Origin of the sequence: Rhizobium album (assembly GCF_003122325.1) — a bacterium.
In the GTDB taxonomy this organism is placed as follows: domain Bacteria; phylum Pseudomonadota; class Alphaproteobacteria; order Rhizobiales; family Rhizobiaceae; genus Metarhizobium; species Metarhizobium album.
Genome location: NZ_QFBC01000002.1, coordinates 1 through 225,293, shown reverse-complemented (window position 1 = coordinate 225,293; position 225,293 = coordinate 1). Strand labels below are relative to the sequence as shown.

214 protein-coding genes, 2 tRNA genes and 2 pseudogenes (1 of these 218 running past the window's edge) are annotated in these 225,293 nt (G+C 63.1%); 108 read left to right on the top strand and 110 right to left on the bottom strand.

Translation table 11 applies throughout. The annotated features are described in order from the left end of the window. The 11 genes from urtE to ureG all read left to right on the top strand — a co-directional run. Positions 1–339, top strand: partial view of an urea ABC transporter ATP-binding subunit UrtE gene (gene urtE / locus DEM27_RS05235; RefSeq protein WP_109457152.1) — the final stretch only. It extends 357 nt beyond the left edge of the window; 339 of the gene's 696 nt are visible here — the last part of the coding sequence; its start codon lies beyond the left edge, outside the window; its stop codon occupies positions 337–339. Between the two features lie 210 nt (positions 340–549). Next, a complete protein-coding gene (locus DEM27_RS05230) occupies positions 550–1,368 on the top strand; it encodes an urease accessory protein UreD (protein ID WP_109457151.1) in 819 nt (272 codons plus the stop codon). Positions 1,369–1,437: 69 nt separating this feature from the next. Next, positions 1,438–1,740, top strand: coding sequence for an urease subunit gamma (locus tag DEM27_RS05225; protein ID WP_109457150.1), 303 nt, complete (start codon positions 1,438–1,440; stop codon positions 1,738–1,740). Between the two features lie 12 nt (positions 1,741–1,752). Continuing rightward, a complete protein-coding gene (locus DEM27_RS05220) occupies positions 1,753–2,007 on the top strand; it encodes a DUF1272 domain-containing protein (protein WP_109457149.1) in 255 nt (84 codons plus the stop codon). Between the two features lie 10 nt (positions 2,008–2,017). Beyond that, positions 2,018–2,323: an urease subunit beta gene (locus DEM27_RS05215; RefSeq protein WP_109457148.1), complete on the top strand. Its 306-nt coding sequence runs from the start codon at positions 2,018–2,020 to the stop codon at positions 2,321–2,323. 18 nt (positions 2,324–2,341) lie between these two features. Then, positions 2,342–2,746: a lysozyme inhibitor LprI family protein gene (locus tag DEM27_RS05210; protein WP_109457684.1), complete on the top strand. Its 405-nt coding sequence runs from the start codon at positions 2,342–2,344 to the stop codon at positions 2,744–2,746. Between the two features lie 20 nt (positions 2,747–2,766). Beyond that, the gene (locus tag DEM27_RS05205) at positions 2,767–3,420 is read left to right on the top strand and encodes a DsbA family protein (protein WP_109457683.1); all 654 of its coding nucleotides are present in this window, start codon (positions 2,767–2,769) and stop codon (positions 3,418–3,420) included. 6 nt (positions 3,421–3,426) lie between these two features. Next, positions 3,427–5,139, top strand: coding sequence for an urease subunit alpha (gene ureC / locus DEM27_RS05200; RefSeq protein ID WP_109457147.1), 1,713 nt, complete (start codon positions 3,427–3,429; stop codon positions 5,137–5,139). A 9-nt stretch (positions 5,140–5,148) separates the two neighbouring features. Next, the gene (gene ureE / locus DEM27_RS05195) at positions 5,149–5,625 is read left to right on the top strand and encodes an urease accessory protein UreE (protein ID WP_109457146.1); all 477 of its coding nucleotides are present in this window, start codon (positions 5,149–5,151) and stop codon (positions 5,623–5,625) included. A gap of 6 nt (positions 5,626–5,631) precedes the next feature. Beyond that, positions 5,632–6,303 (top strand): urease accessory protein UreF, encoded by a 672-nt coding sequence (locus DEM27_RS05190; protein WP_109457145.1) that lies wholly within the window; start codon positions 5,632–5,634, stop codon positions 6,301–6,303. A gap of 52 nt (positions 6,304–6,355) precedes the next feature. Beyond that, positions 6,356–6,967 (top strand): urease accessory protein UreG, encoded by a 612-nt coding sequence (gene ureG, locus DEM27_RS05185; RefSeq protein WP_109457144.1) that lies wholly within the window; start codon positions 6,356–6,358, stop codon positions 6,965–6,967. Positions 6,968–6,985: 18 nt separating this feature from the next. On the opposite strand, the gene DEM27_RS05180 is transcribed toward ureG, so the two are convergent. The 8 genes from DEM27_RS05180 to DEM27_RS05145 form a co-directional block, all read right to left on the bottom strand. Next, positions 6,986–7,669, bottom strand: coding sequence for a Crp/Fnr family transcriptional regulator (locus tag DEM27_RS05180; protein ID WP_420028804.1), 684 nt, complete (start codon positions 7,667–7,669; stop codon positions 6,986–6,988). A gap of 144 nt (positions 7,670–7,813) precedes the next feature. Continuing rightward, a complete protein-coding gene (locus tag DEM27_RS05175; protein ID WP_109457142.1) occupies positions 7,814–11,146 on the bottom strand; it encodes an efflux RND transporter permease subunit in 3,333 nt (1,110 codons plus the stop codon). Positions 11,147–11,161: 15 nt separating this feature from the next. After that, positions 11,162–12,361 (bottom strand): efflux RND transporter periplasmic adaptor subunit, encoded by a 1,200-nt coding sequence (locus tag DEM27_RS05170; protein ID WP_109457141.1) that lies wholly within the window; start codon positions 12,359–12,361, stop codon positions 11,162–11,164. A gap of 378 nt (positions 12,362–12,739) precedes the next feature. Beyond that, positions 12,740–13,729, bottom strand: a complete 990-nt coding sequence (locus DEM27_RS05165) for an ABC transporter substrate-binding protein (protein ID WP_109457140.1) — start codon at positions 13,727–13,729, stop codon at positions 12,740–12,742. 19 nt (positions 13,730–13,748) lie between these two features. Continuing rightward, positions 13,749–14,615, bottom strand: coding sequence for an ABC transporter permease (locus DEM27_RS05160; RefSeq protein ID WP_109457139.1), 867 nt, complete (start codon positions 14,613–14,615; stop codon positions 13,749–13,751). Continuing rightward, positions 14,612–15,496 carry an ABC transporter permease gene (locus tag DEM27_RS05155; RefSeq protein ID WP_109457138.1) on the bottom strand — a complete coding sequence of 295 codons (885 nt, stop codon included), beginning with the start codon at positions 15,494–15,496 and terminating at the stop codon, positions 14,612–14,614. The genes DEM27_RS05160 and DEM27_RS05155 overlap by 4 nt, the downstream gene beginning before the upstream one ends. Before the next feature lie 2 nt (positions 15,497–15,498). After that, positions 15,499–15,834, bottom strand: coding sequence for a hypothetical protein (locus DEM27_RS05150; protein WP_109457137.1), 336 nt, complete (start codon positions 15,832–15,834; stop codon positions 15,499–15,501). Positions 15,835–15,876: 42 nt separating this feature from the next. Continuing rightward, positions 15,877–16,668 carry an ABC transporter ATP-binding protein gene (locus DEM27_RS05145; protein WP_109457136.1) on the bottom strand — a complete coding sequence of 264 codons (792 nt, stop codon included), beginning with the start codon at positions 16,666–16,668 and terminating at the stop codon, positions 15,877–15,879. Between the two features lie 68 nt (positions 16,669–16,736). Between DEM27_RS05145 and DEM27_RS05140 the strand changes: the two genes are divergently transcribed. Beyond that, the gene (locus DEM27_RS05140; protein ID WP_109457135.1) at positions 16,737–17,150 is read left to right on the top strand and encodes a cupin domain-containing protein; all 414 of its coding nucleotides are present in this window, start codon (positions 16,737–16,739) and stop codon (positions 17,148–17,150) included. A 5-nt stretch (positions 17,151–17,155) separates the two neighbouring features. On the opposite strand, the gene DEM27_RS05135 is transcribed toward DEM27_RS05140, so the two are convergent. The 6 genes from DEM27_RS05135 to DEM27_RS05110 all read right to left on the bottom strand — a co-directional run bounded on the left by DEM27_RS05135 (position 17,156) and on the right by DEM27_RS05110 (position 21,679). Beyond that, positions 17,156–17,536 (bottom strand): hypothetical protein, encoded by a 381-nt coding sequence (locus DEM27_RS05135; RefSeq protein WP_109457134.1) that lies wholly within the window; start codon positions 17,534–17,536, stop codon positions 17,156–17,158. Next, positions 17,533–18,990 carry a dihydropyrimidinase gene (gene hydA / locus DEM27_RS05130; RefSeq protein WP_109457133.1) on the bottom strand — a complete coding sequence of 486 codons (1,458 nt, stop codon included), beginning with the start codon at positions 18,988–18,990 and terminating at the stop codon, positions 17,533–17,535. The genes DEM27_RS05135 and hydA overlap by 4 nt, the downstream gene beginning before the upstream one ends. A 10-nt stretch (positions 18,991–19,000) precedes the next feature. After that, a complete protein-coding gene (locus tag DEM27_RS05125; RefSeq protein ID WP_109457132.1) occupies positions 19,001–19,336 on the bottom strand; it encodes a hypothetical protein in 336 nt (111 codons plus the stop codon). Positions 19,337–19,381: 45 nt separating this feature from the next. Beyond that, the gene (locus tag DEM27_RS05120) at positions 19,382–19,588 is read right to left on the bottom strand and encodes a hypothetical protein (RefSeq protein ID WP_109457131.1); all 207 of its coding nucleotides are present in this window, start codon (positions 19,586–19,588) and stop codon (positions 19,382–19,384) included. A 71-nt stretch (positions 19,589–19,659) separates the two neighbouring features. Further along, entirely contained in the window at positions 19,660–20,421 is a 762-nt protein-coding gene (locus DEM27_RS05115; RefSeq protein WP_109457130.1) for a class II aldolase/adducin family protein, read from the bottom strand. A 4-nt stretch (positions 20,422–20,425) separates the two neighbouring features. After that, positions 20,426–21,679, bottom strand: a complete 1,254-nt coding sequence (locus DEM27_RS05110) for a Zn-dependent hydrolase (protein WP_109457129.1) — start codon at positions 21,677–21,679, stop codon at positions 20,426–20,428. A gap of 275 nt (positions 21,680–21,954) precedes the next feature. On the opposite strand from DEM27_RS05110, the gene rutR reads away from it, so the two are divergent. After that, positions 21,955–22,638, top strand: coding sequence for an HTH-type transcriptional regulator RutR (gene rutR, locus DEM27_RS05105; RefSeq protein ID WP_109457128.1), 684 nt, complete (start codon positions 21,955–21,957; stop codon positions 22,636–22,638). A gap of 88 nt (positions 22,639–22,726) precedes the next feature. Here the strand turns inward: rutR and DEM27_RS05100 are convergent, their stop codons facing one another. After that, positions 22,727–23,767 carry a glutamine synthetase beta-grasp domain-containing protein gene (locus DEM27_RS05100; RefSeq protein ID WP_109457127.1) on the bottom strand — a complete coding sequence of 347 codons (1,041 nt, stop codon included), beginning with the start codon at positions 23,765–23,767 and terminating at the stop codon, positions 22,727–22,729. A 462-nt stretch (positions 23,768–24,229) separates the two neighbouring features. Between DEM27_RS05100 and DEM27_RS05095 the strand changes: the two genes are divergently transcribed. Beyond that, positions 24,230–24,433 carry a DUF2735 domain-containing protein gene (locus DEM27_RS05095; RefSeq protein WP_109457126.1) on the top strand — a complete coding sequence of 68 codons (204 nt, stop codon included), beginning with the start codon at positions 24,230–24,232 and terminating at the stop codon, positions 24,431–24,433. Positions 24,434–24,724: 291 nt separating this feature from the next. Here DEM27_RS05095 and preA read toward each other — a convergent pair whose 3' ends face one another. The 4 genes from preA to DEM27_RS05075 form a co-directional block, all read right to left on the bottom strand. Next, on the bottom strand, positions 24,725–26,038 hold the full coding sequence (gene preA, locus DEM27_RS05090) for an NAD-dependent dihydropyrimidine dehydrogenase subunit PreA (protein WP_109457125.1): 1,314 nt from the start codon (positions 26,036–26,038) through the stop codon (positions 24,725–24,727). 15 nt (positions 26,039–26,053) lie between these two features. Then, positions 26,054–27,415, bottom strand: coding sequence for an NAD(P)-dependent oxidoreductase (locus DEM27_RS05085; RefSeq protein WP_109457124.1), 1,362 nt, complete (start codon positions 27,413–27,415; stop codon positions 26,054–26,056). A gap of 533 nt (positions 27,416–27,948) precedes the next feature. Further along, positions 27,949–28,950, bottom strand: a complete 1,002-nt coding sequence (locus DEM27_RS05080) for a sensor histidine kinase (protein WP_205908878.1) — start codon at positions 28,948–28,950, stop codon at positions 27,949–27,951. 178 nt (positions 28,951–29,128) lie between these two features. Further along, positions 29,129–29,923 carry a response regulator gene (locus DEM27_RS05075; protein ID WP_109457122.1) on the bottom strand — a complete coding sequence of 265 codons (795 nt, stop codon included), beginning with the start codon at positions 29,921–29,923 and terminating at the stop codon, positions 29,129–29,131. A gap of 282 nt (positions 29,924–30,205) precedes the next feature. Here DEM27_RS05075 and DEM27_RS05070 point away from each other — a divergent pair, with 282 nt between their 5' ends. Both DEM27_RS05070 and DEM27_RS05065 read left to right on the top strand, forming a co-directional pair. Further along, positions 30,206–30,412 carry a NepR family anti-sigma factor gene (locus tag DEM27_RS05070; protein WP_109457682.1) on the top strand — a complete coding sequence of 69 codons (207 nt, stop codon included), beginning with the start codon at positions 30,206–30,208 and terminating at the stop codon, positions 30,410–30,412. An 8-nt stretch (positions 30,413–30,420) separates the two neighbouring features. Beyond that, positions 30,421–30,975 carry an RNA polymerase sigma factor gene (locus tag DEM27_RS05065; protein WP_109457121.1) on the top strand — a complete coding sequence of 185 codons (555 nt, stop codon included), beginning with the start codon at positions 30,421–30,423 and terminating at the stop codon, positions 30,973–30,975. Positions 30,976–31,080: 105 nt separating this feature from the next. Here DEM27_RS05065 and DEM27_RS05060 read toward each other — a convergent pair whose 3' ends face one another. The 7 genes from DEM27_RS05060 to hemP all read right to left on the bottom strand — a co-directional run bounded on the left by DEM27_RS05060 (position 31,081) and on the right by hemP (position 36,108). Continuing rightward, on the bottom strand, positions 31,081–31,488 hold the full coding sequence (locus DEM27_RS05060) for a hypothetical protein (RefSeq protein ID WP_109457120.1): 408 nt from the start codon (positions 31,486–31,488) through the stop codon (positions 31,081–31,083). A gap of 1 nt (position 31,489) precedes the next feature. Then, positions 31,490–31,837 carry an ElaB/YgaM/YqjD family protein gene (locus DEM27_RS05055; RefSeq protein WP_109457119.1) on the bottom strand — a complete coding sequence of 116 codons (348 nt, stop codon included), beginning with the start codon at positions 31,835–31,837 and terminating at the stop codon, positions 31,490–31,492. A 188-nt stretch (positions 31,838–32,025) separates the two neighbouring features. After that, positions 32,026–32,814, bottom strand: coding sequence for a heme ABC transporter ATP-binding protein (locus DEM27_RS05050; protein ID WP_109457118.1), 789 nt, complete (start codon positions 32,812–32,814; stop codon positions 32,026–32,028). A gap of 10 nt (positions 32,815–32,824) precedes the next feature. Further along, positions 32,825–33,949, bottom strand: a complete 1,125-nt coding sequence (locus DEM27_RS05045; protein WP_109457117.1) for a FecCD family ABC transporter permease — start codon at positions 33,947–33,949, stop codon at positions 32,825–32,827. Position 33,950: 1 nt separating this feature from the next. Next, complete coding sequence (locus DEM27_RS05040; RefSeq protein WP_109457116.1) at positions 33,951–34,853, bottom strand: heme/hemin ABC transporter substrate-binding protein; 903 nt, start codon at positions 34,851–34,853, stop codon at positions 33,951–33,953. A gap of 7 nt (positions 34,854–34,860) precedes the next feature. After that, complete coding sequence (locus tag DEM27_RS05035) at positions 34,861–35,916, bottom strand: hemin-degrading factor (RefSeq protein WP_109457115.1); 1,056 nt, start codon at positions 35,914–35,916, stop codon at positions 34,861–34,863. 9 nt (positions 35,917–35,925) lie between these two features. After that, positions 35,926–36,108, bottom strand: coding sequence for a hemin uptake protein HemP (gene hemP, locus DEM27_RS05030; RefSeq protein ID WP_109457114.1), 183 nt, complete (start codon positions 36,106–36,108; stop codon positions 35,926–35,928). 237 nt (positions 36,109–36,345) lie between these two features. On the opposite strand from hemP, the gene DEM27_RS05025 reads away from it, so the two are divergent. The 5 genes from DEM27_RS05025 (at position 36,346) to hmuQ (ending at position 39,515) form a co-directional block, all read left to right on the top strand. Next, positions 36,346–36,738 (top strand): hypothetical protein, encoded by a 393-nt coding sequence (locus DEM27_RS05025; RefSeq protein ID WP_245445716.1) that lies wholly within the window; start codon positions 36,346–36,348, stop codon positions 36,736–36,738. A 118-nt stretch (positions 36,739–36,856) separates the two neighbouring features. Further along, complete coding sequence (locus DEM27_RS05020; protein WP_109457112.1) at positions 36,857–38,326, top strand: TonB family protein; 1,470 nt, start codon at positions 36,857–36,859, stop codon at positions 38,324–38,326. A gap of 183 nt (positions 38,327–38,509) precedes the next feature. Next, the gene (locus DEM27_RS05015) at positions 38,510–38,914 is read left to right on the top strand and encodes a DUF2325 domain-containing protein (RefSeq protein WP_109457111.1); all 405 of its coding nucleotides are present in this window, start codon (positions 38,510–38,512) and stop codon (positions 38,912–38,914) included. Next, on the top strand, positions 38,911–39,189 hold the full coding sequence (locus tag DEM27_RS05010; RefSeq protein WP_109457110.1) for a hypothetical protein: 279 nt from the start codon (positions 38,911–38,913) through the stop codon (positions 39,187–39,189). The genes DEM27_RS05015 and DEM27_RS05010 overlap by 4 nt, the downstream gene beginning before the upstream one ends. 11 nt (positions 39,190–39,200) lie before the next feature. Then, a complete protein-coding gene (gene hmuQ / locus DEM27_RS05005; protein WP_109457109.1) occupies positions 39,201–39,515 on the top strand; it encodes a heme-degrading protein HmuQ in 315 nt (104 codons plus the stop codon). A gap of 63 nt (positions 39,516–39,578) precedes the next feature. On the opposite strand, the gene DEM27_RS05000 is transcribed toward hmuQ, so the two are convergent. Both DEM27_RS05000 and DEM27_RS04995 read right to left on the bottom strand, forming a co-directional pair. Continuing rightward, positions 39,579–39,953: a DUF423 domain-containing protein gene (locus tag DEM27_RS05000; RefSeq protein WP_109457108.1), complete on the bottom strand. Its 375-nt coding sequence runs from the start codon at positions 39,951–39,953 to the stop codon at positions 39,579–39,581. A gap of 101 nt (positions 39,954–40,054) precedes the next feature. Continuing rightward, entirely contained in the window at positions 40,055–40,444 is a 390-nt protein-coding gene (locus tag DEM27_RS04995) for a group II truncated hemoglobin (RefSeq protein ID WP_109457681.1), read from the bottom strand. A gap of 150 nt (positions 40,445–40,594) precedes the next feature. On the opposite strand from DEM27_RS04995, the gene DEM27_RS04990 reads away from it, so the two are divergent. The 4 genes from DEM27_RS04990 (at position 40,595) to DEM27_RS04975 (ending at position 43,522) form a co-directional block, all read left to right on the top strand. Continuing rightward, positions 40,595–41,158 (top strand): TetR/AcrR family transcriptional regulator, encoded by a 564-nt coding sequence (locus DEM27_RS04990; protein ID WP_109457107.1) that lies wholly within the window; start codon positions 40,595–40,597, stop codon positions 41,156–41,158. A 22-nt stretch (positions 41,159–41,180) separates the two neighbouring features. Next, positions 41,181–41,522, top strand: a complete 342-nt coding sequence (locus tag DEM27_RS04985; RefSeq protein ID WP_109457106.1) for a DMT family transporter — start codon at positions 41,181–41,183, stop codon at positions 41,520–41,522. A 156-nt stretch (positions 41,523–41,678) separates the two neighbouring features. Beyond that, complete coding sequence (locus DEM27_RS04980) at positions 41,679–42,464, top strand: ThuA domain-containing protein (protein ID WP_109457105.1); 786 nt, start codon at positions 41,679–41,681, stop codon at positions 42,462–42,464. Positions 42,465–42,475: 11 nt separating this feature from the next. Then, positions 42,476–43,522, top strand: a complete 1,047-nt coding sequence (locus tag DEM27_RS04975; RefSeq protein ID WP_109457104.1) for a Gfo/Idh/MocA family protein — start codon at positions 42,476–42,478, stop codon at positions 43,520–43,522. A 3-nt stretch (positions 43,523–43,525) separates the two neighbouring features. Here DEM27_RS04975 and DEM27_RS04970 read toward each other — a convergent pair whose 3' ends face one another. Genes DEM27_RS04970 through DEM27_RS04950 form a run of 5 tightly spaced genes read right to left on the bottom strand, consistent with a single transcriptional unit; the run spans position 43,526 to position 48,662 of the window. Next, entirely contained in the window at positions 43,526–44,455 is a 930-nt protein-coding gene (locus DEM27_RS04970; protein WP_205908877.1) for a phosphatidate cytidylyltransferase, read from the bottom strand. Further along, the gene (locus DEM27_RS04965) at positions 44,455–45,114 is read right to left on the bottom strand and encodes a lysophospholipid acyltransferase family protein (RefSeq protein WP_109457102.1); all 660 of its coding nucleotides are present in this window, start codon (positions 45,112–45,114) and stop codon (positions 44,455–44,457) included. The genes DEM27_RS04970 and DEM27_RS04965 overlap by 1 nt, the downstream gene beginning before the upstream one ends. After that, on the bottom strand, positions 45,108–45,524 hold the full coding sequence (locus DEM27_RS04960; protein WP_109457101.1) for a hypothetical protein: 417 nt from the start codon (positions 45,522–45,524) through the stop codon (positions 45,108–45,110). The genes DEM27_RS04965 and DEM27_RS04960 overlap by 7 nt, the downstream gene beginning before the upstream one ends. Before the next feature lie 32 nt (positions 45,525–45,556). After that, positions 45,557–46,834, bottom strand: a complete 1,278-nt coding sequence (locus DEM27_RS04955) for a phosphatase PAP2/dual specificity phosphatase family protein (RefSeq protein WP_109457100.1) — start codon at positions 46,832–46,834, stop codon at positions 45,557–45,559. Positions 46,835–46,880: 46 nt separating this feature from the next. Further along, positions 46,881–48,662: a bifunctional alpha/beta hydrolase/class I SAM-dependent methyltransferase gene (locus tag DEM27_RS04950; RefSeq protein WP_109457099.1), complete on the bottom strand. Its 1,782-nt coding sequence runs from the start codon at positions 48,660–48,662 to the stop codon at positions 46,881–46,883. Between the two features lie 158 nt (positions 48,663–48,820). On the opposite strand from DEM27_RS04950, the gene DEM27_RS04945 reads away from it, so the two are divergent. Further along, the gene (locus DEM27_RS04945; protein ID WP_109457098.1) at positions 48,821–49,432 is read left to right on the top strand and encodes a CDP-alcohol phosphatidyltransferase family protein; all 612 of its coding nucleotides are present in this window, start codon (positions 48,821–48,823) and stop codon (positions 49,430–49,432) included. Between the two features lie 162 nt (positions 49,433–49,594). Beyond that, a complete protein-coding gene (locus DEM27_RS04940; RefSeq protein ID WP_109457097.1) occupies positions 49,595–49,813 on the top strand; it encodes a hypothetical protein in 219 nt (72 codons plus the stop codon). Between the two features lie 12 nt (positions 49,814–49,825). Here the strand turns inward: DEM27_RS04940 and DEM27_RS04935 are convergent, their stop codons facing one another. The 6 genes from DEM27_RS04935 to DEM27_RS33855 all read right to left on the bottom strand — a co-directional run bounded on the left by DEM27_RS04935 (position 49,826) and on the right by DEM27_RS33855 (position 55,218). Further along, positions 49,826–50,560, bottom strand: a complete 735-nt coding sequence (locus DEM27_RS04935) for an SURF1 family protein (RefSeq protein ID WP_109457096.1) — start codon at positions 50,558–50,560, stop codon at positions 49,826–49,828. Positions 50,561–50,677: 117 nt separating this feature from the next. Then, on the bottom strand, positions 50,678–51,079 hold the full coding sequence (gene cyoD / locus DEM27_RS04930; protein WP_109457095.1) for a cytochrome o ubiquinol oxidase subunit IV: 402 nt from the start codon (positions 51,077–51,079) through the stop codon (positions 50,678–50,680). After that, complete coding sequence (gene cyoC, locus DEM27_RS04925) at positions 51,079–51,696, bottom strand: cytochrome o ubiquinol oxidase subunit III (RefSeq protein WP_109457094.1); 618 nt, start codon at positions 51,694–51,696, stop codon at positions 51,079–51,081. Before cyoC ends, cyoD begins: the two co-directional genes overlap by 1 nt. Positions 51,697–51,700: 4 nt before the next feature. Next, positions 51,701–53,704, bottom strand: coding sequence for a cytochrome o ubiquinol oxidase subunit I (gene cyoB, locus DEM27_RS04920; RefSeq protein WP_109457093.1), 2,004 nt, complete (start codon positions 53,702–53,704; stop codon positions 51,701–51,703). 50 nt (positions 53,705–53,754) lie between these two features. Further along, positions 53,755–54,918 (bottom strand): ubiquinol oxidase subunit II, encoded by a 1,164-nt coding sequence (cyoA, locus tag DEM27_RS04915; RefSeq protein WP_109457092.1) that lies wholly within the window; start codon positions 54,916–54,918, stop codon positions 53,755–53,757. A 15-nt stretch (positions 54,919–54,933) separates the two neighbouring features. Continuing rightward, complete coding sequence (locus tag DEM27_RS33855; RefSeq protein WP_165823349.1) at positions 54,934–55,218, bottom strand: hypothetical protein; 285 nt, start codon at positions 55,216–55,218, stop codon at positions 54,934–54,936. Between the two features lie 98 nt (positions 55,219–55,316). Between DEM27_RS33855 and DEM27_RS04905 the strand changes: the two genes are divergently transcribed. Then, positions 55,317–56,651, top strand: coding sequence for an MFS transporter (locus DEM27_RS04905; RefSeq protein ID WP_109457090.1), 1,335 nt, complete (start codon positions 55,317–55,319; stop codon positions 56,649–56,651). 21 nt (positions 56,652–56,672) lie between these two features. Here DEM27_RS04905 and DEM27_RS04900 read toward each other — a convergent pair whose 3' ends face one another. After that, positions 56,673–57,593 carry a GntR family transcriptional regulator gene (locus DEM27_RS04900; RefSeq protein ID WP_109457089.1) on the bottom strand — a complete coding sequence of 307 codons (921 nt, stop codon included), beginning with the start codon at positions 57,591–57,593 and terminating at the stop codon, positions 56,673–56,675. 130 nt (positions 57,594–57,723) lie between these two features. Between DEM27_RS04900 and DEM27_RS04895 the strand changes: the two genes are divergently transcribed. Genes DEM27_RS04895 through DEM27_RS04870 form a run of 6 tightly spaced genes read left to right on the top strand, consistent with a single transcriptional unit; the run spans position 57,724 to position 63,933 of the window. Next, a complete protein-coding gene (locus DEM27_RS04895) occupies positions 57,724–58,908 on the top strand; it encodes a C45 family autoproteolytic acyltransferase/hydrolase (RefSeq protein WP_109457088.1) in 1,185 nt (394 codons plus the stop codon). After that, the gene (locus DEM27_RS04890) at positions 58,890–59,831 is read left to right on the top strand and encodes an ABC transporter permease (protein WP_109457087.1); all 942 of its coding nucleotides are present in this window, start codon (positions 58,890–58,892) and stop codon (positions 59,829–59,831) included. Before DEM27_RS04895 ends, DEM27_RS04890 begins: the two co-directional genes overlap by 19 nt. Then, the gene (locus tag DEM27_RS04885; RefSeq protein ID WP_109457086.1) at positions 59,828–60,661 is read left to right on the top strand and encodes an ABC transporter permease; all 834 of its coding nucleotides are present in this window, start codon (positions 59,828–59,830) and stop codon (positions 60,659–60,661) included. The genes DEM27_RS04890 and DEM27_RS04885 overlap by 4 nt, the downstream gene beginning before the upstream one ends. A gap of 3 nt (positions 60,662–60,664) precedes the next feature. Continuing rightward, positions 60,665–62,326, top strand: a complete 1,662-nt coding sequence (locus DEM27_RS04880; RefSeq protein WP_109457085.1) for an ABC transporter ATP-binding protein — start codon at positions 60,665–60,667, stop codon at positions 62,324–62,326. Continuing rightward, positions 62,323–63,192 (top strand): alpha/beta hydrolase family protein, encoded by an 870-nt coding sequence (locus DEM27_RS04875; protein ID WP_109457084.1) that lies wholly within the window; start codon positions 62,323–62,325, stop codon positions 63,190–63,192. The genes DEM27_RS04880 and DEM27_RS04875 overlap by 4 nt, the downstream gene beginning before the upstream one ends. A 3-nt stretch (positions 63,193–63,195) precedes the next feature. Further along, complete coding sequence (locus DEM27_RS04870) at positions 63,196–63,933, top strand: MOSC domain-containing protein (RefSeq protein WP_109457083.1); 738 nt, start codon at positions 63,196–63,198, stop codon at positions 63,931–63,933. Here DEM27_RS04870 and DEM27_RS04865 read toward each other — a convergent pair. From DEM27_RS04865 to chvE, 10 genes are all read right to left on the bottom strand, one after another. Continuing rightward, the gene (locus DEM27_RS04865) at positions 63,914–65,008 is read right to left on the bottom strand and encodes a C45 family autoproteolytic acyltransferase/hydrolase (protein ID WP_109457082.1); all 1,095 of its coding nucleotides are present in this window, start codon (positions 65,006–65,008) and stop codon (positions 63,914–63,916) included. The two genes, DEM27_RS04870 and DEM27_RS04865, sit on opposite strands and share 20 nt — an antisense overlap. A gap of 258 nt (positions 65,009–65,266) precedes the next feature. Further along, positions 65,267–66,811, bottom strand: a complete 1,545-nt coding sequence (locus DEM27_RS04860; RefSeq protein ID WP_109457081.1) for an ABC transporter substrate-binding protein — start codon at positions 66,809–66,811, stop codon at positions 65,267–65,269. A gap of 33 nt (positions 66,812–66,844) precedes the next feature. Continuing rightward, entirely contained in the window at positions 66,845–67,696 is an 852-nt protein-coding gene (locus DEM27_RS04855) for an alpha/beta hydrolase family protein (protein ID WP_109457080.1), read from the bottom strand. 303 nt (positions 67,697–67,999) lie between these two features. Further along, entirely contained in the window at positions 68,000–69,592 is a 1,593-nt protein-coding gene (locus tag DEM27_RS04850; protein ID WP_245445668.1) for a PAS domain S-box protein, read from the bottom strand. Positions 69,593–69,765: 173 nt separating this feature from the next. After that, entirely contained in the window at positions 69,766–71,505 is a 1,740-nt protein-coding gene (araD, locus tag DEM27_RS04845) for an L-arabinonate dehydratase (RefSeq protein WP_109457078.1), read from the bottom strand. A gap of 59 nt (positions 71,506–71,564) precedes the next feature. Next, entirely contained in the window at positions 71,565–72,998 is a 1,434-nt protein-coding gene (locus DEM27_RS04840; protein ID WP_109457077.1) for an aldehyde dehydrogenase family protein, read from the bottom strand. A gap of 74 nt (positions 72,999–73,072) precedes the next feature. Further along, the gene (gene araD1, locus DEM27_RS04835) at positions 73,073–74,068 is read right to left on the bottom strand and encodes an AraD1 family protein (protein ID WP_109457076.1); all 996 of its coding nucleotides are present in this window, start codon (positions 74,066–74,068) and stop codon (positions 73,073–73,075) included. Positions 74,069–74,169: 101 nt separating this feature from the next. Beyond that, entirely contained in the window at positions 74,170–75,375 is a 1,206-nt protein-coding gene (mmsB, locus tag DEM27_RS04830; protein ID WP_109457075.1) for a multiple monosaccharide ABC transporter permease, read from the bottom strand. Then, the gene (gene mmsA, locus DEM27_RS04825; RefSeq protein WP_109457074.1) at positions 75,375–76,910 is read right to left on the bottom strand and encodes a multiple monosaccharide ABC transporter ATP-binding protein; all 1,536 of its coding nucleotides are present in this window, start codon (positions 76,908–76,910) and stop codon (positions 75,375–75,377) included. The genes mmsB and mmsA overlap by 1 nt, the downstream gene beginning before the upstream one ends. A gap of 114 nt (positions 76,911–77,024) precedes the next feature. Next, the gene (gene chvE, locus DEM27_RS04820) at positions 77,025–78,095 is read right to left on the bottom strand and encodes a multiple monosaccharide ABC transporter substrate-binding protein (RefSeq protein WP_109457073.1); all 1,071 of its coding nucleotides are present in this window, start codon (positions 78,093–78,095) and stop codon (positions 77,025–77,027) included. A gap of 261 nt (positions 78,096–78,356) precedes the next feature. Here chvE and DEM27_RS04815 point away from each other — a divergent pair, with 261 nt between their 5' ends. Continuing rightward, positions 78,357–79,361, top strand: a complete 1,005-nt coding sequence (locus DEM27_RS04815; RefSeq protein WP_109457072.1) for a LysR family transcriptional regulator — start codon at positions 78,357–78,359, stop codon at positions 79,359–79,361. A gap of 53 nt (positions 79,362–79,414) precedes the next feature. Then, positions 79,415–79,861, top strand: a complete 447-nt coding sequence (locus tag DEM27_RS04810; RefSeq protein ID WP_109457071.1) for a hypothetical protein — start codon at positions 79,415–79,417, stop codon at positions 79,859–79,861. A gap of 193 nt (positions 79,862–80,054) precedes the next feature. On the opposite strand, the gene DEM27_RS04805 is transcribed toward DEM27_RS04810, so the two are convergent. Continuing rightward, positions 80,055–80,315 (bottom strand): hypothetical protein, encoded by a 261-nt coding sequence (locus DEM27_RS04805; RefSeq protein WP_109457070.1) that lies wholly within the window; start codon positions 80,313–80,315, stop codon positions 80,055–80,057. Positions 80,316–80,549: 234 nt separating this feature from the next. Between DEM27_RS04805 and DEM27_RS04800 the strand changes: the two genes are divergently transcribed. After that, a tRNA-Arg gene (locus DEM27_RS04800) sits at positions 80,550–80,626 on the top strand. Positions 80,627–80,813: 187 nt separating this feature from the next. On the opposite strand, the gene DEM27_RS04795 is transcribed toward DEM27_RS04800, so the two are convergent. From DEM27_RS04795 to DEM27_RS04760, 8 genes are all read right to left on the bottom strand, one after another. After that, positions 80,814–82,325 (bottom strand): FadR/GntR family transcriptional regulator, encoded by a 1,512-nt coding sequence (locus tag DEM27_RS04795; protein ID WP_109457069.1) that lies wholly within the window; start codon positions 82,323–82,325, stop codon positions 80,814–80,816. A 410-nt stretch (positions 82,326–82,735) separates the two neighbouring features. Continuing rightward, the gene (locus DEM27_RS04790) at positions 82,736–83,527 is read right to left on the bottom strand and encodes an SDR family NAD(P)-dependent oxidoreductase (RefSeq protein WP_205908865.1); all 792 of its coding nucleotides are present in this window, start codon (positions 83,525–83,527) and stop codon (positions 82,736–82,738) included. A gap of 44 nt (positions 83,528–83,571) precedes the next feature. Beyond that, positions 83,572–84,369: an SDR family NAD(P)-dependent oxidoreductase gene (locus tag DEM27_RS04785; RefSeq protein WP_109457068.1), complete on the bottom strand. Its 798-nt coding sequence runs from the start codon at positions 84,367–84,369 to the stop codon at positions 83,572–83,574. Between the two features lie 15 nt (positions 84,370–84,384). Further along, complete coding sequence (locus tag DEM27_RS04780; protein ID WP_109457067.1) at positions 84,385–84,699, bottom strand: NIPSNAP family protein; 315 nt, start codon at positions 84,697–84,699, stop codon at positions 84,385–84,387. A gap of 8 nt (positions 84,700–84,707) precedes the next feature. Beyond that, complete coding sequence (locus DEM27_RS04775) at positions 84,708–86,213, bottom strand: sugar ABC transporter ATP-binding protein (RefSeq protein WP_109457066.1); 1,506 nt, start codon at positions 86,211–86,213, stop codon at positions 84,708–84,710. Next, a complete protein-coding gene (locus DEM27_RS04770; protein ID WP_109457065.1) occupies positions 86,213–87,298 on the bottom strand; it encodes an SMP-30/gluconolactonase/LRE family protein in 1,086 nt (361 codons plus the stop codon). The genes DEM27_RS04775 and DEM27_RS04770 overlap by 1 nt, the downstream gene beginning before the upstream one ends. A gap of 24 nt (positions 87,299–87,322) precedes the next feature. Continuing rightward, entirely contained in the window at positions 87,323–89,455 is a 2,133-nt protein-coding gene (locus DEM27_RS04765; RefSeq protein WP_109457064.1) for an ABC transporter permease, read from the bottom strand. Positions 89,456–89,518: 63 nt separating this feature from the next. Continuing rightward, positions 89,519–90,532 carry a sugar ABC transporter substrate-binding protein gene (locus tag DEM27_RS04760; RefSeq protein WP_109457063.1) on the bottom strand — a complete coding sequence of 338 codons (1,014 nt, stop codon included), beginning with the start codon at positions 90,530–90,532 and terminating at the stop codon, positions 89,519–89,521. Positions 90,533–90,896: 364 nt separating this feature from the next. Between DEM27_RS04760 and DEM27_RS04755 the strand changes: the two genes are divergently transcribed. Further along, positions 90,897–91,949, top strand: a complete 1,053-nt coding sequence (locus DEM27_RS04755) for an ABC transporter permease (protein ID WP_109457062.1) — start codon at positions 90,897–90,899, stop codon at positions 91,947–91,949. A gap of 15 nt (positions 91,950–91,964) precedes the next feature. On the opposite strand, the gene DEM27_RS33850 is transcribed toward DEM27_RS04755, so the two are convergent. The 3 genes from DEM27_RS33850 to DEM27_RS04745 all read right to left on the bottom strand — a co-directional run bounded on the left by DEM27_RS33850 (position 91,965) and on the right by DEM27_RS04745 (position 94,401). Beyond that, entirely contained in the window at positions 91,965–92,120 is a 156-nt protein-coding gene (locus DEM27_RS33850; protein WP_165823348.1) for a hypothetical protein, read from the bottom strand. Between the two features lie 414 nt (positions 92,121–92,534). Beyond that, positions 92,535–92,609: transfer RNA gene (locus tag DEM27_RS04750), tRNA-Glu, on the bottom strand. Positions 92,610–92,781: 172 nt separating this feature from the next. Next, the gene (locus tag DEM27_RS04745) at positions 92,782–94,401 is read right to left on the bottom strand and encodes a XylR N-terminal domain-containing protein (protein ID WP_109457061.1); all 1,620 of its coding nucleotides are present in this window, start codon (positions 94,399–94,401) and stop codon (positions 92,782–92,784) included. 316 nt (positions 94,402–94,717) lie between these two features. Here DEM27_RS04745 and DEM27_RS04740 point away from each other — a divergent pair, with 316 nt between their 5' ends. The 10 genes from DEM27_RS04740 (at position 94,718) to DEM27_RS04695 (ending at position 104,059) form a co-directional block, all read left to right on the top strand. Next, on the top strand, positions 94,718–95,536 hold the full coding sequence (locus DEM27_RS04740) for an SDR family NAD(P)-dependent oxidoreductase (protein WP_109457060.1): 819 nt from the start codon (positions 94,718–94,720) through the stop codon (positions 95,534–95,536). A gap of 68 nt (positions 95,537–95,604) precedes the next feature. Then, entirely contained in the window at positions 95,605–96,903 is a 1,299-nt protein-coding gene (locus DEM27_RS04735) for an ABC transporter substrate-binding protein (protein ID WP_109457059.1), read from the top strand. 129 nt (positions 96,904–97,032) lie between these two features. Further along, entirely contained in the window at positions 97,033–97,761 is a 729-nt protein-coding gene (locus DEM27_RS04730; RefSeq protein ID WP_109457058.1) for an ABC transporter ATP-binding protein, read from the top strand. Beyond that, positions 97,758–98,486, top strand: coding sequence for an ABC transporter ATP-binding protein (locus tag DEM27_RS04725; RefSeq protein ID WP_109457057.1), 729 nt, complete (start codon positions 97,758–97,760; stop codon positions 98,484–98,486). Before DEM27_RS04730 ends, DEM27_RS04725 begins: the two co-directional genes overlap by 4 nt. After that, entirely contained in the window at positions 98,473–99,330 is an 858-nt protein-coding gene (locus DEM27_RS04720; RefSeq protein WP_109457056.1) for a branched-chain amino acid ABC transporter permease, read from the top strand. The genes DEM27_RS04725 and DEM27_RS04720 overlap by 14 nt, the downstream gene beginning before the upstream one ends. 40 nt (positions 99,331–99,370) lie before the next feature. Next, entirely contained in the window at positions 99,371–100,372 is a 1,002-nt protein-coding gene (locus DEM27_RS04715) for a branched-chain amino acid ABC transporter permease (RefSeq protein ID WP_245445666.1), read from the top strand. Continuing rightward, positions 100,369–101,382 carry a zinc-dependent alcohol dehydrogenase gene (locus tag DEM27_RS04710; protein ID WP_109457054.1) on the top strand — a complete coding sequence of 338 codons (1,014 nt, stop codon included), beginning with the start codon at positions 100,369–100,371 and terminating at the stop codon, positions 101,380–101,382. Before DEM27_RS04715 ends, DEM27_RS04710 begins: the two co-directional genes overlap by 4 nt. Positions 101,383–101,406: 24 nt before the next feature. Beyond that, complete coding sequence (locus DEM27_RS04705) at positions 101,407–102,186, top strand: alpha/beta fold hydrolase (protein ID WP_109457053.1); 780 nt, start codon at positions 101,407–101,409, stop codon at positions 102,184–102,186. Positions 102,187–102,230: 44 nt separating this feature from the next. Continuing rightward, complete coding sequence (locus DEM27_RS04700) at positions 102,231–103,457, top strand: acyl-CoA dehydrogenase family protein (RefSeq protein WP_109457052.1); 1,227 nt, start codon at positions 102,231–102,233, stop codon at positions 103,455–103,457. Beyond that, positions 103,454–104,059, top strand: a complete 606-nt coding sequence (locus DEM27_RS04695) for a flavin reductase family protein (protein ID WP_109457051.1) — start codon at positions 103,454–103,456, stop codon at positions 104,057–104,059. The genes DEM27_RS04700 and DEM27_RS04695 overlap by 4 nt, the downstream gene beginning before the upstream one ends. A 115-nt stretch (positions 104,060–104,174) precedes the next feature. Here DEM27_RS04695 and DEM27_RS04690 read toward each other — a convergent pair whose 3' ends face one another. After that, a complete protein-coding gene (locus DEM27_RS04690; RefSeq protein WP_109457050.1) occupies positions 104,175–105,125 on the bottom strand; it encodes a LysR family transcriptional regulator in 951 nt (316 codons plus the stop codon). A gap of 79 nt (positions 105,126–105,204) precedes the next feature. Between DEM27_RS04690 and DEM27_RS04685 the strand changes: the two genes are divergently transcribed. From DEM27_RS04685 to DEM27_RS04645, 9 genes are all read left to right on the top strand, one after another. Beyond that, the gene (locus tag DEM27_RS04685) at positions 105,205–106,071 is read left to right on the top strand and encodes a dioxygenase family protein (RefSeq protein WP_109457049.1); all 867 of its coding nucleotides are present in this window, start codon (positions 105,205–105,207) and stop codon (positions 106,069–106,071) included. Then, positions 106,068–107,129, top strand: coding sequence for a maleylacetate reductase (locus DEM27_RS04680; protein ID WP_109457048.1), 1,062 nt, complete (start codon positions 106,068–106,070; stop codon positions 107,127–107,129). The genes DEM27_RS04685 and DEM27_RS04680 overlap by 4 nt, the downstream gene beginning before the upstream one ends. Before the next feature lie 34 nt (positions 107,130–107,163). Continuing rightward, positions 107,164–108,441 (top strand): ABC transporter substrate-binding protein, encoded by a 1,278-nt coding sequence (locus tag DEM27_RS04675; protein ID WP_109457047.1) that lies wholly within the window; start codon positions 107,164–107,166, stop codon positions 108,439–108,441. Between the two features lie 135 nt (positions 108,442–108,576). Further along, a complete protein-coding gene (locus DEM27_RS04670) occupies positions 108,577–109,296 on the top strand; it encodes an ABC transporter ATP-binding protein (protein ID WP_109457046.1) in 720 nt (239 codons plus the stop codon). Then, entirely contained in the window at positions 109,296–110,006 is a 711-nt protein-coding gene (locus DEM27_RS04665; protein ID WP_109457045.1) for an ABC transporter ATP-binding protein, read from the top strand. Before DEM27_RS04670 ends, DEM27_RS04665 begins: the two co-directional genes overlap by 1 nt. Further along, the gene (locus tag DEM27_RS04660; protein ID WP_109457044.1) at positions 110,003–110,866 is read left to right on the top strand and encodes a branched-chain amino acid ABC transporter permease; all 864 of its coding nucleotides are present in this window, start codon (positions 110,003–110,005) and stop codon (positions 110,864–110,866) included. The genes DEM27_RS04665 and DEM27_RS04660 overlap by 4 nt, the downstream gene beginning before the upstream one ends. A 16-nt stretch (positions 110,867–110,882) precedes the next feature. Beyond that, on the top strand, positions 110,883–112,004 hold the full coding sequence (locus DEM27_RS04655; RefSeq protein WP_109457043.1) for a branched-chain amino acid ABC transporter permease: 1,122 nt from the start codon (positions 110,883–110,885) through the stop codon (positions 112,002–112,004). After that, complete coding sequence (locus tag DEM27_RS04650) at positions 111,997–113,751, top strand: FAD-dependent oxidoreductase (protein ID WP_109457042.1); 1,755 nt, start codon at positions 111,997–111,999, stop codon at positions 113,749–113,751. Before DEM27_RS04655 ends, DEM27_RS04650 begins: the two co-directional genes overlap by 8 nt. 10 nt (positions 113,752–113,761) lie before the next feature. Continuing rightward, the gene (locus tag DEM27_RS04645) at positions 113,762–114,649 is read left to right on the top strand and encodes an intradiol ring-cleavage dioxygenase (RefSeq protein WP_109457041.1); all 888 of its coding nucleotides are present in this window, start codon (positions 113,762–113,764) and stop codon (positions 114,647–114,649) included. Between the two features lie 117 nt (positions 114,650–114,766). On the opposite strand, the gene DEM27_RS04640 is transcribed toward DEM27_RS04645, so the two are convergent. After that, the gene (locus DEM27_RS04640; RefSeq protein ID WP_109457040.1) at positions 114,767–115,750 is read right to left on the bottom strand and encodes a LysR family transcriptional regulator; all 984 of its coding nucleotides are present in this window, start codon (positions 115,748–115,750) and stop codon (positions 114,767–114,769) included. 148 nt (positions 115,751–115,898) lie between these two features. Between DEM27_RS04640 and DEM27_RS04635 the strand changes: the two genes are divergently transcribed. Both DEM27_RS04635 and DEM27_RS04630 read left to right on the top strand, forming a co-directional pair. Further along, a complete protein-coding gene (locus DEM27_RS04635; RefSeq protein ID WP_109457039.1) occupies positions 115,899–116,855 on the top strand; it encodes a VOC family protein in 957 nt (318 codons plus the stop codon). A 9-nt stretch (positions 116,856–116,864) separates the two neighbouring features. Next, positions 116,865–117,512 carry an alpha/beta hydrolase gene (locus DEM27_RS04630; RefSeq protein ID WP_109457038.1) on the top strand — a complete coding sequence of 216 codons (648 nt, stop codon included), beginning with the start codon at positions 116,865–116,867 and terminating at the stop codon, positions 117,510–117,512. A 239-nt stretch (positions 117,513–117,751) separates the two neighbouring features. Here DEM27_RS04630 and DEM27_RS04625 read toward each other — a convergent pair whose 3' ends face one another. Genes DEM27_RS04625 through DEM27_RS04615 form a run of 3 tightly spaced genes read right to left on the bottom strand, consistent with a single transcriptional unit; the run spans position 117,752 to position 120,978 of the window. Beyond that, positions 117,752–118,597 carry a transglutaminase family protein gene (locus DEM27_RS04625; RefSeq protein ID WP_109457037.1) on the bottom strand — a complete coding sequence of 282 codons (846 nt, stop codon included), beginning with the start codon at positions 118,595–118,597 and terminating at the stop codon, positions 117,752–117,754. 22 nt (positions 118,598–118,619) lie between these two features. Then, complete coding sequence (locus tag DEM27_RS04620) at positions 118,620–119,561, bottom strand: alpha-E domain-containing protein (protein WP_109457036.1); 942 nt, start codon at positions 119,559–119,561, stop codon at positions 118,620–118,622. 7 nt (positions 119,562–119,568) lie between these two features. Continuing rightward, positions 119,569–120,978: a circularly permuted type 2 ATP-grasp protein gene (locus tag DEM27_RS04615; protein ID WP_109457035.1), complete on the bottom strand. Its 1,410-nt coding sequence runs from the start codon at positions 120,976–120,978 to the stop codon at positions 119,569–119,571. A gap of 358 nt (positions 120,979–121,336) precedes the next feature. On the opposite strand from DEM27_RS04615, the gene DEM27_RS04610 reads away from it, so the two are divergent. Continuing rightward, entirely contained in the window at positions 121,337–122,233 is an 897-nt protein-coding gene (locus tag DEM27_RS04610; protein ID WP_109457034.1) for a DMT family transporter, read from the top strand. A gap of 123 nt (positions 122,234–122,356) precedes the next feature. On the opposite strand, the gene DEM27_RS04605 is transcribed toward DEM27_RS04610, so the two are convergent. Both DEM27_RS04605 and DEM27_RS04600 read right to left on the bottom strand, forming a co-directional pair. After that, positions 122,357–123,886, bottom strand: a complete 1,530-nt coding sequence (locus DEM27_RS04605) for a DEAD/DEAH box helicase (RefSeq protein WP_245445664.1) — start codon at positions 123,884–123,886, stop codon at positions 122,357–122,359. Positions 123,887–124,230: 344 nt separating this feature from the next. Next, positions 124,231–125,817 carry a trimethylamine methyltransferase family protein gene (locus tag DEM27_RS04600; RefSeq protein ID WP_109457032.1) on the bottom strand — a complete coding sequence of 529 codons (1,587 nt, stop codon included), beginning with the start codon at positions 125,815–125,817 and terminating at the stop codon, positions 124,231–124,233. Positions 125,818–126,015: 198 nt separating this feature from the next. On the opposite strand from DEM27_RS04600, the gene DEM27_RS04595 reads away from it, so the two are divergent. Then, positions 126,016–129,909: a response regulator gene (locus DEM27_RS04595; RefSeq protein ID WP_109457031.1), complete on the top strand. Its 3,894-nt coding sequence runs from the start codon at positions 126,016–126,018 to the stop codon at positions 129,907–129,909. Between the two features lie 36 nt (positions 129,910–129,945). Here the strand turns inward: DEM27_RS04595 and mnmC2 are convergent, their stop codons facing one another. Beyond that, positions 129,946–130,662 carry a tRNA (5-methylaminomethyl-2-thiouridine)(34)-methyltransferase MnmC2 gene (gene mnmC2, locus DEM27_RS04590; protein ID WP_109457030.1) on the bottom strand — a complete coding sequence of 239 codons (717 nt, stop codon included), beginning with the start codon at positions 130,660–130,662 and terminating at the stop codon, positions 129,946–129,948. Between mnmC2 and DEM27_RS04585 the strand changes: the two genes are divergently transcribed. The 8 genes and pseudogenes from DEM27_RS04585 to uraH all read left to right on the top strand — a co-directional run bounded on the left by DEM27_RS04585 (position 130,661) and on the right by uraH (position 136,419). Then, positions 130,661–131,842: an NAD(P)/FAD-dependent oxidoreductase gene (locus tag DEM27_RS04585; RefSeq protein WP_109457029.1), complete on the top strand. Its 1,182-nt coding sequence runs from the start codon at positions 130,661–130,663 to the stop codon at positions 131,840–131,842. The genes mnmC2 and DEM27_RS04585 overlap by 2 nt on opposite strands. A 156-nt stretch (positions 131,843–131,998) precedes the next feature. Then, positions 131,999–132,706: a DUF1045 domain-containing protein gene (locus DEM27_RS04580; RefSeq protein ID WP_109457028.1), complete on the top strand. Its 708-nt coding sequence runs from the start codon at positions 131,999–132,001 to the stop codon at positions 132,704–132,706. A gap of 96 nt (positions 132,707–132,802) precedes the next feature. Beyond that, positions 132,803–133,726, top strand: coding sequence for an allantoinase PuuE (puuE, locus tag DEM27_RS04575; RefSeq protein WP_109457027.1), 924 nt, complete (start codon positions 132,803–132,805; stop codon positions 133,724–133,726). After that, positions 133,726–134,223 carry a 2-oxo-4-hydroxy-4-carboxy-5-ureidoimidazoline decarboxylase gene (gene uraD / locus DEM27_RS04570; RefSeq protein WP_109457026.1) on the top strand — a complete coding sequence of 166 codons (498 nt, stop codon included), beginning with the start codon at positions 133,726–133,728 and terminating at the stop codon, positions 134,221–134,223. Before puuE ends, uraD begins: the two co-directional genes overlap by 1 nt. Then, positions 134,224–135,246, top strand: a complete 1,023-nt coding sequence (alc, locus tag DEM27_RS04565; RefSeq protein WP_109457025.1) for an allantoicase — start codon at positions 134,224–134,226, stop codon at positions 135,244–135,246. 76 nt (positions 135,247–135,322) lie between these two features. After that, positions 135,323–135,562, top strand: a pseudogene (locus DEM27_RS04560) (HepT-like ribonuclease domain-containing protein); the annotation flags it as partial. Then, on the top strand, positions 135,563–136,066 hold the full coding sequence (locus tag DEM27_RS04555; protein ID WP_109457023.1) for an ureidoglycolate lyase: 504 nt from the start codon (positions 135,563–135,565) through the stop codon (positions 136,064–136,066). It abuts the pseudogene before it with no gap. Beyond that, positions 136,063–136,419 (top strand): hydroxyisourate hydrolase, encoded by a 357-nt coding sequence (uraH, locus tag DEM27_RS04550; RefSeq protein ID WP_109457022.1) that lies wholly within the window; start codon positions 136,063–136,065, stop codon positions 136,417–136,419. Before DEM27_RS04555 ends, uraH begins: the two co-directional genes overlap by 4 nt. Before the next feature lie 69 nt (positions 136,420–136,488). On the opposite strand, the gene DEM27_RS04545 is transcribed toward uraH, so the two are convergent. The 4 genes from DEM27_RS04545 to DEM27_RS04530 all read right to left on the bottom strand — a co-directional run bounded on the left by DEM27_RS04545 (position 136,489) and on the right by DEM27_RS04530 (position 141,304). Continuing rightward, the gene (locus tag DEM27_RS04545) at positions 136,489–137,628 is read right to left on the bottom strand and encodes an alpha-hydroxy acid oxidase (RefSeq protein ID WP_109457021.1); all 1,140 of its coding nucleotides are present in this window, start codon (positions 137,626–137,628) and stop codon (positions 136,489–136,491) included. A 93-nt stretch (positions 137,629–137,721) separates the two neighbouring features. Next, positions 137,722–139,044, bottom strand: a complete 1,323-nt coding sequence (gene guaD, locus DEM27_RS04540) for a guanine deaminase (protein WP_109457020.1) — start codon at positions 139,042–139,044, stop codon at positions 137,722–137,724. Next, positions 139,041–140,279, bottom strand: a complete 1,239-nt coding sequence (puuD, locus tag DEM27_RS04535) for a urate hydroxylase PuuD (protein ID WP_109457019.1) — start codon at positions 140,277–140,279, stop codon at positions 139,041–139,043. The genes guaD and puuD overlap by 4 nt, the downstream gene beginning before the upstream one ends. 122 nt (positions 140,280–140,401) lie before the next feature. Beyond that, positions 140,402–141,304: a LysR substrate-binding domain-containing protein gene (locus DEM27_RS04530; protein WP_109457018.1), complete on the bottom strand. Its 903-nt coding sequence runs from the start codon at positions 141,302–141,304 to the stop codon at positions 140,402–140,404. 116 nt (positions 141,305–141,420) lie between these two features. Between DEM27_RS04530 and DEM27_RS04525 the strand changes: the two genes are divergently transcribed. Continuing rightward, positions 141,421–141,612, top strand: a complete 192-nt coding sequence (locus tag DEM27_RS04525) for a hypothetical protein (RefSeq protein WP_109457017.1) — start codon at positions 141,421–141,423, stop codon at positions 141,610–141,612. 1 nt (position 141,613) lies between these two features. On the opposite strand, the gene xdhC is transcribed toward DEM27_RS04525, so the two are convergent. From xdhC to DEM27_RS04505, 4 genes are all read right to left on the bottom strand, one after another. Beyond that, positions 141,614–142,435, bottom strand: coding sequence for a xanthine dehydrogenase accessory protein XdhC (gene xdhC, locus DEM27_RS04520; protein WP_109457679.1), 822 nt, complete (start codon positions 142,433–142,435; stop codon positions 141,614–141,616). A gap of 82 nt (positions 142,436–142,517) precedes the next feature. Next, positions 142,518–144,857, bottom strand: a complete 2,340-nt coding sequence (gene xdhB / locus DEM27_RS04515; RefSeq protein ID WP_109457016.1) for a xanthine dehydrogenase molybdopterin binding subunit — start codon at positions 144,855–144,857, stop codon at positions 142,518–142,520. Between the two features lie 109 nt (positions 144,858–144,966). Beyond that, positions 144,967–146,433, bottom strand: coding sequence for a xanthine dehydrogenase small subunit (gene xdhA, locus DEM27_RS04510; protein WP_109457015.1), 1,467 nt, complete (start codon positions 146,431–146,433; stop codon positions 144,967–144,969). A gap of 33 nt (positions 146,434–146,466) precedes the next feature. After that, positions 146,467–147,246 carry a 3-hydroxybutyrate dehydrogenase gene (locus DEM27_RS04505; protein ID WP_109457678.1) on the bottom strand — a complete coding sequence of 260 codons (780 nt, stop codon included), beginning with the start codon at positions 147,244–147,246 and terminating at the stop codon, positions 146,467–146,469. Between the two features lie 224 nt (positions 147,247–147,470). Here DEM27_RS04505 and glpK point away from each other — a divergent pair, with 224 nt between their 5' ends. Further along, a complete protein-coding gene (gene glpK, locus DEM27_RS04500) occupies positions 147,471–148,964 on the top strand; it encodes a glycerol kinase GlpK (RefSeq protein ID WP_109457014.1) in 1,494 nt (497 codons plus the stop codon). 109 nt (positions 148,965–149,073) lie between these two features. After that, the gene (locus DEM27_RS04495; protein ID WP_109457013.1) at positions 149,074–150,033 is read left to right on the top strand and encodes a S66 peptidase family protein; all 960 of its coding nucleotides are present in this window, start codon (positions 149,074–149,076) and stop codon (positions 150,031–150,033) included. 15 nt (positions 150,034–150,048) lie between these two features. On the opposite strand, the gene DEM27_RS04490 is transcribed toward DEM27_RS04495, so the two are convergent. After that, positions 150,049–150,336: a hypothetical protein gene (locus DEM27_RS04490; protein ID WP_109457012.1), complete on the bottom strand. Its 288-nt coding sequence runs from the start codon at positions 150,334–150,336 to the stop codon at positions 150,049–150,051. 255 nt (positions 150,337–150,591) lie between these two features. Here DEM27_RS04490 and DEM27_RS04485 point away from each other — a divergent pair, with 255 nt between their 5' ends. The 7 genes from DEM27_RS04485 to sbmA all read left to right on the top strand — a co-directional run bounded on the left by DEM27_RS04485 (position 150,592) and on the right by sbmA (position 158,891). Next, complete coding sequence (locus DEM27_RS04485; protein ID WP_109457011.1) at positions 150,592–150,966, top strand: YciI family protein; 375 nt, start codon at positions 150,592–150,594, stop codon at positions 150,964–150,966. After that, on the top strand, positions 150,963–152,219 hold the full coding sequence (locus DEM27_RS04480; RefSeq protein WP_109457010.1) for an RNA polymerase sigma factor: 1,257 nt from the start codon (positions 150,963–150,965) through the stop codon (positions 152,217–152,219). The genes DEM27_RS04485 and DEM27_RS04480 overlap by 4 nt, the downstream gene beginning before the upstream one ends. A gap of 145 nt (positions 152,220–152,364) precedes the next feature. After that, the gene (locus DEM27_RS04475) at positions 152,365–153,423 is read left to right on the top strand and encodes an LLM class flavin-dependent oxidoreductase (RefSeq protein ID WP_109457677.1); all 1,059 of its coding nucleotides are present in this window, start codon (positions 152,365–152,367) and stop codon (positions 153,421–153,423) included. Between the two features lie 28 nt (positions 153,424–153,451). Then, on the top strand, positions 153,452–154,201 hold the full coding sequence (gene map / locus DEM27_RS04470; protein ID WP_109457009.1) for a type I methionyl aminopeptidase: 750 nt from the start codon (positions 153,452–153,454) through the stop codon (positions 154,199–154,201). A 93-nt stretch (positions 154,202–154,294) separates the two neighbouring features. Beyond that, complete coding sequence (locus tag DEM27_RS04465) at positions 154,295–155,476, top strand: YbfB/YjiJ family MFS transporter (protein ID WP_109457008.1); 1,182 nt, start codon at positions 154,295–154,297, stop codon at positions 155,474–155,476. 110 nt (positions 155,477–155,586) lie between these two features. Next, the gene (locus tag DEM27_RS04460) at positions 155,587–157,407 is read left to right on the top strand and encodes a methyl-accepting chemotaxis protein (RefSeq protein ID WP_109457007.1); all 1,821 of its coding nucleotides are present in this window, start codon (positions 155,587–155,589) and stop codon (positions 157,405–157,407) included. Positions 157,408–157,616: 209 nt separating this feature from the next. Further along, positions 157,617–158,891 (top strand): peptide antibiotic transporter SbmA, encoded by a 1,275-nt coding sequence (gene sbmA / locus DEM27_RS04455; RefSeq protein ID WP_109457006.1) that lies wholly within the window; start codon positions 157,617–157,619, stop codon positions 158,889–158,891. A 254-nt stretch (positions 158,892–159,145) separates the two neighbouring features. Here sbmA and DEM27_RS04450 read toward each other — a convergent pair whose 3' ends face one another. Further along, entirely contained in the window at positions 159,146–160,141 is a 996-nt protein-coding gene (locus DEM27_RS04450; RefSeq protein ID WP_109457676.1) for a polysaccharide deacetylase family protein, read from the bottom strand. Between the two features lie 131 nt (positions 160,142–160,272). On the opposite strand from DEM27_RS04450, the gene DEM27_RS04445 reads away from it, so the two are divergent. The 4 genes from DEM27_RS04445 (at position 160,273) to DEM27_RS04430 (ending at position 163,930) form a co-directional block, all read left to right on the top strand. Further along, positions 160,273–160,869 (top strand): NnrU family protein, encoded by a 597-nt coding sequence (locus DEM27_RS04445; RefSeq protein WP_109457005.1) that lies wholly within the window; start codon positions 160,273–160,275, stop codon positions 160,867–160,869. 87 nt (positions 160,870–160,956) lie between these two features. Then, positions 160,957–161,628, top strand: a complete 672-nt coding sequence (locus DEM27_RS04440) for a tetratricopeptide repeat protein (RefSeq protein ID WP_109457004.1) — start codon at positions 160,957–160,959, stop codon at positions 161,626–161,628. A gap of 133 nt (positions 161,629–161,761) precedes the next feature. After that, entirely contained in the window at positions 161,762–163,186 is a 1,425-nt protein-coding gene (gene der / locus DEM27_RS04435) for a ribosome biogenesis GTPase Der (RefSeq protein WP_109457003.1), read from the top strand. Between the two features lie 111 nt (positions 163,187–163,297). Beyond that, positions 163,298–163,930, top strand: a complete 633-nt coding sequence (locus tag DEM27_RS04430; protein ID WP_109457002.1) for a LysE family translocator — start codon at positions 163,298–163,300, stop codon at positions 163,928–163,930. On the opposite strand, the gene DEM27_RS04425 is transcribed toward DEM27_RS04430, so the two are convergent. Then, the gene (locus tag DEM27_RS04425; protein ID WP_109457001.1) at positions 163,931–164,998 is read right to left on the bottom strand and encodes a glycosyltransferase family 4 protein; all 1,068 of its coding nucleotides are present in this window, start codon (positions 164,996–164,998) and stop codon (positions 163,931–163,933) included. A gap of 182 nt (positions 164,999–165,180) precedes the next feature. Next, a complete protein-coding gene (locus tag DEM27_RS04420; protein WP_109457000.1) occupies positions 165,181–166,089 on the bottom strand; it encodes a sugar kinase in 909 nt (302 codons plus the stop codon). A gap of 291 nt (positions 166,090–166,380) precedes the next feature. Here DEM27_RS04420 and bglA point away from each other — a divergent pair, with 291 nt between their 5' ends. After that, on the top strand, positions 166,381–168,036 hold the full coding sequence (bglA, locus tag DEM27_RS04415; RefSeq protein WP_109456999.1) for a beta-galactosidase BglA: 1,656 nt from the start codon (positions 166,381–166,383) through the stop codon (positions 168,034–168,036). Between the two features lie 102 nt (positions 168,037–168,138). On the opposite strand, the gene aptA is transcribed toward bglA, so the two are convergent. Beyond that, complete coding sequence (aptA, locus tag DEM27_RS04410; RefSeq protein ID WP_109456998.1) at positions 168,139–169,467, bottom strand: omega-aminotransferase AptA; 1,329 nt, start codon at positions 169,465–169,467, stop codon at positions 168,139–168,141. A gap of 351 nt (positions 169,468–169,818) precedes the next feature. On the opposite strand from aptA, the gene DEM27_RS04405 reads away from it, so the two are divergent. Then, on the top strand, positions 169,819–172,077 hold the full coding sequence (locus tag DEM27_RS04405; protein ID WP_109456997.1) for a glycoside hydrolase family 9 protein: 2,259 nt from the start codon (positions 169,819–169,821) through the stop codon (positions 172,075–172,077). A 289-nt stretch (positions 172,078–172,366) separates the two neighbouring features. Here DEM27_RS04405 and DEM27_RS04400 read toward each other — a convergent pair whose 3' ends face one another. The 5 genes from DEM27_RS04400 to DEM27_RS04380 all read right to left on the bottom strand — a co-directional run bounded on the left by DEM27_RS04400 (position 172,367) and on the right by DEM27_RS04380 (position 176,518). Further along, positions 172,367–172,684: an ArsR/SmtB family transcription factor gene (locus DEM27_RS04400; protein WP_109456996.1), complete on the bottom strand. Its 318-nt coding sequence runs from the start codon at positions 172,682–172,684 to the stop codon at positions 172,367–172,369. Positions 172,685–172,783: 99 nt separating this feature from the next. Next, positions 172,784–173,539: a HugZ family pyridoxamine 5'-phosphate oxidase gene (locus DEM27_RS04395; RefSeq protein ID WP_109456995.1), complete on the bottom strand. Its 756-nt coding sequence runs from the start codon at positions 173,537–173,539 to the stop codon at positions 172,784–172,786. Positions 173,540–173,583: 44 nt separating this feature from the next. After that, complete coding sequence (gene choV, locus DEM27_RS04390; RefSeq protein ID WP_109456994.1) at positions 173,584–174,636, bottom strand: choline ABC transporter ATP-binding protein; 1,053 nt, start codon at positions 174,634–174,636, stop codon at positions 173,584–173,586. Then, positions 174,633–175,478, bottom strand: coding sequence for a choline ABC transporter permease subunit (gene choW, locus DEM27_RS04385; protein ID WP_109456993.1), 846 nt, complete (start codon positions 175,476–175,478; stop codon positions 174,633–174,635). Before choW ends, choV begins: the two co-directional genes overlap by 4 nt. 89 nt (positions 175,479–175,567) lie before the next feature. Continuing rightward, positions 175,568–176,518 (bottom strand): choline ABC transporter substrate-binding protein, encoded by a 951-nt coding sequence (locus DEM27_RS04380; protein ID WP_109456992.1) that lies wholly within the window; start codon positions 176,516–176,518, stop codon positions 175,568–175,570. Between the two features lie 212 nt (positions 176,519–176,730). Between DEM27_RS04380 and DEM27_RS04375 the strand changes: the two genes are divergently transcribed. From DEM27_RS04375 to DEM27_RS04340, 8 genes are all read left to right on the top strand, one after another. Continuing rightward, on the top strand, positions 176,731–177,114 hold the full coding sequence (locus DEM27_RS04375) for a c-type cytochrome (protein ID WP_109456991.1): 384 nt from the start codon (positions 176,731–176,733) through the stop codon (positions 177,112–177,114). A 218-nt stretch (positions 177,115–177,332) separates the two neighbouring features. After that, positions 177,333–178,421 (top strand): hypothetical protein, encoded by a 1,089-nt coding sequence (locus DEM27_RS04370; RefSeq protein ID WP_109456990.1) that lies wholly within the window; start codon positions 177,333–177,335, stop codon positions 178,419–178,421. 143 nt (positions 178,422–178,564) lie between these two features. Continuing rightward, positions 178,565–179,713 carry a hypothetical protein gene (locus DEM27_RS04365; protein WP_165823347.1) on the top strand — a complete coding sequence of 383 codons (1,149 nt, stop codon included), beginning with the start codon at positions 178,565–178,567 and terminating at the stop codon, positions 179,711–179,713. Positions 179,714–179,716: 3 nt separating this feature from the next. Further along, positions 179,717–181,636 carry an AAA family ATPase gene (locus tag DEM27_RS04360; protein WP_109456989.1) on the top strand — a complete coding sequence of 640 codons (1,920 nt, stop codon included), beginning with the start codon at positions 179,717–179,719 and terminating at the stop codon, positions 181,634–181,636. Positions 181,637–181,694: 58 nt separating this feature from the next. Further along, complete coding sequence (locus DEM27_RS04355) at positions 181,695–181,952, top strand: hypothetical protein (RefSeq protein ID WP_205908864.1); 258 nt, start codon at positions 181,695–181,697, stop codon at positions 181,950–181,952. Next, positions 181,912–182,577, top strand: coding sequence for a hypothetical protein (locus tag DEM27_RS04350; RefSeq protein WP_128755432.1), 666 nt, complete (start codon positions 181,912–181,914; stop codon positions 182,575–182,577). Before DEM27_RS04355 ends, DEM27_RS04350 begins: the two co-directional genes overlap by 41 nt. 25 nt (positions 182,578–182,602) lie before the next feature. After that, positions 182,603–183,901 (top strand): DUF6638 family protein, encoded by a 1,299-nt coding sequence (locus DEM27_RS04345; RefSeq protein WP_109456986.1) that lies wholly within the window; start codon positions 182,603–182,605, stop codon positions 183,899–183,901. Further along, positions 183,894–185,015: a DUF2333 family protein gene (locus DEM27_RS04340; RefSeq protein ID WP_109457674.1), complete on the top strand. Its 1,122-nt coding sequence runs from the start codon at positions 183,894–183,896 to the stop codon at positions 185,013–185,015. Before DEM27_RS04345 ends, DEM27_RS04340 begins: the two co-directional genes overlap by 8 nt. Positions 185,016–185,045: 30 nt before the next feature. On the opposite strand, the gene DEM27_RS04335 is transcribed toward DEM27_RS04340, so the two are convergent. From DEM27_RS04335 to DEM27_RS04325, 3 genes and pseudogenes are all read right to left on the bottom strand, one after another. After that, positions 185,046–185,498 (bottom strand): PAS domain-containing protein, encoded by a 453-nt coding sequence (locus DEM27_RS04335; RefSeq protein ID WP_109456985.1) that lies wholly within the window; start codon positions 185,496–185,498, stop codon positions 185,046–185,048. 22 nt (positions 185,499–185,520) lie between these two features. Beyond that, positions 185,521–186,243, bottom strand: coding sequence for a helix-turn-helix transcriptional regulator (locus tag DEM27_RS04330; RefSeq protein WP_109456984.1), 723 nt, complete (start codon positions 186,241–186,243; stop codon positions 185,521–185,523). Between the two features lie 201 nt (positions 186,244–186,444). After that, positions 186,445–186,956: pseudogene (locus DEM27_RS04325) on the bottom strand (TIGR00645 family protein). A gap of 286 nt (positions 186,957–187,242) precedes the next feature. Here DEM27_RS04325 and DEM27_RS04320 point away from each other — a divergent pair. Together DEM27_RS04320 and DEM27_RS04315 are read left to right on the top strand one after the other, a co-directional pair. Beyond that, on the top strand, positions 187,243–188,922 hold the full coding sequence (locus DEM27_RS04320; RefSeq protein ID WP_109456983.1) for a formate--tetrahydrofolate ligase: 1,680 nt from the start codon (positions 187,243–187,245) through the stop codon (positions 188,920–188,922). Between the two features lie 142 nt (positions 188,923–189,064). Beyond that, positions 189,065–189,394: a hypothetical protein gene (locus DEM27_RS04315; RefSeq protein ID WP_128755431.1), complete on the top strand. Its 330-nt coding sequence runs from the start codon at positions 189,065–189,067 to the stop codon at positions 189,392–189,394. On the opposite strand, the gene DEM27_RS04310 is transcribed toward DEM27_RS04315, so the two are convergent. Both DEM27_RS04310 and DEM27_RS04305 read right to left on the bottom strand, forming a co-directional pair. After that, positions 189,385–190,044: a TetR/AcrR family transcriptional regulator gene (locus DEM27_RS04310; RefSeq protein WP_109456981.1), complete on the bottom strand. Its 660-nt coding sequence runs from the start codon at positions 190,042–190,044 to the stop codon at positions 189,385–189,387. The genes DEM27_RS04315 and DEM27_RS04310 overlap by 10 nt on opposite strands. Before the next feature lie 52 nt (positions 190,045–190,096). Beyond that, a complete protein-coding gene (locus tag DEM27_RS04305) occupies positions 190,097–190,903 on the bottom strand; it encodes an extensin-like domain-containing protein (RefSeq protein ID WP_109456980.1) in 807 nt (268 codons plus the stop codon). 277 nt (positions 190,904–191,180) lie between these two features. On the opposite strand from DEM27_RS04305, the gene DEM27_RS04300 reads away from it, so the two are divergent. Together DEM27_RS04300 and DEM27_RS04295 are read left to right on the top strand one after the other, a co-directional pair. Next, positions 191,181–193,421, top strand: coding sequence for a TonB-dependent hemoglobin/transferrin/lactoferrin family receptor (locus tag DEM27_RS04300; protein ID WP_109456979.1), 2,241 nt, complete (start codon positions 191,181–191,183; stop codon positions 193,419–193,421). Between the two features lie 278 nt (positions 193,422–193,699). Next, entirely contained in the window at positions 193,700–195,889 is a 2,190-nt protein-coding gene (locus tag DEM27_RS04295) for an anthranilate synthase (RefSeq protein ID WP_109456978.1), read from the top strand. 220 nt (positions 195,890–196,109) lie between these two features. On the opposite strand, the gene DEM27_RS04290 is transcribed toward DEM27_RS04295, so the two are convergent. Together DEM27_RS04290 and DEM27_RS04285 are read right to left on the bottom strand one after the other, a co-directional pair. Further along, the gene (locus DEM27_RS04290) at positions 196,110–196,688 is read right to left on the bottom strand and encodes an ATP-dependent Clp protease proteolytic subunit (RefSeq protein WP_109456977.1); all 579 of its coding nucleotides are present in this window, start codon (positions 196,686–196,688) and stop codon (positions 196,110–196,112) included. 160 nt (positions 196,689–196,848) lie between these two features. Next, a complete protein-coding gene (locus DEM27_RS04285; protein ID WP_109456976.1) occupies positions 196,849–197,760 on the bottom strand; it encodes a cation diffusion facilitator family transporter in 912 nt (303 codons plus the stop codon). A gap of 347 nt (positions 197,761–198,107) precedes the next feature. Between DEM27_RS04285 and DEM27_RS04280 the strand changes: the two genes are divergently transcribed. The 3 genes from DEM27_RS04280 (at position 198,108) to DEM27_RS04270 (ending at position 202,190) form a co-directional block, all read left to right on the top strand. After that, entirely contained in the window at positions 198,108–199,286 is a 1,179-nt protein-coding gene (locus DEM27_RS04280; protein ID WP_109456975.1) for a benzoate/H(+) symporter BenE family transporter, read from the top strand. 405 nt (positions 199,287–199,691) lie between these two features. Next, on the top strand, positions 199,692–201,404 hold the full coding sequence (gene leuA, locus DEM27_RS04275) for a 2-isopropylmalate synthase (RefSeq protein WP_109457673.1): 1,713 nt from the start codon (positions 199,692–199,694) through the stop codon (positions 201,402–201,404). Positions 201,405–201,407: 3 nt separating this feature from the next. Further along, positions 201,408–202,190 carry an alpha/beta fold hydrolase gene (locus DEM27_RS04270; protein WP_109456974.1) on the top strand — a complete coding sequence of 261 codons (783 nt, stop codon included), beginning with the start codon at positions 201,408–201,410 and terminating at the stop codon, positions 202,188–202,190. Between the two features lie 19 nt (positions 202,191–202,209). Here the strand turns inward: DEM27_RS04270 and DEM27_RS04265 are convergent, their stop codons facing one another. The 4 genes from DEM27_RS04265 to DEM27_RS04245 all read right to left on the bottom strand — a co-directional run bounded on the left by DEM27_RS04265 (position 202,210) and on the right by DEM27_RS04245 (position 205,490). After that, entirely contained in the window at positions 202,210–203,046 is an 837-nt protein-coding gene (locus DEM27_RS04265; protein ID WP_109456973.1) for an anti-sigma factor family protein, read from the bottom strand. Between the two features lie 5 nt (positions 203,047–203,051). Then, positions 203,052–203,570, bottom strand: a complete 519-nt coding sequence (locus tag DEM27_RS04260) for an RNA polymerase sigma factor (protein WP_109456972.1) — start codon at positions 203,568–203,570, stop codon at positions 203,052–203,054. A gap of 264 nt (positions 203,571–203,834) precedes the next feature. Further along, entirely contained in the window at positions 203,835–204,491 is a 657-nt protein-coding gene (locus DEM27_RS34540; protein WP_245445660.1) for a tetratricopeptide repeat protein, read from the bottom strand. A gap of 90 nt (positions 204,492–204,581) precedes the next feature. Next, positions 204,582–205,490, bottom strand: coding sequence for a metallophosphoesterase family protein (locus DEM27_RS04245; protein WP_109456971.1), 909 nt, complete (start codon positions 205,488–205,490; stop codon positions 204,582–204,584). Positions 205,491–205,530: 40 nt separating this feature from the next. Between DEM27_RS04245 and DEM27_RS04240 the strand changes: the two genes are divergently transcribed. Next, positions 205,531–206,019: an NUDIX domain-containing protein gene (locus DEM27_RS04240; RefSeq protein WP_109456970.1), complete on the top strand. Its 489-nt coding sequence runs from the start codon at positions 205,531–205,533 to the stop codon at positions 206,017–206,019. A 6-nt stretch (positions 206,020–206,025) separates the two neighbouring features. On the opposite strand, the gene DEM27_RS04235 is transcribed toward DEM27_RS04240, so the two are convergent. Then, positions 206,026–207,024, bottom strand: coding sequence for a glutathione S-transferase family protein (locus DEM27_RS04235; RefSeq protein ID WP_109456969.1), 999 nt, complete (start codon positions 207,022–207,024; stop codon positions 206,026–206,028). 251 nt (positions 207,025–207,275) lie between these two features. Between DEM27_RS04235 and DEM27_RS04230 the strand changes: the two genes are divergently transcribed. Beyond that, positions 207,276–207,830, top strand: a complete 555-nt coding sequence (locus DEM27_RS04230) for a GNAT family N-acetyltransferase (RefSeq protein ID WP_109456968.1) — start codon at positions 207,276–207,278, stop codon at positions 207,828–207,830. On the opposite strand, the gene DEM27_RS04225 is transcribed toward DEM27_RS04230, so the two are convergent. From DEM27_RS04225 to DEM27_RS04205, 5 genes are read right to left on the bottom strand one after another with little or no spacing between them, the layout of a single operon-like run. Beyond that, on the bottom strand, positions 207,817–208,275 hold the full coding sequence (locus DEM27_RS04225) for a GNAT family N-acetyltransferase (RefSeq protein ID WP_109456967.1): 459 nt from the start codon (positions 208,273–208,275) through the stop codon (positions 207,817–207,819). The genes DEM27_RS04230 and DEM27_RS04225 overlap by 14 nt on opposite strands. Beyond that, positions 208,272–210,341 (bottom strand): hypothetical protein, encoded by a 2,070-nt coding sequence (locus DEM27_RS04220; RefSeq protein WP_109456966.1) that lies wholly within the window; start codon positions 210,339–210,341, stop codon positions 208,272–208,274. The genes DEM27_RS04225 and DEM27_RS04220 overlap by 4 nt, the downstream gene beginning before the upstream one ends. 1 nt (position 210,342) lies before the next feature. After that, positions 210,343–213,162, bottom strand: a complete 2,820-nt coding sequence (locus tag DEM27_RS04215; RefSeq protein WP_109456965.1) for a DUF4159 domain-containing protein — start codon at positions 213,160–213,162, stop codon at positions 210,343–210,345. After that, complete coding sequence (locus DEM27_RS04210) at positions 213,159–214,079, bottom strand: DUF58 domain-containing protein (RefSeq protein WP_109456964.1); 921 nt, start codon at positions 214,077–214,079, stop codon at positions 213,159–213,161. Before DEM27_RS04210 ends, DEM27_RS04215 begins: the two co-directional genes overlap by 4 nt. A gap of 16 nt (positions 214,080–214,095) precedes the next feature. Next, the gene (locus tag DEM27_RS04205; protein ID WP_109456963.1) at positions 214,096–215,109 is read right to left on the bottom strand and encodes an AAA family ATPase; all 1,014 of its coding nucleotides are present in this window, start codon (positions 215,107–215,109) and stop codon (positions 214,096–214,098) included. 180 nt (positions 215,110–215,289) lie between these two features. Between DEM27_RS04205 and DEM27_RS04200 the strand changes: the two genes are divergently transcribed. The 3 genes from DEM27_RS04200 to DEM27_RS04190 are packed head-to-tail and all read left to right on the top strand — an operon-like array spanning position 215,290 to position 217,801. Next, entirely contained in the window at positions 215,290–215,913 is a 624-nt protein-coding gene (locus tag DEM27_RS04200) for a DUF1285 domain-containing protein (RefSeq protein WP_109456962.1), read from the top strand. Then, a complete protein-coding gene (locus DEM27_RS04195) occupies positions 215,910–216,545 on the top strand; it encodes a CoA pyrophosphatase (protein ID WP_109456961.1) in 636 nt (211 codons plus the stop codon). Before DEM27_RS04200 ends, DEM27_RS04195 begins: the two co-directional genes overlap by 4 nt. After that, positions 216,542–217,801: a CCA tRNA nucleotidyltransferase gene (locus DEM27_RS04190; protein ID WP_109456960.1), complete on the top strand. Its 1,260-nt coding sequence runs from the start codon at positions 216,542–216,544 to the stop codon at positions 217,799–217,801. Before DEM27_RS04195 ends, DEM27_RS04190 begins: the two co-directional genes overlap by 4 nt. On the opposite strand, the gene DEM27_RS04185 is transcribed toward DEM27_RS04190, so the two are convergent. The 3 genes from DEM27_RS04185 to hemF form a co-directional block, all read right to left on the bottom strand. Beyond that, complete coding sequence (locus DEM27_RS04185) at positions 217,802–217,993, bottom strand: DUF1059 domain-containing protein (protein ID WP_109456959.1); 192 nt, start codon at positions 217,991–217,993, stop codon at positions 217,802–217,804. Positions 217,994–218,104: 111 nt separating this feature from the next. Further along, the gene (locus tag DEM27_RS04180) at positions 218,105–218,383 is read right to left on the bottom strand and encodes a hypothetical protein (RefSeq protein WP_109456958.1); all 279 of its coding nucleotides are present in this window, start codon (positions 218,381–218,383) and stop codon (positions 218,105–218,107) included. A gap of 117 nt (positions 218,384–218,500) precedes the next feature. Further along, on the bottom strand, positions 218,501–219,412 hold the full coding sequence (gene hemF / locus DEM27_RS04175; RefSeq protein ID WP_109456957.1) for an oxygen-dependent coproporphyrinogen oxidase: 912 nt from the start codon (positions 219,410–219,412) through the stop codon (positions 218,501–218,503). A 163-nt stretch (positions 219,413–219,575) separates the two neighbouring features. Between hemF and DEM27_RS04170 the strand changes: the two genes are divergently transcribed. Next, the gene (locus DEM27_RS04170) at positions 219,576–219,836 is read left to right on the top strand and encodes a hypothetical protein (protein WP_109456956.1); all 261 of its coding nucleotides are present in this window, start codon (positions 219,576–219,578) and stop codon (positions 219,834–219,836) included. A 322-nt stretch (positions 219,837–220,158) separates the two neighbouring features. After that, on the top strand, positions 220,159–220,932 hold the full coding sequence (locus DEM27_RS04165) for a flagellar hook associated protein (RefSeq protein WP_109456955.1): 774 nt from the start codon (positions 220,159–220,161) through the stop codon (positions 220,930–220,932). A 55-nt stretch (positions 220,933–220,987) separates the two neighbouring features. On the opposite strand, the gene DEM27_RS04160 is transcribed toward DEM27_RS04165, so the two are convergent. Beyond that, the gene (locus DEM27_RS04160) at positions 220,988–222,265 is read right to left on the bottom strand and encodes a hypothetical protein (RefSeq protein WP_109456954.1); all 1,278 of its coding nucleotides are present in this window, start codon (positions 222,263–222,265) and stop codon (positions 220,988–220,990) included. Between the two features lie 98 nt (positions 222,266–222,363). Further along, positions 222,364–222,825: a tRNA (cytidine(34)-2'-O)-methyltransferase gene (locus DEM27_RS04155; RefSeq protein ID WP_109456953.1), complete on the bottom strand. Its 462-nt coding sequence runs from the start codon at positions 222,823–222,825 to the stop codon at positions 222,364–222,366. 443 nt (positions 222,826–223,268) lie between these two features. On the opposite strand from DEM27_RS04155, the gene DEM27_RS04150 reads away from it, so the two are divergent. Then, positions 223,269–225,152, top strand: a complete 1,884-nt coding sequence (locus tag DEM27_RS04150) for an ABC transporter ATP-binding protein (protein WP_109456952.1) — start codon at positions 223,269–223,271, stop codon at positions 225,150–225,152. Positions 225,153–225,293: the final 141 nt, after the last annotated feature.

Genomic DNA, 225,293 nt, shown 5'->3' with positions numbered 1-225,293 from the left:
CCGGTGCTGCAATCGATGCTCGGCCGCCGCGGCGGCGACCTTTCGGGCGGTCAGCAGCAGCAGCTCGCCATCGGCCGGGCGCTGGTGACGCGGCCGAAAATCCTCGTACTGGACGAGCCGACGGAAGGCATCCAGCCGTCGATCATCAAGGATATCGGCCGGGCGATCCGCTATCTGCGCGATTCCACCGGCATGGCGATCCTGCTGGTCGAGCAGTACCTCGATTTCTGCCGCGAGCTGGCCGATCAGGTCTACATCATGGATCGCGGCGAAATCGTCCATCAGGGGGCGGCGGAAACGCTGGATACGCCGGAGGCGCGGCGGCACCTGACCGTGTAGTCCGTACGAGGGGTGGGCAGCATGTCTTTGCCGAAAGTGCCGGCACATGCCTGTTTTTTCATCGGAATTCCGGAGGGTCGTCACCGGCCGGCAAGATTGGCTCCGCAAATGCCGTGTGTCTTTGCGCATTGAAAAGGCACGGAACTTGCTTGATGATCGGGCGACGATGCGACGGGCGGGAATGGGCGTGCAGATGATGGATAGTCTCCGGTGACGGCTTTGGCGACCATAAGGCCGCAGCGCGCCCGCGGCATCGGCCGTCTTACCGCCAAACCGCTCGGCGGGCGCACGCGTCTTGCGGAGCTTTTCCAGGAGGGCTCGGCGAAGATCCGCCTGCCGGATACGTTTTCGGCCGAAATGGAGGCCGTGATCATCAACACCTCCGGCGGACTCACCGGCGGCGATGAAATGGCGTGGGTTATCAATGCCGGCCCCGATTGCCATGTGACGGCGACGACCCAGGCCTGCGAAAAGGTCTACAAGGCATCCGCCGGCACCGCCACTGTGTCGACGCGGATCTCGGTGGCCTCGGGCGCCCGCGTCGACTGGCTGCCGCAGGAGACCATCCTGTTCGATCGCGCCTCGATGACCCGCCGGCTGGAGGTCGATCTCGATGCCGGCGCCGAATTTTTAGGGCTGGAAGCCGTGCTGCTCGGCCGCAAGGCGATGGGCGAAACGATGGCGACGGGGCTGTTTCGCGACCGCTGGCGCATCCGCCGCGAAGGGCGGCTGGTGCATGCCGAGGACCTGCGGCTGGAGGGCGACATTGTCGGCATCGGCAAGGCGCCCGCCGTGCTCGGCGCGCAGGTGGCGTTTGCCACCGTGCTCTATTGCGGGCCGCGGGCGGAAGCCTACATCGAGCGGGTGCGGCAAGTGCTTGGCGATGCGGCCGGCGGCGCCAGCCAGTGGCGCGACAAGCTCGTCGTGCGCCTGACGGCTGCCGACGGCTATGCGCTGCGAAAAATTCTGATCCCGGTCATTTCGGTCTTGCGCAACGGAGCGCCGGTCCCGAAAGTCTGGAATCTATGAACAGGGCAGGAGAATGGCACCGGTTTCACCTTGGCCGCTGCCGTTGGACTTGAGAAAAACGGAGCGGACATGAACCTTACGCCCAGGGAAAAAGACAAGTTGCTGATCGCCATGGCGGCCATGGTGGCGCGCCGCCGGCTGGAGCGCGGCGTCAAGCTGAACTATCCCGAAGCCATTGCCCTGATCAGCGATTTTGTCGTCGAGGGTGCCCGCGACGGCCGTTGCGTCGCCGAGCTGATGGAGGCGGGCGCGCATGTGATCGACCGCTCGCAGGTCATGGAAGGCATCGCCGAGATGATCCACGACGTGCAGGTTGAAGCGACGTTTCCCGACGGCACCAAGCTGGTGACCGTCCACGAACCGATCCGCTAGGAGGAGGAAGCCATGCTGGAACTGCGACCCAATTGCGAATGCTGCGACAAGGACCTGCCGCCGGAAAGCCGGGAGGTGATGATCTGCACCTTCGAATGCACCTTCTGCGTCGATTGCGCCACGGATGTGCTGCAGGGTGCCTGCCCGAATTGCGGCGGCGAGTTTACCCGTCGCCCGGTGCGGCCGGCGGCCATGCTGGCCAGATATCCGGCCTCGACGCACCGTGTGCTCAAGGCCGAGGGCTGCGCGCCCGTCAAGGCGGCGTGAGGAGGACGAGATGATCCCGGGTGAAATCATTGCCGCCGGCGGCGAGATCGAGCTGAACGCCGGCCAGCCGACGGTGACCATCGAGGTGTCGAACACCGGCGACCGTCCGGTGCAGGTCGGCAGCCACTATCATTTTGCCGAGACCAATGCCGGCCTTTCCTTCGATCGCGACAAGGTGCGCGGCATGCGCCTCGATATTCCCGCCGGCACCGCGGTGCGGTTCGAGCCGGGCCAGACGCGCAGCGTCACGCTGATCCCGATGTCGGGCAAGCGGGAGATCTACGGTTTCCGCCAGCAGGTCATGGGAAAGCTGTAAGCGATGTCGAGATGGCTGATGGCAGGGATCGCGCTTGTCGCAACGCTCGGGTTTTCCGGGCTGGTGACGGCGGAGGAAGATCCACCGATCGATTGCGACAACGCCCAGGTGCAGGCGGAGATGAACATCTGCGCCTATCGCGATTTCGAGGCTGCCGACAAGGAGTTGAACGCGCAATACAAGAAGACGCGGGCGGCGATGGTTGAGATGGACGCCATGTACGAGCCCGAGCGTGGCGCCGAAAAGGCGCTGTTGAAGGCGCAGCGCGCCTGGATCGAGTATCGCGACGGCCATTGCGAAGCCTACGGCTTTGAGGCGCATCTCGGCAGCATGGAGCCGATGCTGGTTTCCGGTTGCCAGGCGGAACTGACGCGGACCCGCACCAGGGAATTGAAGGCGCTGGCCGAAGGGATGGTCAACTGATGGCGGCGCGGCGGCGGATCATGATCGTCGGCAATGGCGAGGTGCCGGATGGCGCGGCGGACCTGATCAACGCCGCCGATCTCGTCATCCGTTTCAACGATTGCCGCTCGGTCGGCGCCGGCGGTAGCCGCACCGATATCGTCGCGGTCTGCAATACCGGGCGGCCGGGAAAGGGCATGTTGTCCTCGGCGCTCTGGACGATGAATCCGGCAGTGATCGCCGCCCGCGCCATCTGGTGCGTGCGCGATCCGCAGAAATTCCGCGACATGCGCGGAGCGCTTGCCGTCAGCCATCCGGAACTCGACGATTTCTGCGACGATTACACCGGGGGTTTTGCGGCTTTTGCCGCCGAGACCGGCAAAGACCATTTTACGATCGGCCGGGACGTTCACGAGGCGCTGGATGTTGCGCTCGCAGCCTACGATCCGGCGTCCTATGTGGTGCCGTCGAGCGGGATGGTGGCGATTGCCCATGTGCTGGCGGCGGAAGAATTCCGCGACGGCGATATCTGCCTTGCCGGTTTCGGTCACCAAGGATGGGAGTGGCATCCTTTTGCCGCCGAGCGCCGCTTCGTGGACGACCACGTCGCCCGGGGCCGGCTCAGCCGCATCGACAGCCTGTTCGCCACCGCAGAACGCCCGCTTTTGCACTGCACTTCCGAAGTCACGAGGTAAAATACCATGCCTTACAAGATGTCCCGCGCCGCCTATGCCAACATGTTCGGACCGACGACCGGCGACAAGGTGCGGCTTGCCGATACCGAACTCTTCGTCGAGGTCGAGAAGGATTACACCGCTTATGGCGACGAGGTGAAGTTTGGCGGCGGCAAGGTCATCCGCGACGGCATGGGACAGAGCCAGGTGACGCGCGCCGACGGCGCGGTCGATACCGTCATCACCAATGCGCTGATCATCGACCACTGGGGCATCGTCAAGGCGGATATCGGCCTCAAGGACGGCCGCATCGTCGCCATCGGCAAGGCCGGCAATCCCGATACCCAGCCGGGCGTCACCATCATCGTCGGCCCGGGCACCGAGGCGATTGCCGGCGAGGGCAAGATCGTCACCGCCGGCGGCATGGACAGCCATATCCACTTCATCTGCCCGCAGCAGATCGAGGAGGCGTTGATGAGCGGGCTGACCACCATGCTCGGCGGCGGCACCGGCCCGGCGCACGGCACGCTGGCGACCACCTGCACCCCCGGCCCCTGGCACATCGCTCGGATGATCGAGGCGGCCGATGCTTTCCCGATGAACCTTGCCTTCGCCGGCAAGGGCAATGCCTCGCTGCCCGGCGCGCTGGAGGAGATGGTGCTGGCCGGCGCCACCTCGCTGAAGCTGCACGAGGACTGGGGCACGACGCCGGCGGCCATCGACTGCTGCCTCTCCGTCGCCGACGAATACGACGTGCAGGTGATGATCCACACCGACACGCTGAACGAAAGCGGTTTCGTCGAGGATTCGATCGGCGCCATCAAGGGCCGCACCATCCACGCCTTCCACACGGAAGGGGCGGGCGGCGGCCATGCGCCCGACATCATCAAGATCTGCGGCCAGCCGAACGTCATCCCGTCCTCGACCAATCCGACGCGGCCCTACACGGTCAACACGCTGGCCGAACATCTCGATATGCTGATGGTCTGCCACCACCTGTCACCGTCGATCCCGGAAGATATTGCCTTCGCCGAAAGCCGCATCCGCAAGGAAACCATCGCGGCGGAAGACATCCTGCACGATATCGGCGCCTTCTCGATCATCTCCTCCGATAGCCAGGCCATGGGCCGCGTCGGTGAGGTGGCGATCCGCACCTGGCAGACCGCCGACAAGATGAAGCGCCAGCGCGGCGCGCTCAAGGAAGAGACCGGCGACAACGACAATGTCCGCGTCAAGCGTTACATCGCCAAGTATACGATCAATCCGGCCATCGCCCATGGCCTCAGCCGCGAGATTGGTTCGGTCGAGATCGGCAAGCGGGCCGACCTCGTCATCTGGAACCCGGCCTTCTTCGGCGTCAAGCCGGACATGGTGCTGCTCGGCGGCTCGATCGCCGCCGCGCCGATGGGCGATCCGAACGCCTCGATCCCGACGCCGCAGCCGGTGCATTACCGGCCGATGTTCGCCTCCTTCGGCAAGAGCCTGACGAATTCCTCCGTCACCTTCGTCTCGCAGGCGGCGCTGGATGCCGGCCTTGCCCACCAGCTCGGTGTTGCCAAGCGGCTTGTCGCCGTGAAGAATACCCGCGGCGGCATCGGCAAGGCGTCGATGATCCACAACAGCCTGACGCCGCATGTCGAGGTCGATCCGGAGACCTACGAGGTGCGGGCGGACGGCGAATTGCTGACCTGCGAGCCGGCGACCGTGCTGCCGATGGCACAACGCTATTTCCTGTTCTGAGAGAGTTTCATGCAACGCGTCACATCCTATATTCCCGCCGGCGAACCTTCCGATCCGCCGGTCGGCATCGTCGTCCTGCCGCATGACCTGCGTCATCTGCGCCGCAAGCTGCTGCATCTCGAAGACGGCGAGATGGTCATGCTCGATCTCAAGGAGCCGGTGTTGTTTACGCATGGCGACCGGCTGCGGCTGGAAAACGGTGACACTATCGAGATCCAGGCGGCAAACGAAAAGCTCTTCGCCATCGCGGCGCGCGACCGGCTGCATCTGATCGAGCTCGCCTGGCATCTCGGCAACCGGCACCTCTCGGCGCAGATCGAGGAGGAGCGCATCCTGATCCTGCGCGACCACGTCATCCGCTCGATGCTGGAAGGCTTAGGAGCGGTTGTCCGCGAGGTGGAGGAACCGTTCCAGCCGGCCCGCGGCGCCTATCATGCGCATGGCGGCCACGCGCACCACGACCATCATCACCATCACCACGATTGAGCCTGGATGGATGACGGACGCGACATGCAGGCGATGCTTCGCCTGCTGACCTGGCTTTCCCCGGCCTTCCCGGTCGGCGCCTTCGCTTATTCCGGCGGTCTGGAACGCGCCGTGCACGACGGCTGGGTCACGGATGGCGAAACCTTGCGGCAATGGATCGCCATGCTGCTCGAACGCGGTTCGGCCTGGAACGATGCCGTGCTGTTTGCCGAAAGCCATCGTTCGGTCGATGATGCCGAAGGGCTTGTTGCCGTTGCCGAACTGGCCTCGGCGCTTTCCGGCTCGCGCGAGCGGCACATGGAAACCATGCTGCTCGGCGAGGCGTTTCTGGCGGCGGCGCGCGCCTGGCCGCATCCGGTGCTGGAACGGCTCGGGCCTTCGGCGGCCTATCCCGTCGCGGTCGGCGCCGTGATGGGCGCCCACGCCATCAGGCTCGACGAGGCGCTGGCGGCATTCCAGCATGCGCTTGCCTCGCAACTGGTTTCGGCGGCGATCCGGCTTGGGACCTGTGGCCAGCGGGATGGCGTGGCCGTGCTGGCGACGCTGGAGCCGGTGATTGCCGGGACGGCCGGGCGCGCGGCGCTGTCCAGTCTCGATGATCTCGGTTCCGCAACCATCGGCGCCGATATCGCTTCTTTGCGGCATGAGGTGCAGACGACGCGCCTCTTCCGCTCGTAACATAGGGATTGCGTTTCCCGCAGGCGCGGGAAGGCGCACAAGGATGGATAGGATGAAATCGCAAAACGGACCCTTGAGAGTGGGCATCGGCGGGCCGGTCGGCTCGGGCAAGACGGCGCTGACGGAAAAGCTCTGCAAGGCGATGCGCGAGGAGTTTTCCGTCGCCGTCGTCACCAATGACATCTACACCAAGGAAGATGCCGAGGCGCTGGTGCGCATGCAGGCGCTGACCTCGGATCGGATCGTCGGCGTCGAGACGGGCGGCTGCCCCCACACAGCGATCCGCGAGGATGCCTCAATCAACCTGCAGGCCATCGCCGACCTCAACAGCCGTTTCCCCGATCTCGACGTGGTGTTCATCGAATCCGGCGGCGACAATCTGGCGGCGACATTTTCGCCCGATCTGGCCGATCTGACGATCTACGTGATTTCCGTCTGTCAGGGTGAAGAAATTCCGCGCAAGGGCGGACCGGGCATCACCAAGTCGGACCTCCTGATCATCAACAAGAAGGATCTCGCCCCGCATGTCGGCGTCGATATCGAGGTGATGAATGGCGATGCGGATCGCATGCGTGCCTCGAAACCCTTCGTGTTCACCGACATGAAGCGCGGCGAGGGTGTCGATCGTATCGTGACCTTCCTGAAGGAGCACGGCGGGCTCTGACCCGCGCTCCCGCCTGTGTCAGATCTGCCGCAGCGCGCCGACGTCGTTGATGAGGATCAGCCGCCCGCGCACCGTGACGCCGGCCCGCTTGAGCGACGAGAAAGCGCGCGACAGGGCTTCCGGCGCCAGGCCCAGCTTGCCGGCCAGCAGGCTCTTCTGGAAAGGCAGTCGGATCGAGGCAGAGGTACTGTTCTGCGGGCAACTGGTCAGGAGGTAGTGAGCCAGCCGCTGCGGTGCGGTCTGCAGCCGGTCGTTGGCGACACAATCCATGATGTTGACGAGGTGGGCGGCCATCGACTGCATGATGAAGCGGGCGATGTCGCGATCCTCGTCGGCCAGCTTGCGCAGCTTCGACAGTTCGAAACGGGCCACAGTGACGGTTTCCGCCGCCTGGATGTGATAGCGGTAAGCCGGGCCGAGATAGAGCAGGCATTCGCCGAATGTTTCTCCGGGGCCGCAGATGCGGATATCGGCCTCGCGCCCGTCGCGGCTCAGCCGGAACAGCCGCACGTAACCGGTCAGCACGCAGTAGAAATATTCGGCGGGATCGCCTTCGCGGGCGAGGATGTCGCGGGCCTCGAAATGAACGACGGTGGCGATTTCCGTCATGTGCTGCAGGGCCGGTTTGCCGAGCGCTGCCATCAACGGCGTTCCCGCAAGAATGTTTTTCTCGCGGCTGTTCATCTTCAATCGTTTGTTCATCTCGTCCATGGCTCCCCTCGATCGCAGCGCGGCGAGAATAGGCGAGGAGCGAGCGGCCAGAGTTGATTTCGATCAACTGCGGCAAAGAACAACGCCGGGCTTGTGGCCCGGCGTCTCTTGTTTCAGCGGTCTTGTTCTTGAGTTTTACTCGGCGGCGAGCGGCGGCAGGCGCACGACATTGCTCGGCGTATTGTCCTGCTCGGCCTTTTCCGCCTCGCGCGTCTGCTTCTCCAGTGCGGTCAGCCGGTCTTCGATCGTTGCCAGCGACTGCTGGTTTTCGTTGGCGATCTCGGTCAGTTCTTCGGTCGACATCGGCAGTTGTTCCTCGTCCTTCTTGCCGACCAGGCGGCCGAACAGCCAGCCGAGCAGGCGCGACAGGTCGTCCATGATCAGGAAGAAGGAAGGCACCACCAGGAGCGACAGCACCGTCGAGACGATGATGCCACCGATCACCGCGATCGCCATCGGCGCGCGGAAGGTGCCGCCTTCACCGACGCCGAGTGCCGAAGGCAGCATGCCGGCCGACATGGCGATCGAGGTCATGATGATCGGGCGGGCGCGCTTGCGGCCGGCTTCGACCATGGCCTGCACCCGCTCCATGCCGTGGCGGCGCATTTCGATGGCGAAATCGACAAGCAGGATGGCGTTCTTCGTAACGATGCCCATCAGCATCAGGATACCGATCAGCACCGGCATCGACAGCGGATTGTTGGTGACCAGCAGGCCGACCGCGACGCCGCCGATGGCGAGCGGCAGCGAGAACAGGATGGTGAACGGCTGGATCACATCCTTGAACAGCAGGATCAGCACCGTCAGCACCAGCATCAGGCCCATCAACATGGCGTTGACGAAGCTCTGCTGCATTTCCTGCTGCACCTTGGTGTCGCCGCTTTCGGCCAGCTGCACCGTCGGCGGCAGGTTGGCTTGCTTGACGATTTCGCGGAAGCGCGCCGAGGCGGAATCGAGTGCCACGCCCGGCAACAGGTCGGAGCCGATGGCCACGACGCGGTTGCGGTTGTTGCGCTTGATCGAGCTTGCGCCTTCCGAATAGTCGACGTCGGCGACGCTCGACAGCGGCACGAGGGCGCCGCTGGCCGTCTGGATCTTCAGCGCCCGGATGGCCGCGAGGTCACGACGCAGGTCGAGCGAGGTCTGCACCCGGATCGGGATCTGCCGGTCGTCGAGCGAGATTTTCGCCAGCGCCGCATCGACATCGCCGATGGTGGCGACACGTACGGTCTCGGAGATCTGCTGCGGCGTGATGCCGAGACGGGCGGCCTGGTCCATGCGCGGCCGGATCTGCAGTTCCGGGCGGGGCAGGGCGCCTTCGGCGCTGACGTTGGCGAGCAGCGGTTCGGCACGCAGCTTGGCTTCGAGCACGCCGACGGCCTCGTTCAGGTCCTTCTCGTTCTTGGAGAGGAAGTTGAACGACAGGTCGCGTTCGCCGCGATCGTTGAGCTTGAGGATGCGCACGTCGGGAATGTCGCGCACCCTGGCGAAGACTTCCTTTTCGATATCCCATTGCGGCCGCTCGCGGCCATGGGCCTCGACCTTCGGCAGCATCGGCCCGAGGACCGGGATCTTGCCGAGGATGTCGTTGACGATCTTCTTGGTCAGCGAATGGTCGAGCTTGTCCAGCGACAGCGTCACCGTCGCACGGCGCAGTTCCAGGTCGCCCTTCGGCGAGGCGCCGCCGAGCACGAAGACGCTTTCGACGCCGTCGAGATCCTTCACCTGGTTGTAGATGGCGTCGGTCGTCGCCTCGGTGTCTTCCAGCGTGGCGTTCGGCGGCAGTTCGACGGAAAGCACGATACGCGAGGCGTCTTCCGGCGGCAGGAAGCTGCCCGGAACCTGTGACAGCAGCGCCAGCGAACCGACGAGGAAGCCGATGGCGGCGATCAGCGTCGCATAACGCATGTACCAGCGGCTCGTCGTGCCGCGCACCAGCCACGTGTAGCCCTTGAGGAAGGCGCTGTCATTGTCGTGGTGGTCGTCCATCGCGTCTTCGGCGCGCATCAGATAGGCGGCCATCATCGGCGTGATGAGGCGCGCCACCATCAGCGAGAAGAACACCGAGAAGGCGACCGTCAGGCCGAACTGGATGAAGTACTGGCCCGGAATGCCCGGCATGAACGATACCGGCACGAAGACGGCGATGATCGTGAAGGTGGTGGCGATCACCGCCAGGCCGATCTCGTCCGCCGCCTCGATCGCGGCGCGATAGGGCGTCTTGCCCATCTTGATGTGGCGGGCGATGTTTTCGATCTCGACGATGGCATCGTCGACGAGAATACCCGTCGCCAGTGTCAGCGCCAGGAAGCTGACGAGGTTCAGCGAGAACCCCATGAGATCCATGATATAGAAGGTCGGGATCGCCGACAGCGGCAGGGCGACCGCCGAGATCAGCGTCGCCCGCCAGTTGCGCAGGAACAGGAAGACGACAGCGATAGCGAGCAGCGAGCCCTCGATCAGCGTGTGCATCGCGGCTTCGTAGTTGCCGTAGGTGAAGTAGACCGAGTCGTTGATCAACTCGATCGAGACGTTCGGGTTTGCGGCACGCAGCTTGTCGAGGCTTTCGGCCACGGTTTCGGCGACGCTCACCTCGCTGGCGCCCTTCGAGCGGAAGACGCCGAAGGTCACGACGGGCGTGTCGTTGTAGCGCGAGAAGGATTTCGGCTCCTCGTAGGTGTCCTTGATCGTGCCGAGATCGGAAAGCTTGACGAAACGGCCGTTCGGCAGCGCGATGGTGGTGTCGGCAAGCTCGGCGACATTGCGCTTGTCGCCAAGCACGCGGATCGCCTGTTCGGCGCCGGCCACCTGCCCGCGGCCCGAGCCGAGGTCGATATTGGTGCCGCGCAGCTGCTGGTTGACGCTGACGGCGGTGATGCCGTAGGCGTTCAGCTTATCGCCGTTGAGTTCGATGCGCACTTCCCGCTCGGCGCCGCCGTAGCGGTCGATCCGGCCGATGCCGGCCTGCCCCTGCAGGGCCCGCTTGACGGTGTCGTCGACGAACCACGACAGTTCTTCGAGTGTCATGTCGGGCGAGGAGACGGCAAAGGTCTGGATCGCCTGACCTTCGACGTCGATCTTGGTGACGATCGGCTCCTCGACGGTGGCCGGCAGGTTGCTGCGGATGCGGTCGATGGCATCCTTGGTATCCTGCACCGCCTGCTCGGTCGGGATTTCCATGCGGAACATCACGACGGTCTGCGACTGGCCGTCGGTGACCGTCGACTGGATCTCGTCGATGCCGGTGATCGAGGCGACCGCGTCTTCGATCTCCTTGGTCACCTGCATTTCGAGTTCGGCCGGCGAGGCGCCGCTCTGCGTCACTGTGACGGCGACCAGCGGAACGTCGATGTTCGGGAAACGGGTGATCGGCAGGGCGTAGAACGACTGCAGGCCGACGACCAGCAACAGGCCGAAGGCAAGCAGCGGTGCAATCGGATTGCGGATTGACCAGGCGGAAAAGTTCATGAGATCAATCCCTCATCAATTCGTTTGCGTCTGCGGGGTGCGGACCGGATTGATACGGTCGCCGTCGCGGACATAAGCACCGGCCTTGGCGACGACTTCATCGCCTTCCTTCAGGCCTTCGACGATCTGGATGAAGGCGCCGTCCTGGATGCCGGAGCGCACCTTGACCAATTTGACGACATCGTTTTCCACCTTGCGGGCGGTGGTTTCACCGTCGCCGCCGGTCAGCAGCGCCGTCAGCGGCAGGGCGATGCCATCAGCCGTTTCGACGATGATCGTGGCGCTGCCATACATGCCGGCGCGGGCCTTCTCGCTGTCGTCGAGGGCGATATGCACGGAACCGAGGCGCGATACGGCATCGATGGCGGGCGAAACCAGGCGAACGCTGCCGTTCAGGGTTTCGCGGCTGCCGGCAAGCGCGATGGTCGCCTTCTGGCCGACCTTGATCTTGAGGATCTCGCCTTCCGAGACGTCGGCGATCAGTTCCAATGCGCCGTCCTGGATCAGCGTGAACAGCGGCTGGCCGCCACCCATCATCGCGATGGCGCCGATCTTGGCGTCACGCGCCGAGATCACGCCGGCGACGGGCGCCTTGACGCTGGTGCGGGCAAGCCTGAGATCGATATCGGCGATCTGGGCATCCACCACCTTGATATCGGCCTCGGCGACCGCGATTGACTGCTCGGCGGATCGTGTGCGGGCTTCCGCAACGGTGGCCGCTGCGGTCAGCTGTTCGACCTGCGAGGTCGACATGGTTCCGGTCTTGCCCAGCCGCACGGCGCGGTCGCGCTGGCGGATGGCGTCGTCGGCATTGGCGCGGGCTTCGGCGATCTGCGCCTGCATCTGCGCCACGGAGGCTTCGGCCTTGGCCTTGGTGGCCTCCATCTGGCTCTTCTGCAACAGCAGCGCGTCGTCGTTGAGCACGGCGAGCACGCTGTCGGCCTCGACACGGTCGCCGACATCGGCGTTGAGGGCACGGATCGACAGGCCGTCCACCTGCGGCTGGACATAGACGTCGTTGACGGCGCGGATGGTGCCGGTGGCGACCACCTTGTCCACCAGCGTCCGCGTCGCCACCGGCGTCACGACGATGGCCGGAAACGTCTGGGTCGCTGCGGCTTCCGCCGGTTTATCCTCGGCGAAAACCGGTGGCGTGCCCGCGGCGATGAAAAGCAAGGCGAGAGCGGCGACTGTCTGACGAGAACTGCGAACCATACGAACGTTTCCAAAATCTTCGATGCATGTGCGCCGAGTTCGCGGGTTTGTTCAACGCGAAATGGCCTTGCAATGGATGAAGCAGTAAAGGTTCCGTCGCAGCATGTCCGATCCCCTGATCGCACACACGCCTGCACATCCTCAACGCGCAATCCCTAGGCCTAAGTGGTGACGGTCGCGGCCGCTGACAAGCATAGGGTCGAAAATACTGCCTTGGGTGAGCCTTGTAATTCGTTGCGGCGCACAAATCAACGCCGATTCATTGATGCCGGCATCACGATTTTCGATGTCACGCCAAATAAGCTATTGAAATATAAAGGCGCGTGAAGAATTTTCCCACGCGCCCCGTTAAGCATATCGCCAAGATGTGTTGCGGTTTTATTTCAGGGCGGCGTCGGTGATCTCGTGGGTCCAGGCGCCGGTCGGCTCCTTGGTGATGACCGGGTCGGAACCGCCGCCGAGCAGCGTCTTCACGGTGCGCTGGTAGTCGGCCTCGTCGAGGGCGCCGTTCGAGCCGGCGGTCAGCTTGGCGACTTCACCCATCATGCGCTTCTGGTGCTTTTCGGTCTGCGCGCCGCTGGCGTCGTTTTCGAGCACGATGTCGGCTGCCTCGTCCGGGTTCTCCTCGGCATATTTCCAGCCCTTCATCGAAGCGCGGACGAACTTGACCATCTTTTCCTTGAATGCGGCATCCTTGAGCTTGTCTTCGAGAACGTAGAGGCCGTCTTCCAGCGTCGCCACGCCTTCGTCCTCATACTTGAAGGTCACGAGGTCTTCCGGCTTGATGCCGGCATCGATGACCTGCCAGTATTCGTTGTAGGTCATGGTGGAGATACAGGCCGCCTGTTTCTGCAAGAGCGGATCGACGTTGAAGCCCTGCTTCAGCACAGTCACGCCATCGGCGCCGCCTTCGGTCGGGATCTTCAGATGCGCCATCCAGGAGAGGAACGGATATTCGTTGCCGAAGAACCAGACGCCGAGCGTCTTGCCCTTGAAGTCGTCCGGCTTGGTGACGCCGGTTTCCTTGAGGCATGTCAGCATCATGCCCGAAGACTTGAAGGGCTGGGCAATGTTGACGAGCGGTACGCCCTTTTCACGGGTGGCGAGCGCCGAGGGCATCCAGTCGACGATCACGTCGGCGCCGCCGCCGACCAGCACCTGCGGCGGTGCGATGTCCGGGCCGCCCGGCTTGATTTCGACGTCGAGGCCTTCCTCCTCGTAAAAACCCTTGTCCTTGGCGACGTAGTAGCCGCCGAACTGGGCCTGGGTGACCCACTTCAGTTGCAGGACCACCTTGTCGGCGGCCATCGCCTGGGCCGCCATCAGCGACATGGCGCTTGCCAGGAGCAGCGATGCTATTCTTTTCATTGTTCTGTTCCCTCTTTTGTTACGCCTGTCCACCACGGACAGACGGATGCCAGAAGGTGACGGCACGCTCGGCGAGCGCCACCACTCCGTAGAATGCCGAACCGGCGACTGCGGCGACCGCAATCTCGGCCCAGACCATATCGACATTGCTCCGCCCCACTTCCGTGGAGATGCGGAAACCCATGCCGACAATGGGCGTCCCGAAGAATTCGGCCACGATGGCGCCGATCAGGGCCAGCGTGGAATTGATCTTCAAGGCATTGAAGATGAACGGCCCGGCGGCCGGCAGGCGCAGCTTCGTCAGCGTCTGCCACCAGCTTGCGGCATAGGTGCGCATCAGGTCGCGCTCCATGGCGCTGGTCGAGGCCAGCCCCTGCACCGTGTTCACCAGCATCGGGAAAAAGGTCATGATGACGACGACGGCGACCTTCGACTGCCAGTCGAAGCCGAACCACATCACCATGATCGGCGCGACGCCGACGATCGGCAGGGCCGAGACGAAATTGCCGATCGGCAGCAGGCCTTTCTGCAGGAAAGGCGAGCGGTCGATGGCGATCGCCACCAGGAAACCGAGGCCGCAGCCGAAGAGATAGCCGGTGATGACCGATTTCAGGAAGGTCTGCTGGAAGTCGGCCCAGAGCGTCGGCACGGAATGGATCAGCCGCGCCCAGATCATCGACGGTGCCGGCAGCAGGATGGAGGGAATGTTGAAGCCGCGCACCACCCCTTCCCAGAGGACCAAGATGGTCACGCCGAACAGGACGGGCACGGCGATGCGGGCGGCACGATTGGCCGCGAAACTTCTGAATTTTTGCCGCACCAGCCATTCGTTGAATGCCCAGGCAAGGATCCAGAACAGGATGGCGCCGATCAGGTAACCCATCATGGCCGGACCCCCATGCGCTTGAGGACAGAGGCATGGGCGATGCCGACGATGGTGACGAGCACCGCGGCCAATCCCGCCGCCATGAACAGGGCGGCCCAGATCTGCACCGTCTGGCCGTAATAGGAGCCGGAGAGCAGGCGGGCGCCGAGCCCGGCCACGGCACCGGTCGGCAATTCGCCGACGATGGCGCCGACCAGCGAGATGGCGATCGCCACCTTCAGGGAGGTGAAGAGATAGGGCATGGAGGCCGGCCAGCGCAGCTTCCAGAAGGTCTGGGCGCTGCTGGCATTATAGGTGTGCATCAGGTCGAGATAGATCTGCTCGGGGCTGCGCAGGCCCTTCACCATGCCGACGACGATCGGGAAGAAGGACAGATAGGTCGAGATCAGGGCCTTGGGCAGCAGGCCTGAGATACCGATGGAATTCAGAACGACGATGATCATCGGTGCGACGGCGAGGATCGGGATCGTCTGGCTGGCAATGACCCAGGGCATCAGCGAGCGATCCATCGCCTTGTTGTGGACGATGCCGATGGCGAGCAGGATGCCGAGCACGGTGCCGATGGCAAACCCCAGAAGCGTTGCCGACAGCGTGATCCAGGTATGGTAGACGAGACTGCGTTTCGAGGTGATCGCCTTGTCGATCGTCGTGTCCCAGAGTTCGACGACGATCTGTTGCGGCGCCGGCAGAACCGGCCGCTCCTGCACGAAGGTTCTCGGCAGGATCTCCATGAAGGTGATCGGCGTTCCGGCGCGCGCCGCCTGGTCGCGCTCGAAGGGCGCGTTCAGCACGACGACGAAGACGTGCCAGATCGCCAGGATGGCGAGGATGACGGTGATGATGGGCAGGACGCGGTCCTTGAAGAAGCCTGGCTGCTCCATGCTCATGCCTTTCCTGGACCGGGGAAGAGCATGAGTGCCATGGCGACCGCGCCAACCGCCACGCCGATCAACTGCGTCGTCGACAGCCGCTCGCCGAAGACCACCATGGCGATGACGTTGATCAGCAGCAGCTGGGCGATGGCGGAAATCGACACCGCCATGGCCAACCCGCCCTCGCGCATCAGCTTCAGCATCACCAGGTTGCCGGCGCAATAGAGGCCGAGCGAGAACAGCAGCATGGGAATGCTGTTGCTGCCGATATAGGCGCGCGAGGCCGTGGCGGCGGCGAGGAAAGTGCCAAGGGCAACGGCGAGCCAGAGGAGAAACGAAGGGTTCATCGGCGGCGGTCCTGCATCGGCATGGGGTGGAAGGCGGTGGACCTATTCGTCATAGCTGTGCCCCGCGCGCAGGCCTTCGCGCACCCGATGCGCGATTGCCAGGAATTCCGGCGTCTCGCGGATGCCGAGCGGCCGTTCGGCCGGCAGGGTGGATTCGATGATGTCGGTCACCCGGCCGGGCCGCGGCGACATGACGACGATCTTGGTGGAGAGATAGACGGCTTCCGGGATCGAATGGGTGACAAAGCAGATCGTCTTGTTGGTGCGCGCCCAGAGTTTCAGAAGCTGTTCGTTGAGATGGTCGCGGACGATTTCGTCCAGGGCGCCGAAGGGTTCGTCCATCAAGAGCAGGTCGGCGTCGAAGGCGAGCGCCCGGGCGATCGAGGCGCGCTGCTGCATGCCGCCGGACAATTGCCAGGGAAACTTCTTGCCGAAGCCGGTGAGATTGACGAGATCGAGGGTGCGTTCGATGCGCTTCTTCTTCTCGTCGGCGGAGAAACCCATGATCTCCAGCGGCAGCGCGATGTTCTTCTCGATGGTTCGCCACGGGTATAATGCCGCCGCCTGGAAGACATACCCATAGGCGCGCGCCTTGCGTGCCTCTTCCGGCGACATGCCGTTGACGGAGATGCTGCCCGAGGTCGGCTGCTCCAGATCGGCGATGACGCGCAGGAAGGTGGTCTTGCCGCAGCCCGAGGGGCCGATGAACGAGACGAAATCGCCCTTGCGCACGTCGAGATCGACGCCCGTCAGGGCGTTGACCGGCCCGTCGTTGGTTTGGAACGTCAGGCCAAGTCCTGTGGCGCGAACGACGGTTTCATTGGATATTGGCATGGTCACCCGATATGGTCTTTTGCAATGCGCCGTACGCGCCGAGGAACTGCTCTAGAGGAGAGAATAGCATGTCATCCCCCTCGCTTGCCGAATGCAAGCTGATCCGCCCGGCCGTCCCCTATGACGGCAAGCAGGGTTTTTCGTATCTGGAGGGCATCTCGGCCGGGACGGCCGGATCGAAGGGAATCGCGATGATGCTTCTGACAGTGCCGCCGGGCGGTCGCGCCAAGGCGCATATGCACGAGTCCCACGAAACGGCGATCTTCGTGCTCTCGGGCGAGGTGGAGACCTTCTACGGCCATAACCTCGAACACCGGATCATCACCAAGGCTGGCGACATGTTCTACATCCCGCCGGGCATGCCGCATTTGCCGGTCAACCGCTCGAAGACAGAGTCCTGCAGCGCCGTCATCGCCCGCACCGATCCCAATGAACAGGAGAGCGTCGTGCTGCTGCCGGACCTGGAAACGCTGGCGGACTGAGGCGGTCATTTGCATTTCTTCAATGGCCCCCAGCTTGCACCATCGGGCAGATCGATCTTGTAGCCGTCCTTGCCGACCTTGCCGATCTTGACCTTCAGGTCGGTGCTGTCATCGCTGCCTTCTTCCTGGCAGGTGACCGTGGCATCGAATCCGTCGGCAGTCTTGCTGTCGATCGTCTTGAATTCACAATAGGAGGCGGCCGTGGTGATCGCTTCCTTGTCCAGCAGGAAGAAATTGTCCGAGCCGTTCGTCTCGCCGGTATTGGCGTAGAGGCAGCCGTCCTTGTTGCCGTAGCTGGCATCCAGCGGCGCCTCGGCGGCAAAGGCTACCGCCGGCGACAGGGCGAACAGCATGGCTGCCGCCAGGAAAAACCGGGCGGCGCTCATACGCCGCTCGCCGGAATGCCGCTGCGCTCCACCTTGCGCGGCGCGGTCAGTTCCTTCCAGGTCGACAGCGCCGTGTTGACGGCGGTGAAGGGCTCGCGCCTGACGAATTCGCCATGCCCCTCGCGGGTCCTGACGCTGTCCTCCTCGATGGCGACGACGCCGCGGGTGAGCGTGAAGCGCGGCAGGCCGGTCACCTGCTTGCCCTCGAAGACGTTGTAATCGATTGCCGACTGCTGCGTCCTGGCGGAGATGGTCTTCGACCGCTTTGGGTCCCACACGACGATATCGGCATCGGCGCCGACGAGGATCGCACCCTTGCGCGGATAGATGTTGAGGATCTTGGCGATGTTGGTGGAGGTCGCCGCCACGAATTCGTTCATGGTGATGCGGCCGGTGTTGACCCCGTAGCTCCACAGCATCGGCATGCGGTCTTCCAGGCCGCCGGTGCCGTTGGGGATCTTGCGGAAATCGCCGACGCCATAGCGCTTCTGTTCGCTGGTGAAGGCGCAGTGGTCGGTGGCGACCACCTGCAGCGAGCCGGCGGACAGGCCGGCCCAAAGCGAATCCTGGTGGCGCTTGTTGCGGAAGGGCGGCGACATCACCCGGCGGGCGGCATGGTCCCAGTCCTTGTCGAAATATTCGCTCTCGTCCAGCGTCAGGTGCTGGATCAGCGGCTCGCCATAGACACGCATGCCGTTCTGCCGGGCGCGGCGGATGGCTTCGTGCGACTGTTCGCAGGAGGTGTGCACGACATAAAGCGGCACGCCGGCCATGTCGGCGATGATGATGGCACGGTTGGTGGCTTCGCCCTCGACTTCAGGCGGGCGGGAATAGGCATGCGCCTCCGGGCCGTTGTTGCCGTCATCCATCAGCTTCTGCTGCATGGCCGCGACGACGTCGCCGTTTTCGGCATGCACCATCGGCAGGGCGCCGAGTTCGGCGCAGCGCTGGAAGGAGGCGAACATCTCGTCGTCGTTCACCATCAGCGCGCCTTTGTAGGCCATGAAGTGCTTGAAGGTGTTGATGCCCTTTTCCTGGACGATCGCCTGCATCTCGTTGAACACCTGCTCGCCCCACCAGGTGATCGCCATGTGGAAGGAATAGTCGCAAGTTGCCCGCGTCGACTTGTTGTCCCACATGGTCAGCGCTTCCAGCAGCGACTGGCCGGGGGCGGGCAGGGCGAAATCGACGACCATGGTGGTGCCGCCGGACAGGGCGGCGCGCGTGCCGCTCTCGAAATCGTCGGAGGAATAGGTGCCCATGAACGGCATTTCGAGATGGGTGTGCGGATCGATGCCGCCGGGCATGACATAACAGCCGGACGCATCCAGCACATCGCCGCCGGCGAGGTCCTGGCCGATCTCGACGATCCTGCCGCCCTCGATCTTGACGTCCGCCTTGTAGGTCAGGTCGGCGGTGACGATGGTGCCGCCCTTGATGATTGTGCTGCTCATGCGATGCTCCCTATTCTTTCAAAGGGTCTTGCGGCCCTTCGTTTTTGTGGTGGCGCTTGTTGTGAATAGTGGGCGCTGTAAAATGTACGGGAACCTCGAAGCTCATTCGACTGACAGTCTCGCGCGCGACCGAGCCCTTTATGTCACCGAAAGAAAGAACCGATATCCCGCCACCGCCCTCCGCGTTTACGGTGACAGCAACCTCGAATTTTACCTGCTGGGCGCCGTCCTGTCTGATTTGATTGACGTAACCAGGCGCAATATAGAGAAGGGCCTGCTCCTGTGCGTCAGCAACGCCTTCAGTGATGTCGAGCAAAGATTGCTTCACAAACTCATCCAACTTCATGAGCGAACTCCTGAAGGGCGCGTTGAAACAGATGACAGGGGCGCCTTAAACCTCGACCAGGTCAAGCCTTCGTTCGACGCGTTCGAGCCGTTCGTCGATGCGGTCGGCGCGACGCGATATGCTTGCATATTGCTGTTCGAGAAAGCCGAGCCGTTCCTTGGTCTCAAGGTGATATTGCGTGTGCAGGGCAAGGGTCTCCTGCATACGCTTGAGCGTTTCGTAGATAAGCTCGTTCGTGACCTTGTCGGACATGGCCTCACCTTTTCAAACTCGCAATATAGAGAATCCTCTCTCACTCCACAATCTCCGCCCACCGGACCCCATCAATCCGCATAACTCGGATCCTCGCGGTCGAGAATGCGTTTCATCTCGTCGAAATGGGCAAAGCTGGCGCCCTTGTAGGCGTCCCATTCGGCGGCGGTCTGTTCGGCGATCTCGTCGGACATCACCGAAAGCGGCTGGCCGGTGGAATAGGCGAGCACCATCGTCTGCGCCGCACGCTCCAGATAATAGATGGTGTCGAAGGCTTCCGCGACCGTCGGTGCGACGACCGTCACGCCGTGGTTGCCCATCATCACGGTAGAATGGTTGCCGATCGTCGCCGCAATGCGTTCGCCCTCCGATTCCTCGGTGGCGATGCCGCCGAAGGAGAGGTCGATCGCCATGCGATTGTAAAACCGCGCCGTGTTCTGGTCGATCGGCTTGATAGACGGGTCCTTGAGGCCGGCCAGCGCCGTTGCATAGGGCGGATGCAGGTGCAGCGCGACGCGGGCATGCGGCACATGGCGATGAATGGCCGAATGGATCGACCAGGCGGACGGATCGGGCGCATCCGGCCGGTTCATCGTCTGCTTGTCCTCGGCATCCAGCAGCAGCAGGTCGCTGGCCCTGATCAGGCCGAAGTGCCGCCACCGCGGGTTGACGAGAAATTGCCTGCCATCGGCCGAAACCGCGGCACTGAAATGGTTGGCGACGGCCTCGTGCCAGCCGGCACGGGCAGCGAGGCGGAAAGCGGCGGCGAGATCGATCCTGAGCTGCCTTTCGTCCGTCGCGTCTGATGCGGTGATCGGTGCGGCGACGTTCATGGCTTCACTCCACGATTTCAGCGGTTTCCAGGACGGCATGGAACAGCACGTCGGCACCGGCCGCCGCCCATTCCTTCGAAATCTCTTCAGCTTCGTTGTGCGACAGGCCGCCGACGCAGGGGCAGAAGATCATCGTTGCCGGCGCCACCTTGGCAGCCCAGCAGGCATCGTGACCGGCACCGGAGATGACGTTCATATGGCTGTAGCCGAGCCGTTCGGCAGCATCGCGCACCGAAGCCACCAGCTCCGGGTCGAAGGTGATGGGGTCGAAATGGCCGACGGCTTCCACCGCACAGCCGACGCCGAGCGCCTCGCAGATCTTCGGCGCCTCCGCTTCGATTTTCGCCCGCATGCGGTCGAGTTTTTCCTGGTCGGGAGAGCGGATGTCGACGGTGAAGACCACCTTGCCCGGCAGGACGTTGCGGGAATTGGGCGAGAAGAACACCTGGCCGACGCCGCCGACGGCGCCCGGCTGTTCCGACATCGCCACGTCCTGGACCATTTCCAGAATGCGCGACATGGCAAGCCCGGCATTGACACGCATCGCCATCGGCGTCGAGCCGGTATGGGCCTCGCGGCCGGTCAGCGTGAACTCCAGCCACCACAGGCCCTGGCAATGGGTGACGACGCCGATCTGCTTCTCTTCGGCTTCGAGGATCGGTCCCTGCTCGATGTGATATTCGAAATAGGCGTGCATCTTGCGGGCGCCGACCTCTTCGTCGCCCAGCCAGCCGATGCGCTTCAGTTCGTCGCCGTAGGTCTTGCCCTCGGGGTCCTTGCGGCCATAGGCGTAATCGAGATCGTGGACGCCGGCGAAGACGCCGGAGGCGAGCATGGCGGGGGCGAAACGGGCGCCTTCCTCGTTGGCCCAGTTGGTGACGACGATCGGGTGTTTGGTCCTGATGCCGAGGTCGTTCATGGTGCGCACCACTTCCAGTGCGCCGAGCACGCCGAGAACGCCGTCATATTTGCCGCCGGTCGGCTGGGTGTCGAGATGGCTGCCGACATAGACGGGCAGGGCGTCCGGATCGGTGCCGGGGCGGGTGGCGAACATGGTGCCCATCTTGTCGACGCCCATGCTCAGGCCGGCCGCGTCGCACCAGGACTTGAAGAGATCGCGGCCTTGCTTGTCCGCGTCCGTCAGGGTCTGGCGATTGTTTCCGCCGGCGATGCCGGGGCCGATCTTCGCCATGTCCATGAGACTGTCCCACAGGCGGTCGCCATTGATGCGCAAGTTCTCGCCAGGTGCTGCCACCATCTTCCATCCTCACCAGTTCGCCGGCTGTTCCATCCGGTTATTCATCCCGCCGCGGTCTTATTGTTCTTCCGTCGGCGGGATATCGTTATTGCCTTTGTTCGGCATCTGTTGATAATTTGACCGATTGGTAAATTACAACTTCTCAGGCGGCACTCAAGACGGAAAAGTCGAAAAATAACGACAAAATAAAAGTCACTTGCCCAAAAGTAAGTCAATGGCGGGCAAAGAGTAAACTTGAGAAAAAGAGTTGAATTATAACGGGAATCGGAAACGCGATGGCGATACCCAGGGCCGCGAAGACACAGCGCCGGACGCGCATTCAGGAAGAGAAGGGCGAGCAGATTCTGGAGGCGGCCCTGGAGGTGTTTTCCCAGCATGGTTTTCGCGGCACAACCATCGATCAGATCGCCGAAGTGGCCGGCATGTCGAAGCCGAACCTGCTCTATTATTTCCGCACCAAGGAGGCGATGCACCGCGCCCTGATCGACCGGGTTCTGGATACATGGCTCGATCCGCTCAGGGCTTTCGACGCCGAGGGCAACCCCGAAACCGAGATCCGCAGCTACATCCGGCGCAAGCTGGAAATGGCCCGCGATTTTCCGCGCGAGAGCCGGCTTTTCGCCAACGAGGTGCTGCAGGGCGCCCCGCATATCGAGGACGAGCTGAAGGGGCCGCTGAAGACCTTGGTGGATGAAAAGGCGGAGGTCATCCGCGCCTGGACGCGCGCCGGCAAGATCGCCAAATGTGACCCCTACCACCTGATCTTTTCGATCTGGTCGACGACGCAGCATTACGCCGACTTCGACGTGCAGGTGCGCGCCGTGCTGGGGCAGAACCTGTCGGGCGACGGCCGCTTCGAGGATGCGGCGCGGTTTCTGGAGCAGCTTTTCGTCGACGGGCTGATGCCGCGGCATCGTGAGCCGGCGACCGAAGGGGACGAGGCCGTTTCGGGCAGATGAGCGGATGGCGCTCAGCGCCCCTTGATCCCGCCGGACATACAAATGGCGCCGGTTTTGCCGGCGCCATTGTTGTCAGTGCAGGTCGAAATCAGGCTGCTGCAGAAGCGCTGCCCGGGATCGCAACTTCCGAGATCGTCTTCAGGACCTGGGAGGCGATCTGGTAGGGGTCGCCCTGCGAGTTCGGACGGCGATCTTCGAGATAGCCCTTGTAGTCGTTCTTGACGAAGGAGTGCGGAACGCGGATCGAGGCGCCACGGTCGGCAACGCCGTAGGAGAACTTGTTCCACGGAGCCGTTTCGTGCTTGCCGGTCAGGCGCAGGTGGTTGTCCGGGCCGTAGACGTCGATATGGGCCTGCAGGTTCTTGTCGAACTGCGCCATCAGCGCTTCGAAATAGGCCTTGCCGCCGACTTCGCGCATGTACTTGGTGGAGAAGTTGCAGTGCATGCCCGAGCCGTTCCAGTCGGTATCGCCGAGCGGCTTGCAATGGAATTCGATGTCGACGCCATACTTTTCCGTCAGGCGGAGCAGCAGGTAGCGTGCCATCCAGACCTCGTCGGCAGCCCGCTTGGAGCCCTTGCCGAACACCTGGAATTCCCACTGGCCCTTGGCCACTTCGGCGTTGATGCCTTCGTGGTTGATGCCGGCAGCGAGGCAGAGATCGAGGTGTTCCTCGACGATTTCGCGCGCGACGTCGCCGACGTTCTTGTAGCCGACGCCGGTGTAGTACGGACCCTGCGGAGCCGGGTAACCCTGGTCCGGGAAGCCGAGCGGGCGGCCGTTCTGGTAGAAGAAATATTCCTGTTCGAAGCCGAACCATGCGCCTTCGTCATCGAGGATGGTGGCGCGGGCGTTCGACGGATGCGGCGTGACGCCATCGGGCATCATGACTTCGCACATGACGAGAACGCCATTGGTGCGGGCCGGATCGGGATACAGCGCAACGGGCTTCAACACGCAGTCGGACGAGCGGCCTTCGGCCTGCATGGTCGAAGAGCCGTCGAAGCCCCAGAGCGGAAGCTGTTCGAGCGTCGGGAAATCGGCGAATTCCTTGATCTGCGTCTTGCCACGCAGGTTCGGAGTGGGGGTGTACCCGTCGAGCCAGATGTACTCGAGCTTATATTTTGTCATTTGCGAGTCTCTCATACGTGAAGGTGTGAGCAAATCCTCAAGTGAGCCAGATCGCTGAAAGCGAGGTCGACCAACACCGGACAGCATTACTGACGCATTTTGCGTGCCAGTTTGCCGATGGGGCGAAGAATCGTCAAAGATTCACAAAGTCGATGTCGTTCTTATCCTTATGCGACACGATTTCTGTAAATTAGAACTTTCTTTTATTTATATTTTTTGGAGAAATCGAAGGATTTTGAGCAGGAAAACGCAAAACGGATTCATTTTCGCGGAAAAATCGAGAGAAAAATCGGAAATTTCAGCCAAAATTTGAAAAAAAGACGAATTTTTTGAAGTGAGGATAGAAATATCCAGGCGGAAGCCGTATATTGATAAAAAAGAGAGCAGTATGATTAAAATATAGGCAAATATAGATCGCTGCATTGATTTCGTTTTTGGCAGCGGTTTTGGAAAGGCGAACAGATGGACACGGGTCTTCATCAGCAGACTGCCAAAATCTACCAGTTCCCGCTGCGCGGTCGCCGGCGTTTCGACGATGTGCGCGCGGCCCTCATGAGCGATCTGGAAAAGTTCGAGACGGCGCCCGCTGTCGTCGATACCTGCTGGTATCACGACGAAGCCGTGCGCGACGCCGGCCAGGATACATCCGACGGCGCCAAGCGCTAAGGCCTATCGTTTTTCCGGTTCGCCGGAAGGAGGGGTAGCTCACGCTTTCCTCTCCCGCATCGTTTTGAGATGCCTCTCCATGGGAGAGCCACTGCGGCTGGGTGATGCCGTATTCCATTTTCCTGTTCGGAGCGCGGCCGTCGGTCTTGCCTGATTGGCGCCTGGTGCCGCGTCTCGGCCTGTGCCGGGACAAAAAACGCCGGGACAAAAAAACGGGATGCCGGAGCATCCCGTCGAGGACTGGAGGAGGACTATGTGCGACGCGGCGGGAGCGCCAGTCGCCTTGTTTTGTTATTCCGCTGCCTGACGCGCCATCGGATTGTTGGGATGCGTCGTCCAGTTGGCATAGTTCGGATCGACGACCTTGCCGGTGCGCTGGTCGAGCGTGCCGGGATCGAGACCGACCATGGTGATGCAGTTCTCGACCGGGCAGACGTTGACGCAGAGATTGCAGCCGACGCATTCGTCTTCCATCACCTCGAAATGCCTGACGCCATTCACGAACTGGGTGATCGCCTGGTGAGAAGTGTCCTCGCAGGCGATGTGGCAGCGACCGCACTTGATGCAGGCATCCTGGTCGATGTGCGCCTTGGCGATGTAGTTGAGGTTGAGGTACTGCCAGTCGGTGACGTTCGGCACGGCGCGGCCGGTGATGTCGTCGAGATTGCGGTGGCCCTTGGCGTCCATCCAGTCGGACAGGCCGGAGATCATTTCCTGGACGATCTTGAAGCCGTAGGTCATCGCCGCGGTGCAGACCTGGACGTTGCCGGCACCGAGCACCAGGAATTCCGCCGCGTCGCGCCAGGTGGTGATGCCGCCGATGCCGGAGATCGGCAGGCCGTGGGTTTCCGGATCGCGGGCGATCTCGGCCACCATGTTGAGCGCGATCGGCTTGACCGCTGGGCCGCAATAACCGCCATGCGTGCCCTTGCCGCCGACCGTCGGGTTCGGTGCGAAATTGTCGAGGTCGACGGAGACGATCGAGTTGATGGTGTTGATCAGCGATACGGCGTCGGTGCCGCCGGCCTTGGCGGCACGGGCCGGCTTGCGGATATCGGTGATGTTCGGCGTCAGCTTGGTGATGACAGGCATGCGGGTGTATTGCTTGCACCAGCGCACCACCATCTCGATATATTCCGGCACCTGGCCGACCGCAGCGCCCATGCCGCGTTCGGACATGCCGTGCGGACAGCCGAAATTAAGCTCGATGCCATCGGCGCCGGTCTCTTCCACCAGCGGCAGGATCGCCTTCCAGCTTTCTTCTTCGCAAGGCACCATGATCGAGGCGATCAGCGCCCGGTCCGGCCAGTTCATCTTCACCTGCTTCATTTCGCGCAGGTTGGTGTAGAGGTCGCGGTCGGTGATCAGCTCGATGTTGTTGAGGCCGAGCAGCCGGCGGTCGGCGCCCCAGATGGCGCCGTAGCGCGGACCGTTGACGTTGACGACCGGCGGGCCTTCCTCGCCGAGCGTCTTCCAGACGACGCCGCCCCAGCCGGCCTTGAAGGCGCGCTCGACGTTGTAGGCCTTGTCCGTCGGCGGCGCCGAGGCCAGCCAGAACGGGTTGGGGGATTTGATGCCGACGAAATTGTTTCTGAGATCAGCCATGGTTCATTCTCCCCTTCAAGCGACGGCAACGGCCGGCTGCGCGGCAGCGGCGAGCAGGCGATGGATCGATTCCGCCGCGTCGCGGCCCTGGGCGACGGCGGAAACCGTCAGGTCCTCGCCGCCGAGCACACAGTCGCCGCCGGCCCAGACATTGTGCGCCGAAGTGCGGCCTTCGGCATCGATGACGATGCGGCCGTTTTCCATGGCCAGGGCGCCAAGGCCTGAGGCCTCGAAGCTCTGGCCGATGGCCTTGAGGATCTGGTCGGCGGCAATGACGCCGGTTTCGCCGGTGCCGACAAGCTTGCCATCGGCGATCTCGGTATATTCGACCTCGATGCCGGCGACATGGCCGTCCTTGGCGATGATCTTCTTCGGTGCCAGCCAGTGGCGGATGATGACACCCTTGGAGCTTGCGAGATCCTGCTCGAATTCCGAGGCGTTCATATGTTCCTTGCCGCGGCGGTAGCAGATCGTCACTTCTTCGGCGCCGAGCAGCTTTGCCTGGACGGCGGCGTCGATGGCGGTCATGCCGCCGCCGAGAACGACGACGCGACGGCCGATGGCGATGTCAGCCTTGTCTTTCGCCTGGCGCAGGCCGGCGATGAAATCGACGGCGTCGCCGACGCCGTCAAGGGTTTCGCCTTCGGTGCGCAGCGCGTTGACGCCGGCAAGGCCGATGCCGAGGAACACGGCGTCGTATTTGGCCGCGAGATCGCCGAGATTGAAGTCGCGGCCAAGTTTCTGGCCATGCCTGACCTCAATGCCGCCGATCGACAGCACGTAGTCGACCTCGCGCTGGGCGAAATTATCGACCGACTTGTAGGTGGCGATGCCGTATTCGTTGAGGCCGCCGGATTTTTCGCGACCGTCGAAAATCACCACCGAGTGGCCTTTCACCGCCAGGCGGTGGGCGGCGGCGAGACCTGCCGGGCCGGCGCCGATGACGGCGATCGTCTTGCCGGTCGGCACGGCGCGCTGGTAGAACTGCTTGTTCTTTTCCATGGCGATGTCGGTGGCATAACGCTGCAGCCGGCCGATCTCGACCGGGCGATGTTCGGCGGTGTTGCGCACGCAGGCCTGCTCGCAGAGGGTTTCGGTGGGACAGACGCGGGCGCACATGCCGCCGAGAATGTTCTGGTCGAAGATCGTGTGGGCCGCACCCAGCGCATTGCTGGTCGAAATCTGCCGGATGAACAGCGGAATGTCGATCGAGGTGGGACAGGCCGTCATGCACGGCGCATCGTAGCAGAAATAGCAGCGGTCGGAGGCAACCAGGGCCTCATGATCGTCAAGGCGCGGATGGAGATCGGAGAAATTCTTGTCATACTCGGCCGGCGACAGGCGGCCAGCTTGTATCCCAGTTTCCAGTCGTCCCATTGAAGTTCCCTCTTTTAGTAAACGGCTAGTGATGAAGAGGGTATCGCAGGATATTTTATTTATCAAACGGTAAAATTTTGAGATAAGGCCGGGATCGTCTGCTGTCGGTCAAGAAAAAACGTTCGTCATTCATTCAGCTTTGTCGGGTCGATAACGCTTGTGCGTCGCATCATTCCGACTATCTCCATGATTTTTCCCATGTTCTTAAAATTATACTCAAAAATTCATGTTTTCATGGGCATGCCGGCAAATGGCGCGAGGTGCCTGCGATTTGCGGGATCGTATAGCGACGGAAAAAATGAAAAATTTCGAATTTTTTGTCGGCAGCCGGAACCTTTTCTGGCGGCGCACGTTCTTCTCGTATCCGGAGGTTATCGCATCGACCCCAATGCGCGCCCCAAAACGCTCCGGACCTCACTCACGGTTCCCCTCCCGGTGAGTGCAAAGACAGCCAGTGTTTCGCCCGAAGCGCTGGCTGTCTTTTATTATGCGTTTTTCCCGCCTCAAGACAGGAGAGCCGCCAGTTTCCGTTGTCAGAAGGCCTGGCCGATCAATTCGAATTCCGTATCGGGGATGGTCAGCCGGTATTCGATGCGGTGCGGCTCAAGCGTGAAGGCGGACCGACCGTTGACGGAAGAGGGCACGACCCTTTCCAGGACGGCGCGTCCGAAACTCTTGTCGTCGAAATCGCTGTTCTGGCGTCCGCCGGCGGTCAGCTCCGTCCACACCACCTCGATGGCGTCATGGCCTTCATAGGTGAGCTTGCGACAATCGATGCTGATCGTGGTGGAGCCGGCGGCAATGGCGCCGTGGGTGGCGGAATTGACAATGAGTTCGTGCAGCGCAAGCCCCAGATGCACGGCGGCGTTGGGTGTCAGATGCGCATTGACGCCCTGGACGCGCAGCGGGCGGGCGCGATCCGGCCAGTAGGGGGCGAACTGCTTTTCGGCAAGCTCGAACAGATAGGCGCCGCGCCAGCTGGAATCCGTCACGAGATCCTGCGAATTGGACAAGGACTGCAGCCGGCCGCGAAATTTCACGAGGAAATAATCCAGCGAAATCGTATGCCGTGCCGTCTGCATGGCAATGCCCTGGATGATCGCCAGCAGGTTTTTCGAGCGATGCGACAGTTCGCGCAACAAAGATTTCAGCACGCGTTCGCGATGGCGGCTGTCGGTGACGTCGGAGATGATCGACAGCACGCCGAGGCGTTCGCCGTCGCGGGTCTGCTGCAGCTTCAACTCGTAGATCTTGAGTCCCTCAGGCGTCTTCCACTCGATTTCGGTGGTCGTCGGCTCACCGCTCTTCAGCACGGCGGCCTTGACTGCGACCAGCCGCCGCCCGTCGTCCTCGCCGAAAAGGGCACGGTCGTCCATGCCGATGAGGCCGGCCGAAACGTCGAAATGTTCCGGCAGGTTCTCGGCGTAACGGATGGCCAGCTCGCCATCCTGATGAATAAGACCTATGCCCGCACCATAAAGGGCGCGTTCCAGGGTCACGGCCTTGCATTCGGTGGTGAATGTCGGGCCCGAAATCGATTGATTACTCACATAACAGCCTTTCCTCAGCCCCGCTTCGGCGTCAGGCGTGAAGCGGGAGCCGACAGCAGTCCGTAATCGCCGGAACGGGCAGGGCCGGCAGGCGCCGGAATTCCTCGTCGCGCAATGTGCGGCTGGAACGGATCAAGCGCCCTGCCTCCGGCTGGAGGCCGCGTCAAGCGGCCGCCCGTGTGCTTTCATTAAAGAAGAGTGCCTGGCTGATCAAAGCCTTGACCATGTCCGGATTGAACGGCTTCGTCACGAGGAATGTCGGCTCCGGCCTTTCACCGGTCAGCAGGCGCTCGGGGAAGGCAGTGATGAAGATGACGGGAATCGAGCTGTTCTTGAGGATGTCGTTGACGGCGTCGATGCCGGAGCTGCCGTCCGCCAGCTGGATATCGGCAAGCACCATGCGCGGATGCGTGGTGTTGTAGAGTTTGACGGCCTCGGCATGGGTGCGGGCGATACCGGTGACGCGGTGGCCAAGGCTCTCCACCATCTGCTCGATGTCCATGGCGATGAGCGGTTCGTCTTCGATGATCATGATATCGGTGGCGACCTGCCGCGAAATCTCCTGGGACGCCTCGTCGAGCAGCAGGAACACGTCCTTTTCGCTCAGGCTCAGGATTTCGGCGATCTCGTCGACGCGGAAATTCTCCACCGAAGCGAGAAGGAAGGCTTGCCGGGCTGCCGGCGGCACCTTGGAAAGATTGAGCGAGGCCCGCTGTTCCCAGGCATACGGCGACACCGGCTCGGGGACGGAGACGACGGCGGAACCAAAAAGATCGGTATAGAGTTTATAAAGTGCGACACGGTCGTCCGAGGACTGCGGAAAAATGCTGATATCTGCGATGATCGCCTCGAGAACCGCGGCAACATAGGCATCCCCGGAGGTCTGGGTGCCCGTCAGCGCACGGGAATAACGCCGCAGGTAAGGAATGTGCGGCGCAATTCGAGTAGAAAGTGTCATTGAAAAACTCCCAATTAAGTCGCCCCGAAGCGGGTACCAATCGCACGGTTAACGCAGCGTTTCGAAAAAAGTTCCGGTCGCCCCGGAACTTTTTTACCGTCTGGCGCATTATATAGCCGATTGCCGGTTTGGGTGCTGTTCAAAATGACCATGGATCATGAAATGAACCGAACGCCACGAATTGGCGCGCATGAGGACTCGGGGACATCGCGGTCGCGCTGGCGATTTCGGCTTGTCGAGAGTAACGACCATTCAGCAACGCACAAGAGCGAAATATTGATGATGAACAACAAGAAAGAGGATCACGAGATCCGCCGGAAAGAGAATGGCCATGCCGGCGATATCCTTGATCCAAATAACCAGATCGGAATCCGGCTCCGGTCCTTGTATTCGGCGGTGCAGGAGGAGGTCATACCCGATCGGTTTCTGGATTTGCTTGAAAAGCTCGACCAGGTCGAACGCCTGTCTTCCGAAAAAGTTGGCAAGTGAGGTCTGTGATGACGGAATCGCAACCAAGCTTCAAGAGGGAGCTGCTGGCATCCCTTCCGAGTCTCCGTGCTTTTGCAATCTCCCTGATCGGTCGCCATGACCGCGCCGACGATCTTGTCCAGGACACGATCATGAAGGCCTGGGCAAAGCAGGATCATTACCAGATGGGCACCAACATGAAGGCCTGGCTGTTCACGATTCTGCGCAACGAACTGTTCAGCCAGATGCGTAAGCATGGCCGCGAGATACAGGACAGCGACGGCGCATTCACCGACTCGATGGCGACCCATCCGTCGCAATACGGGTCGATGGACCTGCAGGATTTCCGCCGGGCGCTGGAAAAGCTTCCGCCGGACCAGCGGGAAGCCGTGGTTCTCGTCGGCGCTTCCGGTTTTTCCTATGAGGAAGCGGCCGAAATCTGCGGCTGCGCTGTCGGCACGATCAAGAGCCGCGTCAACCGCGCCCGTCTCAGACTGCAGGAATTGCTGCAGGTCACCGGCGAGGGCGACTACGGGCCAGATGCGACATCGGCTCCGCTCACGTCGAAGGCGTTTGCCTTCTGACGTGGTGCTCAAGGTCGGTTTTCTCGAAGTCTGACAAAGCGCATAAAACGTCTCCAGCGTCATCCCCGGTCTTGTGCCGGGGATGACGCCGTTGATGTGACGCGCTTAATTTTTGTTTCGGGGTTTGATGAGGTTTGAGGCGACGATGCCGAACGCGAGGGCTGCGGTCAGCAGCGGCTGCGACCGGATGACCGACAGGCTTGCGGCGATCGTCGATTCAAGCGCAAGGCGCCTTTCCCTTGCCCGCCGCTCCTCGATCTTGTTGATGATCGCCATGACGACGAGAATGATCAATCCGAGAACCAGCGTGCCGACCGCGATCGCCAGCGCGGCGAAGATCGGATCGCGGCGCACTGACAGCCAAAGGGCCAGCGCGATCAGGCCGAAAAGATAGGTTGTCAGGAAAAGCAGGCCCGATACCGCCAGGAGAATGCCGTTGCGCCGGGTGCGCGCAACGGTTCTGCGGACGTTCGAGGCGGCCAGGGTCCCGAGAAGGCCGATCAGTCCATTCATGTCAGCGCCTTGCCAGGAGGGCAAACAGCACGCCGACGGCAGCGGCGGCGCCGATGGTGGCGAAAGGATGCCGCTGAACGGTGCGCCGCACTTCCTCTCCGCCGCGGGCATAAAGATCGCGCATTTCCTGCAGCATGTCCTCGCTGGAACTCAGCAGGTCTTCGATGCCGGCTTCGGCTTGCTTGCGGACATATTTTCCCTGTTTCTGGCCTTTCTCGCGGATGAGCTCCGTCAGCGATGCCAGCTCTTCCCGCAAAGCTTCGACTTGCTCGTCGAGGGTTGCTCCGACGTTTTCGAGGGTGCCGTTGCGCTTGCTGCCGCGCATGGATTGGAGAATGGAAGGTGCCATTGTGTCGCTCCCTGTCTAGCCTTGGTTGGAGGCCGGGGTTACCGGCAGATGATGCGCAAACGAAATCCCGGCCATTGTAATGCCTGTTTGCGGAATACGCACGGGTTAACGTGCGCTGCGGCAAAGAGTTCCGAGGAGACGGGAAAATGCGTGCCGGGGCGGGCGCCGGAGGGCCATTGGCCATGCGCTCAGCGGTTGGCGCTGTGGGCGAGGACGAACGGCGTTCCGTCCGACGGCACCTGGTTGACGCGCAGCGGGCAGCCGAACACCATCTCCAGCGTATGATCGGTGAGCACGTCGCGGATCGGGCCTGCCGCGGCAAGCTGTCCCTTCTTGAGCAGGATCATCTGGTCGCAGAAAAGCGAGGTCAGGTTGAGATCGTGCATCACGGCGATGACGCCGCCGCCGCGGCGGCAGAAATCGCGCGCCAGCCGCATGATGGTCAGCTGGTGGCTGACGTCGAGGCTGGAGACCGGTTCGTCGAGCAGAAGCCAGCAGGGCTTGCCGTCGACGACCGGCTGCGGGATCTGGCAGAGTACGCGGGCCAGCTGGACGCGCTGCTGCTCGCCGCCGGACAGCTCCTGGTAGAAGCGGCCCTCGAAACCGATGAGATCGACGGCGGCCAGCGCGTCTGCGGCCAGCCGCATCGTTTCGGCCGTATTGCCGGCGCGGCCGGTGGTCAGCCCCATGGCGACGATTTCGCGCACGGTGAAGGGAAACGAGATGTTGCTGGCCTGCGGCAGCACGCCGCGCAGTTCGGCAAGCTGCCAGGCGGCGAGGCTTGCGGTTTCGATGCCGTTGAGGCGCACCGAGCCCTTGTGCGGCAGTTCGCCGGAGATCGCCTTGAGCGTCGTCGTCTTGCCGGAGCCGTTCGGACCGGCGATGGCCGTCAGCTGCCCTGCGGGGGCGACGAAGGAGATGTCGCGCACGATCGGCTTGCCCGAAAGGCTGACGGAAAGGTTGGAAACCTCGATCATGAAAACTGTCTTACAGGCTGAGGCGCGAACGGTTTCGCAGCAGGATCCACAGGAAGAACGGGCCGCCGACTGCCGAGGTGATGATGCCGATCGGCAGTTCCGCCGGCGCGACGAGCGTGCGGGCGATCACATCGGCAAACAGCAGCAGCGAGCCGCCGAGCAGGGCTGCCGCCGGCAGCAGGAAACGGTGATCCGGGCCGATCACCAGCCGCAGAAGATGCGGCACGACGATGCCGACGAAGCCGATGCCGCCGCTGACGGCCACCGACGCGCCGGTGGAAGCCGCGACGCTGACGATGGCGATGTTCTTCAGCTTCTGAACCGGAACGCCCATGTGGAAGGCGGCGGCTTCGCCCAACGTGATGGCGTTGAGGCCGCGGGCAAGGAAGGGGACGACGGCGAGGCAGAGCAGCATGATCGGCCCGCCCGCCAGGATCTTCGTCCAGGTGGCGCCGGCGATCGAGCCCATGCTCCAGAAGGTGAGGTCGCGCAGCTGCTTGTCGTCGGCCATGTAGATCAGCACGCCGGTGAGCGCCATGGCGAGCGCGCCGAGCGCGATGCCGGCAAGCAGCATGGTGGCGACCGAGGTCTGGCCGTTGCGGGTCGCCACCCGGTAAAGCACCAGCGTCGTCACCAGGCCGCCGAGAAAGGCTGCGGCCGGCAGGGCGAAGATGCCGAGCGCCTGGTAAATGGGTGCGGCGACCGTGCCGCCCAGCACGATCATCGAGACGGCGCCCAGGCTCGCGCCCGAGGAGACGCCGACCAGGCCGGGATCGGCCAGCGGGTTGCGGAACAGGCCCTGCATCACCGCGCCGGAAACGGCGAGCGAGCCGCCGATTATGAAGCCGAGGATGGCGCGCGGCAGACGGATGTCGAAGACGATGATCCGGTCACGCGCGCTCATCGCCGATTCGCTCGCCTGTCCGCCGATCAGTTCGCGGACGACGTCGAAGGCCGAGGCGTCCGACGCGCCCGTCGTCATCGAGAACAGGATGGACAGAAATGACCCCACGACCAGCGCGGCGATGACCAGCACGGCCAGTTGCGAACGGTCGCCGGCGCGGTAGTGCGCCTGCAGCCGGCCGACATAGGCGGCAAACCGGTTCTCGTTTCGCGCTGTATCGTGGATGAACATATCAGCCCCCGTAGACGGACTTGGTCAGCTCACGGACGGCACTTGCCGTGCGTGGGCCGAAACCGAGCATGTGCAGGCCGTCCATGCGGATGATCGCCTTGTTCTGCGCGGCGGGCGTCAGCCCGAGTGCCGGATGGGCGATGATTTCCTGCACGCCGGCGTCGTGGTTGCCGCCGCGCTCCATCATCAGGATGACGTCCGGCTTGGCTTCGATGATCGCCTCGTCAGTCAGCGGCTTGTAGCCGGGGAAGGTGCCGACGGCGTTGACCAGGCCGGCAAGCTTCAGGATGCCGTCGGCCGCCGTGCCGGTGCCGGAGGCCATCACCCTGCCGTTCTGCATGCTGAGGACGAAGATCACCCGTTTGCGCTCGTTTTCCGGCCGCTTGGCGGCCTCGGCGATCGCCGCATCGAGATCGGCCGCAACGCTTTCCTCAAGCGTCTTCGCCTTGTCTTCTACGTGCAGAAAGGCGCCGACGGCTTCGATCTTCTTCAGGATGCCGTCGCGGTCGAAGGTTTCCGGAACCATTGCGAAAGGTACGCTGGCGCTTTTCAGCACGCTCAGCGCCTCCGGTGGGCCGGAACCTTCGATAGCGATGATCGCCGACGGATTGACGGCGAGAACCCCTTCCGGCGACAGCGCGCGCATGTAGCCGACGTCAGGCAGCTTCGTGACCGCCTCGGGATACAGGCTGGTCGAGTCGCGCGCCACCAGGCGGCCCTCTTCGCCGAGCGCATAGATGATCTCGGTCACGGCGCCGCCGATGGACACCAGCCGCGACGTATCGGCCGGCTTGGTCTCGTCGGCCCTAGCCGGTGCCGCGAAGGGAAGCGCCAGCACGACGCCGGCCAGCACCAGCTGGCGAAGTGTCGTGCGTCGGGCCGTCTTGAAGGGTCTCGTCATCATGCCGTCCTCAGGCTGCTACGCTTGCATCCGCACGTGGCAGATTTTCGACGAGCGAGCGCCATGCCTCGCGTTCGCCGGAACCTTCCTGCCGCTTGCCGAAAAACTGGATGATCATCTCGCCCTTGGCATTAAAGGCCTCGACCGAGGTGACGGTGCCGTCGGAGGTCGGCTTGCGCACGGCCCATGCTTCGGCGATGTGGTCCTGGCGCAGGTGCAGGTGGAAGCTCGGATCGAGCACGTTGATCCACGGGCCCATCGCCTGGATGTTGGACACCGGGCCGCCATGGATCTGCACCATGCCGCGGTTGGCGACGAACACCATGATCGGCAGGTCTTCGGTGGCGGCCGCGCCGTTCAGCATCTCGGTGACGGCGCCGGGTGCCAGCTGCCAGGCATAATCCTGGCCGACGATGCGCACGGCGGTCTGGCGGGCGATCTTCAGCTTCTTCAGCATGCCGAAGAACTGGTGGGTATCGGTCATCTGGCTCCAGTGCTCGCGCAGGGTCTCCGAGGTGACGTTCGGATCATAGTCGTCGCTGCTGGTGATCTCTTCGGCAACGAAATCCTGCGACTGGTCCTCGATACGGAAATCCGAAACGATGGCGTGATAGGCGGCAACATCGGAAGCAGGGCGCAGGTGCAGCTTGAACACCGCGTCGCCGGCCTTGTCGAAATATTGCAGGCTGAGACGTTCCTGCTCGCCATCCTTCTTGGTGACGGCGAAACCATGCGCCCAGACCTTGTTGAAGATGCGCATGTCCATGTTTTCGCCGAGCGTCAGCGACACCATCTCGGAGATCTTGATGGTTTCGAAGACGCCGATCTTTTCATGGACGGCGCTTTCGTTGCGGGTCAGCGCCATGACTTCGCCGAGTTCCTTGACGCGTTCGAGAAGCCGGTTCGGGCTGGCGTCGATGCGGGTCACCGTGAGCCCGGTTTCGGCGGCGACCAGTGCCGCCTCCGAAATACAGAGATTGGCTGCGAGGTCGCGCTCGCGGAGCTTCGGATTTTCCGCCCGGTATGCACGGATTTCTGCGGGGGTCGGTTGTTTGGTCTCGGTCATGTCGAATGCCTATTTGTTGAGGATCAGTTTGCCCTGGCGGGTAATTTTCATACGGTAGAGAGCGCCTTCATGGCGGATGATGACTTCGCTATCGCCGCCAAACAGGTCGGAGGTGTCGATCACCCGCGGGCCGTCGTCGACAGGGCGGACGGGTGTGCGATCGCTCGGTTTGTCAATCTTTTCGGTAATCATCTCGCAGCGGCAATATTGTCTCGGCGGAGGGGCTGACAGCCTCTCCTGTGTGAATTATCTTGACTCTCATAATCAAGCTTAACTAAGGAGGCAATAGCGGATCAAAAAAGTCAACTTTCAAATTGCAATTTTTGATCAATGATTCAATATGCTGGCAACCGGGCGGATGAGCGCGCCGGACGGAAAAACGGGTGAGATGAGATGAAGAATCTGGGTGTGCTCGCTATCTCGGCGGCGATGGCAATGGTCACGGCCGGCGCGGCCTTCGGTCAGGACGCAACGGCTGCTGCCGGGCTCGACGTCGAGCTCAACGCGCTGGTTCCCTCCCAGAAGGGTTGCATGATGACCTTCATCGCAAAGAATTCCATGCCGACGCCGCTCAAGAAGATTTCCTTCGAACTGGCGTTCTTCAACGAGAAGAACATCGTCGACCGCATCACTGTCCTCGATTTCCGTGATCTTCCCGTCAACAAGAAGCGGGTGCGCCAGTTCGACATGCCGGGCGTCAAGTGCGAGACCATCAGCCGCATCCTGATCAACGACACGCCGGTCTGTGATGGCGCGGCACCCGGCGAATGCATGAAAAACCTGGTGACGCGCTCGCAAATCTCCGTTCCGTTCGAAGGTTGAACGGTCATGGGGGAGACAGGGGCATCCGGATCGCCTTTGGTTTCGGGTTTGCCTGCCTGCCCCCGCAGTCTGATGACGACGGCAGACGCCGCTTCGGCGGCAAGCCGGAGGATCGCGCATGATCTATTCTAGAAAACTGCGGCTGACCGCCGCGTCGCCGGCTTTGCCCAATACCGGGCCCAGTGCCGGCGAAGGCATGAACGACAACACGCCCGGCTTGATGGCCGGGCACGAGATGTCGGATCTCACCGGCGTCCCGCGCCAGCCCGCCAGCGAGTCGGCGCTGCATTATGCCCGCGTCTCGCAAATCGGCTCCTTCCCTGAACATGCCGCCGAAGCCAGCGAGCCGGAAACGACGCACAGCGTCGATGCCGTGCCGGAAAAGCCTGCCCCGACGATACGGCGTCGGGTCGGCCGAACCCTGACCGCAAGCCTCGTTTCCCTCGTGGCGCATGCGGCCATCTTCAGCTTCCTCGCAGCCACCATGGTGGCGGAGCCGGAAGAGCCGCAGGAAGAAGCCGGTGCAGTGGTCAGCGTCACCATTCTCGGCGATGCGGAGTTCGACCAGCTTGCCGCCGGCGATCCGGAGATCGTTTCCGCCGAGGAGGTCGAGCCGGACATGGTCGAGCCGGCCGAGCCCGAGGCAGTCGAGACAGAGGCCGTCGAACCCGTCGAAACGGCGGAAGCCGTTCCGGTCGAAACCCAGCAGGCCGAACCGGTGGACACACAGCAGGCCGAGCCTGTGGAAACCACCGAAGCGCAGCCGGTGGAGGCCGAGCCGACCGAACCGGTGGAAATGGTGACGGAAGCCGTGCCCGTCCAGTCGTCGATCGTCGAGACCGAAGCGGTTGCCGCGCTGGAGCCCGAGGTTCTGACCTCGGCGGTGCCGGCCGAGCCGATCGTCACCCAGCCGATCGCGTCGGCGCTTCCCGAGACCGTCGAAGTGACCGAGGCGACCCCCGTCACGCCGACGGTCCAGCCCGTCGAGACGGTGGAGGTGACGGAAGCCACGCCGGTCCAGCCCGTCGAGAAGCCGATCGAAGAGATCAAGCCGGTGGAAGAAAAGCCGGTTGCCAAGAAACCTGTCGAGAAGAAACCTGTCGAGAAGAAACCGGTTGAAAAGCCCAAGCAGAAGCTTGTGGAAAAACCGAAGAAGAAGCCGGATACCAAGCGCCAGGCCGGCGCCCAGGGCGATGCCCGCCAGGATCGCAAGAAGGGATCGGCCGACGGCCAGGAACAGGCGAGCGAAAACCAGAACGGTTCGAAGAATTCCGGCCGCAGCTCGAACGCCGGCAGTGCGGCGGTCGCCAACTATCCCGGCAAGGTACAGTCGAAGATTCGCCGCTCAGTGCGGGTTCCCTCCGCCTTCAAGCGCGAAAAATCGTCGATCAGCGTCCGTGTCCGGCTGACGATCGGTTCCTCGGGGTCGCTGACCTCGCTGTCCGTCGCCCGCAGCTCCGGCGTGCCGGAACTCGACAAGGCGGTGCTCGACGGTGTCCGCCGTGCCTCGCCATTCCCGCCGCTGCCGGCGGAATGGGGCAAGCCGAGCTGGTCCTTCTCCCAGGAAGTGCAAGTTACCGGACGATAACCTGCAGCTGTCGTCCCAGACCCGCGACGCCCCTGCCGTCGCGGGTTTTTTCATGCCTACGGAAGCGTGAAATAATATGATGAAAAGAGTCTACTTTATACTTTACTCTTATAATCAAGTTTATTAGGGTCCAGCCGCGTTGACGAGTCAGCGCGACCGTCGAAACAGCGAAACGGGTGCAGGATGGCCAAGAAGTTCAAGAAGGGTTCCGACCGCAACAGCCGTGAGGAGGCGCAGCCGCAGGCGGCCGCAGTCGACAACGGCAGATCGAGCCTCGATGGCCGCAGCTTCCTTTATGTCGGTGGACGGGACTGCCAGGTGGCACACCTGCGCCAGATCGCCAGCAGCTACGGTGCCGAGCTTATTCATCATGACGGCGGGCTGCGTGAGGCCGTGTCGCGCATCGACACCGTCCTGCCTTCGGTGGATTGCGTCTTCTGCCCGATCGACTGCATCAGCCACGACGCCTGTCTGCGCGTGAAGAGCGGCTGCAAGAAGTTCGGCAAGGCATTCATTCCCTTGCGCAACGGCAGCAAGTCGAGCCTGGAGCGCGCGCTCCTGACCATGCACGAACGAGATACAAAATGAGCGACGAGTGCCATAACGGCTTCATGATGATCGGCCTGCACAAGCTGGCGGCGCAGAACGGCGACGGCCTGGTGCCGGAACTGTATGAACTGCTGCGGCGGGATCATCTGAAACGGTTGCAATATCCGAATGTGGAGACCTTCCCGGCCTGGGAAGCGCGCCGGCCGGGCGAAGAGCCTGTCGAGCCGCTTGGGGATGCCGCCCGCGACGGCAAGAATATCGTTGCTTTCGCTGCCAAAACCGGAGAAAAAAGCTCAAGGAAACGGCAAGTCTGAGAGAGGCAACAATGTTTGTAGCGATGAATCGGTTCAAGGTGGCAGTCGGGTCGGAAACGGCTTTCGAGGATATCTGGCGCAACCGCAATTCGACGCTTTCGGAAATGCCGGGTTTCCAGCAGTTCCACATGCTGCGCGGCAAGACCAATGCCGACGAGGGGTACACATTGTACGCCTCGCACACGATCTGGGAAAGCGAGCAGCATTTCTCCGACTGGACCAAGTCGGAAAATTTCCGTGCTGCCCATCGCAACGCCGGCGACCACAAGGCGATCTATCTCGGACCGCCGTCCTTCGAAGGCTTCAATGCCGTCGAAGGCATCTGAGCGGAAACGCGCGGGACCCGGTTGGTATCGAGGTCCTGCCGGGTTTCCCAGTGCTGGCGGCCCTCAGGCCGCCCGCCGGCCGGCGATGAAGCCGAGACCCACGGCAAGCCAGCCCGTCATCATCGTCATGCCGCCCGCAGGTGCTGCCATCGGGAACAATGCCGTGCCGTTGTAATGGCGATACAGCAGATCGCCGGCAAACAGCAGCGTGCCGATGCCGAGCAGCACGCCGGCGATCGGGGCGGTGCGGAAGCGTTCGAGGCTGGCGGCCAGCGCCACCAGGGCAGGGGCATGCGCAAGGCACATGGTGGAAGCATTGCCGAGCAGATGGCCGTCGCCGAGATGGGAAGCGGCCGCCGCAAGGCCGACGCCCGCCATTCCCAGCACGCCGGCGGCAAGAAGAAGCAGGGGGCGGATGATGGTGCCTGATGTCGTCATGGAATTTCCCGGAATAGGTCCGCCGTGGCCGAATGGCGTCGAAAAAGCGGTAGAAGCGAAATCAATATAGTGCGTGCTGGACGGACGCCGCCGAGGCGGCGTCAGGTCTGGTTCTGCATATGGTGGGCAAGGCGTTCCACCGGCGCCCAGATGATCTCGCGCAGCTTTTCGCTGGCGATCGTCTCGTCCATCGCCTGGCGGAAGCAGAGCAGCCACTCGTCGCGCTCTGCCGGCCCGATCTCGGCGACGAAATGGCGCCGCCGCAGCATCGGATGGCCGCGTTTGTCGGTGTAGAGCGGCGGGCCGCCGAGATAGCCGGTCAGGTATTCGTAGAGTTTTTCCCGTGAGCCGGAAAGATCGGGCGGATGGATAGCCCGGCAGCGCGCCGCTTCCGGCAACGTGTCCATCAGGCTGTAAAAACGGTCGGTGAGCGCCCTGATCGTCGCATCGCCGCCGATGGCTTCGTACAATGTGATCGTCTCTTCGGACACCGGGCGCTCCTTTTTGTTCGTTTTGCCCGTTTCTTTTTGCTGCCGCAATGCCGTTGATGCTGATGCGTCGTTTCGGCGCGTCGGGACCTGTCTTGAGCGGCGTTGATGAATGGGAATTGACAAAACCGTCCGGACGGTCTTTTATATGCCATGTCAGAATCGCACCGTCGTAAGAAACAGCCGCAACTCGTCCGCCGTCAGCTTGTCGACGTCGCGGCGCAGCTGGCGTTCGAGCGCGGTATCGGTGCGGTGACGCTCGATGCGGTGTCCGAGGCGGCGGGTGTCAGCAAGGGCGGTCTCCTGCACCATTTCCCTGGCAAGGTGGCGTTGCTCGACGGTCTTTTCGACCGGCTTGTCGACGAGCTGGATGCGGCGATCGAGGCGGCGATGATCGTCGATCCCCTGCCGCACGGGCGTTTTACGCGCGCCTATCTGCAGGTGGTGGCCGATCTCAAGGAGAAGCCGGGAGAGAACCGCCAATGGGCGGGCCTCACCATGGCGCTGCTCAACGAGCCGCACCTGCGGGCGCGCTGGCGTCAATGGGTCGACCGGCGGGCGGGAGAGTATGTCGGCACGGATTCGTCGCTGAACGCCGCCATCGTGCGGTTTGCCGCCGACGGTCTGTGGCTGGCGGACATGGTCGGCAGCCACGATCTGAGCGCCGAAACGCGGAGTGCCCTGATCGAGCGCCTGTCGGCATTGACGCTCTCCTGAGCGGTTCCAGAGGAATTTCACCATGAACCCCGCATTCGTCTACGGCCTGCTGTTTGTCGCGGTAGCGCTTGAGGTCGTCGGAACATCGGCCTTGCAGATGTCGCAGCAGTTCAGCCGGCTGTGGCCGTCGCTGCTGGTGTTCGCCTGCTACGGCGGCGCCTTCTATTGCCTGTCCTTCGTCCTGCGCACCATCCCGGTCGGCATCGCTTATGCGATCTGGAGCGCGCTCGGCATCGTGCTGATCTCCGTGGTCGGTTTTGTGCTGTTCCGCCAGAAACTCGATCTGGCGGCAATCATCGGGCTCGGTTTCATCATTCTCGGCGTCTTGATCGTCAACCTGTTCTCCAAATCCGTTTCGCACTGAAAATTCCGGGCGGCTGCGGTTGGAATGTGTCTCCGGGCGGTCGGGCCGCGCCCTCGTCTCATGCATTTCCGTTGTCCCTGATGGAACAACTTCGTTTTGAAGTGCTTTGAAGCGAGACCGTTTTTATGATTTTGCATTGCAGAAGGAGAAGCCGTCATGGCGATACGTACGGTGGTGTGGGGCGAGAACATCCATGAGCAGACCAACAAGGTCGTAGCCGGGATCTACCCGAACGGAATGCACAACACGATTGCCGACGCGCTGAACGGCGACGGGGCGATCCACGCGACGACGGCCACCCTGCAGGAGCCGGAGCATGGCCTGAGCGAAGCGCGGCTTGCCGAGACCGACGTCCTGACCTGGTGGGGCCACAAGGACCACGGCGCCGTCGACGATGCGGTGGTCGAGCGTGTCGCCCGGCGTGTCTGGGAAGGCATGGGCCTCATCGTCCTGCATTCGGGGCATTTCTCGAAGATCTTCAAGCGGCTGATGGGCACGCCCTGCGCGCTGAAATGGCGCGAGGCGGGCGAGCGCGAACGCATCTGGGTCGTCAACCAGGGCCATCCGATCGCAGCCGGTCTCGGCGAACATTTCGAGCTCGAAAACGAAGAAATGTACGGCGAGCAGTTTTCGGTGCCGGAGCCCCTGGAAACCGTGTTCATCTCCTGGTTCCAGGGCGGCGAGGTGTTCCGCTCCGGCCTGACCTGGCGGCGCGGAACCGGCAACATCTTCTATTTCCGCCCCGGCCATGAAACCTATCCCAGCTATCATGACGCCAACGTCAAAAAGGTGCTGATCAACGCCGTCAAATGGGCCTACAATCCGCAAAATTCCTTTAAATCCATTCACGATGCGCCGAACGTGCCGGTCGAAAAGGCATTGGAGCCCATCGAGGAGCGTGGCCCGAAGCTGCATGAGGCTGGCGAGGCCGGATACCGCTAAGGACGAATGGCATGCGTCTCTTGATTCTCGGAACGGGCGGCATGGCCAATAGCCATGCCAAAAATTTCAAGGCGATCGACGGGGTCGACGTCGTCGGCGCCGTCGATGTCGACAAGGCACGCGTCACCGCCTTTGCCGATATGCATGATATCGGGATGCGGTTCACCTCGCTTGAGGAGGCCATCGCCTGGGGTGAATTCGACTCGGCGACGAACGTCACGCCGGATCGTGCCCACCATCCGACCAGCCTGGCGCTGATCGCGGCGGGGAAACACGTCATGTGCGAGAAGCCGCTGGCGGAAACCTACGAGAAGGCGATGGAGATGACCGAGGCGGCGGAAGCGGCCGGCGTCATCAATATGGTCAACCTGACCTATCGCAACGTCGCGCCGCTGCAGAAGGCCCGTGAGATCGTGCTGTCGGGCGAGATCGGCAGCGTCAAGCATGTCGAGGCTTCCTACCTGCAGAGCTGGCTGGTTTCACGTGCCTGGGGCGACTGGCGCACGGAATCGCAATGGCTCTGGCGTCTCTCCACCGGCCATGGCTCCAACGGCGTGCTTGGCGATATCGGCATCCATATCCTCGATTTCGCCTCCTTTGGCGCGGCGAGCGAGATCGAGAGCGTATTCGCCCGGCTGAAGACTTTCGACAAGGTGGCGGGCGGGTCGATCGGCGAATACAAGCTGGATGCCAATGACAGCTTCACCATGTCCGTCGATTTCGCCAACGGGGCGCTGGGCGTCGTGCACGCCAGCCGCTGGGCGACCGGCCACCTCAACGAGTTGCGCCTGCGCGTCTACGGCGAAAAGGGCGGGCTGGAGGTGAGCCACAGCACGGAAGGTTCGTCGTTGCGCGCTTGCATGGGAGACGATGCCGAAACGGCGACATGGCGCATCCTCGATGCCGGCGTGGTGCCGACCAACTATATGCGTTTTGCCGAGGCCGTCCGGCTCGGCGTGCAGCCGGATCCGGATTTTCGCCACGCCGCCAACCTGCAGCGGGCACTGGACCTGGCGATCCTCACGGAAAAGGAACGCTGCGAGCGGCGGCTCTCCTAAGCGTCACGTCCAGGCGTAGCGGATGATGTGGAAGAACACCGGCGCGGCGAAGACCAGGCTGTCGGTACGATCCAGCATGCCGCCATGGCCTTCGATCATGTGTCCCCAGTCCTTGACGCCCCGGTCGCGCTTGATGGCGGAGGCGACGAGGCCGCCGAGAAAACCCATGATGCAGGCGAGTGCCGCCAGCGCACCGGCCTCGACGGGTGAAAACGGCGTCAGCCAGAACAATCCCGCACCGAGCAGCGAGGCGCTGAGAATGCCGCCGATCAATCCTTCCCAGGTTTTCGACGGCGAGACATTGGGCGAGATGCGGTGCTTGCCGAACAGTTTTCCGAAGATGTACTGCAACACGTCGCTGCCCTGCACGGTGGCGATCAGGAAGGCGATCAACAGCAGGCCGCGGCCGTTGTTGCCGGGAATGTCGAGGGTGACCAGCGCCGGCACGTGGCTGATGCAGTAGACGGACAGCATGATGCCCCATTGCTGCTCGCTGATGCGTTCGAGGAAGCGCGAGGTGTCGCCCCAAAGCGCCGTCAGCGCCGGCATGGCGAGGAAGCAGTAGACGGGGATGAAGATCGAATAGAGGCCGTACCAGTCGATCCAGACGAGGTAATATTGTAGGGGCACGATGACCAGGAACATGCCGAGCAGCACCCAGTGATCGCTGCGCCGCGTGTGGGTCAGCGTCACATATTCCCGGAGGGCCGCAAAGGAGACCAGCGCGAACAGGATGATCACGCCGCCTTCGCCGAACAGGAAGGCGATGGACATGGCGGCGATCATCACCCACCAGGCGCGGATGCGGACGTTGAGGTTGACGAGCGTCGACGACAGCGGTTTCGGGCTGCGCCAGGACAGGATGCCGGCCACCAGGCTTGCCGTGACGAGCACGGCCATCAGGCCGACGAACAGCCTGCTCATTTCCGACATCATTCCTGTTCTCCGTTGGTTTGCGATCTGAGGCCGAGCAGGGCATTCTGCGCCCTGTGCAGGAAATCCTTGCGGTCCTCGCCGGGCGTCAGCGCGATCGGCGCGCCGAAGATGACGCGGCAGAGCAGCGGCACCGGCAGGAATGCGCCCTTCGGCAGCACCCGCGACATGTTTTCGATCCAGCACGGCACCAGTTCGACATCCGGCCGGGCGGCGGCGAGGTTGTAGAGGCCGGAACGGAAGCGCAGGATCGGCTCCTCCGTCATGTTGCGCGTGCCTTCGGGGAAGAAGATCAGCGATTCTCCCCGCTCCAGCGCGTCCAGCATCACCGCCATCGGATCCTGGCTGCGCTCCACCCAGTTGCGTTCGACCAGCACGGTGCGCAGCAGGTATCCAGAGAGGAAACGGCGCAGGCGTCCCTTGCGCCAGTAATCGGCACCGGCAACGGCGCGGGTGCGCGCCCGGTCCTCCGGCCTCAGGCAGGAGGAGAGCAGGATGAAATCGCCGTGGCTTGCATGGTTGGCGAAATAGATGCGCTGCCTTTCCGACGGCGCGCTGCCGACCCAGATCGGAATGACGCCGGTGATGGCACGCGACAGCCCGGCCAGGAAGGCGCCGAACAGCGATTGCGACAACGCCTTGTGATCGAATGTCAGCATGCAACCGGCCCCTCGACCGCATCGACGAGCAGGATGGCGTAGACGAGCAGGCCGGCCGCCAGGGCGAAACGCTGCCGCCAGACGATGCCGCGGCTGCCGGAGAGGCGGGCGGCGAACGGGCGCGGCTCGGATGCGGCGGCGCGCAGGCCGAACCGGGCGAGGCTGTCGTCGACGGCGGCAAGGCCGGATCGTTCGTCGGGATGCGAGCCGGCCAGCCGGAACAGCAGGGCATCGAAAATCAGGTGAAGGGAGAAGGCGAGTGCGGCGAGCGTGAAGGCGAGCAGCAGCCACCAGCCGAGCGGCCTGGAAAAACCATGCGCGCCGGCCGTCACCGGGGCGAGGGCAAAAACGAGCAGGCAGACCACGATCCCGAACAGGCCGTTGCGGCGGAGACCGGTCGATGTCTGCATGGCGGTGGATGTCCAGTCCAAGGCGTTCCCTCTCAGGTGGCGATCATGTCGGGCTGCAGATGGATGCGGCGACCGGCTTGCGTGATGCGGGCGACGGCGGCGGAGGCATCGCCGGCGCGGCCGGTCGCCACCAGCCATGTGCCGATGACGGCGGCGCTGCGCTGGAAGCCGAGGGCGCAGCAGACCAGTACCGGCCCCTCCGGCCGCAGCGTCTCGACCAGCCGGGCGGCGTCCGATACCGATCCCGGCGGCGGTCGGACGAGGTCGAGGGAAGGAAAGGCGTGCCAGCGGGCCTGTGTCCGCCGTGGCGCGCAGAGCTCTCCGGTCATGTCCACGACGGTTGCGAAGGCGTCGGCTTCCCGGCGGGTCGGAAACCGGCCGAGATAGACGCCATCTTCGATTTCCACCGCCGCCGGCGCCCCTCGCGTCCACCAGCCTATGTTGGCGATGACGCCGAGCCTGTAGGGGGCGAGCAGCCAGCGGCTGGCGAGCGAGGCCCGGCCATCGGCGCGTTTCTGGAAGATTTTCGGCCCGGCGCCGACATAGCCGGCGGCGACGATCGCCATGGCGAGTGTGGGCCACGTCAGCAACAGGGCCGCGCCGGAATGGAGCGTGCCGAAAACGGCGAGAGCCAGAAAGCCCAGGGCCGCGCCGAGATAATAGCGGCCGAGCTTTCGGGCCTTGGTGTCAGCCGTCAGGCGGAAGCCGGCGAGTGGCGGGGCAGCGCCGCGGGGAAACAGCCAGGCGGCAAAAAGCCCGAGCAGCAGGCCGGTCGGAATGTCGATGCTGTGATGCTGCCAGGTCGTCAGCACCGAGAGGGCGATGAGGAAACACCAGCCATGCCAGACAAGCCGGGCGGCATGCGGCATCTTTCCGCGCAGGTGGTCCCAGATCACCACGAGCAAGGCGATGTGCAGCGACGGCGCCTGGTTGAACGGCTTGTCGAAGCCGCCGAGCACCGCGAACATGAAACCCGGCAGGCCGTGGGTTTCCGGCCGCACGAAGATCGCCTGCAGCGGGAAGGCCACGAAGCAGGAGACGGCGACCAGCTGGATCGCCAGGTAGCGCCGGCCGAGCGTATCCACCTCCGCCGGCCTGTCGTTGAGGAACAGGCAGAGCGCATAGAAGAGGTTGATCGACCAGTAGGGCACGATCGTCCAGGCGAGGAAGGGGATTGCTCCCTCCCAGCCGAAAGCGAGGTTGGGCACGTCCGGTCGTTGCGACGCGAGCCAGTTGGCGGTGCCGTAGCTCAGGTAGAAGAACGGCGCCAGGAAAGCGAGCCAGAGGGCGGCGCGGCGAAAAACCGCCATGCGTGCCGGCAGGGGAGAGGGAAACGCTGTCTCCGCCACGGCCGCCTCAGATCCGCTCGGCGATGGACACGGTGAAGATGCCCCAGGGATCGATGCGCTGTTCCAGCTTGCGGAAGCCGGCGGCGGCGACCAGCTGGTCCATCTCCGCCTGCGTACGCCGACGCATCACCCAGGCCTCGCCGCCGCGATGCGAGGTCAGCGCCCGGGCGATCATTTCGAGCTGCGGATGCCATGGCTGGTTGGTGTAGACGAGCAGGCCGCCCGGCGCCATCGCCCGGGCAATACCGCCGAGAGAACCGCGGATCAGGCCGTTGTCGGCAAACAGCTCGTAGAGGCCGGAAACGATGGCGAGATCGGGGGCAGGGTCGGTCGCCGCCAGTCCGTCGCCGTCGAAGGCATCCTGCTGGTGAAAGCTGGCGATAGCGGCGAGGCCCCGCGCGTCGATGCTCTTGCGGCCGGCATCGACGTTGATCGGCGAATAGTCCTGCAGGCGCACGCTGTCCGGCCGGATGTCGGCGCGAGTGATGGCGTCGAGCACATAACGGCCGTGGCCGGCGGCGATGTCGAGCACATGCTTGCTGCGCCCGGCCTCGTCCAGCCGGCGGAGAGCGACGGCGATCAGCTCCTCCAGATGCAGCTTGCGCTGGCGGATGCCGCGCCAGCCGATGGCTTCCAGGAAGATCCTGTCGATCAGCCGGCCGCCCGGGCCGATGCCGCGCGGCTGGTTTTCATAGACGTAATCCAGCGTCGAGCCGGAATCGAAGCCGGTGCGCACGCCGGTGGCAATGCCGTTCGACAGGAGGCCGCCGAGGCGGATATTGGCGCGGCTTGCGGCCCAGTAGAGGCCGCGCGGCGAAAGAGGCCCGAGCGGCGTCGACAGCCGGTCGGCTTCGTCGCGGGTAAATCCCTGGCGGTCGGCGTCGAGCAGTCGCGCCTCTTCCCGCGGCGCGGCGAAGCGGTCCTCGATGAAGCTGCGGATCTTCGCCAGGGCGATGTGCCGGTCGCGCTCGCCGAGCGTATCGTGGTAAAAGCCGGGCAGCACATGCCGTTCCTTGGTGCGGCTGCCGAGGTTTTCATAAAAACGGTGCTGCGGCGCCGGGCGCACCACCCAGTCGCTGCCGGAGATCAGCAATTGCGTCGGCACGGTGATCGCCCGCGCATCGGCAACGACACGCTCGGCCGCCTCATAGAGCTGCAGCAGGATGTTGGAGGCGATCGGCCGGGTGATCAGCGGATCGCTTTCGAAAGAGGCGATGCGCTCCCGGTCATGGGTGAGGAATTTCGCCTTGACATAGGAATTGACGAAGAAGGTGCCCTTGAGTTTCTGCCACAGCGCGATGCCCTGCCGGGCGAAAGGCACGTAGAGCTTGACGTCGAAGGCCGGCGAGGCGAGCACCAGCGCGCGGATCGGCGGGGCATAGTCATGCACCCAGGTTGCGGCCAGCACGGCGCCGACGCTCTGGGCGATGACGGCGATGTTTTCGACCGGAACGCCGCTCGTCTGGCTGACATGCCGGACAAAACAATCGAGGTCGCGCACCGAGGCGGCGAAGGAGGGGGAATAACCGCGTTCTCCCGGCGAGCGGCCGTGGCCGCGCGCATCCCAGGCGTAGAAGGCATAGTCCGGCAGGTTCAGTTCCGGCACGAGATGGGCGACGCGACCGCCATGCTCGTGGCCGCGGTGCAGCAGGATAATCGCCCCTTTCGGCGACGTATTTGCCGCCGGCCAGGCGCGATAGAAGAGTTTCGTCCCGTCATGCCTCGCAAATTCCGCTTCTTCGACGGATCGTGTCCGGTTTGCGGCGGTAACGTCGGATGTTTGCAGCATGCGGATCTCCGTTGGGCACAGGCAGGCCATTGACATAAAAGTCGATTTCACGTCAGTTGCACGTGTCTGGGCGGGTATTCATTCGCGGCTGGTGTGAAAATCTCCCTTCGGTAATCTCCCGGTCACCGGTCCGATCGCCACAAGCTCATCGAATAGCAATGTCCGTCTATCAGTTGAAGAGCCGATTTCAGAATATCCTCCGTCCGTTTGTGCGTAGGCTCGCGGCTGGCGGTGTGACTGCGAACCAGGTGACACTGGCCGCCGCGGCGATTTCCCTTGCCATCGGTGCCTTTCTGGTCGTTGCTGCGGATACACGCTGGTTTCTCCTGGTGCCCGTCTGGTTCTTCCTGCGCATGGCGCTGAATGCCGTCGACGGCATGCTGGCGCGGGAGCACGGGCAGAAAAGCGTGCTCGGCGCCTATCTCAACGAACTGACCGACGTGGTGTCGGACGCGGCACTCTACCTTCCCTTCGCCTTCCTCCATCCCGGCGTGGACTGGTGGGTGGCGCTCGTCATTTTCCTGTCGGTGCTGACGGAGTTCGCCGGTGTCCTCGGCCAGACGGTGGGCGCTTCGAGGCAATATGACGGGCCGCTCGGCAAGAGCGACCGGGCGGTGCTTTTTGGCGTGCTCGGCGCCTTCGTTGCCCTTGGCGGCACCTTCGGGCCGTGGACGGCCTGGTTGTTTGCCGCCGCCTGCCTGCTGCTGGCGCTGACCGTCGTCAATCGGGTACGCGCCGGCATCCGCGAGGCCGCCGGATACGGCGGTTGATTGTCCCGGATTGCCTGGGGCGGAGACTGCCGTCTCCCGTCAGGGCTTGGACAGTGGGTTGCGGACAGGTTCGCGAGGCCCAAGTCTCCGCTTGCACGAGCGGACCATGTAACGTACGCTATCAATATCGCCGTTTCGTTGGGCTCGTGCTGGGAGGCCGAGATGTCTTACGCCTCGTTTCCGCGCGTCATGCCGGTTCTGAGCTCGGAACAGATTGCCATCATCGCTCACATCTTCGAACGCGTTTGCGACGATTGTGAGGAACCGAAGACCAGCCTGACGGCGGCCCGATGCGCCGCGACCCTGATCCGTTCCTACCAGCGCGGCATCCTTGAAGAGGACCTGCTGATCGACATCGGCCACGCCGTGCTGCGCTCATAGGGCCTTTGCCGTTCAAGGCGAACGGCGGCGCACATAGATCAGCGCACCGGCAAGGCCGGCGGCCATCGCATACCAGGTCAGCGCATAGACGAGATGGCTGTTGCGGAAGGCGACGACGGTCAGGCCGCCGATCGGCAGGCCACCCGGATTTTCCGTCGCATCCGCATCGATGAAGTAGGGAGCGACATTCGCGACGCCCTTCGCGGCGGCAATGGCCGCCACGTCCCGGGAGAACCACCGGTCGCCCGCCGGATCGTTGGCGCGCAGGAAGCCGCCGCCCGGTTCGCTGATCCGCAACAGGCCCGTCACGGTGACCGGGCCGGCCGCCAGTTCGCTGCCGAGCCGCGCGTCCCGCGCGCTCCGGTCGGCGGGGACGAAACCGCGATTGACGAGGATGGTGGGCGCGTCGTCGGTTCGCAACGGGGTCACCACCCAGAAACCGGCGCCGCGTTCGGTGACGGCCTGGACGAGGACCGTCTTGTCGTGGTCGAACAGGCCCGTGGCGGTGACGTGGCGATATTCGTCTTCGGCCGGATCGATCGGGCCTGTCGGCGCGGCCACCGGTTCGGCGTGGACGCGGGCATCTACCCGTGCGATCAGGTCGAGCTTCCAGAAGAGCCGCTGCACCTGCCAGGTGCCGAGGGCCAGGAACACCGCCACCAGCAGGACGACGAGAGCCGTGAAGGCCCGGCGAGCGCGGGGAGACCGCTGCCTCCCCGCTTCGGCCCATTCCTGATCATTCTGCATCGGCTGTTCCGCCAGTCAGAGCAATTCCAGCAAAAGTGCGGAGCGGTTTTGCGTCCGGAATTGCGTAGAAACAAAGATATAGAGCGTTTTCGTGTTTCGGGGAAAAGCGAAAATGCTCTATGGCATGTTCTTCATCATCTCTGGGCTCATCGGCATCATGTTGACGTTGAGGTGATGCATGACCCAGAGCGAGCCGGCAAGCGCGATGGCGACCAGCAGCAGGGTGAAGATCAGCGCCAGCATCGTCCAGCCGCCTTCCGACTTGGTGTTCATGTGCAGGAAGTAGATCATGTGCACGACGATCTGGATGGCGCCGAAACCCATGACCAGCGCGGCGGTGACCAGGCGGCTTTCGAAGACGCCGGCCATCACCAGCCAGAAGGGAATGGCCGTCAGGATGACCGACAGGATGAAGCCGGTGACGTAGCTGCGGAACGTGCCGTGGCCGGCTTCGTGCCCGTGGCTGTGGCCGTGATGAGCCTCTTGGGCATCCTCATGCGCGGGGGCTTGCGAACTCATCAGAGAACTCCCATCAGGTAGACGAAGGAAAAGACGCCGATCCAGACGACGTCGAGGAAGTGCCAGAACATCGACAGGCACATCAGCCGGCGGCGATTTTCCGGAATCAGGCCGTGCCTCGACACCTGCGCCATCAGCGTGATCAGCCAGATGATGCCGAAGGTGACGTGCAGGCCGTGGGTGCCGACCAGCGTGAAGAAGGACGACAGGAAGGCGCTGCGCGTCGGGCCGGCCCCTTCATGGATCAGGTGGTAGAACTCGTAGAGTTCCAGCGCCAGGAAGATCGCTCCGAAGATGCCGGTGACGCCGAGCCAGAACAGCGTTTCCGCCTTGGCGTTGCGCTCCATCTGCAGCATGGCGAAGCCATAGGTGATGGAGGAGAACAGGAGCATCGCCGTGTTGACCGCCACCAGCGGCAGGTCGAACAGATCGGCGGGCGAGGGGCCGGCCGCATAGTTGCGGCCGAGCACGGCGTGGGTGGCGAACAGCACCGCGAAGATCAGGCAGTCGCTCATCAGGTAGAGCCAGAAGCCAAGATTGGTACTGTTTTCCGGGTGGTGGTCCTCGGTGAGGTAAAAAGTCGGCTTTTCGCCCGTTTCCACTGTCGTTTCGCTCATCGGGTCAGGCCTGTTTTTCCAGCAGTGCGCTGCGCTTGTCTTCGGTTGCGGTCACCACATCGGCAGGGATGTAGAAGTCGCGCCTGTAGTTGAAGGTATGGCCGATCGCCACCGCGATCAGCGCGACGAAGGAGACGGCGGCGAGCCACCACATGTACCAGATCAGGCCGAAGGCGAGCGCGACGCTGATGCCGCTGAGGATGATGCCGGTGCCGGTGTTCTTCGGCATGTGGATCGGCCGGAAGCCGGTCAACGGCCGTTCGTAGCCGCGGTTCTTCATGTCCCACCAGCTGTCGTGGTCGTGCACGACGGGCGTGAAGGCGAAGTTGTAGTCCGGCGGCGGCGAGGAGGTCGACCATTCCAGGGTGCGGGCGTTCCATGGATCGCCGCTCGTCTCACGCAGCTGGTCACGGCGCAGGAAGCTGACGACGAGCTGGATGATGAAGGAGGCGATGCCGATGGCGATCAGCGCGGCGCCGAAGGCGGCGATAATGAACCAGATCTGCAGCGAGGGGTCCTCGAACTGCGAGACGCGGCGGGTGACGCCCATCAGGCCGAGCACGTAGAGCGGCATGAAGGCGAAGAAGAAACCGATCTGCCAGAACCAGAAGCTCATCTTGCCCCAGAACATGTCGAGCTTGTAGCCGAAGGCTTTTGGCCACCAGTAGACGATGCCCGCCATCAGCCCGAACAGCACGCCGCCGATGATGACGTTGTGGAAGTGGGCGATCAGGAACAGCGAGTTGTGCAGCACGAAATCCGCCGGCGGCACGGCGAGCAGCACGCCCGTCATGCCGCCGATGACGAAGGTGACCATGAAGCCGATCGTCCAGTACATCGGCAGCTCGTAGCGGATGCGGCCGCGATACATGGTGAACAGCCAGTTGAACATCTTCGCTCCCGTCGGGATCGAGATGATCATCGTGGTGATGCCGAAGAAGGCGTTGACGCTGGCGCCCGAACCCATGGTGAAGAAGTGATGCAGCCAGACGATGTAGGACAGGATGGTGATGACGACGGTGGCATAAACCATCGAGGCATAACCGAACAGGCGCTTGCCGCAGAAGGTGGCGACCACTTCCGAGAAGATGCCGAAGGCCGGCAGCACCAGGATGTAAACCTCCGGATGGCCCCAGATCCAGATGAGGTTGACATACATCATCGGGTTGCCGCCGAGGTCGTTGGTGAAGAAGTTGGTGCCGGCATAGCGGTCGAGCGAAAGCAGCGCCAGCGTTGCCGTCAGCACCGGGAAGGTGGCGACGATCAGCACGTTTGTGCACAGCGAGGTCCAGGTGAACACCGGCATCTTCATGAAGGACATGCCGGGCGCGCGCATCTTGACGATGGTGGCGATTAGGTTGATGCCCGACAGCGTCGTCCCGACGCCGGCGACCTGCAGCCCCCATATGTAATAGTCCACCCCGACGCCCGGACTGTAGTCGGCCCCCGACAGCGGCGGATAGGCCAGCCAGCCGGTGCGGGCGAACTCGCCGACGAACAGCGACATCATGATGATGACGGCGCCGGCCGTCGTCATCCAGAAGGAGAAGTTGTTGAGGAAGGGGAAGGACACGTCGCGGGCGCCGATCTGCAGCGGCACGACATAGTTCATGAAGCCGGTGACGAAGGGCATGGCCACGAAGAAGATCATGATCACACCGTGCGCCGTGAAGATCTGGTCGTAGTGGTGCGGGTTGAGATAACCCTCGTTGCCGTTGAAGGCGATCGCCTGCTGGATCCGCATCATGATGGCGTCGGCAAAGCCGCGCAGCAGCATGATGATCGCCAGGATAATGTACATGATGCCGATCTTCTTGTGATCGACGCTGGTGAACCACTCGGTCCAGAGATAGCCCCAGAGCCTGAAGCGGGTGACGAGGGCCAGCACGGCCAGGCCGCCGATGGCGACGGCGATGAAGGTCGCGACCAGGATGGGCTCGTGGTAGGGGATCGCCTCGAGCGTCAACCGGCCGAAGATGAACTTCTGGAGGTCAAAATTGGAAAACATGGAATTACCCGTTCATTGAGGGCCTCGCCGTTCGGCGAGGCGGTTCAATGTCAATTGTTGAGCTGTGTCGGTGCCGGATCGCCCGAATTGTCGTCCATGCCGGGCATCGAATGTCCGTCATGGTTCATGTTCTGCATGTCGTGGCCCTGGTGGCCTTCCTGGACGCTGGTGCCGACCGTGCTGTTGCTGTCTTCTTCGCTGCGGGCCGGGGTGCCGGTGGCCGGGAAGGTGGCGCCCGGCGTTTCCGCGCCGCTCTTGGCGTGGCGGTTGTCATATTCCAGCCGCTCGCGGTTTTCCGCACTTTCCTTGCCGGCGCCGCCCATCATGTCGATGTGCATCATTTCACTCATGCACATCTTGCCGGGCGTGGCGCAGAGGTTGAGCACGGCTTCGTAGAGGCCGTTCTCGACGCTCGAATAATAGCGCACCGGTTCGCGTTCGCTGGGCTTTTCGAGCTTCAGGTAGGTATCGCGGTTGAGCGCCGTGCCGGTCTGCTTGACGCGGGCGATCCAGCCGTCGAAACCCTGCTGGTCGAGGCCGTGGAACTTGAAGCGCATGTGCGAAAAACCGTCGCCGCTGTAATTGGCGGAAAAACCTTCGAACTCGCCCGGCTTGTTGATGACGGCGTGCAGCCTGGTTTGCATGCCGGGCATGGCGTAGATCTGGCCTGCCAGGGCAGGGATATAGAAGGAATTCATCACGGAGGACGCGGTGATCTTGAAGTTGATCGGTACGTCCACCGGCGCAGCGAGTTCGTTGACGGTGGCGATGCCGTAGTCGGGATAGAAGAACAGCCACTTCCAGTCGAGCGCCACAACCTCGACGGTGAGCGGCCTGGCATCCGCCGGAATCGGCCGTTCCGCATCCAGCCGGTCGAGCGGCCTGTAGGGGTCGAGCTTGTGAGTGCTGATCCAGGTGATGGCGCCCAGCGCGATGATGATCGCCAGCGGTGCCGACCAGATCACCACTTCGAGCCGTGTCGAATGGTGCCAGTCGGGATCGTATTTCGCCGTGCTGTTCGAGCGCCGGTAATGCCAGGCGAAGTACAGCGTCAGGAAGATCACCGGCACGATGATCAGAAGCATCAGGAAGGTGGAGACAAGGATAAGGTTTGCCTGCTGGTTGGCGATATCGCCCGACGGGGACATCACGACCAGGTCACAACCGCTCAAAAGGAGAAGCGGCAGAACTGTGAGGAAGCGGGCGGACAACATGAATTTTTGCACGGCTCAAAGCTCTTGTTGTTTCGTTCCGTCCGCGACTAAAGCACTGGAACGACTAGGAATATGAGGTGTTTGGTCGCACTGCAGCAATTTGCCGCGCTGCGACAGAAGCCACTCCATGGCCACTTTTGCGAAAACCTGAATAAAATCGAAGGTTTTCGTGCGGCGCCGTCCATTCGTGCGGATAAGATAGAGCGCATCTGCATGGCAGACCAGTCCGAAACGAGGGTTTTTCGCCGTTTGCGGCTTCTCGGGACTTATGCTGGCCGGCGTAGAAAAATTGATGAACAATTTCGCGTCTGCGGACTTGATAAGTCCATGAGTTTGTTCATCATCGCCGATGAGGTGCTTTGTCGCAGGCGCCTTGGAAACGAGGGAGGCGTTTTATCATGAGTTCGACCACACATTTCGGGCCTTCGTCATCGACCCTGGAGCGCGACGCACGCCGCATCCATGATGACAAGCCCGTCTCTCCCGGCAGCATCGCGATCGGTGTCATCATCGGCCGGATGTCGGAGTTTTTCGATTTCTTCGTCTTCGGGCTTGCTTCGGTTCTGGTGTTTCCAAAGCTGGTCTTTCCCTTTGCACCCGATGCGCTGACCGCGACGCTTTATTCCTTCGCCATCTTCTCGCTGGCCTTCATCGCCCGCCCGGTCGGGTCGATCGTCTTCATGACCGTCGACCGCTGGTATGGGCGCGGCACGAAGCTCACCATTGCCCTGTTCGTTCTCGGCGGTTCGACGGCATCGATCGCCTTTCTTCCGGGTTATGACGTCATCGGCGTCTGGTCGATCTATCTGCTGGCGCTGTTCCGCCTCGGCCAGGGATTTGCCCTCGGCGGGGCGTGGGACGGGCTTGCCTCGCTGCTCGCCCTCAATGCGCCGGAGAACCGCCGCGGCTGGTACGCGATGATCCCGCAGCTTGGTGCGCCGATCGGCTTTGCGCTTGCCAGCACCCTGTTCGGCTATTTCGTCGCCAATCTTTCCAGCGAGGACTTTTTGAGCTGGGGCTGGCGGTATCCCTTCTTTGTCGCTTTCGCCATCAACGTCGTGGCGCTGTTCGCCCGGCTGCGGCTGGTGATGACCAGGGAATTCGGCACGCTTCTGGAGCAGAACGAACTGTCGGCGACGCCGATCCCCGAAGTGATCCGGGTCCATGGGCGCGACATCCTCATCGGCGCTTTCGTGCCGCTGGCGAGCTTCGCCATGTTCCACCTGGTGACCATCTTCCCGCTCGGCTGGATGAACCTGTTCGGCGACCAGCCGATCGGCACGTTCCTGGCGGTGCAGGTCGTCGGCGCCGCCGTCGGCATTCTCGGCATTATCGTGTCGGGACTGCTGGCCGATCGCATCGGCCGCCGCGGGCAATTGGCCGTCTGTGCCATCATCATCGCCATCTTCAGCTTCATCGGTCCGATGCTGCTCGCCGGCGGCAATAGCGGCCAGGACGCGTTCGTGATCATCGGCTTCGGCGTGCTCGGTCTTTCCTTTGGCCAGGCCGCCGGCTCGGTGTCGTCCCGTTTCGGCCGCGCCTATCGCTACACCGGCGCGGCGCTGACATCGGATCTCTCCTGGCTGATCGGCGCCGGTTTTGCGCCGCTCGTCGCGCTCAGCCTGTCCAGCAGCTTCGGCCTGCCATTCGTCGGCTACTACCTGCTGTCGGGCGCCGCCTGTACCCTGCTTGCGCTAGCCTTCAATGAAAAGCTCAAGGCACGCGACGCGTGAGCCGTCAATCAGGGCGGGCGATCAGCCCGCCTTGCTCAATCCGTATTCCGAGGCCTGCTTCAGATGCTGGCGCAGCAGCGCCTCGGCCCATTCCAGATTGCCGTCTTCCACCGCTCCCAAGATAGCCAGGTGTTCGCGGCACGACTGTTCGATGCGCTCCGCCGGCAGTTCGAAGAAGGCGGCGGATTCCTGCATGCGGCGCAGGTTGTTCTGGTGGCGGATGGCGTCGGTCAGGAACCGGTTGCCGGAAAAGCCGGCGAGGTTTTCGTGAAAGAAGGCGTTGACGCGGAACCATTCGTCGCTGCCCGAGCGGCTGGCGGGATCGCGCAGGATGCGTTCGTGCGAGCGGCGGATCTGTGCGGCAACCTCGGCATCCACCTTGAAATTCGGCGTACGCAGCGCCGAACATTCGACGATGGCGCGGAATTCGTAGCTTTCGCGATAGGCGTCGTCGCCCACCAGCGTATCGACGAAGCGCCAGCCGTGGCCGGGCAGGCGCTGCGCCAGGCCTTCGGCGGCAAATCGCATCAGAAGCTTGCGCACGATGCCGCGCGAGACGCCGTAGCGCGGCATCAGCTCCGCTTCGGAAACCTCCTGCGGCAGCTGGTCCTGCGCCCGCTCGCGCAGCATCTGCCGGTAAAGCTCCTCGATCGGTGAGTTCGGCAGGATTTCGCTGAGGTCCAATGTCGAGATGTCGCGCGCCAGTCTGAGACCGCGTTTCTCCATCGGCTGCAGCACGCCTTTTCCAACCAGAAGCTCCAGCGCGCCCGATATCGGCGAACGCGAGACGCCGAAGAGCCGGGCCAGTTCCGGCGCCGAGATCCGCGTGCCGACGCTCATTTCCGCATCGCGGATCCTGTCGATGATCCGGCGGGCGAGATCGAGCTGCAGCGTGCTCGGCCCATCCGCCTGCTCCGTGTCCTGACTATCCATAACGTCCATGAGGCCCCCGTCTTTGCTGCATTATACCGCGAACACAACGCAGCGCGACCCCCTCGTTTCTCAATTTTAGTGCTTTTCATTTCACCAAAATGCATTATGCTCGAAAAAAGACAGACAACAAGGCAGAGCTATGGCAGAGATCACTCCCTTTCCCCTCGTTGAAATCAGCGGATCGCCGCGGGAGCGCGGCCGGATGTATGGCGAGAAGGCGCGCGAGCGCATCCTGCTGTCCGCCGGCCTCTATACCGATCAGCTTCACCGGCTCGGCTTCGACGACGCCAATATCGAGCGGCTGGTCACGGCCTTCCTGCCGCGGGTCCGCGAATGGGCGCCGGATCTGGTGACGGAGATGGAAGGCATCGCCGAAGGGGCGGGGATCAGCCTGTCCGCGATCGTATTGATCAATGCGCGCACCGAGGTGCTGCAGCTCGCCCGGCTCGAAGCCGGCGTCGGCGACGACGATCCCGACGGCTGCACGGGCGCCGTGCTGCTGCCGGAGGCGACGCAGGAAGGCACGGTCATCCATGGCCAGAACTGGGATTGGCGGGCCGAATGCGCCGATAGCTCGATCGTGCTGCGCATCCTGCGCGACGACGGTCCCGACATCCTGACGTTTACCGAGGCAGGCGGCCTGGCGCGCAGCGGTTTCAATTCCGCCGGCATCACCATCACCGCCAACTATCTCGAAAGCGAGCGCGACTATCGCGACATGGGCATCCCGCTGCCGTTCATCCGCCGCCGGGCGCTGGAGGCGCAACATTTCGCCCTGGCGCTGCGCGTCGTCGCCATCACGCCGAAATCCGGCTCGAACAACATGATGCTGTCGACGGCGGAAGGTTTTGCCGTCGATCTCGAATGCGCCCCGGACGAGGTGTTCCCGATCTATCCGGAAAACGGCATGATCGTCCATGCCAACCACTGGCAGAGCGGCGTGGCGCTCTCCAAACTCAAGGAAACCGGCCTCGCCAGCGTTCCCGACAGCCTCTACCGCGACCAGCGCGTCTGGAAGGTGCTGAAGGAGGGCGGTGAGAAGCTGGGTGCCGATGACCTGAAACGTGCGTTTTTCGACGATTTCGGCGCTCCCTTCTGCGTCTGCCGCGCGCCGCTGGCGAAGGAGGGCGGCAATCTCTCCGCCACCGTGGCGATGATCATCTGCGAACCGGCCAAGGGCTACATGGACATCGCGCCGCTGCCGGCGCTGAACCGCACTTTTACGCGCTACGAACTGGCCATGGATGAGGCGACGCTTGCAAAGGCGGCCGGTGCAACCGTCGATGCAGTCGGGAAAGGCAAACGATGGTCCGCTTCATCCTGACCCGGATCGCATCGTCGATCCCGACCCTCTTCCTCGTCTCGGTCGCCGTTTTCGCCCTGATGCGGATGATCCCGGGCGATCCGGCGACGCTGATGCTGGGCGATCTCGCCCAGCCCGGCCAGGTGGAAGCCTTGCGGCGGGAGATGGGCCTCGACCAGCCGATCGCGCTGCAATATCTCTACTGGCTCGGCAATGTGCTGACCGGCGATTTCGGCCAGTCGATCTCGACGCGGCAGCCGGTGCTGCCGCTGATCCTCGAACGCTTCTCCGTTTCGGCAACCATCGTTCTCGTTGCCGTCTTCTTCGCCACCTTCATCGCCGTTCCCGCCGGCATGTTCGCCGCCTGGCGGCAGAACCGCGCCGGCGATATCGCCGTCATCGCCACATCGACGCTGCTGCTCTCCATTCCGAGCTTTTGGCTGGGGCTGATGCTGCTGCTGATCTTCGGCCTGCAGCTCGGCTGGCTGCCCGTGGTCGGTTATGTGCCGTTCAGCCGCGATTTCGGCAGCGCGCTGCTCTACATCATCATGCCGGTGGTGACGCTGGTGCTGGTGGAATCCGGCTCGATCACCCGCATGGCGCGGGCCAGCACCATCGAGGTGGCGCGGCTGGAATATATCACCCATGCCCGCGCCAAGGGCCTGTCGGAGGCAACGGTGATGTGGCGCCACGCCTTCAAGAACGCCTTTGCGCCGACGATGACCCTCATCGGCCTCGTTCTCGGCAGTCTGCTCGCCAACATCGCCGTCATCGAGACCGTCTTCACCATTCCCGGCCTCGGCCGCATGCTGGTGGACGGCATCTATGCCCGCGACTATCCGGTGGTGCAGGGCTGCATGCTGTTCACCGCCTTCATCTATGTGGTGGTCAACCTGCTGGTCGATCTCCTCTATCCGCTTCTCGATCCAAGGGTGACGGCATGATCGCTCGGGCGCTCGGTTTTCCCGCATTGCGTTTCAACGGCCTCATCGGCATTCTCCTCGTCGGCCTGCTCCTGTTCGTCGCCGTCTTCGGCCCCTGGCTCGCGCCCTACGATCCGCTGAAGCTCGACCTGCTTTCCCGCCTCAAGGGGCCGTCCGCCAGCCACCTGCTCGGCGCCGACGAGTTCGGCCGCGACATGCTCAGCCGGTTGATGTACGGGGCGCGGACCAGCGCCTGGATTGCTTTCTCCACCGTCGTCTTCGCCATCGTCTTCGGCACGATCCTCGGCATTCTCGCCGGCTTCCTGCGCGGCTGGACGGACCGTATCCTGATGATGGTCAACGATGCGCTGCTCGCCTTTCCCGGCCTGCTGCTGGCGCTCGGCTTCATGGCGGTGTTCGGCGCCAGCCGCAACGGCATCATCATCGCCCTCGGCATCGCCTACGTGCCGGTCGCCGTGCGCGTCGTGCGCGGCACGGTGCTGTCGATCCGCGAGCGGGAATTCGTCGAGGCCTCGCGGGTGATGGGCAACAGCGAGATCGTCACCATGCTGCGGCATGTGCTGCCGAATTGCATCGCGCCGATCATGGTGCTAGCGACGACGATGTTCGGCTGGGTGGTGCTGTCGGAAAGCGCGCTCTCCTTCCTCGGCCTCGGCGTGCCGCCGCCGGCGCCGAGTTGGGGCAATATGCTGTCCACCGGCCGCCCCTACATCAACCAGGCGCCGCATATCATCATTCTGCCCGGCCTTTGCATCTCGATCACGCTGCTCGGCGTGAACCTCCTCGGCGATGCGGTGCGCGACTGGCTCGACCCGAAGATGCAGGATTGAAACATGGCTGCGACAAACGAAAAGCAGGCCGTGCTGACCGTCGAGAACCTCTCCGTCCGGGTCGGGACGATCGGAGTCAAGGTCGTCGACGACCTGAATTTTAGGCTGCCGGCCGGCGAGATGCTGGCTCTCGTCGGCGAATCCGGCTCCGGCAAGACCATGGCGGCGCGCTCCGTGCTCGGCCTGCTGCCGCCGCCCTTTCAGGTAACACCGGAGAGCCGCATCCGCCTGCGCGATACCGAGCTGACCGGATTGCCGCCGGCGAAGCTGCGCGACATCCGTGGCGCCGAGATCGGCATGGTGTTCCAGGAGCCGATGGTGTCGCTCAACCCGTCGATGACCATCGGCCGGCAGATGGCCGAAGGGCTGGCGCTGCACCGCAAGCTCGGCAAGGCCGAGATCCGCGACCGCAGCCTAGCCATGCTGGAGCGCATCCGCATCCAGAACCCCGAGCGCTGTCTTGCCGCCTATCCGCACGAATTTTCCGGCGGCATGCGCCAGCGCATCATGCTCGCCTCCGTCATGCTGCTGAAGCCGGCGCTGCTGATCGCCGACGAGCCGACGACGGCGCTCGACACGCTGATTCAGCGCGACGTGCTCGACCTGATGGTGGAACTGACCCGGGAGAACAACACCTCCGTGCTGCTGATCAGCCACGATCTCGGCATGGTCTCGCATTATGTCCGCAACGTCGTCGTCATGCACAAGGGCAGGGCGGTGGAGCAGGGCGACAGCACCGAGGTGCTGCATGCGCCGAAACACGACTATACCAGGCGCCTTGTCGATGCCCTGCCGCGACGTAGCGCCGGCGGCATTCGTTCCGCGGGGGCGACCGGCGAACCGCTGATCGAGCTGAAAGACGTCGTCATCGATTATCCCGGCCGCGCCAGGCTGTTTGGCCGGACGGAAGGAAAACGCGCCGTCCACGGCGCCGACCTGACGATCAACACGGGCGAGACGCTGGCGCTGGTCGGCGCTTCCGGCTCCGGCAAGACGACGCTCGGCCGGGCGATCGTCGGCCTGGTCACGCCGTCCTCCGGAACGATGCAGTTTCGCGGCCAGCCGCTGGCTTACGGACGTGACGCGGCCAGCCGCAGCCTGCGGCAGGCGATCCAGATCGTCTTTCAGGACCCCTATTCCTCGCTCGATCCGCGCCAGCGCATTGCCGATATCGTCGAGGAGCCGTTGAGGCTCGATGCAAAGATGGACCGCCGGCAGCGGCAGGAGCGGGTGAGGGAGGTCTTCGCCGAAGTCGGCCTGGCGCCGGAATTCGCCCGGCGCTTTCCGCACCAGCTCTCCGGCGGTCAGCGCCAGCGCGTGGCGATCGCCCGCGCCATCGTCAGCCGTCCGGCCTTCGTGGTTGCCGACGAGCCGGTCTCGGCGCTGGACATGACGGTGCAGAAGCAGATCCTGAAACTGTTCCGCGACCTGCAGGCGCGCTACGGTTTCGCCTGCCTGTTCGTTTCCCACGATCTCGGCGCCGTGGAGCAGGTGGCCGACCGGGTCGCCGTGATGGAAAACGGCCGCATCGTCGAGATCGGCGGGCGCGACGATGTCTTCGACCGGCCGCAGCATGCCTATACACGGCGTCTGCTCGATGCCGCCATGCTGCTGGACCGCAGCTTTGCCGGCGGTGCAGCACAGAAACAGGTGGCCGGCTCATGATCTTCGCGCCACCGCCGTTGCGGGAAGGCGGCACGGCCGGCCGCCTCGGTTATTACGATCGCGGCCGCACGCCCTATTTCGCCAGCCGCCTGGAGCCGCGGCTGTCCTATTGCCTCTGCGTGCCGCGCGATTATGACGAACAGGGCAGCGAGGCCCTCGATCTTGTCGTACTCGTCCACGGCACGGCGCGCTGGGCGGAGACCTATCGCAACGGTTTTGCGGATTTTGCCGAGCGCGAGCGCGTCATCATCCTCGCGCCGCTGTTTCCGGCCGGCATGTCAACGCCCGGGGAACTTTCGAGCTACAAGCTGATCCGCCACGGCGGCATCGCCTATGACCTCGTGCTGCTCGACATGGTGGCGGAAGTGGCGGAACGCTATCGGCTGCGGTCGCAGCGTTTCCTGCTGCACGGCTTTTCCGGCGGCGGCCATTTCGCCCATCGTTTTCTTTTCATCCATCCCGAACGTCTGCTCGGTGTCTCGATCGGCGCGCCCGGTATCGTGACGCTACTCGATCCCGACCATGATTTCTGGGTTGGCGTGCGCAATTTCGAAACGGTGTTCGGCAAGCGGCTGGATATCGACGCCATGCGGCACGTGCCGGTGCATATGGTGATCGGCGGCGAGGACAAGGAGACCTGGGAAATCCGCCTCACCCCGCAGGACAGCTGGTGGATGGCGGGCGCCGAAGGCCTGGCGGAGGCCAATCGGCTGGAGCGTCTGGCGGCCTTGCGCCAAAACCTCGAATCCCATGGTATAGGTGTGAGGCAGGATATCGTTCCCGGCGTCGGCCATGACGGCCGGGCGATGGTGGCCGCCGTGCAGGACTGGTTTGCCACGGTCCTCGCCAATGCAAGGAAAGGGTGACAGATGCAATCGCTTGGCCGCATCATCGAAATCTGGCGTTATCCGGTCAGTTCCATGGGAGGCGAACAGATGCAGGAGGCGCTGCTTGCCCCCGGCGGCCTCGAGCATGACCGGCTCTGGGGCATCGTCGAGAAGGAAAGCGGCGCGATTGCCGCGCCGGAAAACCGCAAGCCCTGGCGACCCCTGCCGAACCTGCAATCGCGGATCGGCGCGAGCGGCATCGAGGTGGGCAACGGCGAAGGCGACTGGTTTGCCGTCGAGAGCGCCGAGGCGGAGGACATGGCCAGCCGCTTCCTGGATTTCCCGGCCGCCTTCAAGCCGCATGTGCCCTTCGGATCGGAAGGCGAGGGCAAGGTGGCACCCCGCTACCAGCGCGCCGACATCCACCTGTTGACCACCGCCTCGATGCGCGAGCTCGGCGATCTTCTCGGCAAGCCGGAGGAGGTGCATCCGCGCCGCTTCCGCCCCAACATCGTCGTCGAGACGGAGCCGGGTTTCAGCGGTCTGGTCGAGCATCAGCTGATCGGCCGGAAACTCGTCGTCGGCGATGCGGAAATCACCTTCACCGAACCCTGCGCCCGCTGCACCTTCACGGCGCTGGCGCAAGGACATCTGTCTTTCCTGCCGGCGGTCCTGCACAAGATCAGCCAGCACGGGCAGGGCGGCTTTGGCGCTCTCTGCAAGGTGGAGGGCACGGCGACGATTCGTGTCGGCGACCGTCTCAACCTTGCCGAAGCGTGATCTTCTTCCAACCCTCGACGCTCGGCGGGCCGGCGGCAACGGAGAGCGATACGGCCTTGCCGATTTCGTAGATGACGGCGCCGACCGTCATCGATTTCATCAGGCCGAGTTTCGTGCGCGCGTTCGCCGGGCCTTTCGGCACGATCGATACCGCGCCGCCTTTGCGGCAGGCGGACAGCGCTGCCTTGATCCTGTCGAGATCGACCGGCTTGTTGCGGGCGAAATCGGTGTGGAGGCTGCGCAGCCGGTTTCGCGAATTGCTGCTGCCTTCCATCTTGGCGCCGGGAGCGGCGTCGGTGCTGGCGAGCGGATGGTTGGTATGCAGCGACCGGCCGTTCTCGACCGTCAGCACGGCAGCGCCGCCGGCGGAGCATTCGAGCGTGCGGACGCCTTGCCGGTCGCCGATCTGGTAGTTCTGGCCGGAAGCGTGGCGCACACGCGAAAGAAATGTCGCGGCCGCTTCGGCATTCGCCTGGGCCAGTGCGCCGCGCATGGCAAAGGCGACCGGAAGGCCGCGCCGGCTGGTGGCGAGTTGCGACAAGGTGTTGACGCAGATGCCGAGGCCGCGGCTGGAAACCCCCATCAGGCCGACCATGCCGGCGGAGGTGTAGACCAGCGTTTCGTCATCGTCGCCTTCGAGCCGCAGCAGTGCTTGTGCCTGGTCGTGCCAGCGCGGCAGGTCCATGGTCTGGCCGACCAGCGTCGGCTGGCCGTCGGAAGGCGCGATCGCCAGGCTGCTGCAATGGCCGTCGCCCTTTGCCCTGCCGAACCACCATTCCTCGTCCATCAGTTGCAGGGCGAAAGCCGTCTCTTCCGCAATGCCGGCGCCTTCGGCGATGCCCTGGACCTCTTCCAGGAGGTCGGGTATGAATTCTGCCGTGGCGGCGCGAAAATCGGTGGCGGAGAGGAAAGCCGGCAGGAACGTTCCGGCCGGCTGGCCGTAGGACTTGCCGATGGCCGCCTGCCAGCGCTCGATCTTTTCGGTGATGACGCCGCGCAAGGCTTCGCCATGCGCCCGCCCGCGGGCAAGCGGTGCCCTGGGGCAATCGACGATCGGCAGGTCTTTGGTATGCATGGTTTCCTCCGGAATTATGGCTACGCTTCCGGCAAGGCATAGGCGCCGGTCATGGTTGCGGACCCTACTGCAGCGGAGCAAAACGTGGAACTGTAATCCGTGATGATGCCCCGGGTTGGACACCATCGGAAACCCCACCCTTCGCCCTCGGAACAAGCCCGTGGACGACGTCGGAAGGAGGGCAAGCTTCAGCCTCAACCGTAGTTACAGCCGAAGGCAGGACACTTCCCGCCTTCGGCCTGCGCTTAAGACGAAACCTCAGTTCTTCTTCACGCCCCAGGCCCGCTCCTTGTCGGCCGGCCAGACGGCGTAACCTTCGATCTTGGCACCGACTGCGGCGACCACCGGCTCGTAATAGAGGCCGAGGATCGGCACGTCCTTTGCCATCAGCTCGTGGATCTGCTTGAAGATCGCCTTGCGCTCCTCGAAGTCGGTGGTCTTCGTCGACTTGAGATAGAGGTCGTAGGCCTCCGTGCTGCCCCACTGCGCCGTGAGATCGGTCTTCTTGTCGCCGATGATGATGCCGTAGAACTGCGAGGGGTCGAGGCGGGCGGAATAACCGAAGGATTGCATCTGGAACTTGCCGGCAAGATAGTTGTCGAGCTGGGCGGCCCAATCCAGCACTTCCAGTTCGGCATTGATGCCGGCGCCGGCCAGCATCGCCTGCACGAGAACGCTGTTTTCATACATGCCCTGGTAGCGGGTGTTGGTCTGGATCTTGATCGTCTCGCCCTTGTAGCCGGCCTCGGCCAGCAGCGCCTTGGCGGTTTCCGGGTTGTAATCGGGCCACTTCAGGAAATCCTGATCGAAGAAGGCGCTGGCCTGCGGCACGCCGGAGGGGTTGAATTCTGCAAGCCCCGCTGTGCGGGCAGCCGCGATCTGCTTGAAATCGATGGCGTGGGCAATCGCCTGGCGCAGCTTGACGTTCGACATCAGGGGATCGTTGGTCTGGATCAGCAGCGGCGTCAGCGACAGCCCGGCGGTGGTCATCACCTGCAGGCCGCGGCTCTTGGCGTCCTCGATGCGTTGCGATTCGAAATTCGGCAATACGTCGACTTCGCCGGCAAACAGCGCGGTTTCGGCGGCCGAAGTATCCGGAATGATCATGAATTTCGCTTCGTCGACCAAAGCCGTGCGATCACCGGCGTAACCGCTCGCCTTTTCCTTCAGCGGCTTGTAGTCGGCGTATTTTTCCAGAGTGACGTACTGGCCCTTCTGCCATTCCTTCAGCTTGAAGGAACCGCTGCCGATGGCGCTGTCAGCGATCCACTTGCCGTCGGCGCCGACATTCTTCGGGCTGGCGACCCAGCCGTTGCATTGAATGTTGGCGAGCTGTGCCAGGAACAGCGCATTCGGCTCGGCGATCTTGAAGACGACGGTGCGCGGATCGGGCGTTTCCACCGCCTCGACCTTCAGTCCCTGCGAACCGTCGAAGAAGGCGTTGCAGAACCACTCGGCGCCTGCCGCGACGCGCCGGTCCCAGTTCCACTTGACGTCGGCGGAAGTAACGGAATCGCCGTTGTGGAAGGTCGCGCCGTCGCGGATGGTGAAGGTGTAGGTCTTGCCGTCGTCCGAGACCGTCCAGGCTTCGGCGAGCGCCGGGCCGATGGTCAGGTCGTCGCGGAAGCCGACCAGCGTCTCGAATATGTGGTGCAGGATGGTGTCGGTGTTGGCATCGCGGTTAAGGCCTTCCGTTCCGCGGATGTCGGCATTGATGCGGATGTTCAGCGTATTGGCCTGCGCCCCGGCACCAAACAGCAGACCCGCTGCCAATGCCGTCGAAATCAAGAATGTCCGGTTCATGGTTGTCTCCGATTGTTCCCCGCTTTGTTATCGTCAGGAGCGCGCGCGGATTGCGCCCAGCGTTTCTGCAAAGAAGTCCTTGACCTTGCCGATCAGCTCCCGGTCGTCATGGGCGATGCCCGGCACGATGTCGTGGCGTACGGAAATGCCGTGCTTCTCGAAGCTGTGTTTCAGCGCCCGCATGCGGTCGTTGCGCGTGGCGCCGGCGAGCTCGGCGCCCGGCATGTACCAGGCGTCGTCGGGGGTGATGGTGATCTCCCAGGTCTCCAGGTCGTTGCCGCCGATGACCATCTGCACCGCGACCTTGCGCATTTCTCCCAGGTTTATCGCCTTGCCGAAGACCTTTTCGAAGTCGCGTACGCCGACCCAGAAGTCATGGTCGAAGTCGAGCAGGGTCACGACGCCGGGCGCGCCGATCGAGGCGGCCATCAGCCGTTCCGGGTGGAGATAGAAGAACCGGTGGGTGAAATGGCCGCCGCCGGAGAAGCCGTACATCATCACCCGGTCGCCTTCGATGCGGTATTTCTCCTGCATCTCGGCGATCATATCGAGCATGACGGCATCATAGTGCAGGTCACCGTCCCTCAGCATTTTGTAGGATGAAAGATCACCGGGAAAGCAGATGTTGGCGGGAAAGAGCGGGGCGAGGACGATGACGCCGTTGGCCTCGGCAAAATCGGCGAATGCATCGCGATAGGCCAGCATGCCGCGCTCCGTGCCGTGCACGATCACCGCCAGAGGATAAGTCTTTTCGCCGTCTTCCTCGTAATCATCGGGAACATAAGCGCAATAAGGAAAGCGCTGATCGAAGCGCGAGGCATAGACCGTTGTATGCCCGAAATCGTAGTAGGAAAGTTTCTGGCCGTGACCGCTGACGTTACGCATGCAATTGGTTCCCTCCTGATGACGGGGACTATTTCATAATTTTATGTGCATGAAAAGCGTTTTTAGGTCTGGCAAAAACAAGCCTGTCGATCATGATGATCGAACGCCCGGCGGCAGGACGGAAGATCGGCGAAAGTGGAGACGCAGGGCAGGGCGCCTGCCGGGGTGCGGCAGATCGGGCCTTCTTCGGGAGGGGGAGTTACCAAAGCGCGCCGCGATCTTCCGGTTTCGCTCTTACGCTCCAGCTCTTCGTTTCCGCGTGTCGTTTTTGCAAAAGCGCTGCGCACTTCTGCGCGACATGCACTATTCCTGCAATTGTCTGGCCGGAAGCGTCATGCGGATGATCAGGCCGCTGGCCCGCCAGTCGCGCTCGATTATGGCGTTCATGCCGCGTTTCAGCGTCTCTTCGAGACGGCTGCCAAAACCGCCGACATTTTCGGCGGCATGGGCGGGAGGACCGCCGATCTCGACCCATTCCAGTCGCAGTTCTTCGTCTTCCACCTGACAATCGACCTGCAACTGCCCGTTCGGTGTCGACAGGCAACCGTATTTCGCCGCGTTGGTCATGAATTCATGCAGCAGCAAGGCGAGGTTGGTCACCTTGCCGGCGCCGATGCGCATATCGGTGCCGGCAAGGCAAACGCGGTCCCGGTTGCTGTTCTGGTAGGGGGCGACAAGGGCGTTCAGCAGGGTGAAGATCGTCGTGCCGGCTTCGAGCAGCGTGCCGTCGGATTGCATGGGCGGCAGGGTCATCTCATGGGCGCGGGCCAGCGCGGTGAGGCGTTCCTTCAGCGATCTTGCCAGGTCGGTCGGCGTTTCGGCGCTGCGGGCGGCAAGCGAAACCAGCCCTCCCGTCAGGGCAAACAGGTTCTTGATGCGGTGGTTCATCTCCCGCAGCAGCAATCCCTGGCGCTCCGCCGCTCTTTTCCGCTCGGTAATGTCGCGTGCCACCTTCGACGCGCCGATGATCGTGCCGTCGTTGCCGCGAATGGGGGAGATCGCCAGCGAAATGTCGATGGATGCACCGTCCTTGCGCAGGCGCACCGTTTCGAAATGGAGGACATGTTCGCCCTGGCCAACCCGTGCCAGGATGGTTTTTTCCTCTTCCAGCCGGTCTTCGGGAATGAGAATGGTGATCGGCTTGCCGATCGCCTCTTCGGACCTGTAGCCGAAAATATGCTGGGCTCCCCGGTTCCAGCTGGTGATGGTGCCCGCCAGCGTCTTGCTGATGATGGCGTCTTCCGACGATTCGACGATGGCCGCAAGCAGGGCGGCGGACTCGTGCGACTTGCGCCGCAATTCTGCTTCCGCCTGCGACGCCCTGAGCAGCCGGGCATTGTCGATGGCGATCGCCGCATGCGAGGCGACGGCCTGCACCAGTTCTTCATGTTCGTCGGAGAACATGCCGGGCAGGTCGTGGCCGAACAGCAGGCCACCATGGACCTCACCGGTGCGGGAGATCACCGGAACGGCGAGATAGCTGACGACGGGCAGGTGGCCCGGCGGCATGCCCTGCAGCGGCTCGTTCCTCGCATAACGTGGATCCTGGCGGATATCGTCGGAGCGTACCACGCCGACGCCGTCGAAGGTCGGGGCGAACACGGCTGTCTTGCGCGGCAGGCCAAACCGCTCGAACGCCGAGCGCGGCGCGCCGGACAGCGTGTAGAGGCTGAAATGCGGCCCTTCGACGCCGGGGATGTTGTAGAAGAAGGCGCCGTATTTCGCGCCGGTGAGTTCCGTCGCGCCATCGGTGACGACCTGCACGATGCGATCGAGATCGAGATCGCTGGAGATGGCCTTGGTGATGGCATAAAGCGTGCGCAAAAGCCTGACGTCCAGCCGGGATGCAACCGATTCCGGTTGTAGCTCCATGCCGGTCGGTGACGTTTCATCCATCCCACAAGGCTCCTTCGGCTCGGAGCGCGGAAACATCCGCGGCTCTTACGATATCAATACCTTATTCTGGTCGGCGGTCTGGGTCAAATCGCCACTTTTTCAGCAGGAAGACTACAACGAAAAGGCGAGCTTTCGCCCGCCTCTTCGTCGATTTGAACGGTTGCAACCGACCGTCAGTGGCTGTCCTTGCCGACAGCGTTGCCGCGACATCCCTTGAGGAATCCGAGGTCGGCGCCGGTATCGGCTCCCTGCACCTGCTGCTGGTGCAGCCAGGCGTAACCGGATTCCGGCAACTCGTGGTTCGGCTGCCATTCCGCAAGGCGACGGGCCAGCTCTTCCCCGGAAATGTCGAGATGAAGACGACGGTTCGGCACGTCGAGCTCGATCATGTCGCCATCCCTGACGACGGCGAGCGGACCGCCGACGGCCGCTTCCGGCGAGGTATGCAGCACGACGGTGCCGTAGGCCGTGCCCGACATGCGGGCATCGGAGATACGCACCATGTCGGTGATGCCCTTTTTCAGCACCTTCGGCGGCAGGCCCATGTTGCCGACTTCCGCCATGCCCGGATAACCCTTCGGACCACAGTTCTTCAGTACCATGACGCAGGTCTCGTCGATATCGAGATTGTCGTCGTTGATCTTGGCCTTGTAGTCGTCGATGTCCTCGAACACCACGGCACGGCCACGGTGGACCAGCAGATGCGGCGAGGCGGCCGACGGCTTCAGCACGGCGCCCTTCGGCGCCAGGTTGCCGCGCAGCACGACGATGCCGCCCGATTGCGTCAGCGCCTTCTCTGCCGGCAGGATGACGTCCTCGTTCCAGTTGATGACGTCCTTGACTTCGTCCCACATGGTTTCGCCGGAGACGGTCAAAGCATCCTTGTGCAGCAGGCCGGCTTCGCCGAGACGCTTCAGCACCACGGGCAGGCCGCCGGCATAGAAGAACTCTTCCATCAGATATTTGCCCGACGGCATCAGGTTGACGATGGTCGGCACGTCGCGGCCACAGCGATCCCAGTCGTCGAGCGTCAGGTCGATGCCGACGCGGCCGGCGATGGCGAGCAGGTGGATCACGGCGTTGGTCGAGCCGCCGATGGCCGCGTTGGTGCGGATGGCGTTCTCGAAGGCCTGCTTGGTCATGATGTCGGAGGGTTTCAGGTCGTCCTTGACCATCTGCACGATCCGGCGGCCGGTGAGCTGCGCCATGACCTTGCGGCGGGAATCGACGCCCGGGATGGCGGCATTGCCGGAAAGCGCCATGCCCAGTGCTTCGGCCATGGAGGCCATGGTGGAGGCGGTGCCCATGGTGTTGCAGGTGCCCGAGGAGCGGCTCATCGAGGCTTCCGCCTCGAGGAATTCGGCCTGCGTCATCTCGCCGGCCTTGACCATCTCGGAGAATTTCCAGAGGTGCGTGCCGGAGCCGACGCGTTCGCCGCGGAAATAGCCGTTGAGCATCGGACCGCCGGTGACGACGATCGAGGGCAGGTCGACAGAGGCGGCGCCCATCAGCAGCGACGGCGTGGTCTTGTCGCAGCCGACCAGCAGCACACAGCCGTCCATCGGCTGGCCGCGGATGACTTCCTCGACAGCCAGGGAGGCGAGGTTGCGATACATCATCGCCGTCGGGCGGAAGGTATTTTCGGAGGCCGAGAACACCGGTACCTCGAGCGGGAAACCGCCGGCTTCCCAGACGCCTGCCTTCACCTTTTCGGCGAGCTCGCGCAGATGGCCGTTGCACGGCGTCATGTCCGACCAGGTGTTGAGGATGCCGATGACCGGGCGCCCGTCGAACAGGTCGTGCGGATAGCCCTGGTTTTTCATCCAGCCGCGGTGATAGATCACGTCACGGCTGGTGCCGCCGTACCATTCCTGCGACCGCAGCCTGCGGGGCCATTCTGCTTTCTTCTTCATTGTCTTGCCCTCGTTGATGCCGAGCCGCCGTTTCGGGACGGCCCGGATCTTCGGATATGTCAGGCCAGCGTGTAGGCCGTCTTGACGGTTGTAAAGAACTCGCTCGCATATTTGCCCTGCTCGCGCGAACCGAAGGAGGAGCCCTTGCGGCCGCCGAAGGGCACGTGGAAATCGACGCCGGCGGTCGGCAGGTTGACCATCACCATGCCGGCTTCCGAATTGCGCTTGAAATGCGTCGCATGCTTGAGGCTCGTTGTGGCGATGCCGGCCGACAGGCCGAACGGCGTGTCGTTGGCAACGGAAAGCGCCTCGTCGTAATCCTTCACCCGGATCACGGCGGCGACCGGCCCGAAAATCTCTTCGCGGGCGATGCGCATGCTGTTGGACGCCTCGGTGAACAGCGTCGGCTGCAGGTAGAAGCCGGGCGTCTCGTTCCTGACGAGTTCGCCGCCGAAGGCGAGCCTGGCGCCTTCCGACTTGCCGATCTCGATGTAGTCCGTGTCGGTCTTCAACTGCTTTTCGTCGACCACCGGGCCGATATGGGTGCCGGCCATCAGGGCGTTGTCGACGGTCAGCGTCTTCAGCTTTTCGGTGAGGGCTGCGACGAACCTGTCATGGATGCCTTCGGTGACGATCAGGCGCGAAGAGGCGGTGCAGCGCTGGCCGGTGGAGAAGAAGCCGGAATTGGCGGCGGCTTCGACGGCGACGGTGAGGTCTGCGTCGTCGAGCACGACCATCGGGTTCTTGCCGCCCATTTCCAGCTGGAACTTGCGGTTATGCTCGATGGAGGCGAGTGCGACGCGTTTGCCGGTGCCGGTGGAACCGGTGAAGGTGAGGCCGGCGAGATCCGGGCTGTCGAGCATGGCCTGGCCGACGACGGAGCCCTTGCCCATCACGAGGTTGAGCACGCCCTTGGGCAGGCCGGCGCGATGCAGGATGTCGACGATGGCCCAGGCGCAGCCGGGCACGAGGTCGGCGGGCTTGAAGACGACGGTGTTGCCGTAGGCGAGTGCCGGGGCGATCTTCCAGGCGGGAATGGCGATGGGGAAGTTCCACGGCGTGATGACGCCGATGACGCCCAGCGGATCGCGGGTGATCTCGACGCCGATATTCGGGCGCACCGAGGGCAGCACCTCGCCGGCGAGGCGCAGGCATTCACCGGCGAAGAAATCGAAGATCTGGCCGGCGCGGATGGTTTCGCCGATGGCTTCGGGCAGGGTCTTGCCTTCCTCGCGGGCAAGCAGGCGGCCGAGTTCTTCCTTGCGGGCGATGATCTCGTCGGAGGTCTTCTTCAGGATCGCATGGCGCTCAAGGATGCCCGAGCGCGACCAGGCCGGGAAGGCGGCCTTGGCGGCGGCGATGGCAGACGCGACGTCGGCGGCGGTGCCGGAGGCGTATTCGCCGACGATGTCATTGGTGTCGGACGGATTGATGTTGGCGGTGGCGTTGGTGCCAATCCATTCGCCGGCGATCAGGTTCTGATAGATGGTCATGGCTCCGGGAGCCTCCTTTCGGATGTGGGGAGGAGGTCCGCTGCCCTGGGAGGATGCGACGGACCTTCCGTGAACTAGAGCTGCTGCACCACGATCTCTTCCTCGGCGGCGACCGCCAGGGGATTGCGCAGCGGCAAGCCGAATTCGCTCACCTCGATTTCGAAGACATCGCCCGCCTGCGGCTTGATGCCGTCGGCGAAGGACAGGGTGGCCGTGCCGAACATGTGGACGTGGATATCGCCCGGTGCGCGGAACAGGCCGTACTTGAAGTGATGATATTCGAGGTTGGCGAAGGTATGCGACATGTTCGCTTCACCCGAGAGGAACGGCTTTTCGAAAATCACCTCGTCGCCGCGCTTGATGCGCGACAGGCCGCGAATATCATCCGGCGCGGCGCCGATGCGGATTTCCGGACCGAAGCTTGCCATGCGCAGCTTGGAATGGGCGAGGTAGAGATAGTTGATGCGTTCGGTAACGTGGTCGGAGAACTCGTTGGAGAGCGCAAAACCGATCCGGAACGGCGTACCGTTGTCGGCGATCACGTAGATGCCGGCCATTTCCGGCTCCTCGCCGCCGTCGAGCGCGAAGGAAGGGGAAACAAGGTTGGCGCCGGGGGCGGCGGTCTGCGTGCCGTTGCCTTTGTAGAACCATTCCGGCTGCACGCCCTTTTCGCCGGCCTTCGGCTTGCCGTTCTCGATGCCCATCCTGAACATCTTCATGGAGTCGGTCAGCGTTTCTTCCGCCGCCTCGGTGGCCTTCTTGTGCATGGAATCGCGCGTTGCCGCGGAGCCCAGATGGGTGAGGCCGGTGCCGGTCAGGTGCAGGTGGGCCGGATCGGGATGGGTGATCGGCGGCAGCAGACGGCCTTCCGCATAGGCCTTTTCCAGATCGACGGTTTCGCCGAGACCCTTGGTGGCGATGACATCCGCCAGGCTCTTGCCGGCATTGGCGGCTTCCATGGCCAGCGCATAGACGCTGCCGGCGCCGACGACGGCCTTCGCTTCGCCACCCACTTCACGCACGGCGACGACGATGGCGCCGTCCGTGCCCTTGACCTGAGAAATCAACATGCGTTCGTTCCTTTTCCGGGTCGAGAGGAGTCAAAGGGATCCCGTTCCGCCCGAAGGCGGCCAACTCCATGCTCTTGCTTGTCGGGGGCTGGCGCTTCGGCTCAGCCCTTGTTCTTGTTGTAGACGTCGAAGAAGACGGCTGCGAGCAACACCAGGCCCTTGACGAGCTGCTGGTAATCGATGCCGAGGCCCATGATCGACATGCCGTTGTTCATTACGCCCATGATGAAGGCGCCGATGACCGCACCGGTGATCTTGCCCACGCCGCCGGAAGCCGAGGCGCCGCCGATGAAGCAGGCGGCGATGACGTCCAGCTCGAAGCCGACGCCGGCCTTGGGAGTGGCCGAGTTCAGGCGGGCGGCGATGATCATGCCGGCGAGCGCGGCGAGCACGCCCATGTTGACGAAGGCATAGAAGGTCAGCCGCTCGGTGTTGATGCCCGAAAGCTTGGTCGCCTTCTCGTTGCCGCCGAGCGCGTAGATGCGGCGACCGATGGTCGAGCGGTTGGTGATGAAGGTGTAGAGCGCGATCAGGAGCGCCATGACCACCAGCACGTTCGGGAAGCCGCGATAGGTCGACAGCTGGAAGCCGATGAAGATGGCGACGGCGCCGATGATGGCCATCTGCAGCGCGAAGAACACCATCGGCTCGTTTTCCGAACCGTGCAACTCGTTGGTGCGGCGCTTCTTCAGGCCGAAATAGACGGCGGCGATGACCAGCACCACGACGACGACGAGGGCGAAGAAGTTGGTGACGACCGTCGGAGCCGGGTTGGCGAAGGCCAGCAGGTCCGGAACGAAGCCGGTCGACAGCAGCTGGAAGTCCTTCGGGAAGGGGCCGATCGGGCGGTTCTGCAGCACGAGGTAGGTCAGGCCGCGGAAGACGAGCATGCCGGCCAGCGTGACGATGAAGGACGGGATCTTCTGGTAGGCGACCCAATAACCCTGCATGGCGCCGGCGACGCCGCCGAGGATGAGGCAGATCGGCACGACGATGGAGAAATGCAGCCCCCATTTCACCAGCATGATCGCCGACAGGCCGCCGATGAAGGCGACGATGGAGCCGACCGACAGGTCGATATGCCCGGCGACGATGATCAGCAGCATGCCCAGCGCCATGATGACGATGAACGAGTTCTGCAGCACGAGGTTGGTGATGTTGACCGGCCTAAACAGCACGCCCTGGGTGATGACCTGGAAGAAGACCATGATCACCACGAGCGCGACCAGCAGGCCGTACTCGCGGATGTTGTTTCGAAGGTAGCTTCCGATCGAAGTGGTGTTTGAAGCGCTGGTTTCGCCGGCCATTAATTTTTCTCCCCAGAGCGCATGATGGCGCGCATAATCGATTCCTGGCTTGCCTCTTCCTTCGGAAGCTCGGCAACGATGCGCCCTTCGTTCATGACGTAGATGCGGTCACAGGTTCCAAGGAGCTCGGGCATTTCCGACGAAATCATCAGGATGCCTTTGCCTTCTGCGGCAAGCTGGTTGATGATGGAATAAATCTCGAATTTGGCGCCGACGTCGATACCGCGCGTCGGCTCATCGAGGATGAGTATTTCAGGGTTTGTGAACAGCCATTTCGACAGGACGACCTTCTGCTGGTTGCCGCCGGACAGGTTGACCGCTTCCTGATAGATGGAGTGCGAGCGGATACGCAGGCGCGAACGATAGTCCGTGGCGACCTGGGCTTCGCGCCGCGTATCGATGACGCCGTTGCTGGCCACCGCCGAAAGATTGGCAAGCGAGGTGTTGTGCATGATGTTGTTGATCAGCACGAGACCCAGGTGCTTGCGGTCTTCGGTGACATAGGCAAGGCCGGCATCGATCGCCTTCGGGATGGTGCTGACGTCCACCGGCTTGCCGTGCATCGACACGTCGCCGGTGATCTTGTGGCCCCAGGAGCGGCCGAAGATGCTCATGGCGGTTTCGGTGCGGCCGGCGCCCATGAGGCCGGCGATGCCGACGACTTCGCCGGCGCGGACGTTGAAATTGACGTCGTGCAGGAATTGCCGGTCGCGATGCTGCTGGTGGAAGACGTTCCAGTTTTTCACTTCGAGCAGCACGTCGCCGATTTTTGGCTCGCGCGGCGGATAGCGGTCTTCCATGTCGCGGCCGACCATGCCCTTGATGATCCGGTCTTCGCTGATGTCTTCCTTGTGACAGTCCAGCGTTTCCACGGTGCCGCCATCGCGCAGGATGGTGATCTTGTCGGCGACCTTCTTGATCTCGTTGAGCTTGTGCGAAATGATGATCGAGGTCAGGCCCTGGTTGCGGAATTCCATGAGCAGCTGCAGGAGCGCGTCGGAATCCGTCTCGTTGAGCGAGGCGGTCGGTTCGTCGAGGATCAGCAGGCGCACCTTCTTGGAGAAGGCCTTGGCGATCTCGACCAGCTGCTGCTTGCCGACGCCGATATCGGTGATCAGCGTCGAGGGCGCTTCCTTGAGGCCGACCTTGGCCAGCAGTTCGCGCGTCCGTGAAAAGGTTTCCCGCCAGTCAATGACGCCCTTGGCGGCGATTTCGTTGCCGAGGAAGATGTTTTCGGCGATCGACAGCAGCGGCACCAGCGCCAGTTCCTGGTGGATGATGATGATACCGAGATCTTCGCTGTCGGAAATGGTGGAAAAGGCGCGGACCTCACTGTCGTAGTGGATCTCGCCATCGTAGGTTCCGGCGGGATAGACGCCGCTGAGAACCTTCATCAATGTCGACTTGCCGGCGCCGTTTTCGCCGACGAGTGCATGGATCTCTCCTTCGCGGACCTTGAAATTGACGTTGTCCAGCGCCTTCACGCCTGGAAACGTCTTGGTGATATTCCGCATTTCGAGAATGATGTTTTCCATGTCAGTCACATTCCAGGGCGGCCGCAACGTCAGCGCGGGGCCAGCCGGCAATAAACACCTCCATATCGTACGGGGATCCGCGATGAAACACGGACCCCCGGCCAATAACGAGGATTAGTTGTCGATCTGCTCGGCGGTGTAATAGCCGGACGTGGTCAGGATGTCCTTGGCGTTCGTCTTGTCGACGGCAACCGGCTTCAGCAGGTAGGACGGAACGACCTTGACGCCGTTGTCGTAGGTCTTGGTGTCGTTGACTTCAGGCTCCTTGCCCTGCATCAGCGAGTCGACCATGCCGACGGCGACCTTTGCCAGTTCGCGCGTATCCTTAAAGACCGTCGAATACTGTTCGCCGGCAAGGATGGACTTGACCGACGGCAGTTCAGCGTCCTGGCCGGTGACGATCGGCATCTTCAGTTCGCCGGAACCGTAGCCGACGCCCTTGAGAGCCGACAGGATGCCGATGGACAGGCCGTCATAAGGAGACAGAACGCCGTTGACGTGACCGTCGGTGTAGGTCGAGGACAGCAGGTTTTCCATGCGGGCCTGTGCAACGGCACCGTCCCAACGCAGCGTGCCGACCTGTTCCATGCCCGTCTGGCCGGACTTGACGACGATGTCGCCGCTGTCGATCAACGGCTGCAGGACCGACATGGCGCCGTCATAGAAGAAGAAGGCGTTGTTGTCGTCCGGCGAACCGCCGAAGAGTTCGACGTTCCACGGCTTCACGTCGGCGAAGTTTGCCTTGAGGCCGTCGACGAGGCTGGTGGCCTGCAGGACACCGACCTGGAAGTTGTCGAAGGTGGCGTAATAGTCGACATTGCCGGAATCGCGGATCAGGCGGTCATAGGCAATGACCTTGACGCCTGCATCGTGCGAGCGCTGCAGGATGTCGGACAGCGTCGTGCCGTCGATGGCGCCGATGACGAGAACCTTGGCACCCTTGGTGACCATGTTTTCGATCTGGGCGAGCTGGTTCGGAATGTCGTCGTCAGCGAACTGCAGGTCCGGGGTGTAGCCGGCTTCCTTGAACAGCTTTTCCATGGTCTCGCCGTCCGAGATCCAGCGCGTGGAGGTCTTGGTCGGCATGGAGATGCCGACGACGCCCTTGTCCTGCGCGAGCGCGGGCATGACGAACGAGGCGACGCCGATGGCGGTCGCTGCGAACAACGAAAGAAGGGTCTTCATTTCTCTCTCCCTTGGTGATCAATGCGGCAGGTGTTGTTTGCACCCGCCCTGAAACTGTGGGCCAGTCGAGAACAAGCGCACCAACGGGTCCGAAGACACCCTGATGATCTCGCCAGCCTTTTCATCTGCTCCCAGCACACCTCCGCAAACTCGTCTTTTTTCCCATAACTGTCAAATCGAATAAATTGCATCTCCTATATCAAAAATGATATAGTGAGCGCATTCAGAACGTGACTGCCGGCATGGCCCGGAAAGGTTATCATGACAAAGCATTCTCAGCCATCATGGCCTGAAAATACACCGCTTTCCACCGATATCGACGCACTGGCCCTTCTCAAGTCGGGGCTCAAGCTGACGCATCTCAGCATGCTGGTGACGATCGAGGATCACGGCCAGATCAGCGCGGCGGCGGAGGCGATGAACATATCGCAACCGGCTGCGTCGCGGATGCTGTCGGAGATGGAATCGATCCTGCGCACGCCGCTTTGCGAGCGGGTGGCGCGCGGCGTGATGCTGACCAAATACGGCGCGGCGCTGGCCAAGCGGGCACGAAAAATCCTGCTGGAGCTGCGCGAGGCCAACCGGGAACTGGCGGAACTGCGCACCGGCAACGGCGGGTCGGTGTTCATCGGCGCGGTGACGGCGCCGGCGATCAGCCTGGTGGTGCCGGCGATCCACAAGGTGACGGCGAGTTATCCCGGCATCGAGATCAACGTGCAGGTGGAGACGAGCAACGTGCTTGCCCGCGAACTGCTGGCGGCGCGGCACGATTTCGTCATCGGCCGCATTCCCGACGATCTCAACCCGCGGCTGTTCCATGTGCACGAGATCGGCATCGAGCGTGCCTGCCTGATGGTGCGCGAGGGCCATCCGCTGCTCGGCAAGCCGGCCGCCAGCCTTTCCGACCTGCCGGCGTTCGACTGGGTGTTCCAGCCGCCGGGCACGTTGCTGAGGCGCACCGTCGAGGATATCTTCGTGACCGCCAACGTGCCGCTGCCGGAAAACATCATCAACACCTCCTCCCTGCTGCTGACGGCGGCGGTGGTCTGCAAATCCGACGCGATCGCCCCTGTTGCCGTCGACATGGCGCAGTTCCTGGCCGGCCAGAGTTCGCGGGCCGGCGACATCCGCATCCTGCCGATCGATTTCGAGATCAACGTCAAGCCCTACAGCCTGATCACGGTGCGCGAGCGCGAGTTGCCGCCGAGCGCCAGGCTGCTCTACGATATCATCCTGGAGGAAAGCCTGGCGCTGGCGGCCGCCTGACCAGCCCGGCGCCATCTCCAGCCGCCATTCTGGCGGCCAAAGAAGGAGACGACATGCTGTTCGGTCAATCGCTGTTCCAGTCGGTGCTGGAGCGGCTGGAGCAGGAAAGATCCGAGGAGGAGGACGAGGCGCCGGCGGCCTCGGCCTATCGCGTGCGGGGCTTTTCCACCGGTTTTGTGGCCGCGACCATGGAGGGCGCCATCGGCAGCCGCCATGCGGAACGCTCCTATCTCGACGTGCTGGAGGACACGCCGCCGCCGGTGCCGGAGGAGGAACCGGTGATGCCGGACCATCTGTTGCGGCTCCTGCCGGAAGAAATTGCCGAGGATCTTGCCCTGTCGCCGTCGGACGGCGTGGCGCGGCTCAACGAAAAACGCCGCCTGTTTGCCAAGTTCAATCACCCCGACGGCGTGCACGAAAATTTTCGCGACAACGCCACGATCCGTATGACCATCGCCAACCTGATGATCGACGAGGCGCTGCGCCGGCTGGACGCATAGAGCAATTCCTGCAAAAGTCCGTAGCGGCTTTGCGTGCGGAAAAGCGGACACTCTAAGGCCGTTGTCATCCGCCCCCGCCTGGATGGCCTGCACATGTCTGCGCCTGCAAAACCTTGCTGTTTCGCACGGGGGTTTGTTCCACGCTCTCGCCGGAGTCACGGTGGGCGCGGCAATGCCTTTGGCCGGGGAGGGCTCAGTCCTGCTTGTTGTCCGCAGGCGCCTCGTCGCCATCGTCCGGGTTCTGGGCTGGCGTGTTCGTCGCGGCCGGCTCCTGCGGATTGAAGGTCAGGAGCAGCATATAGGCGGCATAGGCGCCGGCTGCACCGGCCAGGATCGCCCAGAACGGCTGCGCCGCCACGAGTTCGACGATCGCCCAGCCGAAACAGGACCCGACGATCGCCAGCCGCACCCAAAGCGGTCGGTAGGTAGGGTGGCTCGGATCGATCAACTGCATGGCGGCTTCCCTGTTGTTCCTGACATGTTGCCGCCCTGTATAGCATGATGGCGGCGCGGGAAACTCCTTTACGGTTCCACCGCCTCTCTGCCTATTTCGACCGACCGACGCTGCTTGGTGATCGCCGTCGGCACATCATAGTTCGCCACGGCGCAATTTTCGCATTGAAGCGCAACCGATCCTGGGTTAAAGAACGCCTCACCAGACGACGAGCGAATCTTTTCGCCGCGGCATGCACCCGTAGCTCAGCTGGATAGAGTGTTGGATTCCGATTCCAAAGGTCACAGGTTCGAATCCTGTCGGGTGCGCCAATTCCTTTTTTGACATGTTCATATCTCCTAACATCTTCTTGCAGAGACCTTGTTTGCGGATATCCGGCAGTGGATGGAAATGCCGAAGGGTGGTCACTTTGGGGCACTGGAGCAACCACAGCTGTTTGCTGAGGACGTCATGGCATTCATTGAAAAGCTTGGCCGATAACACGAGATGGAAGCGTTTTCATGCGACGGAGGCTTCGTAACCGTCGCGAAACGTTCTTACATGACGCTCCATCGCCTCTGCGGCCAGTTGTGGATCTTTGGCGGCTATCGCTTTTACAATATCGGTATGCTGCTCATAAAGCAGTGCGTCACGTCCAGCGCCGATTTTAGGTTCGCTCAGCGAGTAATTGAAATATCCCAGCACGATGTTTCTCAGGACTTCGGAAACATACAAATGCAGAGCACTACCTGCTGCACGGGCGATCGTCAGGTGGAGGTTGAGATCCAGATCGATCTTTCGCTGAGGCGAGTCAATTGGCCGCTTCATTTCCGATAGAATGCGACGCATGGCCAGCATATCTGTGTCCGTTGCGTGGGTCGCCGCACGTTTCGCTGCGCAAACCTCTAAGTAATGCCTGATGGCGCAGAGGTCCTTGAAGTTTGAAAAGTCCTCGGATGCGCTGGTGCTAAGCCCTCTTGCCAGTTCATTGTCGGGAGTATCCATGATAGCTCTGGTGCCGGCGCGTTCGTCCGCCTCCACGAGTCCATTTAATTTCAGGATAGCCAGCGCTTTGCGGACACATTCCCGGCTAACCCCGAAAAGATCGGCAAGGCGTCTCTCACTGAGCAAGCGGTCGCCGGCTTCAAGTTGTCGCGTCGCAATCATACTTGCAATTTCGCGAGCAATTGCATCGCGCAAAGTCTCGGGTTGCTGCGCTGCCAGTTCAACCAGCATCTCGTCCTCTGCCAAACCGCCTTGAAGAACGCACAAAGGCGGACGAAGAGCCCTATGCAGAAGTTCATTCTTCTCACGAAGGAGTACAAGGACGCTTGCAAGGTCTCCCCGGGCTATCTGCGTAGCTAGCCGCGTGTAGATGCCGTAGAGATTATCACGCATTTGCGCCGTTTTCGGTGCGCGATGAATGGTATCGAAGTATGCACGCAAGCCGCGTGTCAGATGTTGCATCAGCAGCACAAAGACCTTGCTTCCTGACATTTCAGCCATGAACGCTCGCCACTCGAATTCTCGGGGCGGCTGGTCATCCGTCGGAATGCTCTGGAGGAGACTGCCAGCCAGAAGGGCGAGCTTTTTTTGGTTCGCATTTGCCATGCATCGTTCAATAAGCAGCTCGTCGAAGAAGTGGCAAAATTCTGCAAGATCCTCCAGACTTCTGCGGCTGGCCTGTTGCAAGAACTCAAGTTGCTCGCCGTTGGTCACCACTCGTGTACCTGAACGTTGGACGGCTTCCAGATATCCGATAGATTTAAGACGGTTCAGCGCGGCGCGAACGCACACTCTGCTCGTCATCAATGCGTTCGCGATGCGGCGTTCCGGAGGAACCTGCGTCCCAGGCTGGAGACGCCCATTTGCTATCATCGCAAGGAGGTTAACCGCGAGGCGATCTGAAAGCATTGCTTTCTTTTGAATATTCAGCATAAGCCGACCTGGTCGGCCAATTGACCTCACATCGATAGGGTTCGGAGTTTCCCCACGCAAGAGCGACAATTGAAGTTCCAGAGTATCGTGCATGCTTCTTTCTCCGTATCACGGCCACGTTGATCCGCAATAAATCCGTCTGCACTCGTTTTCGTCTACGAAGGGAACGTCAACGCTTCATGGCAGGCTAAACTCAACAAGTGCATCATAAATCAGCATTCAATTCTAGTGGATTTGAGCGACACGTCGTACCGGCGGCGAAAGCTCCGATCGAAGGAGCCGAGCATGAATACCCGCGAAATCGCCACGAGAGACCAAGGCCGAGTGGCGGCAATTTGAACAATCTATGTTCTTTCTCAATATCTTACTGCTTGGGGATTGATGGACCAATTCAAGGCCAGTGATCATGCTTTTATGAGACGCCCGGAGGCTACGGCATTGCCTGGTCTTAGCGGTTGACCAAGGCCAACAGAACGCGCTGCTCTTTCCTGTAGCACTGGGTATCAGGCGTCTACGGCCGCGTCCGATGGCGCACCCCATGACATGTAGCCGCCATCCACCTGGAGCGTGACGCCGGAAATGTAGGAGGCGTTCGATGAGCATAAAAAGAGCATCGCTTCAGCAAGCTCCGATGCCTTGCCCAGGCGACCGATAGGTGTCCGCCGGATAATTCGATGCTGATCAAGCTTTCCTTCCGCTACAAGACGGTCGAAAAACGGGGTCACAATGTAGCCGGGAGCGATACAGTTCACGCGCACCCCACGTGAGACCCACTCCGTTCCCAATGTGCGTGTCAGCATCGAGATACCTGCTTTGGCGGCACTGTAAGCGTTGCGAGGGGTCAGTCCGAGTACGCCAGCGATAGAGCTGATATTGCATATAGCCCCGCGGCCATTCGCCAGCATTACCGGTGCGACGGTCTTCGATACCAGAAACGTTCCTCCGAGATGAATGTCAACGAGGCGGCGGAACTGCTCATAATCCTGTTCAATCGTGGGCCGGAACACATCGGGAATGCCGGCGCAATTCACCAAAACGTCGATCCGTCCAAACGCTTCTCGTGCCGTATTCACCATCATATCGACATCTGCAGCGACCGCGACGTCACCCGAAACAGCGAGATGAGGTCCGCCCCCCAGACGCTCCACAGCGAGTTGAGCGGCTTCTGCGCGAATATCCGCCAAGACCAGTGTCGCGCCGGCTGCCGCAAAGGCTTCAGCTCCTGCGAAACCCAACCCGCTTGCTCCACCGGTGATCATGACCACCTGGTCGCTAAAATTCCAGCTGCCGTTCACCTAAACTCCTTTCAAATGAGATGGGTTGGCCGGCTACACGTCGATCACGTCAAGTCAGGAGCCAGCTCCCTGACTGCTCTTACGCCACCGAAAGTCTGCCACGAACCAGCAGCGAGCCAACCCGCATCAACCGGCAGGTTTGCTCCCGTGATCATGGATGCATAGTCGGATAATAAAAAAAGAACTGCGTTCGCAATGTCGTCTGGTTCAATGATCACACCAAGGCAGGAGTTTTCTTTGAGTTGCCTTGGATCACGGTTGCCAAGCTCGATTTGCGACCTTAGCGCCGCGGTCAAAGTGTATCCCGGTGAAATTGTATTGACCCGCACGCCTGAGCGGCCCCATTCTGCGGCAAGGCACTCTGTAAGGCTGATCACCCCGGCCTTCGCAGGGGAATAGGCATGTAGAGGCATGGACCGCATACCGGCAACAGATGCGATATTCACGATCGAGCCTGTTCCTCTCAGGGCCATGTCGGACCCAAAAGCCGCGCAGGAATTGAAGGTTCCTTCAAGATCGACCGCCACGACGCGCTTAAACAGTTCGGCGGACAGTTCGTCGGGCGGAAGAGGTGACTGGACAATGCCCGCGCAGTTCACAAGGTAATCGACGTGTTTTCGATTGCTTCTCAGCTTTTCCGCAAAAGTTTTGATGACAGCCTCATCGCAGACGTCAATCTGTACCTGTTCCGCCGCAGAGGGAAATTCGTGGCTGGTGTTCCGGTCTCGATCAATACTGATGACGCCAGCGCCAGCCCTGACAAGTTGCAAGACACAGGCCAAGCCGATCCCACTCGCTCCACCTGTGACCACTGCCAGTTTATCTTTCAGAGATGTATACATGTCGGATCACACTTTTCATTGTATGGGAGAGAATGACGTCGGAATCAGAAACCGGTTTTCCATTTTCTCGATCAGCGGGAGGATGCGCTCGGCGTAGGCCAGCCATTCTGCGTCAGCCCAAAGCGACGAACGTCGTGCGGCACGGTCCTCAAATGTTTCAAACGCCCAGATGTGTACAACTTGGTTCAGCGAGCCGCTTTCGGTGGTGAAATAGCCGAGAAGCTGGCCAAGAAACTTCCGCTGGATAGCCAGCCCCTCCGCCTCGACCATCGCCAGGTACTGTTTGGTCTTGCCCACCTGGAGTGAGTAGGTACGTTCTTCAATGATCATTGTTTGTCCTAGTGAATTGCCGCCCACATAATCCGCTCTTCCGTCGCACCGTCGGCGGGGATCTGCTCAACGATGCGCCCCTGCCGGGCGACGAGAATCCGGTCGGATACCGCAAGGACTTCAGGCAGATACGAGGAGATGACAACGACAGCTATTCCTGTCGCGGCAAGTTCTCTGATGAGGGCGTGTATCTGCTCGATCGTACCGACATCAACGCCCCGCGTCGGTTCATCGAAAATGACAAGTTGGGGGTTTTGCACCAGCGATTTGGCTATCACGACCTTCTGCTGATTGCCGCCGGAAAGTTCCACGACCTTGGCGCGGCGATGAATGGCCGCGACCTGAAGCGTGCTGATCCACTTTTCAGCGAGTGCCTTCCTCTCCTTCTTCGATGTCAGCAGCCGCCGTTTCGCTTTGGCGATGTAGCCGACGTAGATGTTTTCATCGATCGACATCGTTTCAAAAAGACCGTTTTCCTTGCGGTCCTCCGTCACGTAGGCAATGCCATCGTTGACCCCCTGTGCGGGAACGCGATATCGGACGTCCCTCCCGTTAAACGTGATCGTTCCACCCTGGAGACGACGTCGTTTCATGGCACCGCTGATAACCTTGGCAATTTCGGTGCGGCCGGATCCAACAAGGCCGGCAATCGTCGTGACCTCGCCAGCGTAGACTGAAAATGACATGTTTTTCACCATGGTCCCTGAAACGACGTTCTCAACGCTCAGGATCTTTTCGCCGCGGGGCTTCGGCGCGCGAGCCGCTTGGTCGCGCTGTTGAGGACCTAACTGTCTCCCGACCATCATCCGCACCAACGTGTCCCGGGAAAGGCCGCTTGTCGATTGCGTCGAGACAAGTTTCCCATCGCGCAGGACGGTAACCCGATCAGAAATCGACAGAGCTTCCTCAAGCGCATGCGAAATGTAGATGATTGCGACTCCCTGAGAACGAAGGTCCTGGATCAACGTGAAAAGGTGTTGAGTTTCTTCCGGAGTAAGGCTTGCGGTCGGCTCATCGAAGATGATGACTTTGGCATTGAAATAAACCGCGCGCGCAATCTCGATCATCTGCCGCTTCGCTGTCCCTAACGTTGATGCAAGTGCCGTAGGATCAACGTGAAAATTCATCGACTGCAAAAGCAGTTGTGCGCGGATGTTGAGGTTTCGGAAAACGGAAAAAAATGGCTCGCGGCCGAGATGAATGTTCTGGGCCACTGTCATTGTGGGAACGAGGCTGGTCTCCTGGTAGACCATTGCAATGCCCTGGTTAAGGGCATCGGAGGGGCTTCTGAAATCAACTGGCTGGCCATGCACGGCCATTGTGCCCGAGGTAAGGCCAACCGTGCCACAAATGACCTTGCAGAGCGTCGATTTGCCGGCGCCGTTTTCACCAAGCAGGGCATGTACTTCCCCGGGAAAAAGAGTGAAATCGACCCTTTCGATAGCCGGAACACCCTCGTAGTGTTTGGTCGCACCGGTCAGTTCAACAACAGGTGTTTGAGATGCGTCTGCCATCACTTGCCCTCCAGTTCGATACTCAGCAGGATGCCCGGCCCCTTGGCCACGGCCAAAAGCTGATTGCCGGATCTGACTGCGGACGTTATTCCGTGATGCCTTCCACCAACCCGGCTGTGAAAGGAACGTAGTGGGAGGAAATTCTCGTCCAGTTCGACGACCAAACCATACGAGCGCGGTGGTGCCCAAGCCTTCGTGATACCGAGCTTTTTAATGCTACCGCCCTGCAGTGGTTCCATGTAGCTGTCTTCGGCCAGCAACGTCGGCCTAATCCAATACCGGGGATCTACGTTGCGCATCATATCCGCGCGAAACTCATCTTCGCGCAGAATGAAATCAATAAGTTGCGTACGCATGCCGAATAACGCCATCCAATGGTGCCCGTCGCTGGCACGGCTCACATGTGCCGGATACCCTGGAAGGTTAGGTATGGGCCGGTCCAGAAGACGCCCGTTGAGCCCATAACGCTGAAGGCAATGATTCCAGGCCAAGGCAACGCACACGTTTCCCTGATGATCAAGAGCAAGCCCTGAAGGCCAGCCCAGACCCGTGGCGATCACCCGTTCACCGGACGTTGAGAGCGCCACAATACAGCCGGAGCGGGCACGACCCATCAGATCGTGGATCCAGTCCTCTGCTCCATTCTGGCGCGAGCCCATGGCGATAAGCAGGGTTCCGTCATGGTGACGAACCAGTGAGGTGATACAGCTTAGCTGGACGCTAGCCACTTCCGTTTTACGTTGAATCTCCGTGCCTACTCGATCAACCTGGAGCAAGCCGTGTCCCTCACAACCAAGCCAAAGGCTACCGTCGGAATCTGGGAAGACTGTTGTCAGAGTGCCTGGAAACGCTCTGACTAGCGAGGGTATACCGGCCGCCACACGGTAAAGTTCCTTCCCTGCCGTGACGAGCAGGTCACCATCACCTTCCACCGCGACCATATCTGGCGAAGATGAGGGTATAAAAAGCTCTGTGGCTGCCTCCAACATATTGTTAGGGGCCCAAGGTCCTTCCAGGCTGGGAATAAAATCATACTCCGCCTTTTGGATGCCCGCGAACTCAAGCAATCTCGAAAAGATGCCCATTTGTTTCCTCCGATTGCAGACGGCTTAGCTCTTGCCCCAGTAGGAGTCGTGTGCAGTCCAGTTCTGATCTGCATCCGGTAGTTGAATACGGCCAATCCGATTGTTCTCCAGGCCGCCGAGATAAAGGTAGCCTTTGTGCTCGCGCATCGATGTCAACATCGGATGCTTTTCTGCCTTCTTGTCCCAGTAGGACTCCAGGATGCGGCCAGATTCATCGAACTTGACGAGACAACCGTGGTTCATGCTCGGGAAAAGCCATTCATCGCGAGGAAGCTGCTTCAGCATCCGCAATCTGACACCAGGATGTCGCATTGAAATATCGTACATCGGCGAACGCATTCCGGCAAAGGCCATCCAGTACGTGCCATCCGAAGCGCGGTTGATGTTGTCTGGTACGCCGGCGAGGTTGTCCAGGAAGACTTCCAGTTTACCTTTTTTCGGCCCTTCGAGCCAATAGCGGCGTACGCGTGCTGCCCAGGTCTCCGCCACGAAGACAGACCGCCCGTCGTGAGCAAGGCATATACCGTTCGCGAAATTCAGCCCATGCGAGATCGTGCGTGTCTTTTTGGTCGCAGGATCGTATACGCAAAGCCTGCCATTCCCGCGCCCCTCAAGGCTGTCGTAAGTCCAGTCGTGCAAGTCGAAGCGATCTGTCGCGTCGCTGAAGTAGATCTTCCCGTCAGGTGCAATGTCGAGGTCGTCAGCCATACGCAGGCGAGAGTTGTCCAAAATCGAAAGCCAATTTCGAGTCGTCCGGTCGGTTAGCTTCTCCACTTTTCCCTGTTGGTCGACTTGGAACAGACCCATCCCTGCCACACAAACTATGAGGTTTTCGTCTTTATCGAATACCAGTCCGAGTGGACGCCCACCAATGCGGGCGAATACTTCCCGTTCATTGAAATAGGGCGGTGAAAAGCGGATTATGCGGCCTTGTCGTTCGCCAGTGTAGATGCGGCCCAGTCTGTCAACGACCACGTCTTCCGGACCTTCGATCAGTCCAACCGCAAGGCCTTCGGCATCTTTCAGGCGATCATTCAGTGCGAGTGGCGATTGACTCCCGGGTGACGTGTCAGGCGTCGAGGCAAAGCTGAACACAATCGGATTGACAAGCGTCTTCTCGATTGCCTTGCCTTTGTTCTTCTCCCAGCGGATGTCGGCGCCAACGGCCAAAATGACGACAAATCCCAGTATCCCTGCCGTAAAATATCCCGGCAGGCCTATATTGGTCAGTCCGTTCTGAATGAGAAAGACAATCGCTGCGCCCAAGACGGCACGGGCTACGGTTCCGCGCCCACCGGCGAGACTTATGCCGCCAACTACAACGGCAGACAGGGCCTGAATTTCGAGTCCCTGCCCCGTCGGGCCTGCGACGCTGCCCAAGCGCGCGGCATAGAATATGGCACCAAGTGCGGTCACCATGCCTGCACCACAATAGGTCAGGAACAGTACCAGCGGATAATTGATCCCGGCATGGCGCGCCGCCTTCTTGCTTGATCCGACGGCGGCAACGCGCCATCCAAGCTTGGTGTTGCGAAGAATGACGTGGGCTACGACCGCAAAGATGACCAGCGTTGCAGCACTTACCGGGGCGCCGAGGATGCGGCCGGTCGCGATAAAGTTCCAGGTCGGGTCTTCGATATAGATAACCGCCAGCTCTTCACTGTAATTCAACGTGATGAGATTGAATATCGAGCGATAGATGATCAGTGCCACGAGGGTCGTTAGCACCGGCCTGGTCTTCATGAACCCGATCAAGAAGCCATTGATAGCACCGATGACGCCGCCCAGTGCTATGGCAAGGAGGATGGCAAGCCACGTTGGCAGACCCCATACGCCGATCATAAACAGGACAGCGAAATCCACGAGGGCGAAAATGGCGCCCACACTGAGATCTATGCCGCCTGAAATCAATGTCAGTCCGACAGCGATGGCAGGAAAGGCAAATTCCGAGAAGGACGCCGAGATCGATTGCAGGTTGCCGATTGTACCGAAGGCAGGGTTGGCAATGTAGAGATAGGTGAAGATGCCTACGAACAGCACAAATGGAATGACCGATTCCATCCACGATTTGGATATAAGGTCAGCGAATAGCCTGGTCGGCGCAAGACGCCAAAAAACGCGACGCACCAAGGGGGCCTGCTCGATATGCGCAGTCATGTTCGTCTCCGGATTTCGCAAGAATGGCCGGAGACATAGTCTCCAGCCGCTTCCGAAAGGATGTCACTGATTGGTCTTGTAGCAATCGCCTTCCGCGATCGTCTCCTTGGTCACCCGCTTGATGGGCGTGAAGATGCCAATCCGTGCGGCCGCCGTGTCAATGCCGGCGGCGCGCTGCTGCAGGACAGTCCTGACGAGATCGACGTATTCCTGCCCCTGAAGTGTCGACTGATAGTCGAAGAAGGTATCGAACATTCCGTTCTTGATGTATTCGCAGGCAATCGGATCGCCGCCGCCGACGGTCATAATCTTGATGTCACCAGGCTTTTTACCTGCAGCCTCGGCCGCCTTAGCGATCGCTGCATCCATCGGTTCCCACTGCCCCATATAGGCGCATAGATCCGGGTGCTGCTGGATGACGGTGGTCGCCACGTCGTAGGCGCCTTTAGGATCCCAAAGGCCGGCAGTTTGTTCGCTGACAAGCTCGATATCCGGATGCTCGGCGAGAACCTCTTTGACGCCCGCCGTGATGTCCAGCGAATAAGAGGACGTCACGGACCCCTTCATCAAGGCGACCTTCTTACCCTTACAAAGCTCCACTACGCGACGGGCTTCAAGTCGGCCGAGTTCGACCGAGTTGACGCCGATAAACGCATCGGTTTTGAAATTGGAGACCATGTTCACCTGAACAACAGGAATGCCTGCCTGTGTAGCCTGCTCAAGTTGACGCGCATAAAGCTGAACATTTGGATTGTGAATGAGAAGCAGATCAGGTTTCTCATTGATGTATGCTGAAAGGATTTCAGAACCACGCTGCGGATCGGCGTTGGGATCGCGAACGATGAATTCAATGCCGTCCTTTTCGAATTGTTCCTTCATGACGCGGGTCCATTCGGACACAAGCGAAAAAGACAGGCTTTCCGGAAGCCAAGCTACCTTTTTGCCCTTCAGCGTATCCTGAATCTGCTTTTCAAACTCCGCGCTTTTGATCCACCCCGGACTTTGTGCATTGCCAGGTCCCGCAAGCACTGCGGAACCGATCACGCCAGCAATCAGCAAGCCTATGATTTTTCTCATTTCACATCCTCCTCTGGCCGCAATCGGCCGATGCAAACAGCAAGTTCCTCCACTTGCCACGCTGGCAACTTCTCAGCCGCTGCGGTATTTCAGGGCTAACATCTTCAATCGATCCGAGTAACTTCGCCCCTGGTCTTGGGAAGAAACCACACGCCGACAGATGATTGCGGGTGCAACTTTCGTGACGCCCCTGTCATTGGCTTTGCAAGGCTGAAACGGCCAACAGCAGCGTATTCCGAGTTGCACGGTTGGTCGGCGAAAGCTTCTCATATGTGCTGTGGTCTGAGGCGAAGGCCAGCATCGGCGTTGCTAACTTGAAGGTAAAGGCATGATTTGGGTTTGAGGCGGAATCGGAAGGGGAAGCATGTCTACACAGCTGAACAGGGCAAGCCAGAACGCGGCTTTGGCGACATACGACCGTGGCCTCGTTGAGAAATCTGATCATCGTCGGCGCTGGAAACCCAGCCAGGAGCAAATAGCGCTCGCGGTAGCGATGCTTATGTTTATCGGTTTCAGCGGACAGCTGCCGGGCTTCTTAACGCTGGGAAACATGGTCGCGCTCACCCAGGGTGTCGCTCAGCTAGGCATTCTTGCGCTTGGAGCCATGGTCGTAGTCATCGGACGTGGGCTTGATCTTGCGCAGATCGCCTCGATGGCATCGGGCGCAATCGTTACCATTGTCGCGGTGCGTTCTGGCTATGTCGTACCGCTAGCCTTGGCAGCGGGACTCCTTGTCGCGGTGCTTATTGGCTTGGTGAACGGCTATTTGGTTGCCTTTGTGGAGATTCCTTCGATCTTTGCAACCTTATCCACCAATATCCTTGCCTACGGCATGCTCCGCTATTTCGTGCAAGGCGGCGAGGCGATGGCGTATGTTCCCGCTGAAGCGACGTTTTTTGCCTGGGCCGGGAATCTAAAGCTGTGGGGACTGCCAATTTCCGTGGTGATGTTTGTTGCGGTGGCAGTTCTGATGCACTTCGTGCTGTCCCGCACAGTTTTTGGCCTGTATGTTTACTCTCATGGCAGCAATCCTGAGACTGCCCGCATGACCGGCATCCCAGTTAGGCTGGTTACAATTGCCGAGTATATTGCGTCATCTTTTATCGGTTACTTAGCCGGTATTCTTTATATATCATCGCTGGGTACGATCTCAGCCGACGTCATGAATTCCCAGCTAATTTTTAACGTCATTTTGATCGTCATCCTTGGAGGCGTAAGCTTGACAGGTGGCCGGGGCAGCGTGTTCAGCGTAGTTGCGGGTACGCTTCTCATCGGAACACTGCTCAATGGCCTCACCATCATGAACGTTAACATTGACGTGGCAAACGTCGCACGCGGCCTCGTTCTTCTTGCTGCCATCGTTCTTGATAACCGGTTGCATCCCCGCAATGAGGAGACCGCCAGACAGGGCGAGTAATCAGAACCGTTTGCCTTAGGGATCGGTCTGAAAGGGCAAAAGATTTGTTCCCTTGAGAATCAAATATGATTTGAGTGCGACGTCGATGGACGGCAGCACATTCAGGGCGATTGCATCGTTCTGACGACGAGGAAGAGCGGCGACCAGACGGAATTGAATATCCTTATTCATTCTGATTTTCGGAAGGTGCTGGCGAGCATCAAGCACAACCACCCGAACCTGATTATTGCTGCGCAGGGCGCGGCCCGATCAGAGAAAGCGTTCACGAACCGGATAGTCGAAGCCGCCAGGACGGCGGGGCTTCCGGCTCACAGATCGCCGCACGGGCTTGGCAAGGCAGCTTGCCGTTGTCTTGCAGAGGCGGGGGCACTGTATCCGAATCATGGCAATCACCGGCCACAGGAACCTTACTGAAGTTCAGACCGACGTGGACGTCGTGAACAGGAAATTGCTCGCCAAGAGCGAATTGCGAAGCTGAAAGGAACCGCATGAGAACGGACAGACAATAAAAATTGGCTAACCTTGATGCCCGGTTCAACAACTGCAGTCGCAAGGCGTTGAAATCATTGACGGGTGAAATCGAAGTGGCACGCCCTAGGGGAGTCGAACCCCTCTTTTCAGAATGAAAATCTGACGTCCTAACCGATAGACGAAGGGCGCGTGCTGTGGCGCCCTTATAGTCAGGACCGGGCCGGGCCGCAAGCGGGGCAAACGGAAAAAATGCGGATTCCGCAGATTTTTTCGCAGCTTGTGGATGACCTCGTTTCCACCCGCCGAAAGGGCGGTCGAGTGCGGAAAACCACGCATCTTACGATCGTGCGCGCCTGATTTTTCAATCGCCCGTCTTGCGTGGCGGGGCATTTTCCAAGCGGTAGGCAAGCTGGGCCCGCGTCAGGCCGAGCATCCGCGCGGCGGCGGAGAGGTTTCCCTGCGCGCGGTCGATGGCCGCCTCGTAGAGGCTATGCTCGAAAGTGCCGAGGGAAAAACCTTCCGACTCCAGCAGCCTGTCGGGGGCGGGAGGAGAATCCCCGCGCGGGTTTCCGCCGTTGGCGGAAACCGTGGCGAATCGCGCCAGCTGGGTTTCGATCTCGGCGGCGGAAATCGCCTCGTCATCCGTCCGTGCGTCGAGTGCGGCGATGAGGACGTGGCGCATCTGGCGCAAATTGCCAGGCCAGCATTCCGCCTCGATCAATTCCTCCGCCTCGGCCTCGAAGCAGGCCGGTTCCAGGCCCATGCGTGCCGCAAGTGCCGGCAGCATCGAGCGCGCCAGCGCTGCCCGTTCGCCTTCCCGTTCGGCCAGCGTCGGCAGGCGGGCGGTCAGGGGGGAGAGGACGGATAGCAGTTCCCGGAGCGGCCCCGGCGCCTCTGCCACGCACCGCTCGTCGGTGACGGCGACAATGCGCGGCCCGCCCAGGGCAATGCCTTCCTCTATTGCCTGGGCGAAATGCGGCTGGATCTCGGCAGGGATGGTTTCGACGGCGTCGATCAGGATGATTTCGCGCGAGGACGTGCGGCGTGCGTGTTTTTCCGGGCGCGAGATGGCGGCGCACAAGGCCAGGTCGACCTGCATGCCGACGATCCGGCGCGTGTCGCTGGCGGGAAATCCCGACAGGCGGTGGAGATAGCGTGCGGCACTGCCTCGCCCCGTGCCCGGCGCGCCGGTAATGAGGACGGGCAGTGTCATGGTCGCCAGCCGCTCCAGCTTCTTGCGCACCGGCATCAGCACGAGGCTCTCCATGTCGGAGAGCGATGCCTCGGCGGCGCGTGCCGTTCCCGCTCCACGCAGCGGTTGGGCCGGGCGAATATCCTCGGCGACATCGATGCGTTCCCGGAAGAGGATCGCCTCCGGATCGTCGGCACCCCAGCCGTCGGCCGGCTTGCCGACGACGCGGCAATGATTGTGCCCCTGCGCGGCGCACTCGACCTCCTTGTAGACGATCAGCGTATCGAAGAATTCGCTGGCATAACCCGAGGCATAACCGAGCTGGGTCCAGCAGACCGGCTCGGCGGCAAGCTGGGTCCTGCTGACCTCGGCGGCCTCGACGCTATCGTGCCAGAGGAACTCGGCGGAGAAACGTTTCCTGCGGAAATCATAGGTGTTGAAGACCGTTTCCACCCGCACCACGCCGCTGAACGTGTGCAGCCGCGTGCCGGCGGTAAAGGCGTCGCCGGTGTCGAGATTCGGCCAGCCGGTGCGCACGAAGCGTGCATCCGCGCGGCCCGCCATGAAGCCCAGCCGCAGAAGAAAGACCCGGGCCTCCTTTTCTCCAAGGAGGCGTATGAGCTCTCGCCGCAGGTCCGAAAGCGCGGAAGCCCGTTGCATGACTATGCGCGCGCCGTTCAGCCGGATCGTTCCGTCGTTCGGGTTGAAGACCAGGTTGGAGAGAAGCTGGCGCACGGTCGGATCGCCGCCGCGGTCGAGCATTTTTGACGGCTCTGACAATGTTTGCATCTGTTTCCCTTCCCTGCGGACCGCTTCGCCCGGATCATGGCAATTTCATTATTTCATGAAGCGATTTTATCATTTCAGCATGTCGATCCGCTGGCAAGTGCGACAATCTGTACAAAAGAAGAAAAAATAATGTTTGATTTCAAATGGTTGGTCCCTGTCGTCAAAAATTTGCGAAATGCCAGTTGGAGGCGTTTGACAGCCAGTCGGCATTTCTCCTCTTAATGAACCAACTCTGCAGCGCCGGGAGGGCGAGGCAGAACGGAGGGGTACGGGCCAAGGCCCGCGCATGCCGCCCCGGGGCGGTGCAGGAGGAAAAATGGCAAGCTTACAGGATATGTTCGACGTGCGCGGAAAGTCGGTCATTGTGACCGGTGGCGCGAGCGGCATAGGACGGGCCTACACGGAAGTGATGGCGGACAACGGCGCGCGTGTCTGCATCTTCGACATGGATGCGGGCAATCTCGATGCGGTTGCGGCGGAAATCGCCGGACGTGGAGGGGACGTGTGGGGCCAGCTGGTCGATGTCTCGGATCGTCCCGCCATGGCAGCCGCCTTCGACGCCGTGGCCGAGCGCCATGGGAAGATCGACGTGGTGTTCGCCAATGCCGGCATCGATGCCGGGCCGGGTTTCCTGTCGACCACCGGCGAGCGCATCGAGGCAGGCGCCATCGACGTCCTCGACGATCATCATTGGGACCGGGTGATCGAGGTCAACCTGTCCTCGGTTTACACCACCGTCAAGCATTCTGCCCGCCACATGAAGGCGACGGGAGGCGGCCGTATCATCGTCACCTCGTCCATCGCCGCCCAGATCAACGAGGCGATCGTCGGCACGCCCTACATGCCTGCCAAGGCCGGCGTCGATCATTTCGTGCGCCAGATGGCGATGGAACTGGGGCAGTCCGGCATTCTCATCAACTGCATCTCGCCCGGCCCGTTCATGACCAACATCGCCGGCGGCCGGCTGAGGATCCCGGCGGATCGGCTCGCCTTCGAACAGCAGTCGCTGATCGGGCGGATCGGTGATCCGGAAGACATCAAGGGGCTGGCGCTTTATCTCGCCTCGCCCTGCTCGTCCTACGTGACGGGAAGCCAGATCGTCATCGACGGCGGGGCGATGCACCGCATCAAGTGAAGGAATGGCGTCGGTTGCGGTTGGAGGAACCGGCAGCCGGCGATCGAACTCTAGAGGGAGGAAACATCATGGAATTGAAGAACAGTCTGTGGACGCCTTCGCGCCGTACGGTGCTGAAGGGATTGGGTGCCGGGCTTGCCGCCTCGACGCTCGGCGCGCCGATGATTGCCCGGGCACAATCGGCCGGCACGATCAAGATCGGCGTCGTCACGCCGGCGACCGGGCCGCTGGCTCTTTTCGGCGAGACCGATGGCTGGGCGCTCGAAAAGGTCAGGGAACAGCTGAAGGGCGGCCTGGAAACGGCAGCCGGACATTACGACGTCGAGTTCCTGGTCCGCGACAGCCAGTCCGATCCGAACAAGTCGGCCGAAGTGGCCGGCGACCTCATTCTCAACGAGAATGTGCACCTGCTGCTGCCGGCATCGACCACCGATACGGTCAGCCCCGCCTCCGACCAGGCGGAACTCAACGAGTGCCCCTGCATCTCGACCGGCGCGCCGTGGCAGGCGGTCATCTTCCCGCGCGGCGGCAAGGATGCGCCGTTCAAGTGGACCTACCATTTCTTCTGGGGCCTCGACGAGGCGCTGAACACCTATGTCGGCCTGTGGAACACGCTGGAAAGCAACCGCAAGGTCGGCATGCTTTTCCCGCAGAATGCCGATGGCGAGACCTGGGGCAACATGGACTACGGCCTGCCGGCGCCGACCAAGAAGGCCGGTTTCGAGATCGTCGTTCCGGGCTTCTTCCAGCCGCGCACCAACGATTTCTCGGCGCAGATCACCGCCTTCAAGGAAGCCAACTGCGACATCATCGGCGGCATCGCCTATCCGGCCGACCTGAAGACCTTCGTCAACCAGTGCGCCCAGCAGGGCTACAAGCCGAAGGCGATCACGGTTGCGGCAGCGCTGCTCTTCGCCTCGGGTGTCGAAGCCATGGGGTCGCTCGGCGACGGCATGTCCTCCGAGGTCTGGTGGACGCCGGCCTTCCCGTTCAAGTCGACGCTGACCGGCCAGGTCAGCCGCGATCTCGCCGACCAGTGGGAAACCGAGAAGAAGAAGCAGTGGACGCAGCCGCTGGGCTACAGCCATGCGCTTCTCGAAGTGGCGATCGACGTGCTCAAGCGCTCCGCCAACCCGCTCGACCGCGCCGCCAACCTGGAGGCGATTGTCGCCACCGACATCCAGACGCTGATCGGCCCGGTCAATTTCGCCAAGGGTCCGCATGCCAACGTCGCGACCACGCCGATCTTCGGCGGCCAATGGGTCAAGGGCGAGAAGTGGCCCTACGACCTGAAGATCGTCGACAACACCGTCAACAAGCTGTTCGAACCGGAACGCAAGATCGTCCCGTTGCCCTGGTCGGCCTGACCGACCTCGCTTGAAGGCAGAAACGACACGCCCCGGCCCGACGCGATCGGGCTGGGGCGGACGGTAGGCGAATGACGAAAAAGTCGCGGCACGACCGCGCCACCGGCCACAGTGCCGGGGTGGAGGAGCATGACAAACGGCATACTACTTGAAGCGCGCGACCTCAGCAAATCGTTCGGGGCATTAAAAGTCCTGCACGAGGTGAGCTTTTCGGTCGGCGCCGGCGAGGTTTTAGGCATTGTCGGGCCGAACGGCGCCGGCAAGACCACACTCTTCAACCTGATCAGCGGCGATACGCGCGTCGACGGCGGTACGTTGATGTTCGACGGGCAGCAACTCGTCGGCCAGCCGCCGCATCGCCGCTGCAAGATCGGCATCGGCCGGACCTACCAGATCCCGCGCCCTTATGTCGGCATGACGACCTTCGAGAACCTGCTCGTCGCCGCCTTCTTCGGCAGCAACGAGAAACAGGCCGACAGTTACGCGCGCTGTGCCGGAATTCTTCGCGCCTGCGAGCTTTCCGACAAGGCGAACCGCTCGGCGGCGTCGCTGACGCTGCTCGACCGCAAGCGGCTGGAACTGGCGCGTGCGCTCGCCTCCTCGCCAAAACTTTTGCTGCTCGACGAAATCGCCGGCGGGCTTACCGACGAGGAAGGCAAGGCGCTGGTCACGCTCATCCGTCGCATCCGCGACAGCGGCGTCACCATCGTCTGGATCGAGCACGTGCTGCATGCGCTGCTCGCCGTCGCCGACCGCATGATGGTGCTGAACTTCGGCGAGAAGATCGCCGAGGGCGTGCCGTCGGACGTCATCAAGAGCCCGGAGGTACGAAGGGTCTATATGGGGGTCGAGGCATGAGCGCTCCGCTGCTTTCCACACATGGCCTGGTTGCCCGCTACGGCGATTTCCAGGCACTTTACGGCATCGATTTCGAGATTGCCGCCGGCGAGATCGTCGCGCTGATCGGCGCCAACGGCGCCGGCAAGTCGACGCTGCTGAAGTCGATCATGGGTCTTTTGCGCGTCGCTCCGGACATGGTGAAGCTCGACGGTCGCCCGGTCGGCGGAACCAAGCCGCACCGCATCGTCGCCGAAGGCGTGGCGATCGTGCCGGAAGGCCGGCGCCTGTTCGTCGGCATGTCGGTGATCGACAACCTGCGCGTCGCCATCGACCATGCCGGCCGTCCTGCCGCCAACGGCTGGACGCTGGAGCGTCTCTACGGACTGTTCCCGATGCTGAAGGAAAAACAGGCCGTGCCGGTGCAGTCCCTGTCCGGCGGCCAGCAGCAGATGGTGGCGATCGGCCGGGCGCTGCTCAGCCAGCCGCGCGTGCTGCTCTGCGACGAAATCAGCCTCGGCCTTGCGCCGAAGGTGGTGAAGGAAATCTATCAATCGTTGCCGTCGATCAGCGAGGCCGGCACGGCCATCGTGCTGGTGGAGCAGGATATCGGGCTCGCCCGTGCCACCTCCAACCGGCTGTATTGCATGCTCGAAGGCCGCGTCAGCCTCACCGGCCGCTCGGCCGAGATTTCGCGCGAGGCGATCGGCGAAGCTTATTTCGGAGGCGCCCATGCAGTGGCTTGACGGTTTGATCCAGGGCATTCTGCTCGGCGGTCTCTACGCCCAATACGCGCTCGGCATGGCGCTGATGTTCGGCGTCATGCGCCTCGTCAACATCACCCATGGCGACCTGGTCATCCTGCTGGCGCTGATCGGCATCAGCCTGGCGAGCACCTTTTCGATGGGGCCGTGGTCGGTGCTGGTCGTGCTCGTGGTGCTCGGCGCCGTCATCGGCGTCATCCTGCAGCGGCTGATCCTCAACCGCGTCGTCGGCGCCGATCCGTTGCCGTCGCTGATCGCCACATTCGGCCTGTCGATCGCACTGCAGAACGCCATGCTGCAGATCTGGTCGGCCGATACCCGCTCGCTGGAGGGCGGTGCCATCGTGCATGCTTCCTTCCAGCTCGGGCCGCTCTTCGTCGGCGTCCTGCCGGTGATCGTGCTGCTGACGGCGACGGTTTTGACCGGCGGGCTCGACGTCGTGTTGCGCTCGACCCGTTTCGGCCGGGCGCTGCGTGCCGCCTCCGCCGATGTCGAGGCCGCGGCCCTGACCGGCGTCAATCCGAAGACGGTCTATACCGGCGCGACGGCGATTGCGGTCGCCATCCTCGGCTTTGCCGCCGTCTTCCAGTCGCTGCGCTCGACGGTGGCGCCGGCCGACGGTGCTTTCCAGCTGATCTACGCTTTCGAGGCGGTGATCATCGGCGGCATGGGCTCGATCTGGGGTGCTTTCCTCGGCGCCATGGCGCTCGGCATCAGCCAGTCGATCGGTTTCCGCATCGACCCCGGCTTCGGCATCCTCGCCGGCCACCTCGTCTTTCTGGCCATCCTCGCCCTGCGTCCGCAGGGCCTTCTGGGAAAGGGTTGAAGCCATGACCCAAGCGTTTGCCGCTTCTTCTGATGAAACCATGCAACAGCCAACCGTGCGCGTGGTGCGCCAGACCCGCTCGAGCCTGATCGCCTTCGCCGTCAGCATCGCGCTGCTCGTCGCCGTCGCCTCCATGCCGCTCTGGGCGAGCCAGGGCCTGATCCGCGACGTCGTCGAACTGTGCTGCTACGTCACGGTCGCGCAGATGTGGAACCTGCTGGCCGGTTATGGCGGGCTGGTCTCCGTCGGCCAGCAAGCCTTCGTCGGTGTCGCCGCCTATGCGATGTTCGTCATGGCGCAGCTCTGGGGGCTCAATCCCTTCCTCGCCGTGCCGTTGTCGGTCATCGTGCCCGCAGTGGTGGCGGCGATCACCTACGGCCTGCTGCATCGCCTCGACGGCCCCTATTTCGCCATCGGCACCTGGGTGGTGGCGGAAGTACTGCGGCTTGCCACCTCGGTCTTCGGCTATGTCAATGCCGGCGCCGGCATGAGCCTGCGCGTCATGTCGAGCTATTCGCCGATGGAGCGCGCGGTCGGCATCTCGCTGCTTTCGGCGCTGATGCTGCTCGTCGCCGTCGGCGGCAGCTACCTGCTCTTGCGCTCGCGCTACGGCCTGGCGCTCGTCGCCATCCGCGACAATCCGGTCGCAGCAGCCAGCCAGGGCGTCAATGTCGGCCTGCTGAAGTTCCTGATCTGGGTGGCGGCGGCGGTCGGCACCGGCCTTGCCGGCGCCATCTACTTCATGGCGCAGCTGCGCATCACGCCGCCCGCCGCCTACAGCCCGACCTGGGCCAACGTGTCGATCTTCATCGTCATGGTCGGCGGGCTCGGGTCGCTGGAAGGGGTGCTGATCGGCGCTCTGGTCTATTTCGTCGCCGACCGCTGGTTTGCCCAGTACGGCGCCACCTATCTCGTCGTGCTCGGCCTGCTCACCCTCGTCATGGCGCTGTTTGCCCGCGGCGGCCTCTGGGGGCTGATCCAGAAGGTCACCAACGCCTCCTGGTTCCCGACGCGGCGCATCCTGCTAGAGGACAAGCCATGAGGGCGGCCCTGTTCGAGGCGGTCGGCCGGCCGCTGGTCATCGATGCCGCCGAGGCACCGCGGCCGGATTCCGACGAGGTGCTGCTGCGTGTCGCCGCCTGCGGCATCTGCGGCTCCGACCTGCACATGACCGAGGACCCGGCCACCTTCGGGCTGGCGAAAGGCGGCATCCTCGGCCACGAGGTCGCCGGCGAGGTGGCGGCCTGCGGCGCCGACGTGACCGGCATCAAGGCCGGCGACCGCGTGGCGGTGGCGCCGATGCGCGGCTGCGGCCGGTGCGACAGCTGCCGCCGCGGCGAGCCGGCCTGGTGCGACGACATGCGGCTGATCGGCGGCGGTTACGCCGAATTCGTCACCGTCGCCGCCCGCCAGTGCCGGCGGCTGCCGGACGACCTGCCGACGGAGGAGGGCGCGCTTGCCGAGCCGGTCGCCGTCGGCCTGCATGCGGTGATGCGTTCGGGACTGAAACCCGGTGACCGCGTGCTGATCCTCGGCGCCGGACCGATCGGCCTGCTCGTCGCCTTCTGGGCGCGGCGGCTGGGGGCAGCGCATGTCGTCGTCGCCGATCTCAACCGCCATCAGGCCGAGCGTGCCGTCGAGATCGGCGCCACCGGCTTCGCGCTTTCGGGAGAGGGGCTGGCGGAGGAATTCCGCGCCTTGACCGGTGGGGCGCCCGATATCGTCTTCGAATGCGTCGGCAAGCGCGGGCTGATCGATGCGGCCTGCCGGCTGGTGCGCGTGCACGGCACGGTGGTCGCCGTCGGCCTCTGCGTCGGCGGCGACGAGTGGGACCCGTTCGCGGCGATTTCCAAGGAAATACAGGTGATCTTCGCCGTGTTCTTCACCATGGCGGAGTTCGACATGGCGCTGCAGGCGCTCGGCCCCGGCCGCCACCGGCCGCAGGCGCTGGTGACCGGCCGGATCGGCCTTGCCGCCGTGCCGGACGCCTTCGAGGCCATGAGGCGGCGCACCACGCAATGCAAGGTGCTGATCACGCCGGCGGCCGGCTGACGAGACAATTCGAGGAGGAATGCAATGGATTTCGAAACTCTGAACTACGACATCGAGGGCGTGGCGACCGTCGTGCATGCCATCGGCAATGGCCCGGCGGTGCTGGCGCTGCACGGCGCGGCCACCATCGAAGGCATCGAATGGGCGCGCGGCCTTGCCGACCGTTTTCGCGTTTACCTGCCGCATCACCCCGGTTTCGGCGACAGCGGCGAGGCGCCGCACGTCACCGGCATGCAGGACATCGTCGTCCACAACCTGCATCTCGTTTCGGCGCTGCGGCTGGACCGGCCGCATCTCGTCGGCCATTCGATGGGCGGCTGGATGGCCGCAGAAATGGCCATCGTCGCCGGCGAGCGTTTCGGCAAGCTGGTGCTGAACGCACCGGCCGGCCTCAACCATCCCGACCATCCCGGCGCCGACCTGTCGGCCATCGGACCCGAGGCGCTGCCCGGCTATCTGGCGCATGATGTCGATGTTGCCTTGCGCTATTTCCCCGGCGGGGCCGAATGCCCGCCGCTCGAAACCTTCCTCGCCGCTCGCGACAAGGAGGGCCGCGCGCTCGGCAACATCCTGAAGGCGCACGGCATGGGGCACCCCAATCTCGGCCGCTGGCTTTCGCGCATTCCCAACCCGACGCTGATCGTCTGGGGCGAGGAGGACCGCATGCTGCCGGCGTCGCAGGCGCCGCTCTGGCAGGAGCGCATCCCGGATTCGCGCATGCTCATCGTACCCGGCGTCGGCCACTTCGCCATGCAGGAAGACCCCGCCGTGGTGACCGCCATCGGCGATTTCCTCGCCGGCTGAGATAGCTCGCCGCGAGAAAACATACATTGTCAGGAGGAACAGACATGAACGCACCCTTGAAACACGGACCCGGCTACTGGGGCACCACGACGAATTTTGCCGACCTTCTGGAGCACGTCCGAAAGATCGGGCCGGTGCTGCAGGAAAATGCCACGGCGACCGAAGAGCTCGGCCGGCTGAACGAACCCACATTCGAGGCGCTGAAGCCGCTGCGCATGTCGCATATCTTCGCCGCCGAGGAGATCGGCGGCGCGCAGCTGTCGCCGACGCAGGGCCTGCAGCTGATCGAGGCGATCACCTACCAGAGCGGCGCCGCCGGCTGGGTGTCGATGGTACATGCCTGCATCGGCGCGATGTCGGCCGCCTTCCTGCCGGACACCGCCATCGCCCGCCTGTTCGGCGGCGAGACGGACAACCGCTTCTCCGGCCAGGGCACGCCGACCGGCATGCTGAAGAAGGTCGACGGCGGCTACCGGCTGAACGGCAAGTGGTCCTATGCGAGCGGCATCCACCACGCCACCTTCACCCATACCGCCGCCCTTCTCGACGACGGCAGCGGCCAGCCGGCCAAGGACGAGAACGGCAACGTCGTCGTGCTCTGCGCCCACGCGCCGGTCGGCGAGCACGGGCTGCTCGGCAACTGGAACGTGCTCGGCCTGCAGGGCACCGGCAGCATCGACTACGATGCCAAGGACGTCTTCATTCCCGACGACATGGTGTTTCCGATCATGACCGCCGAGCCGCAGCGCCAGAAGGAATTCTTCAGCCTTGGTGTCGTCGGGCTTGCCGCCATCGGCCATTCCGGCTGGGCGATCGGCGCCTCGCGCCGTATCCTCGACGAGATGGCGAAATACGCCGTGGGCAAGACCGGCCGCGTCGGCCTGCTCGGCGAGAGCGACAAGTTCTGGTACGATTACGGCCGGGCGGAAGCCCGCGTGCGTGCCGCCCGTGCCTTCCTCTTCGAGGTCTGGCGTGACGTGGAAGCCTCCATCGAGGCCGGCAACCGCGTGTCGACGCGGCAGATCAGCCTCGTGCATCTCGCCAAGTCGGAAGTGCACGAAGCCGGCGTCGATGCCTGCCATTTCGTCTACCGCGCCGCCGGCGGCGCATCGCTGCGCGACGGCGTCATGCAGCGCACCTACCGTGAAATGCTGGTGGCGGCCAACCACTTCACCATCAATGCCAATATCGTCGGCGCGGCCGGCCGCGAGGTTGGCGGGTTGTGGACCGATCGCGTCTGGCAGTTCTACGACATGGTCGAGAAGAAATGACGGCGCGGCCGGAGCAACAGGAGGGGGCCGCCGAGGCGGCTCCGACCTCCAGCGGCGCTGGCGTGGCCGAAGCCTTCATGACGGCCTTCCGCCATCATCCGGCCGGCGTCGCCATCATCACCGCCGACCCGGGCGACGGGCCGGTGGCACTGACGGTGAGTTCGCTGATCTCGGTAAGCGCCACGCCGCCCACCGTCGCCTTTTCGCTGTCGGACAATTCGTCCAGCGCCGGCGTGGTACGCCGCGCGGAAACGGTGGTGGTGCATTTCGTGCGCCGCAGCGACATGGATCTCGCCCGGCTCTGCGCCACCGGCGGCAAGGACCGCTTCGGGCCGGACGTCCGCTGGGCCCGGCTTGAAACCGGCGAGCCTTATTATCCCGGCATCGGCCTCTGGTTTCGGGCAGCGATCCGCGGTCGGTTTGCAGTTCCCGGCGCTTGCCTCGTTTCAGCCGAGCTTCTGGAGGTCTCGCCCGATGCGCTCACGTCCCACAGGGACGATCCGCTCATCTACGCCAACCGTGCATGGCACGGCCTGAAGCCGATCGCCGATGCCGGCCGAGCGCCGCTGCTGCTGTGGCCGGACGATTCGGCGACGTTTTAAAGCCTGTCGCGCAACAGTGCCGAACGCTCCTGCACCGGGAATTGCGGAGAAGCAAAGAGATGAAGCGTTTTCGCGTTTCGGGGAAAAGCGGAAATGTTCTGGCGACGCCTTGCCGTCAGAGGCTCCAGATCACCGCCTGTTCATGGCGCTTGATCAGATGCTTGAGGTCTTCGAAACTCTTACGGATGTGGGCGCAGAACGCCTCGACCGCCGGTGCGCGGATTTCCTCTTCGCGACGCAGCAGGCCGAGCGCCCGTTCGGGATGGGGGATGTTGACCGGCAACGCCGTGATCGACTTGTCGTTGCGATAGGCGAAGACGACGCTGTGCGGCAGGATGGTCAGCGCATCGCTCGCCTTCATGTAGTTGACGGCGCTCACCAGCGAACCGCCGGAATAGCGGATCTTCGCTTCCGTCGCGCCGAGCGACAGCACGAGACTGTGCAGGTCGGCAAACAGCGGACTGCCCGGCGGCGGGGCGATCCAGGGAAAATCGAGGAGTTCGGCGGGATCGAGCTTGCGGCGCAGGAGGAGCGGATGGGTCACGCGGCAGGCGACGACGTTGCGGCCGGGAAGCAGTTCCTGGAACCGCATGCCGGAGCCTTCGTCCAGCACGTCGATTGGGCAGATGGCAAGGTCGATGCGGTCGGCATTGATCGCCGCCAGCAGGTCGGGAAGATAACCGTAGCTCTGCTCGATGCGCACGTCCGGCGTGGCGTCCTGGAATTCGGCGATCATGCCTGAGATCAGCACGTCCATGAAGAACGGCGTGCCGCCGACGCGCACCACCCCCGTCCGGCCATGGCGGAAACCGTCGACGAGCAGCGAGGCCTTGCGCGTTGCCGTCAGCATCGCCTGGCCGTGGTCGGCGAGCGCTCGCCCCAGCGGCGTCGGCTGCAACGGCCGCCGCCCCTTGACGAACAGCGGCTCGCCGAGCCGCTTCTCCAGCATGGCGAGCGTGCGCGATACCGCCGGCTGGGTAAGCCCGAGCAGGTTCGCCCCTTCGGTGACGCCGCCGGCCTGGACCACGGCGGCAAGCTGGATCAGGTGTCGTTCATCCATCTTCATAACGATATGGTATATTAAATCGAACAAAAATCATCAAGTGCTACGTTCGATGCTGGTAATGTGCATTTCAGGAGGAGCCATGACGACCACGTCTTTCACGGAAGCGGATTCTGCAACGCTTGTGATCGAGCGGCTGGCGCAGTGCGTCGGCCCGCTGCCGGCCTTTCTGGCTGCGCTGGTCAGGCATGTGCACCAGGCCGTCAGGGAAACGCGGCCGACCCAGGCCGACTGGCGGCGCGCCATCGAATTCTTGACGGAAGTCGGCCATGCCAGCGACGACAAGCGGCAGGAATGGGTATTGCTTTCCGACCTTCTCGGCGTCAGCGCGCTGGTGGAGGAGATCAACACGCGCCGGCCGAAGGGCGCCACCCCTAACACCGTACGCGGTCCCTTCTATCGCGCCGATGCCCCGCGTCTGGCGTCGGGCGCCGATATTTCGCTGGACGGCATCGGCGAACCGCTCGTCGTCAGTGCCCGCGTCACCGATCTCGACGGCCAACCCGTTGCCGGCGCGAGGGTCGAGACATGGCAGGCCAATGCGCAAGGGTTTTACGAAAACCAGCAGCCGGACCTGCAGCCGGAATTCAATCTGCGCGGCGTCTTCACCACGGATGCGGGCGGAGGCTTCTCCTACCGCACCGTGCGGCCGGGCGGTTACGCCGTGCCCTGCGACGGGCCGGTCGGGGGTATGCTGCATGCGATCGGCTATCCGCTGCGCCGCCCGGCGCACCTGCATTTCATCATCACTGCCCCCGGCTTCGAAACGATCAGCACCCATGTCTATGACGGCCAGGATCCGCATCTGGCCGAAGACGCGCTGTTCGGCGTCAAGCAGGAGCTGGTCGGCAGCTTCCGGCCGGATGACGGCACGGCAAAGGGCGGCCGCTGGTCGCTGGATTTCACCTTCGTGATGGTACGGGCGCGCAAGGAGCGCAAGTCGGCATGACACTCGATTTTTCCTATCAGCCGCATCCGATCCGTGTCGTGTTCGCCTCCGGCGCCAGCGCCGGCGTGGCGCAATGGGTCGAGACGCTGGGCTGCCGCCGGGCGCTGGTGCTGACGACGCCGCAGCAGGCGGCGGACGGCGAGGCGCTGGCCGCCCGTCTCGGCACGCTTGCCGTCGGCACCTTTGCCGGCGCGACGATGCACACGCCGGTCGAGGTCACCGAACGGGCACTGTTGCGTGCCGCCGAACTCAAGGCCGATTGCGTCGTTTCTCTCGGCGGCGGCTCGACCACCGGGCTTGGCAAGGCGATGGCCTACCGCACCGACATCCCGCAGATCGTCATCCCCACCACCTATGCCGGCTCGGAAGTGACGCCGATCCTCGGCCAGACCGAGAACGGCATCAAGACGACGGTGCGCGGCGAGAAGATCGTGCCGGAGGTGGTGATCTACGATCCGGAACTGACGCTCGGCCTGCCGGTCGCCATGAGCGTGACCAGCGGCCTCAACGCCATCGCCCATGCGGCCGAGGGGCTGTATGCCCCCGACCGCAACCCGATCACCACCATGATGGCGGTCGAGGGCATGCGGGCGTTCTTCGAGGCGCTGCCGGTCATCGTCAAGGCGCCGCGCGACGTCGAGGCGCGGGAAAAGGCGCTTTACGGCGCCTGGCTCTGCGGCACGGTGCTCGGCCAGATCACCATGTCGCTGCACCATAAGATCTGCCACACGCTGGGCGGCAGCTTCGACACGCCGCATGCCGAGACGCATGCGGTCATGCTGCCGCACACGATCGGCTTCAATGCCGCCGCCGTGCCCCAACTCCTGGCGCCGATCACCGACATCTTCGGCGGCACGCCGGGGCAGGGGCTCTACGATTTTGCAAAGTCCGTGGGTTCGCCGCTGGCGCTCAGGGATTTCGGCCTTTCGCAAAGCGATCTCGACCGCGCCGCCGAGATCGCCACCCGCAACCCTTACGCCAATCCGCGGCCGATCGACGGCACGTCGATCCGCGCGCTGCTCCAGGACGCTTGGTCGGGAGACCGCCCGCCGCTCTGATTGCCTGTGTCTACTTTGGGAGGAGGAAACCAGAATGTTGACTAGACGTGATTTGCTGAAGACCGCAGCCGCAACCGGTGCGCTTGCGGCGACATCGGGGCTTGCCATGCCCGCCATCGCCAAGGGCGCGGCGATCAAGCTCGGTTATGTCAGCCCGCAGACCGGGCCGCTTGCCGCCTTCGCCGAGGCCGACAAGTTCATCATCGACGGCTTCCTGGCCAATACTCAGGCCGCCGGCCTGAATTTCGAGGTGGTCGTCAAGGACAGCCAGTCGAACCCCAACCGCGCCGCCGACGTCGCCAAGGAGCTGATCGTCGACGACGAGGTCAATATCGTGCTCGTCGCCTCGACGCCGGAAACCACCAACCCGGTCGCCACCACCTGCGAGGCGGAAGAGGTGCCGTGCATCTCGACGGCGGCGCCGTGGCAGCCCTGGTTCATCGGCCAGCAGGCCAATCCCGGCGACCCGTCCTCGTGGCAGCCCTTCAATCACGCCTTCCATTTCTTCTGGGGGCTGGAAGACGTCATCGCCGTCTACACCAACATGTGGCAGCAGCTCGAGACCAACAAGAGCGTCGGCGGCCTGTTTCCCAACGACGGCGACGGCAACGCCTGGGGCGACAAGGCCGTCGGCTTCCCGCCGGTGCTGGAAAAGGGCGGCTATTCCCTCAACGACCCCGGCCGCTATCAGAACCTGACCGACGATTTTTCGGCGCAGATCAACGCCTTCAAGTCCGGCAACTGCGAGATCATCACCGGCGTGATGATTCCGCCGGACTTCACCACCTTCTGGAACCAGGCCAAGCAGCAGGGATTCCGGCCGAAGATCGCCTCGATCGGCAAGGCGATCCTTTTTCCGCAGGCCGTCGAGGCGCTGGGCGACACCGGGCACAACCTGTCCTGCGAGGTCTGGTGGTCGCCGAGCCACCCGTTCAAGTCGTCGCTGACGGGCGAAAGTGCGGCCGAACTCGCCGCCGGCTTCTCCAAGGCCACCGGCCGTCCGTGGACGCAGCCGATCGGCTTTGCGCATGCGCTGTTCGAGGTGGCGGCCGACGTGACGAAGCGCGCCGATCCGACCGACAGCGCCGCCGTCGTCGCGGCGATCGCCGCCACCAGGCTCGACACCATCGTCGGGCCGGTTGCCTGGGACGGCGCCAACGTGCCGCCGTTTGCGGCGAAGAACATCGCCAAGACGCCGCTGGTCGGCGGTCAGTGGCGGCTGAAGGACGGCGGCGGTTACGACCTCGTCGTCGTCGACAACCGCACCGCCCCGGTGATCCCGGCCGGCGGCAAGATGGAAGCGATCGCGTAAGGGAGCAGACAGGCGTGCCTCTAGCCCCTTTTCCCCGCTGGGGAGAAGGGGCTAGAGGCGTCATGACTCGCTTTTGTCCGAAGGGGCTTCTCCGCCCCTCCACTCCAAAAAAACCGATCATCCGGGAGGACAATGATGGCCATACTCGCCCTGGAAAACCTGTCGAAAAGTTTCGGCGCCCTGAAGGTGGCGGATGACGTGTCCTTCACGCTGGAGGAGGGCGAGGCGCTCGGCATCATCGGCCCGAACGGTGCGGGCAAATCCTCGCTGTTCAACCTGATCAACGGCAATCTGCGCGTCGATTCCGGCCGCATTCTCTTCGATGGCGCCGACGTGACGCGCCAGCCGCCGATGGCGCGCTGTCTTGCCGGCATCGGCCGCACCTTCCAGATCCCGCAACCCTTCCAGCAACTGACCGTCTTCGAAAACCTGCTGGTCGCCGCCGCCTACGGCGCGCGCAAGACCGAAAGGGAGGTTTCGGATCGCTGCGCCGACATCCTGGTCGCGACGGGGCTGATTGCGCGCGCCAACCAGCCGGCCGGCAGCCTCGGCCTGCTGCAGCGCAAGCGTCTGGAACTGGCCCGTGCGCTCGCCACCGATCCCCGGGTGCTGCTGCTCGACGAGATCGCCGGCGGGCTGACGGAGGCGGAATGCGGCGAGCTGGTGGAGACGATCCGTTCGATCCACGCCAGGGGTACGGCGATCATCTGGGTCGAGCATGTGCTGCATGCGCTGAATTCGGTGGTGAGCCGGCTGCTGGTCCTCAATTTCGGCAAGGTGATCGGCATCGGCCGGCCGGCCGAAATCATGGAATCGCAAGCGGTGCGGCAGATCTATCTGGGGATCGACGTCTGATGGCCCTTCTCGAAACCCAGGGGCTGACGGCCTTTTACGGCGATTTCCAGGCGCTTTTCGGCGTCGACATCACCCTCGATGCCGGCGAGACGGTGGCGATCATCGGCGCCAACGGTGCCGGCAAATCGACGCTGATGCGCTCGATGTCCGGCATGATCGCCAACGCGGCCGGACAGGTGCGGTTCGAGGAGCGGGAGATCGGGGCGCTGCCGGCGCCCGACGTCATGGCGCTTGGCATCGCCATGGTGCCGGAAGGGCGCAAGCTTTTTCCCTCGCTCAGTGTCGAGGAAAACCTGCTGATTGGCAGATATGGCCGCGCCACCGCCGGCGCATGGTCGCTGCAGACGGTCTACGACCTGTTTCCGGTGCTCAAGGAGCGCCGCAACAGCCCCGGCACGGCGCTCTCGGGCGGCCAGCAGCAGATGGTGGCCATCGGCCGGGCGCTGATGTCCAATCCGAAGGTGCTGCTCTGCGACGAGATCAGTCTCGGCCTCGCGCCTGTCATCATCCGCGACATCTACGCGGCCTTTCCGAAAATCCGCGCCGAAGGCGCCTCCATCGTCATCGTCGAGCAGGACATCGGCCAGGCGCTGAAGGTGGCCGACCGGCTCTATTGCATGATGGAGGGACGTGTGACGTTGTCCGGCACCCCGGCTTCGGTCGGTCGCGACGAGATCCATGCGGCCTATTTTGGAGCGCACACGGCATGAACTGGCTCGATACGATCGTACAGGGCATTCTCCTCGGCGGGCTTTACGCGCTGTTTGCGGCAGGCCTCAGCCTCGTCTTCGGCATCATGCGGCTGGTCAACCTGGCGCATGGCGACCTCATCGTTCTCGCCGCCTTTCTGCTGCTGGTTCTGGTCAGCGCGCTCGGGCTCAATCCGTTCGTCGCGGCGCTGGTCGCGCTGCCGGTGATGTATGCGATCGGCTGGGGGCTGCAGTTCCTCGTGCTCAACCGTACCATCGGCGACGACATCCTGCCGCCGTTGCTCGTCACTTTCGGCCTTTCGGTGGTGATCCAGAACGCCTTGCTGCAGGGCTTTTCCGCCGACAGCCGCCGCGTGCCGGTCGGAGCGCTCGAAAGCGCCTCGCTGCAGATCGGCCCGATCAGCGTCGGCACCATGCCGCTCTTCACCTTCCTGTCGGCCGTCGGCGTCATCGTCGGGCTGAACCTGATCTTCTACCGCACCGGTCTCGGCCGCGCCTTCCGTGCCACCTCCGACGACCGGGCGACGGCCGGACTGATGGGCATCCGCGCCGACCGCATCTTCGCCACCGCCACCGGCCTCGCCATGGTGGTGGTGACGATTGCCGCATTGTTTCTCGGCACGCGCGCCAATTTCGACCCGACCATGGGGCCGGCGCGGCTGATCTATGCCTTCGAGGCGGTGATCATCGGCGGGCTCGGCTCGTTCTGGGGCACGCTTGCCGGCGGCGTGATCATCGGCGTGGCGCAGACGCTCGGCGCCGCCATCAATCCCGAATGGCAGATACTCGCCGGCCATCTGGCCTTCCTCCTCGTGCTGCTGGTCCGGCCGCGCGGGCTTTTCCCAAGGGCACTGGATTGAAGGACGGTGGATTGAGATGACGCACGAAACCCTGTCTTCCTCTTCTTCACAGGCGCCTGCCGCCGCTTCCGCCTGGACGGTGACGACGCGAAACCGCGCTTCGTCGGTTGCCGCGCTGCTGATCGTCGCCGTGCTCCTGGCCGGTATCGCGGCGCCGCTCTTCGCCAGCCGTTCGGTGCTGCAGGACCTGTTCTTCATCCTCACCATGCTGACGCTGGCGCAATGCTGGAACCTGCTGGCCGGTTATGCCGGGCTGGTCTCGGTCGGCCAGCAGGCTTTCGTCGGTTTCGGTGCCTATGTCATGGCCGCATCGGTCGCTCTCGGCGGGTTCGACCCGGTCGTCGCCATCCTGTTCGGCGGGCTTGCTGCCATGCTGCTGTCTGTACCGACCGCCTTATTCGTCTTCCGCCTGCACGGCGCCTATTTCGCCATCGGCACATGGGTGATCGCCGAGGTGGTGCGGCTGCTGCTGGCGCAGTGGAAGGCGCTTGGCGGCGGCACGGGAACATCGCTGCCGACGGGCGTGGCGCGCGAGCTGCCGGGCGTGCGGCTCGTCGCCGACTGGTTCGGCGTGCGACCGGCGCAGGCGGCCGACATGGTCTATTACTGGCTGGCGCTGCTGCTCGCCTGCGCGGCCATCGGTTTTGCCTACAGGCTGCTGCGCTCCAAGCAGGGGCTCGGCCTCGCCGCCGTGCGCGACAACGGCCAGGCGGCGCGGGCGGTCGGCATCGATCCGAACCGCATCCGGTTCGCCGTCTATCTCGCCGCTGCCTTCGTCACCGGGCTTGCCGGCGCGCTGATCTACCTGCAGAAGGCCCGCATCTCCCCGGATGCCGCCTTCTCGGTCACCGACTGGACGGCCTACGTGATCTTCATCGTCGTCATCGGCGGCATCGGCACCATAGAGGGGCCGATCATCGGGGTGGTCGTCTTCTTCATCCTTCGCAACCTGTTTGCCGATTACGGCTCCTGGTACCTGCTCGTCCTCGGCCTTCTCGGCATCGCCATCATGCTGTTTGCGCCGCGCGGCCTGTGGGGCCTGTTTACCGAGCGCACCGGCATTCAACTTTTCCCCGTCCGGCGCATCCTTGCCGGCGGACCATTGACCAAGACTATAAAGGGAGGGCCGCATGGCTGATATCAATACGGACGTTCTGATCATAGGGACAGGCCCCGCCGGCTCGGCCTCGGCGGCGCTGCTGGCTTCCTACGGCGTCGAAACCATGGTCATCAACCGCTACCGCTGGCTGGCCAACACGCCGCGGGCGCACATCACCAACCAGCGCACCATGGAAGTCCTGCGCGACCTCGGCCGCGACGTGGAGGAGGAAGCCTATCTGTTCGCCAGCCATCAGGATCTGATGGGGCAGAACGTTTTCTGCACCTCGCTTGCCGGCGAAGAAATCGGCCGCATGCGCAGCTGGGGCACCCATCCGGTCAGCCGCGCCGAACACCAGCTGTCGTCGCCCTCGCATATGAACGACCTGCCGCAGACCTTCATGGAGCCGCTGCTGTTCAAGACCGCCTGTTCGCGCGGCGCGCAGGCGCGGATGTCGACGGAATATCTCAGCCATGTGCAGGATGACGACGGTGTCACCACCACCTGCCGCGACCGGCTGACCGGCCGCGACTTCACCATCCGCTCGAAATACCTGATCGGCGCCGACGGCGGCAATTCCAAGGTGGCGGAGGATGCCGGGCTGACCTTCGAGGGCCGCATGGGCGTCGGCGGCTCGATGAACATCCTGTTCAAGGCCGATCTATCGAAATACGTCGCCCACCGTCCCTCGGTGCTCTATTGGGTCGTGCAGCCGGGTGCGGATGTCGGCGGCATCGGCATGGGCCTGGTGCGCATGGTGCGGCCGTGGAACGAATGGCTGATCGTCTGGGGCTACGACATCAACCAGCCGGCGCCGGAGGTCGATACCGCCTTCGCCACCAAGGTGGTGCGCGACCTCGTCGGCGACCACGACCTTGCCGTCGAGATCCAGTCGGTTTCCACCTGGACGGTCAACAACCTCTATGCGACGACGATGCAGAACGGCCGCGTCTTCTGTATGGGCGACGCCACCCACCGCCATCCGCCGTCGAACGGGCTCGGCTCCAACACCTCGATCCAGGACGCCTTCAACCTCGCCTGGAAGCTTTCCCTGGTGCTGAAGGGCCAGGCCGGTCCGAAGCTGCTGGACAGCTACCAGCGTGAGCGCGCTCCGGTCGCCAAGCAGATCGTCACCCGCGCCAACAAGTCGATCGAGGAGTTCGGCCCGATCTTCCAGGCGCTCGGCCTGCTCGATTCCATCGACCCGGTGAAGATGCAGCAGAACATGGATGCGCGCTGCGACGATACCGCCGCCGCCGAACTGCAGCGTGCCGCGATCCGCGACAGCATCGCCGCCAAGGTCTACGAATTCGATGCCCATGGCGTCGAGATGAACCAGCGCTACGCCTCGGATGCCGTCCTGACCGACGGGCAGCCAGAGCCGGCCTTCGAAAAGGATGCCGAGCTGCATTACCAGCCGACCACCTGGCCGGGGGCGCGGCTGCCGCATGCCTGGCTGTTCGGCGCAGACGGCGCGAAAGCCTCGACGCTCGATCTTTGCGGCAAGGGCCGCTTCACGCTGCTAACCGGCATCGGCGGTCGCGGCTGGGTCGAGGCGGCGAAGGCGCTTGCCCGCGAGCTCGACCTTCCGCTCGAGGCGCATGTCATCGGCCCGCGCCAGCCCTGGCAGGACCTGACCGGCGACTGGGCCAACCTGCGCGAGGTCCGCGACAGCGGCGTCGTGCTCGTCCGTCCCGACCAGCATGTCTGCTGGCGCCGGGAAACGCTGGCGGAAGATCCGGTTTCCGAACTCCGCCGCGCCCTGACCTCCATTCTAGCCCTGTGAGAGTTGAACCATGGACACGCATGAAAAGGGTTTCTTCACCGAGGAGAATTCGGTGGAGGTCGTTATCGGCCGCAACGCCAATGCCCGCGACGAGCGCCTGAAAGAGGTCATCGCCGTCATCACCCGCAAACTGCACGAGGCGGTCAAGGAAATCGAGCCGACGCAGGAGGAATGGTTCAAGGCGATCATGTTCCTGACCGACACCGGCCACCTGTGCAACGAATGGCGGCAGGAGTTTATTCTCCTGTCCGACGTGCTCGGCGTCTCGATGCTGGTCGATGCGATCAACAACCGCAAGCCCTCCGGCGCCTCCGAATCGACCGTGCTCGGGCCGTTCCACGTTGCCGACGCACCGGAGCTGCCGATGGGCGCCAATATTTGCCTCGACCAGAAGGGCGAGGACATGGTGATCCACGGCCGTATCCTCGATACCGAGGGCAGGCCGATCGCCAATGCGGTGCTGGACGTCTGGCAGGCCAATGACGAAGGTCTTTACGACGTGCAGCAGAAGGGCATCCAGCCGGATTTCAACCTGCGCGGCGTTTTCCGCACCGGCGAGGACGGCCGCTACTGGTTCCGCGCCGTCAAGCCGAAATTCTACCCGATCCCCGACGACGGCACCGTCGGCAAGCTTCTCGGCGACCTCGGCCGCCATCCCTACCGCCCGGCGCACCTGCACTTCATCCTCAAGGCCGACGGTTTCGAGACGCTGACGACGCATATTTTCGACCCGCACGATCCCTACATCAATTCCGACGCCGTCTTCGGCGTCAAGGAAAGCCTGCTCGCCGACTTCCGGCGCGTCGACGATCAAAATCGCGCCCGGGAACTGGAATTCTCCGGCTGGTTCTGGGAGGTCGAATACGACTTCGTGCTGGCGCGGCCGCAGCCGCGCTGACGGCGGGCGAGGGGCTTTGGAGCATTTTCGCTTTTCTCCAAATCGCGAAAACGCTCTCTCCTTTTGTTTTGCCGAATTGCCCGACGCCGAGGTGATTCCGCTTCGGCTGGAAATGCTCTACGCCCCGCCCTTGCGCTCGGCCATGAACGGGCCGTGCGCCCAGTCGATCTCGCGCTCGTGTTTTTCCAGAACCCGACGCAACTCCGAAAACTCCCGCCGCAGGTGGCCCATGAACTTGCGGCCGGCGGGGTTGGAGTAGGGCTTCTTCTTGGTCATGATGCCGAGCGCGCGTTCCGGCTGGGGAATGTCGAGCGGAATGACGCTGATCTTGTTTTCCCGGCGGAAGGAATGGGCCACCGACAGCGGCAGGATGGCGAGTGCATCTGTGCCGGTCAGGTAGTTGATCAGGCTGAGCAGCGAACCGCCGGCATAACGGATGGAGACTTCCTCCAGCCCGAGCGTCAGCAGGATGTTGTGCAGGTCGAGCACCAGCGGCGAACCCGGCAGCGGCGCCACCCACGGATAATTGACGATGTCCTCGGTCGCCAGGCTGCGCTTGCGCACCAGCGGATGACCGGTGCCGCAGGCAAGCACGTTGCGGGCGGGCAGCAGCGGCTCGAAATGATGATCGGCATTGAGGTCCACGGAGCCTGTCGGCGTCACCGCCAGATCGATCTGCCCCGATTCCAGTTCGCTCACCAGTTCCGGATAATTGCCGTAGGACTGGTGCACCATGATGCCCGGTTCGTCGCGCTGGAACGAGGCGATCATCGGCGAGATGACCGCATCCATGAAGAAGGGCACGCCGCCGATCCGAACCCGGCCGGAGGAGCCGGACTTGAAGCTGCGGATGATCTCCATCGCCTTGCGCGACGAGGCGAGGATCGCCTTGCCCTGCAGGCCCAGTTGTTCCCCGAGCGGCGTCGGCTGCATCGGCCGGCGCCCGGAAACGAACAGCGGCTCGCCGACGCGTTTTTCAAGAATGGAGATGGTGCGCGACACGGCCGACTGCGTCATGCCGAGCATGGCGGCCGCTTCGGTGACGCCGCCGGTTTCAATGACGGCGGCGAGCTGGACGAGGTGATGTTCGACGATCTTCATAGCAGAATGCTATAATGTTTATGAATAATCTCATCAACGGCTGTTTCGGATCGGCTATAGTTTTCGAATACCAAGCGGTCGGGAGGCGGTTTGGAAGCGGCCTGCCGCCGCGCCCGGGGAGAACCGATTATTTCAGAGGAGGAGAACGATGGCATTTCTCAGTGGCTATCATCATTTGACGCTTTGCACCGACGGCGTGCAGGAAGACTACGATTTTTACACCAAGGCGCTCGGCCTCTATTCGGTAAAGCGCACCGTGCTGTTTGACGGCACGATCCCCGTCTATCATCTTTATTACGGGTCGCGCAGCGGCGAAGCGTCGACCATCATCACGACGTTCCCCTTCCGCAAGCCCGCCGTTTTCGGCAAGCGCGGCACGAACCAGTCGAAGATCATCCTGCAGGCAATTCCCGTCGGTGCGGCCGATTATTGGGTCGACCGCCTCAACGCCCGCGGCATCGCGGCGGAAAAGATCTCCCGCTTCGGCCTGACCCGCGTCGCCTTCAAGCATCCCTGCGGTATTCCGCATGAACTGGTCGAAAGCCCGGCCGACAGCCGTCCGTCCATCGTCAACGAGGCGCAGGGCGTTACCGCCGAACATGGCATCAAGGGCATCTATGGCGCCGCGATCGCCGTGTTCGACCGCACGTCGATGGACGATTTCCTGACGGTCGGCCTGTCGATGAAAAAGGAGGCCGACGGCAGCGAGGGGCTGATGTTCTCCGTTCCCAACGCCAATGGTCCGAGCAGCATGGTCGAGATCCTGCACGAGGCGAACGGTCCGCAAGGCACCTGGACGCTGGCCGGCGGCACCATCCACCACCTCGCGCTCAACACCGGCAACGAAGACAACCAGCTGAAGCTCAAGGCGCATCTGGAAGGTCTGGGCTTTACCGACGTTTCCGACCAGAAGGATCGCAACTACTTCAAGTCCTGCTATGTCCGCTCGCCGGGCGGCGCGCTGTTCGAGATCGCCTGGTCGGTCGAGGGTGGCTGGGCGCTGGATGAACCGGCCGACCAGATCGGCTCGACGCTGGTCTTCCCGCCGTGGTTCGAGAACCGCCGCGAGGAACTGATCGCCGGCCTGGAACCTGCAAACTTCTGAGCTGGATCGATGGCGATACATCAAGACCCTCTCCTCCTCGGCTTGTCCCCCGAGGAGGCGCACGTCCACTGCATCTTCATCCATGGGCGAACCCAGTCGCCGGAGGACATGCGGGAGCAGGTGATCGGCAAGCTCAACGCTCCGGGCGTGGCCTTCGTGCTGCCGCGCGCCGCCGGCAACAGCTGGTACGGCGCACGCGCCACCGACCGCTTGACCCCGGCGACGCGCGAGGAGCTTGACGACGCGCTTGCCTATGTCCGCGATATCGCCGAAGACCTGTCACAGCGGCGCCATGCGACGCCGCTGCTGATTGGCGGTTTCAGCCAGGGCGCATGCCTGACGCTGGAATATGCGATGAAATACGGGCCGTGGCAGGGTGCCATGGCCAGCCTGACCGGCTGCCGCGTCGGCACGGCCGACTGCGAGAGGCCGTTCGCCGATCTCGATCGCATGCCGGCCTACCTGACGGGTTCCGACAAGGACCCCTGGATCCCCGTCGCGGCATTCGCCGAGGCGACGGAAAACCTGGCGCGGGCACGGGCACGTCTGCGCTGCGACGTCCTGCCTGACCGCGCCCACGAGGTTTCGGCCGGCGAGATCGCCACTGTCGATGAGTATTTATCTGCGATAGCCGGGGAGGATCGCGCGTCTTTATAAACCGCGTCTGTTCATCGGCGGCAGGGCGACGAAGGCTATCGGCTGGTGCGGTCGATCCCCGGGCAGCCCGTCAGCCAGACGATGGGTTATAGCTGGATAAGCGGATACGACAACCGGAAAAAGGTGAGGTGAGGCTGCCGGCAGGCGTGCGGCCAGCTTGAAAAGCGGCGACGCCGAAACCGGCGGCTGGAAAGGCCGCCGTTCATGAGGGGTGGCGCAGGATTGCGGGTTGGCCGGCGCTACTGGCTCTGACTTTGACTCTGGCTCTGGCTCTGGCTCTGCGTCATGCCGAGATCCTCGACGGCGATCGCCACCGTCAGTGTTTCCTCCGGCGAACCGAACCGCATGCCGGAAACCGGCGCGGCATCGGTATAATCGAGACCGGAGGCGATGCGGACATAGCGGTCGTCGGGGCAGATCTTGTTGGCGACGTCGAAGCCGACCCAGCCGAGTCCCGGAACATGCGCCTCGGCCCAGGCATGCATGGCCGCCTGGTCCACGGTTCCTTCGAGCAGCAGGTAACCCGAGATGTAGCGGGCCGGGATGTCCAGGAGCCGGGCGGCGGCGATGAAGATGTGGGCATGATCCTGGCAGACGCCGCTTTTCGCCTCCATGGCGGCTTCCGCCGTCGTCGCGGCGGTCGTCGTTCCCTTTTCATAAGCGACTGTCGCATGGATGGCGGCCATCAGCGCGTGCAGTTTTGCGACCGGATCGCCGGCCTCGATGCCGCGGGCAAGCTCCATCACCAGCTTTCCGGGCTTGGTCAGCGGCGTCTCGCGCAGGAAGAGCCAGAGCGGACAATAGCCGACATGCGCCCCGAAAACGCCGTTGCGGTCTTGCGTCTCGACCTCGCCGCTGGCGACGATGCGGGTGGTTTTCTGCTCGCCCTCGTTCGACACCAGTTCGACGTGATTGCCGAACTGGTCGTCATAATCCACCTCGACCGCAGCACCCTCGACGCTGACGGACCAGCTGGTGATCGTCTGGCCAGGGCTCGCCGCCGGCGTCAGCCGCAGGCGCTGCAGAGAATATTGAACCGGTCCGTCGTAGGAATATTCCGTGGTGTGCGTGATTTTCAGTTTCATCTGCGTAACGGTCCCCCGCCGCTTACTGGTAGAAGCGGTATCCTTCGGTGATTTCCTGGCTGAGCTGGTTGTTGCGGCTGACGAAGAGTTCGAGGAATTCATGGAGGCCCCGGTCCATGATCTCCTGGATCGACATGGTCTGCAGCCGGGCGCGGATGGCGTCCGCCGTGTCGTGCGCCGGCAGCCGCTCGCCGTATTCCTTTTCGAGATAATGCAGGTTGCTGACGATCTTCTCGTAGCAATAGGCAAGCGAGCGCGGCATCTGGCCGTTGAGGATCAGGAAGTCGGCGATGTTGGCCGGGCGGTATTCGGCGTCATAGACCCAGCTGTAGGAGCGATGCGCCGAAACCGATCGCAGGATCGATTCCCACTGGACGTTGTCGAGCGACGAACCGACGGCGGAGACCGAGGGCAGGAGCACATAATACTTCACGTCGAGGATGCGGCTGGTATTGTCCGCCCGCTCGATGAAGGTGCCGATGCGGGCGAAGTTGTAGAGTTCGTTGCGCAGCATCGAACCGTGGAAGGCGCCGCGGATCAGGCCGGCGCGGCGCTTGATCACGTCGATGGCCTGCGGCAGGTCGGGGGATTTGACCTTCCTGGCCAGAAGCTGCTTCAGCTCCATCCAGCATTCGTTGGTCGCTTCCCAGGTTTCGCGCGTCAGCGCGGTGCGCACCATGCGGGCATTGTTGCGGCCGAATTCGATGCAGGACATGACGCTCGACGGATTGGAGCGGTCGCGTAGCAGGTAATCGATCGCGTCGACGCCGGTGAGTCTGGCATGCACCTCGGCATAGGCCTCGCGCACGCCGGCGCTGTGCAACACGCCGTCCCAATCCTCGTCCGAGGCGCCGCTGCGGGTCAGCGACATGCGCAGGCCGGCATCGATGAGGCGCGCGATGTTTTCGGCCCGTTCGATATACCGGAACATCCAATAGAGGCCGTTTGCGGTTCTTCCAAGCATGGGCGTCTCAGTCCTCCAGGACCCAGGTGTCTTTGGTGCCGCCGCCCTGGCTGGAATTCACCACCAGCGATCCCTGCTTCAGCGCGACGCGGGTCAGCCCGCCGGGGATGATCTGCACCTTGTCGGAAACCAGCACGTAGGGACGCAGGTCGACATGGCGCGGCGCGATGCCCTTGTTGACGAGGATCGGCACGGTCGACAGCGACAGCGTCGGTTGGGCGATATAGTTGTTCGGCTTGGCCTTCAGCTTCTCGGCGAAATCGGCGCGCTCCTTCTTGCTGGCCGTCGGGCCGACCAGCATTCCGTAGCCGCCGGAACCATGCACTTCCTTGACGACGAGGTCGGCGAGGTTTTCCAGCACATATGTCAGCGTGTCGGGCTCCGAACAGCGATAGGTCGGCACGTTTTCGAGGATCGCCTTGCGGCCGGTGTAGAACTCGACGATCTCGGGCATGTAGGAGTAGATCGCCTTGTCGTCGGAGATGCCGGTTCCCGGCGCATTGGCGATGGTGATATTGCCGGAACGGTAGACGTCCATGATGCCGGGGATGCCGAGCTGCGAATCCGGCCGGAAGGTGAGGGGATCGAGGAAATCATCGTCGACGCGACGGTAGAGCACGTCGATTGCCTGATAGCCGCGGGTGGTGCGCATCTTCACCTTGCCATCGATCACCCGGAGGTCGGAGCCCTCGACCAGCTCGACGCCCATCGTGTCGGCGAGGAAGGAGTGTTCGTAATAGGCGGAATTGTAGATGCCGGGCGTCAGCACGGCGACGCGCGGCTTGCCCTTGCAGCCGGGAGGCGCCAGCGAAGCGAGGCTCTGGCGCAGCAAGAGCGGGTAGTCCTCGACGCGCTTCACCTTGTTGAGGTGGAAGAGTTCGGGGAACATCTGCATCATCGTCTCGCGGTTCTCCAGCATGTAGCTGACCCCGGAGGGGGTGCGGGCATTGTCTTCCAGTACATAGAACTGGTCTTCGCCGGTGCGGACGATGTCGGTGCCGACGATGTGGGTGTAGACGCCGCCCGGCGGACGGAAACCGATCATCTGCGGCAGGAAGGCGGTGTTACGCTCGATCAGTTCGCGCGGCACGCGGCCGGCGCGGATGATCTCCTGCTTGTGGTAGATGTCGTCGAGGAAGGCGTTGAGCGCGATGACCCGCTGCTCGATGCCCTGGGCGAGCTTTCGCCATTCCTTGGCGGAGATGATGCGCGGGATGATGTCGAAGGGAATGAGCTTTTCGGAGGAGTCGGCGTGGCCGTAGACTGCGAAGGTGATGCCGGTCTTGCGGAAGATGTTTTCGGCATCCTGGGATTTGCCGATCAGGTGTCCCCGGTCCTGTCCGGAATACCAGTCGAAATAGTCTTTGTATGGCTCCCGCGGAGTGTTGTCCGCACGTATCATTTCATCAAAGGCCAACGATGCGTTCCCCCTTTTTTTTCATTTGAATACAACGGCAAAGGCAATGCAAGAACCATGCACATTTCGAGGCAAAGTTTTTGTCGCTGGCGTTTGCCGCAATTTTGGGCATGATTTTATTGTCGAATTTTCCCGTGACGGGCGATTTCCGGCTGTGCCGCGCATGGCGCAACCGGCGATTTGGTCATGCAATCGGCATCTGCCGAAAATTCCGCCTGTGGCAGATCTGTCCGATCGTCGAAAAAATTCCGGCAAGGACGGCCATTTCGCGCCGTGATGTTTTGACGCGGCCGCCCGCCGGACGTAAGGATCCGCGCCACTGTCTTCGGCGGCGATGGCCGCGAACGGAGAAATCTCGATGCTCGACCGGCTTGCTCCGGCTGTTTTCGTGCTGCTCTGGTCCACCGGCTGGGTCGCGGCCGGTTTTGCAGCCCTCCATTCGGAACCCTTCACCTTCCTCGCTTTGCGCTACGGCCTGTCGATCGCAGCCTTTGCCGGTTTCTGCCTGCTGACGGGAGCGACCTGGCCGCGCAGCTGGCGCTTGGTCGGCCGGGCGATCTATTCCGGCATTTTCCTGCACGGTCTTTACCTTGCCGGCCTCTGGTGGGCGATCGCGCAAGGCGTACCGGCCGGGCTTTCCGGCATCATCGCCGCGTTGCAGCCGCTGCTGACCGCCATGGCGGCGAGCTGGCTGCTGGGCGAGCGCATGAGCGGCCTGCAGCGGGTCGGCCTGATGCTCGGCTTTTCCGGCATCGCCATCGCCATCTCGCCCAAACTGCTGGCCATCGATCCGGCCAACCTGACGCAGACGGCGCTGCCGCTCTTCGTCAACCTGCTGGGCATGGTGTCGGTGACCTACGGCACCATTTACCAGAAGAAGCATCTGCAGGAAGGCGACATCCGCGCCATCGCCACGCTGCAATATGCCGGGGCCGTGCTGGTGACGGCGCCTTTGGCGCTGTTGTTCGAGGACCTGCATTTCGACGGCTCGCATGAGGCGATCCTGACGCTGCTCTGGTCGATCTTCGGATTGTCGATGGGGGCGGTCGGACTGCTGCTCTATCTCATCCGCCGCGGCCAGGTGTCCAAGGCGGCGTCGCTGATCTATCTCGTGCCGCCGATGGTGGCGCTGCAGGCGGCCATCGCCTTCGGCGAACCGCTGACGCTGCCGATGATCGTCGGCACCGCGATCGTCGTCGTCGGGGTCTACTTGACGAACCGCAAGCAGAAGGCCGAGCCGCTGCCGGCGGATTGATAGGCGTGTTTCCGTTTCCTGGATGAAATGAGGGGTGCCACACGGCATGACCTGTCCGTTGGCACCCCCTCATCCGACCCTTCGGGCCACCTTCTCCCCGAGGGGAGAAGGGGAGAGGCGATGTTATGCCCGTTCGCGGCGGTCGCCCTTGGGGGCGCTGCGGCGATTGCCGCCATTGCCCTCGCGGCGTTCGCCGCCATGCGCCTGCTGCTGACGGTCTTCGCCGTGTTTGCGGGCCGGGCGGCCGTGGGCGTGGCGCGGATTGCCGCGGTTGTGGCCGGCGGCTTCACCGGCACCGGCGCCCTGCTGGGCATTGCGCTGCGGCTTGCGGGCCGGACGGAAATCCGAGGTCGAAGCCAGATCGTTGTCCGGGCCGGCGTCGACGACGCCGCGACCGCCCTGCGGACGGGCCGGGCGACCGCCACGGCCTTCCGAACGCGGCTGGCCCTGTCCGCGACCCTGGCCCTGGCCACGGTTGCCGGAACGGCTGTTGGTGGGACGAGCCGGGCGGGCGAGCCCTTCGGGACGTTCGCCGCCGGCGACCGGGATCTCGATGTTCATCAGCTTTTCGATGTCACGCAGCAGGCGGGTTTCGTCCGGAGCGCAGAAGGCGATGGCGATGCCGTCACGGCCGGCGCGCGCGGTGCGGCCGATGCGGTGGACATAGGCATCCGGCACTTCCGGCAGGTCGTAGTTGAAGACATGGCTGACGCCGGGGATGTCGATGCCGCGGGCGGCGACGTCGGTGGCGACCAGCACGCGGATCGAGCCGTCGCGGAACGCCTTCAGCGCCCGTTCGCGCTGGCCCTGGCTCTTGTTGCCGTGGATCGAGGCAACCTCGAAGCCGACATTGGCCAGATGCACGGAGAGCTTTTCGGCCGTATGCTTGGTGCGCATGAACACCATGGCCTGGGCTTCAGGCTTGTCGGTGAGGATCTTGCGCAGCAGCTCGGTCTTGTCGCCCTTGCCGTTGCAGAAATAGACGTACTGCTCGACCTTGTCGGCCGCCTTACCGGGCGGGGTCACCTGCACCTTGACCGGATCGGTCAGGAAGTTGCCGGCGAGATCGGCGATCGCCTTCGGCATGGTGGCCGAAAACAGCAGCGTCTGGCGCTTGGCCGGCACCATCCGGGAGATCTTCTTGAGGTCGTGGATGAAGCCGAGGTCGAGCATCTGGTCGGCCTCATCGAGGACGAGATGCGTCACGTGGCCGAGCGAGATGGCGTTGCGGGCGATCAGGTCGAGAAGCCGGCCCGGCGTCGCGACGAGGATGTCGGTGCCACGCTCGAGCTGCAGCTGCTGCTTGTTGATCGAGGCGCCGCCGACGACCTGGTTGATCTTCAGCGGCAGCTTCTTGATGAAGCCGCGCAGATTGTCGGAGATCTGGTTCACCAGCTCGCGGGTCGGTGCGAGGATGAGAACGCGCGTGGTGCGGTTGGCCGGACGCTTTTCGTCCTTGAGGAGCATTTCGATGATCGGCAGGCCGAAAGCGGCCGTCTTGCCGGTGCCGGTCTGCGCCAGGCCGATCATGTCGCGGCCCTGAAGCAGTGTCGGGATCGCTTGTGCCTGGATCGGCGTCGGTGTTTCGTAGCCGAGGGCGGAAACCGTTGCGACGATCTGCTTGGAGAGGCCAAGCTCGTGGAAGTTGGTCAAAATAATTGCCTTTCGTGGCGCCAAACGACATGGCCGGATCAGCGCCTGCTGTCCGGTGTCTCTGGCGTCAAGAACCCCGCGTGAAGTGGGAACTTGTGTGGTGGAAATCGCTTTCCAGCGCTATGGCCGCCGCTCGGGCGGCCTGTTTTTCAGCGCTTTGTCTTTCTTCGCGGTCTTTCTCGTCGCGCGGCACGCTCACGCGGCGGCCAAAAGATGAAAGCTGCGGGCATTTGGGCGTTTTCCGGGCAAATGTCAAGTGAATGTTTCGCAGCTGCGAAATGCAGGTGAAGGTGGATGCCGACGTGGCGGACGGCGCCGGTATGCACTGCTGGACATTTCCGGGCTCAAAAATCCGTCGGCACGCCGCCTTCGGCCTTGCGGCGGGCGACGAAGGCATCCAGCTCTTCCTCGATGGCCAGATCGAGCGGCGGCCGCTCGTACTTGTTCAACACATCCTTGAAGACGCGGTTGGCGTGGTCGTAGGTGGTCGGCCGGCCGGCTTCCGTCCAGGTCTCGAAATTGCGCCAGTCGGAGAGGATCGGCGAATAGAAGGCGGTCTCGTAGCGCGCCAGCGTATGCGCGGTGCCGAAATAATGGCCGCCGGGGCCGACGTCGCGCACGGCGTCGAGCGCCAGCGCATCCTGGCTGACGTCGAGCGGCGTCAGGAATTCCGCCACCATCTGCAGCATGTCGACGTCGAGGATGAATTTTTCGAAGGATGCCGTGAGGCCGCCTTCGCTCCAGCCGGCCGCATGCATGATGAAATTACCGCCGCCCTGGGTCAGCGCCCACAGCGACAGGGCCGATTCGTAGGCGGCCTGTGCGTCGAGCGTGTTCGAGGCATTGGTGTTGGAGGTGCGGTAAGGAATGCCGTAGCGTCGCGCCAGCTGGCCGCCGGCGATGACCGCCTTCATGTATTCCGGGGTGCCGAAGGCCGGCGCCCCGGTCTTCATGTCGACGTTGGAGGTAAAGCCGCCGTACATCACCGGCGCGCCCTTGCGCACCATCTGGGTGAACGCGATGCCGCACAGCGCTTCGGCGTTCTGCTGCACCACGGCGCCGGCGATCGTCACCGGTGCCATGGCGCCGGCCAGGGTGAACGGCGTCACGACGACGACCTGGTTGCGCGCCGACATCTCGATGATGCCCTGAAGCATCGGCCCGTCGAGGCGGAGCGGCGACGAGGAATTGATGATGGTGAACAGCGACGGCTCCCGTTCCATCTGCTCCATGCTGATGCCGCGGCCGATGCGGGCGATCTCGATACCGTCGAGGTTGCGCTGCTGCCCAAGCGAATAGCAGTGGAACACCTTGTCGGTCAGCTTCACCATGTCGGAGAGGCAGTCGAGATGGCGCACCGAGGCATGGATGTCGATCGGCTCGACGGGATAACCGCCTGTGGTGTGGATGATGTCGTAGGATTGCGCCAGCTTCACCAGCTTGCGGTAGTCTTCCTGGTTGCCGGCACGGCGGCCGCCCTCGCGGTCGGAAACGAAGGGGGCGCTGGCGATCTGGGCGAAGACCAGGTTCTCGCCGCCGATCGCGACATTGCGTTGCGGATTGCGGGCATGCATGGTGAAGGTCTTCGGCGCGTGCCCGACATAATCCATGATCATGGCGCGGTCGAAGCGCACGCGGTCCTTGCCGGGCGTCACGTCGGCGCCGGCGGCCTTCATGCGTTCGCGCGCCTCCGGCAGCATGATGTCCATGCCGATTTCTTCGAGAATGGTCAGCGATGCCTCGTGGATGTCGTCGAGCGCCTCGGGCGTCAGGACGACGTTCTTCTGCAGCGAATTGACGAGGTTCAGGTATTTCGAGCCAGCCGGCTTGCGGCTGCGTTCGGCACCGCGCCCGCCGGCTCTGCGGCGGCGTTCCAGCGGCTGCGAAGCGGTGTCCGTTTCATGCGGGACTTGCGTAACGATGTCGCTCATAGGAAATCCAATGTCATGTCTTCGACATCGGTTTTCGCAGATTTCGCCTTTTCGAGATATCGCCGTTTGCGACAGAAAACCGGCTTTCTTGGGATATCGCCTTGTTCGCAGACGTTATCGTTAAGGTTAACACATTGTTTAAACCGCTCATGGTACGAATCCCTGTGATGGAATAGGTGATTTCCTGAGGTCATAGGGTTGGAAGACGTTCCCGGCGAATTGCTCGAGGTTGCCTGCGCACGGATCAAGGATCTGGAGCGGCCAGCCTATATCAAGAACAGCGAACTGCGCTATGTCGTGGTGAACGACGCTTATGCGCGGCTTTTCGGTCGCGAGGCGGAGCGGTTCGTCGGGCTGAGAACCTGCGAACTCGGCAGCGGTGCCGGCGAGTGGAACCTCGAGGAAAACGAACGCCGGGCCCTGGTCTTCGGCACGGAAGAGGCGGCGGCCTGCAACGGTCATGCTGCGGACGAGCGATATGTCGTCGCCGTCGAACGTTTCCTGCCCGATGACGAGCATGCCTTTGTTCTTGGCCTTTTTGCACAGCTTCCCGAACCGGAAACCGATACTGACACGGCGATCGACGGCCCGGTCTTTGCCGACCATCTGGTTTCCGAAGACATCCATGTCATCCGCCTGGCGCTGGAGAATGCCGATCATCCCGTCGGCGTTTTCGCCGAAGACGGACGCCCGCTGGTCGTCAATGCCGCCTATCGCCGAAATGGGCGGCACGATCGTTCCCCTGCCGCGGACTCGAAAGTCCCGCCGGGCGCCGGCACCGTTACCGAGGATGATATTTCTTCGCGGCTCGAGCAGGCATTGGGCCTGCTTGACGTCGGTGTCGGCATTTTCGACGGCGACGACCGGCTGCTGTACCGCAACCAACGCCAGCAGGCCTTCTACGGCGCCATGGTTGGCGAAATGCGTCCCGGCATGTCGCTGCGCGGCATGCTGGAAGCCGTGTACGACTACGGCATCGACCATTATCCGGAGGTCATGGCCAGCCGCCTGCCGCCGCGCGATGTCTGGCTCCAGGCAAAACTGGCCTCTTGCAGCCAGCCGTTTCACGACGAGGTTGTCGAACTTTGCGACGGACGCTGGCTGCGCAACATCAATCGGCGGCTGGAAAACGGCATACTGATCACCCTGCGCGTCGATGTTTCCGAATTCAAGGAGCAGGAACGACAGCTTCTCCGGCATGTCGAAGAGGCGCAGCTTTATCGTTCCGTTCTGGAAGAGCTGCCGGTCGCCACCTTCGTGCGCGACAGCAACCATCGCCTGACGTTCATCAACCAGGCCTATGCCGAGCTGGTGGGGATGTCGCGCGCCGAGATGCTGAACAAGACCGAGACGGAAATCTTCGGCGAGAGAGGCGAGACGTTTCACCGCCAGAACGACGACGTCCTGGATTCGGGCATCGTCATCCAGAAGGAAGAACAGCTGCTGCGCAGCGACCAGCAGCCCATTCAGGTGATCACCCGCGTCGCCCGGGTCGGGGGCGCGGGATCGGAGCATTTCCTTGTCGGATCGCTGACCGACATCACCACGCTCAAGGAGCGGGAGCGCGATTTGTTGCTCTCCCAGAAGGAAGCGGAAACGCTTCACCACGATCTCGACAGCATCCTGCGGTCATTGCCGGTCGGCGTGCTCATCCTCGGGCCGGATTTCGACATCGAATTCGCCAATGCGGCATTCTACGACATCTGGGACTGGCCGCAGGAAACGCGGCTGGAGAAATTCCATTTCCGCGACTTCATGCGCGTCAGCTTCGACAAGGGCTGGTATCTCGGTTACGGCGAAGATTTCGAGGAGACCTACAACCGCCGGATCAGCGAGCTGAAGACCAGCTATGCGGTGGAGCAGCACGAGGTGCATCTGCCGACCGACAAGACGCTGATCATCACCAGCAAGCAGCTCAGTGACGGCAAGACGCTGGTTTCCTACGTCGACATTTCCGCCATGCGCCAGCAGGAGCGGCAGATCAACGAGGCTCGCCATGAACTCGAGCGCGTCGGGCAGGTGGTACAGGATGCCACGCGCGTCATGGCGCAGGGTCTGCTTGTCGTCGAAAATGGCGAGATCGTTCTTTCGAACGACGCCACGGCAGAGATCCTGCATGTGCCGACCGGCCTGACTGAGCGGGGAAAGCGCTGGAGCGCCATTTTCGATTATTGCGCCGACCGTGGCGATTTCGGCGACAATCCGGAAAGCCTGCGCAAGGCATGGGATGAGAACATCCAGCAGCAGCGGCCGATCTCCGCCGCCTTCACGACGGCGGGCACCACCTGGGTGCAGATCGAGGTGACGTTCAGCGGCGGCGGTCACTGGATGGTGGTGCTCAACGATCTCACCGAGATGAAGCAGCGTGAGGAAGAACTGAAGCGCCTGCTGGCGCGCTCCGAGGCGGCCGACCGGGCCAAATCCGAATTCCTCGCCAATATGAGCCACGAGATCCGCACGCCGATGAACGGTGTTCTCGGCATGGCGGAACTGCTGGCGAAGACGGATCTCGACACACGCCAGAAGACCTTCATCGAAATCATCGGCAAGTCCGGCAATGCGCTCCTGACGATCATCAACGACATTCTCGATTTCTCCAAGATCGATGCCGGGCAGATGAAGCTCAAGAAGGCGCCGTTCGATCCGGTCGAGGCGGTGGAGGACGTGGCGGCGCTGCTTTCCTCGGCAGCCTCGGAAAAGGACATCGAACTGATGGTCCGCAGCGGTGCCCAGGTGCCGCAGATGGTGGTCGGCGATGCCGGCCGTTTCCGGCAGATCGTCACCAACCTCGTCGGCAACGCCGTCAAGTTCACCGAGAAGGGCCATATCCTCATCGATATCGCCGCCGTGCCCGACGGCGCCGATGGCGTCATGCTGTCGCTGCGCGTCGAGGACACCGGCATCGGCATCCCGCCCGAGAAGCTGGAGGCGATCTTCGAAAAGTTCTCGCAGGTCGATTCCTCCTCGACACGGCGTCACGAAGGCACCGGCCTCGGCCTTGCCATTACCGCCGGCCTCATCGACCTCTTTGGTGGCTACATCGATGTGAACAGCGATGTCGGCCAGGGTTCGGTCTTCACCGCGCACTTGCCGATGACGGCGACGATGCGCCGCGACACCGCACGCGGCATACCGGTCAACGTCAAGGGTGCCCGCATCCTCGTCATCGACGACAACGAGGTCAACCGCCGCATCCTGACCGAACAGCTGGAGATGTGGGGTTTCGACGGTTTTGCCGCCGAAAGCGGCCAGGCGGGCATCGACATCCTCTACGGCGCGCTGGAACTGGGCCTCGGCATCGACGCGATCGTGCTCGACTACCAGATGCCCGACGTCAACGGTGCGGATGTCGCGAAATACATCCGCCAGGATGCCCGCTTCGATGATGTCGCCATCATCTTCCTGACCTCGATGGATGTCGTCGGCGACGAGAGCGTCTTCTCGGCACTCAGGATCCAGGCGCACCTGATGAAACCCGCCCGCGCCAACGTGCTGCGCAACACCATCGTCGATGTCGTGCGCAGCAGCCGTATCCGCCGCATCTCGCATGCGGTCAAGACCAGGCTGGAGGCTGAAGGCGAACCCGCCGGGCATGGTCCGGCGCCGTCACCGCACCGCATGAGCGACGCGCCAACGCCGGTTACCATGTCGATGCCCCAGCCGGGCGGCGGCACGTGCTCCTGCGACGTCCTGGTCGCCGAAGACAACGAGGTCAACTGCATCGTCTTCTCGCAGATCCTCCAGGCGACGGACCTGCGGTTCATGATCGTCAACAACGGCCAGCAGGCCGTGGATGCCTGGGAAACGTACAAGCCGGCGATCATCCTTATGGATGTGTCGATGCCGGTGATGAACGGTCACCAGGCGACCCGGCTCATCCGCGAGCGGGAAGAGGCCGCAGGAATGGCACGGGTGCCGATCATCGGCGTCACGGCGCATGCGCTCGATGCCGACCGCGATCTCTGCGTGCAATCCGGCATGGACGATTACCTGTCGAAGCCGATCAGCCCGGAAATGCTCGAGGAGAAGATCGACCGCTGGCTGCGCCGGCCCGCCGGTCTTCCGGGCGACGCCTCCGGGTCGAAACCGTAAGGCGGCCGGCTCGCCTTGCTTATCTGGTCCGGGCGTTCAGGCTTTCAGCCCGCACAACATTTCCCGCTTCCCGGCAAAACCCGGGCGGCGTTCGACGGCAAAGCCGGCGGCGGCGAGGTTGCGTCGCACGAAACCTGCCGCGGCATAGGTGGCGAAACGTCCGCCCGGCACCGTCCTGTCGAAGACCGCCTGCATCAGTTCGGCCGACCACATGTCGGCGTTGCGCGACGGCGCGAAACCATCCAGGAACCAGGCATCGAAACCCGCCGGCGCCCGCCGGACACCATCAAGCGCCGGGCCGCACACGACGGTCAGCCGCACGCCGTCGAAATTAAGGACGACGTCTCCCTGCGGCTCTTTCGGCCAGGCGGCGACAAGAGCCTGGCGCTCGGCATCGACGTCCGTCCAGTGCGACAGGGCGCGGTCGATTGCCTCGGCCCGCATCGGGTAGAGTTCGAAGGAGGTAAAGGAGAGGTAGCAGCCGGGTGGGGCGGCGCCTTTCCACTGTCTCCAGGTCTCGCAGAAATTCAAACCGGTGCCGAAGCCGAGTTCGCCGATCCGGAACGTTTCCCGTCCCATCCAGCGTCCAGGCAGGCCGTTGCCGGCAAGGAACACATGGCCGCATTCCAGCCGGCCGTCGGTCTGGCAATAAAAATGATCGCCAAAGGCCGGCGAATAGGGCATATCGCCGTCGCGCCATTCGAGGTCCAGCCCGGCATTGCCGGCATTCGTGTCGGAGTCCGTCGTCATCATGGGAAATGCCGATAAGCCCGCTGCGGTTTCCGGTCAATCGTCGACCGAGCTTTTGATCGTCGGCGGCGGTGTCATGGGGCTCTGGGCCGCCCTGAATGCCGGGCGGCGCGGGATCAGAACCCTGCTCGTCGATGCCGGCGAGATCGGCGGCGGGGCAAGCGGCGGTCTGCTGGGCGCGCTGATGCCGCATATGCCGGATCGCTGGTCGGAAAAGAAGCAATTCCAGTTCGAAGCGCTGCTGTCCCTGGAAGACGAAATCGCGACGCTTGAAGCGGAAACCGGGCTTTCTGCCGGATATCGCCGTTGCGGACGACTGATCCCCCTGCCGAAACCGCATCTGCGCACGATCGCCCTGCGCCATGAACAGGATGCCGAAAGCCATTGGATCAGCGGTGAGCGGCGGTTTCACTGGCACGTGCTCGATGGTCCGCCGCTTCCCGGCTGGCCGGAGGCCGAGGCGGGCGGCAGCGGTTTTGTTCACGACACGCTGGCGGCGCGTGTTTCCCCGCGCGGGCTCGTTTCGCTGCTTGCGGCGAAGCTGCGGCAATTGCCGTCAGTCCGCGTGCTGACACAAACGGAGGTGGCGGCGTTCGACGCGGCTGCCAATACGGTGACGCTGCAGGACGGCACCATGATCGCCTTCGGCCATTGCGTCGTTTCGGCCGGCTTCCGTTCCTTTCCGTTTCTCGATGGCCTGACGGCGGGTCTTTCCGCTTCGCTCGGCCAGCCCGTCAAGGGGCAGGCGGCCCTGTTGCGCGCCGACATCGATCCGGGCCTGCCGGTGATTTTTCGCGATGGCCTCTACGTCGTCGCCCATGAGGGCGGGCGGGTGGCGATCGGCAGCACCAGCGAAAACAGCTTTGCCGATCCGTACTCGACCGATGCCCAGCTCGATGCCCTGATCGATGCCGCCGCCGATCTCGTTCCGGCCTTGCGGCAGGCGGAGGTGGTGGAGCGCTGGGCAGGCTTGCGGCCCAAGGCAATCGATCGCGATCCGATGGTTGGGGCGCATCCCGAGCATCCGCGCATCATTGCCCTGACCGGCGGCTTCAAGGTCAGTTTCGGCCTGGCGCACCGGTTGGCGGCGGCGGCGGTGGCGTTTTCCGTCGACGAGAGGATAGACTTGCCGGCAAGCTTCACGCTTGCAAGTCATATTGCTGTCGCACGGCGATCTACTTAATTTTTGTCGTTTTTTGCTGCACTGCGTTTCGTATCCCTGTCATGCAAATCACCTAGAGCATCCCAGCAAGCATACCGCTCCTGACGGGATCGACGTGCAGTCTCACGCAAGCGTGGGTTGCTATTGTCGCTGTTGGTATCAGACAAGGGTGATCGCATGCGTTACGCCATTTTCTTTACGCCCCGGGCCCATGATCCGCTCTCCATCGCGGCGGCCAGCTGGCTCGGCCGCAACGTCTTTTCCGGGGAGGCCACGGATCCGCCGGCCGTGCCCGGCCTCGGCATGCACGAAATCGCTTTCCACACCGCCCTGCCGCGCCGTTACGGATTCCATGCGACGCTGAAGGCGCCGTTCACGCTGGCCGAAGGCGTCACCGAGGCGATGCTGCTCAAGCAGCTGATGCGGTTTGCCGGAACGCTGCCACCCTTCGATATCCCGCGCCTGGAGATCGGCCGGCTCGGCGAGTTCTTCGGGCTGGCGCCGAGCGTGCCGAGCGAGTCGCTGAGCTACCTGGCAGCTGCCGTGGTGCAGGAGTTCGACAGTTTCCGCGCGCCGCTCAGCGAGGCGGAGATCGAGCGCCGCGATCCCGGCGGCCTGACGGCGGCGCAGTTCGCCAATCTCTACCGCTGGGGTCATCCCTACGTCATGGACGAGTTCCGGTTCTACATGCCGCTGACCGGCCCGCTTGCCGGGCGGGATGCGTTGCGTTTCGAGCAGTCGTTGCGCGCCTTCTTCGATCCGGTCATCGCCGGTCCCGTCGAGGTGGCAAACCTGGCGCTTTTCGTCGAGGAAGAACGCGGCGCGCCGTTCCGCGTGCATTCGCTGCATCCGATGGGCCGGGTTTCGGCGCGCAAGTTCGCCTGAGCCTGTGCGGGCCGGGCACGATGCTGTTGCGTACATACCATCTCGACATTCGCGATGTGGATGCTACCGTTTGCACCTCATGTGCAAGGTGATTTGATGGTATCTCAGACATATCCCCGCGATCTCGTCGGTTATGGACGCTCCATTCCCGATCCGAAATGGCCAGGGCAGGCGAACGTCGCGGTCCAATTCGTGTTGAACTACGAGGAGGGCGGCGAAAGCTGCATTCTCGACGGCGACGGCGCTTCCGAAAACCTGCTGTCGGAAATCGTCGGGGCGCAGCCCTGGCCGGGCCAGCGCAACCTCAACATGGAATCGATCTACGAATACGGCTCGCGCGCCGGCTTCTGGCGGCTCTGGCGGATGTTCACCGGGCTGAACGTGCCGGTGACCGTCTACGGCGTGACGCTGGCCATGGCGCGCAACCCGGAGGCGGTCGCGGCGATGAAGGAGGCCGGATGGGAGATCGCCAGCCACGGCTATCGCTGGCTGGAATACAGGGATTTCTCCGAAGAGGCCGAACGCAGGCACATCCTCGAAGCCGTGCGGCTGCACACCGAGGTGACCGGCGAGCGACCCTACGGCATGTACCAGGGCAAGCCTTCCGACAACACGCTGCGGCTGGTGATGGAGGAGGGCGGTTTCCTCTATTCCTCCGATTCCTATGCCGACGACCTGCCCTACTGGGTGAAGGGCATCGATGGAAAGCCGTTCCTGATCATTCCCTACACGCTGGAAACCAACGACATGCGGTTCGCCACGCCGCAGGGTTTCAATTCCGGCGACCAGTTCTTCACCTATCTCAAGGATGCCTTCGACGTCTTGTACGAAGAAGGCCGCGAGGGCAGTCCGAAGATGATGTCGATCGGCCTGCATTGCCGTCTCGTCGGCCGCCCCGGCCGCGCTGCGGCGCTGAAGCGTTTCATCGAATACGTCCTCAGCCACGACAAGGTGTGGATACCGAAACGCATCGACATCGCCAGGCACTGGCACGAACACCACAAGCCGGAAACGATCTGATGACGGCGCGCGGAGATTTTGTCGCCCGATTCGGTGGCGTTTTCGAGCATTCCCCCTTCATCGCCGAACGGGCCTACGACGAGGGGCTGGCGATTGTGCCGCTGTCGGCCAAGCGCGTACACGATGCGTTGTGCCTCATCTTCCGGCGCGCCACGGTGGAGGAGCGGCTCGGAGTCCTGCGTGCCCATCCCGACCTTGCAGGGCGACTGGCGATCGCCGGCGAACTGACGGAGGATAGTCGCAAGGAGCAGGCGGGCGCCGGCCTCGACCGGCTGAGCCCGGCCGAACATGCGCGTTTCACCGAGCTCAATGCCGCTTATGTCGAAAAGTTCGGATTTCCCTTTATCATTGCCGTGAAAGGTCTAAACAAGGAAGATATCCTCGCCGCGTTCGAAAAACGTGTCGGTAACAGCCGTGATGAGGAGTTCACGACCGCCACGGCGCAGGTGGAGCGTATTGCGCTCCTGCGCTTGACGACCATGTTTCCGGAGACCTGAATGACAGACGTTACACATCCCGGCCTGCCTGCCTTTGCGGTCGGCGCGATCAATCTTGCTTCGGCGCGGCTGGGCGCCAGGGGCCTTTATGCCACCGACGCGTTCTTCGCGCCGCTGGAGCGCATGCTGGCGGATACCGATCCGCACTGGGACCCGAACCTCTACGACGACAACGGCAAGTGGATGGACGGCTGGGAGAGCCGCCGCAAGCGCGTGCCGGGCCACGACTGGGCCGTCATCCGTCTCGCCATGCCGGGTCGCATCTTCGGCTTCGACGTCGATACCCATTATTTCACCGGCAACTATCCGCCGCACTGCTCCATCGAGGCGGCTTTCGTGGAGGACGGCGATCCGACCGACGCGACGGTGTGGACGGAAATCCTCGCCAAGTCACCGCTCGGCCCCGGCGCCCATCATTTCTTCGAAAATGCCGGAAAGCAGGAGATCTGGACCCATCTGCGCCTGCACATCTATCCCGATGGCGGCGTGGCGCGCCTGCGGGTTTACGGTTCGGCCTATTTCGACTGGTCGAAGGTCGGTGCCGACGACGAGGTCGACCTCGGCTACATCTTCAACGGCGCCAAGTCGCTCGCCTGGTCGGATGCGCATTACGGCGTGCCGGACAAGATGCTCGGCCCCGGCCGCGGCCTCAACATGGGCGACGGCTGGGAAACCAAGCGCCGGCGCGGCCCCGGCCATGACTGGGCGGTGATCCGGCTCGGCCATCCCGGCACGATCCGGCGGCTGATCGTCGATACCGCCTTCTTCAAGGGCAATTTCCCCGATACCTGCGAATTGCTGGGCGCCAACCGGCCGGACCTCGGCGACAGCTTGTCGGATGCCGATATCGCCGCCTCGGAAAGCTGGACGCCGATCCTGCCGCGCACCAAGCTGCAGATGGACCATATCCACGAATTCGGCGCTGACGCGCTGACCGATATCGGCCCGATCACGCATGTGCGTTTTGCCATGCATCCGGACGGCGGCGTCATGCGCCTGCGCCTGTTCGGCACCAAGGCGTGAGCGCTTTTCTGCGCGCCCGCTCTCGCCTATAGTCGCGGCATCAGGAGTGATGCCGCGATGAAACCTTCAACGCGCCGTCGGGATGAGTTTGCTGATGGCTTCTGAAATTGCCGTACAATTGATCAGGAACCATGCCGATTTCGTTGCGGAACATCCGGAATTCCCCTGGGAGGCAATGCGTGGAATGAAAAATCGGATCGCTCATGGCTATTTCGATATCGATCCGCAGAAAGTATGGAGCACGGCTAAAGACGATGTGCCCGACCTCGTCGACAAACTCCACGCATTGCGCCACTGGCGCGCCCAAGGCGAATGAATGACACCCATCACTCTTCCTGTTCATCCGCTGACCGCATCCGCCTTCGCCCCGTTCGGGGACGTCATAGAGGCAAATCCGGCGTCGATGCGGCTCATCAACGGCGGCACGACGGAGCGGTATCACGCTTTGGCGCGCGCCGAGGCTGCCGGCGAAGATGCGCGGGTGATCATCAACATTTTTCGTGGCGCGCCGCGCCGGTTTCCTTATGCCGTCGACATGATGGAGCGCCATCCCCTCGGCAGCCAGAGCTTTTCGCCGCTGTCCGGACGGCCGTTCCTGGTGGTGGTTGCCGAGGATGAGGGCGGGCGGCCCGGCATTCCCCGGGTGTTTTACGCCCGTGGGGACCAGGGCGTGAATTACCGGCGCAATGTCTGGCACCATCCGCTGATGACGCTCGGCGAGACCGCCGATTTCCTCGTCGTCGATCGCGAGGGGCCGGACAACAATCTGGAAGAGTTCTTTTTCGACCTGCCCTACATCATCGCGGAGCCCAGCCCATGACCGGATTGACCACCCATGTTCTCGATGCCGCCCACGGCACGCCGGCCGAAGGGCTGACCATCGAGCTGTTCCGCCTGTCCGGCGACCGCCGCGAAAAACTGAAGACCGTCGTCACCAATGCCGACGGCCGCATCGATGGCGGGCCTCTGCTGATCGGCGACCAGTTCCTGGCCGGCGACTATGAATTGCTGTTTCATGCCGGCGATTACCTGCGCGGCAAAGGCGTCGCCCTGGCCGAACCGGCGTTTCTCGATCTCATCCCAATCCGCTTCGGCATTGCCGACACAGTCGGGCACTACCACGTTCCCCTGCTGCTTTCGCCCTACAGCTATTCCACCTACCGTGGGAGCTGACGGCATGATGGTCGCCGCAATCTCCGGCGTCCATGGAAATTGCCTTGCGGACGGGCCGATGACTACCGGTCAGGCGTCGAGCAGGATGCTCCTGTCGACATCGGCGATGTTGCGCTTGCCGCAGAGCGCCATGGTGATGTCCATCTCCTTGCGGATGATGTCCAGCGCCGTGGTGACGCCGCGCTTGCCGTCCGCGCCGAGGCCGTAGAGGAAGGGGCGGCCGATATAAGTGCCCTTGGCGCCGAGCGCCACGGCCTTCAGCACGTCCTGGCCCGAACGGATGCCGCCGTCGATATGCACCTCGATCTTGTCGCCGACCGCATCGACGATGCGCGGCAGCATGCCGATCGAGGACATGGCGCCGTCGAGCTGGCGGCCGCCATGGTTCGAGACGATGATGGCGTCGGCACCGGTGGACACCGCCATCCTGGCATCTTCGGGATCGAGAATGCCCTTGAGGATCAGCGGGCCGCCCCAGCGTTCCTTGATCCAGGCCACGTCGTTCCAGGAGAGCCGCGGGTCGAACTGCTCCGAGGTCCAGACCGAAAGCGACGAGAGGTCGGTGACGCTCTTGGCATGGCCGACGATGTTGCGGAAGGTGCGGCGCTGGGTGCCGAGCATCTTCATGCACCAGCCGGGCCGCGTCGCCATCTGCCAGATGTGCTTCGGCGTGAATTTCGGCGGTGCGGACAGGCCGTTGCGGATATCCTTGTGACGCTGGCCGAGGATCTGCAGGTCGAGCGTCAGCACCAGCGCCGAGCACTTGGCCGCCTTGGCACGGTCGATGAGGTTGATGACGAAATCGCGGTCCTGCATGACATAGAGCTGGAACCAGAACGGCTTCCTGGTGACGGAGGCGACATCCTCGATCGAGCAGATGCTCATGGTCGACAGCGTGAACGGCACGCCGAATTCTTCCGCCGCCTGCGCCGCCAGCATCTCGCCGTCGGCGTGCTGCATGCCGGTCAGGCCGGTCGGCGACAGCGCGACCGGCATGGATACCGGCTGGCCGATCATCGAGGTGGCAAGGGACCTGTCCGTCATGTCGACGAGCACGCGCTGCCGGAGCTTGATCTTGGCGAAATCGTCCTCGTTGGCGCGGTAGGTGCTCTCCGTCCAGGCGCCGCTATCGGCATAATCGAAGAACATCTTTGGCACACGACGCTTGGCGAGTGCCTTCAGGTCCTTGATTTCCAGCGGCTTGCCCATCTCGATCCCCTTGTGGTGAATAACCCTGACGCGGCAATAGCACGCCGGACGGAGGCTTGTTAAGACGGCTGGATCAGGAGAGGTAAATTTTTTTTACCTCTCCTGTTTGCCGAGCATGCTCTTCGCCGCCTTGCCCGCCACATAGGTCTCGGCAATCGCCCGGTCGTCGCCCATGGTCTGCAGCAGGAAGAGTTCCTCGGCGAGCGTCTTCACCACCTCCATCTTCAGCGCCATCGCCGGCGTGGCGGCGGCATCGAGCACCACGAGGTCGGCGTCGGAGCCGGGAGCCAGCGTACCGATCCGCGCATCGAGCGCCAGCGCTTCGGCGTTGCCACGCGTCATCAGGTAAAAACTTTCGAGCGGGTTCAGCCGTTCGCCCTGCAACTGCTGGATCTTGTAGGCCTCATCCATTGTCCGCAGCATCGAATAGCTGGAGCCGCCGCCGATATCGGTGGCGACGGCGATGCGCACCGGTTTTTCCCGGCGCATCAGCTTCTTCATCGGGAAGAGGCCGGAGCCAAGGAAGAGGTTGGAGGTCGGGCAATGCACGGCAACGGAGCCGGCATCGCTCAGCGCATCCGCCTCGCGCTCGGAAAGATGGATGGCGTGGCCGAGCAGCGTCTTGCGGCCGAGCAGGCCGTAGCGGGCGTAGATGTCGGTGTAGTCGATGGCTTCGGGATAGAGCGAGCAGGTGTAGTCGATCTCGTCGGTGTTTTCCGAAAGATGGGTCTGGATGTGCAGGTCGGGAAATTCCCGCGCCAGCGCCTGTGCCGCCTCCATCTGCGCCGGGGTCGAGGTGATGGCGAAGCGGGGGGTGATGGCGACGTGGTTGCGGCCCTTGCCGTGCCACTCGGCGATGATCTGCCGGGTCTCGTCATAGCCCATTTGGGGCGTGTCGAGCAGGCCTTGTGGGGCGTTGCGGTCCATCATCACCTTGCCGGCGACCATGCAGAGGTTGCGGCGCAGGCTTTCGGCGAAGAAGGCATCGGCGGAGGCCTTGTGCACGGAGCAATAGGCGACCGCCGTCGTCGTGCCATGGCGGATCAATTCATCGAAGAAATGTTTGGCGATGCGCTCAGTATGCGCGCTTTCGACGAAGCGGCATTCCTCCGGGAAGGTGTAGGTGTTCAGCCATTCCAGCAGATTGGCGGCGTAGGAGCCGATCACCTGCATCTGCGGGAAATGCAGGTGCGTGTCGATGAAGCCGGGCAGGATGAGATGCGGGCGGTGGTCGATCTCGATGGCATCGGCGGGAGCGGCGGCTTTGAGGTCGGTATAATCGCCGGTCGCGACGATCTTGCCGTCATCGATCAGCAGGCCGCCATCCTCGATATAGGCGTAGCTTGCCGTATCGCTCAAGCTCTCCGGTGCGCGCTTGAAGGAGAGCAGGCGGCCGCGCAGCAGGGTCATGGTCATTGCGCCGATCCTTCGGTCACGCTGTTTTCGAACCAGGCGACCAGCAGCTTGCGCTCCTCCGGCGTAATCTCGGTCAGGTTGCCGGGCGGCATGGCGTGGCTGCGGCCGGCCTGCAGGTAGATTTCGCGGGCATGCGCGGCGATTTCGCCGTCAGCCTCCAGCATCACGCCCTTGGGCGGGCGCAAAATACCCTCCCAGACGGGTTCGGCGGCGTGGCACATCGAGCAGCGGCTGAGCACGATGTCCCTGGCAGCCGGGAAATGGCTGTTGGCGGCGAATGTCTGGAAGGTCGGGGCGATGGCTGTTTCCTGTTCTCCGGTCAGGATCTTCGGGACGGTGGACAGCCAGATGATGATGATGAACAGGATCACCGTCGCCGCCCAGGTCCAGGTCGGCCGGCCCTTCCGCGCATGCGTGGTGTTGAACCAGTGGCGGATGGTGACGCCCATCAGGAACACCAGCGCCGCGATCACCCAGTTGAATGCGGTCGCGAAGGCGAGCGGATAGTGGTTCGACAGCATGAAGAAGATGACGGGCAGCGTCAGGTAGTTGTTGTGCAGCGATCGCTGCTTGGCGATGAAGCCGTATTTCGGATCCGGCGTGCGGCCGGCGATCAGGTCGGCGACGACGATCTTCTGGTTGGGGATGATGATGAAGAAGACGTTGGCCGACATGATCGTCGCCGTGAAGGCGCCGAGATGCAGGAAGGCGGCGCGGCCGGAGAAAACCTGCGTGTACCCCCAGGCCATGGCCACCAGCGCGATGTAGAGCACCAGCATCAGGCCCCAGAGGTTCTTGCCGAGCGGCGACTTGCAGAGCAGGTCGTAGATGATCCAGCCGAGGCCGAGCGAGGCGAGCGACAGCGCAATCGCCGTGGTCTGGCCGATATCGAGCACGTGCCGGTCGATGAGGAACAGGTCGGCGCCGCCGTAATAGACCAGACAGAGCATGGCGAAGCCCGAAAGCCAGGTGGCATAGGATTCCCATTTGAACCAGGTCAGGTGCTCCGGCATGGTGGCGGGGGCGACCAGATATTTCTGGATGTGGTAGAAGCCGCCGCCATGCACCTGCCATTCTTCGCCATAGGCGCCCGGCGGCAGATGCGGCCGTTTCACCAGGCCGAGATCCAGCGCGATGAAATAGAAGGAAGAGCCGATCCAGGCGATCGCGGTGATCACATGTAACCAGCGTACGGCGAAAGCAAGCCATTCCCAGGCTATGGCGAATTCATACATTCCTGTCCCCTTTGCTCTCTCCCGACTCGGCACTTTGCGAAAAAAATCAAGGGCGGGAAAGGGCAAATCGCTGCTGTACACGGCGGAAACGGATAGGGGGAGGCTGCGCTGCGGGGCAGATCTCACTCCGCCTGCCGGTCCAAGGCCATCTCCGCCAGCAGCCAGTTGCGAAACGCCTTTATTTTGGGAACGGTGCGCCGGCTTTCCGGATAGGCAAGCCAATAGTCGCGTCCGTCATTGCAGAGAATGTCGAAGGGCTGGCAGAGGCGGCCCGCCGCAATGTCCTCGTGGAAGTGGCCCGGATTGAGGATGGCGACGCCTTGCCCGGCCATGGCGATGCCGGCATCGAGAAGCTGCGTGCCGAACTCGTTGCGGGGAAAGCGGTCGAGGTCCGGGTTTTCGACGCCCGCGGCGGCGAACCACTGCCGCCACCACGGGTCGCCGGCGCTGATGATCGACAGCTTCAGCAGGTCGGCGGGTTCCTTGAGGCCATCCGTGGCTTGCAGAAGTTTCGGGCTGAGCATCGGCGTGAAATCGAGCCGCATGATGCGGTGCGCGGAAAGCCCCGGCCAGTCGCCACGGCCCCAGCGGATGGCGACGTCCGCGACTTCGCGGGTGAAATCCACCATGGAGGTGGAACTGATCAGGCGCACCGCAATAGTGGGGTGGCGCAGCTGGAAGGCGCCGAGATGGCGGGAAAACCATTGCTGCGCGAAGGTGGCGGTCGAGTGGATCGTCAGCATGTCGCCGGATGCTTCCATGACGGCGCCCAACGCATCCTGCAACTGGCCGAAGGCTTCGCTGACCCGCGGCGCCAGCCGTTCGCCGATCGTCGTCAGCGTCACCTGCCGCGGCCGGCGCAGGAACAGAGGTTCGCCGATATGGTCTTCCAGGAGCTTGATCTGGTAGCTGACGGCCGTCTGGGTCAGCCCCAGTTCTTCGCCCGCCTTGGTGAAACTGCCGCAGCGTGCCGCTGCTTCAAAGACGCGGAGCGCATTCAGGGGAAGCTGCCGGGACATTTTCATGCATGAGTTCTCTTGATCCATGGAAACGGTTATTCGATTGGAAAACCGCTGATTTTAAACGCATCCTAGGGCCGTATCGATGAAATGGAAACGGGTCGTGCCCGTCGGAGGCCAAAATGTCTTCATGGAAAAAAGCAGGTTTCGCAGGCTCCCGCTGGCGCTTGTTCAGGCGGCTTGCCCGCAGCCTCATCGGCTCGAGCGAATCCATCGATGTCGAGATGATGCCGGATGCGTGGAAACGCGACGTCGGGCTGCTCGATGGGCGTGAACCGCGGATGCCGCCGCAAGACAGATGCTGGCCGTTTTAGGTCAGGGCAATGTATGCGCGCTCTTAAATGCGTGGAGCGCGACCAGCAGTTCGGCGGCGACCAGGGCGGCAATCACGGCCGGTCGCTTGTCCTTGACCGTGTCGCCGCCGATCGGCAGCACGAGCCGGTCGAGCCAGGATCTTTCGCCGCCCTCGCGGCTCAGCCAATGCGCGAAGGTGGCGCGTTTGGTTGCCGATCCGATCATGCCGATGTAGGCGAGATCGGGCCGTGCCAGGGCCTCGCGGGCGATCAGGAAATCCAGCGCATGGTCATGCGTGACGATCAGCACGGCGCTTCCCGAAGGCAATTCGGCAATCGCCGCTTCCGGCATGGCGGCATGGCGTACCTCGACATCGGCCGGCAGGCCGGCAAGTTCTTCGAGCCGGGTCTCCAGCACAGTGACGGAGAGCGGCAAGGGGCTGAGCGCTGCGGCAATCGCCTTGCCGACATGGCCGGCGCCGAAGAGATAGACCGACGGCTGCGCCTCCTCCTCGGTTCTCAGGCGCCTGTCGATGTCGGCGGCGACGGCGGCATCAACCGGCTGGAAACGCAGCAGTGTCCGCCCGCCGCAGCATTGGCCGATTTCCGGGCCGAGCGGCACATCGAGCGTCGCTTCCCGCCTTTCGCCGGCAAGCATGGCGCGGGCATGCTCGATGGCGATGAATTCGAATTGCCCGCCGCCGATCGTGCCCCAGAGCGCGTCGGCCGACACCAGCATGAAGGTGCCGGCCTCCCTGGGCGTCGAGCCCCTGGTTTCGGCCAGATCCACGAGCATGCTTCGCGGGTGCCGGGCAAGGAACCTGCCGGGCGTCGAAATGGTCATGGGCGGCGTCCGGAAATGCGCCGTCCCGCTCCACATGCAGCTTCCCCGGAAGGCAACAAGACTGTCCGGCCCCGGAACGCCGTCATGCCAGTCCCTTCAGCCGCTCCACCGCCATCAGCACCCGTTCCGGCGTCGCCGGCGCATCGAGCCGCGGGCAGAAGCGGTAGTCCGCGACGCTGGCGACGGCCATGGAGAGCGCTTCCAGCACGGAAATGGCGAGCATGAACGGCGGCTCGCCGACCGCCTTGGAGCGGGCGATGGTCGCCTCGGCATTCTGCGACCACTCTGCCAGCTTGACGTTGAAGATTTTCGGGCGGTCGGAGGCAAGCGGGATCTTGTAGGTCGACGGTGCGTGCGTGCGCAGCCGGCCCTTGTCGTCCCACCACAGCTCTTCCGTCGTCAACCAGCCCATGCCCTGCACGAAGGCGCCTTCGACCTGGCCGATGTCGATGGCCGGATTGAGCGACTTGCCGACGTCGTGGAGGATGTCGGTGCGGTCGATGAGGTATTCGCCGGTCAGCGTGTCGATGGTGACTTCGGTGCAGCTGGCGCCGTAGGCGAAATAATAGAAGGGATGGCCGCGGCCGGCCTTGCGGTCCCAGTGGATCTTGGGCGTCTTGTAGAAGCCGGCGGCAGACAGCTGCACGCGGTCGTAATAGGCGCGCCAGACCAGCGTTTCGAATGGCACAATCTCGTTGCCGGCGCGCACGCGGTTCGGCAGGAATTCCACCTCTTCCTTCGGCACGTTGTAGCAGCGGGCGGCGAAATCGATCAGCCGCTCCTTGATCTGCCGGGCGGCATCGTAAGCGGCCATGCCGTTGAGATCCGTACCCGAGGAGGCGGCTGTCGCGGAGGTGTTCGGCACTTTCGCCGTCGTCGTCGCGGTGATCTTCACCCGGTCGACATCGACCTGGAAGCAATCGGCAACCACCTGCGCGACCTTGGTGTTCAGGCCCTGGCCCATCTCGGTGCCGCCGTGGTTGAGATGGATCGAGCCGTCGCTATAGACATGCACCAGCGCGCCGGCCTGGTTGTAGGCGGTGAGCGTGAACGAGATACCGAATTTCACCGGCGTCAGCGCGATGCCCTTGCGCAGGAAACGGCTGGTCCTGTTGAATTCGATGATCGCCTGGCGGCGCGCCTGGTAGTCGCTCGATTGCTCGAGTTCCTCGACGACACGGCCGATGATGTTGTCCTGTACCTGCTGGTGATAGGGCGTCAGGTCGCGGCCGGAGCCGGGCTGGCCGTAAAAATTCAGCTTGCGGATATCCAGCGGATCACGGCCCACCGCATAGGCGATCTCCTCGATGATGCGTTCGGCACCGAGCATGCCCTGCGGCCCGCCGAAGCCGCGGAAGGCGGTGTTGGAAACGGTATGCGTCTTCAGCGGTTTCGAGGTCAGCCGCACATGCGGATAGAAATAGGAACTGTCGGCATGGAACAGGGCGCGGTCGGTGACCGGCCCGGACAGGTCGGAAGAAAAGCCGCAACGCGCCGCAAAGGTGGCGTCGACCGCATGGATGCGGCCGCGCTCGTCATAGGCGACGTCGTAATCGATGAGGAAGTCGTGCCGCTTGCCGGTCATGACCATGTCCTCGTCGCGGTCGGGCCGGAACTTGACCGCCCGCTTGAGCTTCTTGGCGGCGATGGCGGCGAGGGCGGCGAACTGGTTGCCCTGCGTTTCCTTGCCGCCGAAACCGCCACCCATGCGGCGTGTCTGTACGGTCACGGCATTGGCCGGCACGCCGAGGATATGGCCGACCATGTGCTGCACTTCGCTCGGATGCTGGGTGGAGGACCAGACGGTGACCTCGTCGTCCTCGCCGGGAATGGCCATGGCGATATGGCCTTCGAGATAAAAATGTTCCTGGCCGCCGATGCGCATCTGCCCCTTCAGGCGGTGAGGCGGCTTGGCTATCTCTGCCTGCGGATCGCCGCGCAAAAGCGTCATCGGCTCGGTGACCAGCGGCGCCTCGTTGGCCAGCGCGCCGTCGATGTCGCTCCAGTGGGGCAGGGGCCTGTATTCGATCTTCGCCAGCCGGGCGGCGCGGCGGGCGGCATCGCGGGTTTCGGCGATCACGGCAAAGATCGGCTGGCCGTGGAACTGCACGTCGGTGACGGCCAGCAGCGGCTCGTCATGGCGTCCGCCCGGCGAAATGTCGTTGACGCCCGGAACATCCCTGCCGGTAAACACCCAGACCACGCCGGGCGCTGCCTTGACCGCGTCGAGATCGATCGACAGGATCTCGCCGTGCGGGCAGGTGGACAGGCCGAGCGCGCCATGCAGCGTGCCGGCGGCTTCCGGAATGTCGTCGATATATTCAGCGGCACCGGTGACATGCTTGTGGGCCGAGTCGTGTTTCAGCGACACATGCATGCGGCCGTTGATGTCGGTCTTTTTCTCGAAGGTCGAGGTGTCCATTATTGTTCTCCCTCGTGATGATGCGGTTTCCCTTTCTCCCCTCGGGGAGAAAGGTCCGAACGGCGCAGCCGGATGAGGGGCGGTTTCGAGCGCTCAGGAAAAGTCGCCATCACGCCACCTCCTCGAAACGCTTCAGCTCCTGCGGATTGCCTGACGTTTCCAGGAAGAACCGCAAAAGCAGGTTCCTCGCAGTAATCTGGCGGTATTCCGCGCTGGCGCGCCAGTCGGTGAGCGGCTTATAATCGCGATCATAGGCCGCTTGTGCCTCGATGACCGTCTCTTCCGTCCACGCCTTGCCGCGCAGCGCCGCCTCGACGGAAAGCGCCCGCTTCGGCGTCGCCGCCATGCCGCCGTAGGCGATGCGGATGTTGCGGACGGTGCCGTCCTCGCCGAGCGTCAGGTTGAAGGCGCCGCAGACGGCGGTGATGTCCTCGTCGCGGCGTTTGGTGATCTTGTAGACGGCAAGCCGCGCTCCCTCTTCCGGCAGCGGCACGAAGATGCTCTCGACGAATTCGCCCGGCCGGCGGTCCTGCTTGCCGTAGGCGATGAAGAAGATGTCGAGCGGCACCATGCGCGAGCCGCCGCGCGAGCGCAGGTTGACGCTGGCGCCGAGCGCGATCAGCGGCGGCGGCGTGTCGCCGATCGGCGAGCCGTTGGCGATGTTGCCGCCGATGGTGCCCATGTTGCGCACCTGCTCGCCGCCGATGCGGTTCACCAGGCCGGCGAAGGCGGGAACGGTTTCCGCCAGCACGGCCATCGCCTGCGAGTAGGTGACGCCGGCACCGATGGTCAGGCCGCGCTCGCCGCGCTGGATGGTCTGCAATTCGCTGATGCCGTTGATGAAGACGACCGGGTTCAGCGGCCGCATCTGTTTCGTCACCCACAGGCCGACGTCGGTGGAGCCGGCGACGACGGTGGCGGTGGGTTCTTCGGCCAGAATTTCGGCCAGGGCCGAGGCGGAACCCGGAATGATCAGCCGTTCGCCGTTGTCCTCGATGGTGATCGTTTCGCCGGCCTGCAGTGCCCAGAGGCGGGCCATGATCTCGGTGCGATTGCGCTCCAGCGGATCGAAGATGGCGCTGGGGCGGGCGGCGCCCACCTGCTCGGCGGCGCGCACGATCGGTTCGTAGCCGGTGCATCGACAGAGATTGCCCTGCAGCGCCCTTTCGATGGTGTTGCGGTCGGGTTTTTCGGTGGACAGCCACAGCCCGTAGAGCGACATGACGAAACCCGGCGTGCAGAAGCCGCATTGCGAGCCGTGACAGTCGACCATCGCCTGCTGGATGGGATGCAGAATGCCGTCGGGACCGGCAAGATGCTCGACGGTGACCACATGCGTGCCGTGCAGCGAGCCGACGAAACGGATGCAGGCGTTGACGCTTTCATACTGCAGCATGCCGTCGATCAGCCGCCCGACGAGCACCGTGCAGGCGCCGCAATCGCCTTCCGCACATCCTTCCTTCGTGCCGGTGAGCCGCCGCTTCACGCGAAGATAGTCGAGAAGCGTCTCGGTCGGCCGCACGGAGGTCAGCGACACGTCTTCGCCATTGAGGATGAAGCGAATGCTATCTGTCATGAAGTTCCCATTATCCTTTTGTTTTTTATCAGCTTATTGTGCCGTCCAGCCCCCGTCAATGGAGATGTGGGTGCCGGTGATCTGCCTGGCGGCGTCGCTGGCCAGGAAAAACGCGGTCGAGGCGACGTCCTCGACGGCGACGAATTCCCTGGTCGGCTGGAATTTCAGCATGACGTCGGACTTCACCTGGGCTTCGCTGATGCCGCGGGCGCGCGCCGTGTCCGGGATCTGCTTTTCCACCAGCGGCGTCAGCACGTAACCGGGGCAGATGGCATTCACTGTAATCCCGAATTCCGCCAGTTCCAAGGCGGCGGTCTTGGTCAGGCCCATGATGCCATGCTTGGCGGCGACATAGGCGGCCTTGAACGGCGAGGCGACGAGGCCGTGGGCCGATGCGATGTTGATGATGCGGCCGTGCGTCTTCTTCTTCATCAGCGGGATTGCCGCCCGCATGGTGTGGAACGAGGAAGAGAGGTTGATGGCGATGATCTGGTCCCATTTTTCGATGGGGAAATCCTCGATCTTTTCGACATGCTGGATGCCGGCATTGTTGACGAGCACATCGACGCCGCCGAAGGTCTTGGCCGCCGTGGCGATGAGATCGGCGATCTCGGCCGGCTTCGTCATGTCGGCCGGGTGATAGATGACCTTGCTGCTCTGCCCGCGGCCCTGCACCTTGCGGACGACGGCGTCGATTTCGTCGGCCGTGCCGAAACCGTTGAGGACGACGTTGGCGCCGTCGGCGGCGAAGGCGGAGGCGATCGCAAGGCCGATGCCGCTGGTGGATCCGGTTACGACGACCGTTCGCGTCATGATATGCTCCATCCCGTGTGAATCAGCGTTCTGTTGCGCTGCAAAAGACAGGGCAGGTTATGCCCAAATCCGCCAGTCTGGCAATTGCGTATTTGTGGACGGATGGCTTGTCGAAACGGGGCGATTTTATTTGCGTTTTGTTTTCGTTTGACATTCGTTTTGGTGTCGTATTGAGATTTCGACAAGAGGAGATGGCGCAGGCCATCCGCATCGGGAGGAACGGAATGGGCGGGTATGTTCTGGCGATCGACCAGGGAACGACGTCGAGCAGGGCGATCATCTTCGACAGAAACATGAAGGTGACCGGCACAGGCCAGAAGGAGTTTTCGCAGATTTATCCGCGCTCCGGCTGGGTGGAGCACGATCCGGAAGAGATCTGGGACAGCGTCGTCGTCACCATCCGGCAGGCGATCGAAAAGGCCGGCATCACCGCCGCCGACATCGCCGCCCTCGGCATCACCAACCAGCGCGAGACCGTCGTGGTCTGGGAGCGCGACAGCGGCAAGCCGATCCAGAACGCCATCGTCTGGCAGGACCGCCGCACGGCGAATTATTGCGAAAAGCTGAAACGGCAGGAGCTGGAGCGCACCTTCACCCGCAAGACTGGCCTGCTGCTCGACCCGTATTTTTCCGGCACCAAGCTGTCGTGGATGCTGGCCAACGTCAAGGGTGCCAGGGCGCGGGCGGCCAAGGGCGAACTGTGCTTCGGCACCATCGATACCTTCCTGATCTGGCGGCTGACGGGGGGAAAAAGCTTCGTCACCGATGCCACCAACGCCTCGCGGACGCTGATGTTCAACATCGGCAGCAACGAGTGGGACAGGGACCTCCTGGAGATCCTGCGCGTGCCGTCCGCCATGCTGCCGGAAGTCAAGGATTGCGCCGCCGATTTCGGCACCACCGACCCCGCCGTCTTCGGCGCCGCCGTGCCGATCCTCGGCGTTGCCGGAGACCAGCAGGCGGCGACCATCGGCCAGGCTTGTTTCGAGCCCGGCATGCTGAAATCCACCTACGGCACCGGCTGCTTCGCGCTGCTCAATACCGGCACCGACATGGTGCGTTCCAGGAACCGCCTGCTGACGACCATTGCCTACCGGCTGGACGGCGAGACGACCTATGCGCTGGAAGGCTCGATCTTCATCGCCGGCGCCGCGGTGCAATGGCTGCGCGACGGGCTGAAGATCATCAAGAACGCCGCCGATACCGGCGACCTGGCCGACAAGGCCGATCCGACGCAATCGGTCTATCTCGTGCCGGCCTTCACCGGGCTCGGTGCTCCCTATTGGGACCCGGAGGCCCGCGGCGCGATCTTCGGTATGACGCGCAACACCGGCCCGGCGGAATTCGCCCGTGCGGCGCTGGAGGCGGTCTGCTACCAGACCCGCGATCTCCTCGATGCCATGCACAAGGACTGGAAGAGCGACGGCGAGGATACGGTGCTGCGTGTCGATGGCGGCATGGTTGCCTCCGACTGGACGATGCAGCGGTTGGCCGACCTGCTCGACGCGCCCGTCGACCGGCCGACGATCCTCGAAACCACGGCACTGGGTGCCGCCTGGCTCGCCGGCAGCCGCGCCGGTGTGTGGCCCGACAAAGCGGGGTTTGCCGCCGCCTGGGCACGCGACCGCCGCTTCGAACCACTGATGGACGAGAAGATGCGGACCGCCAAGCTCAAGGGCTGGCGCAATGCCGTGAAGCGCACCTTAAGTGACGCCTGATTGCTGAGTCTTTTGAATCGCTTCGCGGGGTTTGTGAAACTTCGTGTATCGATTCAAGCAGGTGCCCGCCGGACATGCGGCTGTTGTGCTTTCATGGCATTCTCGGGGGATGGAATCACATCCCGCCCCCCGTTCCGAAGCCGTGTTGCGTCCGCCAAAATTGCAGGCGGGCGACAGGGTCCGTTTTGTTTCCCCGGCAAGCACGCCGGATCGCGATGCCGTGATGCGGGCGGCGGGCGTGCTTGAAAGCTGGGGATTGCTCGTCGATTTCGGGCCGCACGCCTTTCACAAATGGGGGTATCTCGCCGGCACCGACGAGCAGCGGCTTTCCGACCTGAACGACGCCTTTCGCGATCCGCAGGTGCGGACGATTTTTGCGACGCGGGGCGGCAAGGGGTCCTATCGCATCGCCGACGGCATCGATTTCGAGGCGGTGCGGCGCGACCCGAAACCGCTCGTCGGCTTCAGCGACATCACCATCCTGCACCTCGCCCTGTGGAAGCAGTGTCGTCTGGTCTGCATCGCCGGCGGGCTGATGGGCGACAGCCTCGGCGGTCCGCCCGGTGAAACAAACAGCGCGCTGCTGAGGCGCCTTTTGACGTGCGAGGACGACATCGTGCTCGAAGCCCGGCCGGAGGAGCCCACCCACGCGCTCACCACGCATGGGATGGCGCGGGGCCGGCTGATCGGCGGCAACCTGGAGCTTGTCGCCACGGCGGCGGGATGGTCGCTGCCGGATCTGCGCGGTGCAATCCTCATGCTCGAGGCGATCAGTTTGCATCGCGGCCAAGTGGACCGTAACCTCACCATGCTGCGCAAGGCCGGTCACCTTGATGGCCTGGCCGGTATCGCGGTCGGCCAGTTCACCGGCTTCGATTTGAAACTCAGGCCCAGTGTTATCGACATCCTGCGCGATCACCTGCGCCGGCTCGACGTGCCGATCCTCGGAGGACTGCCGGTCGGCCATGGCGAGCGGGCCTTGAGCATCCCGCATGGCGCCATGGCGACGCTGGACGCATCGGCGCAGACGCTCACTATTCTGGGGCGCGAGGAACAGACGGAAGATTGAGGGTCGGCCGGGCGCTTATCGCGACGTCTTCAGCCAGGGCGAGGGGCCGTTCCAGAAGATCAGCTCGGCGCCGAGAAAATCGCCGGAAAAGCCGCGGAATTCATCCTTGGCGGCGGGCTTCCTGGCCAGATGGCCGCGGTGGCCGGCCTGCGGTTCGCGCGTCGCCATGGCCAGTTGCCCGCTCCCGCCCGCATTGGACGCAGCAAGCGCCGGTACGGTTTCCCTGGTGGTCGGCGCGGCGAAGGCGGCGGTGTTCAGGACAAGCATCGCCATGGCGATCGGCAGGGTCTTGGTGAGGCGCATCGGTTCGTTCTCGGCGGGTCATCGGGGCCGGCGCGGGCCGGTGGCAACGATGTGTGGGAGGAAAGGGGCGGTTCCGTGGCATGCCGCGTGAGGCCATCGGCCGCAAGGCGGTCTCGTGTGACTTTTCCACATGATGAGCGTACGGGCACCCGATGCGGAGTAACCCTCGGCTGCCTCGCTGTGGCAGATATTTTCTGCTGCGTTGTGTCGGTTCCGCGTTTATTCCTGCGTCATTGGGAAAGAGGAGTGAACCGAATGCTGTATGCGATCCTGTGTTACGCCAATGAAGAGACCGTGTTCGCCTGGTCCAAGGATGAGGAAGAGGCGGTGATGGCGAGGCTCGTCACCGTCCAGGAGCCCTATGCCAGGGCCGGCAAGCTCGGGCCGGTCGGACGGCTGATGCCGACGACGACCGCCACCACCGTGCGCAAGGGCAAGGACGAGGCGCTGGTGATCGACGGTCCGTTCGCCGAGACCAAGGAAGCGCTGCTCGGCTTCTACACCATCGATTGCGACACTCTCGAAGAGGCGGTCGCCTTCTGCAAGCAACTGTCCGCCGTCAATCCCGGTTCGAGCTCCTACGAAATCCGTCCCTTCTACGTCTTCCGTCCCGGAGATCTCGCGACATGACCGACCTTGCCTGGATCGACACGACGCTGGCTGCGGCGCGACCAAGGGCTCTTGGCGCGCTGCTGCGGTATTTTCGTAATCTCGACACCGCCGAGGAAGCGTTCCAGGAAGCCTGTTTGCGGGCGTTGCGCAGCTGGCCGGACAAGGGGCCGCCGCGCGACCCCGTCGCCTGGCTGATCCTCGTCGGCCGCAACAGCGGCATCGATGCCGTGCGGCGCGGTGCCCGGCTTGAGGCGCTGCCCGACGAGGACCTGATCTCCGACACCGGCGATGCCGAAAGCGACATGGCCGACCGGCTCGACGGCTCGCACTACCGCGACGACATCCTGCGGCTGATGTTCATCTGCTGCCATCCGGATCTGCCCGCCACCCAGCAGATCGCGCTGGCGCTGCGCATCGTCTCCGGCCTCAGCGTGCAGCAGATCGCCCGGGCCTTCCTCGTCGGCGACAGCGCCATGGAGCAGCGCATCACCCGGGCCAAGGCGCGGGTCGCCAGGGCGGGCGTCGCCTTCGAGACGCCGGGCGTTGCCGAACGGGCGGAGCGGCTGTCCAGGGTGACGACGATGATCTATCTCGTCTTCAATGAAGGCTACAGCCAGTCCGATCCCAAGCGCGATGCCTGCGCCTTTGCCGACGAGGCGATCCGCCTTGCCCGGCTGCTTCTCGGCATCTTTCCGTCCGAACCGGAGATCATGGGCCTGCTGGCGCTGATGCTGCTGCAGCTTTCCCGCCGTGCCGCCCGTTTCGATGCCGAAGGCCAGATCGTACTGCTGGAGGACCAGGACCGCAGCCGCTGGAACCGCGAGGCGATCAACGAGGCGCTGGCATTGATCGAAAAGGCGATCCGTCATCGCCAGCCCGGCCCCTACCAGATCCAGGCGGCGATTGCGGCACTGCATGCCCGCGCCATCAGGGCCGAGGATACCGACTGGACGCAGATCGAACTGCTTTACCGCACCCTGGAGCACGTGCAGCCGTCACCGGTCGTCACCCTCAACCGCGCCGTTGCCGTCGCGAAGCGCTCGGGTCCTGCCGAGGCGCTGGAGATGGTGGAGCAACTGGTAGGCGCTCTCGACGGCTATTTCTATTTCCACGGCCTGCGGGGCAATCTTTTGATGCAGCTCGGCCGCAACCACGAGGCCCGCACCGCCTTCGGCCGCGCCATCGCGCTCGCCCAGTCGCCCGCCGAAGCCGCCCATATCCGGCTGCAGCTCGACCGTTTGAAGGCGGATGCCGAAACCTCCCTCGGATAAAAGCATCATAATCGGTTTTTCCTGTCGCAAGGCCCGAAAACCGGCCTGTCCCATCGAAATTCTCGAACGAAACCTTCCAGATTTTACATTTGCCTTGTTTCGCCGGCATACCTATTTCCATGCCACGCGCAACGAGGTGGATGATATGGAACTCGGTCTTTATACTTTCGCGGATGTCGATCCTGCGGCTGCCGCCAAGGGGCCGGAAGCGGCGCGGCGATTGAAGAACCTCCTGGAGGAGATCGAACTGGCCGACCAGGTGGGCCTCGACGTCTTCGGGCTCGGCGAACATCACCGTCCGGACTATGCCGCCTCGGCGCCGGCGACCATTCTTGCCGCGGCTGCGGTCAAGACGAAAAACATCCGCCTGACCAGCGCCGTCACCGTCCTGAGCTCGGACGACCCGGTGCGGGTGTTCCAGCAGTTCGCCACCCTCGACCTCCTGTCGAACGGCCGCGCGGAGATGATGGCGGGGCGCGGCTCCTTCATCGAATCCTTCCCGCTCTTCGGCTACAATCTCGAAGATTACGACCAGCTGTTCGAGGAAAAGCTCGATCTGCTCATGGCGCTGCGCGACGGCGAGACGGTGACCTGGCAGGGCGAGATGCGTGCGCCGATCAACGGCCGCGGCGTCTATCCCCGCCCGCTGCAGGACCCGTTGCCGCTCTGGATCGCCGTCGGCGGCACGCCGCAATCGGTTGCCCGTGCCGGTGCGCTCGGCCTGCCGGTGGCGCTGGCGATCATCGGCGGTGAACCGCGGCGTTTTGCGCCGCTCTTCGATCTCTACCGCGAGGCGGCCCGCCGGGCCGGCCAGGACCAGGCAAAGCTGAAGACCAGCATCAATGTCCACGGTTTCATTGCCGATACGACCGAAGCCGCCGCCGACCAGTTCTACGGGCCGCAGGCGGCGGTGATGAACCGCATCGGCCGCGAACGCGGCTGGGGACCGACGAGCCGGGCGCATTTCGATGCCTCGCGCGGTCCTTCGGGCGCATTGTTCGTCGGTGATCCGGAAGTTGTGGCGGAAAAGATCGTCGCCCACCACACGCTCTTCAAGAACGACCGCTTCCTGCTGCAGATGGCGATCGGGCTGATGCCGCACGAACAGATCATGCGCGGCATCGAGCTTTACGGCACCAAAGTCGCTCCCCTGGTCAGAAAGGCATTGACCGGAGGGGCGGAAGCGGCGAAAGCCACCGCTTGAACCGAAAGATTACGACAGCGGAACGATCATGGTCATCTCCACCGAAGACGAATTGGCGAAACTGAGGGAAATCGGCCGCATCTGCGCCAGCGCCATGCAGACCATGGCCGATGCGCTCGAGCCCGGCATCACCACCGCGGAACTCGACATGATCGGCCGGAAATTCCTGGAGGCGAACGGCGCGGAGTCGGCGCCGGAATTCTGCTACCAGTTTCCCGGAGCGACCTGCATCAGCGTCAACGAGGAAGTGGCGCATGGCATTCCCGGTCCGCGGGTCATCCAGGCGGGCGACCTCGTCAACATCGACGTCTCGGCGGTGAAGGACGGTTTCTTTTCCGACACCGGTTCGTCCTTCATCGTGCCGCCGGTGACGCCGAAGATCGACAGGCTGTGCCGTGACGGCAAGCGGGCGCTGTGGGTCGGGGTCAACCAGGTCAGGAGCGGCCAGCCGATGGCGAAGATCGGCAATGCCATCGGCGCCTTCGCCGCCAAGAACCGCTATACGCTGATCACCAACCTCGCCAGCCACGGCGTCGGCCGCTCGTTGCACGAGGAGCCGAAAGAACTGTCCACCTGGCCGGACCCCGACGAAACGCGGCTCATGACGGAAGGCCTCGTCTTCACCATCGAGCCTTTCCTGTCGCTCGGCGGCCAGTGGGCCGAGGACGGTGACGATCCCTGGACGCTCTACAGCGAGCCGCGGGCGCCGACGGTACAATTCGAACATACCCTGGTGGCGACGAAGAACGGCCCGCTGGTGCTGACGCTGGCCGCCTGAGCGCCGGCCGTGCGGCGGAGTTCGATAGCAACTGTGATCGATCGATCAGAATAAGTCGTTTGTCGCCGGGATGCTGCACTGCGATAAAAGCGCATGCTCAAGTCTACCGCCACCTCCGCCCCGAACATGATCTCGCTCGGCTTCGTCGGCGCCCTGTCGATGGCTGCGGCCATGGGTTTCGGGCGCTTTTCCTACACGCCGATCCTGCCCGGCATGATGGTCGGCCTCGGCCTGTCGGCGGCGGATGCCGGCTTGATCGCCGCCGGGAATTTCGCCGGTTATCTCGCAGGCGCGGTGCTTGCCGCCTATGGCTGGGCATCCGGGCGCGAGCGGACGGTTGCTGTTCTGGCGCTGCTTGCCAACGCGGTGCTGCTGCTGGCCATGGCGTTTGTGGATACGGTGCCGGCCTTCGTGGTCATCCGCTTTCTTGCGGGGCTGGCAAGCGCCTTTGCGATGATCTTCACCTCGTCGATCGTGCTCGGCCATGCCGCCCTGCGGGCCAATGAAAATGTGCAACCGGCGCATTTTGGTGGTGTCGGGCTGGGCATCGCGCTCTCCTCCTTCATGGTGGTGGCGCTGGCGATGCTTTTCGACGGAGCGCAGGAATGGCGCTGGGACTGGATTGTCGGCGGCATCTTCGCCTTGGCTGCCGCGCTGGTTTCATGGGTGATGCTGCCGCAGGCGCCACGGGCAGCCGGTGCGGAACGCAAGGAGCCGCCGCTCGTCTGGAAACGACCCTTGCTGCTGCTGACCTTGTCATACGGCCTGTTCGGCTTCGGTTATGTGGTCACGGCGACCTTTCTGGTGGCGATGGCGCGCAGCGGTTCGGCAAGCCACACCGTCGAATTTCTTTCCTGGTTCATCACCGGCCTTGCCGCAGCCGCGTCCCTGCTTTTGTGGCGCCCGTTCCAAAGACGCTTCGGTCTCGGCGCCGCCTATATGGCGGGCCTGCTGACGGAAGCCGTCGGCGTGCTGGCGACCGTCATGCTGCCCGCCGGCAGCGCGCCGCTGATCGGCGGGCTGCTGTTCGGGGCAACCTTCCTGATGATCACCGCCTATGGACTGCAGATCGGCCGGCGGCTGAGCCCGGAAAGCCCGCGCCGGGCCTTCGCGATCATGACGGCCGCCTTTGGCATCGGCCAGATCATCGGGCCGCTGGTTGCCGGCTGGCTGGCGGAGGCGACCGGAAGTTTTACGCTGCCGACCCTGGTGGCCGCCGGTGTTCTTGTTGTCTGCACCCTGCTCGTCTTGCCGGTTCGATCGCAGCTCCACTGAGCTGGCAACGCCTGAGAAGGCCTGGAAAGCCTGGAATATGCGTTTATTCGAAATTTAACGTGTTGCCTTTATTTTTTGGCATTCATCAATTTGAATGCTCGGAGAAGACAATGAAGGCGCTCAAGATATCAACCCGGCTCTATCTTCTTGTCGGCTTGTCGCTGGCGATCTTTTCGATGGCGCTGATCTACGGATTGTTGCACAGCCAGGAGGCATTGGTCAGCGAACGCAAGGCAAAGCTGAGCGCCATGGACCAGAGCATGATCACCCTCTTCAAGCTCTATCACGGCATGGAGACCGCCGGCACGTTGAGCCGCGAGGAAGCCCAGGCACGGGCGAAGGATGCGGTGCGGGCGCTGCGTTATGAAGACAGCGGCTACTTCTGGATCAACGACATGAATGCCGGCATCGTCATGCATCCGATCAAGCCGGCGCTGGACGGAACCGACCAGTCCGGCATGAAGGACCCGACCGGCAAGCACATCTTCCAGGAATTCGTCAAGACGGTACAGACGAGCCCGACACGCGAAGGTTTCGTCGATTATTACTGGCCGAAGCCGGGCTTCGAGGAGCCTGTGCTGAAATATTCGCACGTTGCCGGTTTCGAACCCTGGGGCTGGGTCGTCGGCACGGGTGTCTATGCGGACGACCTCGCCGCGATGTTCCGACGCAATGCGTTACAGACGGCCGCCATCGTCGGGCTTGGCGCGCTGGCGATCCTGCTGGTCGCCTTTGCCGTCGTCCGCAGCGTGGTCAAGCCGATCGAACGGCTCAAGGCATCGATGCAGGCGATTTCCGAGGAAAATGTCGAGGCGGCCATCCCTGAAACCGATCGGGGCGACGAAATCGGTGAGATGGCCAAGGTCGTCGGCCTGCTGCGCGATTCCGTACGCGAACGGATCGACCTCAGGCAGCGCGAGAGCGACCAGCAGCAGCGGCTCGGGGCGGAGCGCCAGCAGTCGGAAAACCAGCAGCGTGCCCTTGCCCGCTCGCAGTCGGATGCCATGAACACCGTGGGTGCCGCGCTGGAATGTCTGGCCAATGGCGATCTCACGGCGTCGATCAAGGACATCGCGCCGGAATATTCGAAATTGCGCGACGACTTCAACCGGGCGGTGGAGGCGCTCAGCACCGCCATCCATGCCATCGCCCACTCCACCGATATCGTCCATGGCAGCGCCGGCGGCATTTCCGAGGCGGCCAACAATCTTTCCCACCGCACCGAGCAGCAGGCGGCCTCGCTGGAGGAAACAGCCGCCGCCCTCGACGAGATCACCGCCACGGTCCGCAGCGCTTCCGAGCGGGCGGCCGAGGCGAGCCGCATGGTCGGCGAAACCAAGCAAAGCACCGGCAAGTCCGGCGCGATCGTCCGCGATGCCGTCTCGGCGATGAGCCGCATCGAGGAGGCGTCCAGCCGTATCAGCCAGATCATCGGCGTCATCGACGAGATCGCCTTCCAGACCAACCTGCTGGCCCTGAATGCCGGGGTCGAGGCGGCGCGTGCCGGCGAAGCGGGCCGCGGCTTTGCCGTCGTCGCCCAGGAGGTGCGCGAACTGGCGCAGCGTTCCGCCAATGCGGCCAAGGAAATCAAGGGCCTGATCAACAACGCCACGACCGAGGTCGGTAACGGCGTGTCGCTGGTCCGCTCGACGGGCGATGCGCTGAACGAGATCGAGGCACTGGTCAACCGCGTCAACGAGCAGGTCATCTCGATTGCCACGTCCGCCAAGGAGCAGGCCGTCGGTCTTGCCGAGGTCAACACGGCGGTCAATCAGATGGACCAGATGACCCAGCAGAACGCGGCGATGGTGGAAGAAACCAACGCCGCCAGCCAGACGCTGACCCAGGAAAGCAACCAGCTGAAGGCGCTGATCGAGAATTTCCGGCTGTCATCGGCGGAAAGGCCCGTCGCCACGCGGCGGGCCGCCTGAGCGGCGCCACCCGCCAGGCATATGATCGGCGAAGCGCGGCCATCGAGCCGCGCTTTTTCGTTGGTCGAGATGTTCATGCGGGCCGCAGTTACAAATACGTAACAATGGATTGAGCCCATTGCCGCGTTCTTCGATCTGCCTTAGTTTCCGGCGAAATACGGTGTTGCAACGCACCTGGAAATTTCACTTTCGAGAAAGCCACGTCTTCCGTGTTTCACTCCTTTTTTCCCCAGCCCAAGCTGTTCTTCACCTCCCTTGTCGTCTGGACCGCCATTTGTATCGCCATCTGGTATACGGTGGGCGTCGATGCCGGCATCGCGCTCGGTTTTTCGCCGCTGCCGGAAGGCCAGGAACCGCCGATCGACCTGCGCTTCTTCCTGACGCCGGACAATCTGTGGTTCTACATCTATTTCGTCACCTGCACGCTGGCCTTCGGCGCGTTCTGGAAGATCAAGGCCCGTCACCATCCCTGGACGAACTGGTCGATCTGGGGGTCGGCGCTGATCATCTTTTCCACCTATTTCGGCGTCCAGGTCTATGTGGCGATCAACAACTGGCGCCGGCCCTTCGGCGACCTGCTGCAGAACGCGCTGACCGGCAAGCCCGGCATCACCGACGAGAATTTCTACTCGCTGATGCTGATCTTCTGCCAGATCGCCTTTCTCAGCATGTTCGTCTCCATCCTCACGGATTTCTTCGTCAGCCACTACGTCTTCCGCTGGCGCACGGCGATGAACGATTTCTACATGTCGAAGTGGGAAAAGGTCCGCCATATCGAAGGTGCCTCGCAGCGTGTGCAGGAAGACACGATGCGGTTCGCCAATATTCTCGAAGGCCTGGGCGTCAGCCTGATCAATGCGGTGATGACGCTGATCGCCTTCCTGCCGATCCTGTTCGCCCTGTCGAGCTACGTCTCGACGCTGCCGATCTTCGGCGCCGTGCCGCATGCGCTGTTCTGGCTGGCACTGCTGTGGTCGATCTTCGGCACCGGCCTGCTGGCGATCGTCGGCATCAAGCTGCCGGGGCTGCAGTTCCGCAACCAGCGTGTCGAGGCGGCCTATCGAAAGGAACTCGTCTATGGCGAAGACCATGCCGACCGGGCGCAGCCGATCACCGTGCAGGAACTTTTCGCCAACGTGCGGCGCAATTATTTCCGAATGTATTTCCACTATCTCTATTTCAACGTCGCCCGCTATTTCTACGTCCAGGCGGACTCGCTGTTCGTGACCTTCATGCTGGTGCCGACCATCGTTGCCGGCAAGATCACCTACGGTATCTACCAGCAGATCCTCACCGCCTTCGGGCAGGTCAGCAACTCCTTCCAGTATCTCGTCAATTCCTGGACGACGATCATCGAGCTGCTTTCCATCCACAAGCGCCTGAGAGCTTTCGAAGCAGCAATCGAGGACGAGCCGCTGCCGTCGATCGACCAGCGCTTCATGGAGCGCCAGGGCAACGAACAGGTTCCGATCGAAGAAGATTGATTTTGCGATATCAAAATGAAAACGGCCTGATCCAAGATCGGGCCGTTTTCATTTCTGGATGTCTATCGTGGGCGCTTTAAAGAAAAAATGCCCAGATCAAAAGAACGAGGAAGAGCGGAACGCCCATAATCCAGAGAATAAGTCCGCGAAGCATGATCGATCTCCATTGCTGTTTCTCGGAACAGGAAACGCGTTGCGCTCCGTATAGGTTCCCGGACGGAGATGCATTTTAGATGGGTGGCGATGCTTGCGTTTCAGAAGGCGGATTGGCTGCCTGCAACCTTGCCGTTCTCGTCCTGCTTCATCCGCCGGATGGCTTCCGGATAGGTGACACAGGCGACGTCGCTCCTGTGGCAAACGTCGCTCAGAAGCCTGTCGAGCGCCCGCCAATAGGCGCCGCCATTCATTTCGACGAAATGGAAGCCGAGCTGAAGGGGAATGCGCTCCCCGTCATATTGCTTGTCGAAGGCCGCCTTGAAGGCGGCGTAGGTGCGCTCCTCGAATTCCTGCGAGCGTGAAGGATTTTCGATGCCGACCGAGTGGCGGACGAACAGGTTGTAGTCCATGCCGATCACCGGCCGCTGCTGCGGTCCTTCCGGTATCAGCGGCAGGCCGAAACGCACGAGGCCGTCCTGTTCGGCCGGGGGCCGGGGGCCTTTTGTCACCAGGCTGGCGTCGTAGAGGAAACCGTCGGCTGTCTCCGCATCGGTCAAGGCCTTGCTGGTGGAGAGATAAGGCGCCCGGAAGCCGACGATGCCATGCGTGACGAAATCCTGCCATGCCGCCGGTTCCTCGGCCTTGAGGCCGATACCCTGCCAGACTGCGGCCAGGGTCTGGCGGAACGTGCGGAACTCCGCCGTCCATTCCGTCTTCGTCCAGTCCTTGCCGTCGAAATGGCCGCAGGCATGGCTGCCGATATCATGGCCTTCGAGATGGGCATTCCAGATATGATCGAGGCGCGTGCGGATTTCTTCGCCGCTCTGCGCGAAGCCGACATTGGAGCGGCCCTTCTTGTGGCCGGGCGCCTGATAGGCCTTCCTGGCATCGGCATTCATCAGGAAGGTGCAGGAGAGGAAATAGGTGAAACGGGCGCCGGTCCGTTTCGCCATGTCGCGGCTTTTCTGCCAGAGCGCATTGTCATGGGCGCCGTCGAAAGAAATCAGCAACAACTGCTGTTTCGGGGTCTCGGCGAAGGCGCCGGCGGACGGCAGCGAAAAGGCAAGGGCTGAGAGAAAAAGCGAACGGAACATCGGGCACCACGCATCGTCAAAACGCGGCTTCTTGCCCCAGGAATGCGGCGAAGCTTTGATGGTGCTGGCATTTCGGCCGGCTTGCCGGTAAGTCATGCCGATACGCCAATCCAGCCAAAAGGATATCCGCCATGACGCTGCTCGTCGTCGGCCTCGTTCTCTTCCTCGGGATCCACCTGATCCGCGTCGTCGTTCCGGGCTTCCGCACGGCGATGATCGAAAAGATGGGGAAACCCGCATGGACGGCGGTCTATTCGATCGCCAGTGTCGTCGGCCTCGTGGTGCTGGCTTACGGTTTCGGTGCAGCACGCAGCGAAGGCTGGGGCATGCTCTACAATCCGCCGGTCTGGACCTCGCATCTCGCCGTGACGCTGATGCTTATCGCCACGATCTGTCTGGTCGCCGGCTTCCTGCCGGCGGGATACATCGCCACGAAGACGAAGCATCCGATGGTTCTGTCCGTGAAGATCTGGGCACTGTCGCACCTGCTGGCCAACGGCGAGGTCTATTCCGTGCTGCTGTTTGCGGCGTTCCTGGCCTGGGGCGTGATCATGCGGATTATGCTGAAGCGCCGCGAGCGCGCCGGCGAAATCGTGCGGCGGCCCTTCGTTTCGGGGCTCTATGATATCGTCGCCATCGTCGTCGGCGCTGCCGTCTGGTGGGCGATGATCTGGAAAATTCACCTGTGGTTGATCGGCGTCGCGCCGATGCCGCAACTGTTTTCGTGACAACACCCCTTACAACGGCCGCAAAATCGGGTAGAAGGCAGCAAAACCGCTGCTTGGGGCGTGCTTGCAGGATCGCCGGAGATAGAAATGGCATTGAACGACGACAGTTTCATCCGCGAGGTGAACGAGGAACTCCGTTCCGACCAGATCAAGTCCGTCTGGCGCCGGTTCGGGCGTATCCTGATCGCCGTCGCCGTTCTCATCGTCGTCGGCACGGCGGTGCATCGCGCCTATGACTACTGGCAGACGCAGAAGGCGTCCGGCTCGGGAGACCAGTTCCTGTCGGCGCTGAAGCTCATCGATGAAAAAAAGCCGGATGAGGCGCTGAAGGCGCTCGAAACGCTGGCGGCCGAAGGACACGGCTCCTATCCGCTCCTGGCGAGCATGCGTTCGGCAACGCTCCTGGAGGAGAAAGGCGATGCCGCCGGTGCCGTCGCGGCATTTTCGGCCATCGGCAAGGACGCGCAGGCGCCGACCGCGCTGCGCGACGTCGCGCGCCTGCGCGCCGCCTGGATCCTGATCGAGAGCGGCAGCTACGAACAGGTCTCCGCCGAGGTGGAGCAGATGGCGACGCCGCAGAACGCGCTACGCCATTCCGCCCGCGAAGCCTTGGGGCTTTCCGCCTACAAGGCGGGCGACATCAAGCGCGCCAAGGACTGGTTCCAGCAGATCATCGACGATACCGAAACGCCGCGCAACGTCGCCAGCCGCGCGCAGATCATGCTTGATCTGATCGCTGCCTCGGGCAAGGCTGCCTGATCAGGATACCGAAACCGCCGCGTGAAAGGCCTCACGCGGCATGGTTCGGCTTATGGATATATTGATGTCTCCCGGGGCCGAAGGGCCTTCGGGAGATATGTTTTAGGGCCGTGAACAAAGGATAAGAAGAACGATGAGTTTCACAGTCGCTATCGTCGGACGCCCGAATGTCGGCAAGTCCACGCTTTTCAACCGGCTGGTCGGCAAGAAGCTGGCGCTCGTCGACGACACGCCGGGCGTGACGCGTGACCGTCGTCCGGGCGAGGCCAAGCTCATCGACCTGCGCTTCACCATCATCGACACGGCCGGTCTCGAAGAAGCCGGGCCGGAAACGCTGGAAGGCCGCATGCGGGCGCAGACGGAAGCAGCAATCGACGAAGCCGACCTGACGCTGTTCGTCATCGACGCCAAGTCCGGCCTGACACCGCTCGACCAGTCCTTCGGCGACATGCTGCGCCGGCGCGGCAAGCCCGTGGTGCTCGTCGCCAACAAGTCGGAAGCGCGCGGCTCGGACGGCGGCTTCTACGATGCCTTCACCCTCGGCCTCGGCGAACCCTGCCCGATTTCGGCCGAACACGGCCAGGGCATGATCGACCTGCGCGACGCCATCGTCGCGGCGATCGGCGAAGACGTCGCTTTCCCGGAAGAGATTGACGAGCCGGAGACCAATGTCGACATTGCCCGCACCGCGGGCGACGACGAGATGGAGGAAGACGAAGAGGCCTATGACGACAGCAAGCCGCTGCGCGTCGCCATCGTCGGCCGCCCGAACGCCGGCAAATCGACGCTGATCAACCGCTTCCTCGGCGAAGACCGGCTGCTGACCGGCCCGGAAGCCGGCATCACCCGCGATTCGATCTCGGTGGAATGGGAATGGCGCGGCCGCACGGTCAAGATGTTCGACACCGCCGGCATGCGCCGCAAGGCGAAGGTGCAGGAGAAGCTGGAAAAGCTGTCCGTCGCCGATGCGCTGCGGTCGATCCGCTTTGCCGAAACCGTCATCATCGTTTTCGACGCCACCATTCCTTTCGAAAAGCAGGACCTGCAGATCGTCGACCTGGTGCTGCGCGAAGGCCGGGCGGCGGTGCTCGCCTTCAACAAGTGGGACATGATCGAAGAACCGCAGGCGGTGCTGGCCGACCTGCGTGAAAAGACCGAGCGGCTGCTGCCGCAGGCGCGCGGCATCCGCGCGGTGCCGATCTCCGGCGAAACCGGCTATGGTCTCGACAAACTGATGCAGTCGGTCATCGATACGGACAGGGTCTGGAACAAGCGCATCTCGACGGCGCGTCTCAACCGCTGGCTGGAATCGCAAACCGTGCAGCATCCGCCGCCGGCCGTTTCCGGCCGTCGCCTTAAGCTGAAATACATGACGCAGGTCAAGGCCCGCCCGCCGGCATTCATGATTTCCTGCACCCGCCCGGACGCCCTGCCGGAATCCTACGTGCGCTACCTGATCAACGGCTTGCGCGCCGATTTCGACATGCCGGGCGTGCCGATCCGCATCCATTTCAAGGCCGCGGAAAACCCGTTCGAGGGGCGCAAGAAGAAGCGCTGATCGGCCACGCGCTACGCCGCCGGCGTTTCGGCGGCTGGCGGTGCGACGCTTTCGTGCTATGACGGGCATCGATATTGGCTGCCGTTGCAGCGCGAGGCGAGGGAATTTGCGATGCCGTCCACCGACCTGCTGATCGCCTTCCTGGCGACCACGGCCATCTTTGCCTATATTCCCGGGCCTGCGATGCTGTATGCGGCGGCGCAGACCATGGCGGGGGGACGGCGGTCCGGCCTGATGGCCGTGCTCGGCATCCATCTCGGCTGCTACGTTCACGTGCTTGCCGCGGCGGCGGGGCTGTCGATGCTCTTTCACGCCGTTCCGCTGCTTTATACCGTGGTCAAGCTGGCCGGTGCCGGTTATCTCGTCTGGCTGGGCATCTCGCTGTTCCGCGCCAGGGCGCAAGGTGACGACATGCCGTCCGGCTTCGCGCCGAAATCCGGCTGGCGTGCATTTTTCGAAAGCGTGACGGTGGAAGTGCTGAACCCGAAGACCGCGATCTTCTTCCTCGCTTTCCTGCCGCAATTCGTCGATGCCTCCGCTGCTTTGCCCGTCTGGGCGCAATTCGTCGTGCTGGGGACTGTCGTCAACCTGATGTTTTCGTCGGCGGACGTCGTGTGCGTGATGTTGGCCGGGGTGGTCACCGACAGGCTCAAGCGGTCCAGCCGTGTCCAGCGCTGGATGCAACGGACCGGCGGCATGGTGCTTGTCGGGCTCGGTGCCCACTTGGCGCTCCAGCGGAGCTGATCAGTCGGGAAGGACGGCGAAGCTGTTTGCCGCCTTGCGCGTCGGCTTCCGCCTGCGGGCGTTGGCCACCAGCACGTTGTCGAGGAACTGCCGGCCGGCGCTTTCCCAGGAATAGGTTTCCGCAAGCGCCCGTGCCGCCTCGCCCGAGGCGGCACGGGCGGCCAGGCAGGCTTCCCGCAGATCCTCGTGCAGGACGCCGGCCTGCGGATGATCGCGCAGGATGTCGATCGGCCCGGTGACCGGATGGGCGGCGACGGGCACGCCGCTCGCCAGCGCCTCGATGATGGTGTTGCCGAAGGTGTCCGTCTTCGAGGGGAAGACGAAGACATCGGCCTGGGCATAGGCGCGGGCGAGATCGTCGCCGAACTTCAGGCCGGTGAACAGTACGTCCGGATACCGGCGCTCCAGCTCGGCCTTGGCGGGGCCGTCGCCGATGACCACCTTCGAGCCCGGCAGGTCGAGGTCGAGGAAACCCGGCAGGTTCTTTTCCAGCGCGATGCGGCCGACGGTCATGAACAGCGGCCGCGGCAGGCCAAAGGGCATGGCGTCCTTGACCGCCGGCTGGAAGAGATCCGTATCGACGCCGCGGCTCCAGCGCACGATATTCCTGATGCCGCGGGCAGCCAGTTCCTGCTCCAGGCTTTCCGTCGCCACCATGCAGGCGGAACCGGCATTGTGGAACCAGCGCACGAAGGCGTAGAGCAGCGATTTCGGGATCGGCAGCCGGGCGGAGATATATTCGGGAAAGCGCGTGTGGTAGCAGGTGGTGAACGGCATGCCGTTGCGCAGGCACCATCGGCGTGCGGTCAGACCGAGCGGGCCTTCGGTGGCGATATGCACGAAGGACGGCTGGTGCCGTTCGATTTCGGCGGCGACGCGGCGGTAGCTGGCGATCGACAGGCGGATTTCCGGATAGGTGGGGCAGGGGATGCTGGAAAAGCGTTCCGGCGTCACCATGGAGACGCGGGTGCCGAGGCGGGTCAGTTCGCGATTGGTGTTTTCGATGGACCGGACGACGCCGTTCACCTGCGGATGCCAGGCGTCGGTGACGATGGTGATGCTTGCCATGATGTGTCTGACTTCGCTTGGCGGACCCGGCCGCGTTTGACAGGGGGCGGCAGGGCACTCCTGGCGCACGATGCCTGGCATTATCGCGCGATTCCATGATAGCAATATTACAGGCCGCTTCATCTCCCTGTTTCTACGCAATTCCGGACACAAAACCGCTGCGCGCTTTTGCTGGAATTGCTCTATTCCACCAGCTTTTCATAGGCGATCAGGGCGCCATGCTCGCCGATGACGCGGGCGGCGACCGCCGCGCCGAAACCGGCAGCCTCGACCGCGTCGCCAGTTACGAGATAGCGGGCCAGGAAGGCGCCGTTGAAGCTGTCGCCGGCGCTCGTGGTGTCGACGACCTTGGCCTCGACAGCGGGCACCAGCCGCGGTTCGTCGCCGAAGCTGACGGTTGCGCCGTGCTCCCCGTTCTTCACCACGATCTTTTCGACACCCAGCCCATGATAGCGGTTCATCGTCGCCGCGACGGAAACATCGCCGAAATGCGTGGCCTCGTCGTCGAAGCTCGGCATGACGAGGTTTGCGGCGCGGGCGCCGTCGCTGATGGTGGCGAGCATGGTCTCGCGTCCCGACCACAGCCGCGGGCGAATGTTCGGATCGAAAGCGACGAGCTTGCCGCTCGCCTTGGCGCGGCGCAGTTCGGAGAGCAGGGTTTCGAGATCGGCGACGGGCAGGATGGCGAGCGTGATGCCGGAGAAATAGACGACATCGACGGCCTCGATGGCCCGGCGCAGATGGTCGGCATCGGCGGCGAGCGCGCGGGCGGCGGAGGTGTCGCGCCAATAGCTGAAGGACCGTTCGCCGTTCTTCAGATGGATCATGTAGAGGCCGGGGGTGCGGCCGGCAATGCGGCGGATCGCCGACGTGCCGACGCCGGCGCCGGCCATGAAGGCGATCATTTCTTCCGAAACGACGTCATCGCCGAGCCCGGTCAGGTAGTCGACCGACCATGTGGCGGGCAGGCAGGCGCGGGCATACCAGGCCGTGTTGAAGGTATCGCCGGCAAACCCCTTGCGCAGCAGGCCGCCACCGGCCTGCGAAAGCTCCACCATGCATTCGCCGATCGAGAGAAAACGTCCACCCAAAGCCCTGCCCCCCACTAAGCATTGATAGAATCGGCAATACGCCGGCGAGGCGCTACAGGCAAGTCCAGTCCGGCGCGCCTGGTGCGCGCGACCCATTTTGGGCTCCCGCAAATCGCTCGTACCGGCCTTTGCTTATCCTCGATGCGCCGATGCCGCGTGCTTTCCTGTGGAGAAATCGAAATCGCCGGCTGTGGCCTTTTCTCCGACTTGGTCTTACCCTCTTCTTCGAGACCGACCCGAGATTCCCCTCCGATTTTTCCCTTGGCCCGAATTTTTCCCTGGAGTGCAAGCATGGCAGAGAAGACGATTGATGCAGCCGGTTATGCCGACTGGTGGCGTGGCGCGGTGATCTACCAGATCTATCCCCGGTCTTTCCAGGATACCGCGGGCGACGGGCTCGGCGACCTGCGCGGCATCACCCTGCGCCTGCCCTACATCGCCTCGCTCGGTGTCGACGCCGTCTGGCTGTCGCCGTTCTTCAAGTCGCCGATGGCGGACATGGGTTACGATGTCACCGACTATTGCGACGTCGATCCGATCTTCGGCACGCTCGGCGATTTCGACGAGATGATGGTCGAGGCGAAGCGGCTGGGCCTGAAGGTGATCATCGACCAGGTGATCTCGCACACATCCGACCAGCATCCCTGGTTCGTCGAGAGCCGGTCGAGCCGCGACAACGCCAAGGCCGACTGGTACGTCTGGGCCGAGCCGAAGCCGGACGGCACGGCGCCCAACAACTGGCTGTCGATCTTCGGCGGGCCGGGCTGGGAATGGGACGGTGTGCGCCGGCAATATTACATGCACAACTTCCTCATCTCGCAGCCGGACCTGAATTTTCACAATCCGGATGTGCAGGATGCCGTGCTCGCCACCGTGCGTTTCTGGCTGGAGCGCGGCGTCGACGGTTTCCGCCTCGATACCGTGAACTTCTATTTCCACGACCGGGAGCTGCGCAACAACCCGCCGCACGAGCCGGACCCGGATTCGGTCGGCCTCGACGCGCCGGAGACCAATCCCTACGGCATGCAGAACCATCTCTACGACAAGACGCAGCCGGAAAACATCGGTTTCCTGCGCAGGTTCCGGGCGCTGCTAGACGAATATGACAACCGCACCACGGTGGGCGAAGTGGGCGACGGCCCGCGTTCGCTGAAGACGGTGGCGGCCTATACCAGCGGCGGCGACAAGCTGCACATGTGCTACACCTTCGACCTGCTCGGGCCGGATTTCACCGCCACCCACATCCGCAAATGCGTCACCGCCTTCCAGAAGGCCGTCACCGACGGCTGGGTCTGCTGGGCCTTTTCCAACCACGACGTCCAGCGCCATATCAGCCGCTTCGTCGAGATCCCGGAGGAACGGCCGCGCGTGGCGAAACTCGCCATCAGCGTGCTGGCCAGCCTGCGCGGCTCGATCTGCCTCTACCAGGGCGAAGAACTGGGCCTGCCGGAAGCCGACCTCGCTTTCGAGGACCTGCGCGACCCCTACGGCATCCGCTTCTGGCCGGCCTTCAAGGGGCGCGACGGATGCCGCACGCCGATGGTCTGGGAAGGTGCCGCAAGCCAGGCGGCATTTTCCACCGCCAAGCCCTGGCTGCCGGTGCCGCCGGAACACCTGCCGCTTGCCGTCGACATGCAGGAACACGATGCCGGCTCGGTGCTCGCCCACTACCGCCAGACCCTGGCCTTCCGCAAGTCGCTCGACGTCATGCTCGACGGCGGCATGACCTTCCTCGACACCAACCAGGACGTCCTGGCCTTCACCCGCGAAAAGGACGGCGAAACCCTGCTGTTCGTCTTCAACCTGACCCGGGAGCCGGTTGTCTTCACCGGTGCCGAGCACCTGAACGTCAACGAGCTGATCGCCTGGCCGGGTTTCTCGCCGGTCTATGCGGACGGCGATATTCACCTCGATGCGCTGGATATGTTCTGCGCCCGGCTTGGGTGAGCATCCAGCGATCTCGTTCAATTGAAAGAGGCGGCCTCGTGAAGCCGCCTCTTTCGTTTTGGTTCGGTGTAAAAAGGGCGGCAGCGGCCACCGCTTCACACATCAGATATTGTCGTTCAAGATCTCGCGCAGCTTGCCGAAGATCTCGTCGATGTGGTGCTTTTCGACGATCAGCGGCGGCGACAATGCGATGATGTCGCCGGTGGTGCGGATCAGCAGGCCCTTTTCATAGGCCTTGAGGAAGGCGGTGAAGGCGCGCTTCGTCGGTTCGCCGGCGATCGGGTCGAGCTCGATGGCGCCGATCAGGCCGGTGTTGCGCAGGTCGATGACGTTCTTGCAGTCCTTCAGCGAATGCAGGCCGTCCTCCCAATAGGAGGCGATCTCGGCGGCACGGGTCAGCAGGCCTTCTTCCTTGTAGGTGTCGAGCGTGCCGAGGGCGGCGGCGCAGGCGATCGGGTTGCCGGAATAGGTGTAGCCGTGGAAGAACTCGATCATGTGCTCCGGGCCGTTCATGAAGGCATCGTGGATCTCGGAGGTGACGAAGACGGCGCCCATCGGGATGACGCCGTTGGTCAGGCCCTTGGCGGTGGTGATCATGTCCGGCTTGACGTCGTAATATTGCGCCGCAAACGGGGCGCCGAGGCGGCCGTAACCGGTGATGACTTCGTCGAAGATCAGGAGGATGCCGTGCTTGGTGCAGATCTCGCGCAGCTTCTGCAGGTAGCCCTTCGGCGGAATGAGCACGCCGGTGGAGCCGGCGACGGGCTCGACGATGACGGCGGCGACGGTCGAGGCGTCGTGCAGCGTGACGATACGCTCCAACTCGGTCGCCAGATCGCCGCCGTGCTCCGGCTGGCCGCGGGTAAAGGCGTTCTGGCCCGGCAGGTGGGTATGTGGCATATGGTCGACGCCGGTGAGCAGCGTGCCGAACATCTTTCGGTTGGAGACGATGCCGCCGACGGAGATGCCGCCGAAATTGACGCCATGGTAACCGCGCTCGCGGCCGATCAGGCGGAAGCGCGAACCGTTGCCCTTGACGCGGTGATAGGCGAGCGCGACTTTCAATGCGGTTTCGACCGATTCCGAGCCGGAATTGGTGTAGAGCACGTGGTCGAGGCCTTCTGGGGCGATGTCGACGAGCCGGTTGGCCAGTTCGAAGGCCTTGGGATGGCCGAGCTGGAAGGCCGGCGCATAATCGAGTTCGCCGGCCTGGGCGCGGATCGCCTCGGTGATTTTCGGGCGGCAGTGACCGGCGTTGACGCACCAGAGGCCGGCGGTGCCGTCGAGCACCTGGCGGCCGTCATGCGTGGTGTAGTGCATGTCCTTGGCGCCGACGAAGAGCCGCGGCTCCTTCTTGAACTGGCGGTTTGCCGTAAACGGCATCCAGAAGGCCCGCAGGTCGTTGGGTGTGGCATTCGAACGGTCGGACATGTTTCCTATACTCCCGGGCCATATGTTTGACGGGTGGCCTCTCCCGGTTCGGGGCGCTTCGCGCCGGTTTTGGTGGCGCTCAAATTACCAGCGGTCCGGCAAGCGTCAAGTTGGCAGGATTTTCATTCGGCGCTTTGAGGAGACTTAACCTTTTGGCGGTATGCAGTGGGACGCTGTGGCCGGATGAACGGCTTGAAAAGGTTTGTCATGAAGACACTCTGCCGCCCCCGTGCCTTAGAGCGTTTCCGCTTTTCTGCGAAACGCGAAAGCGCTCTGTCTTCTTGTTTCCACGCAATTCCGGACGCAAAACCGCTTCGCACTTTTGCTGGAATTGCTTGCGGTGCGGTCGCGATGCTTGTTTTGTCCGCGACGGCCCTGCTGGCCGGGGAAACGGACGATGCGCCCGTCTTTCGGGCAAAGATCGAAAAATTCTGGTCGACCCCGAACGTCAAGCTGCGCCGCGAGAAGAAGGCGCTTTGCGCCAGGGTGCCGGGCGGGGCGGCCAATGCCTGGGACGCGCTGGTGGGCATCAACGGGGTCTCCATCGAGGCGGGCAAGGCTTATGCCCTGACGTTCAAGGCCACCGCTCGCGGCGACGGCGCGGCCGAAACCGTCAGGATCGTGTTTCAGGAACCGGCAGAGCCCTGGACGATACAGTCTTCCGGCAGCATCAGCCCCGGCGGCACGATGCAACCTTTTGCGCTTCCCGTCGTTGCGGAGAAGGCAGGGCGGCTGCAGCTTGTGTTTCAGCTCGGTGGACAGGCGCAGCCCTGGGAGTTCTGCCTTTCCGGTGTGACACTTTCCGCCGCATCGGGTGCGGCTCTTCCCGAGCAGAAGGACAACCGCACGCCGATTGTGCAGGATGTCGAAAACCCGATCCGGCTCAACCAGGCGGGTTTCTTCGCCGACGGTCCGAAACGGGCGACGATCATTTCCACGTCCAAGATTCCTGTGACGTTTCGCCTGAAAGATGCGGCCGGCGCGCCGCTGGGCGAGGGCGAGACGGAGGTGCGCGGCCTCGATGGCGATTCCGGCTACGTCGTGCATATCGCCGATTTCTCCAGTTTTCCGCAGGCCGGCGAAGGCTACCGACTGGAGACGGACAAGGCCACGAGCCACCCCTTCGCCATAGGCGATGCCGCCTATCGCAAGCTCGCGGTCGATGCGCTCTCCTGGTTTTATCCGCAGCGCAGCGGCATCGCCATCGACGGCGCGATTGCCGGTGCTGCCTATGCCAGGCCTGCCGGGCATCTGGCCGAGGCGCCGAACCAGGGCGATACAGCCGTTGCCTGTCTCACCGGCGCGGTGGCACGCAAGCTCTACGGCCCGGACTGGTCCTGTGCCGGTCCGCGTGATGTGCGCGGCGGCTGGTACGATGCCGGCGACCACGGAAAATATGTCGTCAACGGCGGCATCGCCGTGGCGCAGATGATGGCGGCCTTCGAACGGGCGCAGGTCTTTTCCGCCGAAACCTCGCCGCTTCTGCGCGACGGTTATGCGCGCCTTCCCGAAAGCGGCAACGGCCAGCCCGATATCCTCGACGAAGCGCGCTGGGAACTGGAGTTCCTGCTGAAGATGGTGGTGCCGGAGGGGGATCCGCTGGCGGGCATGGCCTATCACAAGGTCCATGACGTGCAGTGGACCGGCTTGCCGATGCTGCCGCATCTCGATCCGCAGCCGCGGGCGCTACACCGCCCGTCCACCGCCGCGACGCTGAACCTCGCCGCCGTTGCCGCACAGGGCGCCCGGCTTTTCCGACACTACGACGCGGCTTTTGCCGACAGGCTGCTGGCGACGGCGCGCAAGGCCTATGATGCCGCATGGCGGCATCCGGACCTGTTCGCCCCGGTTTCCGACGGCAAGCAGGGTGGCGGCGACTACGACGACCGCACGGTTTCCGACGAATTCTATTGGGCGGCGACGGAACTCTTCATCACTACCGGCGAGCCGGCCTTCCTGAAAGCCTTGCGTGATTCGCCGCATTGGGACGGCCCGGTCTTCGACGCGGCCGGTTTCGACTGGCGGTCGGTGGCCGGTTTTGCGCGGCTGGAACTCGGCCTGTTCGGCAAATCCCTGCCGGAGGCAGACCGCCAGGCAATCCGGCAGTCCATCGTTGACGCTGCCGAGCGATTCCTCGGGCTGCAGCAGGCGCAGCCGTTCGGTTATGTGTATAAGACGAAAAGCGGGCTCTTCGCCTGGGGTTCGAATGCGGCGATGCTGCAGAATTTGCTGGTGATTGCCGCCGCCTATGACCTGACGGGAAAACGCGACTATCTGCAGTCAGCCCGCGAAGGCATGGACTACGTGCTGGGCCGCAATGCCCTTGATATTTCCTACGTTACCGGTTTCGGCAGCGCCTATCCTCGGCAGCAGCATAGCCGCTGGTATGCGCACCGGCTCGATGCGTCCCTGCCGGAGCCGCCCGCCGGTTCCCTGGCCGGCGGCGCCAACGAAACGCTTGTCGATCCCGTCGCCAAGGTCCGTCTCGCCGGCTGCCGCGGTCCGCATTGCTACATCGACGATATCGGTGCCTGGGGCGTCAACGAGATTGCCATCAACTGGAACGCCGCGCTCGTTCAATTCGCCTCGTTCCTCGCAGATGCGCGCTGAAGCGCGTCGCGATCTTTCAGATTCGCTCCTTGTTTCTGCATGTCGCGTTGCAGAACAGGCTTGGGCAAGCTCGCGATGCGAGTGTCCGGCCGTCAGGACGACCGGCCCGATAACAGGGCAGTCTTCGGCCGGTGCCTTGTCAAAACCGGCGGTCAAGCCATGCAGGTTCGGCCTCTCGTGATGAGAGGTGGAACCTGCTCTTTTCCTGAACATCATGGATATAAAAAAGCGGCTCATTTTCACGGCCGCTTGTGTCACGATTGTCCGCGCATTCTCTCCGGAACGGTTTTCAGGCTGCGGATTTGCTTTTTTCGGTCTCGCAGTAGATTTCTTCCAGGGTGTCGAGCATCTTGATGACGGCTTCCGAGGTGCTGGAATAATAGATCGTCTGCGCGTCACGTCGGGTTTTGACCAGCTTCTGTGCCCGCAGCTTGGAAAGGTGCTGCGAAAGGGCCGACTGGCTCAATCCGACCTGGTTGGCAAGCACGCCGACCGGCACTTCCCCCTTCACCAGGCTGCAGAGAATCATGAGGCGCTTCGGGTTGGCCATGGCCGAAAGTAAACCTGCCGCCACATTGGAGTGGTCCGATAAAGTCTTTGTTTTCATCTTGTTCTCTCTACGCTCCGTCCCTCAGGCGGCGAGCGCTTTGCAATGATCAAATAAACAAACGGAAATGTATCAGGACGAAACGAAGATTGTATATACCTAAATTTCACGTATTGAGTATACCATTTTAGATATATAATAAATTATGTCTTGCTGCGTCGAGAGCGATGTTTTGAACTCCAGCCGCACCCCTTTCTCGGCGGAAACGAGGTCCAGCCCGGCGCTGTCCAGGCCGGAAATGCGCCAGTCTCCACCCTTTGCACCACAGGCCTTGACCGCGAGTTCCGTCACCACGTCCGGTGCCAGGGCTTCGATGGCGGCGATGGTCGCGGCCTCCTCGGCGGCGAGGGATTCGGATGCCGCCGCATCGTGCAGCAGGTCCGATGCGGCGAGAAGATAGGCCCGGCCGAAGCCACCGTTCAGGCTTGCCGATTGCGGCACGAGACGGAAGAAACGGAAATCCGGAAAATCGATGTAGAGCTTCGCCTTCGGGTGACGGTTGAGGAAACGCTGGCGAATGCGCCGGTGTGCCGGCGTGTCGCGCTCGACGCCTTCGGCAAGGCAGAGGGTCGTCAGGCGGGGATAGGCGAGGGGATCGCCCTTGCCGGGCTCGCCGGTCAGCAGCGAGGCGCGGGCATCGGCTTCCAGCGCCTTGGTGTGGGCCGACAGCGCGGAAACGAGGATGGTCGGCGTGCCGTCGCTGTCGGTTGCCAGGAGAACGCGGCTGGCGGAGGGGAACCCGCCCTCCGGCTCGATGACCGCCAGCGCGGCATGGCGGACGGTGTGGATGAGACTGCGGGCAAGCTTGCGCGCTTCGTCATCGGTGTCGCGAATGACGGAAGGTTTGTCGGCCATGGTGTCCCTTGATTGTCCGGGCAACCGCGGCCGACCGGGGACGGTCAGGCCGTCTCCTTTCGCCGGTGGCGCGTGAGGCCCTCGATGATATCCTGGGCCGAGATCGTGCCGATAATGGTGCCGTTGTCAACTACGCCGATGTTGCCGGGCTGCCGGGTCAGCGCGTCCAGGATGTCGACCAGCGGCGTGTTGGCGCGGGCGGTGGCCGTCACGCCTGCTCCATTGGCCGGGGTGCCGACACCCTGCTGCATGACGTCGCCGGCCGTCAGCATGCTGATCGGGTTCATGTTCTGCACGAAATCGGCGACATACTGGTTGGCGGGCTTGCGGACGATGTCCTGCGGCGTGCCGCACTGGATGATCCGGCCGCCTTCCATGATGGCGATGCGGTTGCCGATGCGGAAGGCTTCGTCGAGATCGTGGCTGACGAAGAGGATGGTCTTTTTCAGGCGCCGCTGGAATTCCAGCAACTCGTCCTGCAGGCGGGTACGGATCAGCGGATCGAGGGCCGAGAACGGCTCGTCCATCAGGAGGATCGGCGCGCCGGTGGCGAAGGCGCGGGCGAGGCCGACGCGCTGCTGCATGCCGCCCGAGAGTTCGTTGACCTTGCGGTCGGCCCATTTCGACAGGTTGACGAGTTCGAGTTGTTCGGCGACCCGCTGCTTGCGTTCGGCATCGGGTACGCCTGCCAATTCCAGTCCGAAGCCGACATTGTCCGCCACGGTGCGCCAGGGCAACAGGGCGAATTGCTGGAACACCATCGAGACGGTGTGCATGCGGAATTCGCGCAAGGCCTTCGGCGAACAGGTGTAGGGGTTGATGGTGCCGGATTTCGAGGCGACGCTGACTTCGCCGCGCACCACCGGGGCAAGCCCGTTGACGGCGCGCAGCAGCGTCGACTTGCCGGAGCCGGACAGGCCCATCAGCACGAGGATCTCGCCTTCGTTGATCGTCAGCGAGGCGCCGGCGACGCCGAGCACCAGGCCGGTTTCCTGGCCGATCTCGTCGCGGGTCTTGCCGGCGTCGATCATGGCCAGCGCCGGCTGCGGCCGGTTGCCGAAAACGATGTCGATATTGCTGAAGGTAACTGCGGTCATGCGCCATCTCCCGCATCTGAGGCCCGGAACATGCGATCGAGGATGATCGCCAGGATGACGATGCAGAGGCCTGCCTCGAACCCCTTGGCGACGTTGACGGTGTTGAGGGCGCGTACCACGGGTACGCCGAGGCCGTTGGCGCCGACGAGGGCGGCGATAACCACCATCGACAGCGACAGCATGATGGTCTGCGTCAGCCCGGCCATGATCTGCGGCATGGCATAGGGCAGTTCCACCTTGCGCAGCACCTGCACCGGGGTCGCGCCAAAACTTTCGGCGGCTTCCACCAGCGACGGCGGCGTCGAGATGATGCCGAGGCGAGTGAGGCGGATCGGCGCGGGAATGGCGAAGATCACGGTGGCGATCAGGCCGGGCACCATGCCGAGGCCGAAGAGGATCAGCGCCGGGATGAGGTAGACGAAGGTCGGGATCGTCTGCATCAGGTCGAGCACCGGCCGCATGCCGGAATAGATCCAGGCGCGGCGGGCGGCGGCGATGCCGAGCGGCACGCCGACGACCATGCTGACGCCTGTCGAGGCGAGCACGAGCGCGAGCGTCTCGGTGGTTTCTTTCCAGTAGCCCTGGTTGATGATGAACAGCAGCCCGAAGGCGGTCAGCGCCGTGATGCCGACGGAGCGGCGCAGCCAGTAGGCCAGCGCCGTGATCACTGCGACGACGATCAGGGGATGCGGGCTCTGCAGCAGGAAGAGCATCGCCTTGATGCTGTTGGACAGAATGAAGGCGAGCTGATCGAAGAACCAGCCGCCAGAGGTGGTCAGCCAGTCCACGAAGATCTTGGCCCAGGGGCCGATCGGAATCCGGTAGTCGGTTAGCCAGTTCACGCGCGCCTGCCCCTGTTTTCGGAAGTCTGCGGAATCGTCACGGTCGAGGAAAAGAAGGGCGGCTCGCGCCGCCCTTTTTCATCCAAGGCTCAGAGGCCGAGCGCGCCCTTGACGGCGGCAAGGCCGTCGCCGCCGTCGCGGGTGGTCACGCCGGCAAGCCAGGGCTCGATGGCGGCACCGTTGGCTTTCAACCATTCGGTGGCGGCCGCTTCCGGCTCGGCGCCGTCGTTGAGGATCTTGCCCATGATCTCGTTTTCCATCGCCAGCGAGAACTTGAGGTTCTTGAGCAGCGTGCCGACGTTCGGGCATTCCGTGGTGTAGCCGGCGCGGACATTGGTGAAGACCGTCGCGCCGCCGTAATTGGCGCCGAAGACGTCGTCGCCGCCGGAGAGGTAGGTCAGCTTGAAGTTGGCGTTCATCGGATGCGGTTCCCAGCCGAGGAAGACCACGGCCTTGCCGTCCTTGTCGGAGCGGGCGACCTGCGCCAGCATGCCCTGCTCGGAGGATTCCACCACCTCGAAGCCCTTGAGGCCGAAGGTATCCTTGTCGACCATGTCGATGATCAGGCGGTTGCCGTCGTTGCCGGGCTCGATGCCGTAGATCTTGCCTTCGAGATCATCCTTGTGGGCGGCGATATCCTTGAAATCCTTGATGCCGAGTTCGGCGCCCTTGGCATTCGTCGCCAGCGTGTATTTTGCGCCTTCGAGGTTTTCGCGCACGGTTTCGACCGACTTGTCGTCGCGGAAAGGCGCGATGTCGGCTTCCATGGTCGGCATCCAGTTGCCGAGGAAGACGTCGATGTCCTTGTTCTTCAGCGAGGTGTAGGTGACCGGCACCGACAGGACCTTGACGTCAGGCGTGTAGCCGAGGCCCTTGAGGATGACGGAGGCCGTTGCCGTCGTCGCGGTGATGTCCGTCCAGCCGACATCGGAAAAACGCACGGTCGAGCAGCTTTCCGGATCGGCGGCGAGCGACTGGCCGGCGCTCAGGGCAAAGACGGAAACGGCGGCGGCGAAGGCAAAGCTATTGATTCTTTTCATTGCTTAACTCCCAGTGTTGTTTTTTTGGTTCCCAAGCCAATCACCAATATCTTACAATTTCAAGCGTCCCGCGTGCATTTGCGGCGGATTGGGGGATCGCTTTGCGACGTTTTGCGCAATGTTTATTTCGCAAACAGGCGCAATGATGCGGTGTGTGGAGTGCGAATGGTTTTGCCATGACGGCATGGCGAAAGGCGTGAAGGGAGAAACCCATGAAAATGCACTGTCTGATCGCGGCGATGCTCGTCGCCGCGTCCGCCCTGCCGGCGCTTGCGGACGGCGATGCCAAGGCCGGGGCAACCGTCTTCAAGAAATGCGCCGCATGCCATACGGCCACCGAACCGACGAATCGGGTCGGACCGTCGCTGCTCGGTGTCGTCGGCCGTCCCGTGGCGACGTTCGACAAGTATCGTTATAGCGAAGCGATGAAGGCCTTCGGCGCCGGCAAGGTGTGGGACGAGGCGCTGCTGACGGAATACCTGCCGAGCCCGCGGGCGCTGGTGCCGGGAACGATCATGTCGTTTGCAGGCCTGAAAAAACCGCAGGACATCGCCAACCTGATCGCCTATCTCAAGGATCCGGCGGCTGCGCAATAGCGTCGGACAACCCCGCCCGGGCAGGCGATTCGGTGATTTAAATTTTTTGAATTTTTGTTCTCCCTTGCACGTTGAGACGAGGATGCCACATTCTGCAGACGAGATGGCAGTCTTGGTGGGGAGACGACGGTTTCCGGTTGCCGAAATTGTTGTAAGCTCGGCGAGCACCCTGGCCGCGGCTGCCATGAACGTGCGAGATCAATAAGGGAGACGACCGAATGGCCACGCTTCAGTCTTTTGACAGCGAGATCGAAAAGACCCGCAGCATTGTCAACGATATGCGCGGGAAGATGGAGCGGTCCGGCGTTCTGCTGGATCAGTTCGCCAAGGCCGAAACCAAGATCGGCGATGCCAATTTCGACATCGAGAATGCCCGGATCCAGGACGTCATCAACCAGCAGAAGGTGATGGAAGGCAATATCGCCGACCTGATCATCGGCCTGGAGGATGCGACCAACGTGTTCGGTTCCGAATTCGAGAGCATGAAGAGTTATACCGGCTACGAAAAATTCATCGGCATCTTCTCCAAGCAGAAGATGCAGCGCATGCGCACCGATCGCGTCCGCAACATGTCGCTTGCCGGCAACCTGCAGGAACTGCTGTCCAAGTCGGATACGATCGTCGGCATCCTCAAGGAGCAGCGCATCATCCTCGACCAGCGTTACAAAAGCTCGGAAACCAGCCTGGTGCAGGTGATCGAGCGCCGCAAGTCGACCGTCGCCAATCTGGAGGCGGTGCAGAAGCGCATCAACGAACTCAATCCGCTGCTGATGGATCTTGAGAACCGCATCGCCGCCTCGACGGAGCAGAGCGCGCGCGCCCAGCTGGAAGGCGAACGCTCGGCGCTCGCCACCGAATACAACCAGATGCAGGCGAAGGAGCAGGAACTCCTGGCCGAAAGCCAGACGCTGGAACGCTACACCTCGATGTTCCAGACCTTCGTCGATTCGCTCAACAACCAGATCGCCGCGCAGAACACGCTGATCAACAAGCTGACCATCGATACCGAACAGCGCATCGTGCTCTACAAGGCGCTGGAGGATTCGTTGAAGACGGCCGCCCAGCAGGACGTCGCCCACAAGATCAACACGCTCGGCAGCCAGGTGGATACCGCTGCGGAAGAAACCATGGCCGGCATCGGCTCGGCGGCACAGCGCCATATCGGCGACCTGCTAGAAATGCATGAGAAGAACATGGTGGCGACGCAGGACATCCAGCGCCGCAAGAAGCTGGCCGACGATGCCTTCGCCCGCCGTTTCCAGGCGGTCATGGACAAGCACAACTCCGCCAACTACGTGAAATCGTAACGGCTCGGATCGATGTGCATGATTGCAGGGACGAATACCGCCCCGGACCTTTTTCCGTTTACGGGACAAGGTGCCGGTTCCTTTTTGCGCGCAGTCTTTGCCATGTGCCTGCCGGGCCATGGCGTCATTCCGGAGGCCGGGCGATGATCAACCCGGCCGGCGGGCCTGTCGCCCAGTATTTCTCGACCATCACGGCGGCCCTGGCCGGATTGGAAATCTACCTGACCGATCCGGCACGCATGGCGCAGAGCGGCGACTTTCCGCCGTCGCTGCTGCTGCCCTATCTTGCTCGGCTGACGGCATCGTTGCGTTGCTGGGAAAATCGCATCGGCTTTACCGAGCAGTTCCGCATCTCCCGTGCCGAAAGCGGCTTTCCGGTGTTCCAGAACGTGCTGGAACTCGAAAACGATCGCAACACCGCCGAAAAACGCCTGACGCAGATCCCCGAGGCGGATGTGCTGCGCTCGGAGATGGCGGATTTCATCCTGCGGCACCGCGCCTTTCCGGAGGCGCTGCAGAGCCGCATGGCGGAGCGCCTTTACCTGGAGCAGGTCTCTAAGGGTGAGATCTTCTCGCCGACCATCCTACCGGAAACGGTTTATGTCGGCGTCAATCCCAAGAACCGCCGACCCTATTACGCCGTCAATTGGGGTATTTTCGACGGGTCGCAGACGCTGCCGATCGTCTATATCGCGCTGGTGGAGGATTCGTCCGAAAACCTCGTCAACATGCTCGTCTCCGCTGACGGCAAGCTTGATCCGGCCGTGGAAATACCCCTGCCGGTCGGCGGCCTGCTCAATCCGCAGCTTGCCGCGCAGTTCGACGATTTCGTCGGCAAGAGCAGCGGTTATGCGCTGACGCCGGCGACGATCGCCACCAATCTCGACCGGGATTTCCCGACGCTGCATCCCAAGCAGTTGCGGCGCTTCGTGCTCGGTCCCTTCTATTCTGCCGGCATTACCGAGAACAACGAGCGGATCAACGGCATCCTCTCCAAGGTGCGCAAGCCGGAAAATGCCTGGATGCTGACCTGGACGCAGCAGGACGTGTTTTCCAAGGCCGAGCGGCCGGGAACCAAGGGGTTCTTCTCCTCGACGCCGCCCACCCAGGAATTCTTCATCGATACCAACAATCTGGAAGCGGCGCGCATGGGCGTCAGCGGCTACGAAAAACACGCGCTGGTGCCACACGATGCCTATCAGGCGCTCTACGCCGCCGGCGAGGCAGCCGGCATTTTCGGGGATTACAAGGTGCATGTGATCTCCAGCAACCAGGTGATCAGCGAGGTCTAGGACATGAGCTTGAATGCCGGACTGACGACATTGCGCGAGGAAGACATCGCCAGGCATCTGGCGGTCGCGCAGGGGCTCGTCACCCGTTTTGCGCTGATCGAGCAGGGCGGCGAACCCAGCGGTACGGCCTTGGCCGGAACCGGCCGTCGTTTCGTCTCCACCGTTTCGACCGGTGGCATGCGCCGTACCCGCGAGGTGGAATTGTTGAAGACCGTGCAATCGGTGCCGCCGGGGGACCCGCTTCTGTCTCCGGCCGGCCATACATTGCTCTACCGCGCCCGCCGCGGCGTGCAGGTGGCGCTCGCCGTCGGCGATGTTTTTGCGCGGCAGACGAGCCTGGAGCAGCTGCAGGCCCGCAACCTTGCCGCGCCGCTCACCGGGCCTGATGCGGAGCAGTTCAAGAGCCTGCTGTCGGCCTCGGCCTATGTCGCGGCCTTTACGCTGGCCGCCTATCTCAGTTCGACGCTTGCCAGCGAAAGCGAGCCGGCGGACGAGACGAAGGAACCCGACTACCTGTTCGACACGCCGCAGGACGCCCTGAAGAGCATGATCGCCGGCCTCGACCGGGCGATATCAGGTGCTGCCGACGACCTGGCGCTGACGGCGCGGGCTCGCGCTTTCGCCCGCGAGGCGATCGAGGGTCTGATCGGCCGCAAGTCGCGGTTTGCCGGCCTGGCTGCCTTCGAGAGCGTACATATCCGGTTGGATCAGGACGATTTCAATCTCGACGGTTTCGACGTGGCGCCCGGCGTCAAGCGCAAGCCGTTGGTGATGACCTTCAAGAAGCCGAACGAGATCATCGGCAACCACATCGCCAAATACCAGGCGATGAAGCTCGCCAAGATGCTGATGGCCTATGATTTCGACCGGCAGATGAATCCCTTCGTCGAGCTCGGCGGCTTCCTCTTCACTTTCATCGGCGACGGCATGCCAGGGACGGGCAAGACCATCCTCATCCAGATGCTGGCCGGCCTGCTCGACGACTATTGCAGGATCGCCGGTTACGCCTTCCATTACGAAAATTTCGGCGTCGACCAGATTTCCTCCTACCAGGGCAAGTCCGGCCAGAACTGCAAGGAATTCGTCAACAACGTCATCAATCCGCGGGCGATCGGCTTCGGCACCGTCGACGACGTCGACCAGGTGGCGGCGAAACGTTCCGACGACCGGGCCTCGGCCGGCCAGCACGAGGTGACGGCGGTGCTGATGGAAAGTTTCGCCGGCGCCTCGACGGTGGTGCGCGGCAACTGCACCTTCGGCATGTTCTCCAACTATCCGGAAAACGTCGACGATGCGCTGCGCCAGCGCGCCGGCGCCCGCTGGCTGGTCGACGGGCCGCAGACGCGCGACGACTACATCGACATCTTTGCCATGCTGGTCGGCAAGAACCATGCGATCCCGCTCGGCGAGCACCAGCTGTTTGCCGGCCAGGAGATCAAGCGGGCGGTTTCGACCTCCTACGAGCAGCACGGCCGGCCGAAGGAGGAGGGGCTGGTCGCCGTCTGGGAGCGGTTCGAGAAGGAGCGCGGCAAGCTTTCGACGCTCGAAGATGTCGGCACCTATCTCTACATGATCAAGGAACGCGAGCCGCGCTTCACCGGCCGCGCCATCAAGAACATCACCGACGCCATCAAGATGCGGGCGATGGATGTGGACCTGCCGGACGAATGGTTCGTGACGCCGGAAGCCTTCATGCACAAGGGCTACGACGAGAAGAAACAGATGATCGAGGCGCTGCGCGGCCCGATCACCCTCGACATGGTGCTGCAGGAGATCAACCGGTACGCCGATTCCGAATTCCGCTACACCGACAAATCCGACGATGCGGCCGTCTCCGACATCATCCGCCGCGAACGCCAGCGCGAAAAGGCCATCCGCGAGATCGAGGCGATGAAGGCGGACGGGCGGTGGCAGAGCACTTGATTATACGAAGATCGTCGTATAAATTATGGCAATAGGATTTGGAGAGGCAAGAAGGCGATTGCTGGCCGCTTTGGCGGCCGGGACCTTCCAGCACGAGGCGAGGCGGGGTATCGACGTCAAGAAGCTGCTGCAGACGGGTGCCGTTACCGCGCAGGAGGTTGTGCAAGTCGTCAGCCGTTGCAACGGCAGCCACTATGTTGCCTCGCCGCATCATGCGGTTAAGCAGATCGAAGTTCATGTCCTCAAGCGGGATGGCTGGTATATCAAGTTTTACTTTGTCGATCCCGACACCATCTTCATCAGCGTTCACCGGTAGGGCGAAGACGAATATGAAGCTTTACAGGTCTGGCGAAAAAAGCAGGGCTATCTGTCATGTGTGCAAGACGTTGACCGATACGACGTTCCGCTATTGCGATGTTCCTTTCAGCGATGGGTCCGGCATGGTCAGCAATGTGCTTGCAGGGGTCTGCGATCAATGTGGCACCGTGGTTGCTTTGCCGGCGCAATCGACTCCGGCGGTGAAGGCTGCCCGCGAAACGGCGATGAAGCCGATAGAGGTCAACCTGCCGGCACCATTCATCGAAATTCTCGATCTGGCCGCGTTCCGGATCGATCCGATGGCGACCACGGAGTTTCGAAAGAAACTGCTGGCCTACTACATCCATCGTTCGGCAGAAGACCCGAAATCCATTGCCGCGCTTGCCGGTTTCATCGACAGTGAGGAATTGTCCGTTGGCAGCGATGTGCCGCGCCGCAGATTGTCGCTGAAAGTCACGCCCCGTCTTTTCAAGGAGATCGAAGTGATCACGGCGACGGCCAAGCGCAACAGGACCGACGTTATCAAGGGCATCGTCGCACAGATACATCATGATATCGTGGAGCCCGAAGTGCCGCGTAACCTCGATGAATTGCAGCGGCTCGCCGCTGTTGCAGCAGGGTGAGCGGCTGCGTAATGATGGAATTGTCATGAACCGTCTCCTCGAAGCCGAATTGATCTACGGACGCTTGCTCGATATCGCCGAGCCGCACCTCATCGCGCGCTACAACAAGGCACTTGCCGGTTTCGGCCTGAAGCCGACGGCGCTGTCGCGGTTCAGCATCGACATGACCGGCTTTTCGCCCGAGATCGCCGAAGAGATCGGCGACCAGGATTATCTCGACCCCAACAGGGTCAACCGCCGCTTCGTCGTTCTGACCCCCGACCAGGAAAACCTGCCGGTGGTGCATACGAGTTTTTCCAACACCGCCGGCCTGATGCATGAATTCTTCGACGCCAACCGCCGGGCGATCAATGCGGTGACGATCAAGGATGCGCTGTATGGCGAGATCGAGGATTCGGTCTCGATCGTCGAAAGCATCGAGGACCTGCTGTCGATCAACGACGTGACGTTCCGGGTGCTCTCTGCGGAAGACGTGCTCGGCAAGGCGGCGGAATTGCGCCAGCTGATCGACCGGTTGAAATCCGAGGCCGATGCCTGGCGTGACGACGACATGCTCAACCGCATGGTCGAACTGGTGCAACTGACCGGTGACATCAGGCAGAATGCCCTGGTGCCCGACCAGCTCGTTTTCCGCCACGAGGCGTTCTGGGCGAACCATTTCGGCGGCGTCTACATCTTCCTCGACGGCAAGACGACGACGGTGATCTGCGATCCGTCCGCGCCCGGCTTCCGCCGCTCGCGGCCGTGGCAGGTCAGCTACATCTCCTCTGCCGAGCCGGAACGCATCTTCGAATTCCTGACCCGGACCAACCGTATCGAGCTGCCGCGGGCCAGTTGGGTGGAGGGATCGGGCCTGTTTGCCCATCGCGCGGACATGATCCTGCGCAACCTGATCCGGCAGGCCGATCCGAATGCCGACCTCGACAAGGCGGACGCCATCTGGATCCAGACCTGGCTGCACCGCAACGCCGATCTCGTTGCCCGCGACGGAACCTATCCTTTCCTGATGGAAATGATCCGCACCGTTTCCGCCACCGGCGAGATCCGCATGACCGGCATTCCGGCCGAGCGGCGTTTCCTGCTCGTCAGGGCGTTAGCCGACCACCCCGACCAGTGGCTGACCAACCGGCTGATATCGCAGATGATTCCGGCGGATTTCGTCTCGCGATTCGTCTTCGACAAGCAGGGTTTTTATGTCGCGTATGAAAATTACAGCGAAGCCTTCCGCAATCACGTTGTATCGACGCTGACCAATACGTATCTCAGGGACAAGAAGACATTCCGCAAACGGCTCTACGGAATAGGAGAGGATGACCATGCTTGATCCGATCGTCACGTTTTTCGTGCGGATTTTCAATGCCATCGGCAGGGGGATCGGTCTCTTCGTCGCCTGGCTGTTCTGGCCGTTCCTTGCTGCCCATGGCTGGTACATGCGCCGGACCTGGCTGGTGCGCGGGCCGATCGCCATCTTCCTCCTGCTGCTTGTCGGTTTTTACGCCTATTTCATCTGGCAGACGCAGGTCTGGACGAATTTTAATCCGAGCTTCATCGACACCTACAACCTCTCCGCCCGCAAGGTGCCCGCCGGCGCCGAGTTGCCGGCGGCAGCCGGCGAAACGGCGAAGAAATGCCAGTCCTCGGCCGTCGTCGACGTGGTCGCCGACCTGACCGACGTCAACGTCAACCAGAATGCCTGGATCTCGTCGATGCTTCTGTACCGGCTGGGCTTTTTCGGCGTCGACTGGGACCATACGCCCTTCCTCGACAACAAGGCGTCCTTCCAGCGCGGTGTCAACCAGGCCGTCAGGCGCACCGCAGTGGAACTGGTCGATTCGCTCGGCCGCATGCGCGGCACGTCGGGCATCAACAACACGCTGCAGAATGCGCGCGGCAACATCCAGTTCGATGAATATTCCTGGTATTTCGGGCTTGATCCATTCGGACCGAAAACACCGACCCCGAGTTATTACCGGGCTGCCGTGGAAAGTTTCCGGGCCTTCAACCGCGAACTGACCAATTGCACCGCGACCTTTGACAGCCGTGCCGACAACCTGCTGGATTTCGTCGACCGCATCTCCGGCGATCTCGGCAACACCGCCGCGATCCTGCGCGACCGTTCCGAGAATTTCAACGCCGGATGGTTCGATACGCGCGCCGACGACCGTTTCTGGTTCGCCTACGGCCAGCTTTATGGCTACTACGCCATCCTGTCCGCCGCGCAGGCGGATTTCAGCCAGGTCATCACCGAGCGCAATCTCGTGCCGCTGTGGAACGATACGCTGCTGCAGTTCCGATCCGCCCTGCGCATCCGCCCGGCGATCATCTCCAACGGCAGGGAGGATGGATGGATCATGCCGACCCATCTGGCGACCATGGGCTTCTACATCCTGCGGGCACGCTCGAGCCTCGTCGAGGTCCGCTCGGTTCTCGATCGCTGACCGACCCGCACCGATAATCTTTTCCGGCGGTCAATCGTCGGAAAAGGTAACGGGTTGCCAGCTGTCGAGACATTCGTAGGTGATGCCGACGATTTCGCCGGCGTCGCTTTCGGGCTTGTCCCGGTATTTCGCCACGGAGCGGACGAGCTTGTAGCCCGTCTCCTGCCTGACCCGGTAGGTGTTGTGATAACCCAGGCGCTGCGAGCTGGAGCGTTCGAAGGTTTCCATCAGGATGGCGAGGTCTTCCGGATGGATCTTCGAGGTGACCTCTATGAGGTTCATCGGCCCTTCGGTGAAGGGCATGCCGAAGATCTCGAAGATTTCCCGCGAAGCGAAAAACAGGCCCGAACCGAGATCGAGACGCCAGAAGCCGAAGCGGCGAAAAGCCGTGGCGAGCTCGACGATTTCCGTTTCGGAAAGCCCCAGTCGCTTCCGCTCTTCCTCGTGGAGGGCTGCGGCAAAAGGATCTAGATGCGATGGCAAGCGCCTCTCCCAAGACGGCAGGTTATGTTATGAGCTTCAGCCTTATGGCTTTTGCGACCAGCTGCGTTCTGTTGACACAATCCAGTTTTTTGATGGCGTTGTTGAGGTAGGCGTTGACCGTGTGATCGGAAAGCGAAAGGATCTGTCCGATTTCCACCGAGGTCTTGCCCTGGGCCGTCCATCGCACGACCTCGAGTTCCCGTTCCGACAGGATCTGGCCCTTGGCATTCTCGCGACGGCGGAGTTCGTTGTAGCTTTCGACCGCCTGTATCGACAACATGCCGAGTTCGTTGATTTCGGACTGGCTCGGACGGAGGCGGGTTCCGTCATAGCGTGTGACAAGCCGCTGGCCATCGAGGCCGATGACGGAAAACAATATGCCCATCGACAGATCGTAGCGGCTGGAAAGGGAGAGCATGGCGGCGGAGGGCTGGCGGTTCGTCCGTTCGAGCGCCTCGGTGACCGACCACGACTGCGGCATCAGCGAGGTTTTCAGCCTGGCGACCGCAGTGCATTCCCGCAGGAGATGATGCCGGTCGTATTCCTGTAAGAATTGCTGCGGCAGCGTCGTCTCGAGGATGAGCGGCGCGATCAGGATATCGGCTGGCACCGGCATCTTCATGACCGTTGCGTGGGAGAAACCGAATGCCATGCGAACGCGGCTCATGGCATTCATGAAAGCAACGCGGGATTCGGCCGATGAAAGTTCGGCGCTCAGCAGCAACTGTCGTTCAACGGAAATCATTCAAAAATTTCGGATTGTGGATGAATTCGCAATGTTACCGCTAACAGATAAACGAATCGCCGGGCAAAGCTAGGTTTTTTTTATGGCGATGGGGTTAGTCGCCCGATTGATGGGGAAGGGGATGGTTTGTGCGGTCCAAGTGGAGGCAAACACAATTGGAGCACGTTCTGGCTGGTGCAGGTCTCGCCCAAAAGCGAGTGCTCAGTCCTTGGCGACAGTCTTGTTCTTGCTCATCAGCCGTTCGAGGAAGCCGAGCATGACCGCCGAAACGACGAAGGCGAGATGGATCAGCGTGAACCACATCAGCTTGGCATTGTCGTATTGGGCGGCGTTGAGGAAGATCTGCAGCAGATGGATGGAGGAGATGGCGACGATCGACGAGGCGACCTTGATCTTCAGGCTGCCGGCATCGAGCTTGCCGAGGAAGGAGACCTCCTGTTCGCCTTCATCGAAGCGGCTGACGAAGTTTTCGTAGCCGGAAATCATCACCATGACGATCAGGCTGGCGACGAGGGCCGCATCGATGAGGCCGAGCATGGCGAGGATCATGTCCGCTTCGTCGTAGACGAAGACGTTCCTGGCGACCTTCGGAACTTGTAGCCGAAGGACAGCGCATAGACCGCCAGCGCCGCAACCAGACCGAGGTAAAAGACCACGAGAATCCAGCGGCTCGAAAGAATGATCCGTTCGACGAGCAGCTCCAGCGATTTCATCGATATCTCCATGCGGTTGCGGGCGCGGTTCAAATAGGCGGACATCCCTGTCGCCGCAAGCCGCTCTCGGCATTTTCTTAGCATCGCTCGTGTCGCACTGCACCTTGATTTTGCTGTGCAAAATCCACCCCTCTGTCTTCGTTTCCGAAGGAAAATCGTGCAAATAGATAAGTAAATGTCGTAATCAGGAAATTCCGTGCCTTGATCCGGCGCGGCCTCAGCCTGTTGTCCACGATCTAAATTGACTGTCCTGCCGGAGAAGCGGGGAAGAGGGAGAGAGACACTCATGGCTGAAGTAAAGTCGGACATCGAAATCGCGCGAGCGGCCAGCAAGAAACCTATTCTGGAGGTCGGTGCAGGCCTCGGCATCGGGCCGGAGCACCTGTTGCCCTACGGCCATGACAAGGCGAAGATCAGCGCCGAGTTCATCGCCGCGCAAAGGGGTAAGCCGGACGGCAAGCTGATACTGGTGACTGCCATCAACCCGACGCCGGCCGGCGAGGGCAAGACGACGACGACCGTCGGGCTGGGCGACGGCCTCAATCGCATCGGCAAGAAGGCGATCGTCTGCATCCGCGAGGCCTCGCTCGGTCCGTGCTTCGGCGTCAAGGGCGGGGCGGCCGGCGGCGGTTATGCGCAGGTCGTGCCGATGGAGGACATCAACCTGCATTTCACCGGCGATTTCCACGCCATCACCTCGGCGCACAATCTTCTCGCCGCGCTGATCGACAACCATATCTACTGGGGCAACGAGCAGAATATCGACGTGCGCCGCATCGCCTGGCGCCGGGTGATGGACATGAACGACCGGGCATTGCGCGAAATCGTCTGTTCCCTCGGCGGCGTCGCCAACGGTTATCCGCGCGAAACCGGCTTCGACATCACCGTGGCGTCGGAGGTCATGGCGATCCTGTGTCTTTCCTCCGACCTCGCCGATCTGGAGGAACGGCTGGGCAATATCATCGTCGGGTATCGCCGCGACAAGTCGCCGGTGTTTGCCCGCGATTTGAAGGCGCACCGGCCGATGGCGGTGCTGCTCAAGGATGCGATGCAGCCCAATCTGGTGCAGACGCTGGAAAACAATCCGGCCTTCGTCCATGGCGGTCCCTTCGCCAACATCGCCCATGGCTGCAATTCGGTGATCGCGACGACGACGGCGCTGAAGCTTGCCGATTACGTCGTCACCGAAGCCGGTTTCGGTGCCGACCTCGGGGCGGAAAAATTCTTCGACATCAAATGCCGCAAGGCGGGACTGAAGCCGGATGCGGCGGTGATCGTCGCCACCGTGCGGGCGCTGAAGATGAACGGCGGGGTGAAGAAGGACGATCTCGGCCGCGAAAACCTCGACGCCGTGCAGAAGGGGTTCGCCAATCTGGCGCGGCATATCGAGAACGTCAAAACCTTCGGCGTGCCGGTGATCGTGGCGATCAACCATTTCATTTCGGATACCGATGCGGAGATTGCCGCCGTGCAGTCTTTTGCCGCCTCGCACGGGGTGGAGGCGGTGCTGTGCCGCCACTGGGCCGAAGGTTCGGCCGGCATCGAGACCCTGGCGCACAAGGTGGTCGAACTGGCCGAATCCGGCCAGGCGCAATTTTCGCCGCTCTATCCGGACGGCATGTCGCTGTTCAGCAAGATCGAGACCATCGCTCACAGCATCTACAGGGCGGGAGAGGTGACGGCCGACAAGGCGGTGCGCGACCAGTTGCGCGTCTGGGAAGAGCAGGGTTATGGCCATCTGCCGATCTGCATGGCCAAGACGCAATATTCCTTCTCCACCGACCCGAACCTGCGCGGCGCGCCCGAAGGCCATGTGGTGACGATCCGTGAGGTCAGACTGTCTGCCGGCGCCGGTTTCGTCGTGGTCATCACCGGGGAGATCATGACGATGCCGGGCCTGCCGAAGGTGCCGTCGTCGGAAAAGATCTTCCTGAACGAGCAGGGTTATATCGAGGGGCTGTTCTGACGGCATCGCCTGTCGATCGAGCCTGGAAAAATACTCACCGGGGCCGGCCCGACACCGGCCCCGACCGGTTTGGTTAATCGCTCTTTAATTGTTGTACGCCAGAGTACCGAAATCACTTCCTGATCCATCGAAGGGGAAAATCATGGTGGGATCGATTTCCAGTACAACACTCTTGTCTGCGACCAGCAACTCGGTTTCCAGCACGGCCAGCACCAAGGCGCAGAAGGCCGAACTGCAGGCACAGATCTCGGCAAAACAGACGGAACTTGCCGATGCCAAGGACGAGTCCGCGAAGGCCGACATCAACAAGGAGATCGCAGCGCTGAAGGCGCAACTGGCCGCCCTGGAGGCCACCGAAAGCAGCCAGTCCAAGCAGAAGGAAACGCAGGCGCAACAGACGGAGACGTCGAAGATCGGCACCCGCAACTTCGAGGACGGCGCCCCCTTCGGCGACCGTACGCTTTACGTCTGAGGCGCCGTGCCGCGGGCGAAGATGGCGATGCAGCGCCTCAGGTGATGGCTGCGGATTTCCGGTGTCATCCAGTCCCGGCCCTTCGGTCCCGGCGCGCCGCGCCCGCCGAAAATCATGTCCATGAGAATGCGCGCGCCGCTCAGGGGATCGTCGATGTCCAGGCGGCCGAGGCTGCGTTGCGTTGCGAGCCATTCGGCAAGATCGGTCAGCGACCGCATCAGGCCTTCGCGATACAGCACCTCGCCGATTTCCGGAAAGCGGTCGGCCTCCTGCATCACCATATGGATGAAGGTCGAACGCTTGCGTTCGATTTCATCGCTGATATCGAGGAGGAAGATGCGTTCCAGGGTCTCGGCGATCGGCAGCCGCTCCTCGTCCGGCCGCGGCAGGTCGAGCATCATCTGCCGGTGGGCGGCGACGGCGGCAACGAAGAGCGCCGTCTTGCTGGGAAAGAAGGCATACAGCGTCTGCTTTGAAATCCGGCAACGGGCAGCGACATTATCGGTGGTCGTGCCGGAATAGCCGCGCTCGATGAAGGTTTCGAGGGCAGTGGCGATGATCATCGCCCGCCGCTCGGCATCCGGCATCGCCTTGCGGCGGCCCGGCCCACGCGGACGCTCCGCCGGCGGCTGCTGTTCATCCCTGGACATGGTGATGCCAATAGCATGCCTGCAGCCTCCGGCAAGGCGGAAACGGTTTGCATCACCGGCAGTAACGGTAACCGCCCTTGCGCTGCAGCACGTCGAGATGCAGGTGGTTTTCGTGCGCCGCATCGCTTTCCGGGTCGAGCACGGTGGTGAAGTAGAGGCAGGCGGCGGCGGTGACGCTGCGCTGGAAAGCCCCCGAAAACGTCGAATCCTCGCGCCGCGGCTTGATCTCCACCGTCTTGCCGCTCTTGAAGGTGAAAGAGGCGATGTCGACGGCGTTGCCGCGGGCATGCTCGGAAATCTTGCCGGTTTCGGCGTTGTTGCGCAGCCGGCAGACGTAGGCGGAAGCCTGGTCGAGGCTGACGACGGTATCCCCGGCAAAAGCGATGCCGGCTGCCGGCAGCACCGTCTCCTTCGCCCAGCGTGCCAGCGCCATCGCCGTCGGGCAGCGCAGCTTGCCCTCCGGTTTCAGCGCCACGCCCGGCTGGATGGCGGTGACGAGCAACGGCTTGTCGATGCCGCATCCCTTTCCCTCGTCGAGGCGCTCGGCCGGTTTGAAGGTGACGCCAAGCGCTTCCAGTTCGGCGAGGCAACGCGCATGGTCTTCCGTCGATTCGGGTTCCACTTCCAGGTCTTCGGACGGAGGCGTTGCCACGCTCTCCGCATCCGGCTTGCCTTTTTCATCCTCGCTCTCCGGAGGCTGCTTGTCCTTTCCCCGGACACTCTCCTTCGGCTGGGCCGTCTCCTCCTCCTTCTTTTCCTTGCGCGGATCGGCAAGGGGCAGGGGACCCTGCATCGGCAGGGTCTGGCCGCCGAGAATCGCCACGGACAGGCAGGCGGCAAGCAGCTTGGCTTTTCTCATGCGTTCCTTCCGTTTTCGTCGGCCTGTGGAACAGGCCCTGGGGAGGAACGCGAATGCCCCGGATTCGTTGCAATTTCGCAACTTTGCCTCGGGACCTTTAAGGTGAGTGCCGGACTCTGCTTTAATTTATTGACAACCAAAGTCATGTTTTTTATGCGACATAAATAAGGCAGCGAAAATTCGCCGTACTTCAATTATTGATATGCCTAGCCAGCCCATTGAGCGCTTTGCCGCCCGACCAGCCAGCCCGGTGATTTACATCGAAAGGAAATGGTCCATGGTGTTCCGGCAAGCTCGGTCGGTTCTTTTGACGTGCACGGCAATTGCCGTTCTGGCGGTTGCGCCAGGGGCTTTTGCACAGGATGCCGCTTCCGACGCGGCAACCAATTCTGACGGCACGGCGCTGAAGAAGATCGTCGTTACCAAGGGCGGCCGTGCGCAGGGTACCGGCGCCACGGATACGCCTCTCGCTTCGGAAACGACTGCTGCCGAAATCGAGCAGAAGCAGATTAACAGCATCGAAGATCTCGGCCGCAGCGCCGAGCCGGGCGTCAGCTTCAACCGCAGCACCGGCGCGATCAACATCCGCGGCCTGGAAGGCAACCGCGTCCTGACGACGGTGGACGGCATTCCGCTGACCTACCTTTCGGATGCGACGCGCAGCGCCACAGGCGGTGTCGACAGCTTCGATTTCTCCTCTCTTTCCGCCGTCGATATCGTTCGCGGCGCCGATTCGAGCCGTGGCGGCCAGGGCGCGCTCGGCGGTATCTTCGCCATCCGCACGCTGGAACCGGAAGACCTGATCAGCGAAGGCAAGGATTGGGGCGCGGTCGTCAAGTTCGCTTATGATGGTTCCGACAACAGCTACAGCCCGTCGGCGGCCGTCGCCAAGCGTATCAACGGCACGTCGGTGCTGTTCCAGGGCGGCTATAAGTGGGGTGACGAGCGCGACAGCCAGGGCTCGGTCGACACCTATGGCCCGACCCGCACGAAGGCCAATCCCGCCGATTACGACCAGCACAACCTGCTGTTCAAGCTGCGCCAGGAACTGGCCGGCGGCCACACGATCGGCGTGACGGGCGAGAGCTTCCGCCGCCAGCGCGACATCGACGCACGCACGTCGCAGTCGCTGACCGGCAATTACCGGCCGGGCGACTACAGGACGATCGATGACACCGATCGTGACCGTGTTTCGCTCGATTATCGCTACCGTGCGGAAGGCGATGGCGGCTTCATCGATTCCGCCGATGCCGCGCTGTACTGGATGCAGCAGCGGCGCATCAACGGCTATAACGGTTATCGCTCCACCTCCGTGGTCGGCCCGATCACCCGCGAGAACGATTATGAGGAAGACAGCTTCGGCCTCATCGGTTCGGCCGAGAAGAATTTCACCACCGGCAACTTCAACCACCGCGTGACCTTCGGCTGGGACCTGGCCCACATCACCAGCGAGCAGTATTCGTCGGGCACCGACAACTGCCGCTCGCCCTATACCGGCGCATATGCTGCCTGCGCCAACCTGCATACCAACCAGGCGGACACGCCGAAGGTCGAGAGCAACCGCATCGGTTTCTTCCTCGACGACGAAATCGCTCTCGGCGACAGCCATTTCTTCCTGACGCCCGGCGTTCGGTTCGACTGGATCGAGCATAAACCGAAGATGACGGATGCCTACGACCGCAACGCCACCAATCCGTCGCTGCCGGGCTCGTTCAGCGATACGGCAATCTCGCCGAAGCTGCGTCTCGCCTACGAGCCGCATGAAGGCCTGGAAATCTACGGCCAGTGGGCCATGGGCTTCCGCGCGCCGACGGCCGGTGAGCTTTATGCCTCCTTCGGCGGCCCGGGCACCTATCTGCGTGTCGGCAATCCCGACCTCGAATCCGAAACCAGCAACGGTTTCGAAATCGGCGCCAACATCGGCGATGACGATTTCGGCGGTCGCATCAACCTGTTCTACAACCGTTACAAGAACTTCATCGATGCGCGCGTGCTGAGTAACGGCGAAGCGATTGCCGCGGGGATCGACCCTTCAGTCTATCCTTTCGGCGTGACCCGGGCCGTCAATCTCGATCGCGCCCGCATCTTCGGTCTAGAGCTGGGTGCCCACAAGCGTTTCGACAATGGTGTCAGCGTTCGCACGGCACTGGCCTATGCCAACGGCAAGGATCTCGACAGCGGCGACTTCCTGCAGTCGGTCGCCCCGCTCAAGGGCGTGATCGGCGTCGCCTACGACACCGAGCAGTGGGGCGTCGCGCTCGACTGGATCGGCTCCGCCGCCGGTCGCGGCGAGTCCACCTCGACCTACTTCAAGACGCCCGCTTACGGCATCGTCGATCTGACGGCCTGGTATGCGCCGGAACAGATCAAGGGCATGAAGATCAACGCAGGTATCTACAACCTGTTCGACAAGACCTATTACGACTATGCCAACGCCCGCACGGGCCGCGCGCAGCCGGCGGAGTATTATTCCGAGCCGGGTCGTTATTTCAAGCTTTCCATCACGCAGCGTTTCTAAGCGTTGCAGACGCCAATCACGGCGGGGGCGGTGGACGGAGGGGCGGTGTTTCTGGCACCGCCCTTTCCCATGCAGAAGACCACTTGCGCAGGCCGCGAACTCGGGTTAACAATTTTGCCATGAACAAGACCTTGAACATTGCAAACTGGTGGTGGGCACGCTGAAGCGGCCTCGACCAGTCATGTCCAAGGACTACGACCAAGCCGCCCGGAAACTGCCAGGCGGCTTTTTTGTTGCAAGCCGCCTGCCGAACGGGCCTCGATGAAGAGAGAGGAACTATGGTAACGATTATTCGGGATGACGGCTCGGAAACCTACGAAACCAGGGGCGGCATCGCCGTGACGCGCCAGCGCCGGCCGACGCCTTATGCCGACGCCGTCTCCAGCTATATCGACCGGCTCGACGAACGCCGCGGTGCCGTCTTTTCCTCCAACTACGAATATCCCGGCCGTTATACCCGCTGGGATACCGCCGTCATCGATCCGCCGCTCGGCATCTCCTCCTTCGGCCGCCATGTCTGGATCGAAGCGTTCAACGGGCGCGGCGAGGTGCTTTTGACCTTCGTCACCGAAAAGCTGAAGACGGTGGCGGAACTGACGCTGGGTGCCGCCACGGCGCGGCGCCTCGACCTGACGGTCAACATGCCCGACCGCGTCTTCACCGAGGAAGAACGCTCGAAGATGCCGACCATCTTCACCGTGCTGCGCGCCGTCACCGACCTGTTCTTCTCCGAAGCCGATGCCAGCCTCGGCCTCTACGGCGCCTTCGGCTACGACATCGCCTTCCAGTTCGACGCCATCGACCTGAAGCTCGAACGGCCGGCCGACCAGCGCGACATGGTGCTCTACCTGCCGGACGAGATCCTGGTGGTCGACAACTATTCCGCCAAGGCGTGGATCGATCGCTACGACTTCGAAAAAGGCGGCCTCGGCACCTTCGGCAAGGCCGGGGACATCGCCGCCGAGCCGTTCCGCACCACCGACACCATCCCGCCGCGCGGCGACCATCGCCCAGGCGAATATGCAGAGCTGGTGATCAAGGCGAAGGAGAGCTTTCGCAAGGGCGATCTCTTCGAGGTGGTGCCCGGCCAGAAATTCATGGAACGCTGCGACAGCAAGCCGTCCGACATTTCCAAACGCCTGAAGGCGATCAACCCGTCGCCCTATTCCTTCTTCATCAACCTCGGCAACCAGGAATATCTCGTTGGCGCCTCGCCGGAAATGTTCGTGCGCGTGTCGGGCCGCCGCATCGAGACCTGCCCGATCTCCGGCACCATCAAGCGCGGCGAGGACCCGATCGCCGATTCCCAGCAGATCCTCAAGCTCTTGAATTCCAAGAAGGACGAGTCGGAACTCACCATGTGCTCCGATGTCGACCGCAACGACAAGTCGCGCGTCTGCGAACCCGGTTCGGTCAAGGTCATCGGCCGCCGGCAGATCGAGATGTATTCGCGCCTCATCCACACGGTCGACCACATTGAGGGCCGACTGCGCGCCGACATGGACGCCTTCGACGGTTTCCTCAGTCACGCCTGGGCCGTCACCGTCACCGGCGCGCCGAAGCTGTGGGCGATGCGCTTCATCGAGGCGCATGAAAAGAGCCCGCGCGCCTGGTACGGCGGGGCGATCGGCATGGTCGGCTTCAACGGCGACATGAACACCGGCCTGACGCTGCGCACCGTGCGCATCAAGGACGGCATCGCCGAGGTGCGCGCCGGCGCGACGTTGCTCAACGACAGCGATGCGCATGAAGAAGAAGCAGAAACCGAACTGAAGGCCTCCGCCATGATTGCCGCCATTCGCGATGCCAAATCCGGAAATGCCCAGAAAGCCTCGCGGGACGTCGCAGTCGTTGGCGAGGGCATCAACATCCTGCTGGTCGACCACGAGGACAGTTTCGTCCACACGCTGGCCAATTATTTCCGCCAGACGGGCGCCTCCGTCTCGACCGTGCGCACGCCGGTCGCCGAAGAGGTGTTCGACCGGCTGAAACCCGATCTCGTCGTCCTGTCGCCCGGACCGGGAAACCCGAAGGATTTCGACTGCAAGGCGACGATCAGGAAGGCGCGTGCCCGCGACCTGCCGGTCTTCGGCGTCTGCCTCGGCCTGCAGGCGATCGCGGAAGCCTATGGCGGCGAGTTGCGCCATCTGGCGGTGCCGATGCACGGCAAGCCGTCGCGCATCCGGGTGCTGGAGCCGGGCCTCGTCTTCTCCGGCCTCGGCAAGGAGGTGACGGTCGGCCGTTACCACTCGATCTTCGCCGATCCCTCGACGCTGCCGCGCGATTTCATCATCACCGCCGAAAGCGAGGACGGCACGATCATGGGCATCGAGCACGCCAAGGAGCCGATTGCCGCCGTGCAGTTCCACCCGGAATCGATCATGACGCTTGGCGGCGATGCCGGCATGCGGATGATCGAGAACGTCGTGGCGCATCTGGCGCGCCGGGCGAAGACCAAGGCGGCCTGAGGCGAAAAGAGGGCGGCCTGTTGATCGCACTCAGCCTGCCCGTGAAAACCTCTCCGGCGTCGTCCTCGGGCTTGTCCCGAGGATCTGCCTGCGTTCGCAAGCCATTGACGATAAGGAATATATCTCATGTGCTTGGATCAGCGAGGCAATGCTAGCGTCTCGACAAACGAAAAGGGCGGCCTCATGGACCGCCCCTTCGTATTTCCAGACAGGAACTCGCTCAGATATCGGCCTGCGAGGTGATGATGCGCGAAACCAGGCCGTAGCTCTTGGCTTCTTCGGCGGAGAGCCAGTAGTCGCGATCCGTATCCTTGGCGATCTTTTCGATCGGCTGGCCGGTGGCGTCGGCGAAGATGCGGTTGAGGCGCTCGTTCATCTTGATGATTTCGCGGGCCTGGATCTCGATGTCGGATGCCATGCCGCGGGTGCCGCCGGACGGTTGATGCAGCAGGAAGCGGGTGTTCGGCAGGCAAAGGCGCTGTTCCTTGGGAACGCTGACATAGATCAGCGCGCCGGCGGAGGCGACCCAGCCCGTGCCGATGATCCAGACCTTCGGCTTCACGAACTTGATCATGTCGTGGATGGAATCGCCCGATTCCACATGGCCGCCCGGCGAGGATACGAAGATGCGGATGTCGTCGTCGCTGGCGGCGGCGAGCGCCACGAGCTGCGAGCATACCTTCTGCGACAGTTCCTGGGTGATGCCGCCGTAGATGAAAATGGACCGCGACTTGAAAAGGTTGGCTTCCGCTTCCTTGCCCAAAGGCGTTTCTGTCTTCTTGTCGTCTTCGTCGCTCATGCGCGCATCTCCAGCGTGAATTTCGTCTCTTCCGCACATAGTGCTATTCGATGCGTAAAACAATGCGCGAAAAAGACAAGCGGAAGAACAGGCGAAGAAAGTCTTCCCGGCGGCAAAAGCGCCCCTGGCCCCGGAGCTTCGCCTTCGTGCCTGGGGCCGCTCAGGCTTCCTTGACCTTGACGCGCACGCCGTGCGCTTCTTCGCTTTCCGGTTCGACATGGATGACGACACGGGCGCCGGGATGGGCGGCCTTGATGGCATCCTCCAGCCGGTCGCAGATGTCGTGCGCCTTTCCGACCGGCATGGTGCTCGGCACGACGATGTCGAAGGCGACGAAGGTGACCGCGCCGGCGCGGCGGGTGCGCAGGTAGTGCACGCCGAGCGAACCGGCGGCATTGGCGCTGATCGCCTCCTTGATCACCTTTTCTTCGTCGAGTTCCACCGCTTTGTCCATGAGGCCGTCGATGGAATGGGAAATCACCTTCCAGCCCTGGAAGAGGATGTTGAGCGACACGAGGATGGCGAGTGCGGGGTCGAGGATCGCATACCCGGTCACCAGAGCCAGCACCAGGCCGATGAGCACGCCGACCGAGGTGACGACATCGGAATTGATGTGATGGCCGTCCGCCGTCAGAGCCGGGGAGCGGTATTTCTTGCCGGCGCGGATCAGCAGGTATGCCCAGGCGGCGTTGATGGCCGCGGCCAGCATGTTGATGCCGAGGCCGAGCGCCGGCGCCTCCGGCAGGGTCGGTGCCCACAGATGCGGGATTGCTTCCTGGACGATCATCAGCGCCGCAACGACGATCAGCACGCCTTCGACGACCGCGGAGAGATATTCCGCCTTGTGGTGGCCGTAGGGATGGTCCTCGTCGGCCGGCTTCTGGGCATAGCGGATGACGAAGAAGGCGATGAAGGCGGCGACGACGTTGACCGTCGATTCCAGCGCGTCGGAGAGCAGCGCCACCGAACCGGTGAACCACCAGGCGAGGAGCTTCAGACCCATCACGCCGAAGGACAGGGGAATGCCCCAGAAGGCGAGGCGCCGGACGATCGTGTTTCCGGGATTGCTCATCGGTTTTTCCCATGCAGATGCCAATGAATTGCAGAAAAAAGGCCCCTGGAACGGCAAAACCGTCTGCGCGGATGTCGCGCAGACGGTTTTGGTTCTCCTGGCGGCCTTTTCGACCTGTTGCGGCTTGTTTAACGGGGAATGCCGCGGAAGGCAATTGATGTTTTCATGACATGGCAAAGGGCCGGGAGACCCGGCGGAAAGCCGGCGCGGAATCGGGTGCCACGGCGCAATCCGGGCTCGTTTTCCATAAAATATTCCGCTGCCGAGGCGGCTTTGCTGCGGGGCAAGCCTTGCCTTTGACGCCGGCCTGATGCTCCATGCACTGCCGTGCAGCCAAGAGTCCCGCCATGTTGAAAGATTTTTCCGTCCAGAGTTTCTTTATGGGATGCCTGACGGCGTTCGTCGGCTTCGCCAGTTCTTTTGCCGTGGTGCTCCAGGGGCTGAAGGCGGTCGGCGCGACGGATGTCGAGGCGGGCTCCGGCCTGATGGCGCTGTCGATTTCCATGGGGCTTTGCGCCATCGTGCTCAGCGTGGCGACGCGCCTGCCGGTGAGCATCGCCTGGTCGACGCCGGGTGCCGCACTGCTGGCGACGACCGGCGCGGTGGCCGGCGGCTTTCCCGCCGCCGTCGGTGCTTTTATTGTCTGCGCCGCGCTGATCGTCGTGGCCGGGTTGTTCAAGCCGCTTGGCCGCGCCGTCGCCGCTATTCCCGCGCCGCTTGCCAATGCCATGCTGTCGGGGGTGATCATCGGCCTCTGCTTTGCGCCGGTGAAGGCGATCGCCTTCAATCCGCTGCTCGGCCTGCCGATCGTCATCACCTGGATCGTCGTCGGCGCCTTCAAGCGGCTGTTCGCCGTGCCGGCCGCACTCTTGGCCTTCGTGCTGGTGCTGGTCTTCGGCGTCGATATCCCGCCGGAAGCGCTGGCCGCCTGGAGCCGGTCGCTGGTGCCGCCGGTCGAGTTCGTGACGCCGGTCTTCAATCTTGCCGGACTGGTTTCGATCGCCCTGCCGCTGTTCATCGTCACCATGGCCTCGCAGAACATTCCCGGCATCGCGGTGCTGAAGGTCAATCACTACGATCCGGTGCCGGGCCCGCTCTTTGCCGTCACCGGCCTGTTCTCGCTGTTCAGCGCTCCCTTTGGTGGCCATGCGGTCAATCTGGCGGCGATCACGGCGGCGATGTGCGCCGGTGCCGATGCCCATGCCGATCCGAAACGGCGCTACTGGGCGGCGATCATCGGTGGGGTGGGTTACGTCATTCTCGGCCTGCTGGCCGGTGCGGTCACCACCTTCGTGGCGCTGGCTCCGCCGGTGCTCATCCAGGCGGTCGCCGGGCTGGCGCTGGTCGGTGCCTTTTCCGGTTCTGCGGTTTCTGCCTTCAAGGAGCCGGAGACCCGTGAGGCCGCCGCGATCACCTTCCTCGTCACCGCCTCCGGCGTCTCCTTCGCCGGCATATCCGGTGCCTTCTGGGGCCTGTTGGGGGGCGGGGCGATGATGGCGCTGCAGCGGCTCGTGCCGCGCGGGTGATTCGCTCCGTGCGGCAGTATCCGCAATTGACAGTGTTGCGTTGCAGAGACAGCGGTTTGCGGCGCAAGGACATTCGAAACAACTGCACTTGCCTCCCGCAGCCCTTGCCGTTATACATCCGTGCATGAACATCGTCGAAGCCATCACGTCTGACCGTTTTGCGACCCGCTGCTTTGCAGCCGGCGCGTCGGCGTCTGCGCTTTCCTCGCTTCTTCTTCTCGACCTTACGCGCGGTTGCCGGGTCCGTTGAGGAGCGCCCGGCGGCCGATCCCGCCTTGGCGAAGCTCCTCGAAACATCACCCTTATGAAGAGATTTGACCCGCAAGGTCAGCATTTGCCGTCGCAAAATCGCGACCGATGAGCTAAGAGGCTCCGCAAATGCCCGAAATTGAAGAGATGAAGACGATGGACGCGAAGACCCATTCCCAGAAAAAGGGCATGCCGGAAGCGGCAATCAAGTATCAGGCCTATCCGCAGATCAACATTCCGGACCGCACCTGGCCGTCGAAGACGATTATCAAGGCGCCTGTCTGGTGCTCGGTCGACCTGCGCGACGGCAACCAGTCGCTGGTCAACCCGATGGGCCACGACCGCAAGGCGCGGATGTTCCAGCTGCTGCTGGACATGGGTTTCAAGGAAATCGAGATCGGTTTCCCCTCCGCCTCGCAGACCGATTTCGATTTCGCCCGCTGGTGCGTCGAAGAGGGCAACGTGCCTGACGACGTGTCGTTGCAGGTCCTGGTACAGTGCCGCCCGGAACTGATCGCCCGCACCTTCGAGGCTTTGCAGGGCGCCCATCAGCCGATCGTGCATTTCTATAACTCGACCAGCGAATTGCAGCGTCGCGTCGTGTTCGGCAAGGATGTCGCCGGCATCAAGCAGATCGCCGTCGATGCCGCCAAGATGATCACCGACATGGCCGCCAAGGCCGGTGGTGGTTTCCGTTTCCAATATTCACCGGAAAGCTTCACCGGCACCGAGCTGGACGTGGCGCTGGAGATCAGCAATGCCGTCATCGAGGTCATCCAGCCGACCCCTGAGAACAAGCTGATCCTCAACCTGCCGTCGACCGTCGAGATGGCGACGCCGAACGTCTATGCCGACCAGATCGAGTGGATGTGCCGCCGCATCGACAACCGCGAGAACATCATCGTCTCGGTTCACCCGCACAATGACCGCGGCACCGGCATCGCCGCGACCGAACTGGCGCTGATGGCCGGCGCCGACCGTGTCGAAGGCACGCTGTTCGGCAATGGCGAGCGCACCGGCAACGTCGACGTCGTCACCCTGGCGCTGAACATGTTCACGCAGGGCGTCGATCCGGAGCTGGATTGCTCCGACATCGAACGCATCAAGTCCGTCTACGAATATTCCAACGAGATGGTCATTCCCGAGCGCCACCCTTACGTCGGCGAACTGGTCTACACCGCCTTCTCCGGCTCGCACCAAGATGCGATCAACAAGGGCATGAAGGCGATCAAGGTGGCCAACAAGTCCCTGTGGGAAGTGCCTTACCTGCCGATCGATCCGCGCGACGTCGGCCGCACCTACGAGGCGATCATCCGCATCAACTCGCAGTCCGGCAAGGGCGGCATCGCCTATATCCTGCAGCAGGATTACGGCATCAACCTGCCGCGCAACCTGCAGGTGGAATTCCGCGAGGACATCCAGCGCATCACCGACGAGGAAGGCAAGGAACTGCCCTCGAAGAGCATCTACAACCGCTTCATGGAGCGTTATGTCGAGCAGCCGAATGCCCGCCTGAAATTCGTCGACCACCATACCTATCCGGTGTCGGAGCAGAAGGGCGTGCGCATCGTCGCGGCCGAGATCACCGATGGCGGCGAGACGAAGCGCATCGAAGGCCGCGGCACCGGCCCGATCGACGGCTTCATCAACGCGCTGTCGATCTACCTGAACATCGATCTCTCGGTGGCCGATTACTCGGAGCACTCGCTGCAGCACGGCTCGAACGCCGCGGCCATCGCTTATGTCGAGGTTGAATATCCGGGCGGCAAGCTGTTTGGCGCCGGCGTCAACACCAACATCGTCGCCGCATCGCTCGAAGCGATCGTTTCGGCAGCGAACCGGGTGTTGGAGGAACGTGCGAAAGGCTGATCCATGACCCTGAATGCCGTCATCGCCGGAAACTTCCAGAAGGCCGCGCCATTGGTGTTGCTGCATGGTTTCGGCGGTGGCGCATTTTCCTGGGACGGGATCGCTGCCAGCCTGCAGGGCGACCATCCCGTCATTGCCTATGACCTGCCGGGGCACGGCGCCTCGCTGGACAGCGATTCGATCGGCGGGGCAGGGCGGATGGCGAAGGCCATCCTTGCCGACCTCGACCATCGCGGCGTCGGCCGCTTCCATCTGGCCGGCCATTCGCTCGGCGGCGCCGTTGCCGCCCTCCTGGCGCTTCGAAATCCCGAGCGTGTGGCTTCGCTTGCGCTGCTGGCGCCGGGGGGCTTCGGACCGGCAATCAATCATCGCGCTCTTCACCGCTTCGCTATGGCGAAAACCGAAGCGGCGCTTGTCGGTGCTCTCGAAGCCATGATTGGTTTCAACGCCGTCTTTCCCGCAGAGTCGATGGGAAAGATGCTGGCCGATCGCCGCCAGCCGGGCGCCATGGCCGCGCTGGAGGCGATCTTTGCCGCCATGTTCGTCGATGCCCGCGCCGAACAGAAAAAGCAGGGCCGCCTGCCGACGGATGCGCTATCGACGCTGAAGATGCCGATCCGGCTGCTGTGGGGCGAGGAGGATAACATCCTGCCCGTGGTGCAGACGGAAGACCTGCCGGCCAATGTCCTCGTCTGGCGCCTGCCCGAGGCCGGCCACATGCTGATCGAGGAATGCGCCGAAGACGTGCTCGCGGCGATCCATGCCAATCTGGACGACGCCTTCTGACGTAAGCCACTAAAACGTTTCAGATCTGGGTCGAAACCTTTTCGGCGATCTTTGTCAACGTCGCTTCCGACGAGGGGCCGACAACGACGTAGGCGACCGCGCCCTTGTGCCAGGAAACGAGGCCGATGTCGTCCTTGATGGTTTCATCGAAACCATCATCGGTGCTGTCGCCGTTTTTCATGAAACAGATGGCGATGATGTCGTTTTCCTGGTTGCGGTAGAGGAGCTGCGCCACCGGCTTGCCCTGCGCGACCAGCAGGCGCGCGCCCTTGAATTCCAGCCCGTCCGGGGCGAGGTCGGGCAGCTTGAAGCCAACGCCGACGCTGTCGGTCAGCCAGCTGACGATGTGGTCGGCTTCCGACGGCGGCACTTCGGCCAGATGGCGCTGCTGGCGGGCATAGACACGGTGATAGGCGGCGATATCGTCGAGCCAGTTTTTCTGTACGGGCGCCTGCGCCATTTGAACCGGCACATCGGGCACGTAACTGCCGGCCCCGAGAAAATAGCCGATACCACCGCCGACCACCAACAGGGCGAGACAGGCTGCCATGGCTTGAGGTTGCATCAGCGCCGAGACGAAATGCGAACGCAAGCCGTTGCTGCGGCTTGCGTTTTGCTGCGGCGGTTCGGTTTTCTTGATCTTGCGGACAAGGGCCAGGGGCACCGGTTCCTTCAGAAATTCCTCGAAGGCGATGTTGCCGATTTCAGAGCCGCGTTTCAGCCGGTCGTACAGTTCCCGCGCTTCACTGTTGGTGGCGATCAGGCGTTCGAGCTCTTCCTTCTCGTCATGCTGCACTTCACCGTCGAGAAGTGCGGAGAGGCGCACGTCCAGCGGTTGCTTCCGAAGGTCGTTCATTCCTGTCACGCCCTCCTTTCAGTATCGCCGGTCACCATCGCCGACAGGCGAAGGCGGGCGGTCGAGAGGCGCGACATGACTGTTCCGATCGGAATGCCGAGGATATCTGCGGTTTCCTTGTAGCTGTGGCCTTCAACGTTGACGAGAACGAAGACGCTGGACAGCCCCTCCGGCATCGACATGATCATCTTGTTCAGCTGGTGCGCGTAAACTGCCTTCTCCCCGGCAGCATCGACGATCAGTTCGTTCTGTTCGCCGGCATCGACCGTGCCTGCGCCGGAACGCACCTTTCGTTTTCTGACTTCATCCACCCAGAGATTCCTGGTCATCGCATAAATCCAGCTTTCAAGCCGCCCTTCGCCGTTCCAAAGGTGGCTCTTGGTTATTGCCCGCTCGCAGACCTCCTGCACCAGGTCGTCGGCGTCGCTTGCGTTGCGTGTCAATGTCATGGCGAAACGGCGCACCTTTGGCAGCAAGCTGACCAGGTCGCGTCTGATGTCGTTGTATGCAGCCGTCTGATGCATTGCTCTTCCACTAGAAACGTACAGGACCAATTTTTTATTCGATAATGTGGTCTCTTGCCAGAAATCATGGCCCTGTGCGGTTTCCTGGGGAACGCCGTCGCAGAAACATGAGCCTGTAGGCATGACGCATCGGCGACTGGTATGGAACATTTGCCTGCTGGTCCGCAAGCATGCAACGATGAAGAGGACGCAGTTTCCCACGTCCTCCCTATCAATTTTATCTTTACATTCAAGTGAAGGCCCTTTTATGGCCTTCGGGCATACTCAATATGTGCCGTATCCGTTCAGCGATTGCAGCAGCGAGCGATAGGCCCAGCTGTTTTCTCCGCCGCGATCGCGAATCTCCACCAGCTGCACCTTGGCGCCATCGACGTCGCCCTGTTCGACCAGCGCCTGGCCCATATAGGAGCGGGCGAGGATGTAGTTGGCGTCGTTGGCGATGGCGCGACGATAATACTGCATGCCGATGTCCATGCGGCCGGCCTTGCGGTTGGCGTAGCCGAGATAGTTCAGGATGCGCGGGTCGTCCTGGTTGCTGGCCAGTTCGAGAACATGGATGGCATGATCATACTGGCCGGCATAGGCGAATTCACGCGCCGCCTTGTAGAGCTGGTCGTCGTTGAAGCCGCTTTTCGGCGGATCGACGCATTCCTTCTTGTCCTTGTCGAAAACCTTGCCGTCCTTGCACTCGGCGGCAGTGTCGGTCGATTGCACCGGCGTCGCGGGCGTGGCCGCCTCGGCGCATTCCTTCTTTTCGGCGTCCCAGATCTTGCCATCGGTGCAGACTGTGGTGGTTTCGGTCGTTTCCGGCGGCTTGGTGGCGTCGGTTTCTTCGCCGGCGGCAAAGGCGGCCGGGGCGGACAGACTGAAGATGATGGCGGCGGCATAAGGCAATGTGGAGAGAATGTTTCGGGCTGGCATGCGTCGATCCTCCAGGGCGAGCAGAATGCTCGACGGCAGGAGACAACAACTGCCTACCGTCTTCAAGCAGAAACGGATGAGAGGCGCCGGCTATTCGGAAAAAGTCGTGACGTTTTCAAGCCCTACGGAATGGCCGTCGGCGGTCAGGGCATGGCGCTCGCAGACAAGCCGCCAGGCGCTCGGCGAACCGGAGATGTGGAACAGGTTGTAGGCGGCCCGCGGCTTCTTGCCGCCCGGTCCCTGGGAGGCCGAGGCGATGCCGACGACCGGGACGTTGCCGGTCTGGCCGCGCAGCCAGTTCACGGTGTTCAGGTGCGTATGGCCGTGCAACACCAGTTCGGCGCCGCCGGTGGAGATCGCTGCGGCAAAACGACGGATGCCGATCATGCGCTTGTGCGCCGGCGTGGCGCCGCGGATCGGCGGATGGTGGATCATCACCACGCGGAACAGCCCGGCCTCGCCTGCCGCCCGCAACATGTTGACGGTTTCGCGCGCCTGGCGGCGGCCGAAATAACCGCTGGCGGAAAAGGGTGGCGTCGCAATCGACGTGGAACAGCCGACCAGCGCCACCGGGCCGCGCACCCGCAGGTAGGGAAAGATCTTGCGTTCGCTGTCCCAGGTGGGCGGCTGGTTGTCGCCGCGCACGTAATCGTACCAGGCGTTCATCGCCTTGTCGTGGGCGCCCCAGACATAGGCGTCGTGGTTGCCCGGCACGACGGATGTCGTCTCCGGCGGGCCGACTTCTTCCAGCCAGTCGGCTGCGGCGCGGATTTCAATGCCGGTCGCGAGGTTGACGAGGTCGCCGGTAATCGCCAAATGATCCGGTTGCCGGGCCTCGATATCGTCGAGCAGCATTTCCAGTGTGTTGGTGAAAAGGTGCTTGCGCCTGTTCCGGTGCCAGTTCACAAAGCCGGTGATCCGTTTGGAAGCCAGTTCGCGAAATGTGAGTTTGGGCAACGGGCCGAGATGAACATCGGATATGTGAGCAAGTTTGAACATGGGGCACACATAAAGATGGGACGTATAAGGGGCAAGTCAAATGAATGTTGACCGACGGGCGCGATTGAAGGCGACCGGCATCCGCATCTTCACCCGGATGCTGCATCGCTATTTCGCGCTGACCCGCGGCATGACGCTTGGCGTGCGTGGCGCCTGCTTCGACGAGCAGGGCCGCATCTTCCTTGTGCGCCACACCTATGTGCCCGGCTGGTACCTGCCGGGCGGCGGCGTCGAATATTACGAGACGGCGGAGGAGGCTCTGGAAAAGGAACTGCGCGAGGAAGGCAACCTGGTGATGACCGAGCGGCCGAAACTGTTCCACGCCTATTTCAACCGCAGCGCCAGCAAGCGCGACCACGTCCTGCTTTACCGCGTCAACGTCATCCAGACCACGCCGAAGATCCCCGACCGCGAGATCCGCGAAAGCGGCTTCTTTTCGCTCGATGCATTGCCGGAGGATGCCGCCGCCTCGACGCGCAGCCGGGTGGCGGAACTGCGCGGCGTGCATGATCCGGTCAATCTGTGGTGAGCGGTCTCAGGCCGCCGTCGCCACCGTCGAGAGTGTCTCGCGCCCGTGCGGGCGGGTGAAATCGAGCTCCGGGCCAACCGGCACAATGCCGGTCGGATTGATCATCAGGTGGCTGCGGTAATAGTGGTGCTTGATGTGCCGCAGGTTGACCGTCTCGGCGACACCCGTCACCTGGTAGAGATCGCGCAGGTAGGCCGAGAGATTGGCATAGTCGTCGATGCGGCGGATGTTGCACTTGAAGTGTCCGACATAGACCGCGTCGAAGCGCACCAGCGTGGTGAACAGCCGCCAGTCGGCTTCCGTCAGCCTGTTACCGGCGAGATAACGCTGCTTTTCCAGGCGCTTGTCGAGTGCATCCAGCGTTTCGAACAGTTTCAGGACGTTCGCCTCGTAAGCCTCTTGCGTGGTGGCGAAGCCGGCCTTGTAGACGCCGTTGTTGACCGTGTCGTAGACGAGCGTGTTGATGTCATCGATCTCGCTGCGCAGGGCTTCCGGGTAATAATCGTCGGAATTGCCGGTCAGGCCGTTGAAGGCGCTGTTGAACATGCGGATGATTTCGGCCGATTCGTTTGAGACGATCGTGCCGGTCTTCTTGTCCCACAACACCGGCACGGTGACGCGGCCGGAATACTGCGGATCGGCCTTGGTGTAGACCTGCCAGAGGAAATCGGCGCCGAACAGCGGATCCGGCGTTGCGCCGTCTCGATCGTGAAACTCCCAGCCGTTCGAGAGCATCAGCGGATCGACGGCCGTCACCGGAATGATGTCCTCCAGCTTCTTCAGCGTGCGGAAGATCAGCGTGCGGTGCGCCCAGGGGCAGGCGTAGGAGACGTAAAGATGATAACGGTCCTTTTCCGCCTTGAAACCGCCGCTGCCGCTCGGGCCGGCCGAGCCGTCGGCGGTCACCCAGTTGCGGAACTGCGAGGCGGCGCGCTTGAAATGCCCCTGGTTTTCCTTGGTATCGTACCAGACATCCTGCCAGACACCCTCGACCAACCTGCCCATCGTCTTTCTCCTTAAACCTGTCTTGTCCTAAGAATAGGGATTGCAGCGGGCTTGGCGAGTGCGCAAAGTTTGAACGATGTGTTTTTCGATTGGACAAACGTTATTTTTCTGCTATCCGCTTTGCACTCTCTTTTGGGAAACCACGATTCATGACTGCGCCACGGAACCTGCGACGACGCTGATGATCCCGGACGCCTGAGGGCGTCACCGAGGCCATTTTCCCTGTCCGCATTTTCTGGTTCAGTCTCTTCATGAAAAATCACGATCTGGTTTACCTCACCGAGGACGCGTCGCATGATGCCGTCATCGAACTCATCAACGCAGAAGCATTCGGTCCTGGCCGGTTTGTGAAGGCAGCAGCGCGCATCCGCGAGCAAGGCCCGCACGACCGCTCGCTCTCCTACATCTGCGCCGACGATGGCGAGACCATCGCCTCCGTGCGGATGACGCCGGTGCTGGCCGGCGGCGTGCATGGCCATCTGCTCGGTCCGCTGGCGGTGCGGCCGTCGCACAAGAACATGGGTATCGGCCGCGAGTTGGTGCGGATTGCGGTGGAATCGGCGCGGCGCAAGGGCTCCGAAGCGGTGATCCTGGTCGGCGATCCGCCCTATTACCAGCCGCTCGGCTTCGAAAAGGTCGGCTACGATGCGCTGGCATTCCCCGGCCCCGTCGATCCCGGCCGCGTGCTGGTGGTGCCGATGGTTTCCGACACCCATGCCCGGCTCAAGGGCGTGATCGCCTGGCGGGATTGCCGGGCGGATGCGATCGAGGCCGAAGTGGTGGAGCGGATCCTCAGGCGAGCATGATGCCGGGACGCTCTTCGAGGCGTTTCTGCAGGAACCAGCGGGTGCGGCCGGGCGGAAAGCCGGGCAGGGCGCCGAAGACGGTGTAACCCTGCCTCTGATAGGCCGCAAGCGCCGTTTCGCTGAACGTATCGATCCACGCGCCGCCGCAGCCGCGCCTTCGCGCTTCACTTTCGGCGGCGGCGAGCAATTGCGCGGCGATGCCGCGGCCGCGTAGCGCCTCGGGCACGAACAGCCATTGCACGTAAAGCCATGTCCAGGCCGTGAAGCCGGCGAGCCCGCCGACCACCACGCCGCTTTCGTCGCGCAGCAGCACCGCAAGGCCCTGCCGTTCGGAGGGGCCGACATCGGCGGCGTTAAACGCTGTCAGCGCATCGCCGATGGCGGCAAGTTCGGCCGCTTCGGGCGCATCGGTCACGTCAAGGCGGAAGCCGGCGCCGGTGGTCATCGGCCCTCGCGCCACCACATCGAAGCGAAAGCGAAGAGCAGCACGGCCGCGCCGAGGAAACCGGCGAAGAGCGGCAGGGTGTTGATGCCCTTCAGCACCGTCTCGTCGGTCATGCGGATGGTCAGGCGGTCGGGATCGGCGGTGCGCACCTGTCCGCGCACCGGCAGGATCGACGGCAGCGTCAGCGCGCCGGCGGCATCGGTGACGCGGGTGATCAGGCCGTGCGTCTTTTCCGCCAGCGGCAGCAGCGTTTCCGTCGTCGAGACCATGGCCTTGAACTCCGGCGCGTCGACGGCGCCGACATGCACCAGCGTCGAAAGCTCGCCGTTGGCGATCTCGAACAGGCCCGTCTCGTCCATGCGCTGCTCCGCCCGGTAGAGGCCGGGGGCGGACAGCGTCATGGCGACGCTCTCGGTCCTGCCCGAGGGATAACGGATCGTCGCCGGGCCGGGATCGTCGCCGATGGTCTGGCGGGTAATTTCCAGCGTCCGGCCGGAGGCGCGCGCCGTCAGCGCTTCTTCCTCCAGCGCCGGCTCCTTCATCAGCCAGTGGGCGATGCGGCGATAGAGCGCCACATGCGGGCCGCCGCCTTCGAAGCCGCGGGCCCAGAGCCAGCCCTGGTCCGACAACAGCATGGCGACGCGGCCTTCACCGGCGCGGTTAAGCACCAGGAGCGGATGGTCGTCGGCGCCGACCATGACCGTCTGGCCTTGCGGCCGCTCGACGTCGACGGTGCGGAACCAGCGGCCCCATTGCGGCGGCTCCTGGTCGGCGCCGTCGAGGCCGCGGGTGACAGGGTGCTTCTTGCCGGCCTCGGACAGGCGCGGATAGAAGGGTTTTTCGTCCATCACGCCGGTGGGGGCTGCCGGCAGCACCACGGAAAGCGGCGTCATGGCGATGGAATCCTCGCCCGCATGTTCCGGCCCGGCGGCGATCAGCAGCGCGCCGCCCTTTTCCACATATTGGGCGATGTAGTCGTAATAGAGGATCGGCAACACGCCGCGGTGCTGGTAGCGGTCGAAGATGATCAGGTCGAAATCGTTGATCTTCTCGACGAAAAGCTCGCGGGTCGGGAAGGCGATCAGCGACAGCTCGTTGATCGGCGTGCCGTCCTGCTTTTCCGGCGGCCGCAGGATGGTGAAGTGCACGAGGTCGACGGCGGCGTCCGACTTCAACAGGTTACGCCAGGCGCGCTCGCCGGCATGCGGCTCGCCGGAGACCAGCAGCACGCGCAGGTTCTCGCGGATGCCTTCGATCAGGTGGACGGCGCGGTTGTTGGCGGCCGTCACCTCGCCGGCCACTTCGGCGACGGAGAATTCGAGCACGTTGTTGCCGCCGCGCGGCACCTTGAAGCTGAAGGGCGTGTCCTGGCCGGGCGTGGCGGAAATCGTGGCGATCTCGGCGCCGTTCATCTTCACCGTGACGGTTGCCGCGCCGCCGGGGCCGGGACCGTCGTCAAAGACGCGCAGCGTCAGCTCTTGGTCCTCGTTGACTATACCGAACCGCGGCGCGCGGACGATCTCGACGCGCCGGTCGAACTCGTCCGCCTTGCCGGTGATCAGCCCGTGCAGCGGCGCGTCGAAGCCGAGCGCCTGGTTGGCGTTGGGCAGGTCGTGGATCTGGCCGTCGGTGATGAAGATCGCCCCGCCGATGCGCGCCGGCGGCACGTCGGAGACGGCGGAGGACAGCGCGGTGAACAGCCGCGTCGAGGGCGAATCCGAGGTCTCGTCGTCGGCCGCTTCGACGAAGCGGGGCTCGATGCGCGGGAAGCGGGCGAGGCGTTCCTTGATGCCGGCCAGCGCCTCGTCGGTCATCGCCTGCCGTTCCGGCGTCTGCTGGCTCTGGCTGCGGTCGACGATAACGGGGACGACGGTGGAGAGCTGTTCGCGATCCTCCTGCATCAGGAGCGGGTTGGCAAGCGCCGCGAGCAGGGCGAAACCGGCCAGCGTTCGGACCAGCGTGCCACGCACGCCGCGCCACAGGCCGAGGCCGGCCAGCGCTGCCACGAGGACGGCGAGCCCCGCCAATACGAGCCAGGGCAGGAAGGGGTCGAAACCGATCGTCATGTCATTGCCCCAGGCGTTCGAGCAGGGCGGGGATGTGCACCTGGTCGGCCTTGTAGTTGCCGGTGAGCATGTACATCATGATGTTCACGCCGGTGCGGAAGGCATAGTCGCGCTGCGTTTCGTCCGGCGGCACGGTGGGCAGCACGGCGGCGCCGTTGGCGTCGATCGCCCAGGCGCCGGCGAAATCGTTGCCGGTGATCATGATCGGCGACACGCCGTCGCCGCTTTGCGTGCCGGCGCTGCTGCCGTTGCGGGCATCCTGCCGGGCTTCGATCCATAGCGGGCTGCCGGAGTAGCGGCCGGGGAAATTCGACAGCAGGTAGAACGACTTGGTCAGCACGTGGTCGGTCGGCACCGGCTCCAGCGGCGGGATGTCGAGATTGCCGAGGATCGCCTGCAGCCGCTCGCCGTTGGCGGTCGGCGCGCCCGAGGTGTCGAGCGCGCTGAACTGGTCGCGCGTATCGAACAGCACGGTGCCGCCGGCGCGCATATAGGCGTCGATGCGGCTGATCGTGCTGTTCGACGGCATCGGCGCCGAGGCGGAGATCGGCCAGTAGATGATCGGGAACAGCGACAACTCGTCCTTGGAGATGTCGACGCCGACCGGCGGCGAGGGCTCCAGCGTCGTGCGGTAGGTGAGGTAGTCGGTCAGGCCGTTGAGGCCGAGCTCCGACATGCGGTCGACATCCGGCTCGCCGGTGATGACATAGGCGAGGTGGGTGTTGTTGAGCCGTTCCATGATGATGTCGTCGCCGGGCTTGCTATCGTCCGCCCGTGCCTCGCTCATCGGCAGGAGTGTGGCGGCGGCGAAGGCCGAAACGAGGATCATGGCAGCGCCGGCGGCGGGCCGCAGGCGGCGGGCGAAAGCACCACCCATGAACAGCACGATGAGTGAATCCGCGACCAGCAGCAGGAAGGCCAGCGTGAACAGCGCCGGCTTGGCCGACCAGGCCTCTTCGCCGATCAGGCTGTCGAGCGTCACCGCCATGCCGGCGGTGGCCGGATCGAGCCGCTGCAGCGTGGTGCCGGCTGGCAGCAGGTTCAGCGCGGTAAATCCGTCCTCGCTGCCGTAGAGGCCGGGCGGGTTGTCGAAGGTCGAGGCGACTTTGGAGAGGTCACGGTGCGGATCGAGCGGCTTGGCGTCGCCGGTCTCGGTGGAGAGCACACCCTCGGCGGTCAGCAGGCGGAAGGGCGGCAGCGCCTCCGCCGTCGTGGCAGCGCCGGTTTCGGCCGAAGCGCCGCCGGAGCGCGACAGCTGCACGATGCGGCGCAGCATTTCGACGAAATGGCCCGAGATCGGCAGGTCCGACCAGGTGGCTTCGGCGCTGACATGGAACAGCACGATGCGGCCGCCGTTGACGTTGCGCACCGTCACCAGCGGCGTGCCGTCGGCAAGGCTCGCCCAGGTGCGCTCGGCGAGATCCGGCGTCGGCTCGGCCAGCACCTGGCGCTTCACCAGGATGCCGTCCGGCCGCGCCATGCCGGCGAAGGGGCCGAAGGCGGGGAAATCGGCAAGCGGCTGCGGCTCGGCCCAGGAGAGGGCGCCGCCGAAGGCGCGTTCGCCCTGGCGCAGGATCACCGGCACCAGCGGATCGTCGGCGGGCGCGGCAGCAAGGCGCGGGCCGGCAAAGCGGATCAGCGTGCCGCCATTGGCGATCCAGCGCTGCATCGGCTCGTAGGTTTCAGCCGGCAGGCGGCCGATATCGGCCATGATGACCACGGACGGGTTGCCGGCAAGGATTTCCGGGATCGACTGGGCAAGATCCGGCACCTTCGGCTCGATCAGGTCGGCATAGGGCTGCAGGGCACGGTTGATGTAATAGAGCGGCGACAGCAGCGGCTGGAAGTCGTCGCCGGCCTCGCCCGTCAGCAGGGCGACGCGGCGGCGTTTGAAGCCGTCGTCGAGCAGGTGCACGCTGCCGGCGCTCGCCTGTCCCTCGATGCTGATGCGGGCGAAGTCGTTGCGCATCTCGAAGGGGGCGGCAATCGTGCCGGCGGCGGCGGTCTCGCCGGCGGCAAAGGCCAGCGCACCGGAAGCGATCGGCCGGCCCTGGCCGTCCTGGGCGATGAGAGTGTAGCTGGCGGCATTCGTGCCGGCGAGGCGGGAGGCGGAGACGGTCATCTGGTCGGCGCCGTTGGCGGCGGCGGTCAGCGCGATGGTCTTGGTGCTGTCGCCTTCGATCAGGCGCAGATCCTGCGGCTTGAGCGTGGCGAGATCGGCAAGCACCGTATCGGTGTCGTCGCTTTTCACGCCGTCGGAGATGAAGGCGATCGTGCCGGGCGTCGTGCCGCCGAGGCTTTCGCGGATCGCCTGCAGGGCGCGGCGGCGGTCGGGCACCAGCGGCTGCGGGCCGGCGGCGGCCAGCTTTTCGCGAGCGGTCGCGGCATTCGCCGGCGTCGCATCATGGTTGCGGTCGGCGGTGAAGACGGTCGATACCGGCACGTCCTGCGCCTCGGCATCGTCAACCAGCGCATGGGCGGTGTCGAGCCGTCGCTGCCAGTCGGCGGCGCTGGCCCAGGAATTGTCGATAAGCAGCACCATCGGCCCGGTCGCCAGCGTCGTGGTGCGCTGGTTGACCACAGGATCGGCGAGCGCCAGGATCACGGCGGCGGCGAGCAGCATGCGCAGCAGCGTCAGCCACCATGGGCTCTGTGCCGGCGTTTCCTCGCGTTTCAGCACGGAAGCCAGGATTTTCAACGGCGGAAAGGCCTCCGTCTGCGGCCGCGGCGGCGTCAGCCTGAGCAGCCACCAGATGACCGGCAGCGACAGCAGCGCCAACAGCACGGCGGGATTGGCGAAGGCGAATGGCAGGGCGTTCACAGCTGCCCTCCATGCGTGGCGCGGCCCGGCATGCCGGAGAGATACATGTGGACGGCCACCAGCGCCTCGGAGGCGAGGTGGTCGGTGCGGTGGCTGACGAAATTCCAGCCGAGATAGCGCAGCGATCCGCCGAGATTCTCCCGCCGTGCGAAATAGGCGCGGCGGTAATCCTCGCGGATGGTCTCGGCGCGCCCGGCGACGAGTTTTTCGCCGGTTTCGGGATCGGTGAATTCGGTGCGGCCGCTATAGGGGAAGGCCTCTTCCGCCGGATCGGCGATCTCGACCACATGGCCGCGCAACCCGCGGCGGGCGAGCGGCGAAAGCCGCGCCATCACTTCGTCGGCGCTGTCGAGAAAGTCACCGATCAGCACGATGTCGCTGGCGCCGCGGATCATCGTCGTGTCCGGCAGGCCGCCGCTGAGCGGCGTGTGCATCAAGGCTGTCGCCAGCCGTTCGGCGGCGTTGCGCGCCGAAATCGGGTCCATGACGCCGGGGCAGCCGATCCGTTCGCCGGAGCGGGCGAGGATTTCGGCGAGCGCCAGCATCAGCACCAAAGCGCGGCTTTCCTTGGATGCCTGCGCGAGCGTCGACTTGTACATCATCGACGGCGACATGTCGGCCCACAGCCAGATGGTGTGCGCTGCTTCCCATTCCCGGTCGCGGACATAGGTATGGTCGTCACGGGCCGAACGACGCCAGTCGATGCGCGACAGGCTTTCGCCATCGGCATAGGGGCGGAACTGCCAGAAATTTTCACCGATGCCGCGCTTGCGGCGGCCGTGCCAGCCGGCGATCACCGTGTTGGCGATGCGCTTGGCCTCGACCATGCAATCCGGCACCAGCACGGCGCGCTGGCGGGCTCGCGTCAGGGCGTCTCGTCCGGGGGTCTGTTCGACGATCTGGCCTATCGAAGCCACGCGGCGCCTCTCCTTTTCAGCCCTTGGCCTGCTTGACCAGCCCGGCGATCACATCGCGCACCGACATGCCTTCGGCGCGTGCCGCAAAGGTCAGCGCCATGCGGTGCTGCAGGATCGGTTCGGCCAGCGCGTGCACGTCGTCGAGCGACGGCGCGAGGCGACCTTCGTAGAGCGCGCGGGCGCGGGCGCAGAGCATCATCGCCTGGCCGGCGCGCGGGCCGGGGCCCCAGGCGACGTGCTTGTCGGTGGCGGCATTGCCGTGGCCGGGGCGGGCGGAACGCACCAGCGCCAGGATGGCGTCGACCACCGCGTCGCTGACCGGCATCTGGCGGATCAGCCGCTGGATGTCCAGCAGCCGTTCGGCGGTCAACACCGTGTCTGGCCTGGCTTCGCTGAGGCCGGTGGTTTCGAGCAGGATCTGCCGTTCGGCGGCCAGTTCCGGATAATCGACGTCGACCTGCAACAGGAAGCGGTCGAGCTGCGCTTCCGGCAGCGGATAGGTGCCTTCCTGCTCCAGCGGGTTCTGTGTTGCGAGCACGTGGAAAGGGGCCGGCAGGTCGAGCCGCTGGCCGGCGACGGTGATGTGGTATTCCTGCATCGCCTGCAGCAGCGCCGACTGGGTGCGCGGCGAGGCGCGGTTGATTTCGTCGGCCATCAGGAGCTGGGCGAAGATCGGCCCCTTGACGAAGCGGAAGGAGCGGCGGCCCTGGTCGTCCTGGTCCATCACTTCCGAGCCGAGGATGTCGGAGGGCATCAGGTCCGGAGTGAACTGGATGCGGTTGGCGGCAAGGCCGAGCACGCCGCCCAGCGTATTGACCAGCTTGGTCTTGGCAAGGCCGGGCACGCCGACCAGCAGCGCATGGCCGCCGGAAAGCACGGCGAGCAGGGTGTTTTCGACCACCTTCTCCTGGCCGAAGATCACCTTGCCGACCTCCCGGCGCACCGAGGCGATATCGGCCAGCGCCGCTTCCGCAGCGGCGACGATGGCCTTTTCGTCAAGGCTCGTCTCGGTGGTCTTCATCATGCCCATCGGGTTCTCCATAAGCTTGCCGGCGCCGGCTGCGAATCGCGTCCTTGGTGCAACCGTTTCTCTCCTTATCAAGTTATTGCCAAGTTGGCGGCTGACAAGCGCGTTTCAAATGACTATCTCGTGAGAGGATCGGAACTCGGACACTGAAAAACCGGCCTAAAGGCAAACCGGGACGCAAAAATGGCAGCAGGCGAAATTAAAGCAACCGAAGATGCCGCGGGGCTTGCCACGCTGATTTCGCGCGCCGCCGCCGATACCGGCGACAAAAACCGCGGCCTTCCGCCGGTTGACCGCTGGAATCCGCCCTTCTGCGGCGATATCGACATGGAAATCCGCGCCGACGGCACGTGGTTCTACATGGGCACGCCGATCGGCCGGGCGCCGCTGGTGCGGTTGTTTTCCACCGTCCTGCGCCGCGACGAGGACGGCAGGACCTACCTCGTCACGCCTGTGGAAAAGGTCGGCATCCGCGTCGTCGACGCGCCCTTCGTGGCGGTGGAGATGAATGTCGGCGAGGAGAACGGCACGCCGCTTTTGACCTTCCGCACCAATGTCGGCGACGTGGTGGCGGCCGGGCCAGAGCACCCCTTGCGGTTTGTCATGCACGGCGAAAACGCCGAACTGAAGCCCTATCTTCTCGTGCGCGGCCGGTTGGAGGCGCTGGTATCGCGGGCCGTGATGTATGACCTGGTCGAGCTGGGCGAGGTCGTGGAGATCGACGGCGTGGCGATGTTTGCGGTGCGCTCCGGCGGCGTCACCTTTCCCGTCATGCCCGCCGACGAACTGGATGCCCTGTCCCGATGAGTGCAGCTCCCCTGTTTTCCGCGGCGGAATTCCGCCGCCGCGCCCTGTCGCAGACGGGTGGTCCCGTCGATCTCTCCTGGCGGGAGCACGGCGATTCCCTGCTCAATCCGGATATGTGGACGAGCCTCGAAGGCTTGAAGCTGCGGGATGCCGCCGTGCTGGTGCCGGTCGTCGACGATGGCGAAACGGCGAAGGTGATCTTCACCAAGCGCACCGCGACGTTGCGCAAGCATTCCGGCCAGATCGCCTTTCCGGGCGGCGCGATCGATGCCGAGGACCGTTCGCCGGAGATGGCGGCGTTGCGCGAGGCGGAAGAAGAAATCGGCCTGGCACCCCGCTTCGTCGAGACGGTGGCGCGGCTTCCGCACTATCTGGCTGCGACCGGCTTCCGCATCACGCCGGTTCTTTCCGTCGTTCGCCGCGGCTTCGACCTGAAACCCAATCCGGCCGAAGTGGACAGCATTTTCGAGGTGCCGCTGTCGTTTTTGATGGACCCGCAGAACCATACGCAGGACAGTACCGTCTGGCAGGGTATCGAGCGGCATTTTTATCGCATGCCCTATGAGGACTGGATGATCTGGGGCATCACCGCCGGCATCGTCCGCACGCTTTACGAAAGGCTTTACGCATGACCAATCTTGCCGGCGAGGACTGGTTTCGCAATCCCGCCCTGACGCGGGTGCTGGCGCTGCTGAACAGCGACGGCGCCGTGGGCCGGGTGGTCGGCGGCGCGGTGCGCAACAGCCTGCTGGGCATTCCCGTCAGCGATATCGACATCGCCACGACGCTGAGGCCGGAAGCGGTGATGGAGCGCGCTGCCGTTGCCGGCGTCAAGGCGGTGCCGACTGGGCTGGCGCACGGCACGGTGACACTGGTCGTCGATGGAACGCCGTTCGAAGTGACGACACTGCGGCGCGACGTCGAGACCGACGGTCGCCACGCGCAGGTGGCCTTTTCCACCGACTGGCAGGCCGATGCGGAACGCCGCGACCTGACAATGAACGCGCTCTACGTCGATGCAAACGGCGACGTCGTCGATCTCGTCGGCGGACTGGCCGATATCGACAGCCGGACGGTGCGTTTCATCGGCGATGCCTCGATGCGGATTGCCGAGGATTACCTGCGCATCCTGCGGTTCTTCCGCTTCTTCGCCCATTACGGTTCCGGACGGCCGGATGCGGCGGGGCTGAAGGCGAGTGCGGCGGCTCGTTCGAAACTCAAGACGCTGTCGGCCGAGCGCGTCTGGTCGGAGTTGAAGAAGCTGCTTTCGGCGGCCGATCCCGGCCGCGCCCTGTTGTGGATGCGCCAGGCCGGCATCCTGACGGAAATCCTGCCGGAAAGCGAAAAATGGGGTATCGACGCCATCCCGGCGCTTGTCGGCACGGAAAAGGCGCTTGGCTGGGATGCCGATCCGCGCCTGCGGCTGGCGGCGATCGTGCCGCCCGATGCCGAACGTCTGGCTGCCATGGCGGCGCGGCTGCGGTTGTCGCGGGAAGAGGCCGGTTATTTCTCCGCCTGGGCGACGGCGCCTGCGGTTGCCGACGACATGGCCGGAACGGCCTTTTCGCGGTTGTTGTACCGGCATGGCGCCGAGGGCATCAAGGTGCGGCTGAAACTGGCGCTGGCATCGGCACGTGTTCGCGCCGAAAATGGCGGTGTCGAAGACATGCAGCGCGCCGGGCGGCTTTCGGATCTTCTCAACCGGGCCGAACGCTGGCAAAAACCCGTCTTCCCTTTGAGCGGTGCCGACGTGCTGGCGGCCGGAATTGCGGCGGGGCCGAAAGTGGGGGAAACCCTGTCGCGTCTGGAAACGGAATGGCTCGATCGCAACTTCTCCGTCGACCGGGCGACGCTGGTCGCCCGGCTGCAGGAGATTGCAAACGGCTGATCAGTGGGCGGGCGCTTCGCTTTCGTTGGCGATACGCGCCTTGATGTTCTCGATCATGTTTTCCCGGATGACGGTTTCGCCATGGGTGTTTCGCATGTGTTCGACGGCGCGGCGGACGATTTCCGCATCGTTTTCGGCGCGGGTATGCCAATCGCAGCCCGGTACCAATGAACCGCATTCAAACAGTCTCATGATCTATCTCCCTGTCGTTTCATGACGGCATAAGCCGTCAGCAAAACGCCCGGCCGGGCAAAAAGTTCATAACCCCGGTGACATCGCTGCGCGGGCGCAAACGCGCCGCGTCTAGTCGGGGATGGCCCACGCCGTGAAGCAGGCCGAGGACTGGTAGTCGGGCAGGGGTTTGTTGGCCGCCTCCGGCGCAGCCTCGCCCAACGAGGCATCGAAAGCCGGGCTGCCGGCCAGCTTGAGCTTCACCTGCTCGACGAAATAGGCGTGGGGCAGATCTATGCCGCTCGAATGGCGCAATTTTTCCGCCAGGCGATCGATGAATTCTGGAGTATCGAGGTGGCGCGACGTATCCTGCGCCGTGCCTGCATCACGCATGTTGGTGTTGGCCGTCATGAAACATCCTCCTCCGATGGAATCACGCAAGGACAACTATAACATGCCGGCCAAGACCGATGAATCGCCAAAATGACGCAGATGATTTCTTGGTTTTAAATATGAAAGTGAATATTTCTACGGCCAGCGCACCGCCGGCGGCAGGGAGGACAGGATGGCTTCGACATTGCCGCCGGTCTTCAGGCCGAAGATCGTGCCGCGGTCGTAAAGCAGGTTGAACTCGACATAGCGGCCGCGGCGGATGAGCTGCTCGTCGCGATCGTCGTCCGTCCAGGGAAGGTTGAAGTTGGCCCGCACGATCTTCGGGTAGACCATCGAAAAAGCGCGGCCGACGTCGCGGGCGAAGGCGAAATCGGCATCCCAGCCGCCCTTCTCCGCATCCGAATGCAGCCAGTCGAAAAAGATGCCGCCTATGCCGCGCGGCTCGTTGCGGTGCTTGAGGAAGAAATAATCGTCGCACCACTGCTTGTAGCGCGGGTAGTCGGCGACCGGATGCCGGTTGCAGGCGATTTCCATCGCCTTGTGGAACAGCACGCTGTCGTCGTCCGTCTGGGTCCGCCGGCGGCCGAGCACCGGGGTAAGGTCGGCGCCGCCGCCGAACCAGTGGCTGCTGGTCACCACCATGCGGGTGTTCATGTGCACGGCCGGCACGTTGGGATTGACCGGATGGGCGATCAGCGAGATGCCCGAGGCCCAGAAGCGCGGATCTTCGTCGGCGCCGGGGATCTGGGCGCGGAATTCCGTCGAGAATTCCCCATGCACCGTGGAGGTGTGCACGCCGACCTTCTCGAAGACGCGGCCGCTCATGATCGACATGCGCCCGCCGCCGCCTTCACCGCCCTCGCGCTGCCATTCCTTCGGCTCGAAACGGCCGGGTTCCTGGTCGCTGAGCGGGCCGGTCAGATCCTGTTCCAGCTCCTCGAAGGTGGCGCAGATATGGTCGCGCAGATGTTCGAACCAGGTCCTGGCGGCCTGCTTCTTGTCTTCGATGTCGTCCGGCAAGCCCTTCGGCAGTTGCGGTCTTTCCATGTCCGGTCTCCCGCGATGCGATCTCGTCTCTCTTGTGCCGCCTTAACCCCGAAGCGCGCAAGCCGCAAGGTCTTAAAGTGATCGGGCCGTCGCGCTGCTGCGCTGCAAAAAGACTCGCCAAAAGCGAATACGGATATTATTTACAACGGGGAAGGTAGAGCGCATGGCGAAAATTCCCGGGCCGCCCGCCCTGGAGGGTTTGAAACGACGGATCGCGCGGCATCGGCAGGAAAGAGCCGATGGCGGCAAAAGCAATTTTGTGCGCGAAACCTTCTGCCTTACGCGCAACGAGGCGCGTGCCAAGGCGCGCGAATGGTTCGATGCCTTCCCCAAGGCGGCCTACTGGACCGAGGTGGAAAGCTGGCGGCAGCTCGAGGGCGACCGTATCGAATTCACCATGCGGCGCCTGCCGACAGCCGATTGACGGCGATCGCTCAAATCTTAACGATTTGTAAAAACGTTCCGAAACTTTTCATCCCTAGCATCGGTTTGGCGACGATTTTAGGCATCGCTCGATGCGTAAGCGGCATGAAGCCGGTCGTCGCCGCCGGATCGCACGACGCGTGCTCCACCCCTGCACGCATCGCTTCCTGTCCGGCGTCCTCCCCCCCATCGCCGGCGTTTTCGTTGACGGATCGCTTACCCCTGGCGCACGGCCATGCCGTTCGGTCCAGGGGGCAGGAGCCGTTGCCGGGCGGCCGGTCGCCGAGCCCGATGTGTATGGCATGTTGTATGATGGATTTTCATTGTCTTCCACCGAGGACGCCGCCGGACGGGCTGCGGCAGCGAGCGATGTCGCGACACTCGGGCTGCAGGCCGCGACGGACATCGTCGCCGAGATCCAGTCGAAACTTATCCATGCGCGCTTCCCGGGTGTCGATCGTGACGTGATCGACGCGGAGATCGCGGTCCTGAAACAGCAACTGCTTGATGTGGCGCAGGCGGCTTCGTTCGATGGCGAGAACTGGCTCGATACCGGCGGATCGTCCCTGGTCAAATCGCTGGTCGCGCCATCGCGGGATCCTCGCGGCCCGGCCGCCATCAGCACCATCCAGTTCGATACCGGGCAAATCCTGCTGATCAGCCGCCAGGATTCCGCCCTCGGGCTTCTGACCCGCTCCTACCCAGGCGTGACGATGAACGGCTGTTCTTTCCTCTATTATCTTCTCGACACGTCGGCCCGGCCCCGCGCCTCGCCGGAGGCCCGCGAGATCGGCATGTCGAGCCTGACGGAAGACGACGAACTCGACGGCATGATCGCCGCCATCGGCGTGCTGCTGGCCGAACCGGTCGAGGCCGGGGAGAAGTTGCGGGCCGCGACTGGCGCGACGGTCGCCGGCGGCGATTATTTCTCCGGCTTGCGCGACATGCTGCAAACCTCGATCGGACGCCGCATCGAAGCGGATCTGCAGCAAGAAGAAGCGAAATCGGAAGCCGAAAAGGCCCAGCAGAAACTGGAGCTTTCCGGCCTCAATATCGCCAACGACCAGTCCCGGACGCTGCGGAGCCTCTGTCGGTAGGGCAGACGACCCGGTTGCAAGGGCAAGGTCGCCCCATCCTGCGGGTTTGTCCGCCCTATGCCGACCTGTCGCGGGTTGTGCTTCGTTTCCGGCGCGGCGGCGGTACAAACGGCGTGACCGCGGCGTCGGTCATCGTCTCGGCCGGTTTCGATTTGCCCGAACGCTGTTTGGGCGCGGTCTCGTCGTTTTCGGCTTTGAGCGTGCCTGTTTCTTCGGCGGTTTCCGGCAGGGGTGCCGTCTCGACAGATTCGGCCGGCGGTGCGGCGTCTTCCGCAACGGTCTCGGCAACCTTGATGGTTGCAGCCGGCACAGGTTCTTCCGCAGGGGGCACGGGCACCTCACCGCTCACGACGGTCTCGGAGGGGGCGGTTTCGACCGGGCGAAGCGCCGGCGGCTGCGCCAGAATCTCCTTCAGCACCTCGGTCACTGCGATATGGCCGGGCAGATCGGTGTTGGTGTGATGCCAGGCGCCGGAGACTTTGCGGTCTGTTGCGATGAACTGGCGCGAATTCAGCGTGCCGAACCAGTCCCATTCGCCGATAACGTCAATGACGTCGGTGAACACCGGCGGCATGGCGATCTTGGCGCCGAAGGTGACGATGCGGGCGGAGCGCGACAGGGCCTGCAGCCGCGGCAGGTCGACGGACTTGAGCCGCGTCAAAGCCTCGGCCAATACCAGGTTGCCTTTGGAATGGCCTGTCAGCAGGTTGAACGCAAGCCGCGGATCGGCCAGAAGCGCCAGCACCGTCTGCATGTCGCGGCAATTGTGCTTGACCGTCGAGGCGGCAGCATTCGTTTCCGGATTGACGCCGAACTGCGGCCGGCCCCAGACCTCGTCGAGGATTTCGAAACCGTGGCGCACCTGGTTCAGCCAGCCGAACAGGAAGGAGCCGCCCATGGCCTCGCCGACCGCATCGGCAAAACCGTAGCCGGGGACGACGGTGGCGACCGGTTCGCCGACCGCATCGGCGACATTGCGTGCGAAGGCTGCGGCGCCGAGTGCGGAACCGCCGGCCCCGGCGATCGCCAGCACATGGATGTCCTTGCCGCCGCGCAGGAAAAACTCGTCCAGCGTGTCGCAGAGGATGAGCGCGCCGGCGCCGGAGGGTGGCACGATCAGGATCGAGCCGACGGCGGCCAGCGAATCGGAAATGTAGAAGGCTTCGTCGGGGGTGACGACCTTGATGTCGTAGAAGAAGGCGTCGAGCGTCGTGTTGCGCTGCCGCAAGGCTTCGAGGGAAAGATTGCGCGCCGGAGTGTGCTGCAAACGTTCGGGAAGACTGAGAATCCGGGCAAATTGCGTCAGATTATGGGTGAATGCGGTCTGGAACATGGATGGCACTCCACGGTTGCGATCACTTCGGGAAGCATCGCATAGTCGGTCCGGCTGCACAACAGTGCACTGCAACAATCGCCGCCGGAGAGGGCGTTTTAGCACCAGACAGTTTGTCGCATGGCTTCTCCCGCCACCATGGCGGCGGCCATCGCGACATTGATGGAGCGCTGGCCCTCTTGCATCGGAATGAGGATGCGGCCGTCGGCAGAGCCGTGCACGGCATCCGGCACGCCGGCGCTTTCGCGGCCGAGGAGCAGGATATCGTCAGGCCGGTAGACGAAATCGGTGTAGCGCTCCGCCGCCCTGGTGGAGGCGAGCACGATGCGGCGCCCCGCCTGTCGCCGCCAGTCGTCGAAGGCTGTCCAGTTGACGTGGCGTGTCAGCGTTACGGCGGCGAGGTAGTCCATGCCGGCGCGCCTGAGGTTGCGGTCCGAAATGTCGAAACCCGCCGGCTCGATGATATCGACGGACAGGCCGAGACAGGCGGCCAGCCGCAGGATGGTGCCGGTGTTGCCGGGAATGTCCGGCTGGTAGAGGGCGATGCGCAGGGAAGTCATGCTTGTCTCCGCGTCGAAAACGATGGTGGCGAGCCAGGTTGGCCCTAACACGATGGACGCCGCACAAACAACCGCCGTGCCGCGTTCAGCCGGACAGAACTGCCGGTGACCTGTGGCGCCCCAGCCACACAGGATCGCGAGAACGCCGATTGCTGCCTTTTTTATGGGCGGGCACTGGGCAAGTGCGACAAATTGCGCTAGACAACAGCATCTTCAACGCCTTTCAGGGAGGGATTCATGGATATCACTGTTCGTCATCGCCTCTCCACGCCCATCATGTGGCTGCAGGCGTAAGCGACCCTTCGCTTTTTCTTTTCCAACTTCCTATTTGAATCACTGCGCGGCCTTGTCGGCCTCGCCAATCCGTCCCCCGGCTTCCGCCCACGATGTCCTGCGCGACCGTGTGAGGCCCTCGCCGGGACTTTTGGACCCTGGAGCTTGTTATGTTTGGCTGGTTCGAACAGCGCCTCAATCCGTTTCCGCCGGAGGAGCCCACCCTGCCGCCGAAAGGCCTGGTGGCCTTCAGCTGGTATTACACCAGGACTGCTGCCCCCTGGCTCGCTTTGCTCGGGCTTTGCTCGATGCTGATCGCCTTCGGCGAAGTCTTCCTCTATCAGTTCCTCGGCAATATCGTCGACTGGCTGTCGTCGGCCGACCGGGCGACATTCCTCGAGAGCGAAGGCCATCGCCTGCTGTGGATGGCAGGATTGCTGCTGATCGGCCTGCCGCTGGTCGGCACGATCCATACGATCACGATGCACCAGGTGCTCGCCGGCAATTATCCGATGATCGCCCGCTGGCAGATGCACCGCTTCCTGCTGCGACACTCGATGAACTTTTTCGCCAACGAGTTCGCCGGGCGCGTCTCGACCAAGGTGATGCAGACGTCGCTTGCCGTGCGCGAAGCGGTGCTGAAGATCATCGACGTCTTCATCTATGCGGTCAGCTTCTTCGTTTCGATGCTGGTGCTGGTGATCGCCGTCGATTGGCGGCTGGTGCTGCCGCTGCTCGCCTGGATCGTCGCCTACGTGCTGATCCTGCGCCACTTCATTCCGAAGCTGCGCAAGCTTTCCAGCGAACAGGCCGGTGCGCGCTCGATGATGACCGGCCGCGTGGTCGACAGCTACACCAATATCGGCACCGTCAAGCTGTTTTCGCATGCCGGCCGCGAAGAAGATTATGCCCGCGAGGGCATGGATGTCTTCCTCGGCTCTGTGCACAAGCAGATGCGGCAGATCACGCTGCTCAACATCCTGGTGGACGTCAACAACGCCCTGGCGCTGTTCATCGTCTCGGCCGCCAGCATCGGCCTGTGGCTGACGGCGGAGGTTTCGATCGGCTCCGTCGCGCTGGCCATCGGCCTGGCGATGCGCATCAACGGCATGTCGCAGTGGATCATGTGGGAGGTTTCGGCACTGTTCGAAAGCATCGGCACGATCTATGACGGCATGGCGATGATGACGAAACAGCACGATATCGTCGATGCGCCCGATGCCAGGAAGCTGGCGGCGCCGAAGGGCGCGATCCGCTACGACCACGTGCGGTTCCATTACGGCAAGGATCGCGGCGTGATCGAGGATCTGACGCTCGATATCAGGGCAGGGGAGAAGGTCGGCCTCGTCGGCCGCTCGGGTGCGGGCAAGACGACGCTGATGAACCTGCTCCTGCGTTTCTACGACCAGGAATCCGGCCGCATCACCATCGATGGCCAGGATGTCTCGACCGTGACGCAGGACAGCCTGCGCGCCCTGATCGGCGTGGTGACGCAGGACACTTCGCTCTTGCACCGTTCGATCCGCGACAACATCGCCTACGGACGGCCGACGGCGACCGATGCGGACATCATCGAGGCGGCGAAACGCGCCAATGCCTGGGATTTCATCGTCGGGCTGGAGGACATGCAGGGCCGGACCGGTCTCGATGCCCATGTGGGCGAACGGGGCGTCAAGCTGTCCGGCGGCCAGCGGCAGCGCATCGCCATCGCCCGCGTCTTCCTCAAGGACGCGCCGATCCTGGTGCTTGACGAGGCGACCTCGGCGCTGGACTCCGAAGTGGAGGCGGCGATCCAGGAAAACCTGTTCGCGCTGATGGAAGGCAAGACGGTGATCGCCATCGCCCATCGCCTGTCGACGCTGACCGAGATGGACCGGCTGGTGGTGCTCGACCACGGCACCGTCGTCGAGACCGGCAACCACGAGGCGCTGGTGCGCTCCGGCGGCATTTATGCCGACCTGTGGAACCGTCAGTCCGGCGGCTTCCTGGCCGATCAGGTGCATGCAGATGCGGACGAACCGCCGAAAGAGGATGAAACGGAGGCCGCGGAGTAATCCGCGGCCTCCGCCAGACTACTGACAAACCCGTCGATTTTTATCGGCGGGTTTGTCGTTTTTGGGGATGCTCGCAGGAGAGGTGTTTATGCCTGTAGTATTGCGTTATGATAGGCAGGCCAAGGAGTTCATCCCCAAGCT

What these genes read in the sequence shown, in the direction of transcription:
- DEM27_RS05225 (WP_109457150.1), top strand. Translation starts at nt 1,438, where the DNA reads ATGAACCTTACGCCCAGGGAAAAAGACAAGTTGCTGATCGCCATGGCG.
- DEM27_RS05220 (WP_109457149.1), top strand. Translation starts at nt 1,753, where the DNA reads ATGCTGGAACTGCGACCCAATTGCGAATGCTGCGACAAGGACCTGCCG.
- DEM27_RS05215 (WP_109457148.1), top strand. Translation starts at nt 2,018, where the DNA reads ATGATCCCGGGTGAAATCATTGCCGCCGGCGGCGAGATCGAGCTGAAC.
- DEM27_RS05210 (WP_109457684.1), top strand. Translation starts at nt 2,342, where the DNA reads ATGGCAGGGATCGCGCTTGTCGCAACGCTCGGGTTTTCCGGGCTGGTG.
- DEM27_RS05205 (WP_109457683.1), top strand. Translation starts at nt 2,767, where the DNA reads ATGATCGTCGGCAATGGCGAGGTGCCGGATGGCGCGGCGGACCTGATC.
- ureC (WP_109457147.1), top strand. Translation starts at nt 3,427, where the DNA reads ATGCCTTACAAGATGTCCCGCGCCGCCTATGCCAACATGTTCGGACCG.
- ureE (WP_109457146.1), top strand. Translation starts at nt 5,149, where the DNA reads ATGCAACGCGTCACATCCTATATTCCCGCCGGCGAACCTTCCGATCCG.
- DEM27_RS05190 (WP_109457145.1), top strand. Translation starts at nt 5,632, where the DNA reads ATGGATGACGGACGCGACATGCAGGCGATGCTTCGCCTGCTGACCTGG.
- ureG (WP_109457144.1), top strand. Translation starts at nt 6,356, where the DNA reads ATGAAATCGCAAAACGGACCCTTGAGAGTGGGCATCGGCGGGCCGGTC.
- DEM27_RS05180 (WP_420028804.1), bottom strand. Translation starts at nt 7,669, where the DNA reads ATGAACAAACGATTGAAGATGAACAGCCGCGAGAAAAACATTCTTGCG.
- DEM27_RS05175 (WP_109457142.1), bottom strand. Translation starts at nt 11,146, where the DNA reads ATGAACTTTTCCGCCTGGTCAATCCGCAATCCGATTGCACCGCTGCTT.
- DEM27_RS05170 (WP_109457141.1), bottom strand. Translation starts at nt 12,361, where the DNA reads ATGGTTCGCAGTTCTCGTCAGACAGTCGCCGCTCTCGCCTTGCTTTTC.
- DEM27_RS05165 (WP_109457140.1), bottom strand. Translation starts at nt 13,729, where the DNA reads ATGAAAAGAATAGCATCGCTGCTCCTGGCAAGCGCCATGTCGCTGATG.
- DEM27_RS05160 (WP_109457139.1), bottom strand. Translation starts at nt 14,615, where the DNA reads ATGATGGGTTACCTGATCGGCGCCATCCTGTTCTGGATCCTTGCCTGG.
- DEM27_RS05155 (WP_109457138.1), bottom strand. Translation starts at nt 15,496, where the DNA reads ATGGAGCAGCCAGGCTTCTTCAAGGACCGCGTCCTGCCCATCATCACC.
- DEM27_RS05150 (WP_109457137.1), bottom strand. Translation starts at nt 15,834, where the DNA reads ATGAACCCTTCGTTTCTCCTCTGGCTCGCCGTTGCCCTTGGCACTTTC.
- DEM27_RS05145 (WP_109457136.1), bottom strand. Translation starts at nt 16,668, where the DNA reads ATGCCAATATCCAATGAAACCGTCGTTCGCGCCACAGGACTTGGCCTG.
- DEM27_RS05140 (WP_109457135.1), top strand. Translation starts at nt 16,737, where the DNA reads ATGTCATCCCCCTCGCTTGCCGAATGCAAGCTGATCCGCCCGGCCGTC.
- DEM27_RS05135 (WP_109457134.1), bottom strand. Translation starts at nt 17,536, where the DNA reads ATGAGCGCCGCCCGGTTTTTCCTGGCGGCAGCCATGCTGTTCGCCCTG.
- hydA (WP_109457133.1), bottom strand. Translation starts at nt 18,990, where the DNA reads ATGAGCAGCACAATCATCAAGGGCGGCACCATCGTCACCGCCGACCTG.
- DEM27_RS05125 (WP_109457132.1), bottom strand. Translation starts at nt 19,336, where the DNA reads ATGAAGTTGGATGAGTTTGTGAAGCAATCTTTGCTCGACATCACTGAA.
- DEM27_RS05120 (WP_109457131.1), bottom strand. Translation starts at nt 19,588, where the DNA reads ATGTCCGACAAGGTCACGAACGAGCTTATCTACGAAACGCTCAAGCGT.
- DEM27_RS05115 (WP_109457130.1), bottom strand. Translation starts at nt 20,421, where the DNA reads ATGAACGTCGCCGCACCGATCACCGCATCAGACGCGACGGACGAAAGG.
- DEM27_RS05110 (WP_109457129.1), bottom strand. Translation starts at nt 21,679, where the DNA reads ATGGTGGCAGCACCTGGCGAGAACTTGCGCATCAATGGCGACCGCCTG.
- rutR (WP_109457128.1), top strand. Translation starts at nt 21,955, where the DNA reads ATGGCGATACCCAGGGCCGCGAAGACACAGCGCCGGACGCGCATTCAG.
- DEM27_RS05100 (WP_109457127.1), bottom strand. Translation starts at nt 23,767, where the DNA reads ATGACAAAATATAAGCTCGAGTACATCTGGCTCGACGGGTACACCCCC.
- DEM27_RS05095 (WP_109457126.1), top strand. Translation starts at nt 24,230, where the DNA reads ATGGACACGGGTCTTCATCAGCAGACTGCCAAAATCTACCAGTTCCCG.
- preA (WP_109457125.1), bottom strand. Translation starts at nt 26,038, where the DNA reads ATGGCTGATCTCAGAAACAATTTCGTCGGCATCAAATCCCCCAACCCG.
- DEM27_RS05085 (WP_109457124.1), bottom strand. Translation starts at nt 27,415, where the DNA reads ATGGGACGACTGGAAACTGGGATACAAGCTGGCCGCCTGTCGCCGGCC.
- DEM27_RS05075 (WP_109457122.1), bottom strand. Translation starts at nt 29,923, where the DNA reads ATGACACTTTCTACTCGAATTGCGCCGCACATTCCTTACCTGCGGCGT.
- DEM27_RS05070 (WP_109457682.1), top strand. Translation starts at nt 30,206, where the DNA reads ATGAACAACAAGAAAGAGGATCACGAGATCCGCCGGAAAGAGAATGGC.
- DEM27_RS05065 (WP_109457121.1), top strand. Translation starts at nt 30,421, where the DNA reads ATGACGGAATCGCAACCAAGCTTCAAGAGGGAGCTGCTGGCATCCCTT.
- DEM27_RS05060 (WP_109457120.1), bottom strand. Translation starts at nt 31,488, where the DNA reads ATGAATGGACTGATCGGCCTTCTCGGGACCCTGGCCGCCTCGAACGTC.
- DEM27_RS05055 (WP_109457119.1), bottom strand. Translation starts at nt 31,837, where the DNA reads ATGGCACCTTCCATTCTCCAATCCATGCGCGGCAGCAAGCGCAACGGC.
- DEM27_RS05050 (WP_109457118.1), bottom strand. Translation starts at nt 32,814, where the DNA reads ATGATCGAGGTTTCCAACCTTTCCGTCAGCCTTTCGGGCAAGCCGATC.
- DEM27_RS05045 (WP_109457117.1), bottom strand. Translation starts at nt 33,949, where the DNA reads ATGTTCATCCACGATACAGCGCGAAACGAGAACCGGTTTGCCGCCTAT.
- DEM27_RS05040 (WP_109457116.1), bottom strand. Translation starts at nt 34,853, where the DNA reads ATGATGACGAGACCCTTCAAGACGGCCCGACGCACGACACTTCGCCAG.
- DEM27_RS05035 (WP_109457115.1), bottom strand. Translation starts at nt 35,916, where the DNA reads ATGACCGAGACCAAACAACCGACCCCCGCAGAAATCCGTGCATACCGG.
- hemP (WP_109457114.1), bottom strand. Translation starts at nt 36,108, where the DNA reads ATGATTACCGAAAAGATTGACAAACCGAGCGATCGCACACCCGTCCGC.
- DEM27_RS05025 (WP_245445716.1), top strand. Translation starts at nt 36,346, where the DNA reads ATGGCAATGGTCACGGCCGGCGCGGCCTTCGGTCAGGACGCAACGGCT.
- DEM27_RS05020 (WP_109457112.1), top strand. Translation starts at nt 36,857, where the DNA reads ATGATCTATTCTAGAAAACTGCGGCTGACCGCCGCGTCGCCGGCTTTG.
- DEM27_RS05015 (WP_109457111.1), top strand. Translation starts at nt 38,510, where the DNA reads ATGGCCAAGAAGTTCAAGAAGGGTTCCGACCGCAACAGCCGTGAGGAG.
- DEM27_RS05010 (WP_109457110.1), top strand. Translation starts at nt 38,911, where the DNA reads ATGAGCGACGAGTGCCATAACGGCTTCATGATGATCGGCCTGCACAAG.
- hmuQ (WP_109457109.1), top strand. Translation starts at nt 39,201, where the DNA reads ATGTTTGTAGCGATGAATCGGTTCAAGGTGGCAGTCGGGTCGGAAACG.
- DEM27_RS05000 (WP_109457108.1), bottom strand. Translation starts at nt 39,953, where the DNA reads ATGACGACATCAGGCACCATCATCCGCCCCCTGCTTCTTCTTGCCGCC.
- DEM27_RS04990 (WP_109457107.1), top strand. Translation starts at nt 40,595, where the DNA reads ATGTCAGAATCGCACCGTCGTAAGAAACAGCCGCAACTCGTCCGCCGT.
- DEM27_RS04985 (WP_109457106.1), top strand. Translation starts at nt 41,181, where the DNA reads ATGAACCCCGCATTCGTCTACGGCCTGCTGTTTGTCGCGGTAGCGCTT.
- DEM27_RS04980 (WP_109457105.1), top strand. Translation starts at nt 41,679, where the DNA reads ATGGCGATACGTACGGTGGTGTGGGGCGAGAACATCCATGAGCAGACC.
- DEM27_RS04975 (WP_109457104.1), top strand. Translation starts at nt 42,476, where the DNA reads ATGCGTCTCTTGATTCTCGGAACGGGCGGCATGGCCAATAGCCATGCC.
- DEM27_RS04970 (WP_205908877.1), bottom strand. Translation starts at nt 44,455, where the DNA reads ATGTCGGAAATGAGCAGGCTGTTCGTCGGCCTGATGGCCGTGCTCGTC.
- DEM27_RS04965 (WP_109457102.1), bottom strand. Translation starts at nt 45,114, where the DNA reads ATGCTGACATTCGATCACAAGGCGTTGTCGCAATCGCTGTTCGGCGCC.
- DEM27_RS04960 (WP_109457101.1), bottom strand. Translation starts at nt 45,524, where the DNA reads ATGCAGACATCGACCGGTCTCCGCCGCAACGGCCTGTTCGGGATCGTG.
- DEM27_RS04955 (WP_109457100.1), bottom strand. Translation starts at nt 46,834, where the DNA reads ATGGCGGTTTTTCGCCGCGCCGCCCTCTGGCTCGCTTTCCTGGCGCCG.
- DEM27_RS04950 (WP_109457099.1), bottom strand. Translation starts at nt 48,662, where the DNA reads ATGCTGCAAACATCCGACGTTACCGCCGCAAACCGGACACGATCCGTC.
- DEM27_RS04945 (WP_109457098.1), top strand. Translation starts at nt 48,821, where the DNA reads ATGTCCGTCTATCAGTTGAAGAGCCGATTTCAGAATATCCTCCGTCCG.
- DEM27_RS04940 (WP_109457097.1), top strand. Translation starts at nt 49,595, where the DNA reads ATGTCTTACGCCTCGTTTCCGCGCGTCATGCCGGTTCTGAGCTCGGAA.
- DEM27_RS04935 (WP_109457096.1), bottom strand. Translation starts at nt 50,560, where the DNA reads ATGCAGAATGATCAGGAATGGGCCGAAGCGGGGAGGCAGCGGTCTCCC.
- cyoD (WP_109457095.1), bottom strand. Translation starts at nt 51,079, where the DNA reads ATGAGTTCGCAAGCCCCCGCGCATGAGGATGCCCAAGAGGCTCATCAC.
- cyoC (WP_109457094.1), bottom strand. Translation starts at nt 51,696, where the DNA reads ATGAGCGAAACGACAGTGGAAACGGGCGAAAAGCCGACTTTTTACCTC.
- cyoB (WP_109457093.1), bottom strand. Translation starts at nt 53,704, where the DNA reads ATGTTTTCCAATTTTGACCTCCAGAAGTTCATCTTCGGCCGGTTGACG.
- cyoA (WP_109457092.1), bottom strand. Translation starts at nt 54,918, where the DNA reads ATGTTGTCCGCCCGCTTCCTCACAGTTCTGCCGCTTCTCCTTTTGAGC.
- DEM27_RS04905 (WP_109457090.1), top strand. Translation starts at nt 55,317, where the DNA reads ATGAGTTCGACCACACATTTCGGGCCTTCGTCATCGACCCTGGAGCGC.
- DEM27_RS04900 (WP_109457089.1), bottom strand. Translation starts at nt 57,593, where the DNA reads ATGGACGTTATGGATAGTCAGGACACGGAGCAGGCGGATGGGCCGAGC.
- DEM27_RS04895 (WP_109457088.1), top strand. Translation starts at nt 57,724, where the DNA reads ATGGCAGAGATCACTCCCTTTCCCCTCGTTGAAATCAGCGGATCGCCG.
- DEM27_RS04890 (WP_109457087.1), top strand. Translation starts at nt 58,890, where the DNA reads ATGGTCCGCTTCATCCTGACCCGGATCGCATCGTCGATCCCGACCCTC.
- DEM27_RS04885 (WP_109457086.1), top strand. Translation starts at nt 59,828, where the DNA reads ATGATCGCTCGGGCGCTCGGTTTTCCCGCATTGCGTTTCAACGGCCTC.
- DEM27_RS04880 (WP_109457085.1), top strand. Translation starts at nt 60,665, where the DNA reads ATGGCTGCGACAAACGAAAAGCAGGCCGTGCTGACCGTCGAGAACCTC.
- DEM27_RS04875 (WP_109457084.1), top strand. Translation starts at nt 62,323, where the DNA reads ATGATCTTCGCGCCACCGCCGTTGCGGGAAGGCGGCACGGCCGGCCGC.
- DEM27_RS04870 (WP_109457083.1), top strand. Translation starts at nt 63,196, where the DNA reads ATGCAATCGCTTGGCCGCATCATCGAAATCTGGCGTTATCCGGTCAGT.
- DEM27_RS04865 (WP_109457082.1), bottom strand. Translation starts at nt 65,008, where the DNA reads ATGCATACCAAAGACCTGCCGATCGTCGATTGCCCCAGGGCACCGCTT.
- DEM27_RS04860 (WP_109457081.1), bottom strand. Translation starts at nt 66,811, where the DNA reads ATGAACCGGACATTCTTGATTTCGACGGCATTGGCAGCGGGTCTGCTG.
- DEM27_RS04855 (WP_109457080.1), bottom strand. Translation starts at nt 67,696, where the DNA reads ATGCGTAACGTCAGCGGTCACGGCCAGAAACTTTCCTACTACGATTTC.
- DEM27_RS04850 (WP_245445668.1), bottom strand. Translation starts at nt 69,592, where the DNA reads ATGGATGAAACGTCACCGACCGGCATGGAGCTACAACCGGAATCGGTT.
- araD (WP_109457078.1), bottom strand. Translation starts at nt 71,505, where the DNA reads ATGAAGAAGAAAGCAGAATGGCCCCGCAGGCTGCGGTCGCAGGAATGG.
- DEM27_RS04840 (WP_109457077.1), bottom strand. Translation starts at nt 72,998, where the DNA reads ATGACCATCTATCAGAACCTGATCGCCGGCGAATGGATTGGCACCAAC.
- araD1 (WP_109457076.1), bottom strand. Translation starts at nt 74,068, where the DNA reads ATGTTGATTTCTCAGGTCAAGGGCACGGACGGCGCCATCGTCGTCGCC.
- mmsB (WP_109457075.1), bottom strand. Translation starts at nt 75,375, where the DNA reads ATGGCCGGCGAAACCAGCGCTTCAAACACCACTTCGATCGGAAGCTAC.
- mmsA (WP_109457074.1), bottom strand. Translation starts at nt 76,910, where the DNA reads ATGGAAAACATCATTCTCGAAATGCGGAATATCACCAAGACGTTTCCA.
- chvE (WP_109457073.1), bottom strand. Translation starts at nt 78,095, where the DNA reads ATGAAGACCCTTCTTTCGTTGTTCGCAGCGACCGCCATCGGCGTCGCC.
- DEM27_RS04815 (WP_109457072.1), top strand. Translation starts at nt 78,357, where the DNA reads ATGACAAAGCATTCTCAGCCATCATGGCCTGAAAATACACCGCTTTCC.
- DEM27_RS04810 (WP_109457071.1), top strand. Translation starts at nt 79,415, where the DNA reads ATGCTGTTCGGTCAATCGCTGTTCCAGTCGGTGCTGGAGCGGCTGGAG.
- DEM27_RS04805 (WP_109457070.1), bottom strand. Translation starts at nt 80,315, where the DNA reads ATGCAGTTGATCGATCCGAGCCACCCTACCTACCGACCGCTTTGGGTG.
- DEM27_RS04795 (WP_109457069.1), bottom strand. Translation starts at nt 82,325, where the DNA reads ATGCACGATACTCTGGAACTTCAATTGTCGCTCTTGCGTGGGGAAACT.
- DEM27_RS04785 (WP_109457068.1), bottom strand. Translation starts at nt 84,369, where the DNA reads ATGTATACATCTCTGAAAGATAAACTGGCAGTGGTCACAGGTGGAGCG.
- DEM27_RS04780 (WP_109457067.1), bottom strand. Translation starts at nt 84,699, where the DNA reads ATGATCATTGAAGAACGTACCTACTCACTCCAGGTGGGCAAGACCAAA.
- DEM27_RS04775 (WP_109457066.1), bottom strand. Translation starts at nt 86,213, where the DNA reads ATGGCAGACGCATCTCAAACACCTGTTGTTGAACTGACCGGTGCGACC.
- DEM27_RS04770 (WP_109457065.1), bottom strand. Translation starts at nt 87,298, where the DNA reads ATGGGCATCTTTTCGAGATTGCTTGAGTTCGCGGGCATCCAAAAGGCG.
- DEM27_RS04765 (WP_109457064.1), bottom strand. Translation starts at nt 89,455, where the DNA reads ATGACTGCGCATATCGAGCAGGCCCCCTTGGTGCGTCGCGTTTTTTGG.
- DEM27_RS04760 (WP_109457063.1), bottom strand. Translation starts at nt 90,532, where the DNA reads ATGAGAAAAATCATAGGCTTGCTGATTGCTGGCGTGATCGGTTCCGCA.
- DEM27_RS04755 (WP_109457062.1), top strand. Translation starts at nt 90,897, where the DNA reads ATGTCTACACAGCTGAACAGGGCAAGCCAGAACGCGGCTTTGGCGACA.
- DEM27_RS33850 (WP_165823348.1), bottom strand. Translation starts at nt 92,120, where the DNA reads ATGAATAAGGATATTCAATTCCGTCTGGTCGCCGCTCTTCCTCGTCGT.
- DEM27_RS04745 (WP_109457061.1), bottom strand. Translation starts at nt 94,401, where the DNA reads ATGCAAACATTGTCAGAGCCGTCAAAAATGCTCGACCGCGGCGGCGAT.
- DEM27_RS04740 (WP_109457060.1), top strand. Translation starts at nt 94,718, where the DNA reads ATGGCAAGCTTACAGGATATGTTCGACGTGCGCGGAAAGTCGGTCATT.
- DEM27_RS04735 (WP_109457059.1), top strand. Translation starts at nt 95,605, where the DNA reads ATGGAATTGAAGAACAGTCTGTGGACGCCTTCGCGCCGTACGGTGCTG.
- DEM27_RS04730 (WP_109457058.1), top strand. Translation starts at nt 97,033, where the DNA reads ATGACAAACGGCATACTACTTGAAGCGCGCGACCTCAGCAAATCGTTC.
- DEM27_RS04725 (WP_109457057.1), top strand. Translation starts at nt 97,758, where the DNA reads ATGAGCGCTCCGCTGCTTTCCACACATGGCCTGGTTGCCCGCTACGGC.
- DEM27_RS04720 (WP_109457056.1), top strand. Translation starts at nt 98,473, where the DNA reads ATGCAGTGGCTTGACGGTTTGATCCAGGGCATTCTGCTCGGCGGTCTC.
- DEM27_RS04715 (WP_245445666.1), top strand. Translation starts at nt 99,371, where the DNA reads ATGCAACAGCCAACCGTGCGCGTGGTGCGCCAGACCCGCTCGAGCCTG.
- DEM27_RS04710 (WP_109457054.1), top strand. Translation starts at nt 100,369, where the DNA reads ATGAGGGCGGCCCTGTTCGAGGCGGTCGGCCGGCCGCTGGTCATCGAT.
- DEM27_RS04705 (WP_109457053.1), top strand. Translation starts at nt 101,407, where the DNA reads ATGGATTTCGAAACTCTGAACTACGACATCGAGGGCGTGGCGACCGTC.
- DEM27_RS04700 (WP_109457052.1), top strand. Translation starts at nt 102,231, where the DNA reads ATGAACGCACCCTTGAAACACGGACCCGGCTACTGGGGCACCACGACG.
- DEM27_RS04695 (WP_109457051.1), top strand. Translation starts at nt 103,454, where the DNA reads ATGACGGCGCGGCCGGAGCAACAGGAGGGGGCCGCCGAGGCGGCTCCG.
- DEM27_RS04690 (WP_109457050.1), bottom strand. Translation starts at nt 105,125, where the DNA reads ATGAAGATGGATGAACGACACCTGATCCAGCTTGCCGCCGTGGTCCAG.
- DEM27_RS04685 (WP_109457049.1), top strand. Translation starts at nt 105,205, where the DNA reads ATGACGACCACGTCTTTCACGGAAGCGGATTCTGCAACGCTTGTGATC.
- DEM27_RS04680 (WP_109457048.1), top strand. Translation starts at nt 106,068, where the DNA reads ATGACACTCGATTTTTCCTATCAGCCGCATCCGATCCGTGTCGTGTTC.
- DEM27_RS04675 (WP_109457047.1), top strand. Translation starts at nt 107,164, where the DNA reads ATGTTGACTAGACGTGATTTGCTGAAGACCGCAGCCGCAACCGGTGCG.
- DEM27_RS04670 (WP_109457046.1), top strand. Translation starts at nt 108,577, where the DNA reads ATGGCCATACTCGCCCTGGAAAACCTGTCGAAAAGTTTCGGCGCCCTG.
- DEM27_RS04665 (WP_109457045.1), top strand. Translation starts at nt 109,296, where the DNA reads ATGGCCCTTCTCGAAACCCAGGGGCTGACGGCCTTTTACGGCGATTTC.
- DEM27_RS04660 (WP_109457044.1), top strand. Translation starts at nt 110,003, where the DNA reads ATGAACTGGCTCGATACGATCGTACAGGGCATTCTCCTCGGCGGGCTT.
- DEM27_RS04655 (WP_109457043.1), top strand. Translation starts at nt 110,883, where the DNA reads ATGACGCACGAAACCCTGTCTTCCTCTTCTTCACAGGCGCCTGCCGCC.
- DEM27_RS04650 (WP_109457042.1), top strand. Translation starts at nt 111,997, where the DNA reads ATGGCTGATATCAATACGGACGTTCTGATCATAGGGACAGGCCCCGCC.
- DEM27_RS04645 (WP_109457041.1), top strand. Translation starts at nt 113,762, where the DNA reads ATGGACACGCATGAAAAGGGTTTCTTCACCGAGGAGAATTCGGTGGAG.
- DEM27_RS04640 (WP_109457040.1), bottom strand. Translation starts at nt 115,750, where the DNA reads ATGAAGATCGTCGAACATCACCTCGTCCAGCTCGCCGCCGTCATTGAA.
- DEM27_RS04635 (WP_109457039.1), top strand. Translation starts at nt 115,899, where the DNA reads ATGGCATTTCTCAGTGGCTATCATCATTTGACGCTTTGCACCGACGGC.
- DEM27_RS04630 (WP_109457038.1), top strand. Translation starts at nt 116,865, where the DNA reads ATGGCGATACATCAAGACCCTCTCCTCCTCGGCTTGTCCCCCGAGGAG.
- DEM27_RS04625 (WP_109457037.1), bottom strand. Translation starts at nt 118,597, where the DNA reads ATGAAACTGAAAATCACGCACACCACGGAATATTCCTACGACGGACCG.
- DEM27_RS04620 (WP_109457036.1), bottom strand. Translation starts at nt 119,561, where the DNA reads ATGCTTGGAAGAACCGCAAACGGCCTCTATTGGATGTTCCGGTATATC.
- DEM27_RS04610 (WP_109457034.1), top strand. Translation starts at nt 121,337, where the DNA reads ATGCTCGACCGGCTTGCTCCGGCTGTTTTCGTGCTGCTCTGGTCCACC.
- DEM27_RS04600 (WP_109457032.1), bottom strand. Translation starts at nt 125,817, where the DNA reads ATGAGCGACATCGTTACGCAAGTCCCGCATGAAACGGACACCGCTTCG.
- DEM27_RS04585 (WP_109457029.1), top strand. Translation starts at nt 130,661, where the DNA reads ATGGGAAATGCCGATAAGCCCGCTGCGGTTTCCGGTCAATCGTCGACC.
- mnmC2 (WP_109457030.1), bottom strand. Translation starts at nt 130,662, where the DNA reads ATGATGACGACGGACTCCGACACGAATGCCGGCAATGCCGGGCTGGAC.
- DEM27_RS04580 (WP_109457028.1), top strand. Translation starts at nt 131,999, where the DNA reads ATGCGTTACGCCATTTTCTTTACGCCCCGGGCCCATGATCCGCTCTCC.
- puuE (WP_109457027.1), top strand. Translation starts at nt 132,803, where the DNA reads ATGGTATCTCAGACATATCCCCGCGATCTCGTCGGTTATGGACGCTCC.
- uraD (WP_109457026.1), top strand. Translation starts at nt 133,726, where the DNA reads ATGACGGCGCGCGGAGATTTTGTCGCCCGATTCGGTGGCGTTTTCGAG.
- alc (WP_109457025.1), top strand. Translation starts at nt 134,224, where the DNA reads ATGACAGACGTTACACATCCCGGCCTGCCTGCCTTTGCGGTCGGCGCG.
- DEM27_RS04555 (WP_109457023.1), top strand. Translation starts at nt 135,563, where the DNA reads ATGACACCCATCACTCTTCCTGTTCATCCGCTGACCGCATCCGCCTTC.
- uraH (WP_109457022.1), top strand. Translation starts at nt 136,063, where the DNA reads ATGACCGGATTGACCACCCATGTTCTCGATGCCGCCCACGGCACGCCG.
- DEM27_RS04545 (WP_109457021.1), bottom strand. Translation starts at nt 137,628, where the DNA reads ATGGGCAAGCCGCTGGAAATCAAGGACCTGAAGGCACTCGCCAAGCGT.
- guaD (WP_109457020.1), bottom strand. Translation starts at nt 139,044, where the DNA reads ATGACCATGACCCTGCTGCGCGGCCGCCTGCTCTCCTTCAAGCGCGCA.
- puuD (WP_109457019.1), bottom strand. Translation starts at nt 140,279, where the DNA reads ATGTATGAATTCGCCATAGCCTGGGAATGGCTTGCTTTCGCCGTACGC.
- DEM27_RS04530 (WP_109457018.1), bottom strand. Translation starts at nt 141,304, where the DNA reads ATGAAAATGTCCCGGCAGCTTCCCCTGAATGCGCTCCGCGTCTTTGAA.
- DEM27_RS04525 (WP_109457017.1), top strand. Translation starts at nt 141,421, where the DNA reads ATGTCTTCATGGAAAAAAGCAGGTTTCGCAGGCTCCCGCTGGCGCTTG.
- xdhC (WP_109457679.1), bottom strand. Translation starts at nt 142,435, where the DNA reads ATGACCATTTCGACGCCCGGCAGGTTCCTTGCCCGGCACCCGCGAAGC.
- xdhB (WP_109457016.1), bottom strand. Translation starts at nt 144,857, where the DNA reads ATGGACACCTCGACCTTCGAGAAAAAGACCGACATCAACGGCCGCATG.
- xdhA (WP_109457015.1), bottom strand. Translation starts at nt 146,433, where the DNA reads ATGACAGATAGCATTCGCTTCATCCTCAATGGCGAAGACGTGTCGCTG.
- DEM27_RS04505 (WP_109457678.1), bottom strand. Translation starts at nt 147,246, where the DNA reads ATGACGCGAACGGTCGTCGTAACCGGATCCACCAGCGGCATCGGCCTT.
- glpK (WP_109457014.1), top strand. Translation starts at nt 147,471, where the DNA reads ATGGGCGGGTATGTTCTGGCGATCGACCAGGGAACGACGTCGAGCAGG.
- DEM27_RS04495 (WP_109457013.1), top strand. Translation starts at nt 149,074, where the DNA reads ATGGAATCACATCCCGCCCCCCGTTCCGAAGCCGTGTTGCGTCCGCCA.
- DEM27_RS04490 (WP_109457012.1), bottom strand. Translation starts at nt 150,336, where the DNA reads ATGCGCCTCACCAAGACCCTGCCGATCGCCATGGCGATGCTTGTCCTG.
- DEM27_RS04485 (WP_109457011.1), top strand. Translation starts at nt 150,592, where the DNA reads ATGCTGTATGCGATCCTGTGTTACGCCAATGAAGAGACCGTGTTCGCC.
- DEM27_RS04480 (WP_109457010.1), top strand. Translation starts at nt 150,963, where the DNA reads ATGACCGACCTTGCCTGGATCGACACGACGCTGGCTGCGGCGCGACCA.
- DEM27_RS04475 (WP_109457677.1), top strand. Translation starts at nt 152,365, where the DNA reads ATGGAACTCGGTCTTTATACTTTCGCGGATGTCGATCCTGCGGCTGCC.
- map (WP_109457009.1), top strand. Translation starts at nt 153,452, where the DNA reads ATGGTCATCTCCACCGAAGACGAATTGGCGAAACTGAGGGAAATCGGC.
- DEM27_RS04465 (WP_109457008.1), top strand. Translation starts at nt 154,295, where the DNA reads ATGCTCAAGTCTACCGCCACCTCCGCCCCGAACATGATCTCGCTCGGC.
- DEM27_RS04460 (WP_109457007.1), top strand. Translation starts at nt 155,587, where the DNA reads ATGAAGGCGCTCAAGATATCAACCCGGCTCTATCTTCTTGTCGGCTTG.
- DEM27_RS04450 (WP_109457676.1), bottom strand. Translation starts at nt 160,141, where the DNA reads ATGTTCCGTTCGCTTTTTCTCTCAGCCCTTGCCTTTTCGCTGCCGTCC.
- DEM27_RS04445 (WP_109457005.1), top strand. Translation starts at nt 160,273, where the DNA reads ATGACGCTGCTCGTCGTCGGCCTCGTTCTCTTCCTCGGGATCCACCTG.
- DEM27_RS04440 (WP_109457004.1), top strand. Translation starts at nt 160,957, where the DNA reads ATGGCATTGAACGACGACAGTTTCATCCGCGAGGTGAACGAGGAACTC.
- der (WP_109457003.1), top strand. Translation starts at nt 161,762, where the DNA reads ATGAGTTTCACAGTCGCTATCGTCGGACGCCCGAATGTCGGCAAGTCC.
- DEM27_RS04430 (WP_109457002.1), top strand. Translation starts at nt 163,298, where the DNA reads ATGCCGTCCACCGACCTGCTGATCGCCTTCCTGGCGACCACGGCCATC.
- DEM27_RS04425 (WP_109457001.1), bottom strand. Translation starts at nt 164,998, where the DNA reads ATGGCAAGCATCACCATCGTCACCGACGCCTGGCATCCGCAGGTGAAC.
- bglA (WP_109456999.1), top strand. Translation starts at nt 166,381, where the DNA reads ATGGCAGAGAAGACGATTGATGCAGCCGGTTATGCCGACTGGTGGCGT.
- aptA (WP_109456998.1), bottom strand. Translation starts at nt 169,467, where the DNA reads ATGTCCGACCGTTCGAATGCCACACCCAACGACCTGCGGGCCTTCTGG.
- DEM27_RS04405 (WP_109456997.1), top strand. Translation starts at nt 169,819, where the DNA reads ATGCTTGTTTTGTCCGCGACGGCCCTGCTGGCCGGGGAAACGGACGAT.
- DEM27_RS04400 (WP_109456996.1), bottom strand. Translation starts at nt 172,684, where the DNA reads ATGAAAACAAAGACTTTATCGGACCACTCCAATGTGGCGGCAGGTTTA.
- DEM27_RS04395 (WP_109456995.1), bottom strand. Translation starts at nt 173,539, where the DNA reads ATGGCCGACAAACCTTCCGTCATTCGCGACACCGATGACGAAGCGCGC.
- choV (WP_109456994.1), bottom strand. Translation starts at nt 174,636, where the DNA reads ATGACCGCAGTTACCTTCAGCAATATCGACATCGTTTTCGGCAACCGG.
- DEM27_RS04380 (WP_109456992.1), bottom strand. Translation starts at nt 176,518, where the DNA reads ATGAAAAGAATCAATAGCTTTGCCTTCGCCGCCGCCGTTTCCGTCTTT.
- DEM27_RS04375 (WP_109456991.1), top strand. Translation starts at nt 176,731, where the DNA reads ATGAAAATGCACTGTCTGATCGCGGCGATGCTCGTCGCCGCGTCCGCC.
- DEM27_RS04370 (WP_109456990.1), top strand. Translation starts at nt 177,333, where the DNA reads ATGGCCACGCTTCAGTCTTTTGACAGCGAGATCGAAAAGACCCGCAGC.
- DEM27_RS04365 (WP_165823347.1), top strand. Translation starts at nt 178,565, where the DNA reads ATGATCAACCCGGCCGGCGGGCCTGTCGCCCAGTATTTCTCGACCATC.
- DEM27_RS04360 (WP_109456989.1), top strand. Translation starts at nt 179,717, where the DNA reads ATGAGCTTGAATGCCGGACTGACGACATTGCGCGAGGAAGACATCGCC.
- DEM27_RS04345 (WP_109456986.1), top strand. Translation starts at nt 182,603, where the DNA reads ATGAACCGTCTCCTCGAAGCCGAATTGATCTACGGACGCTTGCTCGAT.
- DEM27_RS04340 (WP_109457674.1), top strand. Translation starts at nt 183,894, where the DNA reads ATGCTTGATCCGATCGTCACGTTTTTCGTGCGGATTTTCAATGCCATC.
- DEM27_RS04330 (WP_109456984.1), bottom strand. Translation starts at nt 186,243, where the DNA reads ATGATTTCCGTTGAACGACAGTTGCTGCTGAGCGCCGAACTTTCATCG.
- DEM27_RS04320 (WP_109456983.1), top strand. Translation starts at nt 187,243, where the DNA reads ATGGCTGAAGTAAAGTCGGACATCGAAATCGCGCGAGCGGCCAGCAAG.
- DEM27_RS04315 (WP_128755431.1), top strand. Translation starts at nt 189,065, where the DNA reads ATGGTGGGATCGATTTCCAGTACAACACTCTTGTCTGCGACCAGCAAC.
- DEM27_RS04310 (WP_109456981.1), bottom strand. Translation starts at nt 190,044, where the DNA reads ATGTCCAGGGATGAACAGCAGCCGCCGGCGGAGCGTCCGCGTGGGCCG.
- DEM27_RS04305 (WP_109456980.1), bottom strand. Translation starts at nt 190,903, where the DNA reads ATGAGAAAAGCCAAGCTGCTTGCCGCCTGCCTGTCCGTGGCGATTCTC.
- DEM27_RS04300 (WP_109456979.1), top strand. Translation starts at nt 191,181, where the DNA reads ATGGTGTTCCGGCAAGCTCGGTCGGTTCTTTTGACGTGCACGGCAATT.
- DEM27_RS04295 (WP_109456978.1), top strand. Translation starts at nt 193,700, where the DNA reads ATGGTAACGATTATTCGGGATGACGGCTCGGAAACCTACGAAACCAGG.
- DEM27_RS04290 (WP_109456977.1), bottom strand. Translation starts at nt 196,688, where the DNA reads ATGAGCGACGAAGACGACAAGAAGACAGAAACGCCTTTGGGCAAGGAA.
- DEM27_RS04285 (WP_109456976.1), bottom strand. Translation starts at nt 197,760, where the DNA reads ATGAGCAATCCCGGAAACACGATCGTCCGGCGCCTCGCCTTCTGGGGC.
- DEM27_RS04280 (WP_109456975.1), top strand. Translation starts at nt 198,108, where the DNA reads ATGTTGAAAGATTTTTCCGTCCAGAGTTTCTTTATGGGATGCCTGACG.
- leuA (WP_109457673.1), top strand. Translation starts at nt 199,692, where the DNA reads ATGGACGCGAAGACCCATTCCCAGAAAAAGGGCATGCCGGAAGCGGCA.
- DEM27_RS04270 (WP_109456974.1), top strand. Translation starts at nt 201,408, where the DNA reads ATGACCCTGAATGCCGTCATCGCCGGAAACTTCCAGAAGGCCGCGCCA.
- DEM27_RS04265 (WP_109456973.1), bottom strand. Translation starts at nt 203,046, where the DNA reads ATGAACGACCTTCGGAAGCAACCGCTGGACGTGCGCCTCTCCGCACTT.
- DEM27_RS04260 (WP_109456972.1), bottom strand. Translation starts at nt 203,570, where the DNA reads ATGCATCAGACGGCTGCATACAACGACATCAGACGCGACCTGGTCAGC.
- DEM27_RS34540 (WP_245445660.1), bottom strand. Translation starts at nt 204,491, where the DNA reads ATGCCAGCCCGAAACATTCTCTCCACATTGCCTTATGCCGCCGCCATC.
- DEM27_RS04245 (WP_109456971.1), bottom strand. Translation starts at nt 205,490, where the DNA reads ATGTTCAAACTTGCTCACATATCCGATGTTCATCTCGGCCCGTTGCCC.
- DEM27_RS04240 (WP_109456970.1), top strand. Translation starts at nt 205,531, where the DNA reads ATGAATGTTGACCGACGGGCGCGATTGAAGGCGACCGGCATCCGCATC.
- DEM27_RS04235 (WP_109456969.1), bottom strand. Translation starts at nt 207,024, where the DNA reads ATGGGCAGGTTGGTCGAGGGTGTCTGGCAGGATGTCTGGTACGATACC.
- DEM27_RS04230 (WP_109456968.1), top strand. Translation starts at nt 207,276, where the DNA reads ATGAAAAATCACGATCTGGTTTACCTCACCGAGGACGCGTCGCATGAT.
- DEM27_RS04225 (WP_109456967.1), bottom strand. Translation starts at nt 208,275, where the DNA reads ATGACCACCGGCGCCGGCTTCCGCCTTGACGTGACCGATGCGCCCGAA.
- DEM27_RS04220 (WP_109456966.1), bottom strand. Translation starts at nt 210,341, where the DNA reads ATGACGATCGGTTTCGACCCCTTCCTGCCCTGGCTCGTATTGGCGGGG.
- DEM27_RS04205 (WP_109456963.1), bottom strand. Translation starts at nt 215,109, where the DNA reads ATGGGCATGATGAAGACCACCGAGACGAGCCTTGACGAAAAGGCCATC.
- DEM27_RS04200 (WP_109456962.1), top strand. Translation starts at nt 215,290, where the DNA reads ATGGCAGCAGGCGAAATTAAAGCAACCGAAGATGCCGCGGGGCTTGCC.
- DEM27_RS04195 (WP_109456961.1), top strand. Translation starts at nt 215,910, where the DNA reads ATGAGTGCAGCTCCCCTGTTTTCCGCGGCGGAATTCCGCCGCCGCGCC.
- DEM27_RS04190 (WP_109456960.1), top strand. Translation starts at nt 216,542, where the DNA reads ATGACCAATCTTGCCGGCGAGGACTGGTTTCGCAATCCCGCCCTGACG.
- DEM27_RS04185 (WP_109456959.1), bottom strand. Translation starts at nt 217,993, where the DNA reads ATGAGACTGTTTGAATGCGGTTCATTGGTACCGGGCTGCGATTGGCAT.
- DEM27_RS04180 (WP_109456958.1), bottom strand. Translation starts at nt 218,383, where the DNA reads ATGACGGCCAACACCAACATGCGTGATGCAGGCACGGCGCAGGATACG.
- hemF (WP_109456957.1), bottom strand. Translation starts at nt 219,412, where the DNA reads ATGGAAAGACCGCAACTGCCGAAGGGCTTGCCGGACGACATCGAAGAC.
- DEM27_RS04170 (WP_109456956.1), top strand. Translation starts at nt 219,576, where the DNA reads ATGGCGAAAATTCCCGGGCCGCCCGCCCTGGAGGGTTTGAAACGACGG.
- DEM27_RS04160 (WP_109456954.1), bottom strand. Translation starts at nt 222,265, where the DNA reads ATGTTCCAGACCGCATTCACCCATAATCTGACGCAATTTGCCCGGATT.
- DEM27_RS04155 (WP_109456953.1), bottom strand. Translation starts at nt 222,825, where the DNA reads ATGACTTCCCTGCGCATCGCCCTCTACCAGCCGGACATTCCCGGCAAC.
- DEM27_RS04150 (WP_109456952.1), top strand. Translation starts at nt 223,269, where the DNA reads ATGTTTGGCTGGTTCGAACAGCGCCTCAATCCGTTTCCGCCGGAGGAG.